Below are 230,686 nucleotides of genomic sequence, written 5' to 3' on the forward strand. Positions count from 1 at the left end.
GCGCCAGCCCCACCCCCGTGATCAGCGGTTGCAATGCACTGGCCGCAGCTGTCGGCCAGACGCGGCGGTAAACCTGCGCCCAATCCGTCGCCGCGGCCTCCAACACTTCGGCGCACGGCAGCGACTCATCGGCCTGCGGCCCAAACAGGTCGAACACCCCGTCGGCATCTTGCACCGGCGCACGCACGGCCGGCAGCCACAGCAACGGTCCGTGGGGCGAGGCCAACAGCAACGTGCCGCTGTCAGTGGCGATGCTGATGCGCTGCAACCTCTGCATGCGCCCGTCATCATTGGCGGCCAACTCATTGAGCACGCGCAACGACACCGGCACTTGCGCCATGACCAGGCTGATATCCCGCCAGGCCGACAGCGCCGGTGCCACGCAGTCCACCGACCATGGGCCTACCGACTCCAACACCGCCGCCAGCACATCGAGGGTCGCGTAACTCACCTGCACCGCGCAGTCGGCGTCGATATGGCGAATGCCCTGTTGACGATGCAGCTGTCGCGCCAGCTCGATGAACCGCGCCACGCACGGCAACTGCGGGTAGAAACTGTTGAGCAGGCAGCGCCGATGCAGGCGCGCCGCCGTGCTCAGCAAGTCTTGCAGTTCCTGGGGCAGCAACGGGTGCTCGATCAGCACATCAATGCCCCGCTCCATCAGCGCTTGCGCCAAGGCAGGGCCCTGTTCGCCCCTTGCCGCGCCGCCCACCGCTACGCAAGCCAGTTGTGTGTCGGCGGGTACGTGGGCCAAGGCCTCGAAACACGGCACTTCGAGATAGCGAGCCAGTGCGCGGGAGCGACGACTGCCCTGCCCCAGCACCCCGACCAGTTCCAGGTGCTCGGCCGCAGCCACACCAACGGCGTAGAACTGGCCGAAGCGCGAGCCCACCACCAGGGTTTTCACAGGCATAGTCATGGGCGTTCCTCCAGCAAGTAACGACTCAGCCCGGCGTTCAAGCACTCGAAGTGATTGCCGCGCAGGGTCTGCACAGTCAGCGGCGCCAACGACGCCGCCTGCCACCAGGCTTGCAGAGCGGCCTGGTGATCGGGGATCAATGGGTTGGCGACACTCGGCACAAACAGGCGGATGGCGCCCACATACGGCGCGCCATCACTGTAGTGACTGGCGCGCACGGAATGAGCGAACACCCGATACAACTGCTCATCGGCAATGCCCTTGGCCGCCGCCAGTACGCGGGATTTGAGCGCAGTGGCGTCCAGATCCAGGTGTTTGTCGAGCAACTGTTCAGCCGCCGGCAACCCCAGTGCAGCAGTGTCCAGCCCCAGGGTGCCGGCGAAGCTGTAGAGCATCTGCACTTCATCCTCCACCAGGTACGGAATGCGGTAGCTCGATACGATGTCCACCCGACGCACCTCGGCGCCCAATTGCAGCAGGGCTTTGGCCAGCTCCAGCGTTACCAGCCCGCCGGAGCAGTAGCCCAGCAAGTCGAAGCGGCGCCGGCCGCTGTCCCACAGCGCCTGGGCATACCGTTTGCCGAGGGTGGCGTTGATATGCTCCGGCGGCAGGCTCAGGTAATCGTCGCTGTCATGCACCGCCAACCCCAGCAACGGGCCGCTGCCGGCCAGTTCGGCGATCAACCCGCGATACGGCAGCAGCGTGCCGAGCCCTTCATGCACCAGCACTCGCGCGGTGCCTTCACCCGCGGCCAGTTCCGTCAGCGCATCCACCCGCCCGCGCCCACCCTGCGGCGCACGGCGGGTGTCCGTGGAGGGCACCACTGCGGGGGCTTCACTGCTCGACTCACTGCGCAAGCGCTGGGCCAGGCCTTCCGGGGTCGGCTGGCTGAGAGCCCAGCGCAACAGGCGGTCGAAGGGTTGCGCACGGGCCAATGGCTCTTGCTCGCGCAAGCCGGCGATCAATTGCGCGATCAGCAGCGAGTCACCACCGGCGCCGAAGAAATCCTGATCCGCCGACACCCCACTGCAATCGAGTACTCGCTCCCAATGCGCGATCAAGCGCTGCACCAGCTCATCCGCCACTTCCGTGCGCGCACGGCGTGCCGGTTCGAGCTGGCGTTGCTCGGCTTGGGTGGTCAGCGCGCGGCGGTCAATCTTGCCATTGGCGGTGACCGGCAAGCGGTCGAGTATCCGCACCTGCGCCGGCACCATATAACGCGGCACGCGCTCGGCGATGAAGGCCAGCAACGTCTCCTGGCTCAGTAATGGCCGGTCGGTTTTCACGCGTGCGACCAACAGGTCGTAGCCCAGCAGGTGCAGCACACTGTCGGCCGACGCCAGCGATTCGGCCTGGTCGCCGGCCTCGCTGTTCAGCCACGCCAGCCACTGGTCCGTATGCACAAACAGCTGCCCGGAGGTGGCGCGCACGTCCTGCGGCGTCTCCATCATCAGGCTTTGGCTGATGCTGATTTCGCGGTGTTCGCGGGTCAGTTCCTGGATCACCAGCCAGGCATCGGCTTGCAGCAATTGGCGTAACCCGGCGAGCAGGCGCGGTGTATCCAGGGCGTTGTTCAATGCGCCGGAGCTGAGCAGCAGGTCCAGGGACCCCGCGGCAAGCCCTTGTTCGCAGGCGGGTTTGTTCATGTCGAACGGCATGAAGCGCACCCACGGATACGCGGCAAAGCGTTCGCGCGCAGCGTTAAGGAAATAGCTCGACACGTCGGAAAACACATAGTCGATCTGCACCCCGTCCGCCACCAACGGCGCCAGCGCGGGGATGATCAACGCACTGGCGGCACCGGTGCCGGCGCCCACTTCCAGGATGCGCCAGCGGCGCTGGCTCTGGCGCGCAACGATCGCGCAAACCGCCTCGGCCATGGCCCGATGCAGCACTTGGGCATGCTGGCCACGGCTGTACATCGCCTCGGCAATATGTGCCGAGCCCTGCGGGAACATCAGGCTTGCCGGGCTCAGGCGCCCGTCCAATTGCTCGGCCAGGCGGGTCGCGCTGGTGCGCAGGTAATCGACCAATTCCAGCGGCCAAAGACCGCTCGGCGCCAGACGGGCGAACTGTGCCCAGGCATCGTGCTGATTCAGGTCAGCCGTGCTGACCTGGCAGCGCCAACCGTCATTGTCCGCACACAGGTAGCCGCTGTCGGTCAACAACGTCAGCCAATGCCGCAACAGGCGATGCTGACCGGCGTCGAGTTGCAAGGCCTGGCACAGCGAGTCGAATGCCACGGACTGCCCCGGGATCAGCAAGCCACTACCGCCCAACCAGTGCAGCAACGACACATCCGCCGCCCGATCCAGCGCCGCCAGTGCCGCTTCGATGGCGGCGCGCGGGCCGAAATCCGCGTGTTCAAGGGTGTGGCGTGCCTGGCGCAGGACTTCGCCCAACTGCGTGCTCAGGTGAGGCGCAGGCGCGTTGGTGTGCAGGGTGACGAAGCTGCACAGCGAACGTTCGTGACGCTCGCCGAGCAACACCGTGGTACTCGCGGCGATCTGCGGATGGGCCAGCCAGCCCGCGTCGATTTCCGCCAGTTCGATGCGGTGACCGCGAATCTTCACCTGGTCATCCTGGCGCCCAAGAAACTCGATCAAGCCTTCCGCGTCCAGGTAACGCCCCTGGTCACCCGTGCGGTACAGGCGACGCCCGCTGGCATGGGTGATAAACCGCTCAGCGCTGCGTTGCGGGTCTTCGGCATAACCCAGGGCCAGGCCGAGTCCGCCGATGTGAATCTCACCACGCACGCCCACCGGGCACTGGCGGCCCAGCGCGTCGAGCACTTCCAGGGTCTGGTGCTTGAGAGCCCGGCCGTAGGGGATGCTCGGCAAGGCCGTATCTTCGGTACGAATGGGATGCTCCACCGACCAGATCGCCGCTTCGGTGGCGCCGCCCAGGCTGAACAACTGGCTTTCGGGCCAGCGTTGCCACCAGCGCGTCGGCAGCGTGGTGGGAATCCAGTCGCCGGACCACAGCACACAGCGCGGCCCGGGGATTGCGCCGGGCTCGGTCTCCAGGTAATCCACCAGCATCTGCCCTTGTGCGGGCACCGAGTTCCACAAGGTGATGCCGTGTTCCTGCATCAATTGCGCCCAGTGCGAAGGATCGGCGCCGCGCTCGGGGTCGGGCAGCACCACCTGCGCACCGACCGCCGTGGCGCCGAAGAAGTCATACACCGACAGGTCGAAACTCAACTCTGCCAGGCCCAGCACGCGGTCATCGACGTTCACCGCGTAGCGCTGGTTGATGTCATCGAGGGTGTTGACCACCGCGCCATGGCTGAGCATTACGCCTTTGGGCGTGCCGGTGGAGCCTGAGGTGTAGATGATGTAGGCCAGGTCCGCGGCCTCTACCGCCAGCGGCTCACGGGGTGGCCAATGCGGGTCGGCGGCAAGCGTATCGATGGCGATGCGCGGAAGTTCAAGGGTGTCCGGCCATGCCTGGGCTTGCAGGACAATCACCGCGGCAATCCCCGCGTCGCGCAGGATCGCCGCGCGGCGCAAGGCCGGTTGGCGGATGTCCACCGGCACATAGGCCGCGCCCATCTGGGTAATGCCCAGCACCGCCATCAGTTGCCAGGCACTCTTGGGCAGCATCACCGCCACCCGCGCCCCCGGCTGCACGCCGAGCGCTTCAAGCGCCTTGCGCACCGCGGCGGCATGCTGGGCGACCTGACGATAGCGGTAACGGCCGTCGCGGTCGCTGATCACGAGGGCATCCGGAGTTCGCCGCGCCTGTTGGGCGAAGCCGTCGGCGATATTGCGCGCTGGGGCGCTGGCGTGGATCGGCGGGTTTGCCTGCTGCGCGGGCAGCACGATATCGCCACGCGCTTGCCACAATTGCGGGTCGCAGGCCAAGCGTTGCAGCAAGTCGACGTAGGCTGCGAACATCTGCGCGGCCATGCCTTCGGGCAACACGCCGATGCGGACATCCCAGCCGATCTGCAAACCGCCGTATTGGTCGCTGACCTGGCAGTCGATCCACACTTGCGGGGTTTGGCTGATCATGTAGCTGGGCGGCTGCAACACACGCCCGGCATCGCCGAGCATGCGTTCGACGCTGCCGATGCCACTGGTGAACACCACCGGCATCAGGTCGGCGCCACGCCCTCGCACACGGGCCAGTTCGCGCAGTACCTCCACGCCGGTGAAGCGGCTGTGGTCGAGGTCATCGAACAGCTGCGCGCCGATACGCCGCGCACGCTGGACAAAACTGGCGCCCTCGGTGCCGTCCACCGCGAGCAGGCTCAGGGCGGTGAAGTCCCCCACGACCTGGTCCAATTGCGGGTGCAGGTTCGGCCGGTTGAGCACGGTGAGGTTCAGGCAAAAGTCCGGGCTTTGGCTCCAGCGCCCGATCACCTCGACAAACGCGGCCAGCGTCACGCCCGCCGCGCTGAGGCCTTGAGCGCTGGCAAGGGCGCACAGGGCGTTCCATTGCCCGCTGCTCAACACGCCATGGTGGTGGGCGAAACGCGTGGAGCCCAAGCCCGCGTGCTCGCTCAGCGGCAGGTCCGGACGCCCGGGCAGGCTGTCCAGGCGCGCCAGCCACCACGCCTTGTCGGCGTGCCAGGCGGTGCTGCCGCGCGCTTGCTGTTCGTGCTCGAGGTAGTCGCGAAAGGTCGCTTCCAGCGCCGGCCAGTGGCGCGTCGGTTCCAAGTAGCGCTGGGTGAGTTCTGCCAGCAGCAGTTGCAGGCTGGCGTAGTCGAACAAGGTGAAATCCACCGAACAATGCAGGATTGCCTGCTCGCGTCCCACGCTCAGTTCGGGCAGCAGGATCGGCCATTGATCGAGCGCATGGCAGGCATGGTCCAGGCGCTTGCGCACGCTGTTCAGGTGCGCCTCGAACGCCTCGGGCGTGGCGTCGCGGCGGTCATGCACCGGCAACTGTTGCCATGGCACCTGGGCTTGCACACGTTGCTGATGGTTATCGACCACCGCGCGCAGCATCGGGTGACGTTGCACCACGGCGTTCCAGGCCTGTTCAAGGTGTCCGGTGTCGACGTTCGCCGGCCACGGGTATTCGACATACAAGTGGCAAGCGTTGCCGCCATAGTCAAAGGCCGGGTTGCGTCCCAGTACATAGGCGCCCTGTACCGCGCTCAAGGCGAAGGGTTGCAGCGCCTGCTCCGGCTGTGCGCGCCATTGTTGGGGCGCGAGATGCACCAGCAGCGCTGGCCGCTGGGCGCGAATACGCTCCGCCAGGGCTGAGTCCAATGCGCCTTGCGGCGCGCGAAAATGCAGCTTGCCGTCAGTCGCCCAGAGTTCGATCTGGCGTTCACGGCAGATGTGCAGCACATCATCCAGGCTCATAACACGCCCTCCTCGATAGCCACTTCGCCGCTGCGCACCAACAGCGCGGCCATGCCTGCCAATGTCGGCTGCAGGTAGAAATCGCTCATGCGCAGGCTGGCGCCCAGTTGTTCACGCACGCTGGCCAGCAGCCGCGTCGCCAGCAGGCTGTCGCCGCCCAGGCTGAAAAAGCTCGCCTGGGCGCTGTGCACCGGCCGTCCCAGGATGGCCTCCCAGCACGCTGCCAGGGGCTGTAGCTCGGCACTGAGTTCGCCGTCTTCGTTGTTTGCCGGTTGCCTGCGTTGCAACGCGTCGCTGAGGCTGGCGTGCAGGCGCGCGCGGTCGATCTTGCCGTTGGCATTCAGTGTCAGGCGCGGTACGGACCACAGATGTTCGGGCCGCATCGCCTGGGGCAAGCGTTGTTGCAGCCATTGGTCGAGGCTTTCAGCGGTCAGGGTTTCATCCGCCGCACGCGCACTCAACAGCAGCATCGCGGGGTTTTGCCACAGGCATTCCAGGTGGCGAAAACCGCTCTGGCCGAGCAGATGCGCCAGTTCGGCAGCGTCAGGCAATACCGGTGCGCGCTCATCCAGCAGCGCCGCGCTGACCAGCCGCAACGGCGAGTCGCGCAGCAGGTCGGCCAGCAACAGGCGGCCTTGCGGCTTGAGCAGTGCCTGCGCCAGATTCAACCCATCGCCGGGCTGAGCATAACTGTGCAAGGCCGCGAAGCTGATCACCACGTCGTACTGTGACCAGTGTTCAGCGGGCAGCACGCCCTCCACCAGCAGTTGGCTCGCCACGCGCCGGCGCTTGCCCACGCTGGCCGCCAGCAGGCCGGGGCTGCTCTCGAACAAGGTCAGTTGCACGTCGCGCGAACTCGCATGGTTCAGCCATTGCTCCAGCAACTGCCCGCCGCGCACATCCAGCACCGCGACTTTCAGCGGTGTGCCGCGGTGTTGTTGGAGCGCCTGGCTCAGGGTGTCCAACACCTGGCGGCCCGCCGGCAGGTTCAACGCCATGGCCTGCGGTGCCAGCAACGGATCGAACAACACTTGCGAGGCGCCGTCTTCGGTGCGCAACAGCACCTGCAAGGCACCGACCATGCGGTGCAGATCCGCCTCGCGCCACCCTAAGTGCGCCAACGCGTCGTGCAGGCTGAGCGACTCGACATGCTCGGCCAGCCACTCGCGCCACGTGTCGAGCAGGGCGCTGGGCGGCGGGTCTTGCAGCAGGCTGCGCAACAGCTGCGCGGTGACCTGGTGTTCTGCGGCCAAGGTGTCGTCGAGCATCGAGACGGCCGGCAGCGCCTGCGCCGATGCAGATTCAGGGCTGATCACCACGGCCGCACCGAGGCTGCCGTTCAACACGGCGGCACAGGCGCTTTCAATCCGTGGGTGGGCGGTGAGCGCCGCTTCGATTTCCCCCAGTTCGATACGCTGCCCGCGCAGCTTGACCTGCTGGTCCATGCGCCCGAGAAACTCAAGGGTGCCATCGACCCAGAAGCGCCCGCGGTCGCCGGTGTGGTACCAACGCCCGTGCTCATCACTGCGAAAGCGCTGTGCGGTCAGCAGCGGGTCATTGCGATACCCCCGCGCCAGGCTTGCACCACCGATCAACAGTTGCCCGATCACCTGGTCCGGCACATCGCGCCCGGTGGCGTCCACCACCCGATACGCCTGGCCGGCCAAAGGCTTGCCATAGGGAATCGACGGCCAGTGGTCGGGGACCTCATCAATGCTTTGCAGGTTCGACCAGATACCCGCCTCGGTGGCGCCGCCCAGGCCATACACGCGGCACTGCGCGGTGGCGTGGCGCCGCAGGCGTGCGCCGAGGTCGAGGGCAATCCAGTCGCCCGACAGCAACACCGCCCGCAGGCTTCGGTAATCACAGGCATCGGCGCCGACGCCCAGGGCCATTTCCAGCAATGCCGGGGCCGAATTCCACAGGCTCACGCGGTGTTCGGCGATCAGTTGCGCCCAACGCGCCGCATCGCGGGTTTCTTCGGGTTGCAGCAGCACCAGGCGAGCGCCCTGCCCCAGCACGCCAAACAGGTCGTACACCGACAAGTCGAAATCCAGCGCCGACACGGCCAGCAGGCAATCATCCGGCGTGACCTGCAGTTCGGCCTGCACCGCGTCGATCGTGTTGATTGCGGCGCCATGGCAGACTTCAACCCCTTTGGGAATGCCGGTAGAGCCCGAGGTGTAGATCACATACGCGCTGGCGCGCGGCGATAGCGTTTTCGGCGCGGCCAATGGCGCGGACTGCTCAAGCACCGCCGGGTCAAGCCATTGCAGCGCGTTGCCCGGCGGCTGGTCGGCAATCACTCGGGTGATGCCCGCAGCCGATTCGATCAGGCTGCGCCGCGCAACCGGCTGTGCGGTGTCCACCGGTACGTAGCAACCACCGGCCGCCAGCACGCCGAATACGGCGGCGATCTGGCGAGGCCCACGCGGCAGGCAGACCTCCACCGCCTCGCCCTGACGCATGCCAGCCTCAAGCAAACCCGCCGCTATACGCAGGGCTTGGGTGGCCAGATCGTTATATGTCCAGCGTTGCGCGCCGCAGATCAGGGCGAGTGCGTCGGGTTGTCGGGCACTTTGGCGAAAAAAGTCTTCGAGCAGGCCACGCCCCGGCGCCAACGCCGGCAGGCTGTTCTGCTGGTCGCGGCGCGCCTGTTGCGCCAGCGGCAACAGCACCGGTTGCGGCTGGTTCCAGTCGCTGTCGGCGAGACGCTGCACCAGCTCGACATAGGCGCTGAACATCGCCTGCGGCACGCCTTGCGGGAACAGTTCGGCAACGCTGTCCCAGGCCAGCAGCACACCGTCCTCAAGCCGATACAGTTGGTGGTCGAGCCACACTTGCGGGGTTTGCGAGAGCATGTCGTGCAGGTCGCCAAACACCTCGCGAAAGCTGGCGGGGACAAAACCCGAATCGCTCAGGTTGCAGGAAAACACCACCGGCGCGGAACGCGGATGACCTTGGCGACGTGCCTCACGCAGCACTTCCAGCGCGGGAAACGCCGCGTGGTCGATGGTGGCGTGCAAGTCGCGCTGGTAGCGTCGGGCGCCTTCGGCAAACGGCAACTGCGGCGCGTCTTCACACGCCACCAGCAGCAAGGTGGTGAAGTCGGCAATCACCTGGTCGATGGATGGCTGATCATCGTGACGATCGAACAACGGCACATTGAGCAGGAAGCTCGACTGTTCACTCCAGCGTGCCAACACCGCGTTGAACGCTGTGGCGAACACACTGGGCAACGTCAGGCCATGGGCCGTCGCCTGGCGTTGCAGGCGTTCGGCTTCTGCGTGACTGAGTACGTAAGCCTGGCGGGTAAACCGTGGCGCACGGATCGATTCCGGGGCACAGGCCAGCGGCAGTGCGGGGCCGTCCGGCAACTGCGCAAGGCGTTCGCACCAATGCTCACGATCTCGCGCATACGCCTCTGCGCGACGTTGGCGGCGCCGGCCGAGGTAGTCGGCAAACTGCACGTCCGGCGCGGGCGCAAGCGCGGCCGGCGCCTGATAGGCCTGGCCCAGTTGCGCCATCAACAGGCGCAGGCTTTCCACGTCAACCGCCAGCAGGTCGACACTCAACCACACACGATCACGGCCTTCGGGCAACTGCACCAGGCCGACCAGCAACACCTGCCCCGCGTCCACGGCCAGGCATTCATGCGATCGCCATTCACGCAGCGCGTGCCAGGCGTCTTGCGCAACCGCCTGAGTGTGGTGGCGCCAATCCTGATGGTCGAAAACCGGCAATTGCGTTGCGCCAAGAATGCGTTGGCGGCCGTCGTTGAAACTGGCACGCAACATCGGGTGACGCGCCTGCACGCACTTGACCGCCGCTTCCAGGCGTTGCGCATCGATGCCCTGGCAGTCGAATTCCAGCCATGCGTGGCAACTGATATTGCCCAGCACTTCGGCGGGCCCGCGCCCCAGCCAGTACGCCTGTTGCACCGCGCTGAGTTCAAAACTGTCGTCGGCTAAGCTCAACGGGGCGACATCAGCCACCTCCACACGTCGCACCACCTGGCCATGCAGCAGCCCAAGCCAGGCCGCGAGGCTGGGTTCGGCGCTGAGTTGGGCGAAGTCGACCCGCAACCCGTGGCTGCGCAGGCGCTCCTGCAAGTACATCAGGCGGATGGAATCCAACCCGCAGCCCAAGAGGTTTTCCTCATCGCCCAGGCTGTCGATTTCTTCCACGGTAGCGCCCAGCAACTGGGCAAGGTGTTCGATCAGCCATCTGCGCAGTGCGGTGGTGTCTGCTGTTGTCAGCTCGCTCATGAAAAGCTTCCTGTGACCCGTCTAGATAAAGTCCCTGGCTCACCAAGATGGAAGCCATTCTCAATTGGAACTCTATCGCAAGCGGTTTTTCAGAAAGCGCTCAGGGCTTTAGATAAACAGGCCTTTTCATTCGATTCAGAGACACCGTGCCGTGATCAACGGATTTCGCTGGGCGATACACCGTAGCGTTTGCGAAAGGCGATGGAAAAATGCGCCGGGCTGAATCCCACGCCGTAGGCGACGGTAGACACATTGCTTTCCTCGTCGCTGAGCATGCGGTGGGCTTCGTTGAGACGATGTTCGTGCAGGTAGCCGAACACGCTGGTACCGAACACTTTGCGAAACCCCGCCGTCAGTTTGCGCGGGCTCATGCCCACGTGACTGGCCAGGGCGTTCAGGCTGGGCGGTTCGAGCAGCGAGCGCACCAGACGGTCCCGGGCGGCGTGTACACGCTCCACATCCGACGAGGTGATGCGCAGCTTATGCTCCGGCTGCCCGCGCTCACCGAGCAGGAACTGCGCGCTCAACGCGGTCAATTCCAGCGCCTTGCCACCCAGGTACAACGAGCGGCTCGGGCCCTGCATCGGGCACGTCGCAATTTGCGTGGCCAGTGCCTGCATCGCGCGCGGAGCCGGGCGCACCATCATGTACGGGTCGCCGCCGCCACTGCTGAGGAGCTTGCGCGGGGCCAGGCCGAGATGGCGGTCGAGGGATTCGAGGTCCAGCTGGACGATGGTGTAGCGCAGTGGCGTGGTGGTGCCGTAGATCTGCGACGAGGTGAACTCGCCGTCGTTGACGATGGTGCACAGGCTCGGCCCCTTGATCGACTGCTCGCTGTGCCCGGGGATGCGGCACGACAGCTCGCCACTTTGCACCAGAATCAACTTGAGGCCGCGCTCCAGCGGGTCCTCGACCCAGTTTTCGCTGTCTGACCACAACGTGCCGGTGACCAGGGTCATGTGCGGGTCCAGGTAGACCGTTCCGGGTTGGTTGCCCTTGGGTTCGGCCTGCGTCTCTTGTCGACTGGGGGCGATGATCGTAATAGTCATTGGGTTTTCCCTTGATCCTGAGGCCATTACGCGGGGCCTGACCTGAATGAGGAGGAGGCTTTTAAACCGTAAACCTCCCTGTTTATAGCCGCTGTGTATTTCATCTAATGAAAAAGTCACAGGTCCGAAAGCCTTGGCGTTGAGAAGCGCTCGGCGAAGGACAATGATAATAGATCTCATTTAGATGTTTGTAGCCAATTATTTCTACAAATAGGGGATTCCATGTCATTGCACACCTGCGCACCCGATTCAGACAGCGTTGGCGACGCGCCCGACTGGCCTGCCGCGTTCGCCGAACGCTACCGCCAGGCCGGTTACTGGCAAGACCAGACCTTCGCTCAGGCCCTCGATACGGTCGCCGCGCGCACCCCATCGGCCATTGCGATAACCGACGGCCCCTTGCACCTCAATTACCGCAGCCTGGCAGACCGCTGTCGGCGCCTGGCTGGCGGCTTGCACGCGCTGGGGATCGCAGAGGGCGACAATGTGCTGGTGCATTTGCCCAACGGCGCTGCGTTTATCGAAGTGTGCTTTGCGTTGTTCCGCCTGGGCGCCCGGCCGATCCTCGCCCTGCCCGCCCACCGTCAACATGAGATCGGCGGCTTTTGTGGCTTTGCCCAGGCCTCGGCCTACATCGGCTGCGCTCAATTGGAGGGCTTTGATTGCCGCTCGATGGCGCGCCGACTGGCCGCTGCCAACCCGCTGTTGCGCCATGTGGTGATCGACGGCGATGCGCAGGAGTTCACTGCGTTGAGTGAGCTTTACAACAGCGCGCCGCTGGAACGGGACGCCGGTCGCGCCGACGCCGTGGCGTGTTTCCAGCTGTCGGGAGGCACCACCGGCACGCCAAAGTTGATCCCGAGGTGGCACGCCGAATACCTCTATAACGTGCGCGCCAGCAGCGAAGTCTGCGAGCTGGATGCGCGTACCGTTTACCTCACCGCGTTGCCCATGGCGCATAACTTCACCCTGTGTTGCCCGGGTGTGATCGGCACCCTGCTGGCCGGTGGGCGCGTGGTGTGTACGCGCCGCTCGGACCCGGAGTCCTGCTTTGCGCTGATCAGCGAGCAGCGGGTCACCGTCACCGCCTTGGTGCCGCCGCTGGCGATGCTCTGGCTGGACGCCCAGGACCAGCGCCAGGCCGACCTGTCCAGCCTGCGCGTGCTGCAAGTGGGCGGTGCGAAATTGCTCAGCAGCGCGGCAGAACGGGTCACGCCGACGCTGGGCTGCACCTTGCAACAAGTGCTGGGCATGGCCGAGGGGTTGTTGTGTTTTACCCGCCTGGATGATCGCCCGGATCTGCTGCTGCATACCCAGGGCCGTCCGCTGAGCGCCGATGACGAAGTACGCATTGTCGATGAACAGGGCCAACTGGTGCCCGAGGGTGAAGTGGGTGAACTGCAAGTGCGCGGCCCGTACACCATTCGCGGCTACTATCGCCTGCCCGAACACAATGCCCGGGCGTTCACCGCCGATGGATTCTATTGCAGCGGTGATCGGGTCAGGCGCACCGCCGGCGGTTACCTGGTGGTCGAAGGTCGTGACAAGGACCAGATCAACCGGGGCGGTGAAAAAGTCGCTGCCGAAGAAGTAGAAAACCTGCTGATCGGCCATCCCCAGGTACACGACGCCGCACTGGTGGCGATGCCGGATGCGGTGCTCGGCGAATCCACCTGTGCCTTTATCGTCGCCCGTGACCCGGCGCCCTCGGCCTTCGCACTCAAGCATTACCTGCGCGGCCACGGCCTGGCGGCGTTCAAGGTGCCGGACCGTATCGAGTTCGTCGCACACTTCCCGCACACCGGCGTGGGCAAAGTCAGCCGCAAAGACCTGCGCGAGCGCCTGCGCCAGGCCTGGCTGCAGAGTGCCGCTTCGTGAACCTGCACGACGAACGCTGGGTACGCGCTTATCGACTCACGCCCATGCCACGCTGGCGATGGGTGTGTTTCGCGCATGCCGGGGGCAGTGCGAGTTTCTTCCGCGACTGGGTCCACGCCCTGCCCGCCGACATCGACCTGTTGGCCATCCAATACCCGGGCCGCGAAGACCGTTTCAGCGAGCCGTGCCTGACCGACATGCAGCGCCTCGCCGACGGTGCCGCGCACGCGTTGTCGTGTTACGCCGACCGGCCGCTGGTGTTGTTCGGCCATAGCCTGGGGGCGGTGGTGGCATATGAAGTGGCGACGCGCCTGGAACAACGGGCAATCGCCGTCGACCACCTGTTCGTGTCCGCCCACCCGGCACCGCAGCGCCAACGCGGCGGGCAGTTGCACCTGGGCCCCGACGCGGCCTTGCTGGACGATGTGCGGCGCCTGGCCGAGCGCCCCAATGCGTTGCTGGAGAACCCGGCCCTGTGCGAACTGTTCCTGCCCGGCTTGCGCAACGATTACCGCATCGTTGAAACCTACACCTGTGCGCAACCGCGGCCACTCAAGAGCCGCATCGGGGTGTTCTACCCCGAGCAAGACCCGGAAATCGAGCTTGATGAAGCCATGGCCTGGCAAGCCGCCAGCCACCAGCCACTGCACCTGCAGCGCTGGCAAGGCGGACATTTTTACCTGGTCGAGCAGCGCCAGGCACTCATCGACGCCATCGTCGCGACGCTGTCGACCCCATCGCCCTCCTTGAAGGAAACCTGTCAATGAAAACCCCCGACGCCTGTGATGGCCTGCAGGACCTCCGTCACGCCATCGACTCACTGGACCACCAGATCATCGACCTCATGCGCCAACGCATGGCTTACGTCAAAGCCGCCGCGCGCTTCAAGCCGACCGAAAGCAGCATCGCCGCGCCCGAACGTGTTGCCCAGATGCTCCCGCAACGCCGCGAGTGGGCCGAGCAGGCCGGGCTGGACCCGCACTTCGTCGAAACCCTGTTTGCCCAGATCATCCATTGGTACATCGGCCAGCAAGTGTTGCACTGGCGCGCGATGAGAACGCTGGCATGAGGGCCTTTGCACAGTTGCACGCCCATGCCGAGGAGATGACCGAGGTGTTCGAGCACGCCCAGCGGCGTGCCGTCGAACAAGGTGAACCGGTGTTGGCCAGTTACTCGATGAGGATCGCCCCGCTGGACTTGCTGGCGCTGTTTGGCAGCGTCGACCAACCTGGCGCCGAGTGCCTGTTCTGGCGGGCCCCGGAAGACGACAAAAGCCTGTTCGGCTGGGGGGTGGCGGCGGAGCTGAGCAGCGCGGGCACACAGCGTTTTGCCTCGGTCGACGCGCAATGGCGACACTGGCTGCAAAGCGCAGTGATACACGGCCCGCTGGCGCCTTCGGTGTGCGGCGGCTTTCGATTCGATCATCAGGTCAAGGCCAGCCCCGCCTGGCAGGGTTTTGGCGATGCGTCCCTGTGGCTGATGACGCTATTGCTGGTGCGCGACGGTGCAGACTGTTGGCTGGTGTGCCAACAGCGCGTCGCGCCCAGCGATGCGGCGCGTTGCTGTTGCGAGCACGTACTGAAGGAGTGGAACACGCTGATGGATCGCTACGTCAGCGGCGCGCCCTCGACGGCTGCACGGCAGCACACCCGCGACCAGAGCCTGCCGCGGGCCTGCTGGGAAAGCAAAGTCGCGCATGCCCTGGACGTGTTGCGCGACACCGCGTTGAACAAGGTGGTGCTGGCGCGGGAAGTGGTCAGCGAATTTTCCCGGCCTATCAGTGCCGGGCGCACCTTGGCTGCCCTGGCGATCAACGACCCCACGGCGTACTTGTTTGCGTTTCGACGCAACCACGCGTGTTTTATCGGCGCCTCCCCGGAGCGCCTGGTCAAACTGCACAACGGTCACCTGCAAACCCTCGCGCTGGCGGGCACAGCCCGGCGCGATCCCTGCCCGGAGCAGGATGCGCAACTGGCGCAAACGCTGCTCGACTGCCAGAAGAACCAGCATGAGCACGCCGTGGTGGTGCAGATCATTCAGCGTGACCTGGCGCCCTGGGTACGCCCGTTGCACGTTCCCCCGGCGCCGCACATCAAGCGGCTCAGCCGCGTGCAGCACTTGGCGACGCTGATCGAAGGCGCACTGCGCCCGCAGAGCAGTTTGCTGGACATGGTCGCAGTCCTGCACCCGACGCCCGCGGTCGGCGGCCATGAGCGCGGCCAGGCGCTGGAGCATATTCGCCAATTCGAGGGCTTTGACCGTGGCTGGTACGCAGCGCCGTTAGGCTGGCTGGATGCCCACGGCAACGGCGAATTCATCGTCGGTTTGCGCAGCGCCTTGCTCAACGGCAACCAAGCCCGTCTATTTGCCGGCTGTGGCATCGTCGAACACTCCGACCCTGCCAGCGAATACGACGAAACCTGCATCAAATTGGCGGGCATGCGCGCCGCGTTGCAGGTATAACCCGCTGCCCGATGCTTGAATCAAGTCCGGCGCAGGCCTACCCTGCACACGGAAAATTCACCCTCTGAGTCAGGAAGACCTTACATGTGGGATGGCAACGTTACCTTTGGTGATTCATGGGCCGGCTACATTGGCCGCGCGGATCAGAACACTGCCCACTCCCATGTTGCCATTCAGCTGTGCATCGGCGTACACCAGCCCGTCACCCTGGAGCTGCCCGGCCAGTCGATCCGCGCGGCCGGCGTGATCATCGGGCCCAATGTCGAGCACCGTGCCGTGCCCGACATTCATCCGGTGGCCTTTGTCTACGTCAACCCGGATACCCCGTTGGGGCGTGCGCTCAACGCGTTGCTGCAAGACAATGGCATTGCCCTGGCCAGTGACGAACTGCTCGAGTGCTTTCGCCACTCCAGCTCCCTGTCTCAGTTTGTGGAAGCGCTGGGGCGCTTGCTGGCGATTACGTCGCCCATCGACCAACGCCTCTACAAGGCCTTGAACATTCTGCGCCTGGACCGCGACGGTCCGGGCTCCGTCAGCCGCGCCGCGAGTGCGGTCGGCCTGTCCAGCCCGCGCTTGCGCTATGTCGCCACGCACCAGATGGGCGTGTCGCTGTCCCAATGGATCATCTGGAACAAACTCGAGCGCGCGTCCAAATCCCTCGCTGACGGTTCCACCTTGTCGGATGCCGCCGCCGACGGCGGCTTTTCCGACCAGGCGCACTTGGCCCGCATCATGCGCCGCATGATTGGCATGACGCCCCGCACCGCTGCCAGGGTTTTGCGAAAGACAAGCGTTTCGTTCAAGACGCATTGATATCAAAAAGCCAATATCGATCGCATCTTATTCGCGAAAACGATAAGCGCTGATTGCCGGCCTTACACAGCACCTCAGCGCTACCGACAGTGAATGCAAGAGTGTTCGCCAGGGGTATCCGTGCCCGGGATTTGGCGGAACGCACCGTTAATTCTTTCGATGAGTCCGCAGGAAGCGTCCTACATGTCAGAACAGCAAAAATTAACCGTCCTTCTCACGGGGGGCTCAGGCGTACTCGGTGAATCACTGATCGACTGCCTGGCAGAGGACTTTGACCTGGTATGCCTGGCGCGTAAAAGCCGCATTCGCCACCCGCGAGTGGAGGTGCTCAAGGGCGATATATGCAGCCCGCGACTGGGGCTGGACGTCGGCGCTTATGAAGCGCTGCTCAAGCGTGTCGATTGGGTGATCCACGCCGCAGCGGTGACCCGCATGGATGGCGATATCGACCAGATCTTTTCGGTGAACTACCTCGGCACCGAAAACGTCGTGAACTTTGTCCAGCAAGCCAACGTGCCGCTTTACCACATCAGCACCGCCTTCACCCATCCGTGCGACTACTACGAAGGCGTGCAAGCAGAAACGCCTTACGAAGTCGCCAAGCGCCAGGCTGAAACGCTGGTGCGCTCGGCAGGTATCGATGTTTCGATCTTTCGTCCCTCCATCATCATCGGCGACTCGGACAGCGGGCACATGCCCAACTTCCAGGGGTTTCATATGACCATGGGGCTGATGATGTCCGGCGTGCTGCCTATCGTGCCCTGCCCGCCTGCCGGGTATATCGACTTGATCGCCCGTGACGTGGCGGCGCGGGCGATTGCCAACGCGTTGCGCCAGCGCTTGATCGGCGCAGACTATTTTCTCACCAGCGGCCCGCAGGCGCTTGATCTCAACGGCCTGTTGGACCTGATGTGCCAATCCATGGAAGCCCAGGCCCAAGCCTTCACCCGGCCGCGCTGCATGGCGCCGGATATTTATGAGCGGCTGATCCGCCCAGTGTTCCTCCCGGCACTGACCGGCAATATCCAGGCCGCGCTGGGCCGCGCCAACCAGCTGTGTCGCTATGCCTGCCTGCGTACCCCGCTGCCCACGTCACTCCCTGAGTTGCTCGGCGAACCGGCGTTCAGCGCACGGGATGTCAGCCGTGAGTTACTGCTCTCGCTCAACCACTTGGCGCCCAAGCTGGGCGCGTTGACGCGCATGCTCAAGCAGCCGATGCCAACCGTCGCACAGGCGTCAGTCGCATGAACCCGCTTCTTACCGAACCCGCAGCCGACGCCGCACAGGTCGACCAGTACTTCCGCCAGCACGTGAATTCAGGGTATGCGCGCCTCGCGTCGTTGATGAATTTGCCGATCGAACAGTCCAGCCATGGCGTTTATATCTACGACAGCCAAGGCCGCAAGTACCTGGATGCCGGCGGCTATGGCGTATTTTTCCTCGGCCACGGCCACCCGGTGGTGGTGGCGGCCGTCACCCGGCAGCTGCAGCAAAACGCCCTGGCCAGCAAGCTGTTGCTCAACCCGCAACAGGCTTTCGCCGCGCAAGCCCTGGCTGCGCATTGCCCTGGCAACTTGGACTATGTGTTCTTTTGCAACTCAGGTGTCGAGGCCACCGAAGCCGGCCTGAAACTCGCCCGGCTCAACGGCTGCCGCCGCACGCTGTCGACCCTCGGCGGCTTCCACGGCAAGACCCTCGGCGCACTCGCCGTCACCGGCCGCGAAAGCTACCGCGAGCCGTTCAGCGGCCTGCTCAGTGAAAGCACGTTCGTCCCCTTCGGCGACAGCGCCGCGCTGGAACAGCAATTGCGCGCTTCGCCGGACAAGGCCTGTGTGATTCTCGAACCGATCCAGGCCGAAGCGGGTGTGATCCTCGCGCCGCCAGGCTACCTGACACGTGTCCGCGCACTGTGCGACCAGTACGGCGCCGTGCTGATCATCGACGAAATCCAGTCCGGCATGGGCCGTACCGGCCATTGGTGGGCATGCGACCAGGAACAGGTGGTGCCCGACATCATGCTGGTGGGCAAAAGCCTGTCCGGTGGCTGCGTGCCGGTCAGTGCCATGGTCGCCAGCGCGGCGATTTACGCGCCGTTCAACCGCAACCCCACGGTGCATACCTCGACCTTCGGCGCCAACCCGCTGGCCATGGCGGCCGTGCAGGCCACGTTGCAAGTGATGGTGCAGGAAGACCTCGTGGAACGTGCCCGGCTGATGGGCCAGGACCTGCACGCCCGCTTCAGCGCGCTGTTGCAGCAGAGGGGCCTGGCCGAGCGCGTCAAGTTGCGCAGTGCCGGCTTGTTGCTGGGCTTTGAATTCAGCGACGCCTCGGTCGCCGCGAACATGGTCATGGCCCTGATCGAACAGCAAATCATTGTGTGCCACTCGCTCAATGACCACCGGGTCGTCAGGCTCACGCCTTCCCCGCTGCTGACAGCCCAGGATTGCAATCGGTTGATCGAGGGGTTCGCCCACGCGCTGACCACCTCAATACCATCCCTTTGATTGGAGTTTCCCCCATGCAAGAAGTCAACGTACTGGCCCACATCCCCAGTGCCTGCGCTGATGAAGTCTTTGCCGTGATCAGCGACTTCAGCAACTACGTCGAGCTGTGCGAGTCGGTGCGCAATATCACGATCAATAAGGTCAGCGACCAGGTGTCGCTCACCTCCTGGGAAGTCAATTTCCACAGCGGCATTCTCAAGTGGCAGGAGCGTGACACGTTCAATGCCCAGACCCGGGAAATCCACTTCGAGCAAATGAGCGGCGATGTCGATCACTTCTCCGGCACCTGGCAAGTACTGGCGGACGGCAAAGACGCGGTCATCACCTTCGCGTCGCGCTTTGACCTGGGCCTGCCGATGCTCGCCGACATGCTCGACCCCGTGGCCCACAAAGCCATCCGCGACAACATTCACTCGATCATCACCGGTCTGTTCCCGGCGAGTTACTTGAAGGCCTGAACCATGTCCCTTTCACTGTTGAATCGCTCGCGTGCCTTGCTGCACAGCTACGCCCCAGGTTTTGACGAACGCCTGGCGAGCATCGCATTCGCCGAACGCGAAGCGCCGCCTAGCGAAGTCATCGCCCTGTTCAAGCAACAAGGGCCGGTCGGCCTGTTGGTCAATCGTGCCGCGGGCGGGTTGGGCGCGGGCATCCTTGATGCCGTGCATGTGCAGATCGCCCTGGGCGCGCGTTCACCCTCGCTGGCGGTGGCCAGCACCATGCATCAGTTTTCCGTGGCGAGCCTGTTGGCCCTCACCCAGAACGGCGGCGGCGCCGAAGGTTTGCTGTTGGCGGCGGTCGCACAAAAGCGCTTGCTGCTGTCCTCGGGGTTTGCCGAAGGCAACTCGGGCGCCGGCATTCTCGATTCGAACATGCAGGCGCTGCAAACCCCTGAAGGTGTATTGCTCAGCGGCAGCAAAAAGCCCTGCTGCCTGGGTCAGTCGATGGACTTGCTCACCGCCAGCTACACCCGCCAGACCGCCGAGGGCGAAGAGCTGATGGTCGCACTGATTCCGGCGAATGCACCGGGCATCACGCGGTCGCCGTTCTGGCAGAACAGCGCACTGGCCGCCGCCGAAAGCATCGAGGTGCGCCTCAACGAAGTCTTCGTGCCCGAACGCATGTTGTTTTCCGCCGGCTACAAACACCTGTTGGGCGACGTGCAAACCGTCGGTTTCATCTGGTTCGAGCTGTTGATTTGCGCGTCCTACGTGGGGGCCTGCGCCGGTTTGGTCGAGTCTGTGATCGAGGCCGGGCGCTGGACACCCCATCACCGCGTGGAGCTGGCGGCTCAGCTGCAACTGGCGATCAGTGCGCTGGAAGGCGCGGCGCTGGATATCGAACGCAACCCGCAGGACCTGCCGAACGTGCTGGCCCGCCTGCTGCTGGTGCGCTACGGCATCGAACAACTGCTCACCGAGCTTTCGGACCAGGCCCACGCCATGCTCGGTGGGATGGCGTTTATCACCAGCAACCAGAGTTCGAACTGGTTGATGGCCTGCCGTGGCCTGCAGTTTCACCCGCCGGCGAAGATCTCGATGGCGAGCAACCTCGACACCTACTTGTCCCACTCAACCTTCAGCATCGCCGGAGCGCACCCATGAACCTGCTCGGAAAAATCGTCGTGATCACCGGAACCGCGCGCGGCCTCGGTTACGCGGCGGCCTGCACATTGAAAAAACAGGGCGCCACCGTGATCGGCCTGGACATTCTTGCGCCACAAGAGCCCGGGTTGTTGGATGGGTTTTATCAAGTCGACCTGTGTGACCGAACGGCGCTGGCGCAGGTGATTGGTGCCATCAGCACCGACTTCGGCGACATCGATATCCTGGTGAATAACGCCGGCACCCTGACCCTGGAACGCGGTGAAACCGGCGTCACCGACGCAGTCACCCGCGCGGTGGATGTGAACCTGTTCGCGCCATGGCAACTGGTGGCCGGGTTCCTGCCGGGGTTGCTGCGCAAGCGCGGCAAAGTGGTCAACGTGTCGTCGCTGTTTGCCCTGGTGAACGCGCCTTATGTGGCCGCATACGCTGCCAGCAAACGCGCGCTGAGTGCTTATTCGGACGTGCTGCGCATGCAATATCGCGGGCAGCTCGACGTGGTCACCGTGTACCCGGGCTTTATCGACACCGCCATTCACTTGCCCGCCCAGCGCGTGGGTTTGTCGGTCAAGCGCCTGGTGACGTTCATGTGGGGTGACAGGACCCTGCTGTCTCTCGAAGAGAAACTCGATGCCGCCGCCGATGGCCTGGTTCGCGCCTGCCAAAAAGACGGCCTGCGCAACCGCGGGCTGACCTTTATGGGCACGCTGGCCATGTACACCGCGCGTATCGCACCAAGTGTGGTCGACGCCTTTATCGCCCTGCGCCTGCGCACGCTGACCCGCGGCGGGCACCTCGCGCTCAAACCTGAACTGATCGAGTAACGCGTTGCCAATGGCCAGACAACTCCACAGCAAGCCTCAGGTCCGCCTCGATCGCGCCTTGTTCAAGGCCCGGTCGGGTGAGTCCCTGTTGATCATCGGTTACGCCTTGTGCCTCTTCCTGCTGCCCCTCGCGCTGTTTGTGTGGGTGGCGAACACGGCCGCCACCCTGTGGGTGTTGCTGTGCTCGCCCCTTTGGGTGCTGGCCGGGTACGGGTGGTTTCTGCAAGCGATCCTCGGGCATGAAGGTTTCCACTTCAACCTGAGCAGCAGGCCTATGCACAGTTGCTACCTGGGCATTCTCACCAGTTCGTTGCTGCCTGGATTCTGCGTGACCGGTTACTTCGTCGACCATTGGCAACACCATCGCTACAGCAACAGCGAACAGGACCCGGACTATCGGCACTTCTCGCGTTATCGGAGCCTGTTTAGCCGCCTTGCGCTGTCACGGTTGATGGCCACCTCGAACTATCTGCAGGCGACGTTGCGCCTGGCTTTCGGCCCGCCGGTCAGCCCATCGCCCTTGCCTTCGCCTTTGAGCGCAGCCCAGGTGCGACGACTGGCGCGCTGCAATATCGCGTGCCAGGTCGGCTGGTTGAGCGTGTACGCGGTCGCCCTGTGGCAGATCGACGGGCTGCTGCTTGGGTTTGCCTTGAGCCTGGCGGTTGCGTTCCTGCTCTCGGCAGTCAATGCCTATCAGGAACATGCCTTCAGCGAGGGCCATGACCAGCCCCCTGCCCGCTCGCGTACCTCGCGCCTGAGCACCTGGCTGCACGCCGGCGCGAACTTTCACCTGGAACATCACTTTTATCCAGCGGTGCCGTGCTGGCGCCTGCCCAAGGTCCACCGCCAACTGCTGGACGCGGGGTGGTATGCAGACCGGCAATACCTGCTGGAGACACGCTTCATACCGTCCTTCAAGTACGCCTCCGGTCGCCATCCTTACCGTGGCGACACGCTGAACGACTGAACGGTCCCCTTGCTTTTCCCATGGATTTTGGCCTGAACCGTCAGGCCGCAGGAGCAGCTATGCCTTTTGATATCGACCGCCACATTGAAACCGAGCGCGCCCAGTTATTCGGCCACCCGCTTTTCGCCAATATCCGCACCGTTGAAGATGTACGCACACTGATGGAATTTCATGTGTTTGCCGTATGGGACTTCATGACCCTGCTCAAGCGCATCCAGCGCGACCTCACCTGTGTGGAGTTGCCGTGGGTACCGCCAACGCATATCACGGCGGCGCGCTTGATCAATGAAATCGTGGTCGGCGAAGAAACCGACGAACACCCCGATGGCGGCTTTATCAGCCACCTGGACCTGTACCTGACCGCCATGGATGAAATCGGCGCCGACAGCTCGGTATTCCGCCGTTTCCTCGCTGCCATCCAGGCCAAGGAACCGCTGGCCAAGGCCCTCAGCGACCGCGATATCCCATTGGCGGCCAAAGTGTTCATGTGCCAGACGCTCGATGTGGCGCAACACGGCACCACCGAAGCGGTGTTGGCGTACTTCTTCTTTGGCCGTGAAGACATCATCCCCGACATGTTCGGACGCCTGCTGTCGCAATGGTCGGTCAGCGAAACCGAGGTGCCGATGCTCACCTATTACTTGAAGCGCCACATCGAAATGGATGGCGACGATCACGGCCCGGCCGCTAAACGCATCATCGCTGAAATCGTCACCACCCCTGTGCAGCACCAGCACATGGTCGAAAGCGCCAAGACCGCGATCAAATCGCGCATCGATTTGTGGGATGGCGTGCATCACTTCCTGCAGCACAAAGCGCAACACGCCACGGACCGCCCTGAGTGCCTAAGCCTCGCATGACCACAGGGAGCAGGACATGACCAAAGGTAAATTGATAAAACTGACACTGTGCGGCGTTGTGGTCGGTGGGTTACTGCTGCTCGGCTGGCAGCGTTGGCAGTATTCCAACGCTTACGTGAGTACCGATAACGCCGAGCTCGATGGCGTGATCATTCCGGTGCGCGCCAAGCTCTCGGGCGTGGTGATGAGCGTGCCGGTGACAGACAACCTCACGGTGCAAAGCGGTGATCTGCTGTTTCAGATCCGCGACAGCGAATATCAATACCAGGTCGAGCAGCGTGAGGCGCAATGGCAGGCGTTGCTTGCCGCCGCAGGGCGCGGCGGCGGTCCGGGTGCGTTGGACAGCCAGGTCCTCGGCGCGGTCGCAATGCGCCAGGCGGCGCAAGCGGCGCTGGCACAATCCAGCGCCAATCTGGAGCAGGCGCGCAACGACTACGGGCGCGCCCGCCGCCTGGGCGCGCAAGGGGTGTTGAGCACTCAGGATCTCGAGGTGGCCAAGGCGCGTTTCGACGCCCTGAGCCACGCCCAGGAAGTGGCACGCGGCAATGCCCAGGCTGCCGCGCAAAGCACCTTGGCCAACAAAGCCGAACTGAAAGTGCAGGACTACCGGATCGCGGCGGCGCAAGCCGAACTGGAACAGGCCCGGATCAAGCTGCACGACACTCGTCAGACCGCGCCGGTGCGCAGCATTGTCTCGAAAAAAGAAGTCGAGCCGGGCCAATTCGTGGTCGCCGGGCAGAAGCTGTTGAGCCTGATTGCCACCGACCCGCTGTGGATTACCGCCAACTTCAAGGAAACCCAGGTCGGGCGCGTGCGGGTCGGCCAGTTGGCCAAGGTCACTGTGGATGCGTTTCCCGGGCAGGCTTTCGACGGGGTGGTCGAGAGCCTCGCTCCGGCTACCGGCGCAAAGTTTTCACTGCTGCCCCAAGAGAACGCTACCGGCAATTTCACCAAGGTGGTGCAGCGCGTCCAGGTCAGGATTGCCCTCAAAGACGTGCCGGATGACTACAAAGCCTTGTTGAGCCCCGGCATGAGCGCCTTCGTCGAAGTCGCCACGCAACAGCACGGCAGCCACACGCTATGAAGTCGCCGTATCTGATTGCGCTGACCGTGACGCTGGTGTCGATGATGGAACTGCTCGACGTGACCATCGTCAACGTGGCGATTCCCAGCCTGATGGGCACCTACGGGGCGTCGGTCGATGAAATCTCCTGGGTATCCACCGGCTACGTGGTGGCCAACGTGGTGATCCTGCCGGTCAGCGGCTGGCTGTCGGCCTGGTTCGGGCGGCGCACTTATTACCTGGTCTCCACGGCGGTGTTCGTGCTGGCATCCGTGGGCTGCGCCTTTTCCGCCGAACTCTGGCAACTGGTGGCGTTCCGCGTACTGCAAGGCTTGGCGGGCGGCGGGTTGCTGGGGATTTCACAAGCAATCATTTACGACGTATTCCCCAAGGAGAAGGTCAGCAGCGGCATGGCGTTGTACGGCGTTGGCGTGATGATGGGGCCGACGTTGGGCCCCACCGTCGGCGGCTATCTGATCGACACCTTGTCCTGGCATTGGATATTCCTGATCAATCTGCCTATCGGTGCTGTGGCCCTGCTGCTGTGCTGGCTGTGCATCGGCGATTCCGCCAATGAAAGCAAACCCAGCAGCGTCGACTACAGCGGCTTCTGCCTGCTGGCCCTGGGCGTCGGCAGCCTGCAGATCCTGCTGGAGCGCGGCGAGCATTGGGACTGGATGGAATCGAACTGGACGGTTGCCTGCCTGTTGCTCAGCAGCTTCAGCCTGGTGGGGTTCTTCTGGTGGGAACGGCGCGCGACCAACCCGATCGTCAATGTGGCGTTGTTTCAGAACCGCGAGTTTTTGATGGGCTGCATCTGCGCGTTTTGCGTGGGCTTCGGGCTGTACAGCACGTTATTCATGGTGCCGCTGTTTTTGCAGACGTTGCTGGCGCAGAGCGCGTACCAGAGCGGGCTGGTGATTTTCCCCGGAGCGGTGGCCAGTGCTATCAGCACCTTGGTGATCGGCAAGCTGTCCCAGGAAAACAAGATCGACGAGCGCGTGTTCGTGACCTTGGGCATCGTCATGTACTGCTACGCGATGTTCCTGCACACCCAGTTCACCCTCGACAGCAACCCGGACACGCTCTATTGGCCCCTGGTGATTCGCGGCCTGGGCCTGGGCATGATCTTCGTACCGCTGACCAACCTGGCCATGCGCCGTCTGCCGCTGACGTTGATCTCGGGCGCCTCGGGCGTGCTCAACCTGATGCGCCAGTTGGGCGGCAGCGTCGGCATCGCCATTGCCGCGACCCTGCTCACGCGGTTCTCGTGGGAGCGCTATCGCCTGCTGTCCGAGCATGTGACCGAGTCCAGCCTGGTTGCCAGTGGCTGGGGCGGCGTGGAATCCAACCCGCTGTTTCTGTCCCTGAACCTTGCAAGCCATCAACAAGCCTTGGCCCTGATGCCTTACCTGCAAGCGCGTGAACAAGCGCAAATGCTGGCCTTCAGCATGCTGTTCGGCACATTGGGCGCGGTCATGGCCATCGGCGTTCCCATGGTGCTGATGATGCGCAGAAGCACCCTCAGCCGATAACTTCTCCAGTGGAGCACATCCCCTTGCGTATTCCAGGGCTGCATCTCGACCCGATCACACTGCTCACTTTCCTGTGCGGCCTCAGCCTCGCCTGCTGCCCGGCCAATGCGGCGGCGGAAGACTTGTACCAGCTGTACCAGAAGGCGCTGACCCACGACATGAAGTTCGCCGCTGCACAGGCGCAACAATTGGCCACCGCGGAAAAAGAACCGCAAAGCCGTGCCAACCTGTTACCGGACCTGTCGGTCACCGGCGGCGCGGCGTGGGTCGATGCCGAGGATTCGTCCGACTACCATCGCAACCGCAATAACACCAACGCCTATGCCGTGGTTCTCACCCAACCGCTGTTGCGCTGGCAGAGTGTGGTTGCCCACGACCAAAGCAAACTGATGATCAGCGCCAGCGAGGTGCAGACCGAACAAGCGCGCCAGGACCTGATGCTGCGTGTCGCCCGCGCCTACTTCGACGTACTGCTTAACCAGGAACTGCTGAACACCCGCACGCAACAGTTGCAAACCCTGCAGGAGAGCCAGGACCGCACCCGGCGTTTGTTGGCCGACGGCGCCAGCACCCACAACGCGCTCGAACAGGTTCAGGCCAAATACGACCAGGCCTTCGCCGAGCAAATCGCCGCACGCGGCGCGCTGGATATCGCCACCGAAGCCCTCACCCAATTGACCGCCGCCCAGGCGCGCCCATGGTCGGGCAAGGAGCCACAATTCAGCGCTCCGGTGCCCGCCGCGATCGGCGCCTGGGCCACCACCGCGCAACAAGGCAACCTCGCCGTGCAGCGGGCGCAGATTGCCCAGCGCCTGGCCGAAATGGACATCGACAAGGAACAAGCCGGCCACTTGCCGACGCTTGACCTGATCGCCGCCCATGGCCGTTTTGCCTCGGTCGGCGGCGATGTGTACGACATCACCCTGCCGGAGAATCGTTATAACCAGACGGTGGTCGGGGTCAAACTGAGCGTGCCACTGTATGGCGGCGGCCGTACCAGCAGCCGCGTGCGCGAAGCCCATGCGTTGCAGAGCAAAGCCCTGGATGAACTCGAAGATGCGCGCCGCAGCGCCGGGCTGATGGCCCGCCAGGCCTACCTGCAAGTGACCAGCGGCATGAGCCAATACCAGGCGCTCAAGCAGGCGCTGAAATCCAGCCAGGTCAACCTCACGTCGGTGACCCACGGCTTCGAGGCCGGTGCGCGCATCAACACGGAGGTGCTGGACGCACAGCAGAAAGTCACGGACACCCAGCAACGTTTGGCCCAGCAACGCTACGCGATTCTGCTCGCGCAGCTCAATCTGCTGGCGTCGACGGGGAACCTGAACGACGTGCGTCTGCGTGAGGTCAGTCGCCTGCTCGATTGAACCCGGTGCGCGCCCCATTCAGCCCATGTACCTGAGCCATTGAATTCAGGGTTCGATAATCGAACGGGTTCCCACTTCTGCCGTTCAAGTTCACTGCGTGAATGCGGATAGCACGATCACTATTACTTAAGTGGTCTGCGGAGTATGCCCATGTTTGCCCATCTGAAAATTCGCACCGGGATGATCGGGGTGCTGCTGCTGTTCGTTATTGCACTGTTGTTCTCGACCCTGAACGGCTGGCGGTCGGCGGTACGCAGTCACGAGCACATTGACGAGTTGGGGCGTACCTCGCGACAAATCGACGGGATCAACAACGCGTTGCTGCTGGCAATCCGTACCAGCGCCAACGTGTCCTCGGCGTTCATCGAGACCGTCGGCGGGCGTTTCGACGACGCGGAAGCCCGGCTGGTGCGCAGTGAGGCGATCTGGAGTGACGCCATCGCCAAGGTCAATGCCTCGACCACAGACTTGCGTGACCCGCAGTTGAAGGCCCTCGCCGAAGATCTCAAGCGTGCGTTCGCCGTATACGGCACGGCCATCGTCGGACAACGCGCCGCCACGCGCGCGCGCTCCGCCGAAGAGTATTTTCAAGTCAACATCGATGCCGGCAACAGCATGACCAAGCTTCAGGAGATTCGCGTGAAGCTGGTCGGCGCGTTGGATGCCCGTGCCCAGGAGATCAACACGGAGGCGGCTGCGCGGCTGCAGACTTCGCAAACCCTGGCCATTGCCTTGATCCTGCTGACCCTGGCACTCGCTGTCGTCTGCTGGGTATTCATCTCGGGCACCGTCCTGCGCCCATTGCGCGCGGCCGGCGAGCACTTCAAGCGCATTGCCGGGGGCGATCTGACCCGCGAAGTCGTCTCGCCTGGCCGCAACGAAATTGGCGAATTGTTCCTTGAACTGCAACGCATGCAGGCCAGCCAGCGTGAAACACTGATCCAGATCGCTGACTCAGCAACGCAGTTGGCCTCAGCCGCTGAAGAACTCAACGCCGTCACCGAAGAAAGCAACCGTGGCCTCCAGCAGCAGGACATGCAGCTGGAACAGGCCGCGACCGCGGTGAACCAGATGACCAGTGCGGTCGAAGAGGTGGCGCGCAACGCGGTGTCGACTTCGCAAGCGGCCACCGCCTCCAATACGCTGTCGGAAAAGAGCCGTCAGCAGGTACGCGAAAACATCAGCGGTACGCAATCGATGACCGCCGAAATCCAGGGCAGCGCCGAGCGTATCCAGCACCTCGCCGATGAAGTGCGCAACATCGGCAAGGTGCTCGACGTGATCCGGGCCGTCTCGGAGCAGACCAACCTGCTGGCCCTCAACGCGGCGATCGAAGCGGCCCGGGCCGGTGAAGCCGGTCGGGGGTTTGCTGTCGTGGCCGACGAGGTACGCACCCTCGCCTACCGCACCCAGGAATCGACCCGCGAGATCGAACAGATGATTGCCAGCGTGCAGAGCACTGCCGAACACGCGGTGGATTCGATGCGCAGCAGCACGGCGCGGGCGCAAGGCACGCTGGAAATCACGCAGGCGTCGGGGGTGGTGCTGGAGGATATCTTCGCGGCCATCGGCCAGATCAACGAGCGCAACCTGGTGATTGCCAGTGCCGCCGAAGAACAGGCCCAGGTTGCCCGTGAGGTCGACAGCAACCTGTTGGCGATCCGCGACCTGTCGGCGCAATCCGCGGCGGGCGCCTTGCAGACCAACGCAGCGAGCCATGCGCTGTCACGCTTGGCTGCGGAGCTGAGCGGGCTGGTGGGACGCTTTCGGACTTGATCCTTGGCGTAAGACACACGCCGGCTTAGGGCATGCACGCAGCGGCTTTGTCGGAACCTGGACTTTTCACGACGACTGTCCGCAACGCACGTCCCGAATACTCGATAGAAATTGCCTGGTTTGGCGGTTGGATCGCAGACAGACGACGCGACATGTTGAGGGCGCCGTTGCCGCAAGCTGCCTCATCTTGGCACGCGCCGATTTACGGGTAGTCCACATGAAGTTGAAAAGCGCTAGAAGGTTCTTTAGCTGCTCTGGGCAATCCTCTGGAAGGTCGGGGCGAGTGCTACCACGCTGGGTCAAAGTTCTAAGAAACACACGCCAAAACCGAAGTACCGGCGACCGATCAATCCATATTAAGAGGTCGGCTCTGGCAATACGGTTATCCCAGGTGGCCGAATGGCCCCCTTCAAAAATCCACTGATCGCGAGCCTCGGCCTCGTGACAAAGGCGAGTCTTCTCATCAGCGTTTCGCTCAACCCATCCCGGTTGCCAATGGATCGTGTCGATATGAATGACCGGAAGACCTGTGTGCTTGCCCATCGCCCGAGCCAGCGTACTTTTGCCTGACCCTGGTTGGCCAATAATCATGACACGCTGCATAGGAGCCCCTGCGCATTGAACATCCTGATCATACTGAGCGACGCTGCCCCTCATTGGAACACTTCACAATCGAATCGTGTTGATTAGTGCTACGCGACGACGGGTGAAGTTCCAGGCAATAGGCGAAAGTAGAAGAACCGCGACAAGAAACGCCACCTGGGACAGGTAGAACGGCTCTAGCCACTGCTGGTTCAATGCGACGTAATAGGTGTTATGGGCGACGTCAGCCAGAATGAAGATCCCGTTGTGTGCTGTGTCGTCAGAAGCCGATAAGCATGTTGGCAACATGGCCCGCGATACTTGGGGCTCTCATTAAGTCTGCGCGTGCTGTAACCGTACCAGTCACGTAAAAACGCTTAATGGGCGACTGAACGGTGATCGATAGCGCGAAAAAAAGTAAGGTGTCTTGGACAGAGGTAACACGCGTGACTGGATGAACAGGCGCGCCTCACGCCCGCCAGGCCCGTGAGATAATCACGCGCTACGAGCGGACGACTCCGCCGAATAGATGACGGTTTGCGCGCTGTTCGCCGCAACGGTTTGCCGGGTGAAGTAGGTGTCGCCTTCGTCGGTCAGAATCTCATAGTCGACTTTTTGCGTGCTGCTGGCGTGTTTGATGATTTTCAGCACGCGCTGGAATTTCACGCTTTGCGTGCCGTTCTGGTTGGGCCCGGTCAGTACATTCACGCTTTGAAACCAGCCGGCGTGTTGCTTGTTGCTCACCAGCGCGTTGGTCATCGCCTCGGACCGCTCCAGGCGGGTGAAGCCCCACAGCGTCTGCTCCTCGACGGTTGCGTCGGGGGTGGCGGCGCCGGTAAACACGAAGATATTGATCGTCGGGCTGTCTTCACAAAAGAAGTCATACGGGACCAGGCCATCGACCATTTTCCTGCCGGGCACAAAGCCCTTTTTATGCACCTGAAACATCGCCACCTCCGCTCAAACAATGGCGACAAGTCTAATGAGCGGCGACGTACAGGGCGGTCAAGCCAATGTAATGTCGTGTAAAGATCGCGCGTTGTGCAGGTTGACCTCCACGGTCAGCCCGCCGCCTGACTCATTGCGTGCCGCGATGCTGCCGCCGTGCATCTGCACTGCCCGCGCGGCGATGGCCAAGCCCAGGCCAAAGCCGACGCTGGCATATCCGATTCGCACGCCGGAGAACGCGGATAAACAGGTGTTCCAGTTTTCCATGGGCCAGACGTTCTGACCATTTCAGCGGGTTAACGCGCTGCTCGCCGTCGCGGGATACCGGCGTTATGTTTTATCGCCTGGCTCCGATGGGGCCTCGGCGACGGTTGCGGATTCGCGAGGCACATACGGTTCTGGAATAGAGGGTGCGAGTGGGCGCCGTGTGAGGGCTGACCGGGACTTACCGCGAACTTTCTCTTCCCACTTGGCACGCTCCCGAGGGATGTCTTCGATCGGGATTTTCCTGTCCGTGCGCCTAAGTGCGATCAGTGCCACCACCAATACGGTTACGACAGCCGAGGATAGAATATCTAAAAGGTCCATGTTTCTTTCCGGTAGCCGTTGGCCGGCGATGGCTTGACTTCGTTGATGGTAGTTCGGCGAAGCAGAAAATTACTTTCCGATCGTTGTAAGAACACTATTCCAGGTTGTTTGTTTTCCTTAGTTGCGTAGGCGTTACACCGAGTTTGCTGCGCAGGACGCGGGTCAAATGCGCCTGATCTGAAAACCCACAATGATAGGCAATTTCCTTAATCGACAGTGTGCCGCTGTACAGCATTCGCTTGGCCCGTTCGATGCGCTGCTCGGTAACAAAGGTGTGTGGCGAACAGTCGAACGATTCGCTGAATTTCCTGGAAAATGTCCAGACGCCCAACCCTACGGCATCGGCCATTTCGTCCAGGCGTATGGACTCTTCCAGATGAGCATCGATGAACTCGAGCAAGTACTTTTTTTGCTGTTGCGACAGCCGCCCAGGTGCACTGGACTCTTTAAAGGTGACACTGGCGTAATGCCGTAGAAGGTGAATGGCCAACTGCATGCTCAAGGCTTCCACATACAATGCGCCACCAATCCCACGACTTCTTACTTCATTGGTAATTGCGCCGACAATAGCCGTGAGGATCGTGTCTTGGGTACGGAGCAGATCATGCAGGCGCACCTCTTCAATCGGACGCTCCATAACATCCATGGCCACACGAGACATCAGCGCATTGGAAAGATAGAGATGAGAAACATCAATGTCTTGCGTCCAGTTCCAATGGGAGTCCTGTGACATCGTAAGCAGGGAAATATCGCCCGGCGCGCAAGCGGTACGTGTCCAGCCCTCATCCACACAACGATCCATTGGTGTGTGGCCGCCAAAGTAATAAACGATCATGAAATGATCAAGGGGTGGAATGAGGACGTCCTGACCTTTATATCGATATGAGCGTTGCTGCATATCTTTCCATCCGAGTTCTTCGCTTGAGCTGAGAACTACGCCTGGCACCCACTTGAGAAGTTCCTTTGGGGTAATGACGGTCGGCATACTTGAAGTCTCACTTGAGGGCCGTCACCTTGGCTCTTATTGCGCTCCTACGCAAATTTGAAAGCACTCGAGAGATGGCCGTGGAGTATTGTTTTTATTAGTATTTACAGCTCACCAGAATACTAGCATGGGATGAGCAGTGTCGAAAAAAATATCCAACGTTATGCGACTTAAGTGATTATAAAAAACCGAACACAGGGATTAAATGGCTATAAAGCGTGACCGAGATGATTTGCATGGGTTGAAGGTTGCGGACGTTTCCCGCCCCGCTAAAAAAACGGCCACCGCCGGGCGGCCGTAAAGGGGCTGCGAGAAGTGATTCTCGCAACGGAGCGACGGCTGTCAGGCCACCACCGCCCTGGTGATGTCTTCGCTGATTTTCCTGGCGTAGCCGGCGTTGCTCAGTGACTTAGAATACGTAAAGCAATCGAAGATTGACGCGAGACTCTTCCTTGAAGCCATTTTCAACTGAAAGGTCTCGCCCCAATGTCGCAAGCAACTGAGCTTTCGGCGTCACGAAATAAGACCCGCCCAGCACTATTTTTGCTTGACGGCTTTCATCTTCCAGTTCGGTTCCGTCAACTTTCCTCTGCCCGCCCCATAGCCGGGAATAACCGACATGCATAGCCGCGCGCTCACTGAACATGTACCTGATGAATCCCTGCATCTGATACTGCGGGTCCTGCTTCAGCGTCAGGTCGCGGGAGGAATAACGATCGTTGTCGCCGAAAAAAGTCACGTCAGCGACGAAATCCAGAATGACGCGGCTGCCGATGCCGTGCATGTATCCGCCCTGCAAGACATACTTCCATCGGTTCTCCCCAATATTCAACTCTTTATTCTTGTTGTAGTCGCCTATTGGCAAAAAAAGATATTGAGTGACGGCCAATGCGCGGTTTGTTGAAGGGTCCTGATGGATCCAGACCGCATTGGCCAGAATCGGATCGCCCATTCCGCTTTCGCTGCCCATGCCTTTTATATCGCCACCGGCCGACAGGTGGCCAAAAGGCAATAGCAGTTGGATATTCGTCAGGACGCCTGCAAACGCTTGATAGCTGACCCCCCTCAGAATACTGACATCCGAGTACAGGTTATATTTGTCGCTTAACTGATTGCCGCGCACGTAATAATCATGGCGTTCTGCATGCTGTAAATACAGCAGCCCGAGCTGTGTGCCGTCTGGCATTGGCGTATAGTCGCCAGGATCGACATCCAGTGCGTGGCACACAATCGGAAGTTGTAGACCAAGCATTAAAGTCGCCAACTGAAACGCATACATAATTCGGCAGTGGCTATTGTTTTTCCTCAGGCAGTCGACGCTAGCAGCAGAACTCGACTTGAGCGTATTGGCCGCGCGCAAAGCATGTGCTGTTGTTATTATTTTCATCTTCAACCCTGTTTTTTTTAAAATTGTTCTGGGTCTAGCACAGGTGCCCTGTGCTATTTTTTTGAAGCTTGTTTCAATGTGTCGGGGACGAAAGCAGCTCTGCCAGATGGGCGTCCAGTTGATTGAGCATTTGCGTATCGGTGCCAAAAAGTCCGAGGTGACCGTCGATTGATTGCAATGGCCTGAACTCGCTGTTCGGGATCATTTTCTGCTCCGACAGACAATCGTCCACGGTAAAGAACTGGTCATGTGAGATGGGCATGACATAGGTTTTCGCTCGGATTCGCCCCAGGGCCGCCGCAAGATCACCGCCCGTGTTTCGACTGACATCGCCCCGTTGCCATTTCCAGGCCATGGTCAGGAGGTTGTTAGGGTCCATTGCCGCAAAGTAGTTCGTCATAAAGCTGTCGACGAATACCTGCATCGACTCGAAACCCAGCGCCTTATGCCGCTCGGCGCGGAAGAACGCGGTACTCCAGCCCATCAATGTCCAAACTTTCGCGTGGCGCTTGAGCCCGGCCGCCACTGCCGCCGATGAGCCGTATAAGCCAGCCCGGAAGGCCGGATCGGTGGTTATCGCATCAATCAGTATTTCGCTGAACAGGAAGTCATGTTCGCTATTGCGCGCGGTGCCCGCTATGGCTGCGGCGCGTTTGACAAAGTCTGGATAGCGCACGGCCCACTCGTAGGTTTGCTGTGCGCCCATCGATCCCCCGAGCACTAACGCCAGGCTCTCGATGCCAAAGTATTCGGTGAGCAATGTGTGCTGGGCACTGACGTCATCGCCAATTCTGACATTCGGGAACCCAGGGCCAGCCAATGAACCGCCGGTGTTACTCGCAGAGCTGGAAAGACCGTTACCGATCTGGTTGACGACGATGATGCAGTATTTCGCAGGGTCCAGCGCCCGCCCTTCGCCGATGTAGATCTGCTCCATCGCCTTGCTTGTGCCGGAATACCAAGTGGGAACCAGTATGGCGTTAGTCTTGTCGGCGTTCAGGGTGCCATGTACGGCTACGGCCAGCTGACATTCAGGAATGCACGAGCCTTCTTCAAGCTGAAGCGCTCCGATGTTGATCAGTTCAAAAGGACCGTGATGTTCCTGGGAGTAATAGTTGTTCATTTCAGGTTACCTCGAATATCCAGCTGTCACGGCGCAATAGAGAGTCGGAGTGACAGCTGCAATCAATGAGCAGTCGTTCGACCTCAAGCCATTTCAAAGCCTGGGTAACCCTGTGCGGCTATTTCGTCGCAGCGGCGATGATAATTACCGACGCCGCCGATATACGATACAAGTCGGCGCGGTTTTCCATCGACGTTGGAGCCCATGTACCAAGAGTCGGTTTTGACGACCAGGGTCTTCGCCGCCGTCTCGTCGTGATGCTGTACCCAGTCGTCCTCGAACTCTTTGGAGGCTTCCACGACTTGTTTGCCGTGCTGGATGGCAAACTCAATGCATCCGGTGATCCAGTCCACCTGCTGCTGCAGGCAAGTGGTCATGTTGCAAAGTGCCGCCGACGGTGCCAACGGCGCACCGGTGGTGAACAGGTTGGGGTAGCCATGGATCTGCAGCCCCATCGATGTACGGATTTCTTGTTTCCACTGCTCCCTCAACGACCGGTTATCGCGCCCTCGAATGTCGATCCGGCTGAGTGCGCCGGAGCCTGCATCGAAACCCACGGCCAGCACGATGATGTCTACCTCGTGAATCTTTCCATCCGCGGTCTGGATCCCCTCCGGCACAATGCGCTCGATCGGCGACTGCTTGCAGTCGACCGCCTCGACGTTGGGTTGCAGATAGACTTCAAGGTACTTGCTTTCCAGCGGTACGCGATGGGTGCCGAAGCCATAGTCGGTCGGGATCAGCAGGTTGCAGAGATCTGGCCTCGACTGCAGGCGCTCACGCATCTTGATACGCACGAACTCCGACACGACTTCATTGACCTGTTCGTCAAAGAACATTTCGGGAAACGACGCCAGCCACATGGCCAAAGAGCCATCCTCCCAGAGTTGTTCAAGCACGGCTTGTCGCTCGTCGGGGGTTTTCTCGGCCCAGGGGCCGGCGTCGAAGTCATAGTCGAAACCGGCAAAGGTCTCTCGCACGCGCTTCTTGAGCTGGTGGAATTGGGTGCCCCACTTTTCCCAGTCTTCTTTGCTGTACTTAGGGTTCCTCATCGGAATCACATACTGCGGGGTACGCACGAAGACCTTCATCGATCCCACCGCCGGAGCGATGGTCTGGATCACCTGAATACCGGTGGCGCCAGTGCCTACCACGGCCACGCGCTTGCCGTTGAAGTCCACGGGGTCTTTTGGCCACAGGCCGGTGTGATAGATCTGACCGTTGAAGTCGGTTTGGCCGGGGAACCGATCGGACAGCGGAGCGGACAGCATCCCGCAGCAAGAGATCAGATATTGCGTATTGATCGTTTCGCCGGCCTCGGTTGTCACCCTCCAGTGCCCGCTCTCTTCGCAGAAGTGCGCGGCAGCGATGCGGGTGTTGAACTGGATATCTTTCTTGAGGTCGAGCCGATTCGCGACGAAGTTCAGCCACTGCTCTGTTTCGGGCTGAGCCGGGAAACGCTCGGTGGGTTGCCAGGACTTATAGAGTTCTTCAGAGAACCAGTACTGATAAATTTCTGCCTGAGAGTCAAACCGCGCACCGGGGTAACGATTCCAATACCATGTGCCGCCCACTCCGGAAGCCGTATCGTAGGCGCGGACCGTCAAGCCCATCTCACGAAGTCGATACAACTGGTAGAGGCCAGCTACCCCTGCACCAATCACCATTGCGTCCAAGTACGTGACTTTGCCGTTTTCGGCAGACACAGCGGCGAGTTTAGATTGAGCACTCATTTTGAAGCCTCATATTGTTATGTTTATATTTGCCTTTACTTACTTGCTGCCAGGCAATGCTTAAGGCACGGATAAACGATAACAACCGAGGCGCGTTCTACTCTTGAAGGAAATGGTGAATAGCTTGAACAATCCGGTGCGATTAACCGGGCTTCGTCGAGGCCTACACCAGATCGGAAGACCCGTCTGATTGAGGCCCCCGCGAGCTCCCGCTAAAGCGCATCCGACTCGCGGCTGGCAACCTGTATCACCTCGCATGGGCGACTCTTGACCCACAGCCCAAACTCTTTCATTACCGCAACGACCGGTTCCAACCGTCGCCCGTCCACGGTGAGTTCGTACTCAACCGTCACGGGCACGGTGGGGAATACCGTCCGTTTGACCAGCCCGGCTTGCTCAAGGGCGCGCAAATCGAGGGTCAGCATGCGTTGCGAAATAGCCGGAATGTCGCGCCTCAGCGCATTAAAACGCTTCGGCCCATCGAGCAGGTAGGACGCAAGAAGCAGGCGCCAGCGGCCACCCAACAAACGCATCGCTTCTTCGACCGAGCAGCCGGAGATGTTGTCTTTCATGGTCAGAGTCCTGGCCGGGTGTAGGTATATTTTTTGTACCTATACTACAAAATAGTGCGTTCTTCCTATTTTATACCGGGCATCTAGAATCAGCTGAAGCGCGCTCTCCATTGGATTGACAGCGCTCCCCCTGTTCTGGAGTTTGCCAATGAAGTTGTACTACATTCCCGCGTCTTGCTCGCTTTCGCCCCACATCGTTCTGAATGAATTGGGGCTCGATGCCACGCTGATCAAGGTCGATCACAAGACGCACCTTACCGAATCGGGCGCCAACTACTTCGAGGTCAACCGTCTGGGCTACGTACCCGCCATCGAGCTGGACGATGGCACGCTCCTGCGTGAAGGCCCGGCAATCGTGCAGTATTTGGGCGACCTGAAGCCGGCGCTTGGGCTGGTTCCCGCTCATGGCACCCTCGATCGATACCGACTTCAGGAATGGCTGAGCTTCCTGTCGTCTGAGATTCACAAGGGCTACATTCCGCTGTTGTACGCCACACTCGCAGGTCAATACGTCGAGACTGCCAAGCCAAAGCTGGAAAAGCGCTTCGCCTGGATCGACGAACAATTGAGTACCCGTCCATACCTCATGGGCGATGCCTTCACGGTGGCGGATGCCTATCTGTTCGCATTGACCGACTGGGGCCAGGCCTCTTGGCTGACCAGCTATTACAAGGCCGACATCCACTTCGAGCACTTGCATAACCTCCGGGCCTGGTATGACCGGGTCAAGGTGCGTCCTGCGGTGCGCAAAGCATTGCGAGACGAAGGCCTTGCGTGAAAGGCCTCACGTGCCGATGTTGCCCCGCTCGGCCTCATCGCTCGGTAACCGCTGCGTCTGCACCGCCAGCACATGCCGAATCGTCGCCAGCACCGCATCCGGGCTGAGGCTCATTGAGTCGATGCCAATCGACACCAAAAACTCCGCCATCTCGGGATAATCCGACGGCGCCTGCCCGCAGATTCCCGAGTGTCGGCCGTTACGCTTGGCGCCTTCTACCGCCAGGCGAATCATCTGCTTGACGCCCGGGTCGCGCTCATCGAAATCGAAGGCGACGATTTCCGAGTCGCGGTCCACGCCGAGCGTCAACTGGGTCAGGTCGTTGGAACCGATCGAGAAGCCGTCGAACAGTTTGGCGAACGCGTCGATCTGGATCACGTTGTTGGGTATTTCGCACATGATGTAGACCTCCAGCCCGTTTTCTCCGCGCTGCAGGCCATGGCTGGCCATGGTCGCCAATACCCTTTCGCCCTCCGCCACGGTGCGGCAAAACGGGATCATCAACTTGATGTTGGTGAGGCCAATGTGTTCGCGCGCCCATTTCATCGCCGCGCACTCCAGCGCAAACCCTTCGGCATAAGCCGGATGGCTGTACCGGGACGCGCCGCGAAAACCGATCATCGGGTTGTGTTCTACCGGCTCGAAATACTGCCCACCCAGCAGGGTCGCGTACTCATTGCTCTTGAAGTCGCTCATGCGTACCACGCACGGTTTTGGGTACACCGCTGCGGCAATGGTGGCGACGCCTTCGGCCAAGGTCTTGATGAAAAAATCCGTAGGGTCTGCATGCGCGGCGCTCAGCACGTCGATTTTTTCACGGGTGGCGTCATCCAGCTTTTCCGGGTGGACAAGGGCCATCGGATGGACCTTGATGCATTCATTGATGATGAACTCCATGCGCGCCAGACCGATACCGTCGACCGGCAGCGAGGCCAGGCTGAAGGCCTGGTCGGGGTTGGCCAGGTTCATCATGATGTGCGTGTCGGGATGCCCGAGTTGGCTGAGGTCCGTTTCCTCGACATCAAAATCCAGGATGCCGTCGTAGACCGTTCCGATTTCGCCTTCGGCGCAACTGACGGTCAACAAGGCGCCGGTTTTGATTGTCGCTGCCGCATTGGTGGCGCCCACGATCGCGGGAATACCCAGCTCGCGCGCCACGATGGCCGCGTGGCAGGTGCGTCCGCCGCGGTTCGTCACAATCGCGGCGGCGGTTTTCATCACCGGTTCCCAATCCGGAGTCGTGGCTTCGGAGACCAGCACTTCGCCCGGTTGAAACTCGCTGAGCTGTTTCACGTCGTTGACGATACGGGCCTTCCCGGCGCCGATGCGGGTGCCGACCGCCTTCCCCTTGAGCAGCACTGGCGAGCGTTGCTTGAGGTGATAGATCTGCAGCACGCTGCCTTTTTTCTGCGAGGCCACCGTTTCGGGGCGCGCCTGGACCATATACAAGTGGCCATCGATCCCGTCTTTCGCCCACTCCATGTCCATGGGTTTGTAGAAACCGGCTTTGCTCGAATAGTGGTTTTCAACCTTGATGGCATAGTCAGCCAGGACCATCACGTCCCCGTCAGAGAGGCAAAAGCGCGTTTGTTCTTCGTCGGGTGTTTCGATATTCGCGGTGTACTCCTGCGCGATGTTCCCGGTATTGAGGGTATCGGTAAACACCATCTTCTTTTCTTTGCTGCCCAGGCTACGCTTGAGCACGCCACGATAACCGGCGACGAAGCTGGGTTTGTGTACGTAGAAACTGTCCGGGGCCAGCGCGCCCTGCACCACATTCTCCCCAAGCCCCCACGCGGCGTTGATGAACACGACATCCTTGAAGCCGGTTTCCGTATCCAGGGAAAACATCACGCCGCTGGCACCGAGATCACTGCGCACCATTTTCATGATGACGACGGCGAGATCGACTTTGAAGCAATCAAAGCCGTTGTCGTATTTGTAATGGATCGACCGATCGGTGAAGTTCGAGGCCAGGCAACGCTTGTAGGCATCGAGCAGCGCATCTTCATTGGCGATATTGAGATAGGTCTCGTTCTGCCCGGCAAATGAGGCCTGCGGCGAGTCCTCGGCGGTTGCCGAGGAGCGCACGGCCAGTGAAAGGCTGTTGCCGTATTCGCGCTTGAGCTGGGCGTAGCTGTGCAGTATCGCGCTCTTCAGGTCTTCCGGCAGCGTACAGCCATACACAATCGCCCGCGCCCGTTTGCCGCGGGCTTGCAGGTCCTTGATGTCGTTGGGGTCGAGGCCGTCGAGCGCGGCATGCAGCGGCGCCCACGCCTTGTTGTGCTCAAGGACATAACGGTACGCGTCTGAAGTAACGGCAAACCCGTTGGGTACGCGGATGCCCTGGCCTGTCAGGTTCTGGTACATCTCTCCCAGCGAGGCGTTCTTGCCACCGACCTGTGCGACGTCGTTGATACCCAAGTCCTTGAACCAACGAATGTGCGGCTGTGAATGGGTCACGATATCTCTCCATTGAGTGAGGGGGCCGCCAGGGATACCCGATTGGCCTTCAGCAATCGCAGATACAGGGCGCTGTAAGGCTTTATGGCTTGGTGCCAATCGAACGGCTTGCGCATGGCGCGGCAGCGCATTGCATTGAGCAGCTCAGGGTTGGCGAACACCTTGATCGCCCGCGTCAGTGCTGCCGCGTAGCTTTCCACGGTGGGCTCCTCGAACAGAAAACCGCTCACGCCATCTTCGATCGTGTCGGCCAGCCCACCGGTATTACGGGCTACCGGTAATGAGCCGAAACGCTGCGCATACATCTGGCTCAGGCCGCACGGTTCATAGCGCGACGGCATGAGCAGGAAGTCACTGCCGGCAAACATGCGCCGGGCATCCGTTTCGTTGAAGCCGATAAGCACACCGACCTGGCCCGGGAAGCGCTGGGCCAGCTCCCGTGCGGCCTCCTCTTCCTGCGGTTCGCCACGGCCGATGATGACGATCTGCCCGCCCTGCCTGACGATGTGCCCGGCAACGCCAATGGTCAGATCCAGGCCTTTCTGGAAGACCAGGCGCGATACCACCGCGAACAGAGGCCCCGTCGACGGCTTGAGATTGAACAACTGACGGACATAGTGGGCGTTCACCGCCTTGCCGAGCCAATCGTTAGCGGCAAACCGGCAGATCAAGTGCTCATCGGTTTCGGCGTCCCAACTGGCGTCGATACCATTGGCAATGCCGCTGAGCAGCCCTTGTTCGGCTTTGCTCTGCAGAAAGCCGTCCAGGCCGCAACCGAACGCTGGCGTGGTGATTTCCCGGGCGTAGGTCGCGCTGACGGTGGTGATGTGGTTGGCATAGGCCATGCCGGCCTTGAGCAATGAGAGCTTGCCGTAGAACTCCATACCGTCCGAGGCCAGCGCGTGCTCGGGGATGCCCAGTTCGCGCCGGGAACCGCTGCTGACCATGCCTTGATAGGCAAGGTTATGGATGGTGAAAATGCTCGGCGTGGCCTGCCCACGCCAGCGCATGTACGCCGGCGCGAGGCCGGCCGGCCAATCATGCGCGTGTACCAGCTCCGGACGCCACTGGCACTTCACCGCGCCTGCGGCGAAGTCGGCCGCTGCCAGGCCAAGACGGGCAAACCGGATATGGTTATCCGGCCAGTCACGGCCATTGTTATCCCCGTAAGGAGTGCCTTCACGCTCATACAGTTCAGGACAGATCACCAGGTAAATGACCAGGCCATCCGTCATGTCCATCCGCCCGATCTTGCACGCCGGCAATGCCGCATGGCCCTCCAGCTCGCTGATCACATGGACCGGATTTCCGCTGTTGAGCACTTGCGGGTAACCCGGCATCAACACGCGCACATCGTGCAGGGGATGCAGGGCCCGGGGCAATGCCGCCGATACATCGCCGAGCCCGCCGGTTTTCACGAGGCCGGCCAATTCGGAGGTCACGAACAGGACCTTGGCCCTGGCCGCCACGCTGGTAATGGGCAGCGAAACCGGCGCTAGCGCCAGCGGATCAACAGTCGAGGTAACCCATTCACTGACCGGCAGGTTGAAACGTTCAGCCTGCGGGGAAATGGCGGCTGTGCCCATGATCCTTTTCCTTTTTGTTGAGTCGAGAGTGCGGGGAGACGGTTAAGTCGGTCGCATGAGTATCTGGGGTTGCTCCCGATGGCCTCTGATCTTTATCAACAAATGCGCTTTGCTGCCGCGTGGGACAGCGCTCGTTGCGATAGGTGATGCTCTCGGTGTTCACCGTTCTTCTGCTATTGGCCGCCAGGCTTTACCCCGGTTTGGCTCGCTGACAATAGGCGCATCGCAGCTCAACGCTGCCACGCAATCAATGGGTTTTCCGCTGGCAGAAAGGCATCCGCGTGCCAGGCGCGAACCCTCGGAGTGTAGTGCTCCAGTGGGCGCGTGGCAGCGACCGAAATGGAATAGATATAACCCTGGATGGCGCCCGGAATCACATCGACGGCTTTCATCAGCAAGCACTCTGCGGGGTACTCGTCGCACAGGCCGCCATAGAGTTCCACCTTGACCCACAGAGGCGAGATCTCACCCAAATAGACCGGCACGCGAACGCACAGGCAGTCGCCATCGCGATGCCCCTCGACCGCGCCGAAGTGAATATTGTCCCAGGCCGCCGTCAGCGCCTTCTGCCAGGCATGGAGCGTGCGCGCCAGTGCCGCGTTATCCTCGCGGCGGCGTCGAAACGCCTGAATCGCCGGTTGGTAAAGATGTTCCAGGTATTCCTGCAGCATGCGATTGCTGCTGTAGTACGGCCCCAGCTGCGACATGCTGGCGCGCATGCGTTGCACCCAGTCGCGTGGAATACCCTGTGCATCGCGTGAATAGAACGTGGGGACGACCTCGTTTTCCAACAGGCCGTACAAGCGCTCGGCGTCGACGTCGTCATCGCTCGGCGCGTCATCCCCGATCGCCCAGCCATAGGCGGGCTGGTACGCTTGTGCCCACCAACCATCGAGTTCCGAGAGGTTCAACCCGCCGTTGACGAGCACCTTCATGCCACTGGTGCCGCAGGCTTCCCAGGGCCGACGCGGGGTGTTGATCCAGACATCGACGCCTTGCACCAGGTGTTGGGCCATTTCCAGGTCGTAGTCTTCCAGGAACACCACATGCCGGCGCAGCCCCGGGCGATGCACGAAGTCGAGCCATGCCTGGATCAGTTGCTTGCCGCGCTCATCGGCGGGATGAGCCTTGCCAGCGATGAGCAGTTGTACCGGATGCTGCTCGTTGGTTAACAGCCGCGCCAGGCGGTCGCTGTCGTGCAGCAGCAGGTTCGGGCGCTTATAGTCGGTGAAGCGTCGCGCAAACCCGAGCGTGAGGCAGTTGGGGTCAAACACCTGCCCGCCCTCCGCCACCTGCTGCGCCGACTCGCCACGCTGCTCGAGCTGCCAGGCCAGGCGCTTGCGCGCATAGTTCACCAGGTCGCGCCGTTGCTCGGCAGCCATGTTCCACAAGGCCTCGTCGTCATTGTTGGCGACCGTCGCCGGCAGCAACTCGACTGCGCCGCGCCAACGCTCCTTGCCGCAGCTTGTGGTCCACAGATGATCGGACCACATTGAGTCCCAGGACGGCACATGCACACCGTTGGTGACATGCCCCACCGGTATCTCTTGAACAGGCCAGCGGGGATACAAATCGCTGAATAGCCGTCGGCTGACCTCGCCGTGCAAGCGGCTCACGCCATTGGCTTGAGCGCACCCACGCAGCGCCAGAAAAGCCATGTTGAAGGGTTCATCCGCATCCGACGGATTGCGTCGGCCCAACGCCAGCAACTCGTGCGATGTGAGGCGGCAGTCGTCGAGATAGCCGCGGGCATACTTGAGTACCAGTTCCGCGGAAAACACATCGAAACCCGCAGCCACTGGCGTATGGGTCGTAAACACGTTGCCTGCCCGCGTCGCCCACCAGGCTTCCTGGAACGATGTGCCCTTCTGATGCATGAAGCGCCGGGCACGCTCCAGCACCAGCAGTGCAGCATGACCTTCGTTGAGGTGGCACACATCGACATTGATCGCCAACGCTTCGAGTGTGGCCCAGCCGCCGATGCCAAGCACCACTTCCTGCAGCAAGCGCATCTCCGAACCGCCGCCGTACAACTTCGAGGTGATGCCACGGTCGCTGGCGCCGTTGAGCAGGTCATTACTGTCGAGCAGGTACAGGCTGGTACGCCCGACGATGGCCTGCCACACGCGTAAATACAGGGTCCGGCCGGGAAGCGCCAAGGGGATTTTCAACCACGCGCCGTCCTGTCCAAACGTCGGCTGGATCGGCAGGCTGGTGGGGTCGTTATAGGGGTAGGCCTCCTGCTGGCGCCCCATCGCGTCGATGGATTGTCGAAAATAGCCTTCCTGATAGAGCAACCCCACCCCGAGCACCGGTACGCCCATGTCGCTTGCCGTCTTCAGGTAATCCCCGGCCAGCACACCGAGCCCGCCGGCATAAAGCGCCAGCGCCTCGCTCAGGCCGAATTCCATGCTGAAGTAGGCGATCCGCTTGGAATCGCCGGCGCTTGTCTGCTGCGCATACCAACCCGGCTCGCTGAGGTAGTGCCGATGCTCTTCGATGGCGTGCGCGAGGGTTTGCGAGAACGTCGCATCTCGGCAGAGTTCTCCTAGCCGGTGCGGCGAGGTGTTCTGCAGTATCAACCAGGGGTTGTGGGTACGCTCCCACAGCTGCGGGTCGATGCTTTTCCAGAGCTCATCGAGCGCATGGTTCCAGGTCCAGCGCAGGTTAAGCGCAAGCTCGGTCAATGCGCGCAACTGCTCTGGCAGTTCGCGTGGCAAGAATGCATACACGTCGACACCTCAAGGCGATAGTGGCTAAAGCGCCTCGCTCGATGCCGGCGCCGGCAGCAAGGCCAGGCTGTGTCGAGCGATGACGGCATTTTCATCAGTGGCGATGACCCAGGCCGATACCGGGCTGTCCGGCGTCGTCAGGCAGGCTCCGGTGGGCGGGTGCTGGTTGCGGGTTACGCCTAACCAGGCGCAACCGTCGAGAATCCCGTCACGCACGGTGGGTGCATGTTCGCCAATGCCGCCGGTGAACACCAACGCGTCGAGCCCGCCGAGCAATGCGGCCAGCGCGCCGATCTCCTTGACGGCACGCCGTACAAACAACTCAACGGCCTGCGCGGCCCCTTCGGCGTGGCTGGCCAGCAGCGTCCGCATGTCACTCGCCACACCGCCAGAGACGCCCAGCAATCCGGACTCGTGGTACAGCAGGTGTTCGACCGCCGCCGCGCTCATGCCGCGTTCGCGCAGCAGGTACAGCACGATGCCGGGGTCCAGGTTGCCCGGGCGGGTGCCCATCAACAGCCCGTCCAGGGTGGAAAACCCCATGGTGGTGCCGCAACTGATGCGGTTACGCATCGCGCACAGGCTGGCACCGTTGCCCAGGTGTGCGACCAGGGTGCGCCCGGCCGCCGCGCGCGGGTCGTAATCCGCCAGGACCCCGGCAATGTACTCGTAGGACAAACCATGGAAGCCGTAACGCCGCAGGCCCGCCTCGCTCAGTGCCCGGGGCAGGCCGTACAAGGTTTCCAGCGGGTCGAGTGTGTGGTGAAAGGCAGTGTCGAAGCAGGCCACCTGAGGCAGCTCGGGATGCTCACGGGCCATATGGAGAATCGGTGCCAGGCACAAGGGCTGGTGCAACGGTGCCATTGGAATCAGTCGTTGTATCTCGTCGATCAGCGCGCTATCGACCCGCGCAGCCACTTCCCGACGGGCGCCGCCATGGACCACCCGATGCGCCGCGCCGACAATCTGCCATTGGCTGTTGCTGCCCAGCCAACGCATCAGGTTGCCCAGGGAAACTGCGTCCATGCAACTGTCGGCGCGCCATTGCTCCTGATGTTCGGCCTCGGATCCTGGGGCCTGATACACCAGCGTTGCCCTGCCCTGGCGCACTTCAATCATGCCGCTGCCCAGGCAATGGACCGTGGGTGCCGCCACGAAGTAAAGGGAAAACTTGAGGGTTGAAGAGCCCGCATTCAGCACCAACAACGCCGGGCAAGGGGCATCCATCATGCGCGGCTCCACAACGCCGGGGAATCCACGGCCTGACGGAAGCCGCCAAGCAGTAACCGTAATGCTCGCATCATGGGCCGCCTCGACACTCGATGAGGTTACAGGGAACCTTGCCCCAGGTTGGCCTTATCCTGGCATCCACGGGGCGCGGCTGCTTGACCTTCCTCAATAAAACGTTCCCGTTACGGTTCAGCGCTTTCCTGGCGCATCAATATCATTGACGAACAACACTTTGGCGTTTAACGACGAAAACACCCGCGGGAAATTTTTTTTTGAAAAACAATTCAATCAGTTAAGTATTGCGACTGATCCGCAGACACTTACATCTGATCTAAATCAACCAGACCCAGCCCCTTCGCGCAGAAATTAGATGCAGCAGTCGCACCCTCGCATTCGACGGTGCAGATACTCACGTTTTCGTGGAGGCTCGTCATGGCTACGCATCTGCAAGGCTCTCAACCGATCGTCCCGCCGGCTGTCCAACCCGTGGCAGGCAGTCTGCGCAAGGTAGAACCCAAGCGCTTGTCGCTGAGCTTGTTGATTGCCCTGGTGGTCGGTTCGATGATCGGCAGCGGCATTTTCAGCCTGCCGCAAAACATGGCCGCCAGTGCGGGCGCCGGTGCGATTCTGATCGGTTGGTTGATCACCGGCGTCGGCATGCTGTCGCTGGCGCTGGTCTATCAGACCCTGTCCAACCGCCAGCCCGCGCTGGACAACGGTGTGTTTGCCTATGCGCGTGCGCTGGGTGGCGAATACCTGAGCTTCAACTCCGCCTGGGGTTATTGGATCAGTGCCTGGATCGGCAACGTCAGTTACCTGGTGATCCTGTTCGCTGCGCTGAGTTACTTCTTCCCGGTGTTTGGCGAAGGCAATAACAAGGCGGCGATCGCCGGTGCGTCCGTGGTGTTGTGGGCGTTGCACTGGATGATCCTCAGGGGCTTGCGCACCGCTGCGCGGGCCAATGCGTTGACGACGGTCGCGAAGATCGTGCCGTTGCTGTTGTTCATCGGCCTGGTGATCGCCGCGTTCCAGCGTGAAACGTTCACTGTCGACTTCTGGGGCTCGCCGGCGTTGGGCAGTACGCTCGATCAAGTCAAAAGCACGATGCTGGTTACCGTTTGGGTGTTTATCGGGATCGAGGGCGCCAACGTGTTTTCTGCCCGTGCGGCGGAGCGGGCCAATGTCGGGCGGGCCACGGTGATCGGTTTTGTCATCACGTTGTTGCTGCTGATTTCGGTGTCCTTGCTGTCGCTGGGGGTGCTCAAACAACCGGAACTCGCCGCCTTGAAGAACCCCTCGATGGCGGGCGTGCTGCAGGCCGCGGCCGGGCCATGGGGCGCAGTGCTGATCAGCATCGGCCTGATTGTTTCGGTCGGCGGCGCCCTGCTCGCCTGGACGTTGCTGGCGGCCGAGTCGGTGTTCACGCCCGCCAAGGAAAAGGTCATGCCTGTCTCGCTGGGCGTGGAAAACACCCAAGGCGCGCCAGCCAATGCGCTGTGGCTGACCAACGGCTGCATTCAATTGTTCCTGCTGCTGACCTTGTATTCGAGCGCTACCTATCTCGCGCTGATCTCCCTGGCCACCTCGATGATTCTATTGCCGTACCTGTTCAGCGGCCTGTATGCGCTGAAACTGACCTGGAAGGGTGACACCTATGCCGGCCACCGCGGCCTGCAATTGCGCGACATGGCCATCGCGGCCGTCGCCACGCTGTATTGCATGTGGTTGCTCTATGCCGCCGGGCCGAAATACATGCTGCTCAGCGCCCTCCTCTACGCCCCGGGCTCGTTGATCTACCTGGGCACCCTGCGCGCCCGTCAGGGACAAGCGCTCAGCGGTCCCGAGACCGGCCTGTTGATCATCATCTGGGCGGCCGCGGCCTATGCCGGCTGGATGCTGTGGTCGGGGACGCTGACCTTGTAACGATGGGCTTGCCCCCGTGTTCTGTCCTGGCAGGCCGCGCAGAGGCCGTTCTGCTGCCTGCCTTCTATCTGAAGAGGAGTACCGAAAGATGAGCAATTCCGCAAAAAAAATGCCGGTCACTACCGAACACAAATCCGACCAGCATCCCATGACGACAGACCTGTGGCGGCCGCTGGAAAAACTGCGGCAACAGGTGGACCACCTGTTTGATGACTTCAATCTCGGTTCCGGCCTGTCGCCCTTCAGCCGGGGGCTGTTCGACGTTGAACCGTTCTGGCGTCGCGAGCTGATCGGCCATGGCATGCCTGCCGTGGACATCACCGAGAAAGACAAAAGCTACGAGATCACCGCCGAAGTACCCGGCATGGATCAGAAAGACATTGAGGTCAAACTGTCCAACGGCAGCCTGATCATTAAAGGCGAGAAACAGGAGGACAAGGAAGAAAAACGCAAAGGCTACCACCTTAGCGAGCGTCACTACGGTTCCTTCGAGCGGGTGTTCAACCTGCCCAAAGGTATTGATGCCGATAAGATCGACGCGAGTTTCAGCAAAGGCGTGCTGTGCATCTCGTTGCCGAAAAAGCCAGAAGCCATGAAAGCGGATAAAGTCGTGCCGATCAAAGGCGAATGAATCCCAGGCGGCACTGCCCCTTGGCGGGAAACCGACAAGGGGCTTTTTTTATCTGCAGTGGTTCAACGCTTCATCCCCGGAAAATATCGAACAGCTCGATCTTCAAGAGCGTGCGAATGCACAGGTAACGCCTGCCGAACGTCAGCCTAAGCCACATGTTCAGCGGCAGTCCGTTACGCTAAGAGATGATAGTCGGGGAAAACCAAGCCAATGCTGTTGAGTCGACGCGCAGGTGCCAGATGTGCTGCCTGGCAGGGCTGGTTGCAGGCCTGCGGCTGTCTTGCAGCAAACCCGACGACGTGTCGGGTGCTGCAACCGTTCACTATTTGCGGCTGGCTTTTTCGAGCATCCGGCTGGCGCGCTCATTGGCCTGGTCGGCAGTCTGTTGCGCCTGATTGGCCGCCATCGCCGCCTGCTCCGCTTTCGAGTAGGCTTCATCGGCTCTGGCGCGTGCCGACAGCGCAGTGCTTTGAGCAGCCTCCAGGCGTGCATCCAGTTCTTTGGCCGGTTTGTTACTGCAACCAGCCGATAACGCGAGGAGGACGCTGAGCAACACTACGGGTAAACGCATATTCATGGGTATTCTCCTTGAGGGTCGTAGCAGGAACGCTCCGGCTACGGTTCAAGTATCCGGCGCCGTCGGTGCGGGGCTCTGATTTTTGTCAACTTTCGACCAAGAATCAGACCGAACCGTCAGTTCCCGGCGCCTTGCGAACGCCCGCCTGCCGTAGCGGCCAACAACGACTTCAGCGCGCTCAGCGAACGGGTATTGAGTACATCGCCCTTTTCCAGCCAGGCACGCCGGGCTTGCGCGACGCCGTAGCGCAAGTACGCAAAATCCGCGGTGCGCTGGGCATCCGAATTGATGCTGATCAGCACGTGTTGGTCTTTGGCGTATTGGCATTGAAGGTCGAACAGGTCCATGCGCTGGGGTTGCGCGTTGAGTTCCAGGCAGCAGCCGCGTGCAGAAGCGGCCCTGATGACGGCCGACAGGTCCATGTTCAACGGCGCGCGCTGATTGATCAGGCGACACAGCGGGTGCGCCAGTAGCGTGAAATAGCGATGATCCATGGCCCTGAGCAGGCGTTGCGTCTGTTGCCGCAGCGTCAGGTTGAAATGCGTGTGGACCGCGCCCACCACAAGGTCCAGGCGAGCGAGAACAGCGTCTGGCAGCCCCAGGCTGCCATCTTCCAGGATCTCGACTTCAACGCCCTTGAGCAAGGTGATGCCGCGCAGGCGGGCGTTGAGCGCATCGATCTGGTCGATCTGCTTCAGCAGCCGCTCGCTGTCCAGGAAATGATCGGTGATCGCCAGGTATTCCAACCCGGCTTGCTGCGCGGCCAGTGCCATCTGTTCCAGGGTATTGGCGCCATCCGCGTCGCAGGTGTGCGCGTGCAAGTCACCCTTGAGATCACTCACTTCCACCAGCTTGGGCAAACGCCCGCTGAGTGCCGCCGCGACCTCACCGCGATCTTCGCGCAGCTCCGGCGTGATCCACGGCAACCCCAGGGCCTGATAAACCGAGACCTCCGTGGCACCCGCCAGGCGTTCCTGGCCCTTGAACACGCCATACTCGTTGAGCTTCAAGCCCTGTTCCCGCGCCTGCTTGCGAATCGCAATGTTGTGCGCCTTGCTGCCGGTGAAATACACCAGCGCGGCGCCCCAATCCGCGGGCTTGACCACCCGCACGTCGACTTGCAGGCCGGAGTCCAGTACGACACTGGCCCGCGTGCGGCCTTTGACCAATATGGTGGACACCTCCGGGTGCCTGATCAGGTGTGCAGTGACCACCACTGCGGGCGCTGCCGCCACCAGGATGTCGATGTCGCCCACGGTATCGCGCATGCGCCGCAGACTGCCGGCCAGCCTCGCGTCCTCGACCCCGGGCAGTTGACGCAGATACTCGATCAACTGCAGCGCCACGGGCTCGACAACGCCCAGCGGCAACCGGCGATCCTTTCCGAGCCCCTTCTGCGCGGCGCTCAATAAGCGCGCCTCGAGCCTTTCGCCAAAACCGGGCACATGGCGGATGTGGCCCTGCTCGGCGGCCTCGCACAGTTGCTGCGCGGTTTCGATTCCCAGGCCGTGATACAGGTGTTTGATGCGTTTGGGGCCGAGGCCGGCGATGGACAGCAGTTCAACCAGCCCAGGCGGCAATGTCGAGCGCAGGCGCTGCCGCAGCGCACAATCCCCGGTGCTGGCGATTTCACTGATCTTGGCCGCCAGATCGACGCCGATGCCCGGCAGTTTCGGCAAGGTTTCCCCACGCGCAATGAGCGGCGCCAACTCGACCGTCAGCGCCCTCAGCGTGCGCGCCGCAACCCGATAAGCACGGATGCGAAACGGGTTGGCGTCATCGATTTCGAGCAGGTCGGCGATATCGTCAAACACCGCGGCAATGTCCTCATTGCTCACCGCCTGCGAGCGCTTGACCGCAGACGTCGGTGTGCTGGGTGCCTGCGGTGCGGCCGTGAGCTTCATGGCCCCAGCCTGGCCATGTAATGCGCGACTGCCTCGGCATCGGCGTCCGACAGTGTGTGCGCAATCTGGCTCGTCAGGTCACCGCGCTCACGCAGGTCGGCCTGTTGAAACACCTGGATCTGGCGAATCATGTACGCGGCATGCTGGCCTGCCACGCGTGGGGTCTGGCCATGGCCCCGGCCCTCGGCGCCATGACAGGCGCTGCACTGAGCGATGCCGGATTCCGGCACGCCGTGGCGAAAGATCAATTCGCCCCGCGCGTCAGGCGTTTCGGCTTCAGCCTGCATGGCCGGCTGTTTTGAATAGTAGTCCGCCAGTTCAGTGATCTGCGATTCGGTCAAATGGGTAAAGCCCCACATGTATTGAGTCGAGGCTTTATCCATGCGCGTATGGTTTTTTAAATCCGTCAACTGCTGCTTCAGGTAGTCTTTTTGCTGGCCGGCCAATTTGGGAAACAACGGCGATACCGACTCCCCCGTCAGCCCGTGGCACAGCGAACACACGTCGTTTACCAAGGCCAGCGCGGGCATGGACGCGGTTTTTTGCGATGCCCGGTCGCGGGTGTCGGTACAGCCCACAAGGGCCACCACACAGAGGGCAAGCGTCAGGTGTGATCGATTGATAGAGCACCTCATATCACAAGCCTCCATGAGCCGCGTCGGTAGCCGGCGCGTACCGGGTTCAGCCACATTGGCTCAAGGCCGTGCAGGCTTTATTGACAAAACTCAATGATTCACCTGGGTCAGGGTGTAGGAATAGATAAACACTGAAGGGGACGACGGCCGTGAGCACACCCGCCCAACGCATGCTGGATAAACACTATGGCGCGTCTCGGCAGGTCGATAGAACCGCCATCGCAGCGGTCCTGCGCCAATTTGCCGAGCCTCTGCCGGCGTTCGATTCTGCAGCGTTCGGCGAAATGTTCGATCGCTACGCGGATGCGCGGGTGGTGCTGATCGGCGAAGCCAGCCACGGCACCAGTGATTTCTATCGCGCCCGGGCCGCCATCACGCAACGCTTGATTGAGCGGCATGGCTTCTCCATCGTCGCCGTTGAGGCCGACTGGCCCGATGCAGGGCATGTTGACAAGTACGTCCGAGGGCTGGCCCCGTCGGCCTGGAAACGCCATATCTTCAGCCGCTTCCCCACCTGGATGTGGCGCAACGCCGAGGTCAAAGCCTTTGCCCACTGGCTGCACCGCTACAACCATCAACGCGCCAGTGAAGACCGTGTGGAGTTCCGTGGCCTCGACGTTTACAGCATGCGTAACTCGATCCATGAGGTGCTGCACTATCTGGACAGCGTCGACCCGCAACTGGCCCAAGAAGCACGGCGGCGCTACGGCTGCCTGACGCCCTGGCAGGATGACCCGGCCTTGTACGGTCACTTCGTCGAACGCAATGGCCTGATGCCCTGTGAACCGCAGGTGGTCGAACAACTCAACGTGATGCTGGCCAAGCAATTGGCCGGGCTCATCCAGGATGACGAAGGGTTTTTCAACGCCACGCAAAACGCCCGCGTGGTGCGTGCGGCGGAACAGTACTACCGCGCCGTCTATCGCGGCTCGACCGCGTCGTGGAACCTGCGTGACCGCCACATGTTCGACACCCTGCGCGCCCTGCTGGAACACCGGGGCCCGCAGGCCAAAGCGGTGGTCTGGGCGCACAACTCGCATATCGGCAACGCGGCTGCCACGGAGATGGGCTGGAAGGGCCAGTTCAACATCGGCCAGCTGTGCCGCAGTGCCTATGGGCGCGACGCCGTGCTGATCGGCATGAGCACCGACCGTGGCCACGTGGCGGCGGCCGACGATTGGGACGCCGAGATGCTCATCAAGGCGGTGCGGCCTTCCCGTCCCGACAGTTGGGAGCATCAGTTCCTTGAGGCCGGCGTGCCGGCGTCGCTGACCGACTGGCGCGACCCGCAGCGCGCCGAGCTGCGCACGGTGTTGTCCGCCACCCTGCTGGAACGCGCGATTGGCGTGATTTACCGGCCCACAACCGAACGCGACAGCCACTACTTCGAAGCGGTATTGGCCGAACAGTTCGACGCCATGCTCTGGATCGAGCAGACGCAGGCGGTAAAGGCCCTGGCACTGCCCAAAAACGAGGAGCTGGAAGCGGAAGACGAAACCTTTCCGTTCGGTGTGTAAGGCTCACCTGGCGCGACGCATCTACAGCGGGTGTGCTTCAGTCGATTCGCGTTGCCAGGCCCGCTGCAATAACTCAATGACCTCTGCATCGGTGGTCTGGGGGAAGTTCGAGTACCAGTAACCGATGGACATCATCCGCTCAGGAATCAGCGGGCAGATCACTTCATTGACGATGCAGCGCAGGGTTTCCACCGTATCCAGCGGCGCGACCGGCACCGCCACGACGATCCGCGCCGGGGCCTGCACCTGTACCGCCTGGATCGCGGCGAGCATCGAGGCCCCTGTGGCCAGGCCGTCATCGATCAGGATGACCACCTGATCCTTCAACTGCAGCGGCGCCCGCGTGCCCCGGTAAACCTGCTCACGGCGCGATAACTCGCGAGCTTCCCGGGCGACCACCGCGTCATAACTGTCTTGATCAATCGAATGAGCCCGCAGCACCTCTTCATTGCGGATCTGGATACCGCCACTGGCGATGGCGCCCATGGCGAATTCGGGTTGGGACGGCATGCCGAGCTTGCGTACCACCATCAGATCCAGGCGCACCTGCAGGGCCGTGGCCACCTCATACGCCACCGGGACGCCGCCACGCGGCAAGGCCAGGATGATCACGTCGGGGCGGCGGGCGTATCTGAGCAACGGCTCCACCAGGCTTTGACCGGCCACCGACCGATCCTGCCAGAGCGTTTGCAGCGAAGGGCTATAACTCATGGGTCACCTCATCTGTGGTTTCATTGCACACCGCCTTTGCCGCGCTAGACCGCCAGTACGCCGCAAGGCACCTGATAGAGAATGTGTTCGGTGGTACTGCCCAGCAGCTTCTCGATGCCGTGATACTGGACCCGGCCCATCACGATCACATCCACCTGGTGTTCCTTGGCGAATTGACTCAACACCGCAACCGGATTGCCCAAAACGAAGTGATGACGATCGGAAGGCACGCCATAGTCTCGCGCCAGTTCGAGGAAGGTTTTTTCCTCCTTGCTCGCCAGGTCCTTACTGAGATTGGACAGGGCCATACCGCCCATGTCAGCCATGTAGATCGTCGACATATCGCAGGCATACAGCAGGTGCAGCTCGGCATCGCATTGCAGCGCCAGGCTGGTGGCCTGCTCAATGATGCGCTGGTTCAACGCGCTGTTGGCCGGTTGAACATTCGACACGTCAACCGCTGCCACGACGATGCGCGGCAAGGCATGCCCACCACCGCCGACCAGATAGACCGGAATCGGACACTCGCGCAGCAACTGCCAGTCCAGCGGGGTGAAGAACGCGCGCTTGAACGCGGACTCTTGCTGAACCTGTTTGATCAACAGATCGGGCTGTGTCTCGGTGACGTAATCCAGGATGTCTTGCTTGAGGTTGGTGGCCCAGGTCACCTGGGCGGTCACGTTGAGCCCCAGGGCATGGAGATTCTTGGTTTGGGCGTTCAGCCAGTCGCGGTGGTCCTCGAGGTAGCTGGCCCGGGCCTTTTCACGCACGTTCTCGGCCAGTAGCAATAAGATGTCCAACGGTGCTGCCAGCGCGACAATATGCAGGCTCGCGCCGCTGGCCTTGGCCAGGGCGGCAGCATGGCCGATTGCCGGGGAGTCACGCAGGGCGGGATTGATGATCAGTAACAAACACTGGTATTGGCTCATGATCTGGCTCCAGGGAGGAATGAAAAACAGCCCACGCGTCCACGGTCTTAACGGATGGGGCCAGGCGGCGGCGTCGCGGGAACCATGCGCCATCCCTCAGGACACTGGCGTACGCTCGGGTAATAGCCTTTGGCGGAATCGCAGTAGTACCAGGCCGATGGCGCAGCCGTGACGGGCTGAGGCTCGACCACCACCGTCGGCGGGCTGGCCGGGTAGTAGTACGTCGGGGCGGGATAGTAATAAACCGGATACGTCGGGTAGTAATACGGCGTGGCGATGCGCGCGGCTTCCCAGCCCAGTCCCAGGCCGAGGCCAAACCCCCACCAGCCTGGCCCGCCCCCATGCCCACCGCCATGCGGCCCGGCATGCGCCGGCAATGCAACGGCGGCAGCCAGCAGGATGAACCCGGTCAGCACGCACTGTTTTACTGAGTCACTGTTCATGATGTTTACCCAGGAGGCTCGCGAATAGCATTACGGTTGGCTGGTCGGGTTGAGCCCGCCGCACCCTTGCGGCCATGCCATGTGCATGGGCATGTGCATGGGCGTTCGCCAACCGTCCTGATCGGCGATGCGGTGATGCATCACCGTCCAGAACAGATCGAAGATGGTTTTTTGCTGGGTATCGAGGGCATCGTAGAAGGTTTGGGTGCGTGCCTGAGCCGCGTCCAGACGGACCAGTTGCGCCTGCATCCAGCTGGTTTGCGTGCGCAGGCGCTCTATGCCTTTGGCCATTCTCTGCGGCGTTGTTTCGTCCTTCAGCGCTTGTCTGGCACTTGCCTTGTCAGCAGCGGCTGCGTTGCCTTTTTCCACTTGCTGATTGGCGTCTGCGATGACGCCTGCAGCCCAGGTTTCCCAGGCGGGCATTTGCTCCGGCTTGAGGCTGAGCTTGCCCTTGAGTTCTTCCAGGGTCTGCTGCGTATGCTTGACCCAATCGAAATTCGAGGCGTGACGGAACATACCGCCCTGCCCTGGCCCTAGCCCTAACCCTGGCATCGCGGGGTTGGCAAATGCGCCGGTGGACGGTAACAGCAGAACACTTGCCGCGATCAGCAAGCACTGGCCAAGCAAGCGTGGCTTGTTCATTTCAGCTCATCTCAACGTCGTGGGTTCAATCCGAGCATAGGAGCCGGCCTGGCGGGCGATCTGATCCACGTCAGAAAACCGAGACACCGGTCAACCGCTGGATCAACGGTAGCCCTGCCTGGGGCATCAGCCTATCCAATGGATCTCTGGGGTCTTATGCACGATGGGCGCGGGCACAGACTTCGGGTGCCCCACGATAATCGGTGCCACGGGTATCCACTCGGCGGGCAGGCCGAGCGCCTGCTTACCCTGCGGCGTATTCAGAAAGCCCTGGGCGAAACCGATCCAGCACGTCCCGAGCCCCTCGGCATACGCCGCGAGCATCAGGTTCTCGGCCGCCAGGGCACAGTCTTCGACAATGCACTGATTGGGCCCGTTGCCCGAGATCAGCACCAGGACCGGCGCGTGGTAGAAAATCTGAAAACTGTCCTCGCTGAGCAACGCTTGGAAGTGGCTGGAGTGCGTTCCGGCGGGCGTGGTGGCGAGCATCCAGGCCCTGGCTTCGCGGGAAACCCGCTCCAGCAGCGCCTGGTCGCGGATCACCGTGAACGTCCACGGTTGTTGGTTCATCGCGCTGGGCGCCTGGGCGGCGGCATCGATCAAGCGACAAATGAGTTTTTCATCGAGCGGTTCTGGCGTGTAGTCACGTGTCGAGCGCCGGCCGGCGATTGCCTTGGTTACGTTCATGGGTGCATGCCTCCATCAGGGCGATTCAAATCGAAGCAAGGCGCGAGCAGGCGCTCAACCTTCAGGGAACGACGGTTGGGCTGGCGGTTCTTTTTCTGGGATATCGGTAATGGTCGCTTCGGTCAGCAGCAGGATACTGGCCACGGAAACCGCATTTTCCAGGGCAATACGCACGACTTTGGTCGGATCGATGATGCCGGCTTCGTACATGTCGACATAAGTATTGGCGGACGCATCAAAGCCAATGTTGCCCGGCTCCGCCAGCATGCGCGCAACGACCACGCCGGCGTCCACCGCCGAGTTTTCCGCAATGCGCCGCGCCGGTGCTTCCAGGGCCCGGCGCAGTATCTGCAGGCCGGTGCGGACATCGCCCTCCTGCCGGGCTTCCTCGGCGGCGATCAGCGGCACCGCTTTGAGCAGCGCGAGGCCGCCGCCGGGGACAATCCCTTCGGTGATCGCCGCGCGGGTCGCCGAGATCGCGTCATCCAGGGCGTCCTTGCGCGCTTTCATTTCGGCTTCGGACGGCGCGCCGACCCGGATCACCGCGACGCCGCCGGACAGCCTGGCCAGCCGCTCCTGCAGCTTTTCACGGTCGTAATCGCTGGTGGTAGCCGCCATTTGCCCGCGGATCTGCTGCAGGCGTGCGTCGATCGCGGCGCGTGTACCGGCGCCGCCGATCAGCGAAGTGCTGTCCTTCGACACCACCACTCGATGGGCCCGCCCCAACTGCTGCAGGTCGACCTGTTCGAGGCTGATCCCCAGTTCGTTGGAGACCACCGTGGCGCCGGTCAATACGGCCATGTCCTGCAGCATGTCCTTGCGCCGGTCGCCAAAGCCCGGGGCCTTGATCGCCACGGCCTTGAGCACGCCGCGGATGTGGTTGACCACCAGCGTGGTCAACGCTTCGCCTTCGATGTCATCTGCGATCAACACCAGGGGCTGGCCGCTTTTGGCGACCTGTTCCAACAACGGCAGCAAGTCTTTGAGTACGCCGATCTTGTGGTCACAGAGCAGCAGGCAGGCATCGTCGAGTTCGACCTGCATTTTCTCGGTGTCGGTGACGAAATAAGGTGAGACATAACCCCGGTCAAAGCGCATGCCCTCCATGACCTCGACCACCGTTTCGGTGGTCTTGGACTCTTCGACGCTGACCACGCCTTCAACGCCGACCTTCTCCAGCGCGTCGGCCACCAGTTGACCGATGACCGCGTCGTTATGCGCCGACAGCGTCGCCACCTGGGCTTTTTCCTTGGGCGTGCTGACGGGGCGGGACTGCGCCGCCAGCGACTCGACGACCAGCAGCAGGCCCCGATCCAGGCCGCGCTTGAGATCGATCGCGCTGGCCCCCGCGACCACGTTGCGGATGCCATCGGCCAGGATCGCATGGGCCAGCACCGTTGACGTGCTGGTCCCGTCGCCGACCGCGTCACCCGTGCGTTCCGCGGCCTGGCGCAGCATTTGCGCGCCGAGGTTCTCCTCGGGGTCCTGCAGGTCAATGCGTTTGGCAATCGTGACGCCATCGTTGCAGACCGTCGGGTTGCCCCACTTGTTCTGCATCAACACCGACTTGGACTTCGGCCCCAGCGTCACGCGCACCGCGTCCGCCAATTGGGTGGCGCCGCTGAGGATCTTCTCGCGGGCAGCCGCGCGAAACACGATTTTACTGTGAGCCATCAGGGTGCTCTCCTCTCACGTCGACGGAACTTGCATGCTTCTCTGAAGTGCCTGCGGCGAGGTTGACTTTTATCAACAAACTCACACCCCTTGCCGACGCCCGCCGCGACGCTTACACCGGCGGTCGCCGGGCGCTCTGCGAGTTGACAAAAATCAACCCGCTCGGGCGGAAACAGCGTCCAAATCAACCTGTGAAATCCACCCGATCGTCAACACGTGGGTTTGCCCCTCTCGATGCGTCAGGAGAAACACCATGGACAAGTATCAGCAGAGTCAGAAAAACAAGCTGTTCAAAACGCCGCCCCATGATCCCTATTGCTTGCCGCGGGTTGAAGGTTCGGCGGTGTGCCCGCAGTGCGACGCGGTGTATCAGGCCGGGAACTGGACCTGGAACAGACCTGAAAACGCGGTGGTGCATGACGCCCAAACCGTCACCTGCCCGGCCTGCCGCCGCATCGCGGACAACATGCCGGCCGGCACCCTGATGCTATCGGGCGGCTTCTTGCAAAAGCACCATGATGAAATCATCCACCTGATCGAAAACACCGAAAAAACCGAAATGGCCGAGCATGCGCTGGAGCGCATCATGCGCGTGACGGAGGTGGCGGACGACCTGATGGTGACCACCACCGGTATTCATCTGGCCAATCGCCTGGCGCATGCACTGGAAGGCGCATTCAAAGGCAAGGCGCAGTACCGCTACGGCGATAGTCAGTACGGCGTGAACGTCACGTGGGCACGTAACGAGTAACCCCTCACGCCCCGCTACGGCGCAGCGCGAGCGCGGCTCAACCGCTGGCGACGGTAAAAGAGCCGCTTGACCCATTCCGCCGCGCCCATGTAGGCCAGGCTGATTGCCAGCACTGTCAGCAGGATCGGCAGTGGCAAGGGCACCAGGCCGAACCAGGACGCGATCGGGCTGTAAGGTAGCCCGACGGCCAGCAGGCCGATGGCCGCGGCGCTGAGCAACAGCAGTGTGGCCGGGCGGCTTTGGTAGAACGGGCGGTAGGTTCGCACGATGAAGATTGTCAGCAGTTGGGTCAGCAGCGATTCGACGAACCAGCCGCTGCGAAACACTTCCGGGCCCTTTTCCGCCAGCAGGTACAGGGCCGCGAACGTGAGCACATCGAACAGCGAACTGACCAGCCCGAACACCACCATGAAGTTGCGGATTTCCCTGATGTTCCAGCGGTGCGGGGTGTTTTCCCATTCGCGGTCGACGTTGTCGCTGGCGATCCCCATGGAGGGGATATCGGACAGGAAGTTGTTGAGCAGTATCTGCTTGGCCAGCATCGGCAGGAACGGCAATACCAACGACGCCAGGGCCATGCTGATCATGTTGCCGAAATTGGCGCTGGAGACGATGGAAATGTACTTCAAGGTATTGGCAAAGGTATGCCGGCCCTCTTCGATGCCTTCGCGCAACACGTCGAGGTTGTGCTCCAGCAACACGAAGTCCGCGGCCTGCTTGGCCACGTCGGCGGCGTTATCCACCGAGATCCCGATATCGGCGACTTGCAGCGCCGGGGCATCGTTGATGCCATCGCCCATATAGCCGACAACGTGCCCGGTCTTCTGCAGGGCGCGGATGATGCGTTCTTTCTGGTTGGGGTCGACCTCGGCAAAGAGCGTCGTCAGTGGCGCCAGGTGCATCAATGCTTCGTCTTTCATCGCCGCCAGCTCGGCGCCGGTGATGATGTGCTCCACGGGCAGGCCCACGGCCATGCCGACATGGCGGGCGACCAGATGGCTGTCGCCACTGATGATCTTGACTTGCACACCCAGGCGCTCAAGGTTGGCGAGAGTGTTTTTCACCCCCGGCTCCGGCGGGTCGAAGAACAACAGAAAACCGCGGAAGGTCATGGCCTTTTCTTCATCCCGGCCGTAGTGCGGCTGTTCCGGCAAGACCCGCGTGGCCAGGCCCAAAACCCTGAAGCCCTGCTCGCTCCAGTCGGCGAAACGCTGCGCGATGGCGGCCCGCTCGGTGTCGCTCAGCGCCAGCAACTGTTCGCCGCGGCGCACCTGTGTGCAAACCTCGAGCACATTGTCCAGCGCCCCCTTGGTCACCATCAGCCACGCGGCCTCAGGCGCATTCGCGACCACCACGCTCAGGCGCTTGCGCACGAAGTCATACGGCACTTCATCGAGCTTGCTCGCGCCGGGGCATGGCGCCAGGGTTTTGCCGGCCAGGGTGATCGCATCGTCCATGGCGTTGCGCATGCCGGTCTGCAGGCTGGAGTTGAACACCGCCAGTTGCAGGATCGTGGCATCGGCATTGCCCGCCAGATCCATGGCGCCGTCCAGCACCACGACACCGCGGGTCAGCGTACCGGTCTTGTCGGTACACAGGATGTCCATCGCCCCGAGGTTTTCAATCGCATTGAGGTGACGCACGATGACCCCTTTGGCGGCCATGCGTTGCGCGCCTTTGGCCAGCGTGATGCTCAGGATCGCCGGCAACAGTTCCGGCGACAGCCCGATGGACAACGCGATGGCAAACAACAGGGTGTCGAGCGCAGGACGATGCAGCAGGATATTGATGCCGAACACCACAATCGTGATCACCAGCATCACCCGCAACAGCAAGCTGCCGAAGCGACGCAGGCCACGCTCGAACTCCGTCTCGGGCGGGCGCAGCGTCAGGGTCTTGGCGATGCGCCCGATTTCACTGTCCGAGGCGTAGCGCGTGACCAGCACTTCGGCGGTGCCGCTGCGCACCGAGGTGCCCATGAACACGCAATTATGCCGCTGCCCGAGCGTGGCATCGGCGGCGCAGTCGCCCGGCAATTTTTCCACCGGGAAGGTTTCGCCGGTCAGCAGGCCTTCACCGATGAAGCAATCGAGCGCCTGCAGGATCCGGCCATCGGCCGCGATCAGGCTGCCGGCGCTGAGTATCAGGATATCCCCCGGCACCACCTCGCTGGCGGCGATGTCCACGGCCTTGCCGTCGCGCCGTACCGTGGCGCGCAGCGCGATCTTGCTGCGCAGTTGCTCCACCGCCGTACTGGCGCGATTTTCATACCAGGCGCTGAGAACCGCGCTGATCAGCACGATGCAGCCGACAATCGCCGCATCTAGCCAATCCCCCACCACCACGGCGACCAGCGCGCCCACGATCAGGATCAGCACCAAGGGCGTCCGCATTTGCTCCAGCACCAACCGGGCCAGGCCGCGCGGTCGGTCTTTGGGCGTGGCCGGCGCGCTGCGCACCCGCGCGTTGGCGTCGGCCTCGCTCAAGCCCTGCGGCGTGCTGTGCAGGCTGCTGAACACCTGGCTGACTGGCGGGCTCCAATAATCGCCGGTTGCCACGCGGGCGGGCGGCTTGACGTTGGATCGCCATTCACGATGGGCCAACCAGAGGCCGGGCAGCATCGGCAACCAGAACGTCAGCCCGCGGAATAACAACGTGGCGGAAAGCGCCACCGCAATGTTCACCCCCACCCAATGCAGCGTGACGACCGCCGCCGCTTCGAAGGCGCCGAGCCCGCCCGGCACAATGCCGATACTGCGCAGCACGCTGGCCAGCATAAAACCGGCAAACAGCCCCAACGGCGGCGCGGACACACCCAGCGCGCGCACCAGCACCCACAATGTGGCGCTGTCGAGCACAATGATCACCAATTCCAGCAAGGTAATCCGCCAGAGTAACCCTTGGCTGCGTACCAGTTGCTTGTCGGCCCCGGTGAGCAATGACGCAATTCTGGCGACAATCGGAAAATGTCGCCCCGGCAAATGCGCGACCAGGCGCCGATTGCCGGCCAGCCTTGGCGTAACCACTGCCAGCAACAGGCTGACGGCGACGAACACCAGGCACGCCGTCATCACCGCAGGCGTGGCATGGCCCTGGAAGATCACCACCGGTAACGCCACGCCGACCGACACCGCATAGGCCAGGAAATACCCGGACAAATCCAGCACCAGGCTCGCCAGCACCAGCGGTTTTGCGAACCCGAGGCGGACGAAGGAGGCCACGACCGCAAAGGCGCCGCTGATGCCGGAGGACGGCAGGGCCTGATCGACAAACAGCTTCATCACGCTGAGTTTGCCTGCCTCCCAGAGTGAAAGCGGCTGCGTCCCGGCCCTGAGCACCACCCGAAAGACCTGCCCTTGCGCCATATACGTCAAGACTTGCAACGCCAGGGCGCCGACCAGCCACAGCGGCTCTGCCTGGGTCAGCAAGCGTGTGAAGGATTCGACGTCGGTGAATTGCAGCGCCACGCCGACCACTGTCGCAAACATCGCGGCGCCGAGCAGCCACGTCAGCCACAGCGCGGAACGGCTGTAATGCTGTTCCTCTTCAGGTACAGCCGGATCGATGAAACCAGCAGTGGGCGGTTTGACAGGCATGCCGTGCCCCTGAGCGAATCAGCAGAGAGTCCGATTCTGGCGCGGTCTGGGCGGGGCCGTTTGATCCAGGTCAACCTGCCCCTGGACGGTCTGTTAGTCCGCATCACGCTTTCTGACCTTGATCAATACGCCTGCCGCGCATCCCCCTCAGTGTGAACAGGGCCGTTCTTCGACCCCACTGTGCGCTGGAGCCCCCCAATGCTAGCTAATCAACACACCGCTGCTCTGATTGCCGAGATGGATAAAACCTCGCCCGCCGAGCATTGGCTGGAAAAACTGCACGACGGAACGCATGTGCTTATCCGTCCGTTGTCGACGCACGATCACCTGGGCCTGCTGCATTTTTTCCAGCGGTTGTCGCCGCTGTCACTGCGCTTCCGGTTTTTGGGCGCAGTGACCCATGTCGATGCGAGCGCAATCGATACACTGCTGAGCGAGCCGGCGCAGATCAGCCGCGGCTACCTGGCCTTGATCCACCATGACGGCGAGTTGCAGGTAATCGGTGTCAGCCGCTACCGGCGTGCCACCGATCAGGACGAACAGTGCGACTGCGCGGTCGCCGTCGCCGACCCGTGGCTGCGCAAGGGCCTGGGCCGTTTATTGCTGGGGCATCTGATCGATGCCGCCAGGCGTGAGGGGTTTCACAAAATGTGCTCGACGGACCTGTCGACCGATTACCCGATTCATGGCTTGTACAAGCAATCGGGTTTTACCTCGGCCTATCTGGGCCGGGATTTTGATCGCATCGTTCACGAGCTGGAACTGTAGACGCGCACGCCGCCCGACCATTCACTGCGGTTCCAAGTGGTAGCGCGATTGCACCAGGTGCGCGATCTGTTCCTGGGCATCCCGCAGCGGCACAGACGCATCGTTTTCCAGCAGACGGGTTTCGTTGGCCAGCACGTCGTCGCGGATCACCTCGCGAAACCAGTTGGAAAAGTCCCCGGCCTCGCGGTGTTGGCGGAACGCGGGATCGTCCAGGCGCGCAAGCGAAGACAAAAACTCCGCAAGGTTCGAGGCGCGCTGGTCAAGGCTGGGAAAGTAGAATGCATGCCAGGCGCCCACATCCCCGACCGCATACTTGCCGCTGTGGCGATGATGTTTCTGCTCGGGTTGCTGCTGCGCCATCAGCACCACGTCGCCGCCATGACGAACGTCCCACAGACAGAAATAGTCGGGCGCGGATGAGCGCGCCGGGAATTCGGGGCAGCGTCGCTGCGTATGCTGGGCGTAGCGTTGGACCAGTTCGCGGGCGGTGCTGCCCAGGGTCACCAGCACGTCTACCGCGTCCAGCAGCGACGGGCAGACTTGATCGAAGTCCAGGGCAACGATGATCGCCCCCATATTCGCCAGAAACCCCGGAGGCCACGCAGCGCAATGGGGCAGCATGTAGTGGGCCTCGTCCACGACCATCCAGTACGGGCGGCCGGTGCTGCTGCGTAGCTGCTGGATAAACGGCAGTAATTCGCCGAATAACTGCACGCGGGCGGCCGGGTCCAGAGCCAGGGTGCTAACCACCACGTTAAGCCGCGCCTGTAACAGGTGATGCAACGATTCTTCGGTTGTCGGCGGAGTGGTCAGGCCACCGACCGTGACCGCACCGTCCAGCGACAGATAGTCGCCTTCCGGATCAATGATGCAGAAGCCCTGGTGGGCCTCGACCATGCGTTCTGTCAGCCAGGTCACGTAGCTCGACTTGCCGGAGCCTGAATTGCCGATTACCAGCAGCACCGATTCCGGCGGCAACCACACCTTGCGTGCATCGGCGGTCCGCCCCAGTTGCACGCCGATACGCTCGACCGGCACCAGCGCGGCGTCCTTTTGCAGCAGCATGTCTATCAGCTCGCAGACCCCGCGCCCGTGATCCTGGCTCAGGCAGATGTCCGCGCGGGCCTTGATTGAGTCGATCGCGTTGTTCACCGCCGCCGCACAACCGCAGATCGCGAGAAACGCGTGGTCATTTTCGGCGTCGCCCACGCCGACCACGTTCAGTTCGCAGATGCCCAGCCTCAGCAACGCGGCACTCAGCCCCGAGGCCTTGTTCACCCCCGTCGGCAGCACCATGATCGCATCCTTGTTGAACGTCATCTGCAGCTCCAGGCCCAGCTCGCGAATCGAGCTGATCACCGCGTCCTCGAACGGATGCCAGGTGGCAATGACGGACCTGCCGACGGACAAGGGTGAAACCCCTTTGTCGCGCAGGCGCTCCACCAGTGCGGTCGAGGCCGAATCGGCGATGAGTTCCTCGGTGTCAGTGCGCGGGTCGTACAGGAGCGCGCCATTCTCCACGACCACCAGGTCAAACAGATCGAGCTGGGTAAAATGATGCTTGAGCGCCTGCAACTCCCTGCCGGTAATCAACAGCAACTTGCGACCGCTGGCCTTGAGGCCGGCAAGCGCTGTACAGACGTGTTCGGGAACATTGCCGTTTTCGGCAATGGTTCCGTCATAGTCGACCGCCAAGGCTAAGAAATGCATGTTCGCTCCATGACGGGTTGGGTTGTACAGGCCCGCGCTAAGAAGATGAAACCTTGCCATTGATTCCAGGCAGAGGCTCGCTGGGCAAAGGTTCCTTGTGCAGGTACTTTTCGAACCAATCGCCGGTCAGCCTGGCTACGTCCGCCAGGGTGCCCGGCTCTTTGAAAAGGTGCGTCGCGCCTTTGACGACCTCCAGGCTTTGCGTGCAGTGCAACGCCCGACTGGTCCGCACATTCAAGCGCAGGATCATCGGGTCTTCCGCGCCCACCACTTGCAACGTCGGCGCTTTGACCTCGCACAACGCCTGGGCGGCCAGATCGGTGCGCCCGCCTCGACAGACCACCGCCCGCACACCACCCACGTGAGCCGCGGCGACCAGCACGGCGGCGGCGCCCGTACTGGCACCGAACAAGCCCATGGCAAGTCGGCGTAATTCAGCGTCTCGGGTGATCGCGTCGATGACCTTGACCAGTCGATCGGCGAGCAATGCAATATCGAAACGCAGCACACCGGTCAGGTTATCCCAGCGCTGCTCTGTCCTTGTCAGCAGGTCGATCACCAAGGTGCCCATCCCGTGGCGCGCCAGGTACTCCGCGATAAAATGGTTACGCGGGTTCGAATGACCGCCGCCACTGGCATGGACGAGAACGACCAGGCTTTCGGCGCCTCGCGGCAATCGCAGATCACCGGCCAATTCATAGCCGGTAAAGTTAAACTTTTTGTATTGAAGCTCAGATACTGCAACACCGCAGTGAGAGGCCATTAGTTGAATACCTTCGTATATAACCTTTTCGAGGGGCAAGGTACTTCAAGAGTGGCTTCATCTTTCTTTTTGATTGTTCGTCAGGTCGATAGATTGGGCACGAGCGCCTATCAGGTTAAAACCGAAAAAAGCCCGGCCTGCTCTGTTGGATACACGACGATGACCTGAAGCCTCTGGGGGGTAAACTGCGCTTTTCCGGCAAAGCGTACTTGATAAATATCAAACGCACGCCCATCCACGTTTCAAATCGGACATTTGACGTGCAATACACCACTCACCGACATGTCCACGGACAATCAGCCGTACAGTCGACGCAATAACCCAGGTAAAAGATGCGGCACTTCTTTGGCCAGTAACCCTGGGCCGAATTCGGCAGCGGCCACATCATGCAACCACACGCCCGCTGCCGCAGCCGGAAAGGCCGGCATGCCCTGGGTCCGCAGCCACCGAATAATGCCGCCCAACAGCTCGCCGGTGGCGGCCGAGGGCACACTGCAATGGATCACGGCGCGGCCATCGGGGCAGGCAATCACCGTGTCACTGCCGCGATGCACAACCACAGCCGAGCCGTGCTGGGCAGCGGCTCGAGTGCGGGTCAGTTTGTCGCCGACGAAGTCGAACATCCGCCGAAATTCGCTCTCGTGAAGGGTCAGCACCTGCGTGGCATCCGCCGCAACGACCGGTGGGTGCCCCGCGACGGTATCGAGACCGGCTCGCGGTAAGTCGGGCAGCCACAACCCAGGGTGATTCTCAAATGCCTGGGGGACGATGGCGTCGAGCACCGCTTCGGGCGTGCCAATATCGGCCACAATCACTTCTCCACACAGATCGCGCCCCGGTAACAGCAGATGCCCCGGCTTTTTGCGAAAAAACGTCACCGTCAGCACCGCCGCCACGGCGCCCAACGACTCACCGGTATCGCCCATCACTCCGCTGGGCGTGTCGACCGCGACAATCGGCACCGTGCCACGGCCAGCCGCAGCCAGGGTGTCCAACACCTGCCCCTCCAGCGCACGGGCGAGACCGGCGCCGAATACCGCGTCGACAATCAGCTCGGCCCCTTCAAGCACCGCGGGGCTCAGGGCTTGAACCTCGCCCGGCCAGCGCTGTGCATGTTGCCCGGCTTCGCCTTTCAGCGCGGCGCGACTGCCCCACATCGCCACCCGCACTGGCCAGCCCGCTTGCGCAAGCCGGTACGCGCAGACAAAACCATCGCCGCCGTTATTGCCCGGCCCGCAGAGCACCAGCAGCGGCCGGGGTGTCCAGCGCCGCTGGATTTCGCGTGCCACCGCCGCGCCGGCATTGCTCATCAACTCGAAAGACGACACGCCGGCAACCACCGAAAGCCGGTCGGCTTCCGCCATCTGGCGCACCGTCAGCAAGGCCGCCTGGCGCGCGCCGTTATCGAGGTCGGGGCTCAACGTGTTCATGCTTTTCACACTCTCGATCGCTACTGAAGTCACTCACCGCCTGCGCGGTGACGTCGCCCTGCTCGGTTACCCCAAGCCTCTGACCGCCTCGATCATCTTGACCAGGACGGCCTGTGCATCGCCGTACACCATGTTGCAGTTTTCCGCATAAAACAGCTGGTTCTGAATACCAGCATAGCCCTTGCCCTCCCCGCGCTTGACCACGTACACGTGATGAGCCTTGTCCACATCCAGGATCGGCATGCCGTAGATGGGCGAGGCTTTGTCGCTGCGCGCGGCGGGGTTGACCACGTCGTTTGCTCCGATCACCAACACCACATCGGTGTCGGCGAAATCGGTGTTGATGTCGTCCAACTGGAAGATCAGGTCGTAAGGCACGCCGGCCTCTGCCAGTAGCACGTCCATTTGTCCCGGCATACGCCCCGCCACCGGGTGGACCGCGAATCGCACAAGCACGCCGTGGGCCTGTAACAACTTCACGAACTCATAGAGCTTTTGTTGGCCCTGCGCCACGGCCAGGCCATAGCCGGGCACGATGATGACTTTATTGGCGTACCGCATGGCGACGCCGGCATCACTGGCCGCCGTCGGCTTGAGCTCACCCACGATCGCCGCGCCTTTGCGCACGGGTTGGCCACCAAATCGGGCAAACAACACATGCGCGACCGTGCGATTCATGGCCTTGGCCATCAGCAATGTGAGCAGCACGCCCGCGGCGCCGACCAGCATGCCGGCGATCATCATGGCCGGAACCTGCAACACAAACCCTTCCAGGCCGACCGCCAGGCCGGTGAAGGCATTGTAGATGGAGATGACCACCGGCATGTCGGCACCGCCGATGGGCAACGTCATCAGCACACCGAACAACAGCGCGCAGCCGAAGAACACTCCAATCAACCACAGCACGCCGTTCAACGAACCGTGTTCGGCGTGCATGACCACCATCAGCCAAGCGCCTACGCAAAGCGTCACCAGCATCAGCAAGGCGTTGATCAGTTGCAGGCCTTTCATGTGCAGTGGTTTGTTGATGCGGCCATCCAGCTTGGCCCAGGCAATCAAGGAGCCAGATAACGAAATCGCACCGATCAACGCGCCAAACAAAGTGCCGGCCAATGCCGAAAGGTCGAACACTCGGCCCCCGAACAACTCCATGGCGGCGATCGCGGCGGCAGCGCCCCCGCCCATGCCGTTGTATATCGCGACCATCTGCGGCATGGCAGTCATGGCCGCCTTGCGCCCGCTCCACCACGCTGCGCCACCGCCCAGCAGCAGCGCGACGAGCGCGAGGCTGACGTTGACAGGTAAATGTGGCCGGGCCGCCTCACTCACCGAAAATACGTAGAGAAAACTCACGATAACGGCGGCCGCCATGCCCCAACCGGCGACATGGATGCCACCGGCCGCCGTAACCGGCGAAGACATGCGCCACAACCCGAAAATCAGTAGAAAAGCGGCGAAGAAATACACCAGCCCTATCAGCCACTGCGACGTCATAATCAGCATGATCAAACCTCAAACCTTTTCAGGCTTCCGGGTGGCAGAGTGATGAGCTTTGCGCCGCTTGGGTTCCGGCGCGCTGGTCTGGAACATCGCCAGCATCCGGCCCGTGACGGCGTACCCGCCCGCGGCATTCCCCGCGCCCAGCAACACCGCGACAAAACCAGCCGCCTGTTCGGCCACGCTCGCCGCATCGAGCAGGCCGATAAGCCCGCCGATCACCACGATGCCATGGATAAAATTCGAGCCCGACATCAACGGCGTGTGCAGAATCGCCGGGACCCGCCCGATGATGACCCAGCCGGCGAACGCGGCGAGCATGAAGATATAAAGCCCGACGAAGCCAACACTGTTCATGAGGTCTTCTCCTGGGTTGCGGCATCCGCCGGGTTCAGCGAATGCATGAGTTTGCCGGCGTGGGTGAGTACCGTTTGCGCCAGAATCTGATCGTCCCAATCGATGCTGATGACGTTGTTCTTCAACATCAGCGCCAACAGGTTGAACTGATTTTTCGCATACAGCAGGCTGGCGTCCTGGCTCAAGGATGAGGGCAGATTCAACGGCGCCATCAGGGTTACCCGACCGATCGTGACGGTCTGTCCAGGCACGCAGCCTTCGCAGTTGCCGCCGCCTTCGGCGCCAAGATCGACGATCACCGCGCCAGGTTTCATCCCGGCAAGCTGTGCGGCACTGATCAGGCGCGGAGACGGCCGCCCCGGCACTGCCGCCGTGGTAATGACCAGGTCCGCCTGTTGGATATGCTCCGTCAGCACTTGAGCGACTTGGGTTTTCTCAGCCTCACTCAGCTCCCGTGCATAGCCGCCCTTGCCTCGCGCATCGACCCCGACATCGACAAACTCGGCCCCCAGGGACCGCGCCTGTTCCGCGGTTTCCGGGCGCACGTCGTAGCCCTCCACCACCGCGCCCAGGCGATGGGCAGTCGCGATCGCCTCCAGCCCCGCCACGCCCAACCCCAGGACCAATACCCGCGCCGGCCCCACGATACCCGCCGCGGTGGTGACTTTTGGCAGGATGCGAGACATCTGCACCGAGCCCAGTTGGACCGCATAGTACCCAGACAACGCCGATTGACTTGAAAGTGCATCCATCGACTGGGCCCGCGTGATGCGCGGCAGGCGCTCCATGGCAAAACACGTGATTTGGCGCTCCAGTAAACGTTGCACCAAGGCCGGATTCTTCTGCGCATACACAAAACACAGGAGTACCGACCCGGGCTTCATCTTGCCTACGACTTCCAGCGAAGGCGCCTGCACCGCGAGAAGCACATCAGCCTCATGCAGCCACTGTCCGCCGCTGGACACGAACAGCACATCCGAATAAGCAGCGTCCGGCAAAAAACTCGCTTCACCCGCCCCCGCCTGCATATGAAGCCTTGCCCCCAGCGCACATAACTTCGCGCAGAGGCCAGGCACGAGGGCCACACGTCGTTCGTGCGGGTGGGTTTCTTTCAGCACAGCCACATTGACGTACATCGCGCGCTCCGTTGAAGGCACCCGCGCATGGCCGGGCACCCGGAATGTAAACAGGACAAGGCTTCAGACCGGCGCCTGGGCCAACACGTAACGCACCAGTTTTTTATTCACGAACTGCTGGATACCCATGTCGCCCAGCTCGCGGCCATAGCCGGAGTCCTTGATGCCGCCAAAGGGCAACTCGGCATCGCTCCAACTGATGTTGTTGATGAACATCATCCCGGTCTCGACGCGACTTGCCACACGACGCCCCCTGTCCAGGTCACGTGTGAACACCGAGCCGCCAAGGCCAAAGTCGGAGTCGTTGGCCAGGGCAATCGCGGCGTCTTCGTCCTTGACGCGGAAAAACAGCGCCACCGGGCCGAAGAACTCATCCCGGAACGCCGGGTTTTCAGGGGCAATGTCAGTGAGAATGGTCGGCGTCATAAAGGCGCCGGGGCGATCGATACGTGTGCCCCCGAGCAGAACCTTCGCTCCGTGATCGGTCGCCGTGCGAACCTGCCCGAGCAACTGCACCAATGCCGCTTCCGAAGACAGCGGGCCCAGGGTCGTCGCTTCGTCCATGGGATCGCCGGGTTTCAGCGCCGCGAGCCCGGCCTGAAAGCCCTTCAGGAAGGCATCGGCGACCTTATCCACGACAATGAAGCGTTTTGCCGCGCAACAGGTCTGCCCGCAGTTGTACATCCGCCCCCAGATCGCCCATTTGACGGCCAGCTCCAGGTCGGCGTCTTCCAGCACAATGAATGCGTCGCTGCCGCCCAGCTCCATGGAAGACGGTTTCAGGTTCTGCCCGGCCCAGGCCGCCAGGCTGCGGCCCGCGGCGACACTGCCGGTCAGTGCAACCCCGCGAACACGCGGGTCATCGACCACCTGTCTGGACTGCTCATGGGAGATCGACAGGTTGGTATAAAGCCCGGCAGGCGCGCCGGCTTCGAGCAGGATTTGCTCGAAGGCCATCGCGCATTGAGGCACGCAACCGGCATGCTTGATCACCAGCACGTTGCCTGCCATCAAATGCGGACCGGCCACGCGAGCCAACTGATAGAACGGAAAGTTCCACGGTTCGACCCCGAAGATCACGCCGATGGGGCTGCTCTCCATGTGCGCCTCGCCTTGGCTCGGCTCCAGCGCTTGCGGGGCCAGGAAGCGTTCCGCGTTCTTGGCGTAGTACGCCATGATATCGGCGCTGAATTTGACTTCGCCTCGGGCCTCGTCGATGCGCTTGCCCATTTCCAGCGTGATCTTACGGGCCAGGGCATCGAAGCGCTGATGCATCAATTCACCGGCCTTCGCGATGATCGAGGCGCGCTGGGCATACGTTGTGTGTTTCCACGTCGCATAGCACTGCGCCGCAGCCGCCAGTTTGTGCTCCAGTTGCTCAGCCGTCAGCGTATCGAATTGTGCGAGCAACTCGCCGTTGTATGGATTGATCGTTGTATAAGCCATAACGGTTGCCTTCCCATGAGATTGAGTTAACCAACGTCAACCGGCTACCTTCAGCCGCCGTCCCCACGAACCGGCATTACGTTGGCCTGAATGCATTCAGCTGGCTAGCGTCGGAAACTACTTACGTCTGCCCCTTGAGCCCGGGCCAGGGCCTGAAGAGCGGGCACTCTAACGGTGCCGTCGGCGCACTTCGTTGGCGCAAAGCGCGGTGATGTGAACCGAAAGGCGGCCTGAACAAGGCGCTCAGCGTGAATGGCCTGCTCGCTCGCGATCAACCGAGCGGTTTAGAACCGTCGGGGCTCGGTAAATACTTACATAGATCAATTAAGCCGCCTTACAAACTGCATAGGATTACGCATCAGGCAATACGACTTTGCGTCTTGTCAGGAGGGGTAATCATGCAAGTCAAGCAATCCATGTCGGCAGATGTGTTGCCACGTCAGGCATCAGGCCCGGCATCGGCCTACTGTCCTCTCCCCGCTGAACGGTTGAGCGGCATCGATCAGAAACTTCGCCAGACCGCGCAATTGGTTTCACTCATCGTCGGGCAGCTTGAGGCCTGTGAATTCGACCCCGCGACACCGGCGCGCAGGGTGCTTGAACAATTGGATGCCACGCTGGAGAAATTGTTGAGTCGATTCGGGCTCGACCAACCCGCCCCCGCGACAGACTATGATCGCCACGCAGCGGTGGATTTCCCCATACAGGCCCTCTTCAAGGCATTGGCTCAAGACTTTTTGCCGTTGGCCGCCGCCCAGCGCCGCAACCTGCGGATCGTGCCGTGTTCGTCGTGGGTCAGGAGCCTTCCCGATTGCCTCAGGCAACTCTTGAGCGGTCTGCTTGCCAACATCATGGACAGTACCAGTACGCCACGCCTGACACTGGGCTGCAGGCGCCACTCGGAGTGGCTGAGCATCGAGCTGTGGTTCGCGGGCTGCAAAAGCCGCGACGACGCCTTGCGTATCGTATCGATGCCTGTCTATGAGGCTTCACTGCCGGGTGCCTGTGGCAAGCCTGCCCTTCGCTCGATAGCGGAGCTCAGCGCGATGCTGGGTTTACAGCTACAGGTCAAAACCGCTGACGAACGCGCGACACTGATCTCCATCAGCGCGCCGTTATCGCCGTCAGTCGTTCAGCCCGGCGCGCGCAGGCAACAGAACGCTCGAGCGCTGGGCATGGCTCGCACGTGCCTGCTGTTGATCGTGGAACCGGACGCCCTGCTAGGCGATATGCTCAGTTGCGGTTTGGGGGCGCTGGGCTATCGAACGGCAGCGGTGCGCGATAGCGTCGCCGCGTTGGAATGGATCGCGCGCTCGGGCATTGAACCGGACCTGATCTTGACCGAGCATGTGCTCGACCGGTCCTCGGACGGTGTCCAACTGGTGCAAAAGATTCGCGATCAATTCAGCCGAACCACACCCGCGGTCATATTGACCGCCGAGACGAAAAAGCAGGTTTCCCAGTCCGCCCTGACCGCCGACTGCATGCTCCTTCGCAAACCGGTGAGCCTGAACCTGCTGCGCGTCACCCTCGCCAGTGCATTGAGTACACACGCCGCAGTACACGCTGTTCACGCCATGCCCCCGTCGCGCCAACCCGTCATTTACGTGGTGGACGACGACGCCGCGCTGCGCAGCGACTTGCGCACGCTATTGGAGTCGGAAGGTTACCTGGTGCGCGACTACGGCACTGCCGAGCAGTTTCTCGACAGTTATACCGCTGACCAACCGGGCTGCCTGATCATTGATGCGCGCCGCTCGGGCATCAGCGGGCTTGAGACGGTGGCCCGTCTTAAAGCACAGGGCGACGAGTTGCCCGTTCTGATGATCAGTTGCAACAGCCGCGTTGCCGATGTCGTCGATGCGATGAAGGCTGGGGTATGCGACTTCATTGAAAAGCCGTTTCGTTATCAGCAGCTGTTAACCAGCGTGAAGAAAGCGTTGGCCAGCCAAGTCGCAACCGAGAGTTCCCAGGTCCTTCGCAAGGCTGCGATTGACCATATCAGCCACCTCACCGCACGGCAGCGCCAGATTCTGGCGATGGTGCTGGACGGTCATCCGAGCAAAAACATCGCTGCCAACCTGGGGATCAGTCAACGGACAGTGGAAAAGCACCGAGCGTCGATCATGAGCAGGACCGAAGCCAGGTCGATTCCCGAACTCGCCCGCATCGCCCTGGCAGCCGGCGAAAAAACACTCTCGGCGGCTACCAATGACAAACGCAACGGGCTCATCGGCGGGTAATCGCGGACGGTTATGTCGAACCCGGCGATTCAAGGCCGCTGGGCGATACCATCAGATTGTCGACAACCTTCTGCACACCCGCAGTGCCCGATGCCGTCAACCGCGCCATATCCCGCTCCGGGAGCGATCCGACAACGCCCGAGAGCGTGACTTCCCCACCCTCCACACGCACGTCGATAGCGTGGGCGTCGATGATCGCCTTGCGGCGAAACGCTGATTCGATATCGGTCTTGATGGTTTGCGCAGAGGCATGGGCCTTGACGACGATATCGTTACTGATCCCCTTGATCCCTTGCAGATAGCGCACTGCGTAGCCGGCCGTCTGGCGCTGATGCTCAGAATCCACTTCTCCGCTGAGCACCAGCCAGCCATCGGTCACGCTGACTTTGACGCGGTGGTCCGCCAGCGAGGTATTCCATTGCAATGCGGAAACGGCGGCCGCGACGAGATCACTGTCGGTCCGCACATGACTGGAAGGCAGCACGACATCGATCTGGTTGAGCAGATCCACGACACCGGCGACATGTGCGACCGCCTGTTCCGCGTGCCAGCGTTCGGCGTGACTGGCGACATTGCCGGAAAGCGTGACGATGCCATCGGACACTTGAACCAAAATCTGATCGGCTTTGAGTGCCAGGTCCCAATTCAGTTCTTCGATCACCTGTTGCCTAAGCTTTTCATCGGTATTCATAAAAAAGCTCCAGAATTTTTCAAAAGTCTCAATCAGCCAAAGCGTATCCGGTTGCGATGTTTTTCAGCAGGTCGGAAAGTACCCATCCTTGGCGCGGGAGCGGTGATTCAGGCGCGTTTTTTTGGCGCTAGACCGGCAAAGGCTGCGCGACCGCCGGCAGTTCGACACTGTCCCGATACTCCGGCACCGACACCGACCAGCCCAGTTCCTGGCTGATGCGCCGCCGCAGCACGTCCGAGGCGTTCGGCTCGCCATGTACGACGTAGGTGTGTTTCGGCGCACGCTTGAAGCCGCGCAGCCACTGCATGATTTCATCGGCATCGGCGTGTGCGGACAGGGTTTGCATCGGCACCACCTCGGCGTTGATCGGCACGTCCTGGCCGTGGATACGCACCGACGGCACACCCGCGACAATCTGCGCGCCACGTGTGCCGCCGGCCTGAAAGCCTGGCACCAACAGGGTGTTGAGCGGGTTGGGCGCCAGCGCCTTGAGGTGGTGCAGCACCCGCCCACCGGTGGCCATGCCACTGGCGGCAATGATGATCGCGGGGGTGCGCTGCTGGTCCAGGTCAATCGACTGTTGCACGGAACACACAAAGTGCGTGCCATCGCACATACCCTGGCAGTCCTCCAGCGACAGCCGATGCTCAGAGCGAAAACGCTGGTACAGGCGGGTGACCTCGGTGGCCATCGGGCTGTTGAGGTAGATCGGCAGGTCCGGGATCGCATGCTGTTGTTTGAGTCGATACAGGTGATACATCAGCAGTTGCGCGCGCCCCACCGCAAACGACGGCACCAGGGTGATGCCGCGCCGCAGCGCCGTGCGGTTGATCACGTCCGCCAGTTGCTGTTCGGGAGGCTCAGCGGGGTGTCGACGATCGCCGTAGGTGGATTCCACCAGCAGGTAATCGGTCTGCTCGATGGTTTCCGGGGCGAACATCAGGGGATCGTTTGGCCGCCCCAGGTCGCCGGAACACACCAGCGTGACGCCATCGGCGACGACTTCGACCGTCGCCGCGCCAAGAATATGCCCGGCGTCACGCAGCAGGATGGTCAAGCCCGGCGCGATCGCGACCCGGTGGTGCAGCTCGATCGGCCGCAGCAGCTTCAACGCGCGCTCGGCGTCCTGTTCGGTATAGAGCGGCAGCGCCGGGTCGTGCTTGGAGAAACCATGCCGGTTGGCGAATTCGGCCTCTTCTTCCTGCAGGCGGCCACTGTCGCGCAGGAGGATTTTCGCCAGCTCGCAGGTGGCCGGCGTGGCATACACCGGCCCGCGATAGCCGTTGCGCACCAGTACCGGCAGGTAGCCGCTGTGGTCCAGGTGGGCGTGGGTCAACACGATGGCGTGCAGGTCTTGAACCGGCAGCTGGAACGTGTCCCAGTTGTGCAGGCGCAATTGCTTATAGCCCTGGAACAGGCCGCAATCGATCAGTACGTGCAGGTCGCGATGCTCCAGCAAGTACTTGCTGCCGGTGACCGTACCGGCCGCCCCGAGAAATGTCATACGCATGGCTATGTCCTTGAGGTCTCATGGGATCGGTGGTTTCAGTCAACCCAGGGTGATGGCTTGACGATCATCAAACTGCAGGAGGTGCGGTTCAGCACACTCTCGGCGGTGCTGCCGATCAGTCGGTCAAGCTTGTCGCGATAGACCGTGCCAAGCACCACCACGTCGAATGCATTGCGCCGGGCAAACAAGCTGATCACTTTGTGCGGAATGCCGGTCAGCACATGTTGGCGTTCCTGCTCGACCCCATAGCGTTCGGCGAGCACATCGAAGGCTTCCACCTGCGCGTCATTGACCGCCTCGCCCAAACTGCTATCCAGGCTTTGGGTCGGCACGCTCGTGGGGGTATCGCCCACCACCGACCAGTTGCTGACATTGAGCAGGTGCAGATGGGCATCACACACATGCGCCAATGTCGAAGCCAGTTCGAGCACGCGCTCGTTCAGCCCGTATGTGAGTTCTTCGAGGTGCGACAGGTCAATGGCCGCGAGTACTTTCAACGGTTTGGGGTGCCTGGCGTCGGTGACCAGGTGCAGGCAGGCCGGACAATCGCGCAACAACAGCCAATCCAGGGGTTGATGGAAGGTCCGGTCAAGGGCCGAGACATGCTGGACGTCCTTGATCACCAGGTCGGCGTGAAAGTCGTTCACATACGCCAGCACGTGCGCCAGGTTGGGTTTGGCCCACACCACTTCACAGCTGACCGCCAGCCCCGCACGCCGTTGAACGCGCATTTGCTGCTCCAGCCAGTGGCGGTGGACCTGCAGGTAGCCTTCCCTGGCCCGGGCCATCGCGTCATGGTCAAACAGGCCGGCCACCTCCAGCGATGCGACATAATCAAACGCCACAATGTGCAACAACGCGCCGGTTGCAATGGCCAGTGCCTGGGCCCGGTCAAAGGCCGGGGTGCGTGTCATCTCCGAGGGTGCAATCAATAAAATACGTTTGAGTGGCAGCATTAGATACCTCGGCCTGGGCGCATGTAATCACCTGACTGCAACCCGACGTCCTAGCGAGCAGCGTGGCGCCCTGTTGTTGTGACTGAAAACCGTCGGTCAAGTATCTGGCGCCATAGGGCGCGCGCTCTGATCTTTGTCAACTAATGGCTGGCTTTCACACAATGAGTGAATCACTCAGGCCTTGTTGATATAGCTCAATGATTTTCCGTGGTTCGAGCGTAGAAACCAGTGACTGGCCACTCTCGGCCCGTCATCAGCCACGAATTCGATTGAGGACACCATCATGAGCGACTTGAGTTTGCGCAAAGCCATTATGGAAGAGCTTGAATTCCAACCGCAGATCGATGCAGCCAGCATCGGTGTTGCCGTGGAAAACGGCGTTGTCACGCTCACCGGACATGTCAGTAGCTATGAACAGAAGGTCTGCGCCGAGCGCGCGGTAAAAGGCATCAAAGGCGTGCGCGCAGTCGCCGAGGAGATCCAGGTGCGCCTGCACAAAGGCGCCGGAACCGCGGACGACACCATCGCCTCCCGCGCCCTGAGCATCATCAACTGGAGCGCCGACGTACCGGCGAATGCGGTTAAGGTCATCGTTCAGAACGGCTGGATCACCCTCGAAGGCCAAGTCGACTGGCAGTACCAGAAGGAAACCGTAGAGAAGGCGGTGCGCAAGCTGTCCGGCGTGCTTGGGGTGGATAATCGGCTGACCCTGAGCCCGCGGGTAGACATCGTCGATATCCGCAAACGCATCGAAGATGCGCTCAAACGCAATGCTGAAGTGGACGCCAAGGACATTCATGTCAGGGTCGACGGTGATGTGGTTCGGCTCGACGGCAAGGTTCACCTGTGGCGCGAGCGCAAGCTCGTAGAACGGGCGGCCTGGTCGGTGCCGGGCGTCACGCGGGTGGAAGATCACCTGCTGCTCGCCTGAGGTGATGCATGCTCCAGTGCGCCGACTGGGGCATTCAACGTTTGTGTCTGCCTTGCGTGCCCTTTTTTGAGTCAAGGTCATGAAAAAGAACCATCAGTGGAACCTGTCTTACTTTCTGACCGCGTTTGTCGTGTTCACCGTTGTGCAGTTTCTATGGACGGAACACCGCGTGGTGCAAAACATCCCGTACAGTCAGTTTCTGCAGTTGCTGAACGAGCAGAAAGTCAGCGACCTGCAGGTCGAGAAAGACCAGATCAGCGGCAAGCTGCAAGTACCGATCGACGGCCATAACCTGTTCACGACGGTGCGGGTCGACCCGACGTTGGCCACCAGCCTGGCGCAGTCGGGCGCGAGCTTCACCGGGGTCACTGACAATACCTTTTTAAGCGGCCTGCTGGGTTGGCTGCTGCCTTTTATGCTGATCATGGTGGTCTGGCACTTTTTGTTTCGCGGCGTCGCGGAAAAACAGGGCCTGGGCGGGCTGATGAACATCGGCAAGTCCCGGGCCAAGGTGTTTGTCCAGCGCGACACCGGGATCACCTTCGCGGATGTCGCCGGCATCGACGAAGCCAAGGCCGAACTGGTGGAGATCGTCTCGTTCCTCAAGGACAAGGCCAAGTACGCACGGCTGGGCGCGCATATTCCCAAAGGCACGCTGCTGGTCGGTCCGCCGGGCACCGGCAAGACCCTGGTGGCCAAAGCCATCGCCGGCGAAGCCGGGGTGCCGTTTTTCTCGATCTCGGGCTCGGAATTCGTCGAGATGTTTGTCGGCGTCGGCGCTGCGCGGGTCCACGATCTGTTCGAACAGGCGCGCCAAGCGGCGCCGTGCATCATTTTCATCGATGAACTGGATGCCCTGGGCAAGATGCGTGGCGTCGGTGTAATGGGCGGCAATGACGAAAAGGAACAGACTCTCAACCAGCTGCTGGCCGAACTGGACGGCTTCGATCCCCGCGAGGGCGTGGTGCTGCTCGCTGCGACCAATCGCCCGGAGATTCTCGACCCGGCGCTGCTGCGCGCCGGCCGGATCGACCGCCAGGTGTTGATCGATCGCCCTGACCGCAAGGGGCGGCAGGCGATTCTCAAGGTCCACCTGCAGAAAATCACCGTGGACAAGGCCCTCGACAGCGAGCGCATTGCCGACATCACCACCGGTTTCACCGGCGCCGACCTGGCGAACCTGGTCAACGAAGCGGCGATTGTCGCCACCCGCCGTGGCGCCGACACGGTCGGCCTGGACGACTTCACCGCGGCCGTGGAACGCCTGATCGCGGGCATCGAACGCAAGAGCAGCGTGCTGCGCCCCGAAGAACGCCAGGTGGTGGCGTACCACGAGATGGGCCATGCACTGGCGGCGAGCCACCTGCCGGCCATGGACCCGGTACACAAGGTGTCCATCGTGCCGCGCGCCATTGGCTCGTTGGGCTACACGCTGCAGCGCCCGACGGAGGACCACTTCCTGATCAGTTACCAGATGCTCAAAGACCGCATCGTCGTGCTGATGGCCGGCCGCGCCGCCGAATTTCTGATATATGCTCAGACGTCCACCGGGGCCGCCGATGACCTGGCCCGTGCGACCGATATCGCGCGGCAGTTGGTGACCCGCTTCGGCATGAGCGCCGAACTGGGGCAGTCGGTGCTGGAGCGACAAAACATGACCTACCTGGGTGAGCAGATGCAGAGTACGGGGCAGAAAGATTATTCGGAACAGACCGCCAGGGAAGTCGACCTGTGTATACGCGCCCTGCTCGACGAGGCCTACGCCCGCGCCAAGAGCTTACTCCAGGCGCATCGCGCCGACCTGGAGGCCGGCGCGCGCCTGTTGATGGAAAAGGAAAGCCTGACCCCAGAGGACTTCCCCGCGCTGCTGCCAATGAAACCCGTGCCGGTCGCCGCAGGTTGAGCGTCGCCCTGAAACCACGCACTGAGGCTCGCCATGCTGGCCGTCACGCTGATTAATACGCTGGTGGTCATCATCGCCGTGGTCATTCATTACGAATGCCTGTTGCGCCTGAACGACTGGTTGCCGCGGCTCAAGGTCTGGAGCCGCTTCAGGATGGTCATCGGGGTCTTCGGTGCCCTGCTCGCCCACGCGATCGAAGTCTGGTGCTTCGCCCTGGTCTATTACCTGATGACACGCGACGGCGAGTGGGGCCGCCTGTCGGGCCAGTTCGATGGCTCGTTCATGGACTGCGTGTACTTTTCCTTCACGACCTACACCACCATCGGTTTCGGCGACATCACCCCCATGGGCCACATCAAGTTCCTGACCGGCCTGCAAGCGCTGACCGGTCTGGTGCTGATCACGTGGACGGCGTCCTTTCTGTTCCTGGAAATGCAGAAGTACTGGAAGAACAAGTAGCCCCTAGCCGGCCGGGGTCCATTGCCAGTTCAGCACCTCGGGCAGGTCTTCGCCGTGTTCGATCAGGTACAGCTTGTGTTTCTCCATCATCGCCCAGTAGCGCGCCTGCGCGGTGTGGCGTTGTTCGTGCAGCCGGGGCACGCGCTCGATGACGTCCAACGCCAACCGGTAGCGATCCAGGTTGTTGATCACCGCCATATCGAACGGGGTGGTGGTGGCGCCCTCCTCGATGAAGCCGCGCACATGGAAGTTGTCGTGATTGGTGCGCTTGTACAGCAGCCGATGCACCAGCGCCGGGTAGCCGTGGAAGGCAAAGATCACCGGTTTGTCGGTGGTGAACAACTCATCGAAGGCGGCATCCGCCAGGCCATGGGGATGCTGCGATGACGACTGCAGCACCATCAGGTCCACCACATTGATGACCCTGACCCGCAGATCCGGCACGTATTCGCGCAGCAATGTCACGGCGGCCAGGGTTTCCAGGGTCGGTACGTCGCCGGCGCAGGCCATGACCACGTCCGGCTCCTGATCATCGCGGCAGGCCCAGTCCCAGCGGCCGATGCCCGCCAGGCAATGACGCACGGCCGCGTCGATATCCAGCCACTGCCACTCCGGCTGCTTGCCCACCACGATGACATTGATGTAATTGCGGCTGCGCAGGCAGTGATCCGCCACCGACAGCAGGCAGTTGGCATCCGGCGGCAGGTAGATGCGCGCCACGTCGGACTTCTTGTTCGCCACCAGGTCGATGAAGCCGGGGTCTTGATGAGAGAACCCGTTGTGGTCCTGGCGCCAGACATGGGACGTCAGTAGCAGGTTGAGAGACGCCAGCGGCTTGCGCCAGGGCACGTCGGCCGCAGTTTTCAGCCACTTGGCATGCTGGTTGACCATCGAATCGACGATATGGATGAACGCTTCGTAACACGACAGCAGGCCATGACGCCCGGTGAGCAGGTAGCCTTCGAGCCAGCCCTCACACACGTGTTCGCTGAGAATCTCCATGACCCGGCCATCCGCCGCCAGGTTCACGTCGTCGGCCTCCAACGGGTCCATCCAGGCCTTGGCGCTGACCTCGTACACGGCGTCCAGGCGATTGGAGGCGGTTTCATCCGGGCCGAACAGGCGGAAGTTGGCGGCGCCCTGTGCGTTTTTCATCACGTCGCGCAAAAAGCTGCCCAATACCCGGGTCGCCTCGGCACGCAGGCAACCGGGGGCCGGCAGGGCTACCGCGTAGTCGGTAAAGCATGGCAAGTCGAGCGTGCGTAATACCAGCCCGCCGTTGGCGTGCGGGTTGGCGCTCATGCGGCGGTGCCCGGTGGGCGCCAGCGCGGCGATTTCCGGGAGCAAGGCGCCGTCGGCATCGAACAGTTCGTCGGGACGGTAGCTGTTCAGCCATTCCGCCAGTTGCTGCACATGCCCCGGCGCCTGAAAGTTGGCCAACGGCACTTGGTGTGCGCGCCAGGTGCCTTCGACCCGACAGCCATCGACAAATTTCGGCCCGGTCCAGCCTTTGGGCGTGCGCAATACCAGCACCGGCCACAGCTGGCGCTCCGGCGTCTCGGCCCGCCGGGGCTGGCGCGCCGCGTGCTGAATCTCGCGGATTTTCAGCAGCATGGTGTGAAGGGTGCGGGCAAGCTCCTGATGCACCTGCGCCGGGTCATCGCCTTCGACGAAGTACGCATCGTAACCATAGCCATACAACAGCGCCGACAGTTCATCTTCGCTGATCCTGGACAGGACCGTGGGGTTGGCGATCTTGTAGCCGTTGAGGTGCAGGATCGGCAGCACTGCCCCATCGCGCGCGGGGTTGATGAATTTGTTGGAGTGCCAGCTGGCGGCCAGCGGGCCGGTTTCGGTCTCGCCGTCGCCGATCACGCAGGCGACGATCAGGTCCGGGTTATCGAAGACCGCGCCGTAGGCGTGCGCCAGGCAGTAACCCAGCTCGCCGCCTTCATGGATCGAGCCCGGGATCTGCGCCGAAACGTGGCTGGAAATCCCATAGGGCCAGGAAAACTGCCGAAACAGCCGCAGCAGGCCATTGGCATTGCGCTCCACCGAGGGATAACACTCGGTGTAGGTGCCTTCCAGGTAGGTCTGCGCGACCACCGCCGGCCCGCCATGCCCGGGGCCGGCGACAAAGAGCATGTTCAAGTCGTACTGGTTGATCAGTCGATTGAGGTGCGTATAGAGCAGATTCAGCCCCGGCGTGGTGCCCCAATGCCCCAACAGGCGCGGTTTGATGTGCGCCAGGGTCAAGGGTGTCTTTAACAACGGGTTGCTCTTGAGGTAGATCTGCCCGACCGCCAGGTAATTGGACGCCCGCCAATACGCGTCCAGCCCGTCCAGCTCCTCTGCACTCAAAAAATCGCTCATACACCCCTCCGTCAAGGCTCGACCCGTGGATTGTCGTTCGTCGATTCTGGGTGCCTCAACTGCGCGAGGCTTGATGTATATCAAGTCTTAAAGCCGGCGCTGAAGCTCAATTGAAACAGGAACTCGGGATATTGAGTAAAAGCGCCGGCAGCGCATTTTCCTCGTTCTCTCTATCACTCAGGCACATGCCTGGACGGAGCGCATGCATGAATTCCTATCACCTGCGTTTAGTCGGTCGCTCGACGGTGCTACCGCACACCTCTTGCCCCAGACCGGTAATCCCCCCCAAAACGGCATGTTCCGGTTGCGGCGTGTCGGCATGCAGCTTGCCAATCGGTCTCGATAGTCCTGACGTGTCCCACTTGGATGCATTGGTGGTGCAACGCTTCAAGGTCAAAAAAGGCGCAGCTTTATTCCGTACCGGCGACCCCTTGCGTTCGCTGTATACGGTTCGCACCGGCTCGTTCAAGACTGGCATCGTGTCTGTCGATGGGCGTGAACAAGTGACCGGCTTTCAACTCTCCGGCGATATGCTCGGCCTGGACGCCATCAGTGACGATGCACACGCCTGCACGGCGGTCGCCCTTGAGGACAGTGAGGTCTGCCCCATCCACTTCGCCCATCTGGAGAGCCTGGCGCGTAACCTTCCGTCGCTGCAGCACAACCTCACGCGGCTGCTGAGCCGTGAAATCGTGCAGGATCACACCCTGCTGATGCTGATGGGCAACATGAGTTCGGATGAACGCCTGGCCGCGTTCCTGCTGAACCTGTCGCAACGCTTCAGCTCCCGCGGGTATTCGGCCAGGCACTTTGTGCTGAAAATGCGCCGTGAGGAAATCGGTTCCTACCTGGGCTTGCGCCTGGAAACCATCTGCCGCGGCATCGCGCACCTGCGCGACCAGGGGTTGGCGCAGATCGTCGGCCGCAACGTCACGATCCTGGACCTGGAAGGTCTCAAGCGCCTGGTCGCGGGCTGCCGCCGACCGATCTAGCATTACCGCCCGAACACCTGGAGATTCGTCATGCGTGCGATGGTTCTGCACACCCCCGGCCAGCCGCTGCAACTGGAGCAGCGCCCGATCCCGACACCCGGAAGCGGGCAGCTGTTGATCAAGGTCCTGGCCTGTGGCGTGTGCCGCACCGACCTGCACCTGGTCGACGGCGAGTTGCCGCAAGCGCAACTGCCACGGGTGCCAGGCCATGAAATCGTCGGTGAAGTGACGGCCGTGGGCGCCACGGTCGGGGCTGACTGGATCGGCCGCCGCGTCGGGGTGCCGTGGCTCGGCTGGACCTGCGGCGAGTGCGCCTTCTGTCGATCGGGCCGGGAAAACCTCTGCGATCAGGCGCTGTTCACCGGCTGCAATCTGGACGGCGGCTACGCTGAATACACGGTGGCGGACGAACGCTTCTGCCTGCCGATTCCCGACACACTGTCGGACGTTCAAGCCGCGCCCCTGTTGTGTGCCGGCCTGATCGGCTTTCGCGCCTTGCAAATGGCCGCGGACGCCGCCCACCTGGGGCTTTACGGCTTCGGTGCGGCCGCCCATCTGGCGATCCAGGTGGCGCTGGGCCGCGGGCAACAGGTGTACGCGTTCACCCGCCCGGGTGACAGCGCAGGTCAGGCCTATGCACGCTCATTGGGCGCCGTGTGGGCCGGGCCTTCGGACCAACTGCCGCCGCACCTGCTGGATGCCAGCCTGATATTCGCCCCGGTCGGAGCGCTTGTACCGCTGGCATTGGCCGCCACCGTCAAGGGCGGCTGTGTGATTTGCGCCGGGATTCACATGAGCGATATTCCGGCCTTCCCCTATCGACTGCTATGGGGCGAACGCAGCGTGCGTTCAGTGGCGAACCTGACCCGACAGGACGGCACGGCGTTCTTTCAAACCGTGCAGCACACGCCGATCCACTGCGACATCACCCGCTTCGCCCTGGAAGACGCCAATCAGGCACTGGCGCACCTGCGCAGCGGGCAGTTCAACGGCGCGATCGTGCTGACCCCATAACACGCAGCAGCGGCTATTTGCGGGTCGCGCTGGTCAGCATATGGATCGCTCTCTCGTTGGCTTCGTCGGCGGTGCGCTGGGCCTGGTTGGCCAGCGCCATCGCCTGCTCCGCCTTGAGGTAGGCTTCGTCAGCGCGCAGGCGCGCCGTGGCGGCATTGTTTTCTGCGGAGTCCAGGCGAGCCTCAAGCTCCTTGACATGTTGACTGCACCCGGCGGACGTTGCCAATACCAGCGCCAACAGTGAAACGGACAGGTAGCGGTTCATGGTGTTTCCCCTCGATTCATCGCGGTAAGAAATCAACAACGCACATTTTCAGTATCCGGCGTGGGCCCGCCGTGCCTCTGACCTTTGTCAATAAAGGATCAGAGCCCGGGCTAGCCCTTGACGTCGTTTCCCGGCTGGCGGATCGCTAAAATGCTGCCCGGCACCGAATACAGCGCCCGTTCGGTGTTGCTGCCGATCAGTCGGTCGAGCCCGACCCGGTGAGCAGTCCCCATGACCACCACGTCGGCCTGGAATTGCTCGACAAACTCCTGAATCACCGGCACTGGCTGGCCCATGACAAAGTGCCGTCTTTCCGGCGGTACGCCATAACGGTCGGCCAAGGTGACGAATGCCTGGTGCAACGACTGGCGCAGCTCTTCGGCGAAGTCCACGTTCCAACCGCCCATGGCCATCGGCGCATCGCCGTTGAATGCCGGGGACAGGTCATAGGCGTACAACAGATGCAGCGGCGCATCGCATTGCAGGGCCATGGAGTAGGCGCACTGAATGATGGTGTCGTTCAGACCGCTGATCTGCGTGCCGGGCTCGAACGGATCGACGGCCGCCACCACGCGATGGGGCAAACCGTAGCGTGCCTGACTCACCAGATGCAGGGGGGTCGGGCACTCGCGCAGCAGGTGGCAATCGAGCGGGGTGATGAATATGCGCTTGAGAACCGGCTCCAGCTTCACGTCCTTGATCACCAGGTCCGGGTTCAGATCGGCGATCGTGCGCAGGATCTCCAGCACAGGGTGGGTGGTGAAGAGCAATTCAACCGTCACCTTCAGCCCGTTACCGCCCAGGCGCTGGACTTCGTCGACCAGCCAATCGCGATAGCGGTGCAGATAGTCCTGGAAAACCGACTCATCGACGTGTTCTTCCCACAAATGAATGATCGGCGCAGGTTCGATAAACGCCCTGATATCGAGCGCCGCGCCGCTGGCCTTGGCCAGGGCCACCGCGCGCAGCAGCGCCGGGGAGTGATACAACGAACGGTCGGTGATCAGCAACAGACGTTGATATTGGCTCATTTCGCACCTCGTCGGGCACCGGTTGGTCCTGGCGCCAGGTTCAATCCTTCATCAACTGCGCGTCGGTTTGATCGCCCACATGCTGCACGGCGCGTGGTGCAGCAGGCTTTCGGCGGTAGTGCCCAACAGCTTGTTCAAGCCCCAGTGCTGCACGGTGCCCATGACGATGATGTCGATCTGGTGATCGCGGGCGAAGTCGCAAATGTTGAAGAGCGGCGTGCCCTCGATAAAGTGCCGATGCTCGACGGGAATCCCCTGGCGCTCGGCCAACGCGGCAAACGCCTCATGCTGGGCTTCATTCAACGACTCATAGAGCCCGGCGGCCAGGGGCACCGCGCCGAAGCCCATGTCCTTGGCATACACCGCGGCCCAGTCGTACACATGCAGCAACTCGAGCTGGGCCTGGCATTGCGCCGCCAGCTTGACCGCCGCTTCGACAATCTGGTCATTGAAGATCTGGTCCTGCTCCTCGCTGCGCAACACATCGACAATCGCCAGCACCTTGCGTGGCAACGGGTGGCGCGAGTCGGTGACCAGATGCACCGGCACCGGGCAGTCGCGCAGCAGTTGCCAATCCAGCGGGGTGAAGAACACCCGTTTCAACGCCGGCTCTTCCTCGGCATCCTTGATGATCAGGGCCAGCGACATCTCGTTGACGAAATGCAGGATTTCCTCATAAGGATGATGCACCCAGACCACCTCGCTGGTGACCTCGACCCCGCGCTGGCGCATTACCTCGGCCTGCTCGGCGAGCCAGTGGCGATGGGTGTCCAGGTACCCTTCCCGGGCCCGATTGATCTGTTCGGGCGCAAACAGCCCGGCGATCGCCAGGGCCTGCAAATAGTCGAATGCCACGATATGCAACGGCAACTGCATCGCGCGCGCCAAGGCAACTGCACGATCGAACGCCGGTGTGCGGGTCATGGACGAAGGGGCAATCAACAGTAAACGCTGAGTCTGCAACATGGGGGCACCTCGGCACGCGGCCATCTGATTCGGTGGATAGGCCTTCAGATTGAGCGTTCCGGCTCAGCGGCTACTTGATCTTTATCAGTTGGTGCCCGCAAAAGTTGATTTTCATCAACAGCCGCCGGGCCCCTTGCCCCTAGCCTGCATCAAGACTTGCAGCGTCACCGGCTCCGTCGGAGGGCACCATGATCGAAGATGAGCAGCAAGTGTTGGTGAGGGCGTTGGACGCGGCGACAAACCCGGTGCTGATCACCGAGAGATCGGGTTGCATTGTGTGGATCAACCGAGCGTTCAGCCTGTTGAGTGGCTATTCGAAGCTGGAGCTGGTCGGTAAAACCCCGCACCTTTTGTCGTCGGGACGGCAAACCACCACGTTCTATCGGGAGCTGTGGATGACCATCATGGCGGGCCTGACCTGGCAGGGCGAGATGGTCGAGCGCCGCAAGGACGGCTCCAACTGTACGATCAATCAGGTCATTACCCCGGTGCTCGACCCGCAGGGCGTGGTCACACACTTCATCGCGATCCTGCACAACTTCAAGGTGATGGACGAAGAACGTGCGCGCATGCAACAACTGGCGTTCCATGACGGACTGACCGGCTTGCCCAACCGCAGCCTGTTTCTGAGCCTGCTCAATCAAGCGATGAGTCATGCCACCCAGCAGCAACAGCCGCTGGCGTTGATGTTTATCGACCTGGACCGTTTCAAAGCGGTCAACGACACCCATGGGCATGCGTGCGGCGACAAATTGCTGGTGGCGGTGGCCGAACGCCTCAGCCAGTCGGTGCGCAGGTCCGATGTCGTCGGCCGTTTGAGCGGCGACGAGTTTGCGATCCTGGTGACCGGTATGGACCACGCCAGGCAGGTCGAGGTGTTGGCCGATAAATTGATCGGCGCGATCAACCAGCCGTTCATGATCGATGCCCACCGCCTGAACACACACATCAGCGTCGGCATCAGCCTGTATCCATGGGACGGGGCAAGCGTCGAGCAACTGCTCGCACGGGCCGACGACGCGATGTACCAGGCTAAACGACGCGGTGGCAGCGCCTGTCATTTCAACCTGCTTAGCCAGCCTGCCGACTGAACGGCGCACACCTCGCGCCCACCGTATGTGCGGTGGGCATAGCCCATTCTCAAACGTCATAATCCTGGGTTTTGTGGCGTGGTAATCTCTGACGACTATGAATAGGCATTGATCGTCAGTCGACAATGACCAGAACCAGGAAAGATCATGCCCAAAGTGTCCCACTCAGCCCTGCGTCGTAATTTCCGTGAACTGCTTGCTACGCCACTGTGCGTTGAGACGGCCTCTGTGTTCGACCCGATGTCGGCGCGTATCGCCGCCGACCTGGGCTTCGAGGTCGGCATTCTGGGGGGCTCGGTCGCTTCGCTGCAGGTACTGGCGGCACCCGATTTTGCGTTGATCACCTTGAGTGAGTTCGTTGAACAAGCCACCCGGATCGGCCGCGTTGCGCAGTTGCCGGTGATTGCCGATGCCGACCACGGCTATGGCAATGCCCTGAATGTCATGCGTACCGTCGCGGAGCTGGAACGCGCAGGCGTAGCGGCACTGACGATTGAAGACACGCTGTTGCCGGCGCAGTTCGGGCGCAAATCGACCGATCTGATTTCCATCGAGGAAGGCATCGGCAAAGTCAGGGCCGCCCTTGAAGCACGGGTCGACCCCGAGCTGTCCATCATCGCCCGCACTAACGCGAAGGTGTTGCCGACCGAGGCTGTGATCGAACGCACCCTGGCCTATGAAAAAGCCGGTGCCGATGGGATCTGCATGGTGGGTGTCAGCGACTTCGAGCACCTTGAGCAGATTGCGCAACAACTCACGGTGCCCTTGATGCTGGTGACCTACGGCAACCCGAAACTCAATGACAGCCAGCGCCTGGCAAGCCTGGGAGTACGCATCGTGGTGGCCGGCCACGGCGCCTACTTCGCGGCGATCAAGGCCACCTACGACAGCCTGCGCGCCCAACGTCAGCTCACCCACAGCACCTCGAACCTCAGTGCCACCGAGCTTACTCACACCTACACCCTGCCGGAGAGCTACGTGGCCTGGGCCAAAGAGTTCATGGATGTAGAGGAGTGAGACTGACCCCGGGTGCGCGTCTAGCCGACCCAGCCGACAGCGGTTTTCGGAACCACCTCCGACTCATCCAGCTTTGACGCAAACATGCTCACGGCTTGCACCGCATCGCTGGTGCTGGTGCGGATCTGCAGAATCACCGCACCCGCCTGGTCGGCCAGGCTGACGCCACGTTGCGCGCCTTCCTGGGTCGCGCTCATGCTGGCGACTGCGTCACGGGTTTCCGACAGAATCAGGCCGATCATCTCGGCAATCTCGGCGGTGGAACGGCTGGTGCGCCCCGCCAGTTGCCTGACCTCATCGGCCACCACCGCAAAACCACGGCCCTGATCGCCTGCGCGCGCGGCCTCGATGGCGGCGTTGAGCGCCAGCAGGTTGGTCTGGTCGGCAATACCGCGAATGGTATTGACGATCGCAGTGATCTGCTCGGAACGATCGCCCAACTGCCCCACCAGGCGTGCCGAGGCGCCGATATTATCGGCAATGCGGCGCATTTCACTGGCGGTTTCGTGGATCACCTGGGTGCCATGTTCGGCGAATCGCTCGGTTTCCGAGGAAATATGGTAAGCGCGGGAAGCACCGCGTGAATCCTCCTCGAACTTCTCGACACGCTCGCTGATGTCGCTGGCGAACTTGACGATTTTGATCAGCTTGCCGTCGCCGTCATACACCGGGTTGTAACTCGCCTCCAACCACACCACGCGGCCGTGCTTGCCGATACGCTTGAATTGCCCGGTGAAGAATTCACCATTGTTCAAGCGTCGCCAGAAGTCGGCGTACTCAGGGCTGTTGACCTGGGCCGGTTCGCAAAACATACGGTGATGCTTGCCTTTGAGTTCCGTCAGTGAATACCCCATGACCGTGAGGAAATTCTCGTTGGCATCGAGCACTTGCCCGTTCAAGTCGAACTCAATCACGGCCATCGCCCGGTCCAGCGCAGCCAGCTTGCTGCGGGTCGCCGCCTCCTGCTCCACTTTGCGCGTGACGTCGAGGGCGTACTTGACCACTTTCACAACCTGGCCACGCTCATCCAGCACCGGGTTGTAGCTGGCCTCCAGCCAGATGATCTTGCCGTGGGCGTCCACGCGTTTGAATGTGCCCGAGACGAACTTGCCGGCCCTGAGTTCCTGCCAGAACTCGGCATAGGCAGGGCTGCTGGTCAGCGCCGACGGGCAAAAATCACGGTGGGTCTTGCCGGCCAATTGAGCGCTGCTGTAACCCAGGGTTTTCATAAAGTTGTCATTGGCGCGCAACACCTTGCCATTGAGGTCGAATTCGACCACGGCCATGGAGCGTTCAAGCGCGGCAATCAATCCTTGGTATTCAGCGACTTCGGCCCTCCTGGCCGCCAGTTCTGTTTTTAGTGTGTGATTGAACATGACGTAGCCTCAGCCGTGTGTGGAATCGCGGTTTATTTCCTGCGCTATCGGCCAATAAATACCGGACTTGACCGATGAAAAATAAATATCATTTGACGTCAAATACCCGTCGCTCGCCACGCCTGCAAAGCCGAAGGGTACTGATCCGCGCGCGCCCTGTGTTTAAATTGACCACCCTTTCCCTGCCAAGAGATCCGCATGGCCAACAACGACCTATCCTTCACCCCTGATCCGGATGCCGACTCGATTTCCTCCGACGTGATCGGCTTCAACGGCATCCTGGTCTCCACCCAGATCCCGACCCGCGCCGACGGCAGCCTGGAACTGGGCGATATCACCGCGCAAAGCGAATGCACGCTGCAAGCGCTGAAAGTTGCCCTTGAACGCGCCGGCAGTTCCATGGACCGGGTGATGCACCTGACCATCTACCTGACCGACATGGCCGACCGCGCGGCGTTCAACGAGGTCTACAAGCGCTTCTTCGCCAAACCGTGGCCGGTGCGTGCCGCGCTTGGCGTGGCGGCCCTGGCGGTGGAAGGCATGCGTGTGGAAGTCACCGCGATGGCCGCCAAGGCCTGAACCCGCGTCGATTGAAACCCCCGTCATTGGCCTGGCACCTTGCAGGCCAAGCCCGCCGGCGGCCCTGCGGTAGGTGCCGGTCAGGCGTTTCACGGCTACAATGCGCGCCTCGACCGTGACAAGCCTGACTAAAAAAACTATGTCCTTGCCCAAGCATCACCTGGAATTGCTCAGCCCTGCCCGCGATGTCGCCATCGCGCGCGAGGCCATCCTGCATGGCGCCGACGCCATCTACATCGGCGGCCCAAGCTTCGGCGCCCGCCACAACGCCTGCAACGAGGTCAGCGATATCGCGCAGTTGGTTGAATTCGCCCGGCGCTACCACGCCCGCGTCTTCACCACCCTCAACACCATCTTGCATGACAACGAACTGGAACCGGCGCGCAAGCTGATCCATCAGCTCTACGACGCTGGCGTCGATGCGTTGATCGTGCAAGACCTGGGCGTGATGGAGCTGGATATTCCGCCGATCGAGCTGCACGCCAGCACCCAGACCGACATCCGCACCCTGGGCCGCGCCAAATTTCTCGACCAGGCCGGCTTCTCGCAACTGGTATTGGCCCGCGAGCTGAACCTGCAGGAAATCCGCGCCATTGCCGATGAAACCGATGCCGCCATCGAGTTCTTCATCCACGGCGCCCTGTGCGTGGCGTTCTCCGGGCAGTGCAATATCTCCCACGCGCAGAACGGCCGCAGCGCCAACCGCGGCGACTGTTCCCAGGCGTGCCGCCTGCCGTACACCCTCAAAGACGATCAAGGCCGCGTCGTCGCCTTTGAAAAGCACCTGCTGTCGATGAAAGACAACAACCAGAGCGCCAACCTGCGCGCCCTGGTCGATGCCGGTGTGCGCTCGTTCAAGATCGAAGGGCGCTACAAGGACATGGGCTATGTGAAGAACATCACTGCCTATTACCGCCAGCGCCTCGACGAGATCCTCGAAGACCGCCCCGACCTGGCCCGCGCCTCCAGCGGCCGGACCTCGCATTTCTTCCTGCCCGACCCGGAAAAGACCTTCCACCGGGGCAGCACCGACTATTTCGTCAGCGACCGCAAGATCGACATCGGCGCCTTCGACACCCCGACCTTCACCGGCCTGCCGGTGGGCGTGGTGGAAAAAGCCGGCAAACGCGACCTGCAAGTGATCACCCATGAGCCGCTGTCCAACGGCGACGGCCTGAATGTGCTGGTCAAGCGCGAAGTGGTGGGTTTCCGCGCCAATATCGCCGAAGCCAAGGGCGAGTTCGAGGAAGACGGCGAGAAGCGCTACCGCTATCGCGTCGAGCCGAACGAAATGCCGGCCGGCCTGCATCAGTTGCGCCCCAACCACCCGCTGAACCGCAACCTCGACCACAACTGGCAACAGGCGCTGCTCAAAACCTCCGCCGAGCGCCGGATCGGCCTGTCGTGGGTCGCCCGACTGCGCGAAGAGCGCCTGGAACTGAACGCCACCAGCGAAGAAGGCATCACCGCCAGCGTCGCCCTGCCCGGCCCGTTCGGCGTGGCCAACAAACCGGAACAGGCGCTGGACACCCTGCGTGACCTGCTCGGCCAACTGGGCACCACCGAATACCACGCCACCGCCATTGAGCTGGATGCGCCGCAGGCATTCTTCATCCCCAACTCGCAGCTCAAGGCCGCGCGCCGTGAAGTGATCGAAGCGCTGACAGCGGCGCGCATCGACGCTCACCCGCGTGGTGGACGCAAGGCCGAAACCAGCCCGCCGCCGGTGTACCCGGAAGCGCACCTGTCGTTCCTGGCCAACGTGTATAACCAGAAGGCCCGGGATTTCTACCACCGCCACGGCGTGAAACTGATCGACGCGGCCTTCGAAGCCCACGAAGAAACCGGTGAAGTGCCGGTGATGATCACCAAGCACTGCCTGCGTTTCTCGTTCAACCTCTGCCCCAAACAGGCCAAGGGCGTGACGGGGGTGAAGACCAAGGTTGCGCCGATGCAGTTGATCCATGGCGATGAAGTGCTGACCCTGAAATTCGACTGCAAGCCATGCGAAATGCATGTGGTGGGCAAGATCAAGGGGCACATCCTCGGGTTGCCGCAGCCAGGCAGCGTGGTCGGCTACATCAGCCCGGACGATCTGCTCAAGACCATCCCGCGCGCGCCGCATTGATCGAACCGCGGGCGCGCTGCAACGGCGCGCTCGCTCTCGATCACTGCACTTGCACCACCGCTTTGGGGCGCCACCACCAGCCCCTTTGCAAACCGGCGGCAGCCAACAGAATCGCGGCGACACCCAGCCATTGCAGCCAACCCAGGCGATGCCCGAAGGCAATCCAATCGACCAGAATCGCCGCAATCGGGTAGATAAACGACAACGCGCCGGTGATGGCCGTCGGCAACTTCTGGATCGCCCCGTACAGCAACACATACATCAAACCGGTGTGTACCACCCCGAGCGTCAACAAGGCCGCCCAGGCGTTGTGCGCCACCGGCAGACTGTGCCACGGCACCAGCGGCGCCAGTAACAACGCACCGGTCGTGACCTGGATCAGCGCGATCAAATGCGGCGGCACCGCCTTCAGGCGCTTGATGATCAGCGCGGCAAGCTCATACAGAAACGCCGCGCCGAGGGCCAGGGCGATACCGGCCAGGTAGTCGCCGCCGGTTGGCTGATTGCCATGGGCGCTGACAATCGCCAGCATCCCGAGGAACGCCACACTCAGCCACGCCAGCTTCGGCACGCTGAGCTTTTCACCGAGAAACAGCGCCGCCAGCATCACCAATATGAACGGCTGCACGTTGTACACCGCAGTGCTGATGGCGATGGACGCGCGGGAATACGATTCGAACAGCAGCAACCAGTTGCCGACAATGGCCACTCCGCTGAGCATCGCCAGGCCGAGCCCGGCCCAACTGAGCAAGTCCCGGCGCAGATACCCGAGCAGCGCGCACACCAGCAATAATGTCAGCGCCCCGATCACGCAGCGCCAGAACACCACTTCGAGCACCGATACGCCCGACACCAGTACAAACCAGCCAATGGTGCCCGAGATCAGCATGGCGGCGACCATTTCCCACGACCCGCGACGGATGGATGTGTCCATGATTGAGACTCCTCAAGTGAGGTTCAATTATGGCAAGCTGGTTCGCCGCGGCTCCAGCGCCTAAAAAAGGCGAAAAGCCTCAATGACCTTTATTTATTAGGCACACACCATGATCGACACCATCGACCAACAACTGATCGGCGCTTTGATGGACGACTCCCGGCTGTCCCTCAAGGCCCTGGCCGGCATCACCGGCCTGTCCTCGCCCAGCGTCGGCGAACGCCTGCGCCGCCTGGAAGAGCGCGGCGTGCTGACCCATTACACGGTCGACATCGACCCCAAGCACTTCGGCTACCTGCTGCAAGCCATCGTGCGTATCCGTCCCCTGCCCGGCCAATTGCAGGAAGTGGAGCGGCAAATCCAGGCCATCCCCGAATTCACCGAATGCGACAAAGTCACCGGCGAGGACTGCTTCATCGCACGCCTGCATGTACGCACCATGGACCACCTCGACAGCCTGCTGGATCGGCTCAACGTCTATGCCGAAACCAACACCGCCATCGTCAAGAAAACCCCAGTGAAGCGGCGCCTGCCACCGCTGACGGACTAACGCCGACAAACCTTAGGTGGGGATAACAGTGGTTCAGGCACTTATGCAGTGACTGACACTCCGCTATCGGGAGCAAGCTCCCTCCCACAGGGCCAGGTCAAGTCAGTCGTGCAGAGCCTTGGCCGCGCCCAACAGCCCCTGAAACTTGCGATAACGCGCCTCCAGCACCGGCTGTTGCGCCACGTCCGGTACATACCGCGCCTTGACCGGCATGCCCGCCGCGAGCAACGCCGCGCCCTGCCCGATGGCCAAAAAGCCCAACTTCGCCGCGCCGATGCACGCGCTCAGTTCACTGCCGTGCAGCGTGAAGATTTCCCGCTGCAGGATGTTGGCCAGCAACTGCGCCCAATACCCACTGCGCGCGCCGCCACCCACCAGCGCACAGGCGGTGACGTCGGCGCCGCTCGATTGCACCGCGCGCAACGCGTCGAGCAGGCCAAAACCCACGCCTTCCATCACCGCATACCCCAGCATCGCTGGGGTGCAGTCGTGGCCCAGGTTCATAAAGCCGCCGCGTAATAAAGGGTCGTTATGCGGGGTGCGTTCGCCGGCCAGGTACGGCAGGAACAACGGTGTGTCCAGCGGCACCGATTGGCCGATGGGCAACTGGGCCTGGACCTGATCCAACAGCGCCTGTTCATCCGGCATGCCCGTCAGGCGCGTGACCCAGCGCAAACAACTGGCGCCGGCCAGCATCGCGCCCATGGTGTACCAACGGTCGGGCAGCGCATGGCAGAAGCTGTGTACCGCGCTGGCCGGGTTGCCCGCCGCATGGTCGGTGATGGCGACAATCGCCGCGCTGGTGCCCAGCGTGATGAAACCGTCGCCAGCATTGATCGCGCCGATGCCGACCGCCGCAACCGGGTTGTCGCCACCGCCGCCGGCAATCACCACCTCGGCGCGCAAACCCAGCTCGCGGGCGGTCAGACACGCGCTTGCCGCACCGCCCTCCACCAGCCTGGGCATTTGTTCCAGCGCCAGGCCGGTGGCCCGCAGCATGGGGCTGAACCATTGACGATTGGCCACGTCCAGCCACAGCGTTCCGGCCGCATCGGACATCTCGCTGACGCGCTCCCCGCTCAAGCGCAGGCGCAGGTAGTCCTTGGGCGACAGCACGCAATCGATGGCCTTGAACACCTCGGGCTCATGCCGTTGCAGCCAGAGCAGTTTCGGCGCGGTCAAGCCGGCCATGGGCAAGCTGCCGGTGACGTCGGCAAACCCTGGCCCAAGCTGTGCCGCTTCGGCCACCGCGCGCGAGTCGTCCCACAGAATCGCCGGGTATAACACGCGGTCGTCATCCCCCAGCAACACCGCGCCGTGCATTTGCCCGGACAGGCCGATGCACGCCACACGGGCAAACGATTCATGAGCGCGCAACACATCCAGCGCCTGCAAACAGGCTTGCCACCAGTCTTGCGGCGCCTGTTCGGACCAGCCGGGGTGCCGGCGCGAGACGCTCAAGCGCACGCCGGCCTGAGCCAGCACCGCGCCGCTGGCGTCCATCAGGATGGCTTTGAGTTCCGAGGTGCCCAGGTCGATGCCGAGGGAAACAGCAGTGTTCATACGCGTGTCATTCCAATCAATCACAGCCACAGGAGTTACGTATTTGCAGGGTCGGCTCCAGACGCACACTGCGGGTCGGCGCATCGGGTGCGGCCATGCGTTGCAGTAACAGGTTGACCGCACGAGCGCCGAGCGCCTGGACCGGCTGGGCGATCAACGTCAGGCGCGGCACAAAGAAATCCGCCCAATCAAAATCATCGAAGCCCACCAGCGCCATCTGCGCCGGCACTTCGATATGTGCATCGCGCAAGGCCTGCATGGCGCCGAGGGTCATCAGGTTGTTGCCGGCCATGATCGCGGTCGGCGGCGCAGCCAGGCCCAGTAACTGCACCGTGGCCTGGCGTGCAGGTTCGGTGTTGGAGCCGCCGTTGACCAGCAGTTGCGGATCGAACGCCAGCCCCGCGGCCGCCAATGCCGCGCGGTAACCAGCCACCCGTTCATCCGTGGTGCTGAACCCCGGGCGCCCGGCGATAAAGCCGATTCGGCGATGCCCATGGGCGATCAGGTGGGCAATCAGCGCTTGGGTGGGCTGGGTATTCGCCACCCCGACCTGATCGAATTGCTCACTCATCATCCGGTCCACCAGCACCGCCGGAATCTCGCTGGCCCGCAGATACTCCAGGGCCAGCGAACCGTTCGAGGGCGCCAATACAATGCCGTCGACGCGCCGGTGATGCAGCGCCGTGACCACCCGCAGCTCCTGCTCCGGGTCGTCGTGGGTATCGACGAACAGCATCATGTAGCCGTGCTTGGCGCACTCGGTTTCGATCGCGTGTACGGTTTCGCTGAAGTAATGATTGGACAGCGCCGAGATCGCCACGCCGATGGTGTTGGTGCTCGAACGCGCCAGCGAGCGCGCCAGGGTGTTGGGGATATAACCCAGTTCCTGGATCGCGCGCTGCACCGCTTGCACCGTGGCCGGGCTGACCTTGCGGGTGCCGTTCAACACATGGGACACCGTTGACGTCGACACCCCCGCTCTGCTTGCGACGTCATCCATGGTGACCACGGCGCTGTCCCCCTCAATGACTCAGTGTTTACTCGACCAGCCGCTGTACGTCGCGACGTTGTCGCGGGTGATCAGTTTGGGCGTGAGCAGCGTAACCGTTTCGGCCGGCGCCTTGTCGTTGAGAAGGTCATTGCCGATGTTCACCGCCGTCTGCGCCATGGCCCATGGGTCCTGGCTGGAGGACGCCTGGATCTGGGTGTCGGTCTTCAGCGCATTCTCGATATCCGGTGCGCCATCCACCGAGGTGATGATGATACCGCTGCGTTTGAGCTGCTTGGCCGCCAGGTCGCTGCCGATGGCCTGGGGGTCGTTGATCGCGAACAGACCGTCGATTTTCGCAAAACGCGTGAGGTAGCCCTGCATCACGTTCAGGCCGCCTTCACGCGAGCCCTTGCCGTCCTGGTCATCGGACAGCACCTTGATCTGCGGCGCAGCGGCCAAGGCGGCCTTGCAACCTTTGACGCGGTCGGTCACGGCAGTCACTTGCGGGCCGTTCTGGATAATCACGTTGCCTTTACCCGCGAGTTTGTCCACCAGGAATTGGCAGGCCAGTTTGCCGGCTTCGACGTTGTCGGTCTGGACGGTCGCGTTGACCCCCTTGGCGTCCACGTCCACCGCCACCACGACGATACCGGCGTCACGGGCTTTCTTGATCGCCGAGGCCATGGCGGAGGGGTCGACGGCGTTGATCAGAATCAGGTCGACCTTGGACGAGATGAAGTTGTCGATCTGCGAAAACTGCTTGCTCAAGTCATAGTCGGCCGACACCGACGTGACCTTGACGCCCGGGTTCAGCTCCTTGGCGCGGGCCGTGGCGCCGTCGGCCAGGGTCACGAAATACGGGTTGCCCAGCGAGCCCATGCTGATGCCCAGGGCTTTCAATTCACGCGCTTCCACGGCTTGGGACATCAGGGCAGCCAAGGCAATGACGGGAAAGATGTGTTTTAGGTTCATGTGGGTCTCTCTTGTGATTGTTGTAGGAGTGAACTCAGGTCCGCGCACCGGACTGGCGATAGCGATCCAGCGCGACCGCGCCGATGATCACGATGCCCTTGATGATGTACTGCCAGATATCCGAGACGCCCAGCAGCACCAGGCCATTGGTCAGTACCGCGATGATCAGTGCGCCGATCAGCGTGCCGCCGATGGTGCCGACGCCGCCGGTAAAGCTGGTGCCGCCGAGGATCACCGCGGCGATCGCATCCAGCTCGTAGGATTGCCCCAGTTGCAGGCCATTGGCGGCGAACAGGCGTGAAGCACTCATCACCGCGCCAAGCCCGGCCAACGCACCGGACATCGCGTAGACGAACAGCAGCACCTTCCACACCTTGATCCCGGAGAGCCGCGCCGCTTCCGGGTTGCCGCCCACCGAATAGATCTGCACGCCCATCACCGTGCGCCGCAGGATGAACCACGACAACGCCACCACCGCGACCGCGATCACCACCAACCACGGCACGCCGAGGATCGAGTCGTTGCCGATAAAGGCAAACGGCAGGTCAGGGTTGAACACGGTCTTGTCGTCGGCCAGCAAACGCGCCAGGCCGCGCATGGCGGTCAGCGCGCCGAGGGTGACGATAAACGGCGGCAAGCGCATGAACGCGATCAACCCTCCGTTGACCAGGCCCAGCAACAGGCCAAAGCCAATCCCGGCGGCAATCCCGAACATGCCGAACTGCGGCGACATCGAGGCCTGCAACGCCACCACGGCGGACGCCGCGAGGATCGCGCCGACGGACAGGTCGATGCCCGCGGTGAGGATCACAAAGGTCATGCCCGCCGCCAGCACCACGTTGACCGAGGCCTGTTGCGTGATGATCGACAGGTTCTGCACCGTCAGGAAGTTTTCGCTGGCCAGGGCAAAGCCCACCAGCAGCAGGACCAGCACCGGCAGCATGCCGACGCTGCGCATCAGTTCCCTGAGCCGCTCGGCCTTGCCGATTGGCGGGAGGGTCATTGTGTTGTTCGAATCAGCCATGGGCAGCCACCTGATCGCCACCGGTGGCGAGGTCAATAATACGTTCCTGGGAAATGACGTGGCCCGAAGCCCCGCCGACTTCGGCCACCAACTGGCCTTCGCGCATGATCAGCACGCGGTCGCAGGTGCCGATGATTTCCGGCAACTCGCTGGAAATCACCACGACGCCTACACCGGCCTGCGCCAGTTGATTGATGATGCGGTAGATCTCGGATTTGGAGCCGATGTCCACGCCGCGCGTGGGTTCGTCGAGGATCAGCACATGCGGCTTGACCTCCAGCAGCCGCGCCAACAAAACCTTTTGCTGATTGCCGCCGGACAACGCGCCGACGTTGACCTTGCCCGACGCCACGCGAATCGACAGCGACTTGATCGCGTCCTGCGAGCGTTGCGCGGCATGCCGTCGATTGAGCACGCCACCGGCATGGGCGTCCGGCACACAGGCGCAGACATTGATGTTGTCGGCCACGCTCATGTCCAGGAACAGGCCCTGGGCCTTGCGGTCTTCGGTGAGGTACACCACGCCGGCGCGGATCGCGTCGGCCGGGGTGCGCAGTTGGGTGACGGTCTTGCCCACCACTTCCAGGGTGCCGCCGGTGCGCGGGTCGGCGCCGAAGATCAGCCGCGCCAGTTCGGTGCGCCCTGCCCCCACCAGGCCGGCGATGCCCAGCACTTCGCCGGCATGCAGGTCGAAGCTGCAGTTGCGCACGCGTTTGCCATCGGCCATGTCGCGCACGCGCATCACCACCGCGCCAGGGTCATAGGCCGCGTGTTCCTTCTTGTAGAAACCGGAGAGGTCGCGGCCGACCATCATCTTCACCAATACCTCGGCCGACAGCGCGTCGCGGGTCAGTTCGCCGATGTACTGGCCGTCGCGCAGCACCGAAACCCGGTCCGACAGTTCGTAGATCTCAGCCATGCGATGGCTGATATAGATGATCGCCAGGCCCTGGCTGCGCAGCTGTTTGATCAGTGCGAACAGGCGATCGGTCTCGCGCGACGAGAGCGGCGTGGTGGGCTCGTCCATCACCAGGATTTTGGCGTGGGCATGCAGGGCGCGGGCGATTTCCACCAATTGGCGTTCGGCAATCGACAGGCTGCTGACCCGCGTCGCCGCGGTGAACTCGGCACCCAGGCGTTGCAGCACCTCCACGCAACCGGCCTGCATGCCCTGGCGGTCGATGGTCCAGCCACGGCGCAGTTCACGGCCCAGGTAGATGTTCTCGGCCACGCTCAGGTTCGGGCACAGGCTCAGTTCTTGATAGATCACGGCGATGCCGAGGGCTTTGGCGGTGGCGGGGTCGAACGTGGCGACAGGCTGGCCGGCGATGCGGATGGTGCCGCCCGGGTCGGCCTGGTAAGCGCCGGAGAGGATTTTCATCAGGGTGGATTTGCCGGCGCCGTTCTCCCCCATCAAGGCGTGGATTTCGCCGGGGTAGACTTTCAGGCTGACATTCTTGAGCACGCGCAAACCGCTGAAGGTTTTGCTGATGCCCTGCATTTCAAGCAAGGGTTCGAGGCTCATGACTGAGCTCCTGAATTTATTATTTTTGTATTCGCGCTCCTTGGATCAGAGCCGATTACCACCGACTCTAATCAGATAGATTTGCTTACGCAAGCGCTTGCGTAGCCCGTTTGTCGCTTGATGAAACGTTTCACCAAGCGACTTAACCGCAACCTCAGCGTTCTTAACGTTTTGGCAGCATGCGCAGCAAGGTGTTGTCCCGCACCCAATAGTGGTGGAACAAACCGGCGGCGGCGTGCAGGCCGATCAGCCAATAACCGGCGCTGCCCAACCATTCATGCCAGTGCTTGAACTGCCTGGCCAGGTCGGGGTCCGCTGCGACCAGGGTCGGCAAGGAAAACTCGAAATACGGCACCGGTTTGCCTGCGGCGTTGAGCATCAGCCAGGCCAGCAGCGGCGTGACGATCATCAGGCCGTACAACGCCAGGTGCATCAGGTGCGACACGCCCGTCTGCCAGGCCGGCGGGCGCGGCACGATCGGTGGGCGCGGCGTCAGGCGCCCGAGCAGGCGCAGCCAGACCAGCAGGAAAATCCCGATACCGAACAGCGCATGGGCGCCGAGGAACAGCCCCTTGAGTGCGTGCCCGCGGGGCAACAGACCTTTGATTTCGATGCAACCGTACACGCCGACAAACAACGCCAGCATCAACCAGTGCAGAATCATCGACAGCCTTGAATAGCGCGCTGTCATCAGGTTTTCGCTCATAGAAAAGGCACCTTGTGCAGGGGTTGGGGCCGAACCCGGCCTTGATAAAGTCGCGGTCACCCTGCCCGGCTAGTCTTAAGACAATCTGAAGATCGCTGAAACGATCATTTTCGCCACCTTCAGACTTCGTTAAGAAATGCCTTTGATACTTCTCCCAACTTCACTTGGGAGGCATAACGCCAATGCCCGGTATCGATTGGAAGATTCCCCTGCCCCTGCTGTTCGGCCAAGCCGACAGCGCATCGCTGTGCCTTTCCCGAGCACTGCCTCAAGACCCCCAACGCCCGGCCTTCGAAGCCTTCATCCAGCAGCGCTTTCGGATTGCCCACGGTGCCGATATCCGTCATTTCATGCCGCAGCTGTTTGGCGTCAGCCAGGCCAACGGTGAACTCTGCGCCGTCGCCGGGGTGCGCCTGGCGAGCGACGAGTCGTTGTTCCTGGAGCGCTACCTCGACCATCCGATCGAGCCGCTGATCAGCGCCGCCGCCGCGCAACCGGTAGACCGCCGGGCCATCGCCGAAGTCGGCAACCTGGCCGCCAGCGACACCGGCAGTGCGCGCCTGAGCATCATCGCCATCACCTGGTTGCTGGCCATGGCCGGCCTGGAGTGGGTGGCATTCACCGGCAATATCGGCCTGGTCAACAGTTTCCATCGCCTCGGCCTGAAGCCCGTCACCCTGTGCGCCGCCGACCCGCAGCGCCTGGGCGATGAGCGCCATCACTGGGGCAGTTATTACGAAAGCCAACCCTGGGTGCATGTCGGCAATATCCGCGCCGGCTTCATCCATCTGCGCAACATGGGCCTGTTCTCGCGCCTGGGGTTGCCGACCACGATTGAGGATGCCAGCCATGTCGCCTGAAACCCGCCGTTTCCACGCTGTTCTTCGCGGCTATGCCGAACGCAATGACGGCGCCGTCGCCCTGTGGGGCGACACCTTGAAGATGGATTACACCGCGCTGTTCGCCGAGGTGACCGCTCGACAGGAACGCCTGCGCGATGAAGGCGTGAAGGTGGTGGCGCTGGCCCTGGACAATGGCATCGAGGCCATGCTGTGGGACCTGGCGATCCTGTTCGAAGGCTTGACCTGCCTGACCCTGCCGCCGTTCTTCAGCCCGACCCAGCGCGCCCACTGCCTGGAACAGAGCCACGCCGAGCGCGTCATCGCCGAGCCCTACCTGGACGCCGAATTGCACGCTGGCGGTTACCGCAAAACCGGTGACTTCTGGTGCCGCGCGTTCGACGGCCGCCCTTCAATGCCCTTGGGCACGGCCAAAGTGACCTTTACCTCCGGCACCACCGGCACGCCCAAAGGCGTGTGCCTGAGTGCCGACAGCGTACTGCGGGTGGCCCGCGAGTTGTTCCAGGCCAGCCATGCCAGCGACCCGCGCCATCACCTGTCATTATTGCCGCTTGCCATCCTGCTCGAGAACCTGGGGTGCTACGCCGCGCTGTATGCCGGCGCCACCTTGAGCCTGCCCAGCCAGAAGAGCCTGGGCATCCAGGGCGCCAGCGCGGTGGATGCCGCGCAATTGCTCGGTTGCCTGGCGGTGCGCCAACCCCACAGTCTGATCCTGGTTCCGCAGTTGCTACTGATGCTGGTCATCGCCGCCGAGCAGAAAGCCTTCAACCCGCAAGGCCTGCGCTTTGCCGCGGTGGGCGGTGCGCGGGTCTCCGAGGCCTTGCTGTTGCGCGCGCAGCACTTGGGCGTGCCGGTGTTCGAAGGCTACGGCCTGTCGGAATGCGCCTCGGTGGTGTGCCTCAACCGGCCCGGTGCCCAGCGCGCCGGCAGTGTTGGCCAGCCGCTGCCCCATGTGGAGATCCGCCTCGCCGAAGACAACGAGGTGCTGATCAAGGGCTCGACCTTGCTCGGCTATCTGGGCCAGACCGAACAGCCCGAACAATGGTGGCCCAGCGGTGACCTGGGCGCGTTCGACGACGACGGTTTTCTCTACCTCAAAGGCCGCAAGAAGCATCAATTCGTCACCAGTTACGGGCGCAACGTCAACCCGGACTGGGTCGAGGCCGAACTGACCCAGGGCGGCGCCATCGCCCAGGCCTTCGTCTACGGCGAAGCCCTGCCGCAGAACCACGCGCTGCTGTGGCCTCATCGCGCCGACTGCACCGACGCCCAACTGGCCGCCGCCGTGGCCCTGGCCAACAGCGGCCTGCCCGACTACGCACAGGTGCATTGCTGGACGCGCCTGGAAGAACCGTTCACCGCCGCCAACGGCTTGCTCACCGCCAATGGCCGGCCACGGCGTGACGCCATCGTCGCGCGCTATCAATCCCAACTTGCCCCTGCACTCAACGAGGAAACTTCATCGTGAACTTTTTCGACACCCTGCAAGACGCTACCCAACAAGAACGCCAGACCCTGTTCAGCCTGCCGATCATCCGTGATGCACTGGAAGGCAAGGTCAGCCTGGAGAGCTACCGTGAATTCCTCGCCCAGGCCTACTACCACGTGCGCCACACCGTGCCGTTGATGATGGCCTGCGGTGCGCGCCTGCCCTCGCGCCTGGAGTGGCTGCGCAAGGCAGTCTGCGAGTACATCGAGGATGAATATGGCCATGAGCAATGGGTGCTCGATGACATCGAGGCCTGTGGCGGCGACCGCGACGCGGTACGTGACGGACGCCCGGGCTTGCCCATCGAGTTGATGGTCAGCTACCTCTACGACCTGATCGCCCGTGACAATCCGGTCGGCCTGTTCGGCATGGTCAATGTGCTGGAAGGCACCAGCATCGCCCTGGCCACCCACGCCGCCGGCAGCATCCGCGATCACCTGCAACTGCCGGAGACGGCGTTCAGCTACCTGAGCTCCCACGGTGCCCTGGACATCGGGCACATGGAAACGTACCGCCGCTTGATGAACAGCCTGGACGACCCCGAAGACCAGGCCGCCGTGATCCGCGCCTCCAAAGTCGTGTACGCGCTGTACACCGACATGTTCCGCAACCTGCCGCGTAGCGGGGAGGCTCCCCATGCGCCTGTCTGAAGCCCGTGTGGTGCTGACCGGCGCCAGCGGTGGCATTGGCCTGGCGATTGCCACCGCACTGTGCGCCAGTGGCGCGCATGTGCTGGCCGTGGCGCGTCATCGCGAACCGCTGGAAGCCTTGTTGGCGCAATACCCGGAACAACTGTGCTGGGTCGGCGCCGACCTGACCTTCCTCAACGACCGGCGCAAGGTGCTGGCCGCCGCGCAAGCCATCGGCGGCGTCAACCTGCTGATCAACGCAGCCGGGATCAACCACTTCGCCATGCTGGAACAGCTCGACGAAAATGAGATCAACGGCATGCTCGCGTTGAACATCACCGCGCCGATCTGCCTGACCAAGCTGCTGCTGCCCATGCTCAAGCAAGCCGCGAGCGCGATGGTGGTGAACGTCGGCTCCACTTACGGCTCCATCGGTTACCCCGGCTATGCCACCTACTGCGCGACCAAGTTCGCCTTGCGCGGGTTTTCCGAAGCCCTGCGCCGGGAACTGGCCGATACGCGGGTCGGCGTGTTGTACGTCGCGCCGCGTGCCACCCACACGCGGATGAACAGCCCTGCGGCGCAGGCCTTGAACGATGCGCTCAAATCCAATGTCGACGACCCGCACAGCGTGGCCGCCGCCGTGATCAAAGCGATTGCCAACGACCGCCGCGACCTTTACCTGGGCTGGCCGGAGCGCTTTTTTGTGCGCCTCAACAGCCTGCTGCCGAACCTGGTCGACCGAGGCTTGCGCAAACAACTGCCGCTGGTCCGCCGCCTCAGCGATAAACCCGTGAAAAAGGATCTGAACCCATGAAACGCCTCTTCGCCGCGCTGCTGCTCACCGCCCTGAGCCCACTCACCTGGGCGCTGGACAGCGCCGACCAGCAACGCCTGACCGAGATCCAGACACGCTGGGCCCATATTCAATACAACTTGCCCGAGGAACAGCGCACCAAGGCCTTTGAGCAACTTGCCGCCCAGGCGACAGCCTTCACCCAGGCGCGCCCTCAAGCGGCCGAGGCCTGGATCTGGTCCGGCATCGTCAGCAGCAGTTGGGCCGGTGCCCAGGGCGGGCTTGGCGCGTTGAGCAAGGTCAAGGCGGCCAAGGTCGACCTGGAAAAAGCCCTCGCCCTCGACCCCAAGGCCCTGCAAGGCTCGGCCTACACCAGCCTCGCCGCATTGTATGATCGGGTTCCCGGCTGGCCGATCGGCTTTGGCGATGCCGACAAGGCTGACCAGTTACTCAAACAGGCCTTGCAACTGAACCCGACGGGCATAGATAGTCTGTATTTCTGGGGGGATCACCTGTACCGGCAAAAACGCTACAGCGAAGCCCGCGAGGCCCTGCAAAAAGCCTTGCTCGCCGCTCCACGGCCGGGCCGGGAAACCGCCGATGCCGGGCGGCGCAAAGAGATCGAAAGCGTGCTGGCCGACATCAACAAAAAACTCAACTGACGGGAGTCCGCGTGCGCCTATTACTGATCGAGGATGACGAAGCATTGGGTGAAGGTATTCACCAGGCGCTGGTGCGGGAAGGCTACACCGTTGATTGGCTCAAAGATGGCAGCAGTGCATTACATGCACTGCTCAGCGAAACCTTTGACGTGGCGGTGCTCGATCTCGGGCTGCCGCGCATGGATGGGCTGGAGGTGCTGCGCCGCTTGCGCGACAGCGGCTCGAACCTGCCGGTGCTGATCCTCACGGCACGGGATGCCACCGAAGACCGGATCGCCGGGCTGGACGCCGGCGCCGACGATTATCTGATCAAGCCCTTCGACCTGGCCGAGCTCAAGGCGCGCCTGCGCGCGTTGCTGCGCCGCAGCGCCGGGCGCGCACGGGTGATGATCGAGCACGCGGGCATCTGCCTGGACCCGAGCACGCAACAGGTCAGCTACCACGGCGAACCGGTGCTGCTCACCCCCAAGGAGTATCAACTGCTGCACGAACTGCTGTCGCCACCGGGCCGCGTCATGACCCGCGACCAGTTGATGCAGTTGCTCTACGGCTGGAACGAAGAAGCTGAAAGCAACACCCTGGAAGTGCATATCCATCACCTGCGCAAGAAGTTCTCCAGCGAGCTGATCCGCACCGTTCGCGGCGTCGGCTATCTGGTTGAGGAGCGCGGATGACTTCTATACGACGGCGAACCCTGACCCTGATCATCGGCCTGCTGCTCGCCGGTCTGCTGCTGATCAGCGCGCTCAACCTGCATGACAGCAACCATGAAATCGCCGAAGTCTATGACGCGCAACTGGCGCAGAACGCCCGCCTGCTCCAGGGCGTGATGAGCATGCCGCTGGCCAGCCAGGACCAGGAAGACCTGTACCGCGCGTTCAACAAAGCCTTGGGCGAAGCGATGCCCAAGGTGGATGGGCACCCCTACGAAAGCAAAGTCGCCTTCCAGGTGTGGAACCCCAAGGGCGAACTGCTGGTGTTCACCGCCAGCGCCCCATCATTTGTCCCCGCGCCCACCCAGCCGGGCTTCAGCAACGTCGAAGACCTGAACGGCCGTCAATGGCGCGGCTTCGTGCTCAAGGACAAGGACAACGGCCTGCGGATCTGGGTGGGCGAGCGCGACGACGTGCGCGACGACCTGGTGCAACGCATCGTGCGGCATACCTTGTGGCCCAACGTGCTGGGTAGCCTGATTCTCGCGGCGATGGTCTGGCTGGCGATCGGCTGGGGCCTCAAGCCCCTGGCCGATATGGCCGCCACCCTGCGCGCGCGGCATTCGGGCTCGCTCGAACCGATGCAACTGACGCCGCTGCCCACGGAGCTTGAGCCGATGCAGGCGGCGCTCAACCGCATGCTCGCGCAGATCCAGGAAATGCTCGGCCGCGAACGGCGCTTCATTGCCGATGCGGCCCATGAAATGCGTACACCATTGGCGGTATTGCGCGTACATGCCCAGAACCTGCTGGAAGCCGGCACGGAAACCGAACGGCGCGAGTCCCTGGCCTTTCTGATCGCCGGCGTCGACCGCACCAGCCGACTGGTCAACCAATTGCTGACCATGGCGCGCTTGGAGCCCAGCGCCGGGCAACCGCCGGTACAGGCCATCGACCTGGCGACAACAGTGCGCGAAACCCTGATTCAGTTGACCCCATGGCTGTTGAGCAAAGGCCTTGAGCTGGTATTCGACGTCGAGGATGGCCCGTGCCCGGTGAATACCGACGCCGCCGCGATCAATATCGCCCTGACCAACCTGGTGACCAACGCCGCGAATTTCTCCCCGGAACACGGGGTGATCACCGTGGGCTTGCGCAAGAACGCCATGCGTTTTGCCCTTACCGTCGACGATCAGGGCCCTGGCATCGACGAAAACCAGCGCGAGCGCCTGTTCGAACGCTTCTACAGCCGTGGCAATGCCCAAGGCGCAGGTCTGGGCCTGACCATCGTACAAACCATTGCCCAACGCCTCGGCGGCCAGGTCAGCCTGGAAAACCTGGCGGCCGGCGGCCTGCGGGCGACCCTGGAAATCCCTGCCTGACGGAGCATCAGCCGGCCCATGTGACCAGCCACATCGCGCCGACCAGCAAGACCTGGCCGACGATCACATACACCGCGAAGTGACGACCGCCGCTGACCCCGGCCACCACGCACTTGCTCAGCGCGTTGCAACTGACCGCGAGCAACACCGGGATCGATGCGGCCTCCAGGGACAGCTGGCCGCTGGTGGCCAGGGCCGCGATCGAGGCGATGGACGCGTGGGCATCGGCAAAGCCACTCAGGGTGGCAGTCAATATCACGCCGACCTGGCCGAAGTGATGGAGCATCAGCGACGACAAGAAGGTAATGCCGGTCAGGGTCACGACCATGATCAGCGCCAGCTTGAGGTCGAATGCGCCGCCCACCTTGATGGTTTGGCTGGCCGCCGCCGTCGGCGCGTGCCACATCAGGCACGCACCATACAACGCGGTGGTGGCAAACCCGGCGAGCAGCGGCCAGGCCATCTGCGACAGCAGTGCCGGTTCCACGGTGCCGAGGATCAGCGCCACCTGGGCCACCGTCGCAATATTCGAGAAAATGGCCGCCGCCGCGAGGATGCGCAGGTGCTCCGGCTCTTTGGCGACCATCTGGCCCATGGCGGCAACGGTCACGGTACTGGAGGCGAACCCCGAAGCAATGGCGCTCACGACGTAGCCATAACGTGGCCCCAGCGCGCGCACCGCCACGTGCCCCACCGCGCCGACCGCCATCAGCAACACCGTCAACGTGCAGATGGTGCGCGGGTTCAGCGCGCCGTAGGGGCCGATATAGCGATCCGGCGCCAACGGCAGGACCACCAGCGCAACGACCAACAGCAACAGGCCGTCGCGCATTTCCACATCGGTCAATTGACTGCGGGCAAAGTTGTGCAACTTGTCGCGATAGGCCAGCAGGCCGGCCACCACCACGCCGACGGCCGTGGCCTGTTCGGGAGCGACCCCACACCAGGCGCCCAATAGCAGCACCGTGAGCAACGCCACTTCACTGGTGATCCCCGGGTCGTTGTCCCGGCTCTTCCAGTAAGCGGTACTGACGATCACGGCCAGGCACCCCGCGATCAGGCCCAGCAACAGGCCACCGCCGACTTGCTGCGAGACGTAGCCCAATAACGCGGTAATCGAATAGGTGCGCAAACCGGCAAACGCGCGCAACTCACCCTGGCCCTTGTGGCGTTCGCGCTCAAGGCCGATCAGCATGCCGATGCCCAGCGCCGCGGCGGCACCGGCCAGCCCGAGGGTTTGCGTCATTTACAGGCGCCTTCAGGGCGTGATCGCGACCTTCATGACACCGTCGCGCTGATGGGCAAACAGCTCATAGGCAGCCTCGATATCGTCGAGCTTGAAACGGTGCGTCACCAGGGGCGACAGATCCACCCCGCCGCTGGCCACCACGGCCAGCAAACGGCGCATGCGTTCCTTGCCGCCAGGGCACAGGGTCGACACGATGCTGTAATCCCCCAAGCCCGCGCTGAACGCGTCGTAGGGAATGTGCAGGTCGCTGGAATAGACCCCCAGGCTGGAGACCCGCCCTCCCGGACGCAGCACGCGCAATGCCGACTCGAACGTACCCTGGGTGCCCAGGGCCTCGATCGCCACATCAACCCCACGGCCGTCGGTGATGGTCATGATCTGCTCGACCACATTGCCTTTCTTGAAGTCGACGATATGGGTGGCGCCCAGGCTGCGGCCGACGTTCATGCGCTCGCTGACGCCATCGACACCGATAATCATCGACGCGCCTTTGAGCCGGGCGCCCGCCACCGCGCACAGGCCGATCGGCCCGAGGGCGAAGACCGCGACGGTGTCGCCGATGGTCACCTCACCGCGCTCGGCGCCGGAAAAGCCGGTGGACATGATGTCCGGGCACATGAGCACTTGTTCGTCGCTCAGCCCATCGGGGATCGGGCACAGGTTGGCCAGCGCATCGGGGACCAGTACGTATTCGGCCTGGCAGCCGTCGATGGTATTGCCGAACTTCCAGCCGCCGGCCGCGCGAAAGCCATGCCGGGTGTCGGGGCCGTCCTGGGAGCCGCAGCCGCACAGGCAGGCATAACTCTGCCCGCTGGGCGTGATGGCGCCGGCGATCACCCGCTGCCCCTCAACGAAACCGCGCACCTGGGAGCCCAGCCGCTCGATCACGCCCACCGGTTCATGGCCCACGGTCAGCCCTTTGGCCACCGGGTACTCACCGCGCAGGATATGCACGTCGGTGCCGCAGATGGTCGTGGTGGTGATACGCACCAACGCGTCCAGCGGGCCGACTTCGGGGATGGGTTTGTCGTCGAGGACGATGCGGTTTTTTTCAACGAAGACAGCTGCTCTCATGGTTGCCACGGCGTGATCTCCTGCGTCTGGAAAAGCCTGAATGACATCCAGACTGCACCGCGATGACAACACGGGGGTTGATCATTATCAACAATCCTCTGATTGATCGAGACACCCGGCCGGATGTCGCTGAGCGTGCGCTGGCTCAAGGCGACTTGATGCAAGTCAAACCGGCGCCGGCGCCCGGCGCCATGATCTAGAGTAAGTATCATTGCCCGATGCTATCTGCTGGTTACCCAAGGGAGATTGCCCATGTCTGCTCAAGCACGTTTCTTACTGCTGGTTTCGCCACTGATGGAACACAGCCCCGCCTTCGACCGGGCCGCCGCCCTGGCCAAGGCTGAAGGCGCCGCGCTGCACATCCTCGCCTTCGATTACCTGGAAGGCCTGGCTACCGCCGGCCTGGTCAACGAGCAGGCGCTGGAACAGATGCGAATTGGCTATGTAGAGCGCCATCACCAGTGGCTGGAGGATCAGGCCAGGCCTTTGCGCAACCTCGGCCTGACCGTCACCACCGAAGTGGCGTGGGTGGAGCGCCCGCTGCAGGAAATTCTGATTCGTCTTAAGGAAGAGCCCATGGCCGTGGTGATCAAGGCGCTGGAGCATGAGTCCCTGTTGTCGCGCTTGTTGTTTACGCCGCTGGACGTCCACCTGATTCGCGAATGCCCGGTGCCACTGCATTTTGTCAGCGGTGCGCCCCATGCGTTACCGCGCAAGATCGTCGCGGCCGTCGACCCGTTCCATCACGACGAGCACTACGACAGCCTTAACGACCGCATCCTGCATGAAGCCGTCAAACTGGCGACAGCCTGTGATGCCGAGGTCGAGGTGATTTATGCCCATGACCTGTCCGATCTCGGCGCTCAGGAGTATGGATTCGGCAGCGGTGCCGGGTTCTTCTCTTCGGTGGCCGCCAAACGGCTGTTCGACGAACAGGGGCAGGCCTTCAATGACTTGGCCGCGCGCAACGGTATTCCGCCGGCGCAGCGCCATATGATTTTGGGTAACCCGGCGAAAGTGCTGTCCAGCTATGCCGATGCCTACAACGTCGATGTGATCGTCATGGGCCGGGTCGGTCATCGCGGCCTATCGCGCCTGCTCGGCAGTACCGCCGAAATGCTGCTGTACAAAATGCCTTGCAGCGTGTGGATGGTTAAACCGGAAGTGCTCGACTGAGCGCGGCAACGTATGCACACCCTCGCTGCACACTCGCAGCGAGGGGCATGTCAAAGGCATTCATTAGGGTGGCATAGCGAGGCTTATTGCACTCAAAAGCGATCAGCGGTTCAAATATATAAACCTTGCACCTATCTTTCTCCAATGTTTGGATGTTAAGTGAGAGGAATGTATATGTGTATGTGCAAGAGGCTTTTGTGATGAAGTCAACTCCAATTCTTGTACAAGTCCAACATTTAAAAACAACCTGCGCGAGCTGCAGCGTTTTAGAGTTGTGTTTACCCCTGGGTTTGACCGAGATCGAAGTGGGTCGCCTGGACACATTGATTCCACAACGCGTCAAAGTCAAAAAAGGTGCTTCGCTGTATCGCACCGCTGATCCGTTACGCTCGCTTTACGCCGTGCGTACCGGATTCTTCAAGACCTGCATACTGTCCATGGATGGTCGCGAGCAAGTCACCGGGTTCCAGATGGCCGGGGAAATGCTCGGCCTCGACGCCATCAGTGCCGACACCCATGCCTGCAACGCGATTGCGCTGGAAGACAGCGAAGTGTGCCCTCTGCACTTCAACCAACTGGAGCGACTGGCCGGTCAAATACCGTCGTTGCAACATAACTTGAACAAAATCATGAGCCGCGAAATTGTGCGTGATCACGGCATGTTATTGCAGATGGGTAATATGAACGCCGATGAGCGGCTTTGTGCATTTGTATTGAATATATCAATGCGTATGAGTACGCGTGGTTATTCATCGCGATCTTTTATATTACGCATGAGACGAGAAGAGATCGGCTCTTATCTGGGCCTGCGCCTGGAGACGGTGTGCCGCAGCATTGCGCAGTTACGCAAACTGGGCCTGGTGCATATCAGCGCACGCAATGTCGAGATTCTCGACCTGGCGAAACTCAAGACGTTCATATCCGGCTGTCATCGGCATGGTCCCGAGTAACAGGGCCTCATCTGATCCAAATCAGCTTTATCTGTCGGCAAAGGCGTAGAACCGAAGCAACAGGGGGCCGCTCCTGTCGCCCCCAAACCTCGGAGCTCACACCATGCTTACCGTCGAAGAGCACAACAGACAAGCCGCCATCGCCTATAAAACAAGCCCGGAACCGCACTGGATCGATAAGCTCAATGACGGCCGCCATGTGCTGGTGCGCCCGCTGAGAATCGAAGACCGGGATCGCGAATATAACTTCATCAAGAGCTTGTCTCGCGAGTCCCGGCACGCGCGCTTCCTCGGCGAAATCAACGAGCCCGGCAAGACCCTGCTCGATCAATTGATGGATGTCGACAATCAGCAACGCGTGGCGTTTATTGCCCTGGTGCATGACAACGGCAAACTGATCGAAATCGGCGTTGCGCGCTATGCCGCGGCCAAAGAGCACGAATGCGAATGCGCGGTCACCGTGGCGGACCCTTGGCAGCACCTGGGACTTGGGCACATTTTGATGCAACACCTGATGACCGCGGCGAAAGCAAATAACTTCACGTCGATGTACACCGTGGATGAAGCGAGCAACACCCCGTTGCGTGAGTTGACCAACGCGTTGGGCTTCCACACCGTCACCAATCCGGATGACGCTACCCAAGTGATCAGCAGCGTGAAGCTCTGAGTAGCACTGCACGGTAAAAGGGCGGCGCGCCGCCCTTGCCTTCCATACACTCGTTTGAGTGTATTCATACCGAACCGAAAACGTCTGTTGCGCGAACGCCTGTAAGCAGGGTGAACCGCACCTGCGCCTGGTACTGCGCAATACCGGGTAACGGTGTTTTGGCTGAACGAAGGAATCAAGACCGCTTCTGTCGCTACACAAGGTTAATGCCACGGGCACTGCCCCCCTGGCGTCATCTCGTAACCTCAGGCGACAGACCTCATGACCAGTGTTTCCACGCACATCACCGCACAACCCCAGCCATTCGCCCTATCCCACCTGCCACTCGCCAGACACAAACGCGAAGCCCCTGCCCCCACCGAGTCGGCAGGCGACGCTCGTACCGAAGGCGATCGCGCATTGGCGGCCGAATACAGTACTGCGTTGCTGCTGGCGGCCAATCGCGCGAGCAATATCAACATCCGCCCGATACCTGCCGATTCCTCATTCGGTCGGTGGTGGGGGCAGTTGCGTACCGCCTTTCGATCACCCGACGTCGTTCAGTGGATGCGTGACAAAGGTATTAATGCTGAGTCGATAACACTCAAGCCGGAATCGGGAACGATCACCTTCAAGCTCAAGCCTTCGGTTGATCCCGAGCAGAAACTGCATACCGTCGGGCAAGACGACAGGCGCTGGGGCGCGATCAGCGGCCCCATCCTCCAGGCCGCACGTGTGATCAACGCGGGGCACGAGGATACGGCCTTCACGCCGCCGGCAAGTGATCTCAGTGAATCCGCACCTTGGTTTATGGTGGGGCGGTTTTATCAAGAGCGGCAAGACCTTACAGGGCCGGCGATGCGCAGGCGCGCTGAAGAGCTCGACCGGGACCAAGGTTTTTCACCTCTCGACCCGAGCAGCGCGGCAGGCTTGATTGAATCGCGTAGCGCGGACGCGCTCCAAAAACAGGAAGCCACGGTGGGCGATGTGCTGAATCGGTATGAGGCCATCAACGAGCTGCGGCACCTGGCAAAGTCCGTGGACATCCGCAATCCCGAGCAAATCCCGGGCGAATTGAAGAGGCGGACGCTCTCTCTGTCTTCCCCGAGTACCTACCAACCCATCAGTGCTAGCCAATCGAACAGGGTCAGCCTCGTGCAATTCCTGGAAGATCATGGCTGGCATATTCCCACCCATCACGAACAGCTGGAGAACCTCGCAACCGCCCTCTCAACCCCGGCGCCCAAGATGCCAGCGCACGGTAACCTCGGCGGAGCGCTGGCTTGGCCTGTGCCGCTGGATCAGGGAGACCTGCAACAGCTGAAGGCAGATATTGGTACGGGCAAAATTGGCGATATTGACTTAGGACCGTCAAAAAATGTCTTGGACTACCTGCTGAGCGGCAGGACAATTTCCGCGGCGGAACAGAGTAACCCGCGACGGCTGATCGATACCTGGATCACATCGCCCAGAGGCAAGGCGCTGGGTGAGGCCATTCAAACTGCGTTCGAGACGCGGGGTGTCAAAGGCAGTGCTTCTGACTGGCTGCTCACGGCCCTGAACAGCGAAAGCGCCAGCGTCTCTGGCGACGACGTCGATCACCAAGCCCCTGGTCAAATTGAAGGCTATCAGCTGGTCTCGGCGGAGAACTCGGGCAAATCACCGTCGACGGTTGTCAAGGAGCTGGAGGATCACCTGGTCGCCAAAGGTAAAGCCTCATCCCCGGAAAAAGCCACGATTCAGGCTCACCTGTTACTGGCCAGCCGGGCACCGGAATTCCTGATCAAGGACATCCCGGAAGGCGTCGTCGTGGGCACCCACAGCTGGGTCAGTCTTGCCACGGCGGTTGCCCGAATCGAAGCGAAAGCGCCAGGAAACACGGCGTCGATGAGCTACGCCGACGCTATGCTCGAAGCCAGCGTTGCGCCGATCTCTGACGACGAACGCACTGTCGAATATGTCGCCCAGACCGACGCAATCAAACACTGGAGCGTTGCCAACGGTATGGATTACCCGTCGACGGATGCCTCAATGACGACTGCCCGCGAGGCCTACAGCGCGCAGATTCGAGAGTTGAGAGAGGCTGCGCAAACGCACATCGGGCAAATGCCGACGACGAGGGGCATTGCACTGGAACAGTTAAAAGTAGCGCTGCCTCACGTCGACCCGGAACTGTTCGAAGAAAAAACTATCACCCTGCAGCCTTCCAACCGGCACTTCCCCGGGCCTTACTCGATACTGGACATGTATATCGATGGTCGAGGACTCAAAGGCGCACCGGACTCAGCGGATAATTGGGGGGAAGCGGGCCGTGGTTTCGTGAACCTACTGACATTTGGCGGCGTCACTCTGCGGCCGGACGGTCGTCCCAGCGCATGGGTGTCCTCCTCGGACGGGTTCAGCATTAGCGATGTGCTGGAACGGCTTAACGAACTACCGCGCCCGACGGAGATATTCAACGAGACGTTCTCGGATTACTCCAGTGCCGTCAAAAAAACGACCGCCGCGCAGCTCAAGCACCTTATTTCGAAACAGCCGCTGGAGGATCGGCAGAATCTGGAGTTTGGCAAAATAACAATCCGCAAAGAAATGTCGTTCCACCGCGCCGATCAGCCCAGGCGTGTTTCAGACGGTGTTCTGCTGGTCGAGACCGAGCGCAATGGCCAGCGCATGAGCTATGAAATCGACCGACTAAAAGGGACGGTAACCAAGCTGCCGGACAAGACTTATCGGGACTATGAGCCGACGGTTCATTCTATAAAAGCAGGCAAACGTTTTGATGAGGTAAAACCCGCAGGTCACTATGCAGCGGGGATAACCCATGAAAACAAAGATGCACAAGGCGCACCCAATAGTTTCAGTAGCGCTAGAACCCAATACATCGTTGATGCATTGGTAGAGGATATCAACTTGCCTGCGGTGGAGAAGTACGCCAAGGGCAGAACCACCTTTGACTCTGAAGTACCGCTGCATGAGACCGTTGAGGAGATCGCGCTCAACCTGATCCCGTTACGGTCAGCCATTGTTAATTTTACCAACGGCAATGTTGGTGGGGGCGTTGTCGATCTTGCCTTCGATATCTTTGGTTTCGCCGTCGGCTTGGGAGCCGCGGCAAAAGGCGCGAAAGTCGCGGCGGCCGGCGCATCGACAGTTGCCAAGGTTGGTCAGGTCGCCAAGATTATAGGGCGCGCGACCGTGGGCGCACTCAATCCATTGGACGGGGTTGCCGACCTGGTTCGCGGCGTGGCGAACGGCCTGCATCAAGGCGTCAGCACAGCGATCAAGGGGGTCAAACATCTGCGCGGCTCTTACCGAGGTGTCGATCTACTTGAATTGGCGAAAAAAACCGATGTCGCCGAAGGCACACTCAAAACAGCTAATGGCACACGCGAAAGCAAAGCGCTGGGCAAATTCGATGAGGCGACCAATAAGTGGTACGCCTACGATCCGCTCACGAAGCAGGCATACGGCAGGCCGTTGGACAATTTCAGCGTTGACACGCCGAGGTTGAATGACCCCAATAGCCTGCACTCGATCGGCAGTAATGATGTGGTGAAGACCGCCAGTCAGCAGCACGGCGTGGCAGCAACCGGCAGATTCACCGTGGGGCAAGAGACGGTCGAAGGTAACGTGGTTTTGTTTCAAGGTAATTGGCATCGCTACGACGCGATCAATAAACGTGCCTTCGGCCCGCCGCTGACGGATTTCAAACCGAGCCGGGTCGCGGCCAATGGCGATGTGAGGTCGATGGACGCCGATTTGTTGGGCTATGAGGTCAAGTACATTGCGCCCCAAGAGTTATCGACAAAAGGCTTACAGTCCAATGTGTACGTGGGTCGCAGTAAAAAAGAATATGTAAAAATCGATGGTAAGTTTTATGAGTCACACCTCAAGGATGGCCAGCGAGTTATCCGGCATCCGGCGCGCACGGGGCCTGACCTACCGGTCAGGGATCTGGGGCTTTCCGGATGGGAACCGCTCTCCAGAACCGACCGCCTCCTGGGGGGCGCGGGCGGCAACCCCTGGAACCCCGGAGAAAATACCTACTTAATCCCGCTGGACGATATCCACCTGACGGGAAACCCGACACACCCCTATTCGCTGAACCACAAGGGCGTAGAACATGATGTCACCTTCAACATCTATGCCGGTACGTGGAAATCCAGCAACCTCAAACCAGCAAGCGGTGCCCAAGATCAGGATTACTTCTGGAGGAGTGGCAAAGGAAAATGGCAACGGGGAACGTTTAGTGAGTTTAAACACGCAAAAAAAGTCGATGCCCGCGCGTTTAAATATGTTGATGTTTCCCCTCCGACAATTTTACGGGTTCCAAAAGATGCTCACCCTATCCCCAAACAGATTCACTATTTTTGGGCCGGCAGTGACATTCCGCCGAACCTGATAGAAAACATCGCCAACAACTCCGCCAATGCACCTGGGTATAAATCCATTATCCATGTAGATGCGGACAGCCCGGCGATGTTTGAAAAAATCAAAAGCAAATTGCACACTCAAGCGCCTGGCCTAAGCGTCATGAATCTGCACGAGGACGATTTTTTCAAACAATTGAAAGACACTGAAATGTACAACTATTTTCGACAGGGGCAAGGTAAAAATCTCGCCGCCACTTCGGATGTCGCCCGTTACCCACTGATGAATAAATACGGAGGCATTTACCTCGACACCGATGATGCGATTCCAGTCAATATTGGCGCTACCGCATTGAAGGCGGGCTCCAGCGACATTCTGCTTAACAGACCCGTCGCCCATACTATTACGGACTACAAACCCTTCTACAACACCAGTAACTTTGCGACGCAGCCTGGCAATCCGGTTATTAACGATATGATCGCGGAGATGAACAAGCGATTTTCCGCTAACAAAGCTTACTTTGAAAGCAACCGCCCCACCGTCACCAGAGGCCCCGGAGGGGAAATCCAATACACCTCTGAATTTCGCACCTACGAAAGTAAGATTTTCGAGACGGTAGGCCCAACAATGTTTGATGACGTGCTCCAGTCAAAAAGACCTGACATGTACCATCTGGGCCTCGATGGGTTGGCTAAAGAATCGAAGATTGTCGACGGTAAGCTGGTCTCATCCGGACCGATAGTCGATATTGAACGTGAAGCGCGCCAATATTATGCGAGCAAGGGTATTACTCCGCCGGACCTGCTGGGTAATCAGATAAAAAAGATGAAGGAGCACTACCTATCACTTCTTCACCAACTCCAGATAAAGATTGGCGCCGAACACTCCTGGATAGGAACATGATCAACTAATGCTCATACCGGCAGCCGGCCAACGCTGGCAAGGTATGAACAATCAGTCTTGATGTTCACCGCTGCCAGGGTCCGCGGCGTCATCCGGTTCCTTGAGCGGCACTTCTGCATCATCCATCAGCGACCCCGGGTCTTCGTTGCCGGGGTCGTTGAGGTCTTCTTCCGAATCTTTTGACATGACCGTCTCCTCTGATCGCCTTGACATAGCGTAGCTCTTTTGAAGAACGCGGCCTGCGTCAAGATGAGGCCCTGCGCGGGTCGTTAAAGTTCCGGTGAATCCCTGGCCGGGCATTCAGAGACGTTCAAGTTCGCGTATGCACCGTTGTAGTGCGCGCGCCGTTCCCTGGTGGCGAGCAAACGCGCTCGCCACCAGGGAATAGAGACGCTTTGCCGGTTTCGGCACAGGCATTGCTTAATCCATTCATCGTTCACCCGCCATGCCCGGATACAGGAGCATTCGTTACCCCCCGACCCAGAGCCGACCCCATAAGAAAGTAAGGACCTGGCCCGATGGCACCCTGCGCCACGGGCTCATAAAAAATGCGTTTTTCAAAGCGGCAGTGCCCCCCCGCGCTTCCCTCGGCACTGACAAGGTACTGGAATGGCTCGATCTTTCTTTGATGAAATGAATGACGCACACGGTGTATGCCGCGCGCACTATCAGGAATTCTCCCGCTGGCTGGCCAATACACCGCCAGAACTGCTGGACCAGCGTCGCCGCGAAGCCGACCTGTTGTTCCACCGCGCCGGGATCACCTTCACCTTGTATGGCGACGAGCAGGACACCGAGCGCCTGATCCCCTTCGACATCATCCCGCGCAGCATCCCTGCCAGTGAATGGAGCATCATCGAGCGTGGCTGTATCCAGCGCGTCACTGCGCTGAACATGTTCCTTGCCGATATCTACCACGACCAGCGCATCATCAAGGCCGGGATCGTTCCGGCGGACCAGGTGCTGGGCAACGAGGGTTACCAGAAGGCGATGGTCGGCCTCGATCTGCACCGCGACATCTACTCGCATATTTCCGGGGTGGACCTGGTGCGCGATGGCGACGGCACCTACTACGTGCTCGAAGACAACCTGCGCACGCCCAGCGGTGTGAGCTATATGCTCGAAGACCGCAAGATGATGATGCGCCTGTTCCCCGAAGTGTTCGCCAAACAGCGCATCGCGCCAGTGGACCACTACCCCAACCTGCTGCTCAAAACCCTGAAAAGCGCCAGCCGCCTGGACAACCCCAATGTGGTGGTGCTGACGCCGGGGCGCTTTAACAGCGCATTTTTCGAGCATGCGTTCCTGGCCCGGGAAATGGGCGTGGAGTTGGTGGAAGGCGCCGACCTGTTCGTGCAGGATCTCAAGGTGTTCATGCGTACCACCGACGGCCCCAAGGCCGTGGACGTGATCTACCGCCGTATCGACGACGCGTTCCTCGACCCGCTGGCGTTCAACCCGGAATCGATGCTCGGCGTGCCCGGCCTGGTCGCGGCCTACTGCGCCGGCAACGTGGTGCTGGCCAACGCCATCGGCACCGGCGTCGCGGACGACAAGTCGATCTACCCCTACGTGCCGGAAATGATCCGTTTCTACCTGGACGAAGAACCGGTCCTGCAAAACGTGCCGACGTTTCAGTGCCGCAAGCCGGATGAGCTGTCCCATGTGCTGGCCCACCTGCCGGAACTGGTGGTCAAGGAAACCCAGGGCTCCGGCGGCTATGGCATGTTGGTCGGCCCCGCGTCCTCGGCGGCGGAGATAGAGGACTTCCGCCAACGCATCAAGGCGCGTCCCCACGCCTATATCGCCCAACCGACCCTGAGCCTGTCCACCTGCCCGACATTTGTCGAAAACGGCATCGCCCCCCGGCATATCGACCTGCGCCCGTTCGTGCTGTCGGGCAAGGAGACCCGCCTGGTACCCGGTGGCCTCACGCGCGTGGCGTTGCGCGAAGGGTCGTTGATCGTCAACTCGTCGCAAGGCGGCGGAACCAAGGACACCTGGGTGGTGGAGGGCTGAGTATGTTGAGTAGAACCGCCGCAGACCTGTACTGGATGTCCCGTTACCTGGAGCGTGCCGAGAACCTGGCGCGCATGCTCGAGGTCAGTTATTCGTTGTCACTGATGCCCCAGGCCGGGCGCAGCGATGGCCTGGACGAACTGGCGATGTCGCTGCTCAGCAGCGGCACCCTGGACAGCTACCTGGAGCGCCACGGCCAACTGGATGCCGAGCGCATGCTGCACTTCTTCGCCCTCGACGAAGAAAACCCGGCCAGCATCTACAACTGCCTGCGCGCCGCGCGGGGCAACGCCCATGCCGTGCGCGGGCGCATCACCGCCGACATGTGGGAAAACCTCAACGCCACCTGGCTGGAAATGCGCAGCATCGCCGCCGGCGGGCTGGCGCGCCATGGCATCAGCCACTTCTGCGATTGGGTCAAACAGCGTTCGCACCTGTTTCGCGGGGCGACGTCCGGCACCATCATGCGCAATGACGCCTACCGGTTCATTCGCCTGGGCACCTTCGTCGAGCGCGCCGACAACACCTTGCGCCTGCTGGATGCGCGCTACGAGATGTTCGGCGAGGAATCGGAGGAAGTCAGCGACTTGTCGGCGCGCGGTTATTACCAGTGGAGCGCCCTGCTCCGCGCCCTGTCGTCATTCGAGGCGTACACGGAGCTGTATCCGAATGCGCTGAATGCACGCTCGGTCTCGGAGTTGCTGCTGTTGCGCAGTGATGTGCCGCGTTCGTTGCATGCCTGTATCGAGGAACTGAGCCACATTCTGGCGGACTTGCCAGGCAGTTATGGGCGCACCGCACAGCGCTTGGCCGCCGAGTTCGAAGCGCGGCTGCGCTATACCGGGATCGATGAAATCCTCGAAGCAGGCTTGCACAGCCGCCTGACGGAATTCATCGACACGGTACGCGAATTGGCGCGGGCGATTCACCGCTCGTACCTGGAGGTGGTTTAGACACCGAGGGGCGCGTGCTTTCGCTCGCGGTATTCCCGCGGGGAGCAGTTCATCAGGCGCTTGAAGGCACTGCTGAACGCGCTGTCCGACTGATACCCGAGTGACTGGCCGATACAGGAAACACTCCTGGCAGACGTGTTCAAGGCCTGTAACGCCAGGTGCATGCGCCAGCGCGTCAGATACTCCTGGGGCGCCATTCCGACCCGCTGCTTGAAGTGCAGGGCAAAGGTCGACCGGGATTGGCTCGCGACACCGGCCATGTCGCTCAAGGTACAGCGGCGTGCCGGTGCGGCGTGTATTTGCTGCAGTACCGGCGCCAACCGCGGATCGTTCAACGCCGCCAACCAACCGGTGGTAGTGGCGCCCATGGATGACTGATAGAGGCGCAGGATCTGCACCAACATCATTTGCGCCAGATGCTCGGTCATCAACGCCGCGCCTTGCATCGGGCTGGCATATTCCCGAGCCAGGCGATCCAGACACCAGCGCAACACGCTGGCCTGCTCGGACCTCGCACTGATACGCACCACCGGCGGCAACCCCTCCAGCAATAGACGGGCGTCGTCACCGTAGCTAAAGCGCCCGCCTATCAGGAACAGATCCACAGTCTCACCCAGGCGAGCGATCCCCCCCACGGCGTCACGGTACACCACGCGCGCGTCAACGCCCTCCAGTGCAAGGTTGCTGGACAACCTCCAGGGACGGTTCTGCGTCAACAAAAAGCAATCGCCCTCGCTCAAGGGCATCGGTACGGGCATGCCCTCGACTTCCAGCCAACACTTTCCCTCCACCACGGCATTGAACTTGATGCCCTCCGGCGGTGGAAAATCCAGGGCCCAATCACCGCCAGCCTTGAGACCGGCGAAATAGGAACGATGACTCTTTAACAGCGCCACCACGTCAGACAGGGTATCCATAAAAAAACTCCGGACGATCGCGACAGAAATACGGACTTTATGGCGTTTCGCGTCCGGCATCCAGGGGAGAACATAACGGCTCCCCCTGGAGAACTCCCTATGATCAATAAACAACGCCCTATCGAGAGCGGATTCGACGGCACGACAACCGCTATGCAAGCGTTGGCGGGTAAAGATTTGCACGGTATGACTGCCATCGTCACCGGTGGTTATTCAGGCATTGGCCTGGAAGCCGTTTTAGTCGCTATCGCCCACCACCGAGGCAACAGCTGCCGCACCCGCCCTTCGCCGAACCGGTCATCGATCAACATCACCACGCCTTGGTCCTGCTGGCTGCGGATCACCCGCCCCGCTGCCTGCACGACTTTCTGAATGCCCGGGTACAAGTAGGTGTAGTCGTAGCCGGAGCCGAAGATCACGCCCATGCGCTGCTTCATCTGTTCGTTGATCGGGTTCAGTTGCGGCAGCCCCAGGGTCGCGATGAACGCGCCGATCAAGCGCGCACCGGGCAGGTCGATGCCTTCGCCAAACGCGCCGCCCAGCACCGCAAAACCGACGCCCTGGCTGTGTTCGGTGAACTGTTCGAGAAACGCCCGGCGCTCGGCTTCGGCCATGCCGCGAGACTGCTGCCACAGTGCGATGTGCGGGTGTCGCTCGGCGAGTAACAGCGCCACTTGTTGCAGATAATCGAAACTGCTGAAGAACGCCAGGTAATTACCCGGTTGGTGAGCGAACTGCTCGGCGATCAATTCAACGATGGGTTCCAGCGAGGCCTGGCGATGCACGAACCGGGTGGAGACCTCATCGACAATCCGCACCCGCAACTGCGCGGCATTGAACGGTGATTCCACATCGACCCAGGCAGTGTCCGCCGGCAGGCCCAGCAGGTCGGCGTAGTAATGGCGCGGGCTGAGTGTGGCGGAAAACAACACGCTGCTGCGCGCCGCCGTCAATCGCGGGCGGATGAATTCGGCGGGCACCACATTGCGCAGGCACAAGGTGGAACTGCTGCGCTTGCCGCGCCACTGACGCAGGCTGATATCAAAGATGAAATGTTCGTTGAACAGCTCGGCGACCTTGGCAAATTGCAGTGCCTCAAAATAGAACGCCTGCAGATCGCCGTTGAGTGCTTCGGGGTGGTCGTTGAGATAGTCGCCCATGGCGCTGGCGCAAAGGCTCAGGGCCTGGAGCATTTTGTCGGGTCTGGCCGCGTAGGCCTGATACGGCGCGAGTTGGTCCTTGTGCAACGCGTTCCACTCACGATTCAAGCGCTGCAAGGGTTTCTTCAACGGCTCCGGCGCCGTATCGCGCACGGTCTTGAGGGTGTACTGATCAAGACTGGCGCTGTACATCGAACGTGCGCGCTCCACCAGGTTATGTGCTTCGTCCACCAGCACCGCGACGCGCCACTGGTTGAGTTGGGCCAGCCCGAACAACAGCGCGCCGAAGTCGAAATAGTAGTTGTAGTCGGCGACCACCAGGTCGCTCCAGCGCGCCATTTCCTGGCTCAGGTAATACGGACAGAGGCCGTGCTCCAGGGCGACCTCGCGCAAGTTGCGTTGGTCGAGCAGGCGCACCTTGGCGGCCGCGATACGCGCGGCGGGCAAACGGTCGTAGAAACCCTTGGCCAGCGGGCAGGATTCGCCGTGGCAGGCCTTGTCCAGGTGTTCGCAGGCCTTGTCCCGCGCCACCAGCTCCAGCACGCGCAGCGGCAGTTCGGGACTGCTGGCATAAAGCACTTGCGCGGCGTCGAGGGCCAGCTTGCGGCCAGGGGTCTTGGCGGTGAGGAACAACACCTTGTCCAGTTGCTGGGGCGCCAAGGCCTTGAGCATGGGGAAGATCGTGCCGACGGTTTTGCCGATGCCGGTGGGCGCCTGGGCCATCAGGCAGCGGCCGGTGCTGACGGCTTTGTACACCGACTCTGCGAGGTTGCGCTGGCCGGGGCGAAAGGCGCTGTGGGGGAACGCCAGGGCCTGTGCGGCGCGGTTGCGGGCGTCGCGGTGCTGCATCTCCTGGCGGGCCCAACCGAGAAACAACGCGCATTGCCGGTTGAAGAAGCGTTGCAGATCGGCGGCCGCAAAGCGCTGGTTCAGCAAGGTTTCGCCCTCGCCGACGATATCGAAATACACCAGCGCCAAATCGATATGCGCAAGCCCGAGCTTCTGGCACATCAACCAGCCGTAGACCTTGACCTGGGCCCAATGCAATTGCCGATGGTTGGCGGGCTGCGCGTCGAGGTCGCCGCGATAGGTCTTCACCTCTTCGAGGCGGTTGCTGTCCGGGTCGTAGCCGTCCGCCCTGCCCCGCACCTTGAGTTCCTCGTACTCGCCCTCCAGGGCCACTTCGTTCTGGTAGTGCGCGCTGCGCCGCGAGGCGACCGTGCGATGGCCGGCGATGCCTTCCTGGGCGCTGGGCGACGGGGTAAAACGCAGGTCGAGGTCGCCGACCTTGGCCGTGAACTCACACAGTGCGCGCACCGCCACGGTGTAGCTCAAGCGGACTGCGCCCAGCGCACATAGCAGACGGTGACCGGCATCTGGTACTCGCCACAGAACTCCAGCCAGCGCAGTTGGTTGTCTTGCAGGCGATCGCCGGGGCCTTTGACTTCGATCATGCGGTAGGTTTTCTGCGCGGGCCAGAACTGGATCAGGTCCGGCATACCCGCGCGGTTGGCGCGAATATCCAGCAGCAGCCGCTCGAACCAGCAACGCAAGTGTTCGGCGGGCAAGCATGCCAAGGCCTGCTCCAATAGTTCTTCACTGAGCAGGTTCCAGAAGACAAAGGGTGACTGGATGCCCCACTTGTCCACGTACCGTTGGCGGATGGTGTGTTTGTAGCGGTCATCCTGCAGTTGCTCGAGACAGGCGGCAAACAGTGACGCACGGCGCTGATGGAAGTCTTCGCTGTGCAAATCCGCCGGTCCGCGCTGGAACGGGTGGAAAAATGCCCCCGGCAGCGGCGCGAAGATCGCCTCCCAGCACAGCAGGCCGAACAGCGAATTGATCAGGCCGTTTTCGACGTAGTACACCGGCGCATCGGGCTCGCTCAGATGCGCCTGCACGCAATACTCCACCGCCATCGAGGGCGGCGGCGGCGGGAGCGCCAGGTCCAGGCGCGTGACGTCCCGAGGCTTGGCCTTGGGCACGGCTGGCGCGCCCAGCTTGCGCCGCAGGCGCGGCAACACTCGCAGCAGGTGTTGCTGCTCGGCGGGGCTTTCCGGGGCCTCGTGGGCGGCACATGCCAGGGCCATGGCCTGGGCGTAGTCTTCCTGGCGCTCCAGCACGCGAATCAAGCGTGCGCGCGCGCCGGGATAAGCACAGGCCCGGTAGATCTGCTCGGCCAACGCCAACTCGGCACTGCGCTCGCAAGACTGGCCGACCTGGAACAACAGCTTGGCCCGGCGTTTTTCCAGCCAGGGGTTGTCGGTCTGCAACGTAGCGATCTGCGCCAGCACGCTGTCCAGCGCCTGCGCGGACTCAAAGGCTTGCTGGCACTGATGCAGGAACAGAAACCCCAGCACGTCATCGCGGCTGCGCAAACCACGGGACTGTGCGCAAAACTCGACTTTTTCGTAGGTGTAGATGCCCAGATCCGCCAGCACGAACTCGGACCAGTCCTGATGCAGGTTGCCGAAGAACATCAAGCGCAAGCGATCACACAAGTCCATCACGGTGACGCTGTAGAGCACGTCATCCAGCTCGGGGCACCAGTGGGCAAAGCAGCGACGCTCATCGAACTGCGGCGCCAGTTGCTCGAGCCAATCGGCCTTTTTGCCCTTGGGCTGCTCGATCCACGGCTGGAACGCGCCCAGCAACTCGCCCTTTTGCAGCAACCCGAACAGTTCGTCAAAGCCCAGCAGGCACTGATCATCCACCCAACCCAAAGCCTTCAGCGGACGCGCTGCCGCATGAGCGCAGCCGATCTCCGGGTAATTGAGCTTGCCCGCTCGAAAATGCACGCCCTTGCGCATCACCAGACGTACCAGTAATGCCTGGGACGCCTGCGGCAACCTGTCGAATTGCTGAATGAAATGCGCTTCTTCAGCATCGAGCAGATCGGCATAGCGTTGTGCCAGCCAATCCAGTACCTGACGGAAGTTATGCAGGTAATACAGGGGATTTTCGAGGGGTTCGGGCATGGTCCGCAGCGATCGAATACTGGTTATGCATACAGAGTGCCGCCGCTGACGCGTTGTTGCAATCGGTAATAGATAAATGGCGCACGCAACTTTTTGCGTAAAAGTGATCAGATAGGGGAATTGATGGCGTAACATTTATGGCCCGCAGCCTCAGGCCGCGGGACTTTTCAGGGTTAAGGTAAGGGTTATGAACATGAAGAATTTGGGTCTGCCACTGGTTGCACTCACTTTTCTGGTATTGGCCGGTTGCGCGACGCAAACCGTAGTGACATTGCAGAACGGCACGCAGTATTTAACCAAAGACACGCCGAAGACCAAGACCGCCGACGGCTTCTATGAATTCACCGACATCGCCGGCAAGCGCATCCGCGTCAGGGCCGATGATGTGGCCACGGTTCGCAAGGAAGACTGATCCCTCCCGGCATCCTTCATCAAACATGTGGGAGCCCGCTTGCTCCCACCGTTTGAACCGCGTGCCAACGCGGTTTCAACCGATCACGACGCCCTCCCCCGACCAGTTGCTCACCCCCACCAACGTCACCGAATCCGCGCCAAAACTGATCACCGTATCGCCGCCCACCGCCTTGGCGTGCTCGCGATAATCCAGGCTGCCCTGCACATCCGTGAACACCAGTTTGTCGCTCGATTGATAGCCGATCACCCGATCCTGGCCAAACGGCCCGCTGAACAGAAAGGTGTTATGGCCACTGTTGTCGCGAAGGGTGTCGTTGCCCTTGCCGCCTTCGATGAAGTCCGCGCCCTTGCCGCCCTGGATCAGGTCATTACCGTCACTGCCGATGATGAAGGTGTTGCCCTTGTGCGGCTCGGCATTGCGGTTGAGGTCCTGCACCCAGGTGGTAGCCCGCGCCGGGTCGGACAGGTTGGCGACGATCACCGTCGAGTCCCGGCTCATCTGGTCGTAGAACCCGGATTCGAGCACGCGGGTCATGCCGTCGCCATAGCCGCTGGGCAAATGCGACACCCAGGTCGGCAGGTTGGCAATGGAAAACGGCAGCACGTTCCACAGCGTCGAGGCGTAGTGATCGTTGAAGCTGACGATGTTGTCGGTGGTCGACTCATGGGGTTTGTCATGCACGCCCAGGGACGACAGGTTGAAGGATGAACCGTCCAGCGCCCGGAATACCGGGTCGTTTTCATAGCCGATGTTCAACACCTTGTCGCCGGCGCTCTGGGTCGGCGACGCGTAGGCCACATAGTTGGCGTCCTTGTAGAACCCCGACCATCGCTGGTCGCTCAACTCCGCCAGGCTGTTGACCGCCAGCCCGCCGAGGCTGTGGCCGCTGACCAGCACGTCGGAACCGCTCAGGCCATGGGCACCGGCATACTCGGCAACCGCCTTGAGCAAACCGCCGAAGGCTTCGCCGGCGTAGTTCTTCGCGTAATCCCTGGGGCCCAGGGCGGCGAGCAGATCGCTGAGCAGATCACCGATGGAATCGCTGATCAGGCTTTCCCGCGGCCCCGACGTGCCGCGAAAGCCGATGCCGATTTCGAGCAGGCGGCCGGCGTCATCGTACTTGCCCAGCACTTCGGCCTGCGCGGTGGTGTAGCCAGCCTTTTCACCGAAAAACGTGCCCCGGGCGTCGACCTTGCCGGCGTAACCCAGGGTGCTCGCGCTGAGCGGCGTCCATCCGGCGTGTTGCAGTGCTTCCAGGGCGGCCTTTTCCGAATCGGGATTCCACGGGATACCGGGAATCACGCCTTGGGAGTCGGCACCACCGAGCAATGCACCGACCAGCGTCGCCGGCAGGCCAACGCCCAAGCCGTGGTGCTGATAGCCCACCGCAAAGCCGTTATCCAGGTTGTGGTAGGTATACAGCGTGATCGCCATTGCATCGGCGAACAGCGCCTTGGAACCCTCGGTGCCAAGGTTTTTATAATCAAAGATTCCCATCGGTAGTGCCTCTCTGTTGTTGGAGTTGTCGAGAAAGCGCAATGACGTCCCAGGTGCTGCTACGGCTGCTTGCCCACCGGCCCAAAGGCCTCATCGACTTGCGCCAGGTCGGTATCGCGCAGGTTGCCGGCGTAGTAGTGCAATTTGGTCCAGGCCATCAGGTAGTCGTAACGCGCCTGGGCCAGATCGCGCCGGGTGCTGTAGAGCTGCTGCTCGGCGTTGAGCGCATCGAGGTTGACCCGCTCGCCGCCGAGGATGCTTTGCCGGGTCGACACCACCAGCGCCTCGGCCGAGGTCAGGGCTTTCTGGTAGGCGCGCAGCTTGCTCACGCCCGACAGGCAGGCGCTGAACTGGCGACGCAGTTCGATCAGGGTTTCGCGGGTCTTGCCTTCCAGCTCGTATTCGGCCTGCTCCATGGCGCGGCTGGCCTGGCGCGTGGAGGCGGAGACAGCGCCACCGGCATACAACGGCAGGCTGACTTCGACGCCGATGGTGTTGGTGTCGTAGCGCTGGTTGTAGGTGTTGCCGCTGTCGGATTCCTGCTGGCGCGAACTGGCATACGCGGTGATCTTCGGCAGGTGCCCGGCACGGTTGCGCTCCACTTCATAACGCGCCACTTCCAGGGCCTGACGTTGCGAGGCCAGCGTCGGGTTGTTGCTGATCGCCAGCGCGTGCCAGGTGTCGTAGTTGGCCGGCGTCAGGCTGAAGGCGGCGAAGCGCTGATTGAGCGGCGCGAGGTCGTGGATGTTGACGCTCTGCACGCCGATCAGCGCGCCCAACGCTCTTAACGAGGCGTCCTGTTCATCCAGCGCCTGGATTTCTTCGGCGGTGGCCAGCTCATAGCGCGATTCAGCTTCAAGGATGTCGGTGCGCGTGCCCTCGCCCTGCTGGAACAGGTGCTGGTTCTGCTGAAACTGCTGCTCGAAGGCGTTTTTCTTGGCGCGGGCGATCTCGATCTGGTCTTGGGCGAACAACGCTTGGGTGTAATAGCTCAACACCCGCACCAACAGCGCCTGGCTCTTGTCGCGAAAACTTTCATCGGCAAACAGCGCCTGGGCCACACCCTTGCGGTAGTTGGCATAGGCTTCGTAGTCGAACAGCGGCTGCTGCAGGCTGAAGGTCGAGCCGTAGCTGTTGTAATTGCGCGCGTCGCGATAGCTGCCGCCACGCCCGTCAGGCAGGTGCGCTTCGGAATTATTGCGCCCCTTGTTGTAGTTGTAGGACAGCCGCGGCAGCAACCCGGCGCGGCCGATGGTGCGGTTTTCCAGGCCAGCGTCGCGTTCCTTGAGCGCGCCGAGGAACACCGGATCGTTGCGCAGAGCCTGCTCGTACACATCGAACGGGCCCATGGCGGCCTGGGCAGGCGCACAGCTCAACAGCACGGCAATGAACAGCGGTTTCATGTTCATTCCTCGGTCAACGCAGAGCCGGCGCGGTCGAGCAGCGGCTTGAACAGGTAATTGAGCAACGAGCGCTCGCCGGTACGCACGAACATCTCGGCGGGCATGCCCGGCTTGATCACCAGGCCGTGGAGTGTTTCCAGCGCGGCCTCGCTGACGCTGGTGCGCAGCACGTAGTACGGCGCGCCGGTCTTTTCGTCGAGCAGTTGGTCGGCAGAAATCAGGCTGACCTGCCCCGGCACACGCGGGGTACGACTCTGGTTGAACGCGGTGAACAGGATATCGACCGGCAGGTGGGTGCCGACCTTGTCCACCAGGTGGACCGGCAAATGCCCCTCGACTTCCAGCCGCGTGCCCTGTGGCACGATCTCCAGCAAGGTCTCCCCGGCACGCACCACCGCGCCTTCGGTGTGGACGCCGAGGTTGACCGCAATGCCATCGGCCGGCGCGTTGATTTCGCTGTGTTGCAGGTCGAACCCGGCGGACATGAGTTGCTGCTCCAGGGTCAGGCTGCGCAGTTGCGCGTCGGCCAGTTGGCTGCGCACTTCCTTCTGGTATTCGTCGCTGTGCTGCTGCAGTTTGAGCCGCGATTCGAGGATGCCCTGCTCCACTCGGCCGCTTTCGCCGGTGTTCTGCGCCAGGTCCTGTTGCACCTGGGACAACTGGCGCTGGTACTCCATCAAGCGGTTGCGCGGGATGTAGCCATTGTCGGCCAGGGGCTGCAGATTGCTCAGTTGATCGCGCAGGGATTGAGCCTGGGCGCTCAGGTCGCTGCGTGCGCGGCGCATGCCATTGAGCTGAGCCGTGGCGCCGTCGATATTCGCGCGAATCCCCGCCTGTTCACGGGCAAAGGCTTCGCGGCGGCTGCTGAACAGTTGGCGCTGGCCTTCGAGCACCAAGGCCAGCGCGGGGTCCGGGGCGGTGCTGAGTTCGGCGGGAAACACGATGGCCGCGCGATTGTCGCGCTCGCTCTGCCAGCGCGCCACACTGGCCCAGGCCAGGCGGTACTGCGCTTGCAGCGATTGCACATCGGCCTGGTTCTGGGTCTGGTCGAGACGAAACAGCGGCTGGCCCTGTTTGACCGTCTCACCTTCGCGCACCAGGATGCGGCTGACCACGCCGGGGCTGAAGGTCTGCACGGCCTTGCGCTTGCCCGAGACCACCACGGTGCCCTGCACCGGAATGCCCTGGTCCAACGGCGCCAGGCTGGCCCAGAGGAAAAACCCACCGGCGCCGACCACCGTTAGCCACCAGCCCAGACGCACGAAAAAAGCGGCGTCGCATTGTTCCACAGTGAGCATGCTCATGCGCCTGGATTCCTTGCGGTTTGATACTGACGACTGAAACTGACGCCGGTTTTTTCCTGCGTCGCCGCCTGCTGGCCGGACAACGCGCGCAGCACGTCCTGGCTCGGCCCAAACGCTTGCAGGTGGCCTTCGTTGAGCACCAGCAACTTATCGGCCTGGGCCAGGGCCGAAGAGCGGTGGGTGACGAGAATCACGCTGCTGCCCTGGGCCTTCAGTTGCACGATGGCGCTGGCCAGCGCGGCTTCACCGACGGTGTCGAGGTTGGAGTTGGGTTCGTCCAGCACGACCAGCCGCGGCCCGCCATACAGCGCACGCGCCAGGGCCACCCGTTGCTTCTGGCCGCCCGACAGGCCGCCACCGTTGTCGCCCAACACGGTGTCGTAGCCTTGCGGCAGGCGCAGAATCAATTCATGCACGCCGGCCTGTTGCGCCGCCTGGACCACCTGCGCCGGGTCGGCATCGCGAAAGCGCGCAATATTGTCGGCGATGCTGCCGCTGAACAGCTCGATGTCCTGGGGCAGGTAACCGATGTGCGGGCCAAGATCGTCACGGTCCCAGCGATGGATATCCGCGCCATCCAGGCGCACGGTGCCGGCCAGGGTTGGCCATACGCCCACCAGCACCCGCGCCAGCGTTGACTTGCCGGACCCCGACGCGCCCAGCCCCCCCAGCACCTCGCCAGCGCCCAGGTGGAAGCTGACCTGATGCAGCGTCGCCAAGCGTCGACCCGGCGGGCCGGCGCTGACCTGCTCGAAACTCACCTGACCCTTGGGGGCGGGCAAGGCCATCGGCTCGACGTCCGGCGCAAATTCGCGCAGCAGTTGGTCAAGCCGCTGATAAGCCAGCTTGGCCGAACTCCACTGCTTCCACACGGCAATCAACTGATCGATCGGGCTGAGCACCCGCCCCATCAGGATCGAACCGGCGATCATCATCCCGGCGGTCATCTCGCCCTTGATCACCAAGAATGCGCCCAGGCCGAGCACCAACGATTGCAGGCACAGGCGCAGGGATTTGCTCAGCGCGGTGATCACCGAGCCGGTGTCGCTGGCCGCGTTCTGCAAGCCCAGGAACTGCGAATGCACGGCAAACCAGCGCTGGCGCAATGCGCCGAGCATGCCCATGGCCTGGATGGTTTCGGCGTTGTGCAAATGGCTGGTGGCCAGTTGGCTGGATTGCTGGGAGTAACCGCCAGCCTCAGCCAGGGGCTTGTTGGTCAGGTATTCATTGAGGCAGGCCAGGCCGATCAGCAGCAAGGCCCCCGCCGTGGCCAGCACGCCCAGCCACACGTTGAACAGGAAAATCACCAACAGATAGATCGGAAACCACGGCGCATCAAAAAACGCGAACAGCGCCGGCCCGGTGATGAACTGGCGGAGATGGGTCAAATCTGCCAGGGACTGTCCGGCATGCCCCTGGCCGCGTTGCAGGTTGCGTTCGAAGGCGGCTTTATACACGCGCAAGTTGAAGCGCCGTTCCAACTGGCTGCCGATGCGGATCACGATAAAACTGCGGATGACTTCCAGGCTGCCGATAAAGGCGAAGAAACCGACGACCATCAGCGTCAACATCACCAGAGTGGTTTCATTCTGGGAGGACAGCACGCGGTCATACACTTGCAGCATATAAATGGACGGCACCAGCATCAGCAGGTTAATTAATGCAGTGAAACAGCCAACACTGATCAAAATACTTTTATATTCACCCAGCGCCTTGAATAAAGGCGCAACAACAGGGGACTTCGCCATGGTGTTTGATCTTCCTTGAACCCAATGACCGGCAATAGTTGCCCCAGCCCCTGAATAAGCGGCGGCCAACTATTAAATTCGAGTTATAGCGTTATAACTGGAAACTAAGGTATTCGTTGCAATGTCACGATATCGCCAGATGGCGTGCGCGCCTGGTATTCGCCGTCGCGCTGACGATTCAAGTGGGTAATCCCGGAACCTTCGGCATTCATCAACCAGATCCCGTCCGGCGTCGGCGACCATGTCAGGGGTTTGTCTCCCAGCCATTGCTCGACGCAGGCCACATCGCCCCCCACCGCGGTGGCTTGCTCCAGCAAATCCAGGGCACAGACCTGATCCTGTCGGTGCAGTTGCCAATGTCCGGCCAACTGCGCGGTGGTGGGTAAAACGAGACTGCTAGCCATTGCGTGGGCTCCTGCCGACACGAACAACACCTGTAGGACACAGGCGATCAAATGCACAAAACGCGGCATGTGTATGCCCCTCCTGGAAGCGCGGCGCCACAACGCCGCGCCGGTGCATCAGGCCACGATGTCGCTGACCGCTGCCTGGCCCACGGTGGTGACGAGGAAATCCGCCACGCCGTGCCCGGAGAAGTCCACGGCCAAGGTACCTAGGTGGGTGCCCGAGGCATAGCTCAATACCGCGTCGCCGGCATGCCCGGTGAACGCGTTGACGAAGCTCAGGCCCGCACCTTTGGTGATGCCGCTCAGGTCAATCTTGTCGGCACCGCTGGTGAAGTCAAAGATCTTGTCCGCCGCACCTGGCCTGGAATCGGAACTGGCACCGAACACAAATGTGTCGTTGCCGGCGCCGCCCCACAGTTGGTCCGCACCGCCAGCGCCGTAGATGAGGTCGTTGCCGGCCCCGCCCTTGATCAGGTTGACGGCATTGTTGCCGATGATCAGATCGTTGCCCGCGCCGCCGAAGGCGTTTTCCACGGTGACGCCCTTGGCGATGGACACATTGCCCACCAGGCCGCCAACGTCGGAGAACGAGGTCTCATTGAGGTTGATCTTCTGGTTCTGGGTAAAACCGGAGAAATCCAGGGTGTCGTTGCCGCCGCCGTCCCAGACCGAAAATACCAGCTTGTCGGCGTTGGCGGTGGCGCTGAGGAAATCACGCCCGGTGTTGGAGTTGAAGCCGTAGGTGGTGTCGCCAGCGCGGGTGGCGTAGTTCGCGCCGTAAAGCTTCTGGATCGCCGCGATATCGTCGATCAACGGCCCGGAGGCATAGGCCTCGACCCCGCCCTTGCTGAAGTTCTGGTTGGTGTTGCTCTCGCTCCAGTAACTCATGAGGCTGTAGCCGCGCGTGTCCTGTCCATAGGTCGCGTCGTTGTAGGTCGGGTTGCCATTCCCGGCGTTGTAGTCGCCGGGGTGAGCCAGGCCCAGGGTATGACCGATCTCGTGGGTCAGGGTCTGCCGACCGTAGTTGTTCAGGTCCGGGGTCTTGTTGGGTGTGTAGCTGCTGTTGGTCAGGTACCACGAGGTGCCGTCGTAGCCCGCGCCGGTGCCGGGCAGGTAGGCGAAGGCCGCCGCGCCGTCCTGGCCGCCGCTGTAGTTGCCGAAGGTCATATGCCCATCGCCGCCGCGAGCCTTCTCGGTGAAGGCAACGTTGGCGACATCCGACCAGGATTGCATGGCCAGCGCGGCCTGGGCTTTCTGCTGGCTGTTGAACTGGCTGAAGCCCGAGATGCCATGCTTGTTCAGCGTGCTCGAGGAGGCCGAGGTCAGGAAGGTGTAGGTCAGGTCGATCTTGCCGTTGCCGTCGACGTCCCGGTACGCGGCGCCGTCGCGCAGCAGCTGGGTGGCGGCCTGGTCAACGGAATAGGAGGGTTTGCCATTGATCGTGAGGTTGCCGCCACGGTCGTACAGATGGCTGAAACTATCGATTTGCGTATACGCAGTGCTGGCTTGCGCGGCAGACACAATAGCCTGGTCTTTTACTTTTGACATAAACGTACTTCCTTGTGTGCAAGTGCATCAGTCTTGGGTCGATAGGAACCCCGCTGGCGAGATCGTCCTATCACTCGCCTCTTTTGAAGGCGTCACGAAACTGACACAACTTGAAATCTTTCGTCTACATCTATTTACGCAGTGAAAACCGACAAGCCGGCAACTTAAGCAAGTCGCGTGCAATGTTTGTAGGGGGTTAGTTGCTTTTGTCCGACAAAAAGCGCCGTGCTGTTATTTAAATATTAAATAGCGGTAAAGCCGCTCAACTTGAGCGGCGCACTTGTTTAGATGGATCCAATATATTGTCACGGTGTCATTCGCCGCATTAAAGAGCCAGCATCTTTATAAATACACCGGATTATCGGCAGCTGTTCCAGCCCGTCTCGCGCAATGCCTGCAACAGGGTTTCGCCGTCCAGACCCGGCACCCGCACCCCGTCGTCGGTGGTCATGCTCTCACCGGCCAGCATGGCGTTGACGATCGCCTCCTCCACTGCCTCCGCCGCGGCGAGGAACAGCGGGGACATATGATCGTTATTGACCATCTGCACCGCGCTGCTGAACGCCAGGTCCTTGCGCCCATAGTCCGCCGGGGGCAGCGCCTGATTGCCGGTGGCGAAGGCCAGGAACAGGTCGCCGCTGGAATCCTCGGTGCCGCCGCCGGTGCGCGCAATGCCGATGGACGCGCGTTGCGCCAGGCGCCGGCATTGATGGGGCAGCAACGGCGCGTCGGTGGCCAGGATCACCACGATCGAGCCCATGCCCGGCGTGCCCCGCTCGGCGAACGGCGATGGGATCGTCATCAACTGCCGGCCCACCGGGTAGCCGTCAACCCGCAGTTCCTGGCGCTTGCCATGGTTGGCCTGCACCAGCACGCCGACCTTCCAGCCGCCCTGCTCCGCCGGCAACCGGCGCGACGCGGTGCCGATGCCGCCCTTGAATTCATGGCAGATCATCCCGGTGCCGCCGCCCACTGCACCTTCCTGTACCGGACCACTTTCGGCGTGGTCCAGCGCCTCGCGCACATGCGCAGGCTTGACGTGCTGGCCCCAGATATCGTTCAGCAGGCCGTCGTAGGTTTCCATCACCACCGGCATGCACCAGTACACGGCCGGGTCCGCCAGACGCTCGCGCTCCAGGGCAATCAGGGTGTCGCGCACAATGCCGAGGCTGTGGGTGTTGGTGATCGCCAATGGCGTGGTCAACAGCCCTGCTTCGCTGATCCACTCCAGGCCCGTGGCGTCGCCATTGCCGTTGAGCACATGATACCCGGCAAAGCACGGCTGCTGCCGCGCCTCGCCGGCACGCGGCTGGACCACTGTGACGCCGGTACACACCTGCTTACCGTCGACGCGGGTCTTGAGCGTGCTGTGGCCGACCCGGACGCCGGGAACATCGGTGATGGCATTCAACGCGCCGGGCGTGCCCAGCCCCAACGTGATGCCCAATTGACGTGCGCGCATAACCACTCCTTACAGTTTCTGATACGCCGGACTCAACCGGCCACTGATGCAATACAGAATCACCGACAGCGCCAGCAAGCCGATGATGACCATGATGTCGCGCACCGAAGCCTCCGCGATCAAGGTCATCAACAGATACCCGGCGCCCAGCACCGCCAGCAATGCCGGCAGCGGCCACAAGGGCATGCGATACGGATGTGCGCGCTCACGCAGCAGCACCCGGCTCATCAGCGCACTCAAGGCCACGATCAGGTACACCAGCATGATCAGCAGCACACTGAACGAGGTGAGGTCCGCCAGGTTGGAGCTGAAACTCAGCAGCGCCGAAGGGATCGCCAGGAACAGCGTCGCCAGCCAGGGCGAATCCCAGCGCGGGTGAATGCGCGTGAACAGTTTGTTGATGGTCGGCGTCCACAGGGCGTCGCGGCCGCTGCTGAATACCACGCGGCCGATCTGGATCACGATGGCGACGATGGCGTTGAACACCGAGAGGAAGATCCCGGCACTGACCAGGCGTGACAAGGTTTCGTTGCCATGGCTGGTCAGTAGGTAGCCGATGGGGTCGGGGCTGCTGATCATCGCACTCAGCGATGGCGCGCCGATCAGCAGCGCGGTGATCGGCACCAGTTCGATCACCACCACCAGCCCCAGGGACCACAACACCGCTTTGTGTACGCCCTTGCCGCCGCATTTCATGTCTTCGGCCAGCAGCACCGCCGGCCCGTAGCCATTGAAGGAGAACAGGCCGATGCCGACCGCGCCGATCACCAGGGCCCAGGGCGCCAGGTGCAACATGCCGTTTTCGACGATCTGCGGCTGAAACAGCACGCTGACCGGCTGCACCGGATGGCCGAAGCCGAGGAACACGATCACCAGCAAGGCCGCCACTTCCAGCAGCAGGCAAGTGCCGGTGATCCAGGCATTGAGCTTGATATTGAGGATGCCCAGGGCGTAACTGCACACCACAATGACCAGCGCAACGGTCTGGGCATCGAACCGGGTGCCCAGGGCGTTATTCAAGTAGGTCGCCGCGCCCGTGGCCAGTACCGGTGGGATAAACAGCAACATCACCAGTACCGTCAGGAACGTCGCATAGCCCGCCATGCCGCCGAATACCCGCTTGGCATACACATATTCACCGCCAGCGCTGTTGTGGGCGCGGCCCAGTTCGGCGTAGCAAAAGGCGAACATCAGCGCGAGCAAGGCGGCCATGACAAAGGCCAGGAACACGCCGCTGCCAGCCTGTTGAATGGCGAACGGGGCGATCACGAACACCGAACTGGCGGGCGTCACCGCCGAAACGGTAATGGCCACCACATCGAAGACGCTCAGGGTGGGCTTGAGCACGCCGTCAGGCGCGGGGGAAGCACTCATATCGTTATCCTCTGTCGTTGTTTTTTGTGTGAGGCAGAAACGAAAAGTCTGAAAGTCGTGGGATATGTTTCCCACTCAATGATCGCGAAGTTAAAGCCAGAGCTGTTGTCAGCCAATTCCCCTATTGGCGTACTCCCCTTGACGACACCCGGCAAAAGCCGAACCCTTGGCCGATCTTTTGATGAGGGGAACCTGTGACATGAGCCTGTTCAGGGAAGTCGGCATGCATGCGGGGCTGGGGCGCACCCTGTCACAGATCGGCAGCGAGCGATTCTGGAAACAGCTGGTGCTGTTGTTGCACCAATGCCTGCCGTTCGATAACGCCCTGGCGATTTTCTACCCGCTCGACGGCCTGCCCCAGGCCCTGGAGGAATACGACGCCCAGCCCAGCAGCAAACCGGCGTCGATGCTGGTGTACCTCAACGGCCTGTACGTGCTCGACCCGTTTTTCCAGGCCTGTCGCGAAGGGTATGCCAGCGGCGTGTACCGCCTGGAGGAAGTGGCGCCGGACCATTTCCGCCAGAGCGAATACTTCCTCAATTACTTCCACGACAACGTGCTGGAAGACGAGGTGCAATTCATCCTGCAACTACCTGGCGCGGGCACGTTGTCGCTGTCATTGGGCATGCAGCGGCGCTTCAGTGCTGAAGAAACCGGGCTGCTGACCACCTTGGCCGCGTGGGTGCTGCCGTTGATGCAGCAGCATTGGCAGCAAAGCACCCAGCGTGTACCGGCAGCGCAGGCGATGGCCAGCCAGATTCGCGATGCGCTGAGCCATTTCGGCTGCGGCGTGCTCTCGGACCGCGAGCTGGAAGTCGCCCGCCTGGTACTGCGCGGGTTCTCCTCCAAGGCCATGGCCGAGCGCCTGAATATCTCGCCGGATACGGTCAAAGTGCATCGCCGGCATCTGTACGCCAAGCTGGATATTTCTTCGCAGCCGGAGCTGTTTTCGTTGTTTATCCAGTCGTTGGGGCATGACCTGGAAAACCCCTGAAATCCAAATGTGGGAGGGGGCTAGCCCTCTCCCACATCAGTTCTTCAGCGCCCGGTACGAATGGTGTTCCACACCCGCGTGCGAACCCGGTCGATATTCAGCGGCATCGCTTCCAGCGCGAACAACTTGCCCATCATTTCCGCGCTTGGGTAGATCTTGGTATCGGCCTTGATTGCCGGGTCCACCAGGCTGTCCGCCGCACTGTTGCCGTTGGCGTAATGAACGGAGTTGGTGATGTCGGCCATCACTTGGGGCTCCAGCAAGTAGTTCATGAAGGCATACCCGGCCTTTTCATCCGGGGCGTCGGCGGGCATGGCCACCATGTCGAACCAGATCGCGGCGCCTTCCTTGGGGATCTGATAGCCGATGTTCACGCCATTCTTGGCTTCCTTGGCGCGGCTTTCGGCTTGCAGCACGTCGCCGGAGAAACCGACGGCCACGCAGATGTCGCCATTGGCCAGGTCGCCGGTGTATTTCGAGGAATGAAAGTACGCCACGTAGGGGCGAACTTTCATCAGCAGCGCCTCGGCTTTCTTGTAGTCCTCAGGCTTCTTGCTGTGGGGTGGCAGCCCCAGGTAATTCAGAGCGATCGGCAACAATTCCGGGCCATTGTCGAGGATGGCCACCCCGCATTTGCTGAGCTTTTGCATGTATTCGGGCTTGAAGATCAGGTCCCAGGAATTCACTGGCGCGTTATCGCCCAACACCGCCTTGACCTTGTCGACGTTGTAGCCGATGCCGGTGCTGCCCCACAGGTACGGGAAGCCGTGGGCGTTGCCCGGGTCGTTGTTTTCCAGGGCCTTGAGCAGCACCGGGTTGAGGTTCTTCCAGTTGGGCAATTGGCTCTTGTCGAGCTTCTTCAGGGCGCCGCCCTGGATCTGCCGCGCCATGAAGTGGTTGGAGGGGAACACCACGTCATAGCCGGAGTTACCGGTCATCAACTTGCCATCGAGGGTTTCGTTGCTGTCGTACACGTCATAGCTGAAACCGATGCCAGTTTGTTTCTGGAAGTTCTTCGTGGTGTCCGGCGCAATGTAGCTCGACCAGTTGTAGATCTTCACCGTCTCGGCGGCCTGGCTGACAGAGGCCACCAACATCAAGGGCAACAGGGCAATGGCTTTCATGGTTCGATTTCCTGGCGGTTTTAGGGCTGTTTTTATGGCAGGCGATCAAGGATCAAAGCGTTACAGGATCAATACATAGGTCTTGCGCACGGTTTCCTGGATATCCCAGGTTCCGCTGCTGTTGGCCGGCAACATCAGTGCATCGCCGGCTTGTAGGTGGACGATTTCACCGTCGTCAGGGGTGAAGGTGCAGCGGCCCTGGATAAAGTGGCAAAACTCCTGGGCTTTGATCTGCCGGCGCCAGCGGCCGGGGGTACAGGCCCAGATACCGGTTTCGACGCCGTCGCTGCGCTCGACGCTCAAGCTTGACGCCACGGCGATCGGCTCGCCCAGGGGCACGGCGACCGGTGACGAATCCGGCAGGTGGGCATTCAGCGCGTCTTTGAATTGAGTGATGCTCATGGGGCTACCTGTGTGAGTGGAACGGCTCAGTGCATGAAACTTTCCATGAACCCGGCCACGCCGATCGCCAACTTGCGGCGCCAGGGCGCGGTATTGGGATTGGCCAATACCTGGTCTTCATGGACAAAACTGCGAATGATCGCGTTGTAGCCCAGCCAGCGGCACGGCTCCGGCTCCCAGGCCTTGAGCGCCTCCAGGCCACGCTCGCGGATCACCCAGGGTTGATGGGTCAACGGCGTCTCCTGGCCCAGGATCAGGTCGGCCAGGGTGCGACCGCCCAGGTTGGTGGCACCGACGCCCTCCCCGCCGTAGCCGCCGGACAGCGCGATGCCGGTGGCGTGATGGCAGAGCATGTGCGGCCGGAACTGGCGCGACATGCCGAGGTTGCCGCCCCAGGAGTGGGTAATCCGCACGTTTTTCAACTGTGGGAACAACTCGCCGAACAGGTAGCGACGCAGCGCCACTTCGCTGTCGGTCAAATCGAAGTCGTGGCGCAATTTGCCGGCAAACTGATAACCGCCACGGGCGCCGAACACCAGGCGGTTGTCGGCCGAACGCTGGCCATAGGTGACCTGACGGCTGCTTTCGCCGAAGGCCTGGCCATGCCTCAGGCCGATTTCGTCCCAGGTGCTGGCGGGTAATGGCTCGGTGGCGACGATCAGGCTTTGCACCGGCAGTTGGTAGCGACCCAACGGCGCCAAGGTGGTCGCGTAACCCTCGACGGCCGGCACTACCCAGGCGGCACGCACGCCGGCCTTTGCAGTGCGCAGGCGGCCGGACTGCCAATGGGTGACGGGCGAGTTTTCGTAGATCTTGACGCCCATGCGTTCCACCACCCGCGCCAGGCCGCGGACCAACTTCGCTGGGTTGATCGTCGCCACATGGGGCGCATAAACCGCGCCAAAGGGCTTGGCGATTCGCAGTTGCTCAGCCAGTTGTTGCGGGTTCAGCCAGCGGTAGTCGGCCTCGCTGAGGCCTTGGGCATAGAGTTTGTCCAGATAAAGGCGCAGGCTGCTTTCCTGCTCGGGGTAACGCGCGGCGCAGTACAGGGCACCGCCCTTGCGGTAGTCGCAGTCGATGCCTTCGCGGGCCAGCACCTGCGCCACTTCGTCGGGAATGCCGTGCAGCAGGTCAAACGAAGCACGCCGCTGCTCGGGCGTGAGGCCGGCGAGTAAACGGTCTTCCCCCAACAGGTTGCCCATCAACCAGCCGCCATTGCGCCCGGACGCGCCGAAACCGGCGGTTTGCGCCTCGATGATCGCAATGTTCAGCTCGGGCGCCTGGCGCTTGAGGTAATACGCGGTCCACAGACCGGTGTAACCGGCGCCGATGATGGCCACGTTGACGTCCAGGTCGTGCTCCAGAGACGGCCGCGCCAGCAGCGGGTCGTCCAACTGGTCCATCCATAAACTGATAGTGCGCCATGCCGGCATGCCAGGTTCCCCTACCTCGTTTCGATAGGCTGGATCCTAGAGCGGGATGTCAGGGGCTGTCTTGCGCGCGTGCACGCAGGGAAATGTTGGCGCGACCTGCTGCCCCGTCAACGCCGAATGATTGGCGCTAACCGACGCGGGCAGAGGCTGCGGGGCCGACTATTTATTCTACCCCTTGAAGGCGTACTGGACGTTTACGATAGTCGTTCGACCGCCAACACTGAACTCACAACTCACTACCCCGAATAACTGTTTAAGGGGGATGCTCCTGGTGAGCGACACCTCGCCTTTGTCAGCTGTATAGCTGTTACCGGTTTGATGGTCGACGTAAATAACATCTTTAACACTCTCCCCGCCCACCTGGTATTTACCCGTCGAAATGGTGGGCGGTGTGAGTTGCACTTGAACCGCTTCGAATTTATCCGGGTTCTCGTCAACGGTTCGGGCACCGAAAAACCTCAGCGCACCGTCTTGCTCATCCATATACACACGGTCCGCTTGAAAGGTGTGACCCGTTCCGTCGATGTTAATGATTCCGTCCATGCGGCCTTCACTCTCTGGACCGTTCGGGTGAGCGGATTTATTGTGCTTAGACATAGCGACACTCCAACTGAAAGAAAAGATGCCTGGGCATTACACTACGAATCCGCGAATGAAAAACCTGTCGAACATGACAGGTTTAACCCACATCTTTTTTATTGCCAGTTGATCTAGCCGACTCGCCCTCAAAGCGCCCTTTAATGTAAGCCTTCGGCGTCAGGCCGGTGTGCTGGCGAAAAGCGCTATAAAACGCCGATAACGAATTGAACCCCGCCGCATAGGCCAAGTCGTCCACGCGTATGGGCGGCCTGGCTTTATCCAGCGCTGCCAGCAAATGCACGAGCCGAGCCTGATTGACATAGCGATAGAAGGTTTGCCCGAGGACTTGATTGAGCAAGTAGGAAATCTGATTGCGACTGTAACCGCACTCCTTGGCAACCCGTTGCAGGTCCAACTCCGGGTCCAGGTAGGGTTGTTGCTGCTGGAAGTAGTGCTGCAGGTCGTTGGCCATATGCCCTAGTTGCTGGGGCGACAGGCCCAGGCGGCTGACGCTCGGGCGCGTGGTTGGGGGGCTGTGCTCATGCACCAGTGACGCATATTCGTTGACCCGCCAGATCAGCCCGTCGCGCACGGTGATGGCCTCACTGGTACGGAACGACACCAGGCCCTGCCCGCCGCGCAGGGTGATGCGGTACTGGATGAACGCGGTGTCGCCATCGGCGCGAATGCGGTCCATGTGCTCGATGGCCTCGTCGGGCCCGCGCGGCATGCTGGCTTGCAGGTACTCGCGCAGCTCAGCGTAGCCGACGACGCGGTTCTGGAAGAAGTCGTGGTACTGGATGTGCGGATGGTAGTAAGACATCACGCCATCCAGGTCGCGATGACGCCAGCACAGGTGGTGGCGCGTCACTAGCTCGCGCGTGGCGTGGGTGTGCTGGCAATCATCGTCCGCGGCGGTGTGGGGCATGCATGGCTCTACGACGGGTAAAAGGTGGAGGTTGCCGAATTTCAGCGCTGCCATCAATGGCCGACGGCAACTTCTGACTAATGGCCTTTTGCCCAGCCTTTAGCAAGACATGACACACGTCAAGCTATAGGAAAAGAACCGCCGAACGGGGCGAAAAAACTGCCCTTGCATTTATGAACGAATGCTATTTTTACACTCTCACTCGCTGTGACCAGTGACGGTCATGGCCCCCTGCCGCGAGCTAAAGGAAGCGCTCAATGAACAAGGTGGGCAACATGAACAAAGTGACATTCCCCAACGCCTGCCAGCTGATGCGCTGGCATTTCCATCCCATGGGCTTCGAAGGGAGCATGGACGCTCCCGGCAGTATGGTCGCGCGTCTGTTCGACCGCGCCAGCGGCGAGACGCTGATCGCCATCGCCGGCATCCCCTGCGCCACCGTGATGAATGCTACCGATGTAGAGCGCATCATCGAAGCGGTGGAAGCGGAGCTGGAGTGTTTTGTGCCGCCGCATTTGTTAAGGGCTTGAACACGACCAGCGGTGCGCCAGTCGAGCGGTCTATCGACTGATGCACCGCTATTGCGGGCAAGCCCCTACATAGGGCCTGTGCCAGGCAGTGCTTAGCGCTGATCGTCAAAGAACGCTTTCCTGGCGTCGACCCGCTCCGAGGCCTTCGGCACATTCACGGCCTGGCCCTCGGGTTTTTCCACATACCAGTAGCAATGGCTGACCGCGCGGGTAATGCCGACATACGCCAGGCGCAACACTTCGTCTTTTTGCGCGTTGTCGTAGGGTTCAGTGTCGCCGGCCTTGCCCAGGCCCGCCATGCGGTACACCTGGTTCTTGTACGGCGAGCGGGTGACGTGCTGGCAATCCCCAAGCAGGAACACCGCATCCGCCTGCAGGCCTTTGGCGCTGTGATAGGTCAATTGTTTGAGCCTGCGCGCCGCAGGCGGCAAGCTAGAATCCACATTAACTACAGACTTAATATGCTCATTAATCAATAACTTATCGCTACTTTTTCGATACAACATTAACACCGAATCGCCCTTTTGATAGTGCTCCTGCAGACGCCGGCCCAAGGCCGCATCGTCGCGTTCCAGTACCGTGACGGGCACCAACGCCTTGGGTGTGCCGCTGGCCTTGGCCTTCTTGCCGGGGATCGCCGGCGCGGCGCGCACAATGTGTTCGGCGGCATCGATGATGTGCTGATGGCTGCGATAGTTCTCGCCGAGCATGACGCGGGTGGTACTCGGTGCCGGGAATTCCTGGTTGAACTGCATGAAGTACTTCGGCGAACTGCCGCGCCAGCCATAGATTGACTGCCAGTCATCCCCTACGCACAGCAGTGACGAATGCTGGGCGCCGCGTCCTACATGCATGGCTGGCCCACGGCTGCGGATTTCACGCAGGCTGGCGCGCAGCCAGGAGACGATCTGCGGCGAGACGTCCTGGAACTCGTCGATCATCAGGTGTGACAGCGGCCGCAACAGAGGGTCGCTGAGCAACTTGAGGTTTTCCGGGGTGTTTTCGCCAAACAGCGAGAACATGCGGTTGTAGGTCATGATCGGCGGCGACTGGTCGAGCAGATGATCTTCCAGAGCTTTCCAGAAAATGCTCAAGGCCTCGAAGAAGCAGCGGTCCGGATCGTCTTTGGCGAAGCTCATCTGGCCCACGGCACTGGGCACGTCCAGACCGAGGTTCTCGATGAAACCTGCGGCCATGACAAAACAGTCCAGCAACGGCGCCGACGCCAGCTCGCCTTTGACCTTGTAATCGAACCCCGGCCCCGCACTGGCATCACCGGCCAGGCTGCTTAAAAGACGCTTGGACGACTCGTAACTATCAAGCCATATCAAAGGCTTACGGCAGAATGCTTGAAACAGGGTGCGCTTGACCGCCCATTCTGCACGCACCGACAGCTTGGCATTGGGGCGGCTGAGCTGGGCGTTTTCCCGCGAATCGAAGCCCAGCACGACCCAGGCATCCAGCTCGGGAATATAGCCATGGCAATGGAATTGCGCGCCATTGATCTCCACGGTCTGGCGACTCGGCTCGATCCCTTTGATCGGCCAGGCGCCCGCGCGAAACCACAGGTCTTCAATCACGTCACACAGCTCTTCATCGCGCTTGGCGGCCAGTTCTGTCACGGCCATGCGCTTCTGCACGTCCGGGTGATCACGCTCCAGCTCCTTGAGCTGCAAACCATGGCGCGCCAGCGGTGCAATCAGTTCGCGAAAGCGCGCGTGCTGGCCGTACAGCCGGTGGTAGCAGGCGTTCATCTGCTGGCGTTGCGCCTCGTTGAGGCGCAGGTCGAACGGGTTGCTGTCTGCGTCCTCGAAGCCCGCACTGAGGTTCTCGAACGCCTGCAGCCGCTCGAAGCCCGGCAGGCTGCGCACCATCGGCAGGATGCGCGAGTGAAAGGTTCGCACCACGGCCTGGGCTTCTTTGATATCAAGGGGTTGCCCCCATAAGCTGAGCACTTCCATGAGCTTGTTGATGAAGTCCTTACGCGACTCACGGGTGAACGTCACCACGGTCATCGAGCTCAGCTCAAAACCCAGGTAATGGGTGAGCAGCAGGATACGCAACACCAACGATGTGGATTTGCCCGCACCGGCACCGGCGATCACCGAGGTGGACGGCGTGTCGCTGAAGATCATCTTCCATTGGGCGGCGCTGGGCTGCGCGTGAGCCGGCAGCAAGCGTGCCACATCGGCCTTGATGCGTTTTTTCAGATCGGCCGTGAGGGGCAGCCGCCAATCATCGAACAGGTTGTCATCCACCCCCGGCGCACGGTGTTCTTCCGGGCGGAAGTCGCGAATCAGCAGGACCTGCCGGCCTTCTTCGATGCCGTCGGCCTTGCCCTCGCGATAGCCGTACTCCACACCCGCCTCGTGCCCACTGCGAAAACCGTCGGCCTGCCCATGCAGCCAAGAGAACCGGTGTTGCGCGCGCAAGCGGGTCAAGCCATGCCCGAACAAGCGGGCGGCGAGCCGTTTCAACCATGGCATTTCGGCCAGGGGGCGCAATTCAGGGGGCAGATCAGGCTGTTGTTGCGGCACGCGGACTCCTGCGATGAGCTGGGTATTGACGAGTGCGCCATGGTCGCCGGAATCGCCGCGCAGTTCCAGCCAATTGCTTTGCCATCATGCAGTTAGGCGGTGAAGTGAAAGTCAAAGCATCCGAAACCAATCCAATTGATCGATAGGAATAAGGCATTTTTTACGCTTTTTATCGATCATGCACTGTTGGATGATGACCCCATCAACTGGAGACGATCATGCTCGAATTACGACCTTTCACCGCCCTGGGCGGCGCCCATCATGGCTGGCTTGACGCCCATCATCACTTTTCATTCGCTGAGTACCACGATCCCCAGCGCATGCACTGGGGCAACCTGCGGGTCTGGAACGACGACATCATCGCGCCCGGCACCGGGTTTCCCCAGCACCCGCATCGCGACATGGAAATCATCACCTATGTACGCGAAGGCGCCATCAGCCATGCCGACAACCTTGGCAACAAGGGCCGCACCGAGGCGGGTGACGTGCAGGTCATGAGCGCCGGCACCGGAATTGCTCACAGCGAATACAACCTGGAAGCCACCCCCACCAAGATTTTCCAGATCTGGATCATCCCCAACGAAGCCGGCCTGCCGCCGTCATGGGGCGCCAAGCCGTTTCCGAAAGGTGACCGCGAAGGGTTTGTGACCCTGGCCAGCGGCAAGGCCGGTGACAGCGAGAGCCTGCGCATTCGTGCGGATGCGCGCCTGGTGGCGGCCAACCTGAAAGCCGGGGAAACTGCCGAATACCGCCTGGACAGCGGGCGTCGCGCCTACCTGGTGCCGGCGACGGGGGTGATTGAGGTCAATGGCTTGCGCGCGCACGCGCGAGACGGTGTCGCGGTGGAAGATGAACAGCTGTTGCGCGTGACCGCGATAGAAGACAGCGAGATCGTGCTGGTCGACCTGGCCTGATCTCGAGGCGAAATGTAGGCGCGGGCTGACCCGCGCCTACGTTGGCTGAGGCGTGTCAGCCAGCGCTGATTGCAGCGTCAACCAGTACCTGCGCCTCTTGCACCAGTTGCTTGAGGTGATCTTCACCGATGAAGCTCTCGGCATAGATCTTGTAGATGTCCTCGGTGCCCGATGGCCGTGCGGCGAACCAGCCGTTTTCGGTCATGACTTTCAAACCGCCGATCGCCTGGTTGTTGCCCGGCGCATGGCTGAGGATCTGCTGGATGCGCTCCCCGGCCAATTCGGTGGACGTCACCTGCTCCGGCGACAGTTTGCCCAGCAACGCCTTCTGCGCCGGGGTGGCCTTGGCGTCGACGCGAATCGCGAACGGTTCGCCCAGAGCGTCGGTCAGGCCACGGTAGATCTGGCTGGGGTCCTGGCCTTTGCGCGAGGTCATTTCTGCCGCGAGCAGCGCCGGGATCAAACCGTCCTTATCGGTGCTCCACACGGTGCCGTCCTTGCGCAGGAACGAAGCGCCGGCGCTTTCCTCACCGCCAAAACCCAGCGAACCGTCGAACAGACCGTCGGCAAACCACTTGAAGCCGACTGGCACTTCGTACAGGCGCCGTCCGATGCGCGCCGCGACGCGATCGATCAAGCCGCTGCTGACCACGGTCTTGCCCACGGCCGCATCGGCGCGCCAGCCGGGACGGTTCTGGAACAGGTAGTCGATGGACACGGCCAGGTAATTGTTCGGCGCCAACAGGCCGCCGGACGGGGTGACGATGCCATGGCGATCGTGGTCCGGGTCGCAGGCGAAGGCCACGTCGAAACGCTCCTTGAGTCCGATCAAGCCCTGCATGGCGTAACTGGACGACGGGTCCATGCGGATCTGGCCATCCCAGTCGACGCTCATGAAGCGGAAGGTCGGATCGACTTCGGTGTTGACCACGTCCAGGTTCAAGCGGTAGTGCTCGGCAATCGCCGACCAGTAGCGCACCCCGGCGCCGCCCAGCGGATCGACGCCCAAACGCAGGTCGGCGCTGCGAATGGCGTCCATGTCGATCACATTGATCAGGTCGGCCACGTAGCTGTTGAGGTAGTCATGGCGATGGGTGGTGTCGGCTTTGAGCGCCTGGGCGTGGGTGATGCGTTTGACCCCGGCCAGCCGATTGGCCAGCAGCTCGTTGGCCTTGGCCTCGATCCATTTGGTGACGTGGGTATCGGCCGGACCGCCGTTGGGCGGGTTGTACTTGTAGCCGCCGCTTTGCGGCGGGTTGTGGGACGGCGTGATGACAATGCCGTCGGCCAGGCCGCTGGTGCGACCGCGGTTATAGCAGATGATGGCGTGGGAAATGGCCGGGGTCGGCGTGTATTCATCGCCCTCGGCGAGCATCACATGCACACCGTTGGCCGCCAGGACTTCCAGCGCGCTGGCCCCCGCAGGCGTCGACAATGCATGGGTGTCGAGGCCGACGAACAACGGCCCGTCGATGCCTTGGGCTTCGCGGTACAGGCAGATGGCCTGGCTGATAGCGAGCACATGCCATTCGTTGAAGCTCAGTTCGAACGAGCTGCCCCGGTGCCCGGAAGTCCCGAACGCGACGCGCTGGGTGGAGATCGCTGCATCAGGCTGACCGGTGTAATAGGCCGTAACCAGTCGCGGGATATCTACCAGCAACTGGGCTGGCGCCGGCTTGCCCGCAAAAGGACTGATTGTCATGCATAAACCTCGGAAAGAAGGATTCGGAAAAAATGACAGTTTACTGAGAGTTGGACTGCCGCGCGATGTTATAGATCCCACACCAGCAAGAGATTTTTCACACGCTAGGCGCTCTGCGCCTGCAGCAAGGCCAGCGCCAGCGCATCCAATGCCGCGTCCAGGTTCGGGTGCCCGTTGAACGCATGGCTCAGCCGTAGTTGCTGATGATGCAAGCCACTGAGGCTGAACAATTCCCCCGGGGCAATCACCACCTGTTGCGCCAGCAGGCGCTGGAACACCTGGCGCATGTCCACCGGCGCCGACGCGTGCAGCCAGAAACTCGCCCCGGCCAGCGGCATGCGGTAAGTCACCCGCCCTGTCAGGCGCTGATCCAGGCGCTGGCTCATGGCGTCAGCCTGCTCACGCAGGCGCTGGCGCAATGTCTGCAGGTGCTGGTCCAGCCGCCCACTTTGATACAGGTGGGCAATCGCGCGTTGGCGGATCGACGACAGGCGAAACGAACGCAGCAGGAACTGGCGCTGCAGCTCACTGCTCAGGTGGCGTGACAGTACATAGCCGAACGGTGCTTCCGGACCGAGTACTTTTTCGAACGACGAGAATACGATCAACCGTTCGGGGTTGACCTGGTTGCGCAGCGCCGTGTGGTTCTGCGCAAAACCCAACTCGCCAAAGGTGTCATTCTCCAGCAGCCAGCAGCCATATTCTTCGAGCAACTGAGCCACCCGCAAGCGCTCATAGTTGAGCATGACGTTGCCCGACGGCATGCCCACCACCGACGACAGCAGCACCAAGTGGACGGGTTCATGGCGCAACAGGTGTTCGAGCCGCGCCAGGTCCAGGCGACCGTCGACCTGCCAGGGCAACTCAATGACGCGCACGCCGGCAGCCTGCAGCAGGCGCAGTATTAACCAGTCGCAGGGGGACTCGACCAATACCGCGGCGCCCTTGAGACCCAGTACATCAATGAGTATTTCCAATACACCGCGCAGATCGGCACCGATGTAGACGTCATCGGCCTGCCAGCAGCGGGTCGGCGATGAGGTGTAACGCGCCGCCAACGCCGCGCGCAGCTCCCAGACGCCGCAAGGCTGCGACCAGGGTTGCAACTGGCGTGGGTGGCGGCGCACCAGTTGGCGTTCGAGCATCAGCAATGCGCCGTCCAGCGCTCCCAGCAGCGCCGGTTCATCGCCGCTGAGTACCACCATTCCGGGCCGCCGCGCCGCCGCATACAGGCGCTCCAACAGATCGGCGCCCGCCGCCATCAGCGGATTGGCTGCCACGGGCCAGGCGAAATAACCCGATTTGGCCACCGAATACACCCGCCCTTCCTTTTCCAGCAGGGAGTACGCGTATTGAATCGTCGAGATCGACACATTCAGGCGCGTCGCCAACTGCCGCAAAGAAGGCAGTTTGACGGGCATGTCCAGGCTGACTTCGTTGATCAGGTTGATCATGTAGCGGTACACCGCCTGGTAGGCGAAATCCGCCTGCCGCTCACCTCGCAGGTTCATGACTGTCTACCTGGACGCACACACCGACGCACCCGCCTAGCGCCCGAACAACTGAAACGCCCGCGCCTCGGCGTTGGTCTGCAGGCGTGCGGCCCGGCGCTTGCGCGCATCGGCGCCCTGTTCAACCGCCAACGGGCGCTTGCGGTAAAGGTGCTGGAGCAGAGGCAGCGGCAAGCCGCTGGTGTCGATCGCCCATTGCTGCAGCATGTCGGCAGCCGGCTTGCCCTGGAGCACCTTGTGCAACTCGGGGAGTGCCACCAGCATGCCGGGGTGGCATTGACGCAGGTAACCCTCCAACCGCTCACCATGATGGATGAAGGGCGAGAACAGCAAACAGGTCAACTGGGCCTCCTCCAGGCCAAAGAACTCTTGGGCGTAGGCCGTCGACTGCACACGCCCTTCCCCACCGCAGGCCTCTGCGATCAAATGTTCAGGAATTTGCCGGCGACACAGGTAGTCCATCGCCTGGCGCAGAAAACCCGCCACGCCGTCCTCGTAGGACAGCTCGCGCAGGCACTGGGCCTGCACCCCGCGCAGGTGAGCCATCAGCAGCGGGTTGGGGTAGGCCGGATGACTGAAGTGAAAACCAAACGGATCGGGGACGTAGCCCAGGAAGTCGCTGAGCAGAGGGGTTGAAGCAACGTCGACGTTGTTAAGCAGGTCGGCGATACCAATGTAGGCCAAATGGCGGTGCCCACCCCGGCCGGGGCTCTCATGGGCAACGTATTGCTCGCCATAGAGGTCTTGATAACAGCCGTTGCTCCACTCCTCCATGCGCGCGAACAACCCGGTGAGCGAGGCCGGCTTGCCCGGCGCAGTGCTGACGCCGGCCGCTTGGGCCGCCTTTTTCAACCACGCCAGGTACTGGCTTTGCTTGCGCGGCGAATCACCGCTGACCAGCGCATGCACCCCTCCGTTCCAGGTGGTGACACGCTGGTAGAAATCCCCCAGGGACAGGTAAGTATCGTTACACAACGTCGCGCGAATATCCCCGGAGGTCAGGTGCCCCACCATCAGCATATTGCGCTGGCTGACCTCCCGGCCCGCACCTGAGGCCGGGCGCTGGTGGTTGAACGGCTGCACTACCTGGTTTTCCACCATCAGCAACTCGACCCGCGGGTCGTCGTGGAAAAACAGTGTGCTGTAGCCACGCTGCAGGCTATCCAGCGTGGCCTGGGTCATGCCGGCATGTCGGAGCGTCGCCACACGCAAGTTGAAAGTCCTGGGCGCGCGGCCCGCGATAGTCAGTTGCGCCGCACGCAGCAGTGCCAGGGTATAGCTGCTGACTTCGCCGCCCTCATGGGCAACCAACACTTTGTAATCGCCCACTTGTTCCATGCCGCCGGCAGCCACGACAATTCGCTGAATCAATAATTGAAGTGCGGTACGTTCGGCGCGCGTGAAGTGCCCGACCAAACGTTGCAGAACTTGCTGATAAACATAGTTCATGGCTTGTTCGTGAATTGCGCTCATAGTTCTACTACCTGAGTTGAAATATCAGTTCCAAGTAACTGCCGAGGTTATTTGCTCGACCCATTAGATGCGTAGGAATGTCGTCACACCGCGTGGCGTAACGATAAATAAACCTTAGCACGCCGTAACAATTCGACAGGGAATGCCAATTGTGTGCCCTTCGCGCCGCCTCTCCTTGAGACCCTTGCGCCAGGGCGTCCTGACTACCCTAGGACCGTTCCGACAATGCCCTACACCGGCTTAAGCAGGAAACTAAGGATGCATCCGACATAAAGAAAAGATCCAGTTTAACCAATCAAACTTCAATAAATTGGAGTTACCTAACCCAACAGCTGCACCCTGTCTCGCAGGCAAGCATCGCGATAATTTAATTTCATATGTATCAGGCCGGAACGTCAGACATTCAATCATTGCTCAATCCTTGAGATGAGAGTGAAGTCACGATTATCGGCACTGGCATAATGATTAACAGATACAGAACGCCGCAAGAAACCAGTTCAGATGGCAATTGGGCAAGCCGTTGATTACGCGCACACACAGATGCCGCGCTGGAATACAGCGCGGCATCGGGGGGAAAGCTCGTGTTTTGCGGGGCCTGGCGCCCTGACGGCGGCTTAAACGCCGCGAGGGTTAAGCCCTGACAAATGGCGCATTTGCCCCATCCGTTCAGACGCCGGAGTATTCATTTGCGAATACTCCTACAGCTCAAACAGCTTCAACCTGCAATGCGACGCGCTCACGGCACGGGCATTCGTCCATGTAGCGGTGCGCTTCGACGAACTGGCTGAATGGAAACACGGTGGTTTTCAGCGGGACCAGCACGCGGTCGGCGGTCATCTGGTTGATGTCGCGCAACGCGCGCTGCAATGCCACTTGGTCCTGGATGATGCCCAGCTCCGGTTTGCCGGTGAAGTTGCCGATGCAATGCACAAAGAACTGAATATTCTTCTGGAACGCCGCACAGGCCGGGAATGGCGTCTGGTTGCCACCTTGCAGGCCATACAGCACCAAGCTGCCACGCGGCGCCAAGACATCACCGAGTAACGACATCTGCGGGCCGCCCAAGCCATCGAACACCACGTCAACGCCGCGATTATCAGTGAACTTGTTGATTTGCATGAGCAGGTCCTGCTCTTCGGTGACGATGACCTTTTCCGCCCCGAGGGACAGCAGGTACTCGCGCTCCGCGCTGTCCTTGGTCGCGGCAATCACACGCACACCCAAGGCCTTGCCCAGTTGCACAAAGGACGGGCCGGCGCAGTGGCTGGCGTCGGTCACCAAGGCAAACTGGCCGGGTTTGACCCGCGCCAAGTCCACATATGCAAAATATGCAATCAACAGCGGCGTGTAATGCACGCTGGCTTCGATCGGGCTCAAGACATCCGGATAACGGGTCAACGCCGAACGGGGCAGGACGATTTGTTCGCCATACACCGGGTAATCATTGGGGCTCTCGGCGGGAAAACTGGCGACTTTATCGCCCACGGCCAAGTCATCCACGCCGTCGCCCAGGGCTACGACCACCCCGGCCATCTCGTGGCCAAGGCCGGACGGCAAACGTGCGTGGGAAGACGCCAGGTTCTGGCGCCACAAAATGTCATACCAACTGATGCCAATTGCCTCGACACGTACCTGCACTTCGCCCGGTGCAGGCTGCGCGGCTGCATGCTCTTCGCACTTGAGCACCTCAGCCGGACCAAACTTGTGAAAACGGATCGTGCGGGACATCGCAAACCTCGTCAAAGTAACCTCTATTGCCCTGAACTCTATCTGGGCTTTCCGGGTAAGACCACCGGTCGCCGTTAATAGTCGACATGTCTGTCATTGATTCCGCGACTGAGGAATAGACCTCAACTATCGTAGGAAAACTCAATTAGCCGGTGCAGAGTACCAGCCTTTCCCCGTAAGATTCATGCCGGTCATGCTCCGAGCATGGAGATCATAGGGATCATGTATGGCCGCTCTCGTCAAGTTTACAGACTCATCCAGGACACAAGATGAACCGTAACGACCTGCGTCGTGTCGACCTTAACCTCTTGATCGTATTTGAAACCTTGATGCATGAGCGCAGTGTGACCCGTGCCGCCGAGAAATTGTTCCTCGGCCAGCCGGCCATCAGCGCGGCGTTGTCGCGCCTGCGCGGTCTTTTCGATGACCCGCTGTTTGTGCGTACCGGGCGCAGCATGGAGCCGTCAGCCCGCGCCGTGGAAATTTTCGCCCTGCTGTCCCCGGCCCTGGACTCGATTTCCACCGCCGTCAGCCGCGCCGCAGAATTCGACCCGGCCACCAGCACCGCCGTGTTCCGCATCGGCCTGTCGGACGACGTCGAGTTCGCCCTGCTCCCCCAACTGCTCAAACGCCTGCGCGCCGAAGCCCCCGGCATCGTGCTCGTCGTGCGCCGTGTCAATTACATCCTGATGCCCGGTCTGCTCGCCTCCGGCGAAATCTCCATCGGCGTCAGCTACACCGCCGAGCTACCGGCCAACGCCAAGCGCAAGGTACTGCGCCGCAGCCTGCCGAAACTGCTACGCGCCGACAGCGTGCCCGGCGCCCTCAGCCTGGACGACTTCTGCGCCCGCCCTCATGCGCTGGTGTCATTTGCCGGGGATTTGAGTGGGTTTATCGACGAAGAACTCGAAAAGCTCGACCGCAAACGCCATGTGGTGTTGGCCGTGCCGCAATTCAACGGCCTGGGCACCCTGCTTGCCGGGACCGACATCGTCGCCATCGTGCCGGACTACGCCGCCGAGGCCCTGACCGCGGCGGGCGGCTTGCGAGCCGAGGATCCGCCACTGCCGGTGCGCTCGTTCGAGTTGCACATGGCATGGCGGGGCTCGCAGGACAATGATCCGGGTGAGCGTTGGTTGCGATCGCGGATTCAGATGTTTTTTGGCGATCCTGAGAGTCTTTAGGCGTCGTCTGGCAGGCGGTTCAGTTGATCATTTTTGCTTTTCCACAAACCATGGAGCTCCATCCACTTCCAGTGGATTGCTACGCCTCGGCGACCCTGGGCCTCGGACCGACTGATCCCGGCGCTCGCCGCGCATCTCAAGACCCGCCCGGAAGTGGATATCGAATTGCAGGCCAACGACCGTGTGGTGGACTTGGTGGAAGACGGCTTCGATATGGTGTCCGCTACGGCGACCTGCCCAGCAGTGGCTTGGTGGGCTGCCTGCGCCCCACTGCGGCGTACCTGTGAAGCCAACGGCACGCCACGGATTCCAACGGGTCTGCAGTGCAATGCCATCGATTAGATGACATCCATGAAGCTACTCTCTGACCTGGGAGAAAGTAACCACTGGACCATATTCCTGATCAGACACTATCGCTTGCACACAAAATTTCTTTTCTGGAAATTTACTCAGTAACACCATCCTCCACGACTGAGCAACAATCCTGCACAGCTGCTCATAAACAGCATCATCCACCCTATCTCTGCGACCTTCAAAAACATCAAACAGATGCAGATGATTCAAATTAATGGGTTTAGGTTCGGTGCTCATCCCCTGCTCTGCTGAGCATCAAGAGGGATTTCGAGGATGAAGGTTGCGCCCTGTCCCGCTCCGTCGCTGTGCACGGTCAAGCTGCCACCCATTTCCTGCGCGGCGAGCGCGCAGCTGTGCAGGCCGAAACCGTGTCCCTCTTTGCGCGTCGTGAAGCCATGGAAAAAGATACGCGTCAGGTGCTCGGGCGTAATCCCGCTGCCGTTGTCAGTTACCGTGATACGCAGTACTGGCCCGTCCGCGAGGGCGGCGTTGAACATTATGCACGGGCTGCGATCGACCACGCCGTCCAACGCCTGATTGGCGTTTCTGATCAGGTTCATCAGAATCAGCAGCACTCGGTGACGGTCCAGCGACAGCAGGGGCAAGTCGGCAATGTCCTTGACCACTATCACCTCCTGGCGCACCCGTGCCCCGGCACTCATGCGCAAGGCATCATCAATCAGCTCTGAGACCGGTATTGTCTCGACGACACTGACGGCAACGGCATAGGACTGCTGGGCCGCAACAATGGTTTTGATGTGGTCAATGCCCTTGGTGAGTTGCCCGAGCTCTTCGATGATGCCCTGTTGCTCTGCCGTCACCACCTCCGCCAGCTTGAGCAGGTAGTCGGGCAGCATCTTCCCTTTGTTGTCGCGGGTAAGGAATTCGCTCAGGTCATTGATATGCTCGTTCAGCATCTGAGCCACCTTGCCCAGGCCCTGGGCCTTGGAAGTGCGCATCTGACTGCTGACCAGTTCTGCCGATACATTCACGCTGTTGAGGATATTACCGACGTTGTGCAGCACCGTCGTGGCGATTTCGGCCATGCCCGCCTGACGGGATTTTGCATTCAGTTCGGCTTGCACCTGGCTCATGCGTAGGGCCGCGCGTACGCGAGCCTTGAGCTCCAGCGGCGAGAAGGGTTTGGCAATATAGTCATCGGCGCCACTCTCCAGCCCGGAGACGCAGGCCTCGCTGCCGCCGCGGGCGGTCAACAGGATGACGGGGATATGGGCGAAACCCGCGCTGGCTTTGATTCTGGCGGTCAGGCCAAAGCCGTCGAGCTCCGGCATCATCACATCAGAGAGAACGACATCGATTGCTCGACGCTGCAGTGTTGCCCAGGCCTGTTCTCCATCAGCTGCGGTGACGACGATGTAGTCGTCGCGCAAAAGCTCACTGAGGTAGCTAAGCATTTCCGGGCTGTCATCTACCACCAGCACCCTGGACTGCAAGGCGTGCTCCGGGGTGCCCTCTCCAGTCGAGGCTTGGTCGTTGCTACTGCCATGGCGACCGTCGTCGAAAAGCAGGTGGCGCTGCTCGGCTGTGATGATCGTGGTGGGTGACGATTGCTCATGTATATCGCTGACTTCGGTCGGCACTGTGTTTTGCTCAGCCCCCCGCGCAAATCGAACAAAGAAGCACGCCCCCCGTCCAGGCTCACTGTTGACGCCGACTTCGCCCCCCATCAGTTCGACCAGATCCTTGACCAGCGCGAGACCGATGCCTGTGCCGCTGTATTGGCGCGTGGCGGAGTTATCGATCTGGGAAAAACGCTGGAACAACAGCGGCAGTTTGTCAGCCGCAATGCCAATGCCCGAGTCTTGCACCGACAGCTCAAATCGCTCGTCATCGAGCGCAGTGACGGCCAGATGCACGGTACCGCCAGCGGGGGTGAACTTGATGGCGTTACTCACCAGGTTGAGCAGAATCTTCTCGAAGTGCCGGGGGTCCAGGAACACCGTGCCAAGGGCGGGATCGATGCTGCAGGTCAAGGTGCAACCTTTGCCCTTGGCCACCATGGCCGCATCCTCGGCCAGCACACCCACCGCCTGGTTCAAATCAATCGGCGCCGGGCACAACTCAAACTTGCCGGCTTCAGCCTTGGAAAAATCGAGGATGTCGTTCACCCGGTTCATCAAGCGCAGCGCGTTGCGTTGGGCGCGCTCGATCTGCACGCGCCAGTCTGCCGGCGGGGTAGTCGCCGCCGAGAGCTGCTCCAGCGGGGCCAGAATGAGCGTCAGAGGGGTGCGCAATTCGTGGCTGACCGTGGCCACGAAATCGCTCTTGGCCTGGTTAGCCGTATCGGCCTGGTTGCGCGCCTGAATGAGCTCGACGGCCTGCGCCTCCAGCACCTCAGTCTGCCGGTGCAGCGTGTCGGTTCGTTCGGCGACCATTCTCTCCAACGAGGCCTGGACCTGCTGTCGTTCGGCGTCGGCTTCGGCCTCCAGCACCCGGATGCGCAACGCATTTTCTTGGAACACCCGCACGGCCCGCGTCATGATCCCAATCTCATCGCCGCGTCCAACGCTGGCGATCTCGGCGGTCAGGTCACCGGCAGCAAGCCGGCGCATGACCGAGGCCAGGGCGACGATGGGCTGCGCGACAAACCGCGAGGTGCTCCAGGCGATGGCACCGGCCAGCAGGATGGCGACGGTGCCCGCGATGATTGCCGCAAGCATGCCGCGATCCTTGTGGGCCAAGGCGTCTGAGCGCGCCTCGCCAGCGAAGCGCGCAACCAACAGGCCCGCGCTCCGGGCCTCGTTGCGAACTTGGTCACGCGCGTCGCTCAAGGCGTTGCTCGCCTGATGGAACCTGGCGAATGCGGCCCGGTAGCCAGCAATCTGATCGCTGACCGTCAGGGGTGTAGCGTTGGTCTGCGGCCCCACAGACGAAGGGAGAACGCGAGAGAGACGGGAGAGCTCATCCAGGATGGCGCCGACAGAGTCGGCGACCTCGGCCGACGGTGACAGGCGAAACGACAACGTCTGCGCTTCCAGGGTGGCCACCCGCTCGGCGAAACGCTTGGACAATGCAGCTGCATTTTGCAGTAAACCGGTGGCTGCCTGAATGTCGCTGGCGTCACGGGCAACGTGCTCGTCCACCTCACCCAACATTGCTTCGAGGCGCTCGGCCACATCCCCAACCGCGCCGAGATCACGCAAAGCCTCGCCTCCCAGGAGCTTGGGCGCCTTGCCAAGCTGCTCGACCGCCAGGCTGGCAGCAGTGATCGCCGTCGCCAACTGCCCAAGGGCCTCCACCTCCTGTGGCGCCTCCATCAACTCGCGCAATTGCTCGACCACGGGCGGCAGTGCCGCGCAGGCGTTCCTCGCCGCAGTGGCGGCCGCCCCATCACCGGTCACCAGCACCTTGGCCACATTGGCGGTGATGATCCGCTCGCCGTTGCGCAGGATATCCAGGATGCGATGGGCGCTCTCAATATTGCTCACCTGCGCCTTGTGGTCAGCGGCGCGGGAATCAAGCCCCTTCAGCCCATCGGCGATGCCCTGTTCGACGAGGATCGTCGCCTCTCGCATTCGGCTGTAGTGGGCTGTCATGCTCTCCGTTTCGCCATCCATGGTCAGGGTCGCCGCCCGTAAAGCGGCGATCGCCGCAGAGAGTCTTTCCAGACTGCCCTTGAGCGATTGCGCCTCTACCACCGGAATGTCGTCAAGGCCGGCGATAGCCGTCGCCACCATGCCTTCTGCCTGGGACAAGCTTTCCTGGTCGCGGGTGGCAATGAAGTTTTCCACCCGCCCGGTGGCCCCGTTGACCGAGGCCAGGATCTCTGCGGAATGACTGGCGGAATCCACCGCACGTACCATGCCTCGCAGGCCGTAGAGGTTCACCAGCGATACCGCCAGCATCAAGAACACCAGTGCGGCAACCGCCAGGCCGATCCTGACGGCAATGGGCCTGGCCGTGGCTGATTTGAATGTCAACATGGGGCCTCGCCTCCTAGCCCGCCGCTACTGTTTCTTGACCTCCGGCAAAAGCCCCGGCGCCGCCGTATTGTTGATGGCCGCGTCGATCATCGCCGCAACGGAAGCCTGGCTGTAGAAAGGATTGGCGGCGCCGCCCACCGGCATAGTGGCGAGCCAGGTGTCCAGGTCTTTCGCATCGATACGCACCAGCGGCACCTCGACGAACTTCGGCACCGGCTTGCCCGCCAGGATCTGCTGGGCCACCCAGAACCCCACTTGGGAGACACTCGGCGAGGCAGAGACAGAGACGGTCTCGTAGCCATTGGCATCGCGCTCCTGTTTCCACAAGGCGAGTTCGTCCTGGCGGTTCCCCATCACGATGATCGGCAAAGGGCGTCCTGCCGCCTTGAACGCCATGGCCGCCCCGTAACCATCGCCCCCCTGAGTCGCCACGGCATCAATCTTGGGCAACGACAGCAGCGCCAGCGCCACCTCCTTGCGGGCGACGGAAGCCGTCCAGTTCCCGTACACGGTCTTGGCGAATTTCAGTCCCGGATAGTCGCTGGCGGCCTTGCGAATGCCGTCGCTGATGTTTTTATCGGTGGCATCGCCGGCAATGCCGCGGATCTCCAGCAACGTTCCGTTGCCCTTAAGACGCTCGGCGATGTAATCCATTTCCACACGGCCCATGGCGGACCAGTCGTAATCCACGGTATAGACGCAACGTTCGGTGACCAGGCTGGCCATGACGACCACCACAATGCCGGCGTTGCAGGCGTCGCGGATCACCCCGTTGAGGGCCGTGTCGGAAGCGGCCAGGATGACAATGGCATTGACGCCCTTGACGATCATGTCCTGGATATGGGCCGCCTGTTCCGATGCCGAGTTATTGGCACTGACCACCGGGGCCTCCCGGATCAAGCCATCCTTTTGCGCTTGGAGCGCAATTTCCTGCCAGTTGCGCACCATCACCTTGCGAAAATCGCTGCCCGCGTAGGAATTGCTGAAGGCAATGCTATAGCCTGCGGTCGGGCCGCCAGCGCTGCCATCGTCAGCCGCTTGGGCTGGATTGGCGGCAACTATCGCCAGCCCCGCCACGCAGCCGGCGAAGCGCCACAAGAGTGTGTGGATTGGTTTAGCGTTCATGCTGTTCTCCGACGTGCCAGGGATTGACCAGCAGTAATCCACCCGCACCTGCCGGCAGCCTGGATCGACGGCTCGATCTGGTTGGAGCAGTTGGCCCGCAGATAGGAGATCTTCGACACTGTGAAGTTTGACGCAGGCATTGAACGTTTCCCTGTATGGCGCGTGCGGGGTTGTTCCATATTGCCTTTTAAAAAAACCTGAAGCCCACCCACCTAGTGTCTTGCCGGCATCGGACTGCTGGCCAACGACACTGGCTTTGATGGGGTTAGTGCCCTTGGCCAGTTGCCCAAGTTCTTCGGTTGTGTCGCCCTACGAAGGGCCGATGGACACGCGTTACCAGGCTACTCATTCGGTCGTTCCAATAGCAGGACCAGGCATGAAGAAGCAGACACATACAGATTCCTCTCCTTGGCGGCCGGCAATTGGACCCCCTGCATTGGCAATGATCATAGTATCAAAGTGCCCGCTTCGCGCGGGGTCTTGGAGGATTTCAGCCAATTGAGCGACTGAATCGCCCCGGATTCTCTAGACACCTTGCAAGCGCGCGCCAGCCTTGATTGCCAGGTCGAGCATGCTCAACCCATCATTGACCATTCGACGCTCACGAATGCCCGTGCGCGATTCTATCCATTCGGGCGTGGTATCCAGGCCGCTGGAAATTTGCTGATTGTCAATTATCTGAGGCGCGTGGTGTCACGTGCGGCCCTAGTTCGCTTCCTGACGCGGGGCACGGCCCAGCGACCAACCAAAATTCATGCCCGCCGCCGCCAGCAGGATCGCGCTCGCGCCAAGCACTTGCAGGGTGCTGAGCGGATGGGCGAAGGCAACCCAGTCGACCAGGATGGCGACGATCGGGTAGATGAACGACAGTGCGCCAACCAGCGCCGTGGGGATTTTCTGGATGGCGCTGTACAGCAGGGTCGACATGAGCCCGGTATGGACCACGCCGATAATGATCAGATATGTCCAGGCGCCCTCGACCGTATCGACCCTGCTGAAATCCACGAACGGGGCCAGGACCACCACGCCTACCACCATCTGGATCAGCACGATCAGGTGCGCGGGCAAGTCCTTGAGGCGCTTGGTGATCGCCGCCGCCACGGCGTAGAAAAAGGCCGAAGCCAGGGCCAGGCAGACGCCGAGCACGTAGTCGGCGCCGGTGGCCTGCCCACTGCCCTTGGCGGACACGATCAGCATCAGCCCGGCGAAGGCCAACAGCAGCCAGCCAACCTTGGCGGCGCTGAGGCGTTCAGCGAAAAACAGCACACCCAGACCGACCAGCATGAACGGCTGAACGTGGTAGACCACCGTGGCAATGGCGATAGAGGAATGTTTGTAGGCACTGAACAGCAGCACCCAGTTCAAAATCAGCGCCACCCCGCCCAGGCATACCAGAATGAACTGCCGGGCGCTGATCAGGGACCGACGCAGCACCCCAAGCACCAGGCACGTGACCAGCATCGCCAGGGCACCGAACAAACAACGCCAGAACACCACAGCCTCCGGGCTCTGCCCCGACATGATGACGAACCAGCCCACCGTGCCGGAGATGACCATGGCCGAAATCATTTCGAGCGTCCCACGGGATTGCGACTTCATCACTCACTGCTTCCTTGCTGTCGACATTGCCGTAACCTAAGCCGCCATTCGCGGACGCTGCCTCGGCAAAATAAACTTTATAATGAACTATTAACCATTATAATGAACACGGCGCCAAAGCGCGTCAACCCAGTTAAGGATGATTTATAAAACGAATGACCAACATAACGAACAACCTGCCGAGAAATAACCCGAGCCGAATCGACCTGCTGGCGCTTTCAATCAAACGCGAACGCTTGGCCGCAGGACTTTCCTTGACCGAGTTGGCGAAGCGCGCCGGGGTGGCGAAGTCGACCTTGTCTCAATTGGAGTCAGGAATCGGTAACCCCAGCATCGAAACCTTGTGGTCGCTGGCGATGGCAATGGGTTTGCAAGTCACCCGGTTCTTCGAGCACCCCCAACAGCCGTTGCGGGTGATTCGTGCCAACGAGGGCATGACCGCCTATGCCGAGACTGCCAATTACGCAGCGACACTGCTTGCCGATTGCCAGGCGGGAGTACAGCGCGACATCTACCGGCTCAAGGTGCAGCCCGGCGAAGTTCGGCTGTCTCAGCCTCACCCACCGGGAACCGTAGAGCACGTAGTGCTGTGCAGCGGCAGCGCCCATATTGGCCCGGCGACTGGGCCTGTATTGCTGAATGCCGGCGACTACATCAGCTACCTGGCGAATGTGCCTCACGTGTTCGAAGCACTTGAGGCGGACACTACTGCAGTGATGGTGATAGAGCATTCCTGAGGTAGGCGCCATGGACACGCCAAAGGATGAATCGCCCTGAATTTTCTGGACGCCCTGACAGCGACTCACGATACCCCTGACTCCAATGGGGAGTTAACAATAACCATTAGAACCCTGATGGAATTCTTCCAGCTCCCGCCATTTTCGTTCGCTCGTGTATCACGAGCGACCTAGGGGCAAGATTGGGGGCATATTTGAAATTTTTCTGCCTGCCCCGCCCATCTCTCGCACGCCGTTGGTACACATCTGCGTTGCCCGCAAAAAGTTGACGTAGTAAGTCTTTTTCGGAGCTTCCGTAACAGCGATCGCTCACCATTGTTGCGAAAACGGTAACTAGGCATTCCAGAAAGCGCGATGGTGCCACTGAAAAGCACATGCTAAGTTTCGCGCCGCGTAACAATTTGAAATATTTTCTATGGCCTGAGTGCGTCTAGCTCGACCATCAGACACTCTTAGCTCAACTTTCCCGGCACTGCCATGCGCCAACTTGCACGGCAGTTGAAAGGCGCCCATGAATCGAAATGAACTGCGAAAATCCGACATCAACCTGATGGTCATTTTCGAAGCGCTCATGCAGGAACAAAACGTCACCCGCGTCGCCGAAAAAATGTATTTAGGCCAGCCAACCGTCAGCACAGCACTGGGACGGCTGCGAACGCTGTTCAATGACCCCCTGTTTGTTCGAGTAGGCCACCGCATGGAGCCCACTCGCCGCGCCGAAGAAATCATCCGGCATCTGTCGCCAGCGCTTGATGCCATGGCCACGGCGCTCAGCCTCGCACACCAGTTCGATCCGCTGGAAAGCTGCCTGACCTTCAAGATCGGCCTTTCCGACGACGTCGAATTCGCCCTGCTGCCGCCCTTTCTGGCGGCGCTGCGCGATGAAGCCCCCAACGTGGTCGTGATCATCCAGCATGCCGACTATTGGCGCATTCCCGACCTATTGGCGTCTGGCGACATCACCGTCGGCATCACCGAGACCCGTGAACTGCCCGCGAATGCCAAGCGCAAACTGCTCAGACGCGTCGAACCACGCATCCTGCGCGCCGATAACGCTGACGCACCTTTGACCCTGGACGAGTTCTGTACCCGCCCCCATGTTCAAGTCTCTTACACGGCCAATATCCACGGTATCGTCGATGAATGCCTGGCTAAAATCGGCCGCGACCGCAAGGTGGTACTGTCGATTCCGCAGTTCAGCTCGCTGCCGGCGGCCCTCAACGCGACCAATCTGCTGGCGAGCTGCCCCGACTACGCGGCGAAGGCGTTGCTGGGGTGGGGCAATTTGCGCGACGAACCCTGCCCGTTCGAGGTGCCGGCACAGGAGTTGTCCATGGTCTGGCTGAGCCTGACTGACAACGACCCGGCCGAGCGCTGGTTGCGCACCCGGCTAGAGCAGCACATGGGCAACCTGGCCGCCACTGCTGCTTAGCCGGCAATTCAAGGTGCGCTGCCCAGCGTGTTGAAGTCACGCAATTTGGCCGGCTGGCGCGGATCACCAATCAGTAGCTGACCTCGCTGATAGGCCGGGTTGACGATGCTTTTCCACGGCTCGAACGTGTCGAAGCGCAGCCCTGCCAGATCCGCCCACGTGTGGATGAAGTGCGACGTGGTCCACTCGCGATGTAATGCATCGCGCAGATCGAGTGGGTTGTCCTCTTTCCAGCTCGGCGAGCGCCATACCAGGAAAGGCACGGTGTACATTGGCCGTGTCGGCGCCTCTTCATTGCGCCCCAGCATGTGCGGGGCCACCGGGTCGTACACCGACTCACCATGATCTGACAGATACACCAGGAAGCCATGCGGGTTGGAGCGCTTGAAGCGATCAATCAACGAGCTGACCACGTAATCGTTGTAGAACACGGCATTGTCATAGTCGTTGTATTTGCGCAGCGTCTTGTCCGTGATATAGCGCGGTACCTCGGCGCTGTCCTGGAACCGCGCGTAGCCGCTGGGAAACCGGTAGCGGTAGTTCATGTGGGTGCCCAGCAGATGCACGACGATCAGCTTTCGCGGCGCCTTGTCCTTGAGAACCTGGCTAAACGGCTCCAGCACGTCTTCGTCGTATTGGCTGGTGGAATTCTGATTCCGGTTGTTGTTCAGGTAGACCTGCTCGTCCGCCTGCTTGGAAAAGGTGGTGAGCATGGTATTGCGCTGGGTCATGGTCTGCTGATTGGTGATCCAGAACGTTTTGTAACCAACCTGCTTCATCATGCTGATCAACGAAGGTGTCGTCAGGTACAGGTCCGGGTGCTCCTGGTCGGCAAAAGTCAACACCTGCTGCAGCACTTCGATGGTATACGGCCGCGGCGCCACTACCTGATCAAACACGTCGAGTTCGGGCCGCAAGGCATCCAGCTGTGGTGTGGTCTGGCGAGTGTAGCCGTACAGACTCATGCGCTGGCGATCAGTCGACTCGCCGATAACCAACACCATTGTCGCTGGCTGCCCGGCATGGGCATCCACTTGATGCTGCAAGGGCGCAATGGCTTTCCAGCCCTCGAACATATTCGCCATATCGGCCAATTGCTGACGGTACTGCGTGTAGCCAATGACCATCTGCCAAGGCGATGCCGACTGTAGATTCTGCTGAAACTTACCGATGCGCATGTCCAGGTCGCCACGCTTGCGGTACTCATGGAGGGCTGAGTAGCCCACCGATGCAAAGGCAATCAGCAGGCACAACACCACCTTGGCACGCCCCGAGAACGCAACGGGGCGAACCCTGAACCATAACCCCAGCGCGATGACGGTATAGGCCACCAGCACGGCCAATTTAGACCAGGAGAAATACTGGGAAATATACTCACTGGACTCACTCATGTTGGACTCGAACATGATAAAGATCGCGCTTTGCGAAAACTCCTGGCCATAGATCAGGAAGTAAGCCAGCGCAGTCAGCGAGCACATCCACAACACCAGCCCTATCAACCCGACGATGGGCCGCGTCCAGCGCGGAAACAGCAATGGCGGGATCAGCCACAGCAGGCTTGCCGCGCTGGCTTGCCAGAAGCCGTCAAGGCCGGCGACATCGGCATGGTAGATCAACCATTGCAGGGGGCCGGAAAAATACCAGAAAAACAGGTACATGACGGCCAGCGAGCGGGCACTGGAACGGCGCAGGAGCGGCGTGCCAGAGGCATTCGCAAAGGGCTGGGCGCCGAGATGGGGCATAGATTTATTCAACGCGTGTAACCTGCGGTTCAAGAGATGAGGAAAAGCCCGGGGTCTCACTGACCAGTGTTTCGATGAGCTGACGGCAAATGGCATGCACCTGGGCCTGCGGCAAGCCCGCATCGACCTCGACCACCCGCGCCCCGGGGAACGTCAAGGCCGCGGTGGCGGCCACCTTGCGCTCGATCAGGGCTAGGTCATGGTCGGGCTTGCGCGCCCAGGCCGTGTGGGCGTCCACATTGAGCCGGATGACCAGCGTGGGCGGTATCTGGGCCATCTCGATGTAGAGGTCGCGCTCACGCCGGGCCAGCAACGCGGTTAACCAACCAGTGGCATGGGCGGCCGACAAGCCAGGGCCATCGTTGAGCCCGGCGATCTGCGCCTGCGGGTAGCGGTCACAGATCACCAGCCGCCCGCTCTCGCGCACGTGCAGCATGTGCAGGAAACGACGCCAGCGCAGCCTGCCGAACAGGTAGATGACCGCAGCCGTGACAGGCCCGGGAATACGCTCGCCGGGCGTTCGAGCCCGACTGGCCTTGGCGGACAGATGCCGCTCCAGCATCGCGCCTATCCACGGCAACTGCCGAATCTTCAGCCCCAGCGCCCCGGAGCCCAGCCCCAGGTAGGCATATTGGCTATTGGCAATGACTGAGCATAGGTAGTGCGCCGTGGTGGTCTTCCCGGCACCGTCCGGGCCGATGATGGCGACCAACGGCGCCAGGCGCCGGAAGGCGCTACGGCTGGCCATTACACGGCGCGCTGGCGGGCCAGGCATGCGTTGATGGCATGCTTGGCCTGGTCGATGACGGTATCCAGGGGCTGGGTACTGTCCAGATCAATGATCGGACTGCCCTGGTATTCCAGCTGCGGCACCAACGCGATTTTGGTGGCCAACGACGCGTAGCGGTGGTCCGGTTTGCGCTTGTAGGCCGTTTCCAGATCGACATTGAGCCGAATCACCACGTCAGGGCGATAGCTCACCATGTAGCAGTACAGCAAGCGCTCGCAACGTGCCAGGCAGCGCACCAGCGCATTGCGATGCGGTACGCCACTGAGGCCCGGGCCATCGATCTTCATTTTGGCCACGGCAATTTGCGGAAAGCGATCGGCGATCACCGCAACACCCTGGCGTCGCAGCGACATCATCTTCTGATAGCGCCGCCAACGCCGTACGGACAGCAGAAAAATCGCGGCCGCCGCCAGGGTACTCGGCGCCTCGATGGAGGTTCGCGACGCTTCGCCTGGCGACACTGTTTTCGGCGAGTTTTTGGCAATCAGACGCTTGAGTACGCCCCCCACCATCGGCAAGCCCACCAGTTTCTCGCCCAAGGCCTTGGATTGGATGCCCAGATGGCAGCTTTCAACCTGTCCGGACTCGCGCATCCACGCCAGGATAGCGTCGGAAACAGTGGTCTTGCCCGCACCATCGCAGCCTACAAAGGCGATCACTGGTGCTAGTTCGTTCTCATGGTTCATCGACATCTCAGCGGCCTCCCGTGCCATGGCTCAGAGCGGGACGCGGCAGCGGCGCATGCCCACCTGTCACGACCTTGAATTTACCCTCGACCAACTCGACAACCTTGTCCGCCACCTCGATCAGGCGCGGACGGTGCGACACGGCGATAATGGTGATGTTCGGCGTCAACGCCTTGAGCGTGGCGCAGATGTCGGCTTCGGATTCGGCGTCCAGCGCACTGGTGGCCTCGTCCAGGATCAGCAGGCGGGGCCGGTGCGCGAGCGCGCGGGCGATAATGATCCGCTGGCGCTGACCACCGGACAGTTGGCCGCCCCGCTCCCCAACCCGCGTGTGCAGGCCGTAATCCAGGCCCTGCACGAATTCCCAGGCGCCGGCCTGACGCAACGCATGCTCGGCATCGGCTTCGGTCAATGACGGCTCACCGAGGGTGACGTTGGCCAGCACACTGTCGTGTAGCAGCAGGGTTTCCTGGGTCACGTAGCCAATCATCCGGCGCCAACTGCGCCGTTGCAGATCGCCCAACGCCCGGCCATCCACGCGGATGCTGCCGTCTTGAGCCACCAGCAAAGCGCACAGCAGGTCAAGAACCGTGGTTTTGCCGGTGCCCGACGGGCCAACCAGCGTTGTCATGGTGCCCACCTCGAAACTCACGCTGGCCTCGTCGAGGACGCGTCGACCGCCGTAGGTAAACGAAACCTGATCGAACACAATGTTCCGGGCCAACGTTGGCTGGAGGCTGCCGCCGGCGGGTTCGCGCTGGGCCTCGGCTTCTTCCACCGCCTCGCGCAGGGCCCAGAACGCGCTCTCCTGCCCGACCATGCGGTGATAGCGCTGCTGCGCCTTGTGCATCAGCCCAAGCACGCGCACGACCATGAATATCAGCACCATCACCGAGGACATCGGCAGCTTCCAGATCACCAGGCCGGCGTACAGACCGCCTGCGGCCAGCAGCGCCAGCAGCGGCTCCTGCAGGGCGCGCAGGGTCTCGCGGCTGGTGACTTCCTTTTCCATGGCAATGTTGAGCTCGGTCGCCTGGCTGCGCAGCAGCGAATCGGCGATGTCCTCGCGGGCCATCGCCTTCAGCGGTTTGACCGAACCCAGGGTGTCGCTCAGGTTGATCAGCAGTTCGCGCATCAGCCCGGTCTGGCTTTTGCCGGCCTTGCGCGAGGTTTTCACCAGGCCTCGCAAGGCCAGTAAAATGGTCAGGCCCAGGGCAATACACACCAGGGCGGCCTGCCAGGACACCACGAAGGCAATGATGGCGTAGGCAATGGCCTGAATCGTCAGGGCCACCATGTTGGCGGCGTGCTCGTAGGCCGTCGAGGCACGGAACGCCTCGGTGGCCACGGCGTTGGCCAGGGCCCCGCCCGGCTGACGCAGGTAATGCTCCCATCGGCTGCCCAGCGTGGCATTGATCAGGTCGACACGCAGGTCCGTGGCTACGTGTGCCACGGTGTAGCCCACCTGACGATTGGCCAGCAGAATCAGCAGGCTGGTCAAGGACATGCCGACCACGATGATAATCAACAATACGGTGATGGAAGGCTCCAGCCCTACACTGTGCAGCACGCTGGCAACATGGCCGGCCACCATGCTTGAGTGGCCGCTGTCACCCAGCATGACCGACACCAGGGGCAGCATGGTGGTCAGGCTCGCGCCCTCCACCACACCGGCGACCACCAGGCTGAGCAGCATCAAGATTGTGCGAAGGGGGTAGGATTTGCCGAATGCCAGGATGATTCTCATGCCACCGACTCCAGGATATCGCTGTCACGCAGGGCGGCGAAGGCCTCCACCATGACGTCGATTTCCTGTTCCGAATGGGCCGCGCTGACACTGCACCGCACCAGCGTGATGCCCGCAGGCGCGGCCGGCGGCAGCACCAGGTTCACATACACCCCGTGCTCGATCAACGCTCGCCAGAAGCGCACGCCCTGCTCCTTGGTGCCGATCATCACCGGCACCACCGGGCTGGCATGCGGGCCCACCTGGTAACCCAATGCTGCCAGGCCGTCATACAGGCGATGGGCGTTTTGCCACAGCTTTTCGCGCAACTCAGGGGCTTGTGCAATGGTCTGCAGCGCCGAACGCACGGAGGCAATGGCCGATGGCGACGGCGAGGCGGTGAAAATATAAGGACGACTGGCATAGCGCAGCACTTCCATGCCGCGGTCATTACCCACCGCGAAGCCGCCAATGGCCGCGAGGCTCTTGCTGAACGTCCCGAGGATGATATCGACGTCCTGCTCCACATCCAGCGCCTGGGCCAGGCCACGGCCAGTCGCGCCCATCACGCCGAAGGAGTGCGCCTCGTCCAGCAGCAGGTAACCACCCAGGCGGCGCTTGATCTCGACGATTTCCTGCAGCGGAGCCACGTCACCGAGCATGCTGTAGATGCCTTCGACGATGATCAGCGCATGCTTGGCCTGTTCGCCGAGGCGCACCATGCGTCGCTCAAGGTCCGCGGCGTCGTTGTGACGAAAACGGATGATCTGCGCCCCTCCCAGGGCGCATGCATCGTAGATACTGGCGTGGCAATCGGCATCGAGCAGCACCACGGCCTTGGGCGTCGCCAGGGCGCTGATGACGCCCAGGTTGGCGACATAACCGGTGGAGAAGACAATGGCGGATGGCCGCTCGAAGAACGCCGCCAACTCCTGCTCCAGTGCCACGTGCCCGCCGTAACTGCCGTTGGCCATGCGCGAACCGGTAGTGCCAGTGCCCTGCTCGACCAAGGCAGCCTGGGCGGCGGCAATGGCCTGAGGGTCAAACGTCAGGCCCAGGTAGTTGTTGGTACCGGCCAAAATGACGCGACGATTGCCGATGCGTCCCTGGGTGGCGCAATGGACCTCATCGATGCAGGTGCCAAAAGGGTTGAGGCCGTCGTCCTGGAACGCTTCGCGCTCCTGTGCCAGGCGGGAAAAACTGTCATACAACCCCATGATGCTCCTCCAGGTAGATCATCAGTGCGTCGGTGAGATCGGCGGGTGTGCTGACATCAATCAGGATATTGATTGGGATAGACAGGTCGAACTGGTCTTCCAGCATCATCAGCAAGTCCATGATCTTGATGGACTCAAGGCCCAGGTCTTCGATCAGGTTGCTGTGCAGGCCTACTGGCCGTTGCTTGTCGGCGGTCAAGCCGCTCAGGCATTCCAGGATGTAGTCGGTGACGACTTCGCGCTTCAACATAAAAAGAGTCTGATATCTGTATGAAAGTGGGATCAAAACAACCGTTCACGCAACGCGTGTTCAAGCTCAATGGCCGGGTACCAGCCCAGGTCCTTCGAGATAAGGCGGTTGCTGGATGACCAGTCGGGATGGATAAGCTCGTTGACCTTGCTCGGCGTCAGCATGGGCTCGCCACCTGCCAGGCGATGCCAGGCCAGGTTCAGGCGTGACAGCTGCAAGAGTAAGGCTGTGGGAACACCGATCAGACGCACCGGCCCGCCGCGTATCAGCGCCCCCATGGCGGCCAGTTGCTTCCAACCGTAGCCATCCTTGGCACCGTCATTGATTTCGTAGCGCACGGCATGAATGGCCTCCACGTCTAGCCAGCGCAGGGTGGCCTGGACCAGGTCTTCCACATGCAGAAAAGACAGCCGTGCATCGGCATGGCCAAGCCGGGGCAGCCAGCCACGCAGCAGTGCCGACAGTACCGGCTGCAATTCGCTGTCGCCTGGCCCATAGACGGCCGTAGGCCGGAAAATGCTGATGGGCATGTCGGCGGCCGCCTGGAGGGCAGCGACTTCGGCATCGAACTTGGACTCGGCGTACCACGACAGGTGCGGGTACCTGGCAGCCAGCGAAGAAAACAACAGGAAACGCTCGCAACCGGCAGCCTTGGCTGCCTGCACCAGGCGCCGGGTGCCCTCGACGTTACAGCGCTGAAACACTACGCGGCTGCGACCACGCACCTGGCCAGCACAATGGATGACTGCACTAGCGCCGCTGACCAGCCTGGCCAGCGATGCCTCATCTTCCAGCGACCCGCGCACCCACGTCACGGCGTCCAGGCTCGCCACCGATCGGCGGGTCAACGCACGCACGGCGATACCGCGCGCCAACAGGGCCTGCAGAATGCGCCGGCCGATAAAGCCGGTGGCCCCCGTGATTGCCACGGTCAAGCTCATCAGGCGATGGCCGCGGCAGGCAACGCAAGAGCGTCGAGCATGCTCAGGTAGCGACGTTTGGCCTCAGCACGTGCCGGTTTGCCGGATGAGGTACGCGGAATGCTTTGCGGCGGTACCAACTGAATGTCGACGCTGACGCCGAACTCACTCTGGATGCGCCCCGACAGCGAGCGGACCATTTGCTCGCGCGATGCGGGCGAGGCCACCCGGCACTGGATCTGCATCACCACCACTGACTCATCACCGCGCGACGTCACGAAGGCGATCGCATCGCCCGGCCGCACGCCAGGCTCGCCCTCGGCCACGTGCTCGATATCCTGAGGCCAGATGTTGCGCCCGCGAATGATAATGAGGTCTTTCTTGCGGCCGGTGACATGTAGATTGCCCTCGAACAAATAACCCAGGTCGCCGGTGCCCAGCCATTGGGAGGCCTGCAGTTGCGAGTCAGGGTCGCGGAAATAGCCACTCATCAGGCTGGGGCCGGCAATGAAGATCTGCCCCACCTCGCGCTCGCCGAGCACCTCACCCTGGGCGTTGCGAATTTCCAGCCGGTGCCCGGGCAGGACCGCCCCGCAGTTCACGAACGTGCTGACGGCACGTGTGCGTGACGTGGGCGGTACGGCCTTGCCGCTGTGCTCCAGTACATCGCGATCGATCACATCGGCCCGCAGGCCTTTGGGGGTGTCGGCAAAGCTGACCGCCAGGGTGCTTTCCGCCAGACCGAAGCACGGCATGAACGCCTCTGTCGCGAAACCTGTTGCCGCAAAACGTTCGGCAAATTGCGTCAGTGCCTCGAACGGGACCGGCTCTGCGCCCACACCAGCAACCCGCCAACTTCTCAGGTCAAGCTCGGCCAGGTCCTTGTCACTGCAACGCCGCAGGCACAGGTTGTAACCGAACGGTGGCGCCACGGACACCGTGCCACGATTGCGGCTGATCAGCTTCAACCATTGCAAGGGGCGCATGGCGAAGTCCTGCGTGCGCAGGTAGTCGACCGACAGTTGAGTGGCGACGGGTGTGAGGACGAACCCCACCAGGCCCATGTCGTGATAGAAAGGCAGCCATGAAACGCAGCGGTCGCCTTCGCGCAGCTTGATGCCGTCACGACTGATAACCTGCAAGTTGGCCATGACCGCGCGCTGGGTAATCACCACGCCTCGAGGAAAGCGGGTGCTGCCCGAGGTGTACTGAAGGTACGCCACATCGTCCGCGCCAGGTGCCTGCAATTCGACCTCGGCCTCTGGCAGCGCGTCGATGTCGACACCACTGAGCAAGGGCATCGGCGGCATATCGGCAGCGGCCTCTCGCACCAGCGGCAGCCATTCCTCGCCACCGCACACCGCAGCCGGGCTGCAACTGTTCAGCAACCCACGCAGCTTGTCCACGTAGGATGAATGCTGGCCAACCCCCATGGGAATGGGCAACGGCACGGGGATCAGCCCCGCGTATTGGCAGGCGAAGAACACTTCGACGAACGTGGCATTGGTGTCGGCGATCAGTGCCACCCGGTCGCCCCGCACCAGCCCCAAGCCGAGCAGGCGACGTGCGCCCATCAGGGCGCGCCGTTTCAGCATGCGGTACTCGAACGAGCTGACCAACTGACTGCGTCGGTCATAGAAGTTCATGCCGGTTTGACCGGTGGCGGCATAATCCAATGCCTCTACCAGACTTTCAAAGTCTGCGTGACGCATGGGTATGGAATGATTTGAGCTTGTTTCTGACATATACAGCACAGCCATTAGATGAGAACCTTCGGCCTGATCGCATGACGGCAAATCCACCCGCAACATTTCATTTGGCCGATGCATTTATCAGGTGACAATAAGATAGGAAACAGCGCATCTGCGCCGCAGCCAGCAAGCGATTGTTGCCTGCGCAGTGTTCAAATTCTGATTGAATCAAATTCGGCGCGAAGATTAACAGGAGTTGTTTTCTGAACGACTATTCATTTATCAGATACCCGTCATCTGAAACAGCGATGAAGATTTTATATACAAACTTAGTTAATAGCGGTTTCATTTACGCCGCATTTGCGGTGATCAACCGTGCGTTACGTTAGTTAAGTTAACACCCCCTCGAAGTTAGTTGGATTTAGGTCAGCCATGATTTCCATAGAACAGGTCAGCGACAAGGCTGGTTTAAAAGCCTTCATCTCCCTGCCCTCCCACTTGTACGCAGACGATCCCCACTGGGTCCAACCCCTGCATGTGGAACGTATCGAGCATCTGTCGGCGAAGAACCCGGCATCGGACCACATTCACTGGCAGGCCTGGATTGCGCGACGCGGCGGTGAAGTGGTGGGCCGCATTACCGCTCAGGTGGATTCACTGCATCGTGATCTGCACGGCATGGACACCGGCCATTTCGGCATGCTCGACGCCATCGATGACGAGGCAGTGTTCAGCCTGTTGACTCATACGGCGGAGACCTGGCTGCGCAAACAGGGCGCCCACCGAATCACCGGCCCGTTTGGCTTGAACATCAATCAGGAAAGCGGCCTGCTGGTCGACGGGTTCGATACACCGCCGTCGGCGCTGATGGAGCATGGCAAGCCCTACTACGCCGCGCGCCTGGAGCAGCAGGGCTACGCCAAGGGCATGGACCTGCTGGCTTACTGGATGCGACGCACCGACCTGTCCTTCACCCCGGCGCTGACATCACTGATGGACTGCATGCGCGGTAGAGTCACCATCCGGCAGCTTGACCGCAAGCATTTCGCACGGGAAATGCAGGTACTACGCGCCGTGTTCAACGATGCCTGGCAGAAAAACTGGGGGTTTGTACCGTTCACCGAACGTGAGTTCGACGAGATGGGCGCGCAACTGAAATTCCTGGTGCCCGAAGACATGATCTATATCGCCGAGGTCGACGGTGAGCCCTGTGCCTTCATCGTTGCCCTGCCCAACATCAACGAAGCCATCGCCGACCTGGATGGGCGCCTGCTGCCATTGGGCTGGGCCAAATTATTGTGGCGTCTGAAAGTCAGTGGCGTACGCACCGCGCGGGTACCGCTGATGGGTGTGCGACAGCAGTACCAGTTCAGCCGAATGGGGCCGATCATCGCACTGTTGCTGATCGAAGCCTTGAAGGCGCCGTTCGAGAAACGTGACATCGAAGCACTGGAAATGTCCTGGATCCTGGAAACCAACACCGGTATGCGGACGATTCTGGATCGCATCGGTGCCGCCCCCTACAAACGGTATCGCCTGTATGAAAAAGCAATTTGAACCACCGCGTTTCGACGCGCTGGTGCTGGGTGCGGATCGCCATGGCCATGACCCGGTGGCTGCGCTGGGCTCGGCGGGTTGCAAGGCGCTGACGCCAATCGCAGGGGTGCCGATGCTGCACCGTGTGCTGGGCGCTTTGCACGACAGCGCCCAGGTTGGCCGGGTAACGTTGATCGGGCCTTCGCTGGCGCTGCTGGAGAAGGACCTCCATGTACGGTCGATGATCCTCAGCGAGCAGTTGAGCTTTCTGCAACCCCAGGCAACCCCGGCTGCAAGCGTCGCCCATGGCCTGGCCAGGCGACAACACTGGCCATTGTTGGTGACGACCGCCGACCATGCCTTGCTGCGCGGCGACATGGTCGACTACTTCCTCACCCAGGCAGCCGCCCTGGATTGTGACGTGGCGGTTGCCGTGACGCCCCTGGAGACAGTGCTGCAACGATTCCCTGGCACGGCCAGAACGGCCATCCGGCTCAAGGGTGGCCCGTATTGCGGCAGCAACCTGTTCGCCTTCCTCACCCCACAGGGTGCCAAGGTGGCGCAGTACTGGCGTGGCATGGAAGAAGCGCGCAAGCGTCCCCGACAAGTTGTGGCCCGTGCGCTTGGCCCGCTGGCTACCGTGCGCTACCTGCTGGGCGAACTGTCCCTCAAGCATGCGCTGAACCAGCTTTCCCGGGTGCTCGGCGCACGCGTGGGCGCTGTGGTCATGCCCTTCCCGGAAGCGGCGGTGGATGTGGATTCAGCCAACGACTTCGCGCTAGTGGAACGCACCCTGCGCGAGATGGCCAAGGACCACGGGCGCCCTGCGGCCTGACCGACTCACCCGCTTCATTCCCCTTTTTACTGTGCACGGCTGATGCCGCGTTGAAGGCTTGCGGTACATGCTTACGATCGAGCGCTACATCATTTCCGAAGTACGCCGTCCTGTGACGATGATGGTTGGCTTCCTGACCTTTGTTTTCGCCAGTTACTCGGCCGAACGCTACCTGACGGAGGCCGCCAACGGCACCCTGGCGCTGGGGGTGGTCCTCGACATCGTTTTCTACAAAGTGCTGATCGCGCTGGAGATGCTGCTGCCCGTCGGGCTGTATGCCTCGGTGGCCATCGCGCTGGGTCGGCTATACAACGACTCGGAAATCACCGCCATCCTGGCGTCCGGTGCCAGCCCGTTGCGTATCTACCGGGCCATTCTGATCATCGCCACACCGCTGGCCCTGGCGGTGGCTGCGCTGTCGTTCTACGGCCGGCCCTGGGCCTATACGCAAACCTATCAACTGGAACAGCAATCGCGCTCCGACCTCGACGTCAGTCACCTGCAGGCCCAACGCTTCAACCTCAACGATGACAACGGCCGGATGATCCTGGCCCAGCACATCGACCCGGACACCAACCAGCTCACCGACGCGCTGATCTACGACCCGACCGAAGGCAAAAGCCGCGTGCTGCGCGCCAACGTGGCGACCATTACCGATCCCGACCCCACGACGCCGGCGCTGACCCTGCAACAGGGCACCAGTTATACGCTGGAGCATCGCGGCAGCAAGGACAGCACACTGAATTACAAAGCGTTGCTGCTACACCTCAAGCCGGTGGAACCGACCGATGAGTCAAAGCGCAAATCCACCCCCAGCGCGACGCTGGCCATGTCGGCCATGCCCCAGGACAAAGCCGAACTGCAATGGCGTGAAAGCCGCGGCCTGAATGCCATTCTCATGGCCCTGCTGGCCGTGCCGCTGAGCCGGACCGCACCACGCAAAGGCCGGTTCTCAACCCTGCTGCCGATCGCGATCCTGTTTACGGTGATCTTCTATGCCGGCAACCTGTGCCGCACCCTGGTAGCCAATACCGCCCTGCCCCTGATCCCGGGCCTGTGGCTGGTCCCCCTGCTGATGCTGGTTGGTCTGGGGGCCTTGATGGCTCGTGACCTGCGGCTGCTGCCGAGGTTTTCGCGATGAGCCTTTGGGGTCGCTACCTGGTCAGGAACGTGTTCGTGGGTTTCGGTGCTGCCGCTGCACTGCTGATTCCGTTGTTCACGACTTTTGATCTGATCAGCGAACTCGACAATGTCAGCGCTGGCGGCTACCGCTGGACCCAGGCGGTGGCGGTGGTGCTGATGACGCTGCCCCGTCGCCTGATCGACCTGGGGCCCTTCATCGCCCTGTTGGGCGGCATCGTCGGCCTCGGCCAACTGGCGGTCAGCCAGGAGCTCACGGCCCTGCGCGCCGCTGGTGTGTCCATCGTGCGTATTGCCCTGGCGGCCGTCACCGCAGGCGTGCTGCTGACCGCCAGCCTGGCAGCACTGGATGAATGGGTGGCCTCACCGTTGCAGCAACGCGGCCTGCAGATGCGCAACGCCGCCATCACCAGTTCCGATGAGGCAGTCAATGCCAAGGGGACGCTGTGGGCCAGGCGCGGCAATGAAATCGCCAGGATCGACAGCGTGGCCGCGCACAACCGGCCCATGGGCATCGAGATATTCCACTACAACCCGGACAACACCCTGGTCAGTTACATTCACGCCGACAATGCCAGCGTATCCCAGGACGGCAGCTGGACACTCAACCAAGTCAACTTCAAGCAATGGAGCAACGGCGAAGAAACGGTCCGCGAGTTGGATAGCCTGCAATGGACGTCGATCTTTTCCAGTATTCATCTCAAGGAACTGACCCTGCCCAGCGACAGTTTTTCCATCAAGCAGTTGAGCCGCTACATCCACTTTCTCAAGGCCACCGATCAACCGGTCGATCAGTACAGCATCGCCCTGTGGCAGAAGTTCGGCCGGCCGATCCTGACGCTGGCGATGATCCTGCTGGCGGTACCCTTCACCTTCGTGCAACAGCGCGACCCCGGGATGGGCAGCCGCCTGGCGGTGGGCGCTGTCGTCGGTCTGCTGACCTATGTGGGTAATCAGATCATCGTCAACCTGGGGCTGCTGTTTGCCCTGAATCCGCTGTTGACCACCTTGTTGCCACCGCTGTTTATTCTGGGCGCGGCATTGATGCTGGTCTATCGCTTCGACCGAAACGCCTAGGCAACGTCATGAACATCAACCCACCTTCAATTGCTAAGCCACGATGCATCGGCGTTTTGATCAACCCCCTCAGCGGCCGCGTCCGTCGCCAGCAGGCACGCATGTGCCGCCTGATCCATAGATTGCCCCGCGCCCGCGTCGCGCAGGTGCGCACCCCGGCCGAGGTCGAGACTGCCATCGCCAGCTGGGCGCTGATGGAAAACGACTTGTTGGTCGTAGTGGGCGGGGATGGCACGCTGCAGGCGGCGCTCACCAGCCTGCTGCAAACCCCGGGGGCGAAAGTCCCCAAGGTGTTCATCGTCCCCGCAGGCACCACCAACATGAGTGCCAATGCCATCGGGTTGCGTGGCAGCCCACTCAGGGCAATCAAGGCACTGACGCGCTGGCTGACCCATGACGACCACACCGCGCGGGAGAAACCCACGGCCGTACTGCAAGTGTCTGACTCGCACACCCGGCGAGCACAATGCGGCCTGTTCTTTGGCGCGGGTTCAATCGTCACCGGCGTTCGCTATTTTCATGAACGGGTTCGCCCCACCGGCCTCAAGGGGCTGGCAGGGCCATTGACCGCCTTCGTGCGTATGCTGCTGGCGTTGTTTTCCCGCACGGCCAGCCATCTGCTGCCGACCGTCAACGCCCCTATCACGGTGAACGGCACGACACGCGAGGCGCCATGGCTGCTGGTATTGGCCACCACCCTCGACAAATTGCTGCTGGGCAGCACGCCATTTTGGGGCGCCGAGCACCAGCCCATGCGCCTGACCGCCATTGCCCAGGCCCCTGCCCGCCTGTGCCGGGCCTTGCCCGCCGTACTGCGCGGGCGACCCAGCGCGGCCATGCGCCAGGATCCGGGCTACCTGAGCCACAACGCCCAGCACGCCAGCATTGACCACCTGCACGAATACCTACTGGACGGCGAGATATTCCCGGTGACCGGAACACTGGAAATCAAGGCCAGCCCGCCCGTGCGCTTCATCACCTTGTAAGGACATTCCATGATCGAGATTGAACGGGACCCGGCGACACTCCCCCTGTTCGAGTTGGTGAGCCGTGAACTGGCGCGCCCGGTGGACCAAGACCTGCACGCACTGACTGAAGCGCTGATGGCGCGGTTCGGCGCAGGCATCTCGGCGATCCTGTTCTACGGTTCTTGCCTGCGCACACGCACCACCGATGAGGGGTTGATCGACCTGTACGTCCTGGTGGATAACTACCAGGACATCCACACCTCCCGGCTCAGTCAATGGGCCAACGCCCTGCTGCCGCCCACGGTGTTTCTGTTCACGGCCACTGATACCGCCGGCAAAACCCTGCGCGCCAAGTGCGCCATTCTTTCGGTGAGCGACTTTGAACAAGGCACCCATAGCTGGTTTCAAAGCTACCTGTGGGCGCGTTTTGCCCAGCCTAGCCGCCTGGTGTTCAGCCGCACGCCCGCCATCCAACGGCGCGTGGAGCGAGCGGTGTGCCGCGCGGCCTTGCGCATGATCAGCGAAACGGTCTCCCTGCAAGCTCCCTTGTTCAACAGCGACACGTTCTGGACCCGCGCTTTGAGCTTTACCTACGGCAGCGAACTGCGGCCCGAAAGCAGCAACCGCCCGGCACTGATTACCCAGCAGAATCAAGGCTACCTCGCCGCCCTCCTGGTCGCGGCCGCCCAGGTCGATGGCGTTGGCTTTGCCGGGTCGATGACCGACGAGCTGTATATCAACCACAGCACCGCTGAACAGCAGCGACGGCAGGCGCGGCACTGGCGGACCCGGCGCATTCAGGGCCGGGCATTGAACCTGGTGCGCCTGATCAAATCGCTGTTTACCGTCAAGGGCGCAGTGGATTACGCCATCTGGAAACTGGAGCGCCATTGGGGCGAGCCGATCAAACAGCCGGAACGGTTGCGCCGCTATCCGCTGGTGTTCTGCTGGCCGCTGCTGTGGAAGCTGTTGAAACAACGACCTCATACATGAAACCGACAGGATATTTCCCATGAGCACCAGGAAGACGGCTTTGACCCCCAAGAAAAAACGCAAACATCGTCCCAGCGTCGCCATCGGCCTGTGGATCATCAAACGCCTTGAAAATCTGATACGGCGCAGCTCTACGGTGGGTAACACGCCGTTCTTTGACCCGGCCATCTTCGCCTGGACCCGGGAGCTGGAATCCCGGTCGGCGGTGATTCGCGCCGAGCTCGATGCCGTGCTGCGCAACAGCGATGCCATTCCCAGTTTTCAGCAGATATCCAAAGACCAGGCCAGACTGACCCAGGACGACCGCTGGAAGACATTCTTCCTCTACGGCTATGGCTACAAGATCGACGGCAATTGCGCCCAGTGCCCACAAACGACCCAGGCCATCGAGGCCATCCCGGGCATGTACACCGCGTTTTTCTCGATTCTCAGCCCCGGCAAGCACATTCCGCCCCACCGCGGGCCTTACAACGGATTGCTGCGGGTGCATCTGGGGTTGATCATCCCGCAACAGGCCGAACAGTGTCGTATAGAGGTGGGTGATGAGGTCCACCATTGGCAGCAGGACAGTTGCCTGGTATTCGACGACACTTACAAGCATCAGGTCTGGAACGACACTGACGAGCGGCGCGTGGTGCTGTTCCTGGATGTGCAGCGGCCCCTGACATTACCAGGCCGCTTGCTGAACCGGGTGGTGCTCAAGCTGATCCAGTGGTCGCCGTTCATACAGGACGCGCGCAGGAATCAGCAGAACTGGGATCGCGGGATCCTCAACCAGTAAATCATCGCCAATCAGGCTCCGGGGCCCCCCGACGCCTGATTGGCGCGGTATCACGGCTTGCAATCAGGCTTGAGGGTGTCGAATCGCGACGCATCAACCAAGCCCAGGTGCGCAAGCACATCACGCCCCAGCTTGACCGGCGAACCACCTTTGCTGTGGGTTTTCAGCATAAGGTCCTCGGCGTATACCTTGTCACCCAGGCACAGCGACATCCGCACCAACTGATGCTGAGTGCTGCCAAAGGCGCTTTTGGTTTTTTCGGTGCGCAGTACTTTCCTCTCCAGCGTCAAATCGGTCGTGCCCGTCAATGCGTGCATCACCGGTACACTGAAACGCGCCCAATTCTCGCCATTTTTCTGGAATAGAACGAGGTCATGAACTTCAATGGAAGACTTCGGCGAAGTGGGACTAAGTTCGACCTCCACACTCCCTTGCTCAGGTTGAATCAGTGCCTTTTCCTGCCAACCGAAAACGGCGGCCTGGGTCAATTGCGGAATAATCAATGCCAACATAAAGCTGCTTAAAACTGTGGTATAGCGACGCATTATTTCACCCGGCGCAAATAGTAATTTCAGATAATGCAACAATAAAGCCCAATAACAGGCGCGCTGTGTTCAGCGCACTTTATCATCCGCTCTTATTTTACAAAATTAAATTATACCTAGCGCTAAAATATACACGCACTGCGGTAAATTATTAACTTATTCGAAATACACTCTTTCACTTCGTTACATAGCTACTTCCATCGGCTGGCTGTTAACGTCATGCGCCCCAGGCAAAGCCTCAAGCGCCAGACCTACATGGCGACAAGGGCCCCTGACAATGCCTACCGTGATGAGGAAACTATGGAACCCGGCAGCTACCAACTGAGCATGAGCGTGCTCATGACCCCCGACAAAGCCAACTTCTCCGGCAACGTGCATGGCGGCGCGTTGTTGAAAATGCTCGACGAAGTGGCGTTCGCCTGCGCCAAGCGCTATGCAGGCCGTTACGTGGTCACCCTTTCGGTTGACCAGGTGATTTTCAAGGAGCCGATCCACGTCGGCGAACTGGTCACCTTCCTGGCGTCAGTCAACTACACCGGACGCACTTCGCTCGAGATCGGCGTGAAGGTCATGACCGAGAATATCCATGAGCGTACCGTGCGCCACACCAACAGTTGCTACTTCACCATGGTCGCCGTCGACGCCGCTGGGCGCCCCAGCCCCGTGCGCCCCTTGCTGCCTGACACGCTGACCGAGCGCCGTCGCTACGCCCAGGGCCAGTTACGCAGGCAACAGCGTCAGGAACTGCAGGCTCGCTACGACGAGATACGCGAACTGGGCACGCCCCGTTAGGCCCTTCGCTCACCCGCAACCCTGCCCGGAACACCAAGGATCAACTATGAAAATATCGCTCCTGAGTCGGAGCGGCCCCGAGATCCTCCAGTCCATGCTGGAAGGTGATGAAGAACACGCAGCGCTCCATCGTCTAACAGCGGGTTAAAACAAGGCGGGTTCCACCGTGCGGCCGAGGGCTGGTCATCGTGCCCGGCACACCAGGTGGCCACCGCGCCTATCAAAACTTTCGACGTGATGCCCATCGGCGCCCAAGGCAAGTCCTTGAGGCGCTTGGTGATCGCCGCCGCCACGGCGTAGAAAAAGGCCGAAGCCATGGCCAGGCAGACGCCGATCAAGTACTCGGCGCCGGTGGCCTGTCCACTGCCCTTGGCGGACACGATCAGCATCAGCCCGGCGAAGTTCGGTTGTCTCAGCCTCACCCGACGGGATGCGTACTGGCTGTATGAGCAGATCCTGCCGCTGTACCGCTTCGCCACACCGTCGCCACTGCCGCGGGTGCTCGGCCTGCCGAGCCCGGACGACGACCCGTATCGCGGCTTCAGCTGGGCCACAAGCCTGCCCTCGGCCCTGGTCGAGCTGAACTTGCAGGACATCTTCGGCAACCAGACCGGCGCCAACCCCGCCGGCCAGGGCCAGGTCAGCCTGCCCAGCGGCTATACCGATCCATTGCTGGGCGTCGGCGACTGGCCGGCGCAGGTCAGTGCCTGGGCGGTCAGCGTCAGCGATGCCCAGGTGACCCTGAGCATCAGCCTGGAGGCGCGCCCGGCCACGGTGATGCCGTCGCCAAGCCAGCCCGGCGATGCAGCCGCGCAAACCGCCGAGCGCCAGGCCGAAGCCTACGCCAAGGCCTACTACCAACTCGGCCAGCCGCTGAGCGCGGCGGTGGAAACCAGCCTCGACATCAGCGCCGCCCACGGTATCGACCAGCAACCGCTGTGGCGCTTCGCCGCCGCGTCCCAGGCCTTCAGCGCCAGCGCATCACGCCTGGGTGCCGCCCGTGCCCCGGCCAATGCCACCCTCGCCTCGCTGGCCGAGGACTACAGCCTGCGCTACGCGGAAATGGCCCTGGCCAACGCGCAAGTACCAATGCAGGCCCTGTTCGGTGTCGGTGCTCTGCTGAAGGTACCGGCCTATGCGCTGTTCGCCGAAAACGACACGGCGCAGAGCATCGCCGCTATCACCCGCCCCAGCGGCTGGCCGAGCATCACTGCCGAGGCGTTGCTTGCTGCCCGCGAGAACGGCGAGCTGCCGCTGCGCAGCGGCGCGGTACTCAAGGTGTCGCCTGCACTGACCCGCAATACCGCCGAAGGCAGCGCCAACCTGGCGACCCTGGCCAATCTCCTCGGCACCCTGCCGGGGTTGCTGGCCGGGGATAACGCCAGCCTGACCATCCTCACCCCGGGCATCACCTTCTCGGTCGCGGTGTCCGAGGCCGAGCAGGTGTCGGTCACGGTGACCGAGGCCGATGCACCGGCGCCGATCCGCTCGCTGGCGCAGGTCTGCACCGCCTTCGCCGCCCTCGGGGTGAATATCAGCGTCACCGACCTGGGCCAGAGCCATCAGGCGCTGCCGGCGATCTTCCAGGCCAACCAGCTGATTTCCAGCACGGTCTGGGTCGCGGGCAACGACGACAGCCTGGGGCACAACGGCAGCGGTCTGGACCAGGCAGCCCTGGCGGCGCTGAATACCCGCTCGGTCAATCTGTTCGAGATGGGCACGCTGTTGTATCTGGGCGACTTCAACGCCGGTGCGGGGATCAGCGCCGACGGCGCACAGACGCTGCACCAGTTCGCCGATGCCCACGCCTGCCCGGCGGAACTGCTGCTGGGTGCCAACCCGGATCTCGCGGTGCCGGCGGACGGCGCCTTCGCCCTGCCAGGCCGGGTGAGCTGGCCGAGCGACGCGGCACAGGTGCGGGTGCCCTACACGATCCAGGGCGGCGACAGCCTCGACACCATCGCCCCGCGTTTCGCCCAGAACACCCTGGACCTGGCCACGGCCAACCTGGAGATGCCAGTGGTCGTGGCCGGTGGCGTGACCCTGAGCATCCGCGTCGGCGGCCAGTCCTACAGCCTGACCACCGCCGCCAGCGGGCAAAGCCTGGCCGTCACCCTGAGCCAGCTGCAACAACTGGCGCCTGCGGCGACCCTGGCGGATCTGCTGGCAAGCATGGGCGACGATAGCCAGGCGCTGAACCCGGGCGCCCTGCTGATCTGCGCCCCTGCGCAATTCGCCAGCGCCACCGCACCATCGGCGATTGCCGGGCTGCTGGGGGTCAGCGCCGGAGCCTTCGCCCTGGCCAACGTCGGTACGCCAAACCTGATCGCCAGCGGTATCCGCCTGGATGCCCCGCAAGGCCAGGCCAGCGTGGTCACCCAGGCCAACGACTGCCTGAACAGCCTGATCGTGCGCTTCGCCGAAGCCGGGGTGCAGGTCAATGCCCAGGAAATCGTCGAAACCCCGGCGAACGCCGACAAACCGTTGTTCGCCGCCGCGGCACCGGCCCTGGTACCGCCAAGCGGGATGCGTATCCGCCTGCCGATCGGTGCCAGCGGGCCTTATCCGGGGCCGGCCTTCCCGCTCAATGTGAGCCTGACCCTGAGCCGGCCGACGGCGCTGATCAACCCGGACTTCGCCGCCGATAACAGCGCAGGCGTGTCGCGCAGCAGCAGCCCGATCCCGGCGCCGCTAGTACCTGCGGCCGAAGACCAGGGCGGCGGCCTGGCCTTCAATGCCTTTATCGCCGCCATGCGTGCGGCCCTGCCCGACCTGCGTATCGCCACCGGCCGCGCCCTGGAGGACAGCCGCGATCTGTGGGCGGTGAACTTCGGCGACACCGGGATCCGCTCCCTGAGCATCGCCGGGGCCACCACGGTGCCCGGTGCTCCGGGTCCGCAGCCACGCTTCTTTGCCCTGACCCCGCTGTACAAGAGCCTGGTCAGTCGCCAGGGCGTCGGCCTCAACGTTTTGCTGCCCGACGGCACGCTGTCGCAAGCCAGCAGCCAGCACGACTTCCAGGGCATCGACGTGGAGCCCTGGGCCGGGCGTTTCCTCTCGGACATGGACCGCATCCTCGGCGCCAGCAACGTCGCCGCGCTGTACCGTACCCCGGATACCCGTCAGACCCTCAGCGACCTGGTGGCGGTCAAGCGCCAACTGGCCGGAGCTATTCCCGAGGGGCTGGAGCCGGTCCTGGCAATCAGCGACCCGGATGCCGTCGCCGGCCAGGCGGCTGCGGCCACCACCCTGCAACAGCAACTGGGCGTCAACCTGTCCCGGGCCTGGAGTGCCTCGACCCTGGTGCAACTGAACCGCGAGGTCGCGTCGGCCTGGCAAGACCCGCACAGTGCATTGCTGCCAGCGGACATGTACGGCGGCATCGAAGTCACCAGCGGCGGCGAGGAACGCTCCTGGAGCATGAGCGCAGGCAAGTGCTGGCTGACTGACTTCTCGCCGTTCATCACCCTGCTGCTGACCGAGTCCGATCCCGCCAGCCACCGCACGGTCACCGCCAACATGGCCTTCGGCATCACCGACCTGGAGCGCAATATCACCAGCGCCGGCCTGCCCGACGGCTATGCTGCGTCGCAATGGCTGACCTTCGTCCCGCCGCTGAGCGGCAGCGACCTTCCAGCGGCGTTGAGCGTCGACCTGGGTGAAGTCTCGGTGCCGATTGCGCTGCGGGATTTCCCGGCGCTGCCGGTGATCGTCGAGCAACGCGCCAGTGCCACCGCGCTGAACGCCGAACTGCGCCAGCGCCTGCGCAGCGGCCGCGCCCTCAGTACCCTGCGCGCAGACAGCGAGGTCAGCCTCGCCAGCCTGGCGCTGTGGGACCACCGCTTCACCTACTCCCACGAGCATGCCGAGCAGGACGACGTCAGCCTGACCCTGAGCTACAACCTGCGCCCCGACCCGATGATGCGATTGGCCGTCAGCGACGTGGATCTGTTCGTCGAGTTGGCGCGCTATATCGCCGTGGCCGATGGTCTCTGGGACATCCTCGGCGACCTGCCGCAAAGCGGCGCCCTGACACCGGTGCAGAGCAATGCAGCCAATACGCTGCGCGATCTGGCCCGTGCGGTCGCCGACAGCTGGAACGTGCGCCTGGTCGACAGCCGCCCGGATGCGCGCCTGCAGGCCCCGGACACCGATCAGTTCAGCTTCCAGGCGCGGGTCACCGACCGGGGTGGGCCGCAGACCAGTCGCGAAGTCGCCAGTCTCGGCTTGACGGCACTGAGCGCTGGCGTCGGTCCCGACGGGCAATGGCCGCAGGTCTGGGCATTGACCGCAGCGGGCTTGATGGTGCAATTGGAGCGCACAAGCGTCTCGGCCAGCGAGTCCCGTTACGAGGTGGCGCCGGGTGTCCATGTCCCGGCGTCGTGGCCGACCTTCAGCCTGGTCTTCGCGGGGCTCAACGTCGCCCGCTGGCAGAACGCGACGGGCTCGATCCTGGTCCAGCGCAACCAGAAACTGCTGGGTGCCGACGGGCCCTCGACCAATCCGGCGTTCGTGTTCCAGACCGACCGGGTCGAAGCCGCCAGCGTGGCCACCCCACTCAATGCCTGGGACCAGCGCGTGCCGCTGGCGACTGCCCCTACCACGATCAGCGCAGCCCTGCAGGCGGCCTTCGACAGCCTGTTCGGCGACGCTGCGGAAAATGGCGGGCTACGCATCACCGTCGGGGTGGCCTATGCCTACGAGCTGGCCACCGACCCACTCGAACCGAACCATGGATTGGTCGGGGAAACGCCGGTGTACCTGTATCCCAACCAGACGCTCGACAGCAGTACGGCGGGCAATCTGCAAACGGCGGTGGATACCTGGCGCGAGCAAGCCAATCCGCAGCGGGATGGCGGGGAATGGGTGTTTTCGTTGACCCTGTATTCGTCGCTGGTGGAGGACCGGCGACCGTTGCTGGTGATCGGAAATATGTATCTGCCGATGCTGCTGGAGCAACGTTGACGCCGCTCAGAGGATGATGTGCGGTGTGACGGCTGCACATCCGAGGGGGCTCTCACCGTCCTGCCGTTTGTCAGCCTTACCCCCTGCCGACTTGGCAGGGTTGTGGAACGCATGGCGGCAACTGGAGGATGCCGCCGTTGGTTGCTGATTCAAGGCTTCAGGGCCTCAGCAGATTCTCGGCAGTTGTTCGCCCGACAACCAGTCCACCACCCTGCGCCCGCCGAATCGGGTCTGCATCTGCACGAAACCGTGGGCGTCTTCAAGGACCGTGCCGATACGCACCGCATGTTCGCCCAACGGGTTGAGGCGCATACAGTCGAGCAGCGGCTGGGCGTCTTCTTCGGCGCAGATTGCGATCAGCTTACCCTCGTTGGCGATGTACAGCGGGTCCAGGCCCAACAGTTCGCAAGCGGCCTCAACCTGCGGCTGCACGGGAATCGCCGCTTCGTCCAACAGCATGCCGACTCCGGACTGCCCGGCAATTTCGTTCAGCGTGGTCGCCAAACCGCCTCGGGTCGGGTCGCGCAGTACGCGCAGGCCGGGAGCGACCGCGAGCATCTGCGCCACCAAGCCATGCAGCGCCGCACTGTCAGACAGGATTTCGGTCTCGAACGTCAGCCCTTCTCGCTTGGACATGATCGCCACACCGTGTTCGCCGATGCTGCCGGACACCAAAATCGCATCACCGGGGCGTGCGCGATGCCCGCCCGTGTCGACCCCGTTGGGGATAATGCCGATGCCGGTGGTGCTGATGAACACGCCGTCGCCACTGCCGCGTTCCACGACTTTGGTGTCGCCGGTGATGATCGGCACCCCGGCATCGCGGGAGGCGCGGCCCATCGACTCAACGATGCGCTTGAGGTCAGCGAGGGCAAAGCCTTCCTCGATGATGAAGCTGGCTGAGAGATAAAGCGGCCGCGCGCCGCCCATGGCGACGTCGTTGAGGGTGCCATGCACGGACAAGCTGCCAATGTCGCCACCGGGGAAAAACAGCGGCGACACCACGTGTGCGTCGGTGGCCATGACCATGCGTTCTCCGGGTTTGAGTTCCGGGCTGAAGGCGGCGCCATCGTTGCCCTGGCGCAACCACGGGTTGTCGAAGGCGGCGACGAATAGCTCTTCGATCAACTGCGCCGATGCGCGCCCGCCGGCACCGTGGCCCATATCGACCACGCCGTCGCGAAAATTGAGGGGGCGTACATAACCGCGTTTTACGGGGGAACGGCCGGTCATACTGCAACAACCTCGATGTCTTTATAGCGCCCGTAGGCGTAATGAGCGGCGCAGGCGCCTTCGTTGGAGACCATGCACGAGCCCATGGGGTTTTCCGGGGTGCATACGCTGCCGAACAGGCGGCAGTCGGTGGGCTTTTTCTGGCCGCGCAGGATCGGCCCGCATTCGCAGGCTTTGTTATCGGCCACGGCGCGGTAATGCAGGTCGAAGCGTTTTTCTGCATCGAAGGCGGCGAACTCTGCGCGAATGCGCAAGGCGCTGAACGGCACCTCGCCAAGCCCGCGCCATTCGAAGCTCTCACGCAGTTCGAAGATCTCGTCCATCAAGGTCTGGGCGGCGCTGTTGCCGTTGCGGCCGACGGCACGGACGAATTCGTTTTCGACCTCGGCGCGCCCGTCGTTGACCTGGCGCACCAGCATCAAAATCGCCTGTATCACGTCCAGCGGTTCGAAACCGGCAATCACCACCGGCTTGCGGTATCGGCGGGCGAACTCGGCGTAGGGTTCGGAGCCAATGATGATGCTCACATGCGCCGGGCCGACGAAGCCGTCCAGTTCCACCGCCGCCGGATCCTGCCCGGGGGCGGCAAGGATATGCTCGATGGCCGCCGGGGTCAGGACATGGCAGCACAGCACGCTGAAGTTTTTCAGGCCGCGAGCGGCGGCGTCGCGGATCACCAGGGCGGTCGGCGGCGTGGTGGTTTCGAAGCCAATGGCCAGGAACACCACTTCACGCTTGGGGTTGGCCTCGGCGATTTTCAGCGCATCACTGGGCGAGTAGATCATGCGGATATCCGCGCCTTGTGCCTTGGCGCGCAACAGCGAGAGGCCACCGGACGCCGGCACGCGCAGGGTATCGCCATAGCTGCAGAGGATCGCTCCGTCCTCCAGCGCCAGCTTCACCGCCAGGTCGATACGCCCAATCGGCAAGACACACACCGGGCAGCCGGGGCCGTGGATCATGCGGACATTGGCGGGCAGCAAATCGCTCACGCCGTAACGCGATATCGCATGGGTGTGGCCGCCACAGAATTCCATGAAGCGGTATTGGCGTTCCGGCCGGACTTCGTCGCGGATGCGCTCGGCAATGCGTTGTGCCAGTTCGCCGTCGCGGTATTCATCGATGTACTTCATAGGGCTTCCGGTTGCAGGCGGTCCAGCTCTTCGAACATGGCCAGGGTCCGCTGGGCTTCTTCGGGGTCGATCAGGCCGAGGGCGTAACCGACGTGGACGATCACGTAGTCGTCGACCTGGGCTTGCGGCACCAGCGCCAGGGAGATTTCCTTGCGGATACCGCCCAAGTCGACGAGTGCGTTATCGCCGTCGCGCAATTCGATCACGCGTGCGGGAATGGCTAGGCACATGCTTGGGATTCCTTCAATGGCAAAGCGGGTTGGCGCTGCGGGTCGCGCCAGTGCGCGGCAACCCAGGCTTGCCCCAGAGCCAGCCCGGCATCGCCGCAAGACACAGCCTGCGCGCTGAAAACCGGCAAGCCCCTGGCGCTCAATCGTTGCGTGAGCCGGGCACTGAGCAGGCGATTGGCGAAGCATCCGCCCCCGAGCAGCACCGGCAGCGTGGTGGATTGGTGCTCGATCCAGTCGGCGAGAGCGGCGGCCAGCGTCAGGTGAAACAGCGCCGCGCCTTCTGCGCTGCGTGCGCTGTCGGCGAGTTCGAACAGGCGGGTCAGCAGCGGGAGCAGATCGAGCACGCCGTCAGCGCGGAGGTGCCACAGGCCGTCGATGGCAGGCTCGGCGTGGGTTGCCAGGTATTCAGCGGCCAGACGCTCCAGGGCAATGGCGGCCTCCGCCTCGAATTGTTGACGCACGCTGATGCCGAGAATCCCCGCAGCGGCATCGAACCAACGGCCGGCGCCACTGCTCGGCGGGCAGTTGAGATTGCGCGCGAGCATCTGCGCGACAGTGTTCGCGCTTTGTTCGCCGACCAGCGGCCCGAGCCGCCTGAGGATTTCATCGTCGCGCCCCAGCAGGTGCAGCGCCGCGGCGGCCAGGCGCCAGGGTTCGCGGGCGGCCACATCGCCACCGGGCAGCGGCAGCGGCAATAGATAACCGAGTCGGCGCCAGGCATCGCTGGCCACCCAGAGCAACTCGCCGCCCCAGGCTGCGCCATCGCTGCCAAGGCCCACGCCGTCCAGCGCCAGACCGAGTACCGGGCCGTCGAGGCCATGTTCGGCCATCAGCGCGGCAATGTGCGCGTGGTGATGCTGCACGGCTACGGCGGGCACGTTGAGTTTTTCCGCCAGCGTCACCGCCAGTTGCGAGCTATAGAAATCCGGGTGCAAGTCATGGGCGATGGCTTGCGGCGTGACTTCAGCGCACGCCAACAGAGCGTCCAACGACGCCGCCAGGTCCAGGCAGCTTTGCGGGTCGCCCAAGTCACCGTGGAGTGGCGACCACAGCACCTGATCGCCCTGCAACAGGCAGGCGGTGTTCTTCAGCCACGCGCCACAAGCCAGCACCGGCGGCCAGACCTGCGCGCCAGGCAGTTTTTCGCTACGCATGCGGGGCCTCCACCTGAGCTTTGAGGCGGGCCAGTTCAGCTTCCAGTTCGGCGATGCGCGCGGCGCGTCGGTCAACCTCGGGGGCGCCGGCCAGCAACCAGTCGAGCCAGGCATCCAGCCCGGTGCCGTCGCGGGCGCTGAGCTGGATGATCTGGATCTGCGGGTTGACCTGTCGCGCATAGTCCAGGCAGCGCTGCACGTCGAAATCCAGGTGCGGCAACAGGTCGATCTTGTTGAGGATCATCAGGCGCGCTGCGGCGAACATGTCCGGGTACTTGAGGGGTTTGTCTTCGCCCTCGGTCACCGACAGGATCGCCACTTTGCCCGCCTCGCCCAGATCCCAGAGCGCGGGGCAGACCAGATTGCCGACGTTCTCGATGAACAGCATGCCGGCCGGCTCACCGCCGTCATGGGCGTGATGGCTGTGTTGATGCTGTTGAGTCTGTACGTGGGCGTGCGGCTGCTGATCAACGTGGCTATGCACAAACGGCTGATGCGTGTGACCGGCCGCGTGCAGCGCGTCGTGCAGCGGCAGGCGGCTGTAGGCTTCGGTGATCATCCGGGCATCGAGGTGGCAGCCTTTGCCGGTGTTGATCTGGATCGCGGGTACGCCGGTTTCGCGGATGCGCTCGGCGTCGTGACGGGTTTGCTGATCGCCCTCGATCACCGCCAGCGGCAAGTCGGCGCGGCGTTGGCGCAGGGCCATGAGGGTGCTGCACAACAGGGTGGTCTTGCCGGAACCGGGGCTGGACACCAGATTGAGGGCCAGTACGCCGTGGGCGGTGAAGTTTTCCCGGTTACGCGCGGCGTGCCGGTCGTTTTCGCCGAGGATGTCTTGCTCCAGGCGGATGGTGCGGGCCTGGCTCATGCCGGGCACTGAAACCCGCGCCTGACCCGCGCCGTAATGCAGGTCGCCGGTAGCGTCGACCTGCACATCGCTATCGGTGGCCGGAGCTTCGGTCTTGTCGTGTGAATGCCCGGTTCCGCAACCGCAGACGACGCACATGGTGTACCTCCAAAATCAAACGATTAATGATCCTCGACCTGCAGGTCGAGGATGCGCAATTCAGTCCCGCCGGTGGGTTGCAGCCAAAAGCCGCCGCATTGCGGGCAGCCGGCGCCGCGCTCGATCAGCGGCACGCTGATGGCGCAATCCAGGCACCAGGCCTGGCCCGGCGGTTGTTCAATATCGATTTGCGCACCGGCCAGCAAGGTGCCGGGTGCCAGTGCTTCAAGGGCGAAACGCAGCGCCTCGATTTCAACGCCGGCCAGCGTACCGGCCTCCAGGCGCAGGCGGCTGACCCGCACGAACGGATCGCGCCTGGCCGCCGCCTCGACGGCGCTGAGAATGCCGCCCGCCAGACTCACTTCATGCATGAATAATGTCCTCGCTCGGTACGGCTTCAAGCTCAAGGGTGAAGCCGATGCACGGGTCGAAAGCCGCGATCAACAGCTCAGCGCGACGTCGCGTGGCCGGATCGCCGGCTGACATCGTCGCCAAACCCTGGGCCAGCGCGCCGTGGGGATGAAGGTTCCATTCGGTCGGCGCGATGACCTGATAGTCGCGGATCAACACACCGGCATTCATTCGCTCCAGACAGACCCGGTGCAACAACAGGCCGCGCGACGTTTCGCTCCAGGCCAACGCCTCGTCGGGCCCCAGCGCCAATGCGCCGAGTGCCAAGCCAGCGGGCTGTGGCAGCGAGAGCCGCGCCAGTTCGGCGAGGCGCGCGCCCAGACGCAGCCAGACGCTGGCGTAGCGTTGGGGGTCGGCCTCACGCGCGCGGGTCCAACTGCCCGTCTCACAGGGTAGCCCGAAGGCCACCGGATGCAACGCAAAATCGCTGGCCTCTCGCAGTTGGGCGGCCACCACCTGCAGCGCTTGGGTGTTGCCGGCCAGTGACAGGGCATGCACCGGCAGTTGCAAGGCGTGGGCATCCTCGCGGCAATCGGCCAGGGCGTGCGCCAGCCAATGATCGCTGCGCTGGCTCCACTCATCGAGCGCGCTGAACGGCTCGGCGTCCCATCGTTCAAGCCATTGCGCCACCGACTCGCCCAACCAGGCGGCCATCGCCTGTTGCGGGGCGTGTTCCCAGGCATGCAGTAGGCTGAGATCGGGGCGCACCGACGGGTTACCCAGCAACCGCGGCCATTCGAGCAGCATACGCCGCACATGCTCGCGGCGGGTTTCGGCCTCCAGCATGCGCTGGGTGTTGGGGTCGATGGGGGTTTCGCCATGCAGTGCGGTGTCGACGGCCAACGCTGCGGTCAAGCGGTGCGCTTGCCCGCACAGGCTATAGAGCAACGGCAAGTGGTGCGCGGCGGTCTGTGGCGGCTGGCCGCGCAACAAGGTGGCGGCCAGCGCCGGACGCCCGCCGACAATGGCGGGCTGCTGGCCGGGACGCACCCGCAATGAGCCGCCGAGCCGTGCCAAGCCTGCCATGGCGATCATTGCGCCCCCCCGGACACGCGTCCGAACAGCAAGCCACGGCGGCTGATGGCCGGGCGTTCCGGTGCGCGTTCGGGCGCGTCCCGCAACAGCGCCAGCACCTGCTCGGCGGTTTGCCGGGCCGCGTCCTGATCGGCGAATTCAAACATCGGTGAAAACAGCGAACAGCTCTCGTAGCCACCGATGCCTTCACCGTCTGCGCCAATGAAGGTCAGGCACTGCCCGCCAAATTGATGTTCGCCTGACGCCCCCTGGGCCAGGAGTGTGTCGCGGTTCTCCGGCAGCCAGATCAGGTTCATGAACCAAGGGGTGATCAGAACACCCAGCACCCCGGTTGCCGCGTTTTCCCCGGCGATTTGCGCGCTGAAACCCACCGCCTCGACCACCAGTTGTTGATTGAGAAACGGCAACCCGCGCATGCGTGTCTCGGCGATGCCCTGGAAGTGCGCGCACAGGGTTTGTGCCTGTTGCGCCGGGCCGTCTTGGCGCTCAGACAGGTTCATCGATCACCATGAACTGCTCGGCATCGCCATCGCAATTCGGGCAACGCCAATGTTCCGGCAATGCGGAGAACGGCGTACCCGGCTCAATCTGCCAGACCGGGTCGCCGTCCCGCGGGTCATACACCCACCAGCAGATTTTGCATTCCAGGCGGGTGGCGTCGCTGATCCGCGCGTTGTCGCCGCCGTAGCTGCCTTCGAAGCCGGTTTTTTCGTTCATCGTGACCTCACTGCCCTTCAAACCACTGGATAACGTCTTCGAAGCGCTCCAGTGAGTCGGCCAGGTCTTCGGGGGCGGCGCAGATCACTTCCGGCAGGTCGGTGATTTCGATGGTGTCGAGGATTTGCGCATCCTGTGAGTTGAAGTACGTGATGCGCCAGCAGTTCTGTATCCGGGTCGCGCTGATCAGGCAATTGCCATAGCCACGGGCCAAGGCGCGCACCGGGCCGGCGGGCAAGTAGGCGTCGAGGAAGGCGATGTCCTGTTCGGACAACGGCAGCAAGGTCAGGTTGATGACATGCACCTGATCGCCGGGTTGCCAGTGTTGGCTGCGGTCTTGTACCTCGGTCAGGATCGCCGGGGCGTTCATGACGCCAAGCGGCAACGCTGACGACAAGTCGAAATCCGCCGGTCGGGCCGCCGCGCGGGCATTGCCGCGCAGTTGCGAAGGCGCGGCGCCCACTTCGACGTGATCGTAGCCCTGGCCGTAGATGCGCCATACGCCGGCGAAAATCGATTCCTGGATACGCAACGACGGCTGCGCGGCAATGATCGCGCTGACCTCGCCTTCGCCCAGCAATTGGTCGAGCAGCTTGCGGTCGCCTGTTTCCAGGCCACTGAGGTCGACGCTTTGCGTGGTCAGGCCGTTATTGCAGTCGCGCAGGCATTGCAGCAACGCTTGCAACGCGTGCCGCGCACCGGGCAGCGCCGCAAGCTCTTCAGGTTCGGGCAGCACCGGAATGCTATGGGTATACATGCCCTGAGGCATGCTGATGTATTCGAGCACGTCCTCATCGTCGGGTTGCGAGCCGGGGCCGATATCCACCACGGGGATGTAGTTCAGCGGATCGAACTCCACGGCGTGGCTTTGTGCATCGCGGTGATTGGCATCGTGGTTCATTGGCAACCTCCGGGGGCGCTGACCGGGGCACCGGCAAGCAATGGAATGCGCGCGTTGCTTTGGCTCACGGCAGCTTCCGCCAGGCGCAGGTATTCGTCCCAGTCGAGCATGCCGCTGAAGGTGCTGACGTAACCCGCATCGCGCAGCCACACCAGCGACGGCCAGCGGCGCACGGCAAAGCGCGCGGCGATGGCTTCTTCATCGGCGCGACCGACCACGCCCAGGCGCAGGCTCAATTGGTGGCGGCGCGCGATTTCCACGCGCAGTTCCGGCAACACCACGGCCACGTCCAGGCATTCGGGATGGCGTACCGGGTCACCGCACAGCAGCAACAGGCAGTCGCCCCCTTCGGCAAGCCAGGCATCGAGGTTGTCGGCGTCGATCCAGGTCGCGTCGAATTGCTCCACCAGCCGGCTGATCAAGGCCGGGATGGCGGGTGTCACGGGAATGGGCGCCATGAAAACAGCGGAGTCGCTCATGTGGGGTCCTTGACTGACGGTTGAGGTGGGGTGAGCGCGGCAGGCGCAAGGGGTGGCGACGCGTGGCCCAACAAGGCTGCCAGTTGCTCGGCGTTCATGGCCGAGGGCAGGCTGAAACCCGGCACGCTGTCGGGCTGCGGGGCCGTGCCGAACAGGGCCGCTTCGAGCAGGCGCAGGGTGGAGTCGATTTCGCTGGCGCGTTGGGCGTCGAGGCGTTCACGGGCGGCGTCGAGAAAGATCAACAGCCAGTCGCCGACCGCACACGGGCCGACCAGTGACAGGTCGATACGGCGCTCTTCGCCGTGGCGGTCGCGGCAGCGGGCGAAGCCCAACTCGGCCGCGATCACTTGCATGGGCAATCCGATGCACATATCAGGCGCGCCTGGCGAGGATGCGTTCGTCGCCGATCCGGCAGGCTTGCTGTTCGGACGGGCGTTCGTTTTCGTAGCGTTGCAGTTCGAGGTGCGGCAGGGTCACCGCCTCTTCACCCGCGAGTGGCGAGGCGCGCTTGTGCGGTGCCGCGCCCCAACTTTCGAGCACACGCAGCGCCTCATCCAGCGCACCTTCCATGGCGGCCCTGACGCTGGGGCGCAGGCTGCCGCCGTAGTCCATCATGTTTTCCGGCTGGCAACCGATCAACAGCACGCGTGTCGGGTAATGGCCGGTCAGTTGCGCGAGCATCAGCACCTCCTGAAAGCCGGTCTGGTGCAGGCTGAGCTTTTTGATGCCGAGGAATTTGGGGACATCGTCGTCGGCGATGAACTTCAGTTCGCCAGGCGCGAGGTTGTAATCCACGGCGTCGAAAATCAGCAGGTAATCGGCTTGCTGAACATGCTGGATCAAGTACAGGCCTTGCGTGCCGCCATCGATCAGCGCCACGTTGTCGGCGAACTCATAACGCTGTTGCAAGGCTTCGACGCAACGAACGCCGAAGCCTTCGTCGGCCCACAGGAGATTGCCGATACCCAGCACAGTGATCTGCGGCAGTGTCGGTTGGAGAGGACTCATGGCGGTTTCTACCAATGTGGTCATTTTTTAAAGGTCTTGTAGCCGGAAATCATTGCCCCGACCAAGCTCAGGCGCCCGTTGATTTCTTCGCGCACGGCGGCATAGATGTGGAACATGACGAATAGCACAATCACCCACATGCCCAAGTGATGCAGGACATGCACATTGTTGGATTGCCCCAGCAGCGGCAGTACCCAACCGAAGGTGCGTTCCTGCCAGGAGCCCATTTGCGCGCCTTCGCCATACAGCGCGAAGCCGGTCAGGATCATGAACAGCGAGGACAGCAAGAAGATGAAAAACATCGCGAAACGCGACAGCGGGTTGTGGCCGAACATCGGTTTTGGCGTCGGCCCGATGAACAGGTAGTAGCGCACCCAAGCGAGCATGTCGGCCCAGTAGACCTTGCTGGTCAGCGGCACCGAGAACAGTTCGCGGGCGTGGTGATTGCCCACCAGCGCCCAATAGGCGCGCCCGATCATGGCGATGGTGAAAATGTACGCCGCGCTGAAATGCGCAAAGCGGATGTAGCCCATCACGAAATGGTCGCTGGCTTCGCCCGGTTGGGTCGCCAGCGGCGAACCGATCAGGTAGCCGGTGATGGCCAGCACCACAATGCAGGCGGCATTGATCCAGTGCCACAGGCGCACGGGGGCCTCGTACACATATTCCGACGCGTCGAGGGGGCTTTGAGTAGGTTGGGTCATAGCGTCACCTTTGGATGGGCAGGCGCCGTGGCGCCTGCCGAATGCAGCGTTGAACAATCGATCAACTGACCTTGACTGTGCTCAGCTCCGCGCCGTCCTCGCTCATCACGTGGGTGGCGCAGGCCATGCAAGGGTCGAAGGAATGCAGCGTGCGCAGGATTTCCACGGGCTGATCGGGGACGGCCACCGGCGTGTTCATCAGCGCGGCCTCGAAAGCACCGATCTGGCCCTTGGCGTCACGCGGGCTGCCGTTCCAGGTGCTGGGCACGACGCACTGGTAGTTCTCGATCTTGCCGTTCTTGATCCGGATCCAGTGGCCGAGTGCGCCGCGTGGCGCGGCAACGATGCCGACCCCTTTGGCCTCGGCAGGCCAGGTGGACGGGTCCCATTTTTCGACGTTGGCGGTGGCACGGTCGCCGTTGCGGATGTTGGTCATCAACTCGTTCCAGTCGTCGACCATCATTTCTGCGCAGTACTCGGCTTCCAGGGCGCGGGTCAGCGTTCGGCCGATCGTGCTGGGCAACAGTTGCTTGGCGCTGAGGTTGGTTTCCGCCAGGCCCAGGGCTTTTGGCAAGTCGAGGTTGACGGCTCGCAGCGAACCTTCCAGTTGTTCCTTGACCCGCTGGCAATGCGGGTTGCCTTTGAGGGCATGGGCATAGCCCAGGATGTAACGCGCCAACGGCCCGACTTCCATGGCATGGCCGCGCCAGCGCGGCGATTTGACCCACGAATATTTGGCGCTTTCGTCGACTTCTTCGATGTTGGTGCGGGTGCCCTTGGTCTTGGCGCCCAGCTCGTAGTTCGGCTCGGTGATGCCGTCCCACGGGTGCAGGCCCTTGTCGTTGTCCGGGTAGTTGTACCAGGAGTGGGTCACGAACTCTTGCACTTGCTCGGGGTCGCGGGCGTCGACAGGCAGGATTTCGTCCCAGTTGCCGTTGAGGATCGCCCCGCCCGGCAATTGGTTGGTGCTGTCGTCGTAATTGACCTTGGCGTAGGTGCCGTAATCCATCACGTTGGTCGCCGACAGACCACCGCCGTGCAGCCAGCCTTTTTGCTTGTAGATAGTGCCAATGGCCAGCACGTCCGGCACATACACGTTGCGGCAGAAGGTCAGCGCTTCGTCGATGCGCGCCCGCACGAAGTTCAGGCGTTCCATATTCAACGGCGCACCGGCGGCCAGGTCGCCATCGATATTGATCGCGCAGGGCACGCCGCCGACCAGGTAGTTGGGGTGCGGGTTCTTGCCACCGAAGATGGTATGGATCTTCACCCACTCTTTCTGCAGGTCGAGGGCTTCAAGGTAATGGGTCACGGCCATCAGGTTGGCTTCAGGCGGCAGTTGGTAAGCCGGGTTGCCCCAGTAACCATTCATGAACGGCCCGAGCTGACCGCTTTCGACGAACTTCTTCAGACGGTTTTGCACGTCGCGGAAATAACCCGGCGAAGACAACGGGTGAGCCGGCGAAACGGTCTGCTGCAATTCCGAGGTGCGCTTGGGGTCTGCCTTGAGCGCAGACACCACGTCCACCCAGTCCAGTGCATGCAGGTGGTAGAAATGCACGGCGTGGTCATGGACTTGCAGGGTCTTGGCCATCATCTCGCGAATCAAGTGCGCGTTCGGCGGGATGCGAATGCCCAGCGCGTCCTCTACCGAGCGCACCGAGGCCAGCGCGTGGCAACCGGTGCAGACGCCGCAGATGCGCTCCACGAATGCCCAGGCGTCACGTGGGTCGCGGCCCTTGAGGATGACTTCGAGGCCGCGCCACATGGTGCCGGTGGAAACGGCGTTGCGGATAACGTTGTTGGCATCGAGGTTGACCTCGACGCGCATGTGGCCTTCGATACGGGTCACAGGGTCGACAACGATACGTCGGCCTGTGTTGTTGAGGTCGAAACCCTGAGTCGAATAGGTGCTCATTGGTGCTTATTCCTGTCTTGTCGCTGGGGCGTCGGGCGAGGTAGTGGGCGCTTTGCCGTTGCTGGCGCGTTTGAGGGCGGTGACGGCGGCATGGGCAGTGATCGCTGCGCCGACGGTGACGCCGGCAACCAGGCCGATTTCGTCCGCGTTCGCTTCAACGCCAAACTGGTTGATTCCGCTCAGGTGTTGATAGAACGAGCCCTTGTCCCAGAACCCCTCCTCCGAACAACCGATGCAGCCGTGGCCGGACTGAATCGGGAAGCTGGTGCCGCCATTCCAACGCACGGTCGAGCAGGCGTTGTAGGTGGTCGGGCCTTTGCAGCCGACTTTGTAAAGGCAGTAGCCCTTGCGCGCCGCGTCGTCGTCCCAGGACTCGACGAACTGACCGGCGTCGAAGTTCGGACGGCGGTAGCACTTGTCGTGAATGCGCTGGCTGTAGAACATTTTCGGCCGGCCCTGACGGTCCAGCTCAGGAATGCGGTCGAAAGTCAGCATGTAGGTGATCACCCCGGTCATGACTTCGGCGATCGGCGGGCAGCCCGGCACTTTGATGATCGGTTTGTCGGTGATGACCTTGTGAATCGGCACGGCCTGGGTCGGGTTCGGCTTGGCAGCCTGTACGCAGCCCCAACTGGCGCAGGAGCCCCAGGAAATGATCGCCTTGGCATCGCGTGAAACGCGCTTCAACTGCTCGACGAAGGGCTTGCCGCCAATGATGCAACTCATACCGTCCTGGTTCAGTGGCGGGTTGCCTTCGACGGCCAGGATGTAGTTGCCCTTGTACTTGGTCATGACCTCGTCAAGGATTGCCTCGGCCTGATGCCCGGCGGCGGCCATCAAGGTGTCGTCGTAATCCAGGGAGATCATCGACAGCACCACGTCCTTGGCCAGCGGATGCGCGGAGCGGATGAATGACTCCGAGCAACAGGTGCATTCCAGGCCGTGCAGCCAGAGGACTGGCGTGCGTGGCTTGTTCTCCATGGCCCAGGCGATTTTGGGCATGAATGCCGGGCCCAGCCCCAGCGACGTTGCGGTCAAGGAACAAAACTTGAGAAAGCTGCGGCGCGAGATGCCTTGTCTGCGCATCACCTCGTAAAACGTTTCCATTACTTTATTTCTCCTCCCCGAGAAGGTGCTTCAACGGGGGCTGCACTCGGTGTGTTGGAAATCTGTGCCCGACCAGGTGAGTCGGGCGCCATGCCGTCGGCTACAAAGGCCATCAGTTCTATGGGGTGTTGAGGCTGCAGCCTGGGCATGATTGCGACGGCTGCTGGAAACATGCGGGTAACCCATGACGTTCAGTTATCTGGTAAGTACAAGACCTGTGCCATTTCGCCGCGGCGTAGATAAATTGCTTACTAATTAATTTATCTATCTGTTTTTAAAGGACTTTTACTTTTTTACCGAGCGCATTGAGACACCTTGTAACAAACCTCAACTGGAATGTTTGTTTCCACTATTTATGCAGCCTGGAAACCATATGTCCGGCTTGGCAAGTGGCTGGCGAGAGAACCTCGCCAGGCGCTGAAAGGAAGAGAAGGCTCAGGCGGGCGTCGCGTCCAGGCGGTCGTAGCCCTTGAAGCGGTAGAACAACACGGAAACGGCCCAGGTCAGGATGAATATCCCGACGATCAGGTAGCCGATCATGCCGAAGTTGTCGGTCAGCGCAGTGATGAAATCCCACACACCGCCGTGCAGATCCCAGCGCGCCGCGACCAGCCCGAGCACTTCCACCCCGCCCACCAGCAATGCCACCAACACCGACATGGACGTGATGGTCAGGTTGTAATAGAGCTTGCGTGCCGGGTTGACCAGTGCCCAGTGGTAAGCACCGGTCATCATCACGCTATCGGCGGTGTCGACCAGCGCCATGCCGGCCGTGAAGAGCGCCGGGAACACCAGAATCGACCAGATCGGCAGGCTCTGCGAGGCTTGCACCGCAGCGATCCCCAGCAGGCCGATTTCCGTGGCGGTATCAAACCCCAGGCCGAACAGCAGGCCCAGCGGATACAGGTGCCAGGGACGGCTGATCAGGCGGAACAGCGGGCGCAACAGTCGGGCGATGGGGCCACCGCCGGTGAGTATCGCGTTCATTTCTTGCTCGCCGATCCGTTCGCCGCGCCGCACGCGGCCAAACGCCTGGTACACCGAGCGCAGGATGAGCAGGTTGATCAACGCCACCAGCAACAGGAAGGCGGCAGACACCGAGGTGCCAATCAGCCCGCCGAGGCCGTGAAAGGCTTCGATTTCGCTTTTGAACGCCGTGGCCGTCAGTGCGATGCCGAGCGAAGCCAGGATCACCACGGTGCTGTGCCCGAGCGAGAAAAACAGGCCGACACTCGCGGTCTGCCGGCCTTCCTGGATCAGCTTGCGGGTGGCGTTGTCGATGGCGGCGATGTGATCGGCATCCACGGCATGGCGCAGGCCGAAGCTGTAGGCCAGAAAGGCGGTGCCGAGCAACAGCGGATAGTCATGGAAGGCCGTGAAAGCCCAGGCCCAGGCCAGCAGGTTGGCAGCGACCAGGCCGGCGAAAATGGCCAGGACGCGATGTTTGAACGTCAAAGGCGCACGAGTCGGTGAAACAGGATGCAAGGGCATGCGAACTCCAGAAAGATGGGTTCAAGTATGAAGAAACGAAAAAACCTCATACAAACCCTGTGCCAGTTTGCGTGCCGAGTGCCATTCAGGCGTGGTCGGGCGCTCGCAGAACATGGCGGCTGGACAATGACTGTCCAGCCGAGCCGGTAACTGGACAATGAGCTTCCAGCGCCGCTGCCGGATTATCGGCTCAGGCGGGCCCGGCTTCGGGCAGCGTCACGGTGAACTGCGCACCGCCCTCGGGGTGATTGGCGGCCACCATCCGACCGCCACAGCGTTCGATGATGCCGTAGCTGATCGACAGGCCCAGGCCCGTGCCTTTGCCCACGGACTTGGTGCTGAAGAACGGGTCGAACACCTGGCTCAGGTGTTTCTCTGCGATGCCCGCACCGTTGTCGCGTAAACGCAGGGTGACCCAGCCCGGCTCCTGGGTCACCTCGATCCAGACTGTCGGCAAGGCCTGGTTGGCCGCTTGCGCCGCATCGTAGGCGTTCTGCATCAGGTTCATCAGCACTTGCAGCAGTTGCCCGGCATTGCCGCGCACCGGCGGTGTGTCAACGGCCTGCCAATGCACCTGCAGATCGGGCGCGACGCCACGGCAGACCCAGTGGATGGCGCGCTCGATGACGTCATTGAGGTCGACCTCGCCCAGTGCTTCACGATCCACCGCCGAGAAGCGCTTCAGGGCGCTGACGATGTCGGCGGTGCGTTGCGCGCCTTCCATGCTGCCCTCGATCAACGACGGCAAATCGCTCAGCAGCGGATCGATGCGTAGCTGTTGGCGCAAGGCTTGAAGACTGGCGTGCGACTCGCCGCCGTGGACCGCTTGCAGGTACTGCTGCAGGCGTTTGCCATAGCTGTCGAGCACATGCGCGTTGGCCAGCACGAAGCTGATGGGGTTGTTCAGTTCGTGAGCGACACCAGCCACCAGGCGCCCTAGCGAGGCCATTTTTTCCGCGTGCAACAGTTGCTGTTGAGTGCGCTTGAGCGCCTCGTGGGCCTCGTGCAGTTGGCGATACGCGTGCTGGAGTTCGCCCAGCGGTCGCCCCACCAGCACGTGCCCGATAAAGCGTCCATTGCCCGTGCTGCGCACGGTGCAACTGACGTCCACGGGCACCGGCGCGCCGTTGACATCCTTGAAGTTGACCTCCAGCGAGGCGCTGGCGTTGGGATGGCGCAGGCTGGCGAGGGTCTGGCGCAACTGGGTTTCACTGTGGGGGTCGGCCAACAAGACATAGGCCGGGCTGCCGGACAATGACTGTTCATCACGGCCGACCAGCGTGCGCAGCGCGCTGTTGCTCTCCTCGATGCGCCCTTGCGGGTCGCAGGCCAGCAACACGTCGGACATCGACGACAGCAACCCGGCGATGAACTGCTGCGACTGCTCCAGTTCGACGTTCTTCTCTTCCAGGGCGATTTCGTCTTGCACCAGCTTGGAATAGACCTCGTCCATCCTCGCGATGACTTCGATCCAGGCGTCTTCGTCGAGGCTGCCGGGTGGCGGTTTACGGGCCATGGTCGTCAGCTTTTAGGGTGCAGATGCAGGTGGTTGTGGACTTGCTCGTGGCTCGCGCCCTGCTCCACCGGGATCAGGTTCAGCGAGCCATGACGCACGCCGCGTTCGGCGCACACGCGATGGGCGAAATCGCGCACTTCATCGGACGAGCCCTTGAGCATCAGGCTTTCCAGGCAGTTGTCGTGATCCAGATGCACATGCTGGCTGGCAATGGTCAGGTGATGATGCGCGTGCTGCAGGTCCATCACCCGTTCGGTGAGGGTGCGCGAATGGTGATCGTAAACGAAGCTCAGGTTGGCCACGCAATGCGGCTCCTGGCCTTGCTCCAGGCGCGCCTGTTCGATATGCCGCCGCAAAATGTCGCGCATGGCCTCGGAACGGTTGTGGTAACCCTGGTCGCGAATCAGCGCGTCCAGTTCCTCAGCGAGGCCACGGTCCAGGGAAATGGTCAGGCGTTCCATGGGATTTCCTTTTCAATGCACCGTGCAAACCATGCACGGGTCAAAAGAACGAACGATATGTTGCACCGCTACCGGGCTTTTTTCGCCGGGTAACACGGGAGCACCCTGCAAGGCTTGTTCCAATGCCCCAGGCTGGCCCTGAGCATCGCGTGGCGAGAAGTTCCAGGTGGTCGGGGCGATGATCTGGTAGCGGGAGATTTTCCCGTGCTCCACCTCCAGCCAATGCCCCAGTGCGCCACGCGCCGCTTCGGTCAGGCCGACCGCGCGGCCTTTGTCGGGTAATGCCGCGGCGCGGTAATACGGCTCGCCGGGGCGCAGGGCGATCAACCAGCTTTCCATCAGCGGCACCACCTGCGCCAACTCCAGCAAACGCGCGAGCAGGCGGGTATAAACCGTTGCCGAACAGCGTGCCACGGCATCGCGCAGCAGCGCTTGGCCGGCAATCAACTGGCGTGCAATGGCGCCGGTTTCCAGCACCGCGCCGGCCAGGCGCGGGGCTTTGTTCCAGGTATACGCGTCGGGTTTTTCCATCAACGGCTGGGTTTGCCCATCGGCCGGGTGGCGCGGGCCGCCAGCGTCGTCGAGCCAGGCATGCGCGCTGTCTTCGCGGATATCGTCCAGGTCCAGCGGTTGCGCACACTGGGTGACGCCATTCCACAGGCCGCGCGGGAACACCATCGAGCCGTCGGCTCGCGGATACGCCCCGTAGGAAAGATACAGCCCCGGCCCCGGCCCCAGATGCTCAAGCCCGGTGTCCAGGGCGATTTGCAGAAATTGGCGGAAGTCGCCCTGCCCCGGCGCTTCGGCGTGCCATGCCCAGAGCTCGCTTTCGCTGGTGAAACCATTGATACGCTCCAGCGGCGCGGCGAACAGCTCGCTTTCCAGAAACTGCCGGAACTCGCGAACGCGGGTCAGCAGGCGCAGGCGCTCGGCGGCATCGATGGCGCGGGTCGAGCCACCCGGTTGGATCGAGCCGGTGTGTGGCCACTTGCCGCCCAGTGTGCCGATCAAATCCAGCCAGCGTTTGCGCGCAGAAATGGCCAGGCGCTGCTGGCTGCCCTGAAGCGGGGTAAAGCGTGCCACCGCGTCTGGATACCAAGGGCGCTCGGCGTACACCGGGCGCACGAAATCCGGCATGAAAAACAGGTAGAAATGGCTCAAGTGATCGGCGAGGTTTTCGGTGGCGGCCATCAGGTTGATTGCCAGCAGGCCGTTGTCCGGCGGCTGTACGCCGGCCAGCCCGGCCAGGGCGCGGGCGGCGGCGATCGATTGCGACACCGAGCAGATTCCGCAGATGCGTGGCGCGTAGGTCAGCGCATCGAGCGGTGCGTGTTGCAGCAGGATTTGCTCGAAGCCACGGTACATGGTGGCGTTGACCCGTGCCGAACGCACATGGCCATCTTCCACGTCCAGCTGTACTTCCAGATCGCCTTCAACCCGATTGAATGGGCCGACCACCAAACGTGACATGCAAACTCCTAACGGCGGGGGGTGCGTACCGACGGCGCGATCAGCGGGTGATCGGACGTCGCATTCTGTTTGACGCGCTTGGGGGTGGCGGACTTGGACAGCGCCGACAGGGCGACGAACCAGGCCTTGGGCATGTCGATGGGCAGGCCGATGGGAATGCCCGCCAGCTTCGGCGTGCGCTGAAAGGCGTGCCCCGGTTCTTCGAAGCCCGGGGCGGTGCAGTTGATGCAGGCAAACCCGCCACGGGTACACGAGCCCTCGCCGTTCCACAGGCGGGTATTGCAGTCGCCGTGGGCCTGGGTGCCTTTGCAGCCCAGGTTTTCCATCATGCAGCCCAGGTCCGAGGGCTTTTCCGCACTGGCTTTGTATTCGTAGAACTCATTGCGCGTGCAGCCCTGATGCACCAGTTGGTCGGCGTAGAAACGCGGACGCCCGATGACGTCCAGATCGGCCTCGGCGAACAGCCCGGCGGCCAGCGCCATCAAGGTGTCGGTCACCCAGCCGGGGTGCGTCGGGCAACCGGCCACGTTGATCACCGGCAAGCCGCGCAACGACCGATAATCGGCACCCAGCAGGCCGCCGCGATGCTCACCGTCAAATTGCAGGCCGCAGGCGTCGGTCGGGTTGCTGCCCGCAGCGGTGATGCCTCCGTAGGCCGCGCAAGTGCCGATGCCCAAGGTGTATTGGGCCACCGCCGCGAGTTTGCGCACCCAGTCGATCATCGGCGCATCGGTGCCCGCCAGCATGTGAAAGCGCCCGGTGCCGTGCGGGCCGCGCAGCAATGAGCCTTCGATGCACAAGGCATCGAGCCGGGTGCGACCTTGCAGGCAGTCCTCCAGGATATCCAGCACCTGATCACCGCTTTCAAGGGACAGCGATGGATGCCAGAGCAACTCAATCCCCGCACTGCGCCACATCGCGGAAAAATCCTGGGTATCGGCGCACAGCAAGGACATGTTGCAACCGCCGCAACCGCCCGATTGCAGCCATAGCACTCGGAAGGGGGTGTTCATCGGGCTTCCTCCAGGCCAAGACGGCGCAATTTCTGGCGCAGGCCCACGCGCGACAAGCCCAGTTCACGGGCCGCATGGGTTTTGTTCCAGCGGTGACGCAGCAGCGATTCCTTGAGTATGGTCGCTTCGATAGCGTCCAGTTGTTCTTGCAACGTGCCCGTGGGGGGCGACAGGCGTATGTCGTTGGTGTTGCGTCCCTGGCCCTGCATGACGCGCCAGGAAAACGAATGAGCACCGATTTGCGAGCCTTCCGACAACGCAGCGGCGCGGTAGATTTCGTTGCGCAACTCGCGAATATTACCGGGCCATGGGTAACCGATCAGGCTCGCCAGGGCGTCGTCGGCGAAGTGCAGGTTTGGCAGGTCCAGCTCCAGGCGGGCATCGTCGAGCAGCTTTTTGGCGATGGGCATCAGGTCAGCGGTGCGCTCGCGCAACGGCGGCAAGCCCAGGCTGACCGTGGACAGCCGGTAATAAAGGTCGCTGCGAAAACGTCCGGTGGCGACATCCTGCTCCAGGTCGCGATGGGTCGCCGCGATCACCCGCACATCGACCCGTACCGTGCTTGAGGCGCCGACCGGGCGCAGTTCGCCCTCTTGCAAGACGCGCAACAACTTGACCTGAAAAGCCGGCGAGGTGTCGCCGATTTCGTCGAGTAGCAAGGTGCCGCCATTGGCACGCTGGAACAGCCCGATGTGATCCTGATGCGCGCCGGTGAAGGCGCCACGCTTGTGCCCGAACAGCTCGGACTCCAGCAATGTATCGGGCAGCGCCGCGCAGTTCTCCATGACAAAGGCATTACTCGCACGCGGGCTGGCGTAATGGATGGCGCGGGCCAGCAGCTCTTTGCCCGTGCCCGATTCGCCCAGCAGCAGCACCGACAAATCATAGCGGGCGACCCGGGCGGCCAACTCACAGACCGCATCCAACGGGCCGCCGGGGCTGCGCACGATGCGCGAGAAATCGAAGGTGTCGCGTACCCGCTCCAGGGTTTCGCGGCTGCGGCGACGCAGCGCTGGCGTACCGGCGCGCAGTTCCAGGTCCAGTCGCTGCATATGGTTTTGCAACGATTGGCTCTCGACCGCATTGCGCACGGTGTTGAGCAGGTTTTCAGGCAGCCAGGGCTTGAGCAGGTACTGATAGATACCGGCCTGATTGACGCCCGCGATGATGTCTTCCGAATCGGTGTAGCCCGACAGCACGATGCGGACCACCCCCGGCCAGCGCTCGCGCACTTCCTTGAGAAATTCGATACCGCTGACATGGGGCATGCGCTGGTCGCAGAGGATCACCGCGACCACATGCTGTTCCAGCAGTTCGCGTGCTTGCCCGGCCGACTCGGCCAGCAGCACCTGGAATTCCTGATCGAGTACCCGGCGTAACGATTCGCGCGAACGCAGCTCATCGTCCACTACCAGGATCATGGGCAAGTCGGATTGCGAGTCGAATGGGGAGGTCATGAGTCAGCGAAAGGCCGATTATTGAAGTTCATTGCAACATTATGTTGCTGCAAGTCATGGCGTCGATGGTAGCACGGTGCCAAAAGCAGACGAGGGTTTTCCTTCGAGGGAGGCCGCTACGGGATGTGTTTTAAACAGCGTCTTGCTCCGCCGGGTTATGCCGCCCCCGGCCTAGAAGTTTGCCGGCGTATTCGCGCTGATGATTTCCGCCTCATCCTGCCCGATATTGCGGAACCTGTGGGGCAAGGTGGTGGGGAAGTAATAACCATCCCCCGGGTTCAATACGCTGACCTGGCCATCGACAGTGAGTTCGACGGTGCCACGGGTGACGAGGCCGCACTCCTCGCCTTCGACATGCACGATCGGCTCTTCGCCGGAACTGGCGCCAGGTGCGTACTGCTCGCGCAGAAAGCGCATCTGGCGGCTGGGGATCGGCGCGCCCACCAGCAGCAGGCGCAGGCCGTCGCGACCCAGGTCGGGCTGTTCGTTGGCGCGAAAGACGTATTGGTGTTCGCGTGGCGGCTGGTCGAAGGTGAAAAAGTCCGCCAGGGACATGGGGATGCTTTCCAGCAGCTTTTTCAGGGAACTGACGGAGGGACTGACGCGATTCTGTTCGATCAGGGAAATGGTGGCGTTGGTCACGCCGCTACGACGGGCCAGCTCGCGCTGGGAGAGTTTGTAGCTTTCGCGAACGAGTTTGAGTCGGGTGCCCGTGTCCATAGCTGCCTTATATAAGGGGTGAGTGTCGTGATGTTTATTGGTTGCGATAGCACTGCAGGAGCTGGGGCGAGCGCGGGCAGGCAATGTTGCGAAATTCGCCGATTACCCGACCCGGAAACCTGAAAGGCGGCTATTAAATCACGTTTGCGGGTGGAGCTGTAGCGCTGCTGAATATGCCTGCATGCGCAAAAAAAGCAAGCCCGCGGCCGCGGCCGAAGGCGGCGTGGGCCGGGGGCTCGCGGCGCGCGTGTGGCTGACCGGTCAAATACCGAGTCGGTCGCGCAGGGCGTAGTAGGCGGCGCCCATGGCCGTCAGCGGGGCCTGGAAGGTGCGGCCGCCGAACATCGGCATGTGCGGCAGCGAGGCGAAGGCGTCGAAGCGTTCGGCGTCACCGCGGATCACTTCGCTGATCAGCTTGCCCGCGAGGTGCGAACAGGTGACGCCGTGGCCGCTATACCCTTGCATGTAGTAGGCGTTCTTTTCGATACGGCCGAATTGCGGCATGCGCGACATGGTCAGCAGGAAGTTGCCGGTCCAGCGGTAGTCGATCTTGACGTTTTTCAACTGCGGGAAGGTCTTGAGGATCTTCGGCCGGATCAGTTGTTCGATGTCGTCCGGCTCGCGGGCGCCGTAGACCACGCCGCCGCCGTACAGCAAACGGTTGTCAGCGGTCAGACGGTAATAGTCGAGCAGGTAGTTGCAGTCTTCGACGCAGTAATTGTGGGTAATCAGGCTGCGTGCCACTGCCTCCGACAGCGGCTCGGTGACCACGATCTGCGAGCCGCAGGGCATGCTTTTGCGCGTCACCCGAGGGTCGAGATTCTGCGGCAGGTAGGCGTTGCCGGCGATCAGCAGGTACTTGGCGCGAACCACACCCTTGGCCGTGCGTACCACGTTGGGTTCGCCGTAGGTGATTTCCTCGGCCGCCGATTGTTCGAAGATCTTGCCGCCCAGGCCGACAATGGCGCTGGCTTCGCCCAGGGCGAGGTTCAGCGGATGGACGTGGCCGCCCTGCTTGTCCAGCAGGCCGCCGATGTAATTTTCACAACCCACTTCGCCTGCCATGTCTTTGGCGTCGAGCAGTTGCAGGTTGCGGTTGCCATAGCGCTCCCAACTGCTTTTCTGTTCGACCAGGCCCTTGAGCTGTTTTTTGTTCAATGCGGCGAAGATCCCGCCCGGGCGGTAGTCGCACTGGATGTCGTAGTGCTGGATGCGCTGGCGAATGATCTCGGCGCCTTCGAACATCATGCTGCCGAGGATTTCGGCGCTCTTTTCGCCGTAGCGCTGCTCGATGACATCCACGTCACGGCTGTAGGAATTGACCAGTTGCCCGCCGTTGCGCCCGCTGGCGCCAAAGCCGACCTTGGCCGCTTCGAGCACGGTGACGCTGTAGCCGGCTTCCGCCAGGAACAGCGCCGACGACAGGCCGGTGTAGCCGGCGCCGATGACACAGACATCACACTCGACCAACTCTTCAAGCACAGGGAAGTCGCCGGTGTGGTTGCGGGTCGCGGCGTAATAGCTGTTTACATGGGGTTGCATGGTTAGGACTCCCTGGCGACTGGCCGGCACGCGCCGGCAATCGCCGTTGTTATTTGGGCTTAGAGCTTGATCCAGGTGGCTTTGAGCTCGGTGTACTTGTCAAAGGCGTGCAGCGACTTGTCACGGCCATTGCCCGACTGTTTAAAGCCGCCGAACGGCGCAGTCATGTCGCCGCCGTCGTACTGGTTGACCCACACGCTGCCGGCACGCAGGCCCCGGGCAAAGCGGTGGGCGCGGCTGAGGTCGGCGGTCCACACTGCGGCGGCCAGGCCGAAGATGCTGTCGTTGGCGATCGACAGTGCTTCTTCTTCGGTGTCGAAGCTGATCAGCGACAACACCGGGCCGAAGATTTCTTCGCGGGCGATGGTCATGGCATTGGTCACGCCGTCGAAAACCGTCGGCTCCACGTACTGGCCACCGGTGTCTTGCAGGGCGCGCTGGCCGCCAACCAAGAGTTGGGCGCCCTGCTCCTTGCCGATCTCGATGTAGCGCAACACGTTGTCCAGTTGCCGCTGATCGACCACTGCACCGACCTTGGTCGCCGGGTCCAGTGGATGCCCCGGCTTCCAGGCCTGGAACGCCTCCACCAGCAGCGCAATGAAGGGCTCGCGGATCGACCGTTGCACCAGCAGGCGCGACCCGGCCACGCAGACTTCGCCCTGGTTGAAGGCAATCGCTGCAGCCGCAGCGGCGGCGGCAGCACGCAAGTCCGGGGCATCGGCGAACACCACATTGGGGCTCTTGCCACCGGCCTCCAGCCACACCCGTTTCATATTGCTCTGGCCGGAATACACCAGCAGTTGCTTGGCCACCGCGGTGGAGCCGGTAAAGGCCAGCACATCCACATCCCTATGCAAGGCCAGCGCCTTGCCGACGGTGTGACCGTAGCCCGGCAGCACGTTGAACACGCCTGCGGGAATGCCGGCTTCGAGGGCCAACTGGGCCAGGCGAATGGCGGTCAGCGGCGACTTTTCCGAAGGTTTGAGGATGAACGAGTTACCTGCCGCCAGGGCCGGCGCGAACTTCCAACTGGCCATGATCATCGGGAAGTTCCACGGCACGATGGCCGCGACCACGCCGCAGGGTTCGCGGGTGATCAGGCCCAACTGGTCGTGGGGCGTGGGCGCCACTTCGTCGTAGAGCTTGTCGATGGCCTCGGCACTCCAGCGGATCGCGTTGGCGGTGGCCGGTACGTCGATGGCCATGGAGTCGCCGATCGGCTTGCCCATGTCGAGGGTTTCCAGGAGCGCCAGTTCTTCCTGGTGTTCGAGGATCAGATCGGCGAAACGGATCAGCACGCGCTTGCGCGCCGCCGGGGCCTGCAAGCGCCAGATCCCGGACTCGAACGCCCGGCGTGCAGCGATCACCGCGGCGTCGGCGTCGGCCTCATCGGTGCTGGCGACCGTGGCCAGAAAACGCCCGTCCACCGGGCTGATGCTGTCAAAGGTTTCGCCGCTGGCAGCCCAACGGTATTCGCCGTCGATAAAGGCCCGGCCTTCAAGGTTCAGGGACTGGAAGTACTGCTCCCAGTCGTTGCGATGCTTGGTCATAGGGTGTGCTCAACGCAAAAAGTGGGAGGGCCGTCAGACCGTGTGCAGGTACCAGTTGTACTCAAGGTCGGAGATCGAGTTTTCGAACTCGGCCAGTTCGCTTTCCTTGCACGCGACAAACACGTCGATGTACAGCGGGTCGATGTACCGGGCCATGACCTCGCTGTCGTCCAGCTCGCGCAGGGCGTCGCGCAGGTTGTTGGGCAGGCTCTGCTCATTCTGCTCGTAGGAGTTGCCTTCGACCGGCGCCCCCGGCTCGATCTTGTTGGTCAAGCCGTGGTGGATACCGGCCAGTACCGAGGCCATCAGCAGATAAGGGTTGGCGTCGGCGCCGGCCACCCGGTGCTCGATACGCACGGCATCCGCCGCGCCGGTCGGCACGCGCACGGCCACGGTGCGGTTGTCGATGCCCCAGCTCGGCGAGTTCGGCACATAGAACTGCGCACCGAAGCGGCGGTAGGAGTTGACATTCGGGCAGAGGAACGCCATCTGCGCCGGCAGGGTTTCCAGCACACCGCCGATGGCGTGACGCAGGGCGTCGTTGGTCTCGGGGTCTTCGCTGGCGAAGATGTTGTTGCCCTGCTTGTCGAGGATCGAGATGTGTACATGCAAGCCATTACCGGCCTGGCCCGGGTAGGGCTTGGCCATAAAGGTGGTGTCCATCTCGTGGTCGTAGGCGATGTTTTTCACCAGGCGCTTGAGCAGTACCGCGTAGTCGCAGGCTTTGATCGGGTCGCTGACGTGGTGCAGGTTGACCTCGAACTGCGCCGGGGCGCTTTCCTTGACGATGGCGTCGGCAGGGATGCCCTGCTCTTTCGCGCCTTCGAGGATGTCCTGCAGGCAATCGACGTATTCGTCGAGGTCATCGATCAGGTAGACCTGGGTCGAATGCGGGCGCTTGCCGGAGATTGGCGAGCGCGGCGCTTGCGGACGGCCGTTCACGTTGTCCTGGTCGATCAGGTAGAACTCCAGCTCGAACGCGGCGCAAATGGTCAGGCCCAATTCGTCGAACTTGCTCACCACCTGACGCAGCACTTCCCGTGGGTCGGCGAAGAACGGCTGGCCCTCGAGCTCATGCATGGTCATCAACAGCTGCGCGGTGGGACGCTTCTGCCAGGGCTCGATGCTCAGGGTGTCGGGGATCGGGTAGCAGATGCGGTCGGAGTCGCCGATATCCAGGCCCAGGCCGGTGCTTTCCACGGTGGAGCCATTGATGTCCAGGGCAAACAACGACGCGGGGAGGTTGATGCCTTTTTCATACACCTTATGCAAGGCGGTGCGTTCGATACGCTTGCCGCGCACCACGCCATTCATGTCTGCAATCAGCAGATCGACGTACAGGACCTCCGGGTGTTTTTTCAGAAAGGCGTTGGCTTCGTTGAGCTGAACGGTACGCAGTGGGACCGACATGATGCACCTATGTGTTAATTATTATGTTCAAAGCTGTTTCGTAGCAGCAGTCAATCCGAAAGCCAAAGTGAAGTCAATAGCGAGAACAGGCACCACACGTTAATTATATTGGTAGCTATAGCACCAAAACTGGGCGCAAACCCAACCAATCAACACAAACATACTCACGAGCGTTTAGAATTTTTTACATTGAAGTTGTTAATTAAAATCAACAGAGATAAGCTCTGGAAAAACTCGTTCCAGCGTGAATTTCGAGGTGATAAAAATGGCACTCAAGCCATTGATCGGTGTTACAGCGTGCGTCAAAGAGATTGGCTTACACCCCTACCATGTCAGCGGCGACAAGTATTTGCGTGCTGTCAGCGTCGCGGCCCTCGGGCTGCCCGTGATCATTCCTGCCCTGGCGGACCTCTGCGAGATCAAGGACCTGCTGCACTACGTCGACGGCCTGCTGTTCACCGGCTCGCCGTCCAATGTCGAACCCTTCCACTATCAAGGCGCTCCCAGCGCGCCGGGCACCGCCCATGACCCGCAACGCGACGCCACCACCCTGCCCCTGTTGCGGGCTGCGGTGGCGGCCGGCGTGCCAGTCCTCGGCATCTGCCGCGGCTTCCAGGAAATGAACGTGGCCTTTGGCGGCAGCCTGCACCAGAAGGTGCATGAACTGCCGGGCTTTATGGACCACCGCGAAGCCGACGACCCGCGCCTCGACGTCCAGTACGCCCCGGCGCACCCGGTGGCGATCCAGCCCGGCGGCGTGTTCGAGGCCATGGGCCTGGCCGGCGAGATCCAGGTCAACTCGATCCACAGTCAGGGCGTCGACCGCCTGGGTGACGGCCTGCGGGTCGAGGCCCTGGCCCCGGATGGTCTGATCGAAGCCGTTTCCGTGGAGCACAGCCAGGCGTTTGCCTTTGGCGTGCAGTGGCACCCGGAATGGCAGGTCCTGTCGAACCCGGCCTACCTGAGTATTTTCCAGGCCTTTGGCGATGCCTGCCGGCAACGTGCCGCGCAGCGTCAGCGCCTTTGACACCAGGCGGCCCGCGCCGGGCCGCCAGCACTCGCTTTACCGATTGACACGCCCTGCCCACGCGGCGCGCGCACCTGTGTGCGCCTGCCGTGCGGCGTGAACGGCAATACCCGAACAACAACAAGCAAGGCCAGGCAGCCAGGACGGCGGTGCCGAATAAACCTGCATTGCACTGAGGGTGCAGGTTTGCAATCAACCTTATTACGTCAGGCCGCATTGGCCCGACGACCTGTTGGGAGTTTCACATGGCAAACGCCTCCAGCATTTATCGCAAGGCACTGGAAGGTCATCAGCAACCGCAAAAGGTGCTGGTGAAGATCGACCGCGTGACCAAGAAGTTCGACGAAACCGTGGCCGTGGACGATGTGTCCCTGGAGATCCACCAGGGCGAGATCTTCGCCCTGCTCGGCGGTTCGGGTTCGGGCAAATCCACCCTGCTGCGCATGCTCGCCGGTTTCGAACGGCCCACCGAAGGCCGCATCCTGCTGGATGGCGTGGACATCACCGAGATGCCGCCCTATGAGCGGCCGATCAACATGATGTTCCAGTCCTATGCCCTGTTCCCGCACATGACCGTGGCCCAGAACATCGCCTTCGGCCTCAAGCAGGATCGCCTGCCAGCCGGCGAGATCGAGGCGCGGGTCGAGGAAATGCTCAAGCTGGTCCATATGACCCAATACGCCCGGCGCAAACCCCACCAGCTCTCCGGCGGCCAGCGCCAGCGCGTGGCCCTCGCCCGCTCCCTGGCCAAGCGCCCGAAATTGCTGCTGCTCGACGAACCCATGGGCGCCCTGGATAAAAAGCTGCGCTCGCAGATGCAACTGGAACTGGTGGAGATCATCGAACGCGTCGGCGTGACCTGCGTGATGGTGACCCACGACCAGGAAGAAGCCATGACCATGGCCCAGCGCATCGCCATCATGCACTTGGGCTGGATCGCCCAGATCGGCAGCCCGGTGGACGTTTACGAAGCGCCGGTGAGCCGCCTGGTCTGCGAGTTCGTCGGCAACGTCAACATCTTCGACACCCAGGTGGTCGACGACGCCGAAGGCCACGCGGTGCTCAAGTGCGCGGACCTGGATCGCAATATCTACGTCGGCTACGGCATCGCCACTTCGGTGGAAGACAAGTCGGTGACCTACGCCATCCGCCCGGAAAAGCTGTTGGTCACCACCCAAATGCCGACCTGCGCGCACAACTGGTCCAGCGGCAAGGTCCACGACATCGCCTACCTCGGCGGGCACTCGGTGTTTTACGTCGAGCTGCCCAGCGGCAAGATCGTCCAGTCGTTCATGGCCAACGCCGAACGCCGTGGCTCCCGACCGTCCTGGGGCGACACTGTGTACGTGTGGTGGGAAGACGACAGCGGCGTGGTACTGCGGGCATGAGTACATCGACCATGAGCACTTTCCATCAAGCGTTGATCCGTGTGCTGCCCAGCGGTCGCAAGCTGGTGATCGGCATTCCCTTCCTCTGGCTGTTCCTGTTTTTCATGCTGCCGTTTTTCCTGGTGATGAAGATCAGCTTCTCCGAAGCGACCGTCTCGATTCCGCCGTATTCGCAGATCTACGGCTTCGTCGACCAGAAACTCCAGGTGCTGCTGAACCTGGGTAACTACAGCCTGCTGGGCGCCGACGAGTTGTACATCTCGGCCTACCTGGGCTCGCTGAAGATCGCCCTGCTCAGCACGCTGATGTGCCTGCTGATCGGTTTTCCCATGGCCTATGGGATTTCCAAGACCCGCAAGGAAATGCAAAACGTATTACTGCTGCTGATCATGATGCCGACCTGGACCGCGATCCTGATCCGCGTCTATGCCTGGATGGGCATCCTCAGCAATAACGGCCTGCTCAATGCGTTCCTGATGGGGTGCGGCCTGATATCGAGCCCGATTGAAATCCTCAACACCAACACGGCGGTCTACATCGGCGTGGTCTACGCCTACCTGCCGTTCATGGTGCTGCCGCTCTACGCCAACCTGGTCAAGCACGACCAGAGCCTGCTGGAAGCCGCCTCGGACCTGGGTTCGAGCAACTTCAACAACTTCTGGAAAATCACCGTGCCGCTGGCCAAGAACGGCATCGTCGCCGGCTGCATGCTGGTGTTCATCCCGGTGGTCGGCGAGTTCGTGATCCCGGAACTGCTGGGCGGCCCGGAGACCCTGATGATCGGCCGCGTGCTGTGGCAGGAGTTCTTCAACAACCGCGACTGGCCGGTGGCGTCCGCCCTGGCGGTGGTGATGCTGGCGATCCTGATTATTCCCATCGTGCTGTTCAACCGCAGCCAGGCCAAAGAAATGGAGGCACGGGCATGAAGCGTTTCAGTTTTTCGACCCTGATGCTGGTGCTCGGCTTGTTGTTCATCTACCTGCCGATGCTGATTCTGGTGATCTATTCGTTCAACGCCTCCAAGCTGGTGACGGTCTGGGGCGGCTGGTCGCTCAAGTGGTACCTGGGGCTGTTGGACAACACCCAACTGATGGGGTCGGTGGCCCGTTCCCTGGAGATTGCCTGCTACACCGCCGTGGCCGCCGTGGCCCTGGGCACCCTGGCCGCGTTCGTGCTGACCCGGGTCACGCGCTTCAAGGGCCGGACCCTGTTCGGTGGCCTGGTGACCGCGCCCCTGGTGATGCCGGAAGTGATCACCGGGCTGTCGCTGCTGCTGCTGTTCGTGGCGATGGCGCAGATGATCGGCTGGCCCATGGAACGCGGCCTGGTGACGATCTGGATCGCCCACACCACGTTCTGCGCCGCGTATGTCGCGGTGGTGGTCTCGGCACGCCTGCGCGAGCTGGACCTGTCCATCGAAGAAGCCGCCATGGACCTCGGCGCGCGGCCACTCAAGGTGTTTTTCCTGATCACCATCCCGATGATCGCGCCGTCGTTGGCAGCGGGCGGCATGATGTCGTTCGCCTTGTCCCTGGATGACTTGGTGCTCGCCAGTTTCGTCTCCGGGCCCGGCTCCACCACCCTGCCGATGGAGGTGTTCTCTGCCGTGCGCCTGGGGGTCAAGCCGGAGATCAACGCCGTGGCCAGCCTGATCCTGATGGCGGTGTCGCTGATGACGTTCATGGTCTGGTATTTCAGCCGCAAGGCCGAAGCCAACCGCAAGCGGGCGATCCAGGAAGCCATGGACCAGACCACCAGCGAAACCTGGCAGCCGCAACGCACGCCCGCGACGGCCTAGGCCGTCGTGTGTCACCCCAAATGAACCCCTGCGCACCTTCACTCGGCGCGCCCCGCTTCCGTTCCCGTCGCGCCTTACCACCGCGACCATTGCTGTGAACGGCTTCACCCGGCTCCCTCGGTCAGGGTGAACCCCTTGGCGCCTTCGGGCGCCTTTTTTGCGTCCCGAAAGAGTGCGCGGCACCTCGTGGAACCCGAATAAAAACGTGCTACCTACGATTAATAGCCTCCTGATGGGCATATTGCTGACGTTGTTATCGCGATTGCTGACTGTAGGGGTTCCAATCGCGGTATTGGGTCAACGCTTGCGCCTACCAGAAGGTGCTTGGAGCGTGCTCATCTGGGGCGGCCCGCGATGTGGTGGTTTCCCTGACGTATCTGGTGGTGGTTTTTTCTGTCCTGATCCAGGGCATGTCCATCGGTAAATGGGTCAAGCGAGTGATCCCATGTGCCGCAAGCAGAGACGCTGAATGAACCTTCGGCCATACAAAAGACTCCTTTAGGGATAATCAGCTCACCGCCTTTGTTTCCCTGAACCCTGGGGCCAGGGCCCTGCGTATTACTCACACAAGGTATAAAAAATGCTCGCACGCTGGCGCTGGGTGTTACATCAACTGACCAAACGGCTGTGGTTCAGGGCAAGCCTGTTTTCCTTGCTCGGCATTGCAACCGCGTTACTCGCCGTTGTCTTCAAGGACTACATTCCCGAATCATTGCCCGCCCGTATAGGCGCCGACGCCGTCGACAAGATCTTGGGCATCATTGCCTCAAGCATGCTCGCCGTGACCACCTTTTCGTTAAGCACCATGGTGACTGCCTACGGTGCGGCCAGCAGCGGCGTGACGCCTCGCGCCACCACGCTGGTGATGGAAGACACCACGACACAAAATGCCCTGGCCACCTTTATCGGCTCGTTCCTGTTCAGCCTGGTTGGAATTATTGCGCTGAGCACCGGCGCTTACGGTACACAAGGAAGGGTTTTGCTATTTGCGGTGACCCTCGCCGTGGTGATGCTGATTGTCTACACCCTTTTGCGCTGGATCGATCATTTGTCCAAGCTTGGCCGGGTGGGAGAAACCATTGACCGTGTCGAGCAGGCGACCATTGACGCCATAACCAATCGACTCCAATGGCCGCATTTGGGTGCAGCCGCCTACCCTTGCGACTCGATGGTCCCGAACTCTGCGCTGATCATCACAAGTCTCCACACAGGGTATGTCCAGCACATCGACGTTCAGGCGTTAGGCGCCATCGCCAAAGCAGACGAGACACGCATTTTTTTGGAGGTCCTGCCAGGTAGCTTCGTGCATGTCGGCATGCCGCTCGCCCGAATCGTCAGTCTGAGCAAGCCGCGCGAGGGCGAACAGCAGTCGAGTAGCGAAAAAATCATCTCTACCCTGACTATCGGTGTACGTCGCACGTTTGAACACGATCCCCGGTTCGGCTTGTCGGTGCTGTCAGAGATCGCCTCCCGCGCCTTGTCGCCGGCCGTCAATGACCCCGGCACTGCCATTGACGTCATTGGGCGCGGCATCAGAAGCCTGACATGCTGGGGTAAACCCAAAGCACCCGCCGCGAAAATCGACACCGATTGCCAGCAGGTTTACCTGCGCGCATTGACAGTAGATGACCTGTTCGATGACTTCTTCGCACCGATTGCCAGGGATGGCGCGGGTTTGGTGGAAGTCGACCTGCGCATGATGAAGGCACTTGTGTGCCTCGCACAGATAAACCCGGCGATGTTCAGCAGTGCCTGTGCCAGGCACGCGGGCCTGCTGCTCAAGCACGCGAACAATGCGCTTGTGCTGGAAGAAGACCGGCACAAGCTCAGCGCGGTGGCGCGACCACTGCTGCGCTGACCCAGCCTATGGTTTGGCTTTTTGCGTGGCGGCGTCACTGCCCTCCGACTGCAAAAAGCCACGCGCCAACTGTTGATAGAGCTCAGGCCCCATCCTGGCACTGACTGCTTTGGCAATCAGCGCAACGGCCATCAGACTGATCACCATGCCATGGTTGTCGATCATCTCCATCACGATGATCGCGGACGTGATCGGCGATTGCGTGACAGCCGCCAGAAAGCCAACCATGCACAAGGCAATGATGGGCTGTGCCGCCAGAGTGAAGAACTCAGCGACGTTGGCTCCTACCGCAGCCCCTACCGCCAGAGACGGGGCAAAAATGCCGCCCGGGATACCGGAAAAATAAGTCACTACCGTCGCGAGAAAACGCGTGATCGGCGCGTGCCAGGGCAGACCGATATCGGACACGATGATCTGGGATGTGATCCCGTAACCGCTGCCAAAGGACATCCCGCCACTGAGCCAACCGAGAATAGCCACGATCATCCCGCAGCCACCTGCGAACCAGACAGGGTGCATGCGGCGCCATTCCCAGACGAAAAATCGGCGATACCTCTGCGGCCACAGGAGCATCCGACTGAATAACCCTCCCATAAGGCCGCAGCCAATACCAATCGCCAGCACCGGGACAATGATATCGAGATTGACCTCTTGCACGTCGAAATGCCCGAAGTAGTTGTAGTTGCCCTGCAAAGCAATCGCGACTATCCCCGACAAGATGATCGTACTGAGCAAAACCCCGCTGGTACGGGTTTCCAACTTGCGCCCCAACTCCTCCACCGCAAAAGCCACGCCGGCCAAAGGCGTGTTGAATGCGGCGGCAATACCCGCTGCACCACCGGCCAGAATAAGATCTTCGGGGCGGATGATTCGAGCGTTAGGCAGATAACGGTGGAAGAAATGCATGATCGAGGCGGCGACTTGAACTGACGGGCCTTCACGCCCTGCTGAAAAACCACCGGTCAACGCCAGGGTACCTAGCCCTATCTTGGCAACAGCAAGGCGCAAGGACACCAACTTATCCACGGGCTTACCTTGGTGGGCCAACCGCGTAGCCGCAATGACCTGAGGAATGCCACTGCCTTGTGCCCCGACAAAAAAACGGGTGGTCATCCATACGACGAACATGCCGATCAAAGGCGTGTAGATAAACGGCAGCCAAGGCCGGCCGGCGGTTTGTTGAACGAACTGCATCAGCGCCAGGTCGGCCAGCCGGGCGAATAGCACAACCAGTAACCCGGCGAAGGTAGCAGCAGCCCAGAGCGTCACACGAGTACGCCATCGGATCGAGGCAAAGCGACGACGTATGAGTAATATCGGTTTGATCACCCGAGCGGATTCCCGTTGTCGAGGTTAATAAACCCCACAAAACAAGACTACCGGGTTAAACGGTCAGGTCCAGCCAGCAGAGACTAAAGGATTATAACCATCATCTTCTCCTGCGACCCACTCCACGTGCAGTTACCTTGGCAATTTGATGCAGGGTAGGACTGTCCGCTCGCCACTGTGCTGATCAATCAACTACAGTTGAATCGCTCTGAATAAAAACAAACAAAACGGAGAGATTCCCATGCGCGTAAAGAACCGCTTCACCTTGCTGGCCGCCGCCACAACCCTGGCACTCACCTGCACGGCCCAGGCGGCACCTGTGTTCATCAACATACTGACCGGAGGCACCAGCGGGGTGTATTACCCGATTGGGGTTGGCCTGTCGCAGATCTACAGTGAAGGCATACCCGACGTGAAGACCTCGGTGCAGGCCACTAAAGCGTCCGTGGAGAACCTGAACCTGCTGCAGTCCGGTCGAGGCGAGTTGGCACTGGCGCTGGGCGACTCTGTGGCGGATGCAAGGAACGGCGTCGAGGAAGCTGGCTTCAACGCACCGCTGACCAAATTGCGCGCGATTGCCGGAGCGTATCCCAACTACATTCAAATCGTCGCCAGCAAAGAGTCGGGAATCAAGACGCTCGCGGACCTTAAAGGCAAAACCCTCTCGGTCGGCGCACCGAAATCGGGCACCGAGTTGAACGCGCGAGCGATTTTAAAGGCGGCAGGCCTGACCTATGCAGACATGGGCAAGGTGCAATACCTGCCCTTTGCCGAGTCTGTCGAGTTAATCAAGAACCGGCAATTGGATGCGACGTTACAGTCGTCAGGACTGGGCATGGCGGCCATTCGCGACTTGTCGTCGGTGATGCCGCTGAACTATGTCGCCATCCCCCCGGAAGTCGTGACAAAAATCGACAACCCGGCCTATCACAGCGCGATGATTCCGGCCAATACGTATGACGGCCAGCCTGAAGCGGTGCCAACGGTTGCTATCGTCAACATTCTGGTGACCCGCTCGGATGTACCCGATGAGTTGGCGTACCAGATGACAAAACTGCTGTTCGAAAACTTGCCGCGCCTGGGTAACGCTCATTCGGCCGCCAAGAACATCACACTGGAAAACGCCACCAGGAACCTGCCGATTGCGCTTCATCCGGGCGCCGAACGCTACTACACCGAAAAAGGTGCGCTCTAGCGACGCAAGGCGCAGCGGCGCAGTATCGCCGCGCCAACAGCCCGCCCTTTTTCCATGCAGTGAGGCAGGTAACTAATGAGTGAAGATCATCACGACATCTCTGCGAACCCGCGAGACTGGCCAAAAACGCTGTTTTACGTAGCGTTGTTATTTTCGATTTTTCAGATCGTCACGGCAGCGTTTTCGCCCTTTTCGAGCCAGGTATTGCGTGCGATACACGTCGGTTTCCTGCTGTGGGTGGTCTACCTCAGCTATCCGGCCTATGGCAACAAACGCCCTTGGCAACCCTTGGCCTGGATACTCAGCCTCGCAGCCATTGCCACCGCCCTGTATCAATGGAGGTATGAGGCTGACCTGATCCAGCGTTCCGGGGATCTGACAACGGCGGACATGGTGATCGGCATTCTACTGGTGGTGCTCGTGTTCGAAGCCGCTCGACGAGTGATGGGCATTGCCCTGCCGGTCATTTGCGGCCTGTTCCTGGCTTATGGTCTGTTTGGCGAGTATTTGCCGGGCGATCTGGCCCATCGAGGTTATGGTTTCGACCAAATCATCAACCAACTGTCTTTTGGCACCGAAGGGCTGTACGGCACGCCAACCTATGTTTCAGCGACCTACATCTTCCTGTTTATCCTGTTCGGAGCGTTCCTCGAACAGGCCGGCATGATCAAACTGTTCACCGACTTTGCCATGGGCCTGTTCGGCCACAAACAGGGAGGGCCTGCCAAGGTTGCCGTTGCGTCGTCGGCACTGATGGGCACCATCACCGGTTCGGGCATCGCCAACGTGGTGACTACGGGGCAATTCACCATTCCACTGATGAAGCGCTTTGGTTATCGGGCCGCGTTTGCCGGAGGCGTGGAAGCAACCGCCAGCATGGGCAGTCAACTGATGCCGCCGGTGATGGGCGCAGTCGCCTTCATCATGGCTGAAACCATCAACGTACCATTCGTGGAGATTGCCAAGGCCGCGTTGATTCCCGCCATCCTCTACTTCGGTTCGGTCTTCTGGATGGTCCATCTGGAAGCCAAGCGATCCAACCTCAAGGGCCTGCCCAAGGATCAATGCCCCAGTGCATTGGGCGCCGTGAGGGAGAAGTGGTACCTGCTCATTCCGCTGCTGGTATTGGTCTACTTGCTGTTTTCCGGGCGCACGCCGCTGTTTTCCGGAATGGTCGGACTTGCACTCACGGCCATCGTGATTCTTGGCTCGGCGATCATCCTGAAAGTGCAAAGCTTCGGCTTGCGCTGCGCCTTCTGGATTGCGCTCGGCATCCTCTGTACCGGCTTTTTCCAACTGGGTATCGGCGTGATCTTTGCCGTCATTGCAGTGCTGGTGGGGGGCTGTGGGGTCATCAAAGGAGGGCACGAAACGCTGACCATCTGCCTGCACGCGTTGGTCGAAGGCGCTCGTCATGCTGTACCGGTGGGGATCGCGTGCGCGCTGGTGGGCATCATTATTGGTGTGGTTTCACTGACCGGCGTCGCCTCTACGTTTGCGGGTTATATCTTGGGCATTGGCCGAGACAACCTGCTGCTGTCACTGATACTCACAATGATCACGTGCCTGGTGCTGGGCATGGGGATTCCGACCATTCCCAACTACATCATCACCAGTTCGATCGCAGCCCCTGCCCTCCTCGAATTGGGCGTACCGCTGATTGTGTCGCACATGTTCGTGTTTTACTTCGGCATCCTCGCCGACCTGACTCCCCCTGTCGCCCTCGCCTGCTTTGCAGCGGCACCGATCGCTAAAGAGACCGGGTTCAAGATCAGCCTATGGGCGGTGCGAATAGCGCTGGCGGGCTTTGTCATACCGTTCATGGCGGTCTACAACCCAGCGTTGATGCTGCAAGGTGACAGTGTGTGGATGTCCGTCTACATGCTGCTCAAGACCCTATTCGCGGTCGGGTTATGGGGCATCGCATCCACTGGCTTTTGGCAGCGCAAGATGCCTCTATGGGAGCGTTTGCTGAGCGTCGCTGCCGGGGCACTCCTCGTGGTGGCGTTACCGCTGACCGATGAACTGGGCTTCGCGCTGGGACTCTGTGTGATAGTCCAGCACGTCTGGCGGTCCCGCCGGGCCGCGCTAGCCAATCCATGATCGGCGTATGCCTGGGCTTGACCGGCGTGCTGTGGGCCCAGTTGTCGGTTTCACACTTCACGCTGGCATGGGATCACACCATTGAAAAGATCCGCTGGGAGGAAGACTACCGCGTGACCGAGCAAGGGCTGGTGCTGGAAGAGGCTCGTGTACGCGGTAACGGTGCAGGAATGGAAGTTCCCGACGGGGCGTGGCTGGAAAATGGCAGTTGGCATTACCGGCGCCAATTGCCGCCTTTGCAACCCTTGCGCCTGGGGCGCACACCGGAGGCTGGCGATTACCAGCTGTGCGTTGATGGCCAGTGTCACGCCCTGAGTCACTGGATTGGCGCGCCAACTGCTCGCCAGCCTTTTATTCAAATGTGGACGTGCAAGGCCGGATAAGTCATCACTATTCCCCCTCATCTCAGTCAACCCGTTAGCCTGTTCGACGCCGAACATAAACTGGGGGGCGGCCATTGGTCGTCCTTGTGGACGCAGAGCAAGGCTATTGGTGGACACGCTGGTACTGCACGCTCAATGAAATCATCGAATAGCACTTGGGCCGCCTGTACAGGCGCGCGGGCACTTGTCGATACCGCACAGCAAATGCTGATTAACGGCAAGGGCCAGGCGGGAGACGCAATGGGTGCTTCACGTCGCGACGGCCCTGGGTATTGACCGTCTACCTCGGCTCGAGCCCTGTGAACAGTGAATAATCAATATCTCCAAAATACCGGCGTGACGAGCACTAACACCGTCAGGATTTCCAGCCTTCCAAGCAGCATTCCTACGGTCAAGAGCCATTTTGCGGCATCCGGTAATGATGAGAAGTTACCGGCCGGCCCAATGATCGTGCCAAGCCCAGGCCCGACGTTACACACTGCCGTAGCCGCACCGCTCAACGCAGTTGTCCAATCCAGCCCAATGAGACTCAGGCCCAAGGCAATCGCGGCAATCGTGATGGAGAAGAAAAATGAGAAAGTCAAAAGCGAACGCAAGATCTCTTCGTCAATAGGGTGGCCGTTGTACTTTTTCTGAATCACGGCGCGAGGATGGATCAGTTGCTTCAAACTGCTCACCAATAGCGCGGCCGCCACTTGAAAACGGAAGATTTTAAGACCACCCGCCGTGGAACCTGAACACCCACCGACGAAGGTCAAATAGAAAAAGAGCAAAACGGCGAAACTGCCCCACAAGGTGTAATCGCCCACGGCGACGCCAGTGGTGGTGACAACCGAAGTCACATTTATTGCCACGATACGAAATGCTTCCCACCATCCGTAATCGCTGTGAAAACACAGCCAAGTACCTACCACCAGCCACGTGAAGACCAAGAACCCAATAAATCCGCGAACCTGGTGATCCTTCAGCAGCGCACGCCGATGGCCGCGCAATGTCGCGACATACAACGTAAAAGGCAGGCTACCCAGAATCATGATGACGACTGCAACCCAGTGAATGGCAGGCTGTGTCCAATGCCCTAGAGAAGCGTCCGACGTCGAGAAGCCGCCGGTAGAGATCAACGACATGGCGTGGTTGACGGCTTCAAACGGCGTCATCCCGGCAATCCAGAGCGCGAGCGTTCCGGCGCCAGTGAGTCCCAGATAAAGAAAAAGGATGTATTTGGCTGCTACATGGGAGCGCGGCGTCACTTTTTCCGACCAGTCTGAAGACTCAGTCTGGAAAAGACGCATGCCCCCTACTCGCAGTAGCGGAAGAATCGCCACGGCCATGCCGATAAAGCCGATCCCTCCCAGCCAGTGAAGCATTGATCGCCAGATCAACAGCCCAGGAGAGGCGGTGTCCAAACCACTCAACACCGTTGAGCCCGTGGTTGTGATGCCAGACATCGTTTCAAAAAAAGCATCGGTGTAACTGATGTGATGGATAAACACCATTGGCAACGCTGCGAAGGTACACACCACCACCCAACTGCCGGTGGTCAGCAGGTACATATCCCTTGGACGAAGTTGAGCCGTCTCTGGGCGCCCTCGCATGATCAGCAACAGACCGCAGATGAACGTAATCAAACTGGACCAAAGAAAGGCGGACAGGTCGTCGCTGCGCTCATAGACCACCAGCGTGATCATGGGGATGGCCATGCTTATAGCCAGCGTAATAAGAAAAAGACCTAAGACAAAGCCGATGAGCCGTATTGCCGCGAGGGACATAAGAAAAAACCTGCCAAATTAGCGCCGCGCAGTATCGGACTGCTAACATTTTTGAGCCCGTAAATTTTGCGTAAATTTTCTATGGACGATCAGTCGTTTCGCCAACCTTAGCCTATTCCAAAGACTGCGCGGTTAAGGAGGGTTGCCCCAGCACTTTTTTTCAAACCTGCAGACATTGCGTCCACATTGACGCGGGGGGCGCTTTCATAGGTTGTTCAGATCCATGGAAAGCGGCGGTACCTTTCTTAAATCACATCCTCTTCCGAGGCCTTCAGGTGGAACAGCCCCTTGACCTTGGTTTACAGTTTTTTTGCGATGGCCTGCGCTTCTTCAAGCGTGGTGCCCTGCTCAGCCTTGGGGACCGGCATCGGCGTTCGGCGACAGGGCGTCAAAACCTGAAATCACGTCAAAGAGTTCCTCGTCGATGTCGGCTTGGCGCAAACAGTGATAGGTGGCGTCAAGGTCTTGCAACAGTTCACCGATGTTGCGGTCTGCGCGCTGCATCGCGGCAAGACGGCCGGCGTCCCTCTCTCACGCAGGTTGGCCACCGCCTTGGCCACTGCCGACGCTCGCTGGCCAATGGCGCAATACACACACAACACGTTCTTGTCGCGCTGATTAAAAATGGTAATGAGCGTGTGCCGGAGCAGCGTGGTAACCAGGCCTGTTCAGGGCCGTCGGGCGAGCGACAGCAACAACCAATGGCACAGCTGCCGGCTGATTGAGTCTGGAGATGCCCCCCCGAGTTGGGGGCGCAGACGATGCCGAACTTCGCCCGGGAGCTCGGCGAGTACATGATTTTGTTGAGGCCCTGGTAGCTCCGACATATTCAGTAACCTTCTTTTTCGGCGCGATCTGAACACGGTGTGAGGCCCGTGAATTCAATGGCCGCGCAGCGCCTAAACGTCTGCTCTGCTCCACAATTGCACAGCCCCGAGTTAGCGGCCTGACAGGCTATAGAGTAGCCCCTTGAGTAGTACTACAGCGCCGTTGTCAGGGGGCCATTGCATACCGGGAGCTGGTGGGAAAGGCTCCCGATCGAGCTCCGTAGGTGTCGTGCAGGAGCAGAAGGTTCGGAAACTACTTATTAGTGGATCTTTGCAGTGATGCCCGAACATCTAGTTGTAAATTTTTGCCTAGACTGACTGCTTGACCGCATAACGAATACACGTCAGAACATCGACTGTACAAAACTAAAAAAACAAAAGGAATTCCCCGAAATGTTCAAATCCTTCTGCAAGGCACTTGCCTGCACGTTTGCTCTAGGGAGCATGAGTGCAGTCATGGCAGCTGATCCAATCATCATCAAGTTCTCACACGTCGTCGCCGACCACACGCCAAAGGGGCAAGGCGCACTGCTGTTCAAGAAACTGGTAGAGGAACGCCTGCCCGGCAAGGTCAAGGTCGAGGTCTATTCCAACTCATCGTTGTTTGGTGATGGCAAAGAGATGGAAGCCCTTTTGCTGGGGGATGTGCAGTTAATTGCGCCGTCACTGGCCAAGTTCGAACAGTACACAAAGACCGTCCAGCTGTACGACCTGCCCTTTCTGTTTGATGACATTGCTGCGGTTGACCGCTTCCAGATGAGCCCACAGGGCCAAGGGCTGCTCAAGTCCATGGAGAGTAAAAACATCACCGGCCTGGCCTATTGGCACAATGGGATGAAGCAGTTGTCTGCCAACAAACCGCTGCGTGTTCCTGGTGACGCCCGGGGCCTGAAATTTCGGGTGCAAGCCTCTGCCGTGCTTGAGGAGCAGTTCAAGGCCTTGCGGGCCAACCCGCGCAAGATGAGCTTTGCCGAGGTGTATCAGGGCTTGCAAACCGGTGTGGTCAACGGTGCAGAAAACCCTTACTCGAACATCTACAGCCAGAAAATGCATGAGGTGCAGAAATACATCACCGAATCCAATCATGGTGTGCTCGATTACATGCTGATCACCAACACCAAGTTCTGGAATGGCCTGCCGCCAGACATTCGCAGTGAACTGGACAAGATTATTGTGCAGGTGACCGCGCAGGTTAACAAAGATGCCGAGCAGCTCAATCAGGACGCCAAGCAAAGCATCATCGCCGCCAAAACCACCGAAATCATCACCCTGACACCTGAACAGCGCGAACAATGGCGCGTCGCGATGAAACCCGTCTGGAAAAAATTCGAAGCAGATATCGGCCCTGAGCTGATCACCGCAGCCGAAGCCGCCAACAAGGCTCAATGACCGGGAGGCAGGTGTTGCCGACGTGGTAGCACCTGCCAGTCATTACCATACGGGAGATGCCATTCATGCAGGCCTTTCGGCGCATCTGGGAACACTTCGAGGAAGGCTTCATTGTCTTCCTTTTGGCCGCCATGACATTGGTAACGTTCGTCTACGTCATTCTCAACAACCTCTATACGCTGTTCTACAAACTTGCCGACAACTGGGAAGGCGCCAGCGACTTATTGTTCGCCCTCGGCGATCGCGTCATGAGCATGGCTCAAGCCATGACCTGGAGCACCTCACTGACCAAGGCGCTGTTTGGCTGGCTGATCTTCTTCGGCCTGTCCTACGGCGTGCGCACGGCCGGGCATATCGGCGTTGATGCGCTGGTGAAGCTGGTCAGTAAACCCGTCCAGCGGCTCATTGGGATGTTGGCCTGTCTCTGCTGCCTGCTCTATGCCGGGCTATTCAGTGTGGCCAGCTTCGAGTGGATTCATACCCTGATGTCAGCAGGAATAGGCGCCGAGGATCTGGGGCACTACGGGATCATGCAGTGGCACATAGGGCTGATTGTCCCTGTGGGTTTTGCATTGGTGTTCATCCGTTTCGCTGAAATTTTCGTGCGTATCCTGCTGCACCGCCAAACCGGCCTTGGCCTGGCCGATGAGGCTGCGGACGTGATGAAACTGACCGAACACGAGGACGACAAGTCATGACCATTGCCTTCCTGTTCGCGACACTGTTCGCCTTGATGTTCATTGGCGTGCCCATCGCCATTTCCTTGGGCCTGGCGGGTTCGCTGACCATTGTATTTTTCAGCCCCGACTCGGTACGTTCCCTGGCGATAAAGCTGTTTGAAACGTCAGAGCACTACACCCTGCTAGCGATTCCGTTTTTCTTGCTTGCAGGCGCCTTCATGACCACCGGCGGCGTCGCACGCCGGCTGATCGATTTTGCCAACGCCTGCGTCGGCCATATTCGTGGGGGGCTTGCCATCGCCGCCGTATTGGCCTGCATGCTGTTTGCAGCCCTGTCCGGCTCCAGCCCTGCAACGGTTGCAGCAGTAGGCTCGATCGCCATTGCCGGCATGGTGCGCTCCGGGTATCCGCAGGCATTCGGCGCGGGAATCGTCTGTAACGCGGGCACTCTGGGCATCCTGATACCGCCCTCGATCGTGATGGTGGTCTATGCCGCCGCCACCGAGACGTCCGTCGGCAAGCTGTTCATGGCCGGCGTCATACCTGGCCTGTTGCTGGGTATAGCGCTGATGGTGGCGATCTACATCGTCGCGGTTAAGAAAAACTTACCGGCCATGCCGCGCGCAACCCTGCGTGAGTTTCTGAGCGCCGCGCGCAAAGCCATCTGGGGCTTGCTGCTGATGTTGATCATCCTGGGTGGCATTTACAGCGGGATGTTCACACCGACAGAAGCCGCTGCCGTTGCCGCCGTGTATTCGGCGTTCATCGCCTTGTTCGTCTACAAGGATCTGACGTTTCGCGAGACACCCAAAGTGCTGCTGGACTCTGCCAAGTTGAGCATCATGCTGATGTTCATCATTGCCAACGCCATGCTCTTTGCTCACGTATTGACCACCGAGCAATTACCCCAGCAGATCACAGCCTGGGTGATCGAGGCAGGACTGACACCAGTGACCTTCCTGCTGGTAGTGAACATCGTCTTGTTGGTGGCCGGCGCCTTTATGGAGCCCTCGGCCATTATCCTGATCCTGGCGCCGATCCTTTTTCCGATTGCCATGAAACTGGGTATCGACCCGATTCACCTTGGCATCATCATGGTGGTCAATCTGGAGATCGGCTTGATCACGCCGCCGGTCGGCCTGAACTTGTTCGTGACGTCCGCCGTGACGGGGATGTCGGTGCCGGCCACCATAAAGGCGGCCATGCCCTGGCTGATGCTCTTGCTGCTGTTCCTGATACTGATTACCTATGTACCTTGGATATCCCTGGCCCTGCCCAACTGGCTGGGCATGAATTAATGACCACGCTTGCGGACACTTGAGGGTTGCTGCCGGTGAAACCGGTAGTGTTAAGGCGCCAATCGTTGGCAGTGCAAAAGACTACCCGCTCGCCCGTTGAAACGGCGATTGGCACGGGCATGCTGGCCCAGGCCAGGGCTTGAAACAGGCACGCGAACAGGCAGACCAGAAGGCCGAGGGTGGGCCGAGCGTGCGGTGGGTGCCTGTTGGAAAGCATGCAAGAATCCCTGCAATTGTTATGTCGTCAGCAATGCCCGTGGACAGGACATATTCCGTGCTTCAACCGTTAATCTGCAGAGCCCGCAACCGTTGGTTGAGGCTCGAACGCACATTGAAGGAGCGCCAGGAACCTTGCGATTCCCGGCGCTCAGTAACGCGACCCAAACCCTGCCAAGGGAAAATGTCGTGTCGACGCAGAATCTAGCATGCCCGTGCGCGCCACCTGACCTGCGACAAACCACCACAGACAGCGCCTCATTGCACAATCAAGAACCACGCCTTGGCGCTCTGCCCTCCTGACTGTGGCGGGCTGTCGCACCGGCCTCCTCGCTCAACGCCAACAACCGCAGTGCCGAGCCCCATGAACCTGGCTCATGAACGCCAAACCGGCACGCGGGCGAGTGAGGACCGGGACATCAGGCAAAAAAAAGCCCTCTGGGAAGAGGGCCTGGCAACCGGCACATGAACGGGTTCAAATGCCGCGCTTCGAGCTACCGTGGAAGTGTCTGCCTCCGCTCAAAGCCTGCACACTTTATGAGCACAGTCTCAGGGCAACAACTGCGACAATCGGCCACACCTCGTGCGCTGATCGGCACGATCCGCGGTGCTGGCGGCGCGAGTGATCAATGCTGATCAGGCGTGGTGTTTTGTCGCAGCCCACTGGCGCCCTCCTGGGTCAACAGTGCGTCAAGGAATCGGCAGCCAGCGGCGAAATCCCACACCGCCCTTGCCGGTCAACGGGCACCAGGCAAAGTCCCAGGGCACGGGCGGAAACTCCTCCAGATCAGCTTCAAGCCCGGGCACCGGACGGGGTGCCTGCTTCCAATCGAACACCATTTGCGGCGCGCCCTGCCAGGCCAACACCAGCCCCCGAGCCTGGCTGTCATCGCTATTGATCCAGCGTGCCGCCGCAGCGCACATAAACGACTCGATGTGCTCTTCGTTGATCCGCGCCTGATACTTTGAGCCCAGTAGCCAGCGGCATATGCTCAGGTAATAGGTCCAGTTCAACGGCGGATGATTGCGATAGGCCCAGGTCATGAAGCCACGAAAGATATTCAGGCCATCGGGCGGATCGAGTTTGAGCAAGCCGGGGCACACATCGAACAAGGTGTGCCAGTAAGGCAGCAGTCGGGCATCCAGGTGTACGAAACTGCGCGCATTACCTGGGTAATCCGGAAACGGCAGCAGGAAGTCCGCTTGATTACGCAGACGCGAGGTTTTGCTGACCAATCGCGAAGCCCCCGATGGAACGGCTAGCGCGCGCATGGCGACCTCCGGCTGATCGGCGCAGTTGCGGATTTTGCGTGTTTTCTTGCGTAAACGGTCGCCGCCAATCCTGACAGTAGCCGGCGACGGAGGCGTGCAAATACATGAGCCATTTTGTGCTCCTTCCCGTGTCACCTTTAACCGTGG

The 230,686-nt window shown here is 61.7% G+C and carries 188 protein-coding genes and 5 pseudogenes (1 of these 193 only partly in view); 75 read left to right on the forward strand and 118 right to left on the reverse strand.

Going from position 1 to position 230,686, the window contains the following annotated elements; genetic code table 11:
• From MOQ67_RS16440 to MOQ67_RS16455, 4 genes are all read right to left on the reverse strand, one after another.
• A protein-coding gene (locus MOQ67_RS16440; protein ID WP_017849087.1) for a Gfo/Idh/MocA family oxidoreductase crosses the window boundary here: on the reverse strand, positions 1-919 show its 5' portion. 131 nt of this gene lie to the left of the window's left edge; the window shows 919 of its 1,050 coding nt (coding positions 1-919); its start codon is at positions 917-919; its stop codon lies beyond the left edge, outside the window.
• Entirely contained in the window at positions 916-6,237 is a 5,322-nt protein-coding gene (locus tag MOQ67_RS16445) for a non-ribosomal peptide synthetase (protein ID WP_198717534.1), read from the reverse strand. Before MOQ67_RS16445 ends, MOQ67_RS16440 begins: the two co-directional genes overlap by 4 nt.
• Positions 6,234-10,505, reverse strand: coding sequence for a non-ribosomal peptide synthetase (locus MOQ67_RS16450; protein ID WP_198717533.1), 4,272 nt, complete (start codon positions 10,503-10,505; stop codon positions 6,234-6,236). Before MOQ67_RS16450 ends, MOQ67_RS16445 begins: the two co-directional genes overlap by 4 nt.
• A gap of 155 nt (positions 10,506-10,660) precedes the next feature.
• Entirely contained in the window at positions 10,661-11,554 is an 894-nt protein-coding gene (locus MOQ67_RS16455) for a helix-turn-helix domain-containing protein (RefSeq protein ID WP_017849084.1), read from the reverse strand.
• 222 nt (positions 11,555-11,776) lie between these two features.
• Here MOQ67_RS16455 and MOQ67_RS16460 point away from each other — a divergent pair, with 222 nt between their 5' ends.
• The 17 genes and pseudogenes from MOQ67_RS16460 to MOQ67_RS16540 all read left to right on the forward strand — a co-directional run bounded on the left by MOQ67_RS16460 (position 11,777) and on the right by MOQ67_RS16540 (position 29,208).
• Positions 11,777-13,432, forward strand: a complete 1,656-nt coding sequence (locus tag MOQ67_RS16460) for a (2,3-dihydroxybenzoyl)adenylate synthase (protein ID WP_198717532.1) — start codon at positions 11,777-11,779, stop codon at positions 13,430-13,432.
• Positions 13,429-14,199 carry a thioesterase II family protein gene (locus MOQ67_RS16465; RefSeq protein ID WP_284694040.1) on the forward strand — a complete coding sequence of 257 codons (771 nt, stop codon included), beginning with the start codon at positions 13,429-13,431 and terminating at the stop codon, positions 14,197-14,199. Before MOQ67_RS16460 ends, MOQ67_RS16465 begins: the two co-directional genes overlap by 4 nt.
• Positions 14,196-14,501, forward strand: coding sequence for an isochorismate lyase (locus tag MOQ67_RS16470; protein WP_198717531.1), 306 nt, complete (start codon positions 14,196-14,198; stop codon positions 14,499-14,501). Before MOQ67_RS16465 ends, MOQ67_RS16470 begins: the two co-directional genes overlap by 4 nt.
• Complete coding sequence (locus tag MOQ67_RS16475) at positions 14,498-15,895, forward strand: isochorismate synthase (RefSeq protein WP_198717530.1); 1,398 nt, start codon at positions 14,498-14,500, stop codon at positions 15,893-15,895. Before MOQ67_RS16470 ends, MOQ67_RS16475 begins: the two co-directional genes overlap by 4 nt.
• A gap of 84 nt (positions 15,896-15,979) precedes the next feature.
• On the forward strand, positions 15,980-16,708 hold the full coding sequence (locus MOQ67_RS16480; protein WP_017849079.1) for a helix-turn-helix domain-containing protein: 729 nt from the start codon (positions 15,980-15,982) through the stop codon (positions 16,706-16,708).
• Between the two features lie 183 nt (positions 16,709-16,891).
• Entirely contained in the window at positions 16,892-17,956 is a 1,065-nt protein-coding gene (locus tag MOQ67_RS16485; protein WP_017849078.1) for an SDR family oxidoreductase, read from the forward strand.
• Positions 17,953-19,212: an aspartate aminotransferase family protein gene (locus MOQ67_RS16490; RefSeq protein WP_448675525.1), complete on the forward strand. Its 1,260-nt coding sequence runs from the start codon at positions 17,953-17,955 to the stop codon at positions 19,210-19,212. The genes MOQ67_RS16485 and MOQ67_RS16490 overlap by 4 nt, the downstream gene beginning before the upstream one ends.
• A 14-nt stretch (positions 19,213-19,226) precedes the next feature.
• Positions 19,227-19,670, forward strand: coding sequence for a type II toxin-antitoxin system RatA family toxin (locus MOQ67_RS16495; RefSeq protein WP_046489543.1), 444 nt, complete (start codon positions 19,227-19,229; stop codon positions 19,668-19,670).
• Between the two features lie 3 nt (positions 19,671-19,673).
• Complete coding sequence (locus MOQ67_RS16500; protein WP_017849075.1) at positions 19,674-20,816, forward strand: acyl-CoA dehydrogenase family protein; 1,143 nt, start codon at positions 19,674-19,676, stop codon at positions 20,814-20,816.
• Positions 20,813-21,640 carry an SDR family NAD(P)-dependent oxidoreductase gene (locus MOQ67_RS16505; RefSeq protein WP_017849074.1) on the forward strand — a complete coding sequence of 276 codons (828 nt, stop codon included), beginning with the start codon at positions 20,813-20,815 and terminating at the stop codon, positions 21,638-21,640. The genes MOQ67_RS16500 and MOQ67_RS16505 overlap by 4 nt, the downstream gene beginning before the upstream one ends.
• A 10-nt stretch (positions 21,641-21,650) precedes the next feature.
• On the forward strand, positions 21,651-22,607 hold the full coding sequence (locus tag MOQ67_RS16510; protein ID WP_198717529.1) for a fatty acid desaturase: 957 nt from the start codon (positions 21,651-21,653) through the stop codon (positions 22,605-22,607).
• 59 nt (positions 22,608-22,666) lie between these two features.
• A complete protein-coding gene (locus tag MOQ67_RS16515; RefSeq protein ID WP_017849072.1) occupies positions 22,667-23,467 on the forward strand; it encodes a DUF3050 domain-containing protein in 801 nt (266 codons plus the stop codon).
• Positions 23,468-23,483: 16 nt separating this feature from the next.
• A complete protein-coding gene (locus tag MOQ67_RS16520) occupies positions 23,484-24,551 on the forward strand; it encodes an HlyD family secretion protein (protein ID WP_046489549.1) in 1,068 nt (355 codons plus the stop codon).
• On the forward strand, positions 24,548-26,065 hold the full coding sequence (locus tag MOQ67_RS16525; RefSeq protein ID WP_017849070.1) for a DHA2 family efflux MFS transporter permease subunit: 1,518 nt from the start codon (positions 24,548-24,550) through the stop codon (positions 26,063-26,065). The genes MOQ67_RS16520 and MOQ67_RS16525 overlap by 4 nt, the downstream gene beginning before the upstream one ends.
• 23 nt (positions 26,066-26,088) lie before the next feature.
• Entirely contained in the window at positions 26,089-27,432 is a 1,344-nt protein-coding gene (locus MOQ67_RS16530; RefSeq protein WP_198717527.1) for a TolC family outer membrane protein, read from the forward strand.
• Between the two features lie 615 nt (positions 27,433-28,047).
• Positions 28,048-28,344 (forward strand): annotated as a pseudogene (locus tag MOQ67_RS16535) (HAMP domain-containing protein); the annotation flags it as partial.
• A gap of 123 nt (positions 28,345-28,467) precedes the next feature.
• Positions 28,468-29,208 (forward strand): methyl-accepting chemotaxis protein, encoded by a 741-nt coding sequence (locus tag MOQ67_RS16540; RefSeq protein WP_448675950.1) that lies wholly within the window; start codon positions 28,468-28,470, stop codon positions 29,206-29,208.
• Between the two features lie 66 nt (positions 29,209-29,274).
• Here MOQ67_RS16540 and MOQ67_RS16545 read toward each other — a convergent pair whose 3' ends face one another.
• The 8 genes and pseudogenes from MOQ67_RS16545 to MOQ67_RS16580 form a co-directional block, all read right to left on the reverse strand.
• Complete coding sequence (locus MOQ67_RS16545) at positions 29,275-29,811, reverse strand: AAA family ATPase (protein WP_232925446.1); 537 nt, start codon at positions 29,809-29,811, stop codon at positions 29,275-29,277.
• A gap of 474 nt (positions 29,812-30,285) precedes the next feature.
• Positions 30,286-30,738 carry a hypothetical protein gene (locus MOQ67_RS16550; RefSeq protein ID WP_126585261.1) on the reverse strand — a complete coding sequence of 151 codons (453 nt, stop codon included), beginning with the start codon at positions 30,736-30,738 and terminating at the stop codon, positions 30,286-30,288.
• A 57-nt stretch (positions 30,739-30,795) separates the two neighbouring features.
• Positions 30,796-30,951, reverse strand: a pseudogene (locus MOQ67_RS16555) (ATP-binding protein); the annotation flags it as partial.
• 469 nt (positions 30,952-31,420) lie between these two features.
• Complete coding sequence (locus tag MOQ67_RS16560) at positions 31,421-32,311, reverse strand: helix-turn-helix domain-containing protein (RefSeq protein ID WP_448675526.1); 891 nt, start codon at positions 32,309-32,311, stop codon at positions 31,421-31,423.
• Between the two features lie 409 nt (positions 32,312-32,720).
• On the reverse strand, positions 32,721-33,698 hold the full coding sequence (locus tag MOQ67_RS16565; protein WP_232925590.1) for a transporter: 978 nt from the start codon (positions 33,696-33,698) through the stop codon (positions 32,721-32,723).
• Between the two features lie 73 nt (positions 33,699-33,771).
• Complete coding sequence (locus MOQ67_RS16570; RefSeq protein ID WP_193040401.1) at positions 33,772-34,821, reverse strand: alpha/beta fold hydrolase; 1,050 nt, start codon at positions 34,819-34,821, stop codon at positions 33,772-33,774.
• Between the two features lie 83 nt (positions 34,822-34,904).
• Complete coding sequence (locus tag MOQ67_RS16575; RefSeq protein ID WP_102618221.1) at positions 34,905-36,554, reverse strand: flavin-containing monooxygenase; 1,650 nt, start codon at positions 36,552-36,554, stop codon at positions 34,905-34,907.
• A 212-nt stretch (positions 36,555-36,766) separates the two neighbouring features.
• A complete protein-coding gene (locus tag MOQ67_RS16580; RefSeq protein WP_046489568.1) occupies positions 36,767-37,126 on the reverse strand; it encodes a winged helix-turn-helix transcriptional regulator in 360 nt (119 codons plus the stop codon).
• A gap of 148 nt (positions 37,127-37,274) precedes the next feature.
• Here MOQ67_RS16580 and gstA point away from each other — a divergent pair, with 148 nt between their 5' ends.
• Positions 37,275-37,904, forward strand: coding sequence for a glutathione transferase GstA (gstA, locus tag MOQ67_RS16585; RefSeq protein ID WP_198718248.1), 630 nt, complete (start codon positions 37,275-37,277; stop codon positions 37,902-37,904).
• A gap of 6 nt (positions 37,905-37,910) precedes the next feature.
• On the opposite strand, the gene ppsA is transcribed toward gstA, so the two are convergent.
• From ppsA to MOQ67_RS16605, 4 genes are all read right to left on the reverse strand, one after another.
• A complete protein-coding gene (ppsA, locus tag MOQ67_RS16590; protein ID WP_198718247.1) occupies positions 37,911-40,367 on the reverse strand; it encodes a phosphoenolpyruvate synthase in 2,457 nt (818 codons plus the stop codon).
• A complete protein-coding gene (gene glgA, locus MOQ67_RS16595; RefSeq protein WP_198718246.1) occupies positions 40,364-41,953 on the reverse strand; it encodes a glycogen synthase GlgA in 1,590 nt (529 codons plus the stop codon). Before glgA ends, ppsA begins: the two co-directional genes overlap by 4 nt.
• Before the next feature lie 230 nt (positions 41,954-42,183).
• Entirely contained in the window at positions 42,184-44,685 is a 2,502-nt protein-coding gene (gene glgP / locus MOQ67_RS16600) for an alpha-glucan family phosphorylase (RefSeq protein WP_198718245.1), read from the reverse strand.
• Positions 44,686-44,709: 24 nt separating this feature from the next.
• Positions 44,710-45,915 carry an acetate/propionate family kinase gene (locus tag MOQ67_RS16605; protein WP_198718244.1) on the reverse strand — a complete coding sequence of 402 codons (1,206 nt, stop codon included), beginning with the start codon at positions 45,913-45,915 and terminating at the stop codon, positions 44,710-44,712.
• A gap of 432 nt (positions 45,916-46,347) precedes the next feature.
• On the opposite strand from MOQ67_RS16605, the gene arcD reads away from it, so the two are divergent.
• Both arcD and MOQ67_RS16615 read left to right on the forward strand, forming a co-directional pair.
• Entirely contained in the window at positions 46,348-47,838 is a 1,491-nt protein-coding gene (gene arcD, locus MOQ67_RS16610) for an arginine-ornithine antiporter (protein WP_057004100.1), read from the forward strand.
• An 88-nt stretch (positions 47,839-47,926) separates the two neighbouring features.
• Positions 47,927-48,469, forward strand: a complete 543-nt coding sequence (locus MOQ67_RS16615) for an Hsp20/alpha crystallin family protein (RefSeq protein ID WP_017845784.1) — start codon at positions 47,927-47,929, stop codon at positions 48,467-48,469.
• A gap of 322 nt (positions 48,470-48,791) precedes the next feature.
• Here MOQ67_RS16615 and MOQ67_RS16620 read toward each other — a convergent pair whose 3' ends face one another.
• The 3 genes from MOQ67_RS16620 to MOQ67_RS16630 form a co-directional block, all read right to left on the reverse strand.
• A complete protein-coding gene (locus MOQ67_RS16620; RefSeq protein ID WP_017845783.1) occupies positions 48,792-49,046 on the reverse strand; it encodes an Lpp/OprI family alanine-zipper lipoprotein in 255 nt (84 codons plus the stop codon).
• A 116-nt stretch (positions 49,047-49,162) separates the two neighbouring features.
• Complete coding sequence (polX, locus tag MOQ67_RS16625; protein ID WP_198718243.1) at positions 49,163-50,950, reverse strand: DNA polymerase/3'-5' exonuclease PolX; 1,788 nt, start codon at positions 50,948-50,950, stop codon at positions 49,163-49,165.
• Entirely contained in the window at positions 50,947-51,480 is a 534-nt protein-coding gene (locus MOQ67_RS16630) for a c-type cytochrome (RefSeq protein WP_167331348.1), read from the reverse strand. The genes polX and MOQ67_RS16630 overlap by 4 nt, the downstream gene beginning before the upstream one ends.
• 275 nt (positions 51,481-51,755) lie before the next feature.
• On the opposite strand from MOQ67_RS16630, the gene MOQ67_RS16635 reads away from it, so the two are divergent.
• The gene (locus MOQ67_RS16635) at positions 51,756-53,102 is read left to right on the forward strand and encodes an erythromycin esterase family protein (RefSeq protein ID WP_198718249.1); all 1,347 of its coding nucleotides are present in this window, start codon (positions 51,756-51,758) and stop codon (positions 53,100-53,102) included.
• A gap of 21 nt (positions 53,103-53,123) precedes the next feature.
• Here the strand turns inward: MOQ67_RS16635 and MOQ67_RS16640 are convergent, their stop codons facing one another.
• From MOQ67_RS16640 to groL, 6 genes are all read right to left on the reverse strand, one after another.
• A complete protein-coding gene (locus MOQ67_RS16640) occupies positions 53,124-53,813 on the reverse strand; it encodes a phosphoribosyltransferase (RefSeq protein ID WP_169883549.1) in 690 nt (229 codons plus the stop codon).
• Between the two features lie 44 nt (positions 53,814-53,857).
• Positions 53,858-54,742 (reverse strand): universal stress protein, encoded by an 885-nt coding sequence (locus tag MOQ67_RS16645; RefSeq protein WP_017845778.1) that lies wholly within the window; start codon positions 54,740-54,742, stop codon positions 53,858-53,860.
• Between the two features lie 47 nt (positions 54,743-54,789).
• Entirely contained in the window at positions 54,790-55,185 is a 396-nt protein-coding gene (locus tag MOQ67_RS16650; protein ID WP_026139877.1) for a hypothetical protein, read from the reverse strand.
• A gap of 30 nt (positions 55,186-55,215) precedes the next feature.
• Positions 55,216-55,827 (reverse strand): Spy/CpxP family protein refolding chaperone, encoded by a 612-nt coding sequence (locus tag MOQ67_RS16655; RefSeq protein ID WP_104903163.1) that lies wholly within the window; start codon positions 55,825-55,827, stop codon positions 55,216-55,218.
• Positions 55,828-55,953: 126 nt separating this feature from the next.
• On the reverse strand, positions 55,954-56,514 hold the full coding sequence (locus MOQ67_RS16660) for a nitroreductase family protein (RefSeq protein WP_046484235.1): 561 nt from the start codon (positions 56,512-56,514) through the stop codon (positions 55,954-55,956).
• A gap of 54 nt (positions 56,515-56,568) precedes the next feature.
• The gene (groL, locus tag MOQ67_RS16665; RefSeq protein ID WP_177033223.1) at positions 56,569-58,188 is read right to left on the reverse strand and encodes a chaperonin GroEL; all 1,620 of its coding nucleotides are present in this window, start codon (positions 58,186-58,188) and stop codon (positions 56,569-56,571) included.
• 253 nt (positions 58,189-58,441) lie between these two features.
• On the opposite strand from groL, the gene MOQ67_RS16670 reads away from it, so the two are divergent.
• On the forward strand, positions 58,442-58,939 hold the full coding sequence (locus MOQ67_RS16670) for a BCAM0308 family protein (protein WP_017845773.1): 498 nt from the start codon (positions 58,442-58,444) through the stop codon (positions 58,937-58,939).
• Between the two features lie 14 nt (positions 58,940-58,953).
• Here MOQ67_RS16670 and mgtA read toward each other — a convergent pair whose 3' ends face one another.
• Entirely contained in the window at positions 58,954-62,535 is a 3,582-nt protein-coding gene (mgtA, locus tag MOQ67_RS16675) for a magnesium-translocating P-type ATPase (RefSeq protein ID WP_198717893.1), read from the reverse strand.
• A gap of 198 nt (positions 62,536-62,733) precedes the next feature.
• Between mgtA and MOQ67_RS16680 the strand changes: the two genes are divergently transcribed.
• Positions 62,734-63,303 carry a GNAT family N-acetyltransferase gene (locus tag MOQ67_RS16680; protein WP_198717894.1) on the forward strand — a complete coding sequence of 190 codons (570 nt, stop codon included), beginning with the start codon at positions 62,734-62,736 and terminating at the stop codon, positions 63,301-63,303.
• Between the two features lie 21 nt (positions 63,304-63,324).
• Here MOQ67_RS16680 and MOQ67_RS16685 read toward each other — a convergent pair whose 3' ends face one another.
• The 7 genes from MOQ67_RS16685 to MOQ67_RS16715 all read right to left on the reverse strand — a co-directional run bounded on the left by MOQ67_RS16685 (position 63,325) and on the right by MOQ67_RS16715 (position 71,642).
• The gene (locus MOQ67_RS16685; RefSeq protein WP_017845770.1) at positions 63,325-65,013 is read right to left on the reverse strand and encodes an HAD family hydrolase; all 1,689 of its coding nucleotides are present in this window, start codon (positions 65,011-65,013) and stop codon (positions 63,325-63,327) included.
• 37 nt (positions 65,014-65,050) lie between these two features.
• Positions 65,051-65,776, reverse strand: coding sequence for a dienelactone hydrolase family protein (locus MOQ67_RS16690; protein ID WP_017845769.1), 726 nt, complete (start codon positions 65,774-65,776; stop codon positions 65,051-65,053).
• Positions 65,777-66,072: 296 nt separating this feature from the next.
• Entirely contained in the window at positions 66,073-67,206 is a 1,134-nt protein-coding gene (locus MOQ67_RS16695) for an NAD(P)H-hydrate epimerase (protein ID WP_046484224.1), read from the reverse strand.
• A 66-nt stretch (positions 67,207-67,272) separates the two neighbouring features.
• Entirely contained in the window at positions 67,273-68,709 is a 1,437-nt protein-coding gene (locus MOQ67_RS16700) for an NAD(P)(+) transhydrogenase (Re/Si-specific) subunit beta (protein ID WP_017845767.1), read from the reverse strand.
• A 9-nt stretch (positions 68,710-68,718) separates the two neighbouring features.
• On the reverse strand, positions 68,719-69,060 hold the full coding sequence (locus tag MOQ67_RS16705) for an NAD(P) transhydrogenase subunit alpha (RefSeq protein ID WP_017845766.1): 342 nt from the start codon (positions 69,058-69,060) through the stop codon (positions 68,719-68,721).
• A complete protein-coding gene (locus MOQ67_RS16710; RefSeq protein WP_017845765.1) occupies positions 69,057-70,196 on the reverse strand; it encodes an NAD(P) transhydrogenase subunit alpha in 1,140 nt (379 codons plus the stop codon). The genes MOQ67_RS16705 and MOQ67_RS16710 overlap by 4 nt, the downstream gene beginning before the upstream one ends.
• Before the next feature lie 63 nt (positions 70,197-70,259).
• On the reverse strand, positions 70,260-71,642 hold the full coding sequence (locus MOQ67_RS16715) for an NAD-dependent succinate-semialdehyde dehydrogenase (RefSeq protein ID WP_017845764.1): 1,383 nt from the start codon (positions 71,640-71,642) through the stop codon (positions 70,260-70,262).
• 398 nt (positions 71,643-72,040) lie between these two features.
• Here MOQ67_RS16715 and MOQ67_RS16720 point away from each other — a divergent pair, with 398 nt between their 5' ends.
• Positions 72,041-73,885 (forward strand): response regulator, encoded by a 1,845-nt coding sequence (locus MOQ67_RS16720; RefSeq protein ID WP_448675527.1) that lies wholly within the window; start codon positions 72,041-72,043, stop codon positions 73,883-73,885.
• Positions 73,886-73,895: 10 nt separating this feature from the next.
• Here the strand turns inward: MOQ67_RS16720 and MOQ67_RS16725 are convergent, their stop codons facing one another.
• The 3 genes from MOQ67_RS16725 to MOQ67_RS16735 form a co-directional block, all read right to left on the reverse strand.
• Positions 73,896-74,576, reverse strand: a complete 681-nt coding sequence (locus tag MOQ67_RS16725) for a BON domain-containing protein (RefSeq protein ID WP_017845762.1) — start codon at positions 74,574-74,576, stop codon at positions 73,896-73,898.
• A 127-nt stretch (positions 74,577-74,703) separates the two neighbouring features.
• The gene (locus MOQ67_RS16730) at positions 74,704-76,086 is read right to left on the reverse strand and encodes an MBL fold metallo-hydrolase RNA specificity domain-containing protein (RefSeq protein ID WP_046383383.1); all 1,383 of its coding nucleotides are present in this window, start codon (positions 76,084-76,086) and stop codon (positions 74,704-74,706) included.
• Positions 76,087-76,121: 35 nt separating this feature from the next.
• Complete coding sequence (locus tag MOQ67_RS16735; protein WP_017845760.1) at positions 76,122-77,042, reverse strand: universal stress protein; 921 nt, start codon at positions 77,040-77,042, stop codon at positions 76,122-76,124.
• 283 nt (positions 77,043-77,325) lie between these two features.
• On the opposite strand from MOQ67_RS16735, the gene MOQ67_RS16740 reads away from it, so the two are divergent.
• From MOQ67_RS16740 to MOQ67_RS16750, 3 genes are all read left to right on the forward strand, one after another.
• The gene (locus tag MOQ67_RS16740; RefSeq protein WP_017845759.1) at positions 77,326-77,973 is read left to right on the forward strand and encodes a BON domain-containing protein; all 648 of its coding nucleotides are present in this window, start codon (positions 77,326-77,328) and stop codon (positions 77,971-77,973) included.
• A gap of 79 nt (positions 77,974-78,052) precedes the next feature.
• A complete protein-coding gene (gene ftsH / locus MOQ67_RS16745) occupies positions 78,053-79,876 on the forward strand; it encodes an ATP-dependent zinc metalloprotease FtsH (protein WP_198717896.1) in 1,824 nt (607 codons plus the stop codon).
• 33 nt (positions 79,877-79,909) lie between these two features.
• Complete coding sequence (locus tag MOQ67_RS16750) at positions 79,910-80,335, forward strand: potassium channel family protein (RefSeq protein WP_017845757.1); 426 nt, start codon at positions 79,910-79,912, stop codon at positions 80,333-80,335.
• Between the two features lie 3 nt (positions 80,336-80,338).
• Here MOQ67_RS16750 and MOQ67_RS16755 read toward each other — a convergent pair whose 3' ends face one another.
• The gene (locus tag MOQ67_RS16755; protein ID WP_198717897.1) at positions 80,339-82,708 is read right to left on the reverse strand and encodes a phosphoketolase family protein; all 2,370 of its coding nucleotides are present in this window, start codon (positions 82,706-82,708) and stop codon (positions 80,339-80,341) included.
• A gap of 362 nt (positions 82,709-83,070) precedes the next feature.
• Between MOQ67_RS16755 and MOQ67_RS16760 the strand changes: the two genes are divergently transcribed.
• Together MOQ67_RS16760 and MOQ67_RS16765 are read left to right on the forward strand one after the other, a co-directional pair.
• Positions 83,071-83,700, forward strand: coding sequence for a helix-turn-helix domain-containing protein (locus MOQ67_RS16760; RefSeq protein ID WP_017845755.1), 630 nt, complete (start codon positions 83,071-83,073; stop codon positions 83,698-83,700).
• A gap of 30 nt (positions 83,701-83,730) precedes the next feature.
• Positions 83,731-84,714, forward strand: coding sequence for a zinc-dependent alcohol dehydrogenase family protein (locus MOQ67_RS16765; protein ID WP_046484211.1), 984 nt, complete (start codon positions 83,731-83,733; stop codon positions 84,712-84,714).
• A 13-nt stretch (positions 84,715-84,727) separates the two neighbouring features.
• Here the strand turns inward: MOQ67_RS16765 and MOQ67_RS16770 are convergent, their stop codons facing one another.
• From MOQ67_RS16770 to MOQ67_RS16780, 3 genes are all read right to left on the reverse strand, one after another.
• Positions 84,728-84,979 carry an Lpp/OprI family alanine-zipper lipoprotein gene (locus MOQ67_RS16770; protein WP_017845753.1) on the reverse strand — a complete coding sequence of 84 codons (252 nt, stop codon included), beginning with the start codon at positions 84,977-84,979 and terminating at the stop codon, positions 84,728-84,730.
• Positions 84,980-85,089: 110 nt separating this feature from the next.
• On the reverse strand, positions 85,090-86,010 hold the full coding sequence (locus tag MOQ67_RS16775) for a universal stress protein (RefSeq protein WP_046484209.1): 921 nt from the start codon (positions 86,008-86,010) through the stop codon (positions 85,090-85,092).
• Positions 86,011-86,061: 51 nt separating this feature from the next.
• The gene (locus MOQ67_RS16780) at positions 86,062-86,976 is read right to left on the reverse strand and encodes a universal stress protein (protein ID WP_198717898.1); all 915 of its coding nucleotides are present in this window, start codon (positions 86,974-86,976) and stop codon (positions 86,062-86,064) included.
• Between the two features lie 188 nt (positions 86,977-87,164).
• Here MOQ67_RS16780 and MOQ67_RS16785 point away from each other — a divergent pair, with 188 nt between their 5' ends.
• Together MOQ67_RS16785 and MOQ67_RS16790 are read left to right on the forward strand one after the other, a co-directional pair.
• The gene (locus MOQ67_RS16785; protein ID WP_017845750.1) at positions 87,165-88,067 is read left to right on the forward strand and encodes a GGDEF domain-containing protein; all 903 of its coding nucleotides are present in this window, start codon (positions 87,165-87,167) and stop codon (positions 88,065-88,067) included.
• A 147-nt stretch (positions 88,068-88,214) separates the two neighbouring features.
• Complete coding sequence (locus MOQ67_RS16790; RefSeq protein WP_017845749.1) at positions 88,215-89,084, forward strand: isocitrate lyase/PEP mutase family protein; 870 nt, start codon at positions 88,215-88,217, stop codon at positions 89,082-89,084.
• Positions 89,085-89,104: 20 nt separating this feature from the next.
• Here MOQ67_RS16790 and MOQ67_RS16795 read toward each other — a convergent pair whose 3' ends face one another.
• Both MOQ67_RS16795 and MOQ67_RS16800 read right to left on the reverse strand, forming a co-directional pair.
• Positions 89,105-89,599, reverse strand: coding sequence for a methyl-accepting chemotaxis protein (locus MOQ67_RS16795; protein ID WP_232591880.1), 495 nt, complete (start codon positions 89,597-89,599; stop codon positions 89,105-89,107).
• A 93-nt stretch (positions 89,600-89,692) separates the two neighbouring features.
• Positions 89,693-90,460: pseudogene (locus MOQ67_RS16800) on the reverse strand (PAS domain-containing protein); the annotation flags it as partial.
• Between the two features lie 198 nt (positions 90,461-90,658).
• Between MOQ67_RS16800 and MOQ67_RS16805 the strand changes: the two are divergent.
• Together MOQ67_RS16805 and MOQ67_RS16810 are read left to right on the forward strand one after the other, a co-directional pair.
• Positions 90,659-91,039 (forward strand): RidA family protein, encoded by a 381-nt coding sequence (locus MOQ67_RS16805; RefSeq protein WP_198717899.1) that lies wholly within the window; start codon positions 90,659-90,661, stop codon positions 91,037-91,039.
• 139 nt (positions 91,040-91,178) lie between these two features.
• A complete protein-coding gene (locus MOQ67_RS16810; RefSeq protein WP_448675528.1) occupies positions 91,179-93,167 on the forward strand; it encodes a peptidase U32 family protein in 1,989 nt (662 codons plus the stop codon).
• A 40-nt stretch (positions 93,168-93,207) separates the two neighbouring features.
• Here MOQ67_RS16810 and MOQ67_RS16815 read toward each other — a convergent pair whose 3' ends face one another.
• Positions 93,208-94,101 (reverse strand): DMT family transporter, encoded by an 894-nt coding sequence (locus MOQ67_RS16815; protein ID WP_198717900.1) that lies wholly within the window; start codon positions 94,099-94,101, stop codon positions 93,208-93,210.
• Between the two features lie 109 nt (positions 94,102-94,210).
• On the opposite strand from MOQ67_RS16815, the gene MOQ67_RS16820 reads away from it, so the two are divergent.
• The gene (locus MOQ67_RS16820; RefSeq protein ID WP_017845744.1) at positions 94,211-94,651 is read left to right on the forward strand and encodes an Lrp/AsnC family transcriptional regulator; all 441 of its coding nucleotides are present in this window, start codon (positions 94,211-94,213) and stop codon (positions 94,649-94,651) included.
• A gap of 102 nt (positions 94,652-94,753) precedes the next feature.
• On the opposite strand, the gene xylB is transcribed toward MOQ67_RS16820, so the two are convergent.
• The 6 genes from xylB to MOQ67_RS16850 form a co-directional block, all read right to left on the reverse strand.
• Positions 94,754-96,214, reverse strand: a complete 1,461-nt coding sequence (gene xylB / locus MOQ67_RS16825) for a xylulokinase (RefSeq protein ID WP_198717901.1) — start codon at positions 96,212-96,214, stop codon at positions 94,754-94,756.
• A gap of 16 nt (positions 96,215-96,230) precedes the next feature.
• Entirely contained in the window at positions 96,231-97,223 is a 993-nt protein-coding gene (locus MOQ67_RS16830; RefSeq protein ID WP_046383370.1) for a LacI family DNA-binding transcriptional regulator, read from the reverse strand.
• Positions 97,224-97,244: 21 nt separating this feature from the next.
• Entirely contained in the window at positions 97,245-98,177 is a 933-nt protein-coding gene (locus MOQ67_RS16835; RefSeq protein WP_057004076.1) for an ABC transporter substrate-binding protein, read from the reverse strand.
• A gap of 34 nt (positions 98,178-98,211) precedes the next feature.
• The gene (locus MOQ67_RS16840; RefSeq protein ID WP_086005473.1) at positions 98,212-99,180 is read right to left on the reverse strand and encodes an ABC transporter permease subunit; all 969 of its coding nucleotides are present in this window, start codon (positions 99,178-99,180) and stop codon (positions 98,212-98,214) included.
• 13 nt (positions 99,181-99,193) lie between these two features.
• Positions 99,194-100,726, reverse strand: a complete 1,533-nt coding sequence (locus MOQ67_RS16845) for a sugar ABC transporter ATP-binding protein (RefSeq protein WP_017845740.1) — start codon at positions 100,724-100,726, stop codon at positions 99,194-99,196.
• A gap of 163 nt (positions 100,727-100,889) precedes the next feature.
• Complete coding sequence (locus MOQ67_RS16850; RefSeq protein ID WP_102617458.1) at positions 100,890-101,432, reverse strand: cytochrome b; 543 nt, start codon at positions 101,430-101,432, stop codon at positions 100,890-100,892.
• Between the two features lie 182 nt (positions 101,433-101,614).
• Between MOQ67_RS16850 and MOQ67_RS16855 the strand changes: the two genes are divergently transcribed.
• From MOQ67_RS16855 to MOQ67_RS16885, 7 genes are read left to right on the forward strand one after another with little or no spacing between them, the layout of a single operon-like run.
• Positions 101,615-102,292: a thermostable hemolysin gene (locus MOQ67_RS16855; protein ID WP_017845738.1), complete on the forward strand. Its 678-nt coding sequence runs from the start codon at positions 101,615-101,617 to the stop codon at positions 102,290-102,292.
• Complete coding sequence (locus MOQ67_RS16860) at positions 102,282-103,760, forward strand: AMP-binding protein (RefSeq protein WP_198717902.1); 1,479 nt, start codon at positions 102,282-102,284, stop codon at positions 103,758-103,760. Before MOQ67_RS16855 ends, MOQ67_RS16860 begins: the two co-directional genes overlap by 11 nt.
• Positions 103,757-104,431 (forward strand): TenA family transcriptional regulator, encoded by a 675-nt coding sequence (locus MOQ67_RS16865; RefSeq protein WP_198717903.1) that lies wholly within the window; start codon positions 103,757-103,759, stop codon positions 104,429-104,431. Before MOQ67_RS16860 ends, MOQ67_RS16865 begins: the two co-directional genes overlap by 4 nt.
• Positions 104,418-105,227, forward strand: a complete 810-nt coding sequence (locus MOQ67_RS16870) for an SDR family oxidoreductase (RefSeq protein ID WP_046383363.1) — start codon at positions 104,418-104,420, stop codon at positions 105,225-105,227. Before MOQ67_RS16865 ends, MOQ67_RS16870 begins: the two co-directional genes overlap by 14 nt.
• The gene (locus MOQ67_RS16875; protein WP_017845734.1) at positions 105,224-105,868 is read left to right on the forward strand and encodes a tetratricopeptide repeat protein; all 645 of its coding nucleotides are present in this window, start codon (positions 105,224-105,226) and stop codon (positions 105,866-105,868) included. The genes MOQ67_RS16870 and MOQ67_RS16875 overlap by 4 nt, the downstream gene beginning before the upstream one ends.
• Positions 105,869-105,879: 11 nt before the next feature.
• Entirely contained in the window at positions 105,880-106,542 is a 663-nt protein-coding gene (locus tag MOQ67_RS16880; RefSeq protein WP_017845733.1) for a response regulator, read from the forward strand.
• Positions 106,539-107,903 (forward strand): sensor histidine kinase, encoded by a 1,365-nt coding sequence (locus MOQ67_RS16885; RefSeq protein ID WP_017845732.1) that lies wholly within the window; start codon positions 106,539-106,541, stop codon positions 107,901-107,903. Before MOQ67_RS16880 ends, MOQ67_RS16885 begins: the two co-directional genes overlap by 4 nt.
• A 7-nt stretch (positions 107,904-107,910) precedes the next feature.
• Here MOQ67_RS16885 and MOQ67_RS16890 read toward each other — a convergent pair whose 3' ends face one another.
• Positions 107,911-109,149 (reverse strand): MgtC/SapB family protein, encoded by a 1,239-nt coding sequence (locus tag MOQ67_RS16890; RefSeq protein WP_198717904.1) that lies wholly within the window; start codon positions 109,147-109,149, stop codon positions 107,911-107,913.
• A 12-nt stretch (positions 109,150-109,161) separates the two neighbouring features.
• The gene (locus MOQ67_RS16895; protein ID WP_156176538.1) at positions 109,162-110,235 is read right to left on the reverse strand and encodes an NAD(P)-dependent alcohol dehydrogenase; all 1,074 of its coding nucleotides are present in this window, start codon (positions 110,233-110,235) and stop codon (positions 109,162-109,164) included.
• Positions 110,236-110,478: 243 nt separating this feature from the next.
• On the opposite strand from MOQ67_RS16895, the gene MOQ67_RS16900 reads away from it, so the two are divergent.
• The 4 genes from MOQ67_RS16900 (at position 110,479) to MOQ67_RS16915 (ending at position 118,272) form a co-directional block, all read left to right on the forward strand.
• Complete coding sequence (locus MOQ67_RS16900; RefSeq protein WP_046484182.1) at positions 110,479-111,402, forward strand: universal stress protein; 924 nt, start codon at positions 110,479-110,481, stop codon at positions 111,400-111,402.
• A gap of 200 nt (positions 111,403-111,602) precedes the next feature.
• Positions 111,603-112,352, forward strand: coding sequence for a helix-turn-helix domain-containing protein (locus tag MOQ67_RS16905; protein WP_046484252.1), 750 nt, complete (start codon positions 111,603-111,605; stop codon positions 112,350-112,352).
• Between the two features lie 103 nt (positions 112,353-112,455).
• Positions 112,456-113,019, forward strand: a complete 564-nt coding sequence (locus MOQ67_RS16910) for a GNAT family N-acetyltransferase (RefSeq protein WP_046383356.1) — start codon at positions 112,456-112,458, stop codon at positions 113,017-113,019.
• A gap of 261 nt (positions 113,020-113,280) precedes the next feature.
• Positions 113,281-118,272, forward strand: a complete 4,992-nt coding sequence (locus MOQ67_RS16915; RefSeq protein WP_198717905.1) for a glycosyltransferase family 32 protein — start codon at positions 113,281-113,283, stop codon at positions 118,270-118,272.
• Positions 118,273-118,323: 51 nt separating this feature from the next.
• Here MOQ67_RS16915 and MOQ67_RS16920 read toward each other — a convergent pair whose 3' ends face one another.
• The gene (locus MOQ67_RS16920) at positions 118,324-118,458 is read right to left on the reverse strand and encodes a hypothetical protein (RefSeq protein WP_256350977.1); all 135 of its coding nucleotides are present in this window, start codon (positions 118,456-118,458) and stop codon (positions 118,324-118,326) included.
• 423 nt (positions 118,459-118,881) lie between these two features.
• Here MOQ67_RS16920 and MOQ67_RS16925 point away from each other — a divergent pair, with 423 nt between their 5' ends.
• A complete protein-coding gene (locus MOQ67_RS16925; RefSeq protein WP_169883531.1) occupies positions 118,882-120,291 on the forward strand; it encodes a circularly permuted type 2 ATP-grasp protein in 1,410 nt (469 codons plus the stop codon).
• Between the two features lie 2 nt (positions 120,292-120,293).
• Entirely contained in the window at positions 120,294-121,244 is a 951-nt protein-coding gene (locus tag MOQ67_RS16930) for an alpha-E domain-containing protein (protein ID WP_017845722.1), read from the forward strand.
• Here the strand turns inward: MOQ67_RS16930 and MOQ67_RS16935 are convergent.
• The 3 genes from MOQ67_RS16935 to MOQ67_RS16945 all read right to left on the reverse strand — a co-directional run bounded on the left by MOQ67_RS16935 (position 121,241) and on the right by MOQ67_RS16945 (position 126,299).
• Positions 121,241-122,161 (reverse strand): AraC family transcriptional regulator, encoded by a 921-nt coding sequence (locus MOQ67_RS16935; protein WP_198717906.1) that lies wholly within the window; start codon positions 122,159-122,161, stop codon positions 121,241-121,243. The genes MOQ67_RS16930 and MOQ67_RS16935 overlap by 4 nt on opposite strands.
• Before the next feature lie 209 nt (positions 122,162-122,370).
• Positions 122,371-124,656 (reverse strand): ATP-dependent DNA helicase, encoded by a 2,286-nt coding sequence (locus MOQ67_RS16940; RefSeq protein WP_198717907.1) that lies wholly within the window; start codon positions 124,654-124,656, stop codon positions 122,371-122,373.
• Entirely contained in the window at positions 124,653-126,299 is a 1,647-nt protein-coding gene (locus MOQ67_RS16945) for a VRR-NUC domain-containing protein (protein ID WP_126587199.1), read from the reverse strand. The genes MOQ67_RS16940 and MOQ67_RS16945 overlap by 4 nt, the downstream gene beginning before the upstream one ends.
• 187 nt (positions 126,300-126,486) lie before the next feature.
• Between MOQ67_RS16945 and MOQ67_RS16950 the strand changes: the two genes are divergently transcribed.
• Positions 126,487-126,711: a YgdI/YgdR family lipoprotein gene (locus MOQ67_RS16950; protein ID WP_017845718.1), complete on the forward strand. Its 225-nt coding sequence runs from the start codon at positions 126,487-126,489 to the stop codon at positions 126,709-126,711.
• 75 nt (positions 126,712-126,786) lie between these two features.
• On the opposite strand, the gene MOQ67_RS16955 is transcribed toward MOQ67_RS16950, so the two are convergent.
• The 8 genes from MOQ67_RS16955 to MOQ67_RS16990 all read right to left on the reverse strand — a co-directional run bounded on the left by MOQ67_RS16955 (position 126,787) and on the right by MOQ67_RS16990 (position 137,457).
• Positions 126,787-128,211, reverse strand: coding sequence for a polyurethane esterase (locus MOQ67_RS16955; protein ID WP_046383350.1), 1,425 nt, complete (start codon positions 128,209-128,211; stop codon positions 126,787-126,789).
• A gap of 59 nt (positions 128,212-128,270) precedes the next feature.
• Positions 128,271-129,614 carry a TolC family outer membrane protein gene (locus MOQ67_RS16960; RefSeq protein WP_017845716.1) on the reverse strand — a complete coding sequence of 448 codons (1,344 nt, stop codon included), beginning with the start codon at positions 129,612-129,614 and terminating at the stop codon, positions 128,271-128,273.
• A 2-nt stretch (positions 129,615-129,616) separates the two neighbouring features.
• Positions 129,617-130,918, reverse strand: coding sequence for an HlyD family type I secretion periplasmic adaptor subunit (locus MOQ67_RS16965; protein ID WP_198717908.1), 1,302 nt, complete (start codon positions 130,916-130,918; stop codon positions 129,617-129,619).
• Positions 130,915-132,666, reverse strand: a complete 1,752-nt coding sequence (locus MOQ67_RS16970) for a type I secretion system permease/ATPase (protein WP_448675529.1) — start codon at positions 132,664-132,666, stop codon at positions 130,915-130,917. Before MOQ67_RS16970 ends, MOQ67_RS16965 begins: the two co-directional genes overlap by 4 nt.
• A 104-nt stretch (positions 132,667-132,770) precedes the next feature.
• Complete coding sequence (locus MOQ67_RS16975) at positions 132,771-133,139, reverse strand: AprI/Inh family metalloprotease inhibitor (protein WP_017845713.1); 369 nt, start codon at positions 133,137-133,139, stop codon at positions 132,771-132,773.
• Positions 133,140-133,187: 48 nt separating this feature from the next.
• On the reverse strand, positions 133,188-134,621 hold the full coding sequence (locus MOQ67_RS16980; protein WP_046484167.1) for a serralysin family metalloprotease: 1,434 nt from the start codon (positions 134,619-134,621) through the stop codon (positions 133,188-133,190).
• A 358-nt stretch (positions 134,622-134,979) separates the two neighbouring features.
• A complete protein-coding gene (locus tag MOQ67_RS16985; protein WP_198717909.1) occupies positions 134,980-136,083 on the reverse strand; it encodes a DmpA family aminopeptidase in 1,104 nt (367 codons plus the stop codon).
• A gap of 9 nt (positions 136,084-136,092) precedes the next feature.
• The gene (locus MOQ67_RS16990) at positions 136,093-137,457 is read right to left on the reverse strand and encodes an APC family permease (protein WP_017845710.1); all 1,365 of its coding nucleotides are present in this window, start codon (positions 137,455-137,457) and stop codon (positions 136,093-136,095) included.
• Positions 137,458-137,656: 199 nt separating this feature from the next.
• Between MOQ67_RS16990 and MOQ67_RS16995 the strand changes: the two genes are divergently transcribed.
• Positions 137,657-138,451: a helix-turn-helix transcriptional regulator gene (locus MOQ67_RS16995; protein WP_017845709.1), complete on the forward strand. Its 795-nt coding sequence runs from the start codon at positions 137,657-137,659 to the stop codon at positions 138,449-138,451.
• A 44-nt stretch (positions 138,452-138,495) separates the two neighbouring features.
• Here the strand turns inward: MOQ67_RS16995 and MOQ67_RS17000 are convergent, their stop codons facing one another.
• From MOQ67_RS17000 to MOQ67_RS17020, 5 genes are all read right to left on the reverse strand, one after another.
• On the reverse strand, positions 138,496-139,575 hold the full coding sequence (locus MOQ67_RS17000; protein ID WP_104903139.1) for a polyamine ABC transporter substrate-binding protein: 1,080 nt from the start codon (positions 139,573-139,575) through the stop codon (positions 138,496-138,498).
• 60 nt (positions 139,576-139,635) lie between these two features.
• Positions 139,636-139,977, reverse strand: coding sequence for a cupin domain-containing protein (locus MOQ67_RS17005; RefSeq protein ID WP_017845707.1), 342 nt, complete (start codon positions 139,975-139,977; stop codon positions 139,636-139,638).
• Positions 139,978-140,003: 26 nt separating this feature from the next.
• A complete protein-coding gene (locus MOQ67_RS17010) occupies positions 140,004-141,410 on the reverse strand; it encodes an NAD(P)/FAD-dependent oxidoreductase (protein ID WP_198717910.1) in 1,407 nt (468 codons plus the stop codon).
• A 168-nt stretch (positions 141,411-141,578) separates the two neighbouring features.
• Positions 141,579-142,007: a hypothetical protein gene (locus MOQ67_RS17015; protein ID WP_104903136.1), complete on the reverse strand. Its 429-nt coding sequence runs from the start codon at positions 142,005-142,007 to the stop codon at positions 141,579-141,581.
• Positions 142,008-142,089: 82 nt separating this feature from the next.
• Complete coding sequence (locus MOQ67_RS17020) at positions 142,090-142,917, reverse strand: helix-turn-helix transcriptional regulator (RefSeq protein ID WP_102617472.1); 828 nt, start codon at positions 142,915-142,917, stop codon at positions 142,090-142,092.
• Positions 142,918-143,174: 257 nt separating this feature from the next.
• Here MOQ67_RS17020 and MOQ67_RS17025 point away from each other — a divergent pair, with 257 nt between their 5' ends.
• A complete protein-coding gene (locus MOQ67_RS17025) occupies positions 143,175-143,447 on the forward strand; it encodes a DUF1652 domain-containing protein (RefSeq protein ID WP_017845703.1) in 273 nt (90 codons plus the stop codon).
• Between the two features lie 92 nt (positions 143,448-143,539).
• On the opposite strand, the gene MOQ67_RS17030 is transcribed toward MOQ67_RS17025, so the two are convergent.
• Positions 143,540-145,984, reverse strand: coding sequence for a UvrD-helicase domain-containing protein (locus MOQ67_RS17030; protein WP_198717911.1), 2,445 nt, complete (start codon positions 145,982-145,984; stop codon positions 143,540-143,542).
• A 218-nt stretch (positions 145,985-146,202) separates the two neighbouring features.
• Here MOQ67_RS17030 and MOQ67_RS17035 point away from each other — a divergent pair, with 218 nt between their 5' ends.
• Positions 146,203-146,898: a pirin family protein gene (locus tag MOQ67_RS17035; protein WP_057004051.1), complete on the forward strand. Its 696-nt coding sequence runs from the start codon at positions 146,203-146,205 to the stop codon at positions 146,896-146,898.
• A gap of 55 nt (positions 146,899-146,953) precedes the next feature.
• On the opposite strand, the gene pgm is transcribed toward MOQ67_RS17035, so the two are convergent.
• From pgm to MOQ67_RS17055, 4 genes are all read right to left on the reverse strand, one after another.
• On the reverse strand, positions 146,954-148,600 hold the full coding sequence (gene pgm, locus MOQ67_RS17040; RefSeq protein ID WP_104903134.1) for a phosphoglucomutase (alpha-D-glucose-1,6-bisphosphate-dependent): 1,647 nt from the start codon (positions 148,598-148,600) through the stop codon (positions 146,954-146,956).
• Between the two features lie 104 nt (positions 148,601-148,704).
• Positions 148,705-150,111 carry an aminotransferase-like domain-containing protein gene (locus MOQ67_RS17045; RefSeq protein ID WP_198717912.1) on the reverse strand — a complete coding sequence of 469 codons (1,407 nt, stop codon included), beginning with the start codon at positions 150,109-150,111 and terminating at the stop codon, positions 148,705-148,707.
• Positions 150,112-150,147: 36 nt separating this feature from the next.
• Entirely contained in the window at positions 150,148-151,584 is a 1,437-nt protein-coding gene (locus MOQ67_RS17050) for a hypothetical protein (RefSeq protein WP_198717913.1), read from the reverse strand.
• Between the two features lie 705 nt (positions 151,585-152,289).
• Positions 152,290-153,312 carry a zinc-dependent alcohol dehydrogenase family protein gene (locus MOQ67_RS17055; protein WP_102617476.1) on the reverse strand — a complete coding sequence of 341 codons (1,023 nt, stop codon included), beginning with the start codon at positions 153,310-153,312 and terminating at the stop codon, positions 152,290-152,292.
• Positions 153,313-153,581: 269 nt separating this feature from the next.
• Between MOQ67_RS17055 and MOQ67_RS17060 the strand changes: the two genes are divergently transcribed.
• Positions 153,582-154,496, forward strand: a complete 915-nt coding sequence (locus MOQ67_RS17060) for a LysR substrate-binding domain-containing protein (RefSeq protein ID WP_017845696.1) — start codon at positions 153,582-153,584, stop codon at positions 154,494-154,496.
• Between the two features lie 33 nt (positions 154,497-154,529).
• Positions 154,530-154,838: a hypothetical protein gene (locus MOQ67_RS17065; protein WP_198717914.1), complete on the forward strand. Its 309-nt coding sequence runs from the start codon at positions 154,530-154,532 to the stop codon at positions 154,836-154,838.
• 15 nt (positions 154,839-154,853) lie between these two features.
• Here MOQ67_RS17065 and MOQ67_RS17070 read toward each other — a convergent pair whose 3' ends face one another.
• The 6 genes and pseudogenes from MOQ67_RS17070 to MOQ67_RS17095 all read right to left on the reverse strand — a co-directional run bounded on the left by MOQ67_RS17070 (position 154,854) and on the right by MOQ67_RS17095 (position 161,518).
• A complete protein-coding gene (locus MOQ67_RS17070) occupies positions 154,854-155,087 on the reverse strand; it encodes a hypothetical protein (RefSeq protein ID WP_232591736.1) in 234 nt (77 codons plus the stop codon).
• A complete protein-coding gene (locus MOQ67_RS17075; RefSeq protein ID WP_372436605.1) occupies positions 155,084-155,944 on the reverse strand; it encodes a sensor histidine kinase in 861 nt (286 codons plus the stop codon). Before MOQ67_RS17075 ends, MOQ67_RS17070 begins: the two co-directional genes overlap by 4 nt.
• A pseudogene (locus MOQ67_RS17080) lies at positions 155,945-156,451 on the reverse strand (response regulator transcription factor); the annotation flags it as partial.
• Between the two features lie 36 nt (positions 156,452-156,487).
• Positions 156,488-158,794, reverse strand: a pseudogene (locus MOQ67_RS17085) (ATP-binding protein); the annotation flags it as partial.
• A 24-nt stretch (positions 158,795-158,818) separates the two neighbouring features.
• Positions 158,819-159,919, reverse strand: a complete 1,101-nt coding sequence (locus MOQ67_RS17090; RefSeq protein WP_198717916.1) for an ABC transporter substrate-binding protein — start codon at positions 159,917-159,919, stop codon at positions 158,819-158,821.
• 705 nt (positions 159,920-160,624) lie between these two features.
• Complete coding sequence (locus MOQ67_RS17095) at positions 160,625-161,518, reverse strand: DMT family transporter (protein ID WP_198717917.1); 894 nt, start codon at positions 161,516-161,518, stop codon at positions 160,625-160,627.
• A 155-nt stretch (positions 161,519-161,673) separates the two neighbouring features.
• Between MOQ67_RS17095 and MOQ67_RS17100 the strand changes: the two genes are divergently transcribed.
• Positions 161,674-162,255 (forward strand): helix-turn-helix domain-containing protein, encoded by a 582-nt coding sequence (locus MOQ67_RS17100; RefSeq protein ID WP_198717556.1) that lies wholly within the window; start codon positions 161,674-161,676, stop codon positions 162,253-162,255.
• A gap of 511 nt (positions 162,256-162,766) precedes the next feature.
• A complete protein-coding gene (locus MOQ67_RS17105; RefSeq protein ID WP_017845651.1) occupies positions 162,767-163,687 on the forward strand; it encodes a LysR substrate-binding domain-containing protein in 921 nt (306 codons plus the stop codon).
• A gap of 8 nt (positions 163,688-163,695) precedes the next feature.
• On the opposite strand, the gene cptA is transcribed toward MOQ67_RS17105, so the two are convergent.
• Genes cptA through MOQ67_RS17145 form a run of 8 tightly spaced genes read right to left on the reverse strand, consistent with a single transcriptional unit; the run spans position 163,696 to position 172,829 of the window.
• Complete coding sequence (gene cptA, locus MOQ67_RS17110) at positions 163,696-165,429, reverse strand: phosphoethanolamine transferase CptA (RefSeq protein ID WP_017845650.1); 1,734 nt, start codon at positions 165,427-165,429, stop codon at positions 163,696-163,698.
• A gap of 4 nt (positions 165,430-165,433) precedes the next feature.
• The gene (locus MOQ67_RS17115; protein ID WP_017845649.1) at positions 165,434-166,177 is read right to left on the reverse strand and encodes a hypothetical protein; all 744 of its coding nucleotides are present in this window, start codon (positions 166,175-166,177) and stop codon (positions 165,434-165,436) included.
• Positions 166,177-166,911 (reverse strand): hypothetical protein, encoded by a 735-nt coding sequence (locus MOQ67_RS17120; protein WP_026139859.1) that lies wholly within the window; start codon positions 166,909-166,911, stop codon positions 166,177-166,179. The genes MOQ67_RS17115 and MOQ67_RS17120 overlap by 1 nt, the downstream gene beginning before the upstream one ends.
• 1 nt (position 166,912) lies before the next feature.
• Positions 166,913-168,652, reverse strand: a complete 1,740-nt coding sequence (locus MOQ67_RS17125; RefSeq protein WP_017845647.1) for an ABC transporter ATP-binding protein — start codon at positions 168,650-168,652, stop codon at positions 166,913-166,915.
• Positions 168,649-169,848, reverse strand: coding sequence for a serine palmitoyltransferase (gene spt, locus MOQ67_RS17130; protein ID WP_017845646.1), 1,200 nt, complete (start codon positions 169,846-169,848; stop codon positions 168,649-168,651). Before spt ends, MOQ67_RS17125 begins: the two co-directional genes overlap by 4 nt.
• The gene (locus MOQ67_RS17135; protein WP_017845645.1) at positions 169,835-170,098 is read right to left on the reverse strand and encodes an acyl carrier protein; all 264 of its coding nucleotides are present in this window, start codon (positions 170,096-170,098) and stop codon (positions 169,835-169,837) included. The genes spt and MOQ67_RS17135 overlap by 14 nt, the downstream gene beginning before the upstream one ends.
• Positions 170,099-170,130: 32 nt before the next feature.
• Positions 170,131-171,039, reverse strand: a complete 909-nt coding sequence (locus MOQ67_RS17140) for an NAD-dependent epimerase/dehydratase family protein (RefSeq protein ID WP_017845644.1) — start codon at positions 171,037-171,039, stop codon at positions 170,131-170,133.
• A complete protein-coding gene (locus MOQ67_RS17145; protein ID WP_307847414.1) occupies positions 171,039-172,829 on the reverse strand; it encodes a fatty acyl-AMP ligase in 1,791 nt (596 codons plus the stop codon). The genes MOQ67_RS17140 and MOQ67_RS17145 overlap by 1 nt, the downstream gene beginning before the upstream one ends.
• 312 nt (positions 172,830-173,141) lie before the next feature.
• Between MOQ67_RS17145 and MOQ67_RS17150 the strand changes: the two genes are divergently transcribed.
• The 7 genes from MOQ67_RS17150 to MOQ67_RS17180 all read left to right on the forward strand — a co-directional run bounded on the left by MOQ67_RS17150 (position 173,142) and on the right by MOQ67_RS17180 (position 180,039).
• The gene (locus MOQ67_RS17150; RefSeq protein ID WP_017845642.1) at positions 173,142-174,266 is read left to right on the forward strand and encodes a hypothetical protein; all 1,125 of its coding nucleotides are present in this window, start codon (positions 173,142-173,144) and stop codon (positions 174,264-174,266) included.
• Positions 174,250-175,080: a nucleotidyltransferase family protein gene (locus MOQ67_RS17155; protein WP_046383321.1), complete on the forward strand. Its 831-nt coding sequence runs from the start codon at positions 174,250-174,252 to the stop codon at positions 175,078-175,080. Before MOQ67_RS17150 ends, MOQ67_RS17155 begins: the two co-directional genes overlap by 17 nt.
• 67 nt (positions 175,081-175,147) lie before the next feature.
• A complete protein-coding gene (gene lptF, locus MOQ67_RS17160; RefSeq protein ID WP_017845640.1) occupies positions 175,148-176,221 on the forward strand; it encodes an LPS export ABC transporter permease LptF in 1,074 nt (357 codons plus the stop codon).
• Positions 176,218-177,297, forward strand: a complete 1,080-nt coding sequence (gene lptG, locus MOQ67_RS17165; RefSeq protein ID WP_046484133.1) for an LPS export ABC transporter permease LptG — start codon at positions 176,218-176,220, stop codon at positions 177,295-177,297. The genes lptF and lptG overlap by 4 nt, the downstream gene beginning before the upstream one ends.
• Before the next feature lie 56 nt (positions 177,298-177,353).
• Positions 177,354-178,283, forward strand: coding sequence for a diacylglycerol/lipid kinase family protein (locus MOQ67_RS17170; RefSeq protein WP_158243610.1), 930 nt, complete (start codon positions 177,354-177,356; stop codon positions 178,281-178,283).
• Between the two features lie 9 nt (positions 178,284-178,292).
• Complete coding sequence (locus MOQ67_RS17175; protein WP_198717557.1) at positions 178,293-179,258, forward strand: hypothetical protein; 966 nt, start codon at positions 178,293-178,295, stop codon at positions 179,256-179,258.
• A gap of 19 nt (positions 179,259-179,277) precedes the next feature.
• Positions 179,278-180,039 (forward strand): aspartyl/asparaginyl beta-hydroxylase domain-containing protein, encoded by a 762-nt coding sequence (locus MOQ67_RS17180; RefSeq protein WP_017845636.1) that lies wholly within the window; start codon positions 179,278-179,280, stop codon positions 180,037-180,039.
• Positions 180,040-180,089: 50 nt separating this feature from the next.
• Here the strand turns inward: MOQ67_RS17180 and MOQ67_RS17185 are convergent, their stop codons facing one another.
• Complete coding sequence (locus MOQ67_RS17185) at positions 180,090-180,584, reverse strand: putative ATP-dependent zinc protease (RefSeq protein ID WP_026139856.1); 495 nt, start codon at positions 180,582-180,584, stop codon at positions 180,090-180,092.
• Between the two features lie 300 nt (positions 180,585-180,884).
• On the opposite strand from MOQ67_RS17185, the gene MOQ67_RS17190 reads away from it, so the two are divergent.
• Positions 180,885-181,376: an acyl-CoA thioesterase gene (locus MOQ67_RS17190; RefSeq protein ID WP_017845634.1), complete on the forward strand. Its 492-nt coding sequence runs from the start codon at positions 180,885-180,887 to the stop codon at positions 181,374-181,376.
• A gap of 315 nt (positions 181,377-181,691) precedes the next feature.
• Positions 181,692-186,341, forward strand: a complete 4,650-nt coding sequence (locus tag MOQ67_RS17195) for a hypothetical protein (RefSeq protein WP_232925419.1) — start codon at positions 181,692-181,694, stop codon at positions 186,339-186,341.
• Positions 186,342-186,506: 165 nt separating this feature from the next.
• Here MOQ67_RS17195 and hypE read toward each other — a convergent pair whose 3' ends face one another.
• From hypE to MOQ67_RS17325, 26 genes are all read right to left on the reverse strand, one after another.
• Entirely contained in the window at positions 186,507-187,574 is a 1,068-nt protein-coding gene (hypE, locus tag MOQ67_RS17200; RefSeq protein ID WP_108524028.1) for a hydrogenase expression/formation protein HypE, read from the reverse strand.
• Positions 187,571-188,707, reverse strand: coding sequence for a hydrogenase formation protein HypD (hypD, locus tag MOQ67_RS17205; RefSeq protein ID WP_198717106.1), 1,137 nt, complete (start codon positions 188,705-188,707; stop codon positions 187,571-187,573). The genes hypE and hypD overlap by 4 nt, the downstream gene beginning before the upstream one ends.
• Entirely contained in the window at positions 188,704-188,937 is a 234-nt protein-coding gene (locus MOQ67_RS17210) for a HypC/HybG/HupF family hydrogenase formation chaperone (RefSeq protein ID WP_046383288.1), read from the reverse strand. Before MOQ67_RS17210 ends, hypD begins: the two co-directional genes overlap by 4 nt.
• Complete coding sequence (locus MOQ67_RS17215) at positions 188,928-190,091, reverse strand: Kae1-like domain-containing protein (protein ID WP_198717107.1); 1,164 nt, start codon at positions 190,089-190,091, stop codon at positions 188,928-188,930. Before MOQ67_RS17215 ends, MOQ67_RS17210 begins: the two co-directional genes overlap by 10 nt.
• Positions 190,084-191,097, reverse strand: coding sequence for a hydrogenase nickel incorporation protein HypB (gene hypB, locus MOQ67_RS17220; RefSeq protein ID WP_046484087.1), 1,014 nt, complete (start codon positions 191,095-191,097; stop codon positions 190,084-190,086). Before hypB ends, MOQ67_RS17215 begins: the two co-directional genes overlap by 8 nt.
• Positions 191,098-191,120: 23 nt before the next feature.
• A complete protein-coding gene (locus tag MOQ67_RS17225; protein ID WP_017845600.1) occupies positions 191,121-191,468 on the reverse strand; it encodes a hydrogenase maturation nickel metallochaperone HypA/HybF in 348 nt (115 codons plus the stop codon).
• Entirely contained in the window at positions 191,461-192,543 is a 1,083-nt protein-coding gene (locus tag MOQ67_RS17230) for a HoxV (protein ID WP_198717108.1), read from the reverse strand. Before MOQ67_RS17230 ends, MOQ67_RS17225 begins: the two co-directional genes overlap by 8 nt.
• Positions 192,540-193,043, reverse strand: a complete 504-nt coding sequence (hybE, locus tag MOQ67_RS17235; RefSeq protein ID WP_198717109.1) for a [NiFe]-hydrogenase assembly chaperone HybE — start codon at positions 193,041-193,043, stop codon at positions 192,540-192,542. The genes MOQ67_RS17230 and hybE overlap by 4 nt, the downstream gene beginning before the upstream one ends.
• Positions 193,030-193,260, reverse strand: a complete 231-nt coding sequence (locus MOQ67_RS17240; RefSeq protein WP_017845597.1) for a rubredoxin — start codon at positions 193,258-193,260, stop codon at positions 193,030-193,032. Before MOQ67_RS17240 ends, hybE begins: the two co-directional genes overlap by 14 nt.
• A 7-nt stretch (positions 193,261-193,267) precedes the next feature.
• Complete coding sequence (locus tag MOQ67_RS17245) at positions 193,268-194,161, reverse strand: hydrogenase expression/formation protein (RefSeq protein ID WP_052743351.1); 894 nt, start codon at positions 194,159-194,161, stop codon at positions 193,268-193,270.
• The gene (locus MOQ67_RS17250) at positions 194,158-194,640 is read right to left on the reverse strand and encodes a hydrogenase (RefSeq protein ID WP_017845595.1); all 483 of its coding nucleotides are present in this window, start codon (positions 194,638-194,640) and stop codon (positions 194,158-194,160) included. The genes MOQ67_RS17245 and MOQ67_RS17250 overlap by 4 nt, the downstream gene beginning before the upstream one ends.
• Positions 194,637-195,011 carry a HypC/HybG/HupF family hydrogenase formation chaperone gene (locus tag MOQ67_RS17255; protein ID WP_017845594.1) on the reverse strand — a complete coding sequence of 125 codons (375 nt, stop codon included), beginning with the start codon at positions 195,009-195,011 and terminating at the stop codon, positions 194,637-194,639. Before MOQ67_RS17255 ends, MOQ67_RS17250 begins: the two co-directional genes overlap by 4 nt.
• Position 195,012: 1 nt before the next feature.
• Entirely contained in the window at positions 195,013-195,648 is a 636-nt protein-coding gene (locus MOQ67_RS17260) for a HyaD/HybD family hydrogenase maturation endopeptidase (RefSeq protein WP_026139853.1), read from the reverse strand.
• Positions 195,649-195,668: 20 nt separating this feature from the next.
• Positions 195,669-196,352 (reverse strand): Ni/Fe-hydrogenase, b-type cytochrome subunit, encoded by a 684-nt coding sequence (gene cybH, locus MOQ67_RS17265; RefSeq protein WP_017845592.1) that lies wholly within the window; start codon positions 196,350-196,352, stop codon positions 195,669-195,671.
• Between the two features lie 61 nt (positions 196,353-196,413).
• A complete protein-coding gene (locus MOQ67_RS17270) occupies positions 196,414-198,270 on the reverse strand; it encodes a nickel-dependent hydrogenase large subunit (RefSeq protein WP_017845591.1) in 1,857 nt (618 codons plus the stop codon).
• A 6-nt stretch (positions 198,271-198,276) separates the two neighbouring features.
• Positions 198,277-199,377, reverse strand: a complete 1,101-nt coding sequence (locus MOQ67_RS17275) for a hydrogenase small subunit (RefSeq protein WP_017845590.1) — start codon at positions 199,375-199,377, stop codon at positions 198,277-198,279.
• A 435-nt stretch (positions 199,378-199,812) separates the two neighbouring features.
• Entirely contained in the window at positions 199,813-200,868 is a 1,056-nt protein-coding gene (locus MOQ67_RS17280) for a HoxN/HupN/NixA family nickel/cobalt transporter (RefSeq protein ID WP_017845589.1), read from the reverse strand.
• 190 nt (positions 200,869-201,058) lie between these two features.
• Positions 201,059-202,384, reverse strand: a complete 1,326-nt coding sequence (locus tag MOQ67_RS17285; protein WP_017845588.1) for a PAS domain-containing sensor histidine kinase — start codon at positions 202,382-202,384, stop codon at positions 201,059-201,061.
• 5 nt (positions 202,385-202,389) lie between these two features.
• Positions 202,390-202,845, reverse strand: a complete 456-nt coding sequence (gene nikR, locus MOQ67_RS17290; protein ID WP_198717110.1) for a nickel-responsive transcriptional regulator NikR — start codon at positions 202,843-202,845, stop codon at positions 202,390-202,392.
• Positions 202,846-202,857: 12 nt separating this feature from the next.
• The gene (locus tag MOQ67_RS17295; RefSeq protein ID WP_198717111.1) at positions 202,858-204,315 is read right to left on the reverse strand and encodes a nickel-dependent hydrogenase large subunit; all 1,458 of its coding nucleotides are present in this window, start codon (positions 204,313-204,315) and stop codon (positions 202,858-202,860) included.
• 8 nt (positions 204,316-204,323) lie between these two features.
• Complete coding sequence (locus MOQ67_RS17300; RefSeq protein ID WP_046484070.1) at positions 204,324-205,328, reverse strand: NADH-quinone oxidoreductase subunit B family protein; 1,005 nt, start codon at positions 205,326-205,328, stop codon at positions 204,324-204,326.
• Positions 205,325-206,749, reverse strand: coding sequence for a sigma-54-dependent transcriptional regulator (locus tag MOQ67_RS17305; RefSeq protein WP_226926216.1), 1,425 nt, complete (start codon positions 206,747-206,749; stop codon positions 205,325-205,327). The genes MOQ67_RS17300 and MOQ67_RS17305 overlap by 4 nt, the downstream gene beginning before the upstream one ends.
• A gap of 207 nt (positions 206,750-206,956) precedes the next feature.
• Positions 206,957-207,505 (reverse strand): cupin domain-containing protein, encoded by a 549-nt coding sequence (locus MOQ67_RS17310; protein ID WP_046486974.1) that lies wholly within the window; start codon positions 207,503-207,505, stop codon positions 206,957-206,959.
• Positions 207,506-207,766: 261 nt separating this feature from the next.
• Positions 207,767-209,047 carry an NAD(P)/FAD-dependent oxidoreductase gene (locus tag MOQ67_RS17315; protein WP_017845583.1) on the reverse strand — a complete coding sequence of 427 codons (1,281 nt, stop codon included), beginning with the start codon at positions 209,045-209,047 and terminating at the stop codon, positions 207,767-207,769.
• 59 nt (positions 209,048-209,106) lie between these two features.
• Positions 209,107-210,597, reverse strand: coding sequence for an aldehyde dehydrogenase (locus MOQ67_RS17320; protein WP_017845582.1), 1,491 nt, complete (start codon positions 210,595-210,597; stop codon positions 209,107-209,109).
• Between the two features lie 33 nt (positions 210,598-210,630).
• A complete protein-coding gene (locus MOQ67_RS17325) occupies positions 210,631-212,007 on the reverse strand; it encodes a glutamine synthetase family protein (RefSeq protein WP_017845581.1) in 1,377 nt (458 codons plus the stop codon).
• A 265-nt stretch (positions 212,008-212,272) separates the two neighbouring features.
• On the opposite strand from MOQ67_RS17325, the gene MOQ67_RS17330 reads away from it, so the two are divergent.
• The 5 genes from MOQ67_RS17330 to MOQ67_RS17350 all read left to right on the forward strand — a co-directional run bounded on the left by MOQ67_RS17330 (position 212,273) and on the right by MOQ67_RS17350 (position 218,078).
• Positions 212,273-213,034 carry a gamma-glutamyl-gamma-aminobutyrate hydrolase family protein gene (locus tag MOQ67_RS17330; protein ID WP_198717112.1) on the forward strand — a complete coding sequence of 254 codons (762 nt, stop codon included), beginning with the start codon at positions 212,273-212,275 and terminating at the stop codon, positions 213,032-213,034.
• 245 nt (positions 213,035-213,279) lie between these two features.
• Positions 213,280-214,422, forward strand: coding sequence for an ABC transporter ATP-binding protein (locus MOQ67_RS17335; RefSeq protein ID WP_046383267.1), 1,143 nt, complete (start codon positions 213,280-213,282; stop codon positions 214,420-214,422).
• Between the two features lie 44 nt (positions 214,423-214,466).
• Positions 214,467-215,348 carry an ABC transporter permease subunit gene (locus MOQ67_RS17340; protein WP_162231507.1) on the forward strand — a complete coding sequence of 294 codons (882 nt, stop codon included), beginning with the start codon at positions 214,467-214,469 and terminating at the stop codon, positions 215,346-215,348.
• Positions 215,345-216,220 (forward strand): ABC transporter permease subunit, encoded by an 876-nt coding sequence (locus tag MOQ67_RS17345; protein ID WP_017845577.1) that lies wholly within the window; start codon positions 215,345-215,347, stop codon positions 216,218-216,220. Before MOQ67_RS17340 ends, MOQ67_RS17345 begins: the two co-directional genes overlap by 4 nt.
• 580 nt (positions 216,221-216,800) lie before the next feature.
• Positions 216,801-218,078, forward strand: a complete 1,278-nt coding sequence (locus tag MOQ67_RS17350; RefSeq protein WP_193040698.1) for a DUF2254 domain-containing protein — start codon at positions 216,801-216,803, stop codon at positions 218,076-218,078.
• A gap of 6 nt (positions 218,079-218,084) precedes the next feature.
• Here MOQ67_RS17350 and MOQ67_RS17355 read toward each other — a convergent pair whose 3' ends face one another.
• Entirely contained in the window at positions 218,085-219,407 is a 1,323-nt protein-coding gene (locus tag MOQ67_RS17355) for a chloride channel protein (RefSeq protein ID WP_448675530.1), read from the reverse strand.
• Positions 219,408-219,648: 241 nt separating this feature from the next.
• On the opposite strand from MOQ67_RS17355, the gene MOQ67_RS17360 reads away from it, so the two are divergent.
• From MOQ67_RS17360 to MOQ67_RS17370, 3 genes are all read left to right on the forward strand, one after another.
• Positions 219,649-220,602, forward strand: coding sequence for a TAXI family TRAP transporter solute-binding subunit (locus tag MOQ67_RS17360; protein ID WP_448675531.1), 954 nt, complete (start codon positions 219,649-219,651; stop codon positions 220,600-220,602).
• A 75-nt stretch (positions 220,603-220,677) separates the two neighbouring features.
• Positions 220,678-222,705: a TRAP transporter permease gene (locus tag MOQ67_RS17365; RefSeq protein WP_126586848.1), complete on the forward strand. Its 2,028-nt coding sequence runs from the start codon at positions 220,678-220,680 to the stop codon at positions 222,703-222,705.
• On the forward strand, positions 222,702-223,088 hold the full coding sequence (locus tag MOQ67_RS17370) for a DUF1850 domain-containing protein (RefSeq protein ID WP_017845572.1): 387 nt from the start codon (positions 222,702-222,704) through the stop codon (positions 223,086-223,088). Before MOQ67_RS17365 ends, MOQ67_RS17370 begins: the two co-directional genes overlap by 4 nt.
• A 314-nt stretch (positions 223,089-223,402) precedes the next feature.
• Here the strand turns inward: MOQ67_RS17370 and MOQ67_RS17375 are convergent, their stop codons facing one another.
• Together MOQ67_RS17375 and MOQ67_RS17380 are read right to left on the reverse strand one after the other, a co-directional pair.
• Positions 223,403-224,857, reverse strand: a complete 1,455-nt coding sequence (locus tag MOQ67_RS17375) for a TrkH family potassium uptake protein (protein WP_017845571.1) — start codon at positions 224,855-224,857, stop codon at positions 223,403-223,405.
• 348 nt (positions 224,858-225,205) lie between these two features.
• The gene (locus MOQ67_RS17380; protein ID WP_017845570.1) at positions 225,206-225,361 is read right to left on the reverse strand and encodes a F0F1 ATP synthase subunit gamma; all 156 of its coding nucleotides are present in this window, start codon (positions 225,359-225,361) and stop codon (positions 225,206-225,208) included.
• A gap of 716 nt (positions 225,362-226,077) precedes the next feature.
• Here MOQ67_RS17380 and MOQ67_RS17385 point away from each other — a divergent pair.
• The 3 genes from MOQ67_RS17385 to dctM all read left to right on the forward strand — a co-directional run bounded on the left by MOQ67_RS17385 (position 226,078) and on the right by dctM (position 229,051).
• Positions 226,078-227,073, forward strand: coding sequence for a TRAP transporter substrate-binding protein (locus MOQ67_RS17385; RefSeq protein ID WP_026139851.1), 996 nt, complete (start codon positions 226,078-226,080; stop codon positions 227,071-227,073).
• Between the two features lie 65 nt (positions 227,074-227,138).
• A complete protein-coding gene (locus MOQ67_RS17390; RefSeq protein ID WP_046486948.1) occupies positions 227,139-227,771 on the forward strand; it encodes a TRAP transporter small permease in 633 nt (210 codons plus the stop codon).
• Positions 227,768-229,051: a C4-dicarboxylate TRAP transporter large permease protein DctM gene (gene dctM / locus MOQ67_RS17395; RefSeq protein WP_017845567.1), complete on the forward strand. Its 1,284-nt coding sequence runs from the start codon at positions 227,768-227,770 to the stop codon at positions 229,049-229,051. The genes MOQ67_RS17390 and dctM overlap by 4 nt, the downstream gene beginning before the upstream one ends.
• Positions 229,052-229,957: 906 nt before the next feature.
• On the opposite strand, the gene MOQ67_RS17400 is transcribed toward dctM, so the two are convergent.
• Positions 229,958-230,539 (reverse strand): putative natural product biosynthesis protein, encoded by a 582-nt coding sequence (locus tag MOQ67_RS17400; RefSeq protein ID WP_026139850.1) that lies wholly within the window; start codon positions 230,537-230,539, stop codon positions 229,958-229,960.
• Positions 230,540-230,686: the final 147 nt, after the last annotated feature.

Source organism: Pseudomonas sp. LY-1, from assembly GCF_053502595.1.

Coding starts and splice junctions, on each gene's coding strand:
- MOQ67_RS17055 (WP_102617476.1), bottom strand. CDS start 153,312: ATGTCCCGCACGATCCGTTTTCACAAGTTTGGTCCGGCTGAGGTGCTC.
- MOQ67_RS17390 (WP_046486948.1), top strand. CDS start 227,139: ATGCAGGCCTTTCGGCGCATCTGGGAACACTTCGAGGAAGGCTTCATT.
- MOQ67_RS17280 (WP_017845589.1), bottom strand. CDS start 200,868: ATGCCCTTGCATCCTGTTTCACCGACTCGTGCGCCTTTGACGTTCAAA.
- ftsH (WP_198717896.1), top strand. CDS start 78,053: ATGAAAAAGAACCATCAGTGGAACCTGTCTTACTTTCTGACCGCGTTT.
- spt (WP_017845646.1), bottom strand. CDS start 169,848: ATGGGGTTGTATGACAGTTTTTCCCGCCTGGCACAGGAGCGCGAAGCG.
- MOQ67_RS16720 (WP_448675527.1), top strand. CDS start 72,041: ATGCAAGTCAAGCAATCCATGTCGGCAGATGTGTTGCCACGTCAGGCA.
- MOQ67_RS17060 (WP_017845696.1), top strand. CDS start 153,582: ATGAACCGTAACGACCTGCGTCGTGTCGACCTTAACCTCTTGATCGTA.
- MOQ67_RS16545 (WP_232925446.1), bottom strand. CDS start 29,811: ATGCAGCGTGTCATGATTATTGGCCAACCAGGGTCAGGCAAAAGTACG.
- MOQ67_RS16655 (WP_104903163.1), bottom strand. CDS start 55,827: ATGAACAAGCCACGCTTGCTTGGCCAGTGCTTGCTGATCGCGGCAAGT.
- MOQ67_RS17385 (WP_026139851.1), top strand. CDS start 226,078: ATGTTCAAATCCTTCTGCAAGGCACTTGCCTGCACGTTTGCTCTAGGG.
- MOQ67_RS16960 (WP_017845716.1), bottom strand. CDS start 129,614: ATGAAACCGCTGTTCATTGCCGTGCTGTTGAGCTGTGCGCCTGCCCAG.
- MOQ67_RS16890 (WP_198717904.1), bottom strand. CDS start 109,149: ATGACGCAAACCCTCGGGCTGGCCGGTGCCGCCGCGGCGCTGGGCATC.
- MOQ67_RS17270 (WP_017845591.1), bottom strand. CDS start 198,270: ATGAGCACCTATTCGACTCAGGGTTTCGACCTCAACAACACAGGCCGA.
- MOQ67_RS16525 (WP_017849070.1), top strand. CDS start 24,548: ATGAAGTCGCCGTATCTGATTGCGCTGACCGTGACGCTGGTGTCGATG.
- MOQ67_RS16870 (WP_046383363.1), top strand. CDS start 104,418: ATGCGCCTGTCTGAAGCCCGTGTGGTGCTGACCGGCGCCAGCGGTGGC.
- MOQ67_RS16660 (WP_046484235.1), bottom strand. CDS start 56,514: ATGAACGTAACCAAGGCAATCGCCGGCCGGCGCTCGACACGTGACTAC.
- MOQ67_RS17120 (WP_026139859.1), bottom strand. CDS start 166,911: ATGTCGATGAACCATGAGAACGAACTAGCACCAGTGATCGCCTTTGTA.
- dctM (WP_017845567.1), top strand. CDS start 227,768: ATGACCATTGCCTTCCTGTTCGCGACACTGTTCGCCTTGATGTTCATT.
- MOQ67_RS16670 (WP_017845773.1), top strand. CDS start 58,442: ATGGACAAGTATCAGCAGAGTCAGAAAAACAAGCTGTTCAAAACGCCG.
- MOQ67_RS16450 (WP_198717533.1), bottom strand. CDS start 10,505: ATGAGCGAGCTGACAACAGCAGACACCACCGCACTGCGCAGATGGCTG.
- MOQ67_RS16850 (WP_102617458.1), bottom strand. CDS start 101,432: ATGAGCGAAAACCTGATGACAGCGCGCTATTCAAGGCTGTCGATGATT.
- MOQ67_RS16615 (WP_017845784.1), top strand. CDS start 47,927: ATGAGCAATTCCGCAAAAAAAATGCCGGTCACTACCGAACACAAATCC.
- MOQ67_RS16900 (WP_046484182.1), top strand. CDS start 110,479: ATGTCTGCTCAAGCACGTTTCTTACTGCTGGTTTCGCCACTGATGGAA.
- MOQ67_RS16630 (WP_167331348.1), bottom strand. CDS start 51,480: ATGCCCGCGCTGGCCTTGGTAAACGACGTGTGTTCGCTGTGCCACGGG.
- MOQ67_RS16700 (WP_017845767.1), bottom strand. CDS start 68,709: ATGCTGATTATGACGTCGCAGTGGCTGATAGGGCTGGTGTATTTCTTC.
- MOQ67_RS16495 (WP_046489543.1), top strand. CDS start 19,227: ATGCAAGAAGTCAACGTACTGGCCCACATCCCCAGTGCCTGCGCTGAT.
- MOQ67_RS16930 (WP_017845722.1), top strand. CDS start 120,294: ATGTTGAGTAGAACCGCCGCAGACCTGTACTGGATGTCCCGTTACCTG.
- MOQ67_RS16680 (WP_198717894.1), top strand. CDS start 62,734: ATGCTAGCTAATCAACACACCGCTGCTCTGATTGCCGAGATGGATAAA.
- MOQ67_RS16775 (WP_046484209.1), bottom strand. CDS start 86,010: ATGAGCCAATATCAACGTCTGTTGCTGATCACCGACCGTTCGTTGTAT.
- MOQ67_RS16540 (WP_448675950.1), top strand. CDS start 28,468: ATGCAGCTGGAACAGGCCGCGACCGCGGTGAACCAGATGACCAGTGCG.
- MOQ67_RS17005 (WP_017845707.1), bottom strand. CDS start 139,977: ATGAGCATCACTCAATTCAAAGACGCGCTGAATGCCCACCTGCCGGAT.
- MOQ67_RS16705 (WP_017845766.1), bottom strand. CDS start 69,060: ATGAACAGTGTTGGCTTCGTCGGGCTTTATATCTTCATGCTCGCCGCG.
- MOQ67_RS16845 (WP_017845740.1), bottom strand. CDS start 100,726: ATGAGCCTCGAACCCTTGCTTGAAATGCAGGGCATCAGCAAAACCTTC.
- MOQ67_RS17090 (WP_198717916.1), bottom strand. CDS start 159,919: ATGAACGCTAAACCAATCCACACACTCTTGTGGCGCTTCGCCGGCTGC.
- groL (WP_177033223.1), bottom strand. CDS start 58,188: ATGGCTCACAGTAAAATCGTGTTTCGCGCGGCTGCCCGCGAGAAGATC.
- MOQ67_RS17285 (WP_017845588.1), bottom strand. CDS start 202,384: ATGGCCCGTAAACCGCCACCCGGCAGCCTCGACGAAGACGCCTGGATC.
- MOQ67_RS16945 (WP_126587199.1), bottom strand. CDS start 126,299: ATGCCCGAACCCCTCGAAAATCCCCTGTATTACCTGCATAACTTCCGT.
- MOQ67_RS17400 (WP_026139850.1), bottom strand. CDS start 230,539: ATGCGCGCGCTAGCCGTTCCATCGGGGGCTTCGCGATTGGTCAGCAAA.
- MOQ67_RS17175 (WP_198717557.1), top strand. CDS start 178,293: ATGATCGAGATTGAACGGGACCCGGCGACACTCCCCCTGTTCGAGTTG.
- MOQ67_RS17325 (WP_017845581.1), bottom strand. CDS start 212,007: ATGTCGGTCCCACTGCGTACCGTTCAGCTCAACGAAGCCAACGCCTTT.
- MOQ67_RS17190 (WP_017845634.1), top strand. CDS start 180,885: ATGGAACCCGGCAGCTACCAACTGAGCATGAGCGTGCTCATGACCCCC.
- MOQ67_RS16935 (WP_198717906.1), bottom strand. CDS start 122,161: ATGGATACCCTGTCTGACGTGGTGGCGCTGTTAAAGAGTCATCGTTCC.
- MOQ67_RS16520 (WP_046489549.1), top strand. CDS start 23,484: ATGACCAAAGGTAAATTGATAAAACTGACACTGTGCGGCGTTGTGGTC.
- MOQ67_RS16840 (WP_086005473.1), bottom strand. CDS start 99,180: ATGACCCTCCCGCCAATCGGCAAGGCCGAGCGGCTCAGGGAACTGATG.
- MOQ67_RS17230 (WP_198717108.1), bottom strand. CDS start 192,543: ATGATCGCCATGGCAGGCTTGGCACGGCTCGGCGGCTCATTGCGGGTG.
- MOQ67_RS17010 (WP_198717910.1), bottom strand. CDS start 141,410: ATGCCGGCATGGCGCACTATCAGTTTATGGATGGACCAGTTGGACGAC.
- MOQ67_RS16470 (WP_198717531.1), top strand. CDS start 14,196: ATGAAAACCCCCGACGCCTGTGATGGCCTGCAGGACCTCCGTCACGCC.
- MOQ67_RS17310 (WP_046486974.1), bottom strand. CDS start 207,505: ATGGACACGGGCACCCGACTCAAACTCGTTCGCGAAAGCTACAAACTC.
- MOQ67_RS16505 (WP_017849074.1), top strand. CDS start 20,813: ATGAACCTGCTCGGAAAAATCGTCGTGATCACCGGAACCGCGCGCGGC.
- MOQ67_RS17000 (WP_104903139.1), bottom strand. CDS start 139,575: ATGAAAGCCATTGCCCTGTTGCCCTTGATGTTGGTGGCCTCTGTCAGC.
- MOQ67_RS16860 (WP_198717902.1), top strand. CDS start 102,282: ATGTCGCCTGAAACCCGCCGTTTCCACGCTGTTCTTCGCGGCTATGCC.
- MOQ67_RS16445 (WP_198717534.1), bottom strand. CDS start 6,237: ATGAGCCTGGATGATGTGCTGCACATCTGCCGTGAACGCCAGATCGAA.
- glgA (WP_198718246.1), bottom strand. CDS start 41,953: ATGGGCACAGCCGCCATTTCCCCGCAGGCTGAACGTTTCAACCTGCCG.
- MOQ67_RS17015 (WP_104903136.1), bottom strand. CDS start 142,007: ATGTCTAAGCACAATAAATCCGCTCACCCGAACGGTCCAGAGAGTGAA.
- MOQ67_RS16480 (WP_017849079.1), top strand. CDS start 15,980: ATGTGGGATGGCAACGTTACCTTTGGTGATTCATGGGCCGGCTACATT.
- MOQ67_RS16640 (WP_169883549.1), bottom strand. CDS start 53,813: ATGAGTTATAGCCCTTCGCTGCAAACGCTCTGGCAGGATCGGTCGGTG.
- MOQ67_RS17350 (WP_193040698.1), top strand. CDS start 216,801: ATGCTCGCACGCTGGCGCTGGGTGTTACATCAACTGACCAAACGGCTG.
- MOQ67_RS16765 (WP_046484211.1), top strand. CDS start 83,731: ATGCGTGCGATGGTTCTGCACACCCCCGGCCAGCCGCTGCAACTGGAG.
- MOQ67_RS16995 (WP_017845709.1), top strand. CDS start 137,657: ATGAGCCTGTTCAGGGAAGTCGGCATGCATGCGGGGCTGGGGCGCACC.
- MOQ67_RS16605 (WP_198718244.1), bottom strand. CDS start 45,915: ATGATGGATGCCCCTTGCCCGGCGTTGTTGGTGCTGAATGCGGGCTCT.
- MOQ67_RS16925 (WP_169883531.1), top strand. CDS start 118,882: ATGGCTCGATCTTTCTTTGATGAAATGAATGACGCACACGGTGTATGC.
- gstA (WP_198718248.1), top strand. CDS start 37,275: ATGAAGTTGTACTACATTCCCGCGTCTTGCTCGCTTTCGCCCCACATC.
- MOQ67_RS17375 (WP_017845571.1), bottom strand. CDS start 224,857: ATGTCCCTCGCGGCAATACGGCTCATCGGCTTTGTCTTAGGTCTTTTT.
- MOQ67_RS17100 (WP_198717556.1), top strand. CDS start 161,674: ATGACCAACATAACGAACAACCTGCCGAGAAATAACCCGAGCCGAATC.
- MOQ67_RS16485 (WP_017849078.1), top strand. CDS start 16,892: ATGTCAGAACAGCAAAAATTAACCGTCCTTCTCACGGGGGGCTCAGGC.
- MOQ67_RS16905 (WP_046484252.1), top strand. CDS start 111,603: ATGAAGTCAACTCCAATTCTTGTACAAGTCCAACATTTAAAAACAACC.
- MOQ67_RS17140 (WP_017845644.1), bottom strand. CDS start 171,039: ATGAGCTTGACCGTGGCAATCACGGGGGCCACCGGCTTTATCGGCCGG.
- MOQ67_RS16460 (WP_198717532.1), top strand. CDS start 11,777: ATGTCATTGCACACCTGCGCACCCGATTCAGACAGCGTTGGCGACGCG.
- MOQ67_RS17305 (WP_226926216.1), bottom strand. CDS start 206,749: ATGATCCTGGTAGTGGACGATGAGCTGCGTTCGCGCGAATCGTTACGC.
- MOQ67_RS17245 (WP_052743351.1), bottom strand. CDS start 194,161: ATGAACCACGATGCCAATCACCGCGATGCACAAAGCCACGCCGTGGAG.
- MOQ67_RS17215 (WP_198717107.1), bottom strand. CDS start 190,091: ATGCGTAGCGAAAAACTGCCTGGCGCGCAGGTCTGGCCGCCGGTGCTG.
- MOQ67_RS17295 (WP_198717111.1), bottom strand. CDS start 204,315: ATGTCACGTTTGGTGGTCGGCCCATTCAATCGGGTTGAAGGCGATCTG.
- MOQ67_RS16980 (WP_046484167.1), bottom strand. CDS start 134,621: ATGTCAAAAGTAAAAGACCAGGCTATTGTGTCTGCCGCGCAAGCCAGC.
- MOQ67_RS16510 (WP_198717529.1), top strand. CDS start 21,651: ATGGCCAGACAACTCCACAGCAAGCCTCAGGTCCGCCTCGATCGCGCC.
- MOQ67_RS16785 (WP_017845750.1), top strand. CDS start 87,165: ATGATCGAAGATGAGCAGCAAGTGTTGGTGAGGGCGTTGGACGCGGCG.
- MOQ67_RS16685 (WP_017845770.1), bottom strand. CDS start 65,013: ATGCATTTCTTAGCCTTGGCGGTCGACTATGACGGAACCATTGCCGAA.
- MOQ67_RS17045 (WP_198717912.1), bottom strand. CDS start 150,111: ATGAACCTGCGAGGTGAGCGGCAGGCGGATTTCGCCTACCAGGCGGTG.
- MOQ67_RS17150 (WP_017845642.1), top strand. CDS start 173,142: ATGATTTCCATAGAACAGGTCAGCGACAAGGCTGGTTTAAAAGCCTTC.
- nikR (WP_198717110.1), bottom strand. CDS start 202,845: ATGGAACGCCTGACCATTTCCCTGGACCGTGGCCTCGCTGAGGAACTG.
- MOQ67_RS17105 (WP_017845651.1), top strand. CDS start 162,767: ATGAATCGAAATGAACTGCGAAAATCCGACATCAACCTGATGGTCATT.
- MOQ67_RS17275 (WP_017845590.1), bottom strand. CDS start 199,377: ATGGAAACGTTTTACGAGGTGATGCGCAGACAAGGCATCTCGCGCCGC.
- MOQ67_RS17180 (WP_017845636.1), top strand. CDS start 179,278: ATGAGCACCAGGAAGACGGCTTTGACCCCCAAGAAAAAACGCAAACAT.
- MOQ67_RS16965 (WP_198717908.1), bottom strand. CDS start 130,918: ATGAGCATGCTCACTGTGGAACAATGCGACGCCGCTTTTTTCGTGCGT.
- MOQ67_RS16690 (WP_017845769.1), bottom strand. CDS start 65,776: ATGGCCTCTCACTGCGGTGTTGCAGTATCTGAGCTTCAATACAAAAAG.
- MOQ67_RS16970 (WP_448675529.1), bottom strand. CDS start 132,666: ATGGCGAAGTCCCCTGTTGTTGCGCCTTTATTCAAGGCGCTGGGTGAA.
- MOQ67_RS16820 (WP_017845744.1), top strand. CDS start 94,211: ATGATCGACACCATCGACCAACAACTGATCGGCGCTTTGATGGACGAC.
- MOQ67_RS17195 (WP_232925419.1), top strand. CDS start 181,692: ATGGCCAGGCAGACGCCGATCAAGTACTCGGCGCCGGTGGCCTGTCCA.
- MOQ67_RS16645 (WP_017845778.1), bottom strand. CDS start 54,742: ATGAGCCAATACCAGTGTTTGTTACTGATCATCAATCCCGCCCTGCGT.
- MOQ67_RS17255 (WP_017845594.1), bottom strand. CDS start 195,011: ATGTGCATCGGATTGCCCATGCAAGTGATCGCGGCCGAGTTGGGCTTC.
- MOQ67_RS16710 (WP_017845765.1), bottom strand. CDS start 70,196: ATGTACGTCAATGTGGCTGTGCTGAAAGAAACCCACCCGCACGAACGA.
- MOQ67_RS17115 (WP_017845649.1), bottom strand. CDS start 166,177: ATGGCCAGCCGTAGCGCCTTCCGGCGCCTGGCGCCGTTGGTCGCCATC.
- MOQ67_RS16985 (WP_198717909.1), bottom strand. CDS start 136,083: ATGCGCGCACGTCAATTGGGCATCACGTTGGGGCTGGGCACGCCCGGC.
- hypE (WP_108524028.1), bottom strand. CDS start 187,574: ATGACCGGCCGTTCCCCCGTAAAACGCGGTTATGTACGCCCCCTCAAT.
- MOQ67_RS16955 (WP_046383350.1), bottom strand. CDS start 128,211: ATGGGAATCTTTGATTATAAAAACCTTGGCACCGAGGGTTCCAAGGCG.
- MOQ67_RS17330 (WP_198717112.1), top strand. CDS start 212,273: ATGGCACTCAAGCCATTGATCGGTGTTACAGCGTGCGTCAAAGAGATT.
- cybH (WP_017845592.1), bottom strand. CDS start 196,352: ATGACCCAACCTACTCAAAGCCCCCTCGACGCGTCGGAATATGTGTAC.
- lptF (WP_017845640.1), top strand. CDS start 175,148: ATGCTTACGATCGAGCGCTACATCATTTCCGAAGTACGCCGTCCTGTG.
- MOQ67_RS17025 (WP_017845703.1), top strand. CDS start 143,175: ATGAACAAGGTGGGCAACATGAACAAAGTGACATTCCCCAACGCCTGC.
- MOQ67_RS17380 (WP_017845570.1), bottom strand. CDS start 225,361: ATGCAGCGCGCAGACCGCAACATCGGTGAACTGTTGCAAGACCTTGAC.
- MOQ67_RS16570 (WP_193040401.1), bottom strand. CDS start 34,821: ATGAACAACTATTACTCCCAGGAACATCACGGTCCTTTTGAACTGATC.
- MOQ67_RS16875 (WP_017845734.1), top strand. CDS start 105,224: ATGAAACGCCTCTTCGCCGCGCTGCTGCTCACCGCCCTGAGCCCACTC.
- MOQ67_RS17365 (WP_126586848.1), top strand. CDS start 220,678: ATGAGTGAAGATCATCACGACATCTCTGCGAACCCGCGAGACTGGCCA.
- MOQ67_RS16780 (WP_198717898.1), bottom strand. CDS start 86,976: ATGTTGCAGACTCAGCGTTTACTGTTGATTGCCCCTTCGTCCATGACC.
- MOQ67_RS17370 (WP_017845572.1), top strand. CDS start 222,702: ATGATCGGCGTATGCCTGGGCTTGACCGGCGTGCTGTGGGCCCAGTTG.
- MOQ67_RS17320 (WP_017845582.1), bottom strand. CDS start 210,597: ATGACCAAGCATCGCAACGACTGGGAGCAGTACTTCCAGTCCCTGAAC.
- arcD (WP_057004100.1), top strand. CDS start 46,348: ATGGCTACGCATCTGCAAGGCTCTCAACCGATCGTCCCGCCGGCTGTC.
- MOQ67_RS16635 (WP_198718249.1), top strand. CDS start 51,756: ATGCTGGATAAACACTATGGCGCGTCTCGGCAGGTCGATAGAACCGCC.
- MOQ67_RS17185 (WP_026139856.1), bottom strand. CDS start 180,584: ATGCGTCGCTATACCACAGTTTTAAGCAGCTTTATGTTGGCATTGATT.
- MOQ67_RS16770 (WP_017845753.1), bottom strand. CDS start 84,979: ATGAACCGCTACCTGTCCGTTTCACTGTTGGCGCTGGTATTGGCAACG.
- MOQ67_RS16575 (WP_102618221.1), bottom strand. CDS start 36,554: ATGAGTGCTCAATCTAAACTCGCCGCTGTGTCTGCCGAAAACGGCAAA.
- MOQ67_RS17035 (WP_057004051.1), top strand. CDS start 146,203: ATGCTCGAATTACGACCTTTCACCGCCCTGGGCGGCGCCCATCATGGC.
- MOQ67_RS17095 (WP_198717917.1), bottom strand. CDS start 161,518: ATGAAGTCGCAATCCCGTGGGACGCTCGAAATGATTTCGGCCATGGTC.
- MOQ67_RS16975 (WP_017845713.1), bottom strand. CDS start 133,139: ATGCCGCGTTTTGTGCATTTGATCGCCTGTGTCCTACAGGTGTTGTTC.
- MOQ67_RS17125 (WP_017845647.1), bottom strand. CDS start 168,652: ATGAGAATCATCCTGGCATTCGGCAAATCCTACCCCCTTCGCACAATC.
- MOQ67_RS16550 (WP_126585261.1), bottom strand. CDS start 30,738: ATGTTTCAGGTGCATAAAAAGGGCTTTGTGCCCGGCAGGAAAATGGTC.
- xylB (WP_198717901.1), bottom strand. CDS start 96,214: ATGAACACTGCTGTTTCCCTCGGCATCGACCTGGGCACCTCGGAACTC.
- MOQ67_RS16475 (WP_198717530.1), top strand. CDS start 14,498: ATGAGGGCCTTTGCACAGTTGCACGCCCATGCCGAGGAGATGACCGAG.
- MOQ67_RS17345 (WP_017845577.1), top strand. CDS start 215,345: ATGAAGCGTTTCAGTTTTTCGACCCTGATGCTGGTGCTCGGCTTGTTG.
- MOQ67_RS16455 (WP_017849084.1), bottom strand. CDS start 11,554: ATGACTATTACGATCATCGCCCCCAGTCGACAAGAGACGCAGGCCGAA.
- MOQ67_RS16695 (WP_046484224.1), bottom strand. CDS start 67,206: ATGAACACGTTGAGCCCCGACCTCGATAACGGCGCGCGCCAGGCGGCC.
- MOQ67_RS16725 (WP_017845762.1), bottom strand. CDS start 74,576: ATGAATACCGATGAAAAGCTTAGGCAACAGGTGATCGAAGAACTGAAT.
- MOQ67_RS17075 (WP_372436605.1), bottom strand. CDS start 155,944: ATGAGCCAGGTGCAAGCCGAACTGAATGCAAAATCCCGTCAGGCGGGC.
- MOQ67_RS17360 (WP_448675531.1), top strand. CDS start 219,649: ATGCGCGTAAAGAACCGCTTCACCTTGCTGGCCGCCGCCACAACCCTG.
- MOQ67_RS16910 (WP_046383356.1), top strand. CDS start 112,456: ATGCTTACCGTCGAAGAGCACAACAGACAAGCCGCCATCGCCTATAAA.
- MOQ67_RS16855 (WP_017845738.1), top strand. CDS start 101,615: ATGCCCGGTATCGATTGGAAGATTCCCCTGCCCCTGCTGTTCGGCCAA.
- lptG (WP_046484133.1), top strand. CDS start 176,218: ATGAGCCTTTGGGGTCGCTACCTGGTCAGGAACGTGTTCGTGGGTTTC.
- MOQ67_RS17315 (WP_017845583.1), bottom strand. CDS start 209,047: ATGCAACCCCATGTAAACAGCTATTACGCCGCGACCCGCAACCACACC.
- MOQ67_RS16990 (WP_017845710.1), bottom strand. CDS start 137,457: ATGAGTGCTTCCCCCGCGCCTGACGGCGTGCTCAAGCCCACCCTGAGC.
- MOQ67_RS16790 (WP_017845749.1), top strand. CDS start 88,215: ATGCCCAAAGTGTCCCACTCAGCCCTGCGTCGTAATTTCCGTGAACTG.
- MOQ67_RS17210 (WP_046383288.1), bottom strand. CDS start 188,937: ATGTGCCTAGCCATTCCCGCACGCGTGATCGAATTGCGCGACGGCGAT.
- mgtA (WP_198717893.1), bottom strand. CDS start 62,535: ATGCCTGTCAAACCGCCCACTGCTGGTTTCATCGATCCGGCTGTACCT.
- MOQ67_RS17225 (WP_017845600.1), bottom strand. CDS start 191,468: ATGCATGAAGTGAGTCTGGCGGGCGGCATTCTCAGCGCCGTCGAGGCG.
- MOQ67_RS16560 (WP_448675526.1), bottom strand. CDS start 32,311: ATGCCGACCGTCATTACCCCAAAGGAACTTCTCAAGTGGGTGCCAGGC.
- MOQ67_RS16565 (WP_232925590.1), bottom strand. CDS start 33,698: ATGAAAATAATAACAACAGCACATGCTTTGCGCGCGGCCAATACGCTC.
- MOQ67_RS16620 (WP_017845783.1), bottom strand. CDS start 49,046: ATGAATATGCGTTTACCCGTAGTGTTGCTCAGCGTCCTCCTCGCGTTA.
- MOQ67_RS16920 (WP_256350977.1), bottom strand. CDS start 118,458: ATGTCAAAAGATTCGGAAGAAGACCTCAACGACCCCGGCAACGAAGAC.
- MOQ67_RS16500 (WP_017849075.1), top strand. CDS start 19,674: ATGTCCCTTTCACTGTTGAATCGCTCGCGTGCCTTGCTGCACAGCTAC.
- MOQ67_RS17145 (WP_307847414.1), bottom strand. CDS start 172,829: ATGTTGCGGGTGGATTTGCCGTCATGCGATCAGGCCGAAGGTTCTCAT.
- MOQ67_RS17070 (WP_232591736.1), bottom strand. CDS start 155,087: ATGAGCACCGAACCTAAACCCATTAATTTGAATCATCTGCATCTGTTT.
- MOQ67_RS16815 (WP_198717900.1), bottom strand. CDS start 94,101: ATGGACACATCCATCCGTCGCGGGTCGTGGGAAATGGTCGCCGCCATG.
- hybE (WP_198717109.1), bottom strand. CDS start 193,043: ATGAACCTGTCTGAGCGCCAAGACGGCCCGGCGCAACAGGCACAAACC.
- MOQ67_RS16835 (WP_057004076.1), bottom strand. CDS start 98,177: ATGAACCTAAAACACATCTTTCCCGTCATTGCCTTGGCTGCCCTGATG.
- MOQ67_RS17155 (WP_046383321.1), top strand. CDS start 174,250: ATGAAAAAGCAATTTGAACCACCGCGTTTCGACGCGCTGGTGCTGGGT.
- MOQ67_RS17240 (WP_017845597.1), bottom strand. CDS start 193,260: ATGAACGAAAAAACCGGCTTCGAAGGCAGCTACGGCGGCGACAACGCG.
- MOQ67_RS16885 (WP_017845732.1), top strand. CDS start 106,539: ATGACTTCTATACGACGGCGAACCCTGACCCTGATCATCGGCCTGCTG.
- MOQ67_RS17300 (WP_046484070.1), bottom strand. CDS start 205,328: ATGAACACCCCCTTCCGAGTGCTATGGCTGCAATCGGGCGGTTGCGGC.
- MOQ67_RS17250 (WP_017845595.1), bottom strand. CDS start 194,640: ATGAGCGACTCCGCTGTTTTCATGGCGCCCATTCCCGTGACACCCGCC.
- hypD (WP_198717106.1), bottom strand. CDS start 188,707: ATGAAGTACATCGATGAATACCGCGACGGCGAACTGGCACAACGCATT.
- MOQ67_RS16490 (WP_448675525.1), top strand. CDS start 17,953: ATGAACCCGCTTCTTACCGAACCCGCAGCCGACGCCGCACAGGTCGAC.
- MOQ67_RS17260 (WP_026139853.1), bottom strand. CDS start 195,648: ATGAGTCCTCTCCAACCGACACTGCCGCAGATCACTGTGCTGGGTATC.
- MOQ67_RS17020 (WP_102617472.1), bottom strand. CDS start 142,917: ATGCCCCACACCGCCGCGGACGATGATTGCCAGCACACCCACGCCACG.
- cptA (WP_017845650.1), bottom strand. CDS start 165,429: ATGCCCCATCTCGGCGCCCAGCCCTTTGCGAATGCCTCTGGCACGCCG.
- MOQ67_RS16735 (WP_017845760.1), bottom strand. CDS start 77,042: ATGCTGCCACTCAAACGTATTTTATTGATTGCACCCTCGGAGATGACA.
- MOQ67_RS16515 (WP_017849072.1), top strand. CDS start 22,667: ATGCCTTTTGATATCGACCGCCACATTGAAACCGAGCGCGCCCAGTTA.
- MOQ67_RS16715 (WP_017845764.1), bottom strand. CDS start 71,642: ATGGCTTATACAACGATCAATCCATACAACGGCGAGTTGCTCGCACAA.
- MOQ67_RS16580 (WP_046489568.1), bottom strand. CDS start 37,126: ATGAAAGACAACATCTCCGGCTGCTCGGTCGAAGAAGCGATGCGTTTG.
- MOQ67_RS16750 (WP_017845757.1), top strand. CDS start 79,910: ATGCTGGCCGTCACGCTGATTAATACGCTGGTGGTCATCATCGCCGTG.
- MOQ67_RS16810 (WP_448675528.1), top strand. CDS start 91,179: ATGTCCTTGCCCAAGCATCACCTGGAATTGCTCAGCCCTGCCCGCGAT.
- MOQ67_RS16740 (WP_017845759.1), top strand. CDS start 77,326: ATGAGCGACTTGAGTTTGCGCAAAGCCATTATGGAAGAGCTTGAATTC.
- MOQ67_RS16805 (WP_198717899.1), top strand. CDS start 90,659: ATGGCCAACAACGACCTATCCTTCACCCCTGATCCGGATGCCGACTCG.
- polX (WP_198718243.1), bottom strand. CDS start 50,950: ATGAAGCTCACGGCCGCACCGCAGGCACCCAGCACACCGACGTCTGCG.
- MOQ67_RS16915 (WP_198717905.1), top strand. CDS start 113,281: ATGACCAGTGTTTCCACGCACATCACCGCACAACCCCAGCCATTCGCC.
- pgm (WP_104903134.1), bottom strand. CDS start 148,600: ATGACAATCAGTCCTTTTGCGGGCAAGCCGGCGCCAGCCCAGTTGCTG.
- MOQ67_RS16755 (WP_198717897.1), bottom strand. CDS start 82,708: ATGAGCGATTTTTTGAGTGCAGAGGAGCTGGACGGGCTGGACGCGTAT.
- MOQ67_RS17050 (WP_198717913.1), bottom strand. CDS start 151,584: ATGAGCGCAATTCACGAACAAGCCATGAACTATGTTTATCAGCAAGTT.
- MOQ67_RS16950 (WP_017845718.1), top strand. CDS start 126,487: ATGAACATGAAGAATTTGGGTCTGCCACTGGTTGCACTCACTTTTCTG.
- MOQ67_RS16650 (WP_026139877.1), bottom strand. CDS start 55,185: ATGAACAGTGACTCAGTAAAACAGTGCGTGCTGACCGGGTTCATCCTG.
- MOQ67_RS17135 (WP_017845645.1), bottom strand. CDS start 170,098: ATGTTGAAGCGCGAAGTCGTCACCGACTACATCCTGGAATGCCTGAGC.
- hypB (WP_046484087.1), bottom strand. CDS start 191,097: ATGTGCGTCGTCTGCGGTTGCGGAACCGGGCATTCACACGACAAGACC.
- MOQ67_RS16730 (WP_046383383.1), bottom strand. CDS start 76,086: ATGCGTATGACATTTCTCGGGGCGGCCGGTACGGTCACCGGCAGCAAG.
- MOQ67_RS17335 (WP_046383267.1), top strand. CDS start 213,280: ATGGCAAACGCCTCCAGCATTTATCGCAAGGCACTGGAAGGTCATCAG.